This window comes from Micromonospora sp. MGP-C2 (assembly GCF_057766525.1).
In genome coordinates, this window is sequence record NZ_JBYMEN010000002.1 from 1,187,771 (window position 1) to 1,418,456 (window position 230,686).

Sequence of the window (230,686 nt, forward strand, 5' to 3'; positions counted from 1 at the left end):
GATCATCATGTGATCCCGAACGGTCACGCTGAACACTGTCACTCCCCGTCGTCGTAGGTGATGAGGTGGCAGAGCGCGGGCAGGTCGCCCGTGCTCAGTCTGGCAAGCACGTCGGGCAGCTCCGCGAACCGGGACGCACCGGTGATCAGGGCGTCGAAGGCCGGGTCGTCGAGCAGGTCGAGGGCGAGCGCCAGCCGGTCGGCGTAGCTGCGCCGCCCACGCCGGGCGGGCGCGACCATGCCGACCTGGCTGCTGCGTACGCTCAACCGGCCGGAGTGGAACGCCCCACCCAGCGACACCTGCACCTGGCGGTCGCCGTACCAGCTCAGCTCGATGACAGTGCCCTCCGGCGCGAGCAGGTCCAGCGAGCGTTGCAGGCCGGCACTGGTGGCGCTGGCGTGCACCACCAGGTCCCGGTCGCCGGTCGCGTCGTCCGGTTGGGCGAACTCGACACCGAGCGCGCCGGCCACCCCGGCCCTCCGGGCGTCGGTGTCGACCAGCTCGACGTGCACGCCGGGAAAACGGGCGAGCAGCGCGGCGACACAGCAGCCCACCATGCCCGCACCCACGACGGTGACCCGGTCGCCGACCAGTGGCGCCGCGTCCCACAGCGCGTTGACGGCGGTCTCCACCGTGCCGGCGAGCACCGCCCGGGCCGGAGGCACCCCGTCCGGCACGGGCACCACGGCGGTGGCCGGCACGACGTACGCGCTCTGGTGCGGGTGCAGGCAGAAGACCGTGCGCCCGAGCAGGTCCGGCGGGCCCTGCTCGACCACGCCGACACTGAGATAGCCGTATTTCACCGGGCCGGGGAAGTCACCCTCCTGAAAGGGCGCGCGCATGGCGGCGTGCTGGTCGGCGGGCACCCGGCCGGCGAAGACCAGCGTCTCGGTGCCCCGGCTGACCCCCGAGTACCGGGCCCGGACCAGCACCTCGTCGGGCCCCGGAGCGGACAGCGTCACAGGCCGGATCTCCGCCGCGCCGGGCTCACGCACCCAGCAGGCGTACGCCTCGCGGTTCACCGTCGCGCACCTCACCTCTTGCTCGAGGCCGCACCGAGCGGCCAGGCTTCCGTGCCCCTCCCGGGTTGTCGATCATAAACACGGAGCGGAGGTGTCCACAGTTCGAAGTGGTCCGATGACCGGCTGACCACGCAACTGCTACCAGCGGTTGCGCGCCTCCTCGGCCCAGCCGACGAGCCCGTCGAGGCTCACCTTCGTCCCGTCGTCCGTCTTCGCCCAGCCGGAGAAGTGCCCGAAACACTGGTGGGTCTCGTTCGCGACGACACCCAGGTTGGTGCGGGCCACCTTCTCGTGGAACGGCTGGAACTCGGCCTCGACCCGTTCCCCGCTGATCCGCCACGGGCGAAGCCAGTCCGACCGGTCGTAGGTCCAGCGCAGTTCCTCGCCGATCTTGTGCAACCGGCCGTCGACGAACAGGCCGTTCTCGGTGACCCCGGTGCCGTCAGTCCACTGACCGCCGAGCTGGATGGCCCGTCCCGGTGCCGCACCGGCGGCCCAGTTCCACGTGATCGCGTACGGCCATCTGCCGCGACCGTGGTCCAGCACGGCGAACGCGTCCGGCCCACCGATCTCGTACGTCTGGCCGTGCAGTTCCAGTGTGCCGAGGACAGGGCGGCCGACGTCCTTGACCGTGTACTGGAATCGCGTGGGGCTCCACGGCACGACGACGCCGAGCGACTCGTGGCCGGCCGGCAACGGCACGTCCACCTCCAGCCGTACTCCGGGGGCGCTCGCCGAGATGGCGGTGCCGTCCGGGCGCTGAGCGATCCGGATCGCCAGGCCACCGCCCTGTGCACGAACCTCGCCCACGCCGCTGTGCGGCGGTAGTACCGTCCCGCGCGCCAGCGGCACCACCACGTCGGCCTTCGTCTCGGTGCCGCTGTCCCGGTCGAGCACATAGACGCTGTGCACGCCGGCGTAGTCCAGCGACGAGGCGACCAGCCCGACGATGTGCCGTGGCGTCACGATGCCCCAGTACTCCCACCGCTTGGTCCGGCCCCAGCCGCGGAGGTTCGCGGTGTGCAGCGGGCGGCGTGTCCAGCCGACGGCCGCGGGATTGAGCCGCCCGCCCGGTTGGCACAGATCGACAGGTGAGGACAGTTCGCGTTCGTGGGTCACGAGGTGCACGATAGCCCCGCCACTCTCCGAGACACCCGACCACAGGGTCGGTGGTGCCGCCTGGAAGGGCTTCGCCAGCTGCGGGTGCTACCAGCTGCGCACTCGCCAGAGTTCCACCACAGCTGGCCGCATCCCGCAGCCGGCCGGCTGACAGGTCCGGGACTTGGCCGGGTCCCATACCTGCTCGCCGGTCGGCGTCCGGCTCGGCCTGCCGGAGCACCTTTTGACTCAACTCGTTCTAAGTGAGCCATAACGGAGGCTATCCGGACCAAGAAGTCTGGTCAACGGCAGCATTTAAGACTGTTTTCGTCCTTAAATCGGTATGCTCGACGCATGACGCGTGCTGTCCCCGCCCCACCGAGCGGCACCCCCGGCAACGAGCGACTGGTCCTCGCCGCGCTGCGGGGCGGAGCCGTTCTCAGCCGGACCGAGTTGAGTGCCACGACCGGCCTGCCGAAGACGACGGTGACCGGCATCGTCAATCGCCTCCTGCAACGGGGCATGGTCGTCGAGCACACGGCCGACGCCGGACGACGGCATCGCAGTCGCGGCCGACCCGCGAGTGGCCTCGCGCTGGCGGACCCCGGCGGCCTGGTCGCCGCCCTGTGCTTCAGCCACACCACGATCCGGGCCGCGGCGGTCGGCTGGGACGGCGCCTTTGCCGCCCACCGGCAACGCGACATCGGTGGCGATCGCGACCAGCAACGCGTGCTCGACCGAGGGCTGCGCCTGCTCGAAGAGGCGTTCGCCGAGGCGGGGTCGACGCCGGGCAGGCCGACTTTGCCGTCATCGGCGTTCCGGCAGCCTTCGAGCGGGGGGTCGGGGCGGCATTTGGCCGGATGCCCGATGCAGCCCGCGAGGCCGTACCCGAGCTCGGAAAGGTCTTCGGTTGGTTTCGCTCAGACCCGCAACCCATGGTCACCGAACGCCTGGGCATCCCGACGGCGGCGGAGAACTACGCCAACCTCGCAGCGCTGGGCGAGGCGACCGCCGGGGCGGGGCGCGGCCTGGACGACCTCATCTACATCAAGCTGGTCGAGGGGGTCGGCGCCGGGCTGGTCCTCGGTGGCGGACTGCACCGGGGGGCGCGCGGCCTGGCTGGGGAACTGGCGCATGTGCAGGTGCTTCCCAACGGACGATGGTGCCTCTGCGGAAGTCGCGGCTGCCTCGCGGTGACGTACGGCGACTTCGTGGAAACGATCGGCTCGACCTACCCGCAACCGTTGACTGTCGCCGACATCCGCGAGCTCGCGGCTGCGGGCGAGGTGGGCACCCGACGCATCCTGGCTGACCTCGGTCGGGGCTTCGGGCGAGTGCTCGCCGACGTCTGCGTGCTGCTCAGCCCGGAGGCAATCATCGTGGACGGAGCGCTCGGTGCGGCGGCAGAACCGTTTGTCGCAGGCATGCGCGAAGCGATGGACCAGCGCATGCCGAGCGTCATGGCGGAGTCCGTGCAGCTGCTCACCGGCGAGCTCGGGGAACGGGCCGAGCTGCTCGGTGCGGTCGCGCTCGCTCGGGCGGGACAACTGCCCGCCGCGACCGTCAGCCGGTAACGGACGGGTCACGGGCGCAGCGCGTCCGCAACACCAAATTCACCCTGGTGTTGCGAAGTCTCCTGGTAGCGGTAATGTTCTGCCGGACAACAAAGCCTTCCTCCGTCCTCGGCCGGTCGGGGGAAGCGCCAGCGTCGCGACCGTTCCACTCCGGCTCCTTGCCCGGTACTCGCCTGAACCGTCGCCTGGCCTCCTTCACGGGCCGGTGCATTCGTTGATCCGATGCACCTCCCGTTCACGTGGACTCCCCCGTCCACGACAACCTGCGGCACCGGACCGGTGCGAGCCGGGGACCTCCCCTGCCGCAAAAATGGAGGTACGACCACCGATGAAGATCCGACCCACCGCTCGATGGGTGGCGGGGGTGTCAGCCGCAGCGGCTGTTGCCCTGGCCGTCACCGCAGGCCCACCCGCCATGGCAAACTTCGCCAGCGCCTCACGCGGCGCCAGCACCTACCCCGGCCAGTCCTCCGCTGTCCAGACCGACAAGGGTGCGGTCCGTGGCGAGGCCAAGAGCATGGTGACCTCCTTCAAGGGCATCCCCTTCGCCGCGCCGCCGACCGGCGACCTTCGCTGGAAGGCACCGCAGCCGGCCGCCAGGTGGAAGGGCACGAGGGACGCGACACAGTTCGGGGCTTCCTGCGTACAGGGCACCGGCTGGGACCCCGGATATGACAAGCCCACGTTGACCGAGGACTGCCTCTACCTCAACGTGTACCGCCCCAGCACCGCCTCAAAGAAGAACCTCCCGGTCTTCTTCTGGATCCACGGCGGCGGCAACTTCGCCGGCGCAGGGCGCGACACCAACCCGGACAAGTTCGTGACGCGAGAGGACGCCGTCTACGTCACGATCAACTATCGGCTCGGCGCCATGGGCTACCTCGTGAACCCGGCCCTTGAGGCAGCCAACCGCGACGGATCGGCCGGCAACTTCGCGATCCTGGACCAACAGGCGGCCCTGCGCTGGGTGCAGAAGAACATCAAGGCGTTCGGCGGCAACCCCGACAACGTCACAGTCGCCGGGCAGTCCGCAGGCGCCGGCAACACGGCCGTGCAGCTTGCCTCGCCCACCGCGCGAGGTCTCTTCGACCGCGCCATCCTCCAGAGCGGAGGCGGCAGTCCTCTGCGGACGTTGCCGGCAGCCCGAGAGAGCGGCGAGCAGTTCAGCGCCGAAATCGGCTGCCCGACGGGCGCGGGCCAGGTCGACTGCCTTCGCTCGAAGAGCCCCACCGAGATCCTCGCGGCGCAGGCCAAGGTCCGTCAGTCGGGCGCCGTCGCCGGCACTCGCGTCGTGCCGACCGATCCGATCGAGCTGATGAAGACCGGCAAGCTGACCGACCTGCCGGTCCTGGTCGGCGGCACCTCCGACGAGTCGCAGCAGAGTGTCTTCGCCGCCTACGACTACCTCGACAAGCCGCTCACCACCGCACAGCTCAACACCCTGATCTCCACCACGTACCCGAATGGTGCCGACCAGATCCGTGCCACCTACCCGGTGGTGAACTACAAGTCGCCCACCGTCACCTGGGGTGCGATCCAGAGCGACCAGCGTGCGTGTCGGGACCAGACGCTGCGCGAGCGGCTGGCGAAGGACACCAGGACCTACGCCTACGAGTTCGCCGAGAAGAATGGCCCGGCCTTCGTCTCGATCTGGCGCCTCAACACCGACTACCCCTTCGGTGCCACCCACGTCAACGACCTCGGCTACCTCTGGGACTACCTCGGCACGGCCCTGCCCTTCAGCAGCGAGCAGGTCGACCTGTCCAACCAGATGATCAGCTACTGGGGCAGCTTCGCCCGCGACGGTAACCCGAACGTGGAGTTCGCGCCGACCTGGCCCCGGTACGCCCCGCAGGGTGACCTCCTGCAATTCGCGGCACCCAGCGCCCAGCGGGTCGCCGACACCAAGGTCGGCGAATCGCACAACTGCTCGGTGTGGGACGCGGTCAGTCCCGCTGTCTGACCACGTCAATGAGGTCCGCGAAATGGTGCCTCGGCACCACCTCGCGAATCCCGGCAACGAGCGCTTCGGCAAGCAACAGCTGCGTACACCCCTTCGATTGACCGAAAAGGACTAATTCGTGAGAAGTTTCCCCAAGCGTCGCCTGGCCACCTGGGCTGCCGCCGTGATCGCTCCTGTGCTGCTGCTCGGCGCGGGCGCCAGCGCCGTCGCCCAGGCGGACAGCAAGGGCGACGGACGCGGCGGTGACCCCGTCGTGCAGAGCCGGAACGGGCTCGTCCGTGGCGTCGCGACGAACCAGTTCGACCAGTTCCTCGGCCTGCCGTACGCGGCACCCCCCGTACGCGACCTGCGGTTCGCCCCTCCGGCCGCGCCGGAGTCGTGGCGGGGAATCCGGTCGGCCGATCAGCAGGCCCCGGCATGCGTGCAGTTCGAGCCGACCGGGATCCGCGAGGAGCAGGCCGTCAGCGAGGACTGCCTCTACCTCGACGTCTACCGGCCGAGCAAGGTCGCGAAGAACGCCAAGCTGCCGGTCATGCTCTGGTTCCACGGCGGTGGCCACACCCAGGGCACCGGCGTCATCTACGGCGGCGGAACGATGGCGGCCAAGACCGACACCATCATCATCTCGATCAACTATCGCCTCGGGGCGCTCGGCTTCCTCGCCCACCCCGCGCTCAGCGCGGTCACGGACGGCGGCTCCGGCAACTACGGCCGGATGGACCAGCTCGCGTCGATGAAGTGGGTCCGGGACAACATCGCCAACTTCGGCGGCGACCGGAACAACGTGACGATCTACGGCCAGTCCGCCGGCGGACAGGGCGTGTGCGACATGCTCGCCATGCCGGCCGCCAAGGGGCTGTTCCACAAGGCGATCGTGCAGAGCCAGCAGTGCCTGGCCACCCGCAACACGCTCGCGGCCGGCGAGCAGCGGGGTGTCGGGTTCGCCGAGTCGGTGGGTTGCACCGATGCCGCCACCGTTGTCAACTGCCTGCGCGCGGCGTGGCCCGGGAAGCTCGTCGCCAACCAGGCGAACTACCTCGGTAACTCCAAGGTGGGCGGCTCGCTGCTGCCCAAGTCGTTCGCCGACGCGTTCGCCGACGGCACCTGGAACAAGGTGCCGGTGATGTCCGGTACCACGCGCTCCGAGAACCGGCTCACCGAGACCGCCCTCGCCGGAATCACCGCGCAGGGCTACGTCGACACGATCAAGCGTGAGTACGGCGACAAGGCCGACCGCGTCCTCGCGACGTACCCGCTGAGCAAGTTCAAGAGCCCGTGGGACGCCATCACGCAGGTGCACACCGACGCTGGTCGCGCCTGCCAGACCGAGCAGGCCGCTCGGGTGATCTCGACCAAGACCCCGCTCTACCGTTACGAGTTCAACGACCCGACCTCGCCGACCCTCTACGGGTTCCGCGTCCCGGGTGAGGACGTCTCCAACGGCCACAGCGGCGAGCTCGCCTACCTGTTCGACTTCACCCTCGGCGAGCGGCCCCTCACCGCGCAGCAGAAGAAGCTGTCGGACCAGATGATGCGGTACTGGGGCGCCTTCGCCCACAACGGCAATCCGAACTACCGGGGTGCCCCGTCGTGGCCGACCTACGGCGGCGACGAGAACGTCATGCAGTTGCGCACCGGCGGAGCGAGCCGAGTGATCAACACCTTCGCGGCGGAGCACAACTGCGGCCTCTGGCTCAGCTGACCTCGTACCGCGCGCACCAATAGACAGAACAGTGCGGGCTCGCCCTCCACGGGGCGGGCCCGCACTGTTGCATGTCACCGATCGACTGCGGTCGAGGCTGCCTGCGCGGCACCGTGGCGGTGGGTGACCGCGCTGGATCTGGTCGCGGTCCAGCATCGACGCGAATCGTGATCGCGGTCGGCGGGGAGTTTGCGGGTACGGCGAACACTTGACGGACGCATCGATGGGCCCTACGTTCATACGACATCGGACATACGATGTCATAGGATCTGGTGCATGCAGCAGCTTCGGCTGCTCCTGACTCTTCCCTCCTGCACAAGAGCGGCAGGACTCCCTCGTCTGCTTCAGCTCCGCCGGGCTGGCGCGATCCGACGCTGCCGAACCCAGTCGTACAGCCACGGACACCGGCGTCCTTGGCGCCCAGGCATCCCCCCTTGAAGGAACAGGACCCCATGAAGCTGTCTGCCCTCGGCCGCATCGCTCTGGCCACAGGCATCGCCGTACTGACCACCGCCACGCTCCCCGGCACCCCCGCGGCCGCCGCCCCGGTGAAGAGGAAGATCCTCCCCGTTCTGGTGGAGTTCAACGACGCTTCCTTCCAGTTTCCGGACAAGGTGAAGGCGTCCACGCCGGACACCTACTTCGGGGCGAAGAGCGACTCGGCCGCGTCGTACCTGTCGGAGTTGTCGCGTGGGCAGTACACGCTGGTGCCCGCCGTACCGGAGCAGTTCCTCGGCCCGATCAAGCTCGATCTCAGCGCCGCCGGCTGCCCGCAGGGCAAGATCAACCAGATGACCCGGGAGGAACTCACCAAGCGGGGCCTGGTCGCGGGCAAGGACTACGAGAGCCTCTCGATCGTCTTTCCGGCACAGAAGACCGAATGCCCCTGGGCCGGCCTTGCCACCCTGCCCGGCCCCACCACCTGGATCAACCTGTACGGCACCGCCAGTGGCATCGACGTCGTCGGCCACGAGCTGGGGCACAACCTGGGCTTCGGACACCAGGGTCGCGTCAAGTGCACCGGCGGCAACCTGGGCGCGTGCAAGTCAGGGGGCGCCAGCCACACGACCATCATGGCCGGTGGGTATCGGCCGGCCGGCTTCTCCGCACCGGAGATGATCCGTGCCGGATGGCTCAACGGCGGGGCGTCTCTCAAGGTCACCAAGTCGGGGGTCTACACGCTGCGCTCCCTGCACGGCAAGGGCAGCGGAGTCCGGGCCCTGGACATCGCCCTGGGCGGCGACCGGCTCGTCATCGAGTACCGCCACGCGGCCGGCAACTTCGACGCGAAGCTCGAGGGCGTCCACGCCTACCGTGTCCCCAAGGGCTCCTACGGTGCCTCGTCACTCATCGACACCACGACGGCGGACAAGACGGCCACCAACAACGCACCGCCGAACGCGGACGCCATCACCAAACTGACGGACAAGGCGAGCAAGCTGTCCGTCGCCGTCGTGTCCTCCGGCGGTGGTCAGGCCAAGGTCAAGGTCGCGCTCAACGGCGATTCGCTTGCTGCCATCGACGCGACCCCCTCGAAGTCCGCGTCCCCGACCCCGAGCGCCGCCACTCCCACCCCCAGCGCGAGCGCGAGCACCGCCACGGAAGCCGTGACCGACGACTCCGAGCCGGACAGTGACCTCGGCTCCGCGGAGCTCGCCGCCGCCGGCGGCCGCTCGACCACCCTGCCGCTCGCCGCCGGCGGCGGTGCCGCAGTGCTCGCGGCCGGCGTGGGGTTCCTGCTGCTGAAGCGTCGTCGCAAGCGCGCCTGACCGGCCTGTCGGGCCCCGGACGACCGCTTGCGCGGCGGGCGGCCGGGGCCCGGTCAGACGGTCAGTCGAACTCCTCCACGTACTCCTCGGTGGGGCCCAGCTCAGGATGGTCGCGCAGCTCCAGGACCGGGCCGAGCCGGTCGGTCTCCAGTACGACAACCGTGTTCTCGCCGGCGCGCAGCAGTGGTGCGGGGCAGTAGAGCGTCACCTGCGGGCCGATGTCCCAGTAGCGGCCGAGCAGGAATCCGTTGACCCAGACCAGGCCGTGCACCGACCCGGGCAGGGCGAGGAAGGTGTCGGCCGGCTTCTCGATGGGCACCGTCGCCACCGCGAAGCCGGCACCGGTGCTGGCGGGTCCGGCAGAGGTGGCGCGGCGCAGGTCGTCCGGTGTCCACTCGGACAGGGCGATCGGCGAGCTGGTCCAGCCGTGCACGATCCGGCGGTCGACGAGCACCGGCCCGAGCAGGCCCTTGTGCTGACCGACCAGCGGGCCGTAGTTGATCCGGCCCAGGTTCTCCACCAGGATCTCCAGGCGCACTGCCGCACCGGTGCCGCGGATCGGCAGTTCCGGCTGCTCGGAGTCGGCTACACCGATCGGCACACCGTCGACGAGGACGATCGCCCGGTCGCGTACGTCGGTCAGGATGATGACGTGGTCACCCGTGGGGATCCTCGGGTGGGCGGTGAGCAGCACCATCCCGGCGTCCAGGCCGAGCTGCTCGAAGGTGGCCGGTCGTGCACCGGTCGACTCCGGGGTGGGCACGGCACGCAGGCCGGCGATCAGGTCGGCGCGGTGGGTCAGCGGCACCTGTGCCGGCGGGAGCACCGGCATCCGCTCGGAAACTCGCAGCTGCCCGGTCGCGCCGAGGGCCGCGCGCATGGCGTGGAACTTGGCGGTCAGCGTGCCGTCCTCGGCGATCGGCGCGTCGGAGTCGTAGCTGGTGATGGTGGGCTGCAGCCGGCCTCGGTCCGCGTTGGCGCCGGCCCACAGGCCGAAGTTGGTGCCTCCGTGCGCCATGTAGAGGCTGACGCTTCCCCCCTCGTCGATGATGGCGTCGAGAGTCTTGACAGCGCTGTCCACCGCGCGGACGTGGTGTCGCTCGCCCCAGTGATCGAACCAGCCGTTCCAGTACTCGGCGACCACGAACGGTTCGTCGGGCCGGCGCCGGGCGAAGAGGCTACGAGCGGCTTCGGGCTTCGAGCCGAGGGTGGCCGCGGCCAGCGTTCCGGGCACCGTCCCGGCGTCGTGCATCAGTTCGGTGGGGCCGTCGGCGGTGAACAGCAGCTCGGTGATGCCGCGGTCGAGCAGTGCCGAGCGAATCCAGCGCAGGTACGCCTCGTCGTCGCCGTAGCTGCCGTACTCGTTCTCGACCTGCACCGCCACGACGGGCCCGCCGGCCTGCGTCTGCTGCCGTGCGATGCGGGGAATCAGCTCGTCGAACCAACGCTCCACCGGCCCGGTGAACGCCGGGTCGGAGCTGCGCAGGACCACGTCGCGGGCGGTGAGCCAGGCTGGCAGGCCCCCGTTGGACCACTCCGCGCAGATGTACGGGCCGGGCCGCAGGACGACGTCGAGACCCTCTTCACCGGCGAGCGCGACGAACGCCTCAAGGTCGTGCCAGCCGTCGAAGCTGGGCGCGCGGTCCGCGTGCGGCTGGTGGAAGTTCCACGGCACGTACGTGTCGAGGGTGTTGAGACCGAGGTCGGCCAGCCGCCGGATCCGGTCGCGCCACAGCTCCGGGTGGACCCGGAAGTAGTGCAGGGCGCCGGAGAGGATGCGGTGGGGGACGCCGTGTCGGTGGAGCTGACGGTCGCTCCATCCGAGCGCGGGCGATGGCCTGTTCAACGGTGTCAGTGTGTTGCCCGGCCGGGTCGTCTCGATCATGGCGGAAGCCTATGTTACCCGTGCCATCCGTAACAATGGCGCTAGGATGCCGCCGTACCGGGTTCTCAGGAGGGCGGGCGGATGACCGAGGCGACAATGCGTGGCAGGCAGCCGAGCATGGCTGACGTGGCACGCGCCGCCGGTGTGTCGGCACAGACGGTCTCGCGCACGCTGCGCGACTCGCCGAACGTCAACGCGGAGACCCGGCGTCGCGTGCTCAACGCGGTCGATCAGCTCAAATACCGGTACAACGGCGCTCCCCGACTGCTGTCCTCGGGTCGGAGCTTCACGCTCGGCCTGGTCCTGCTGCAGGCCGGCGGCTACTACTCGCGCTCGGCGGTGACCGCCGGGGTGGAGGCGGCGGCCGGTCAGGCGGGTTACTCGGTGAGCATCGCGACCCTCGCCGAGCTGGACACGGCGTTGATGGAGAAGTCCCTGCTCAAGCTCTCCGACCAGGGCGTCGACGGCATCATCATCGCGGTCCCCCTGATCTCCGTGACCCAGCGGATGGAGGACATCACGCGGGACATCCCCACCGTCACGGTGGACGGCTCGCGCACCACCGGGGCGCGGGTGCTGGGCATCGACCAGCACGAGGCGGGGCGCACGGCCACCCAGCACCTGCTGGACGCGGGGCACCGCCAGGTGTGGCACGTGGCCGGGCCGGACGAGTGGATCGAGGCACGGCAGCGTCGGCAGGGCTGGCAGGAGTGCCTGGCGGCTGCCGGGATCGACGCGCCACCGGCGCTGGAGGGCGACTGGTCGCCCGAGTCGGGCTACCGCCAGGGGCAGATCCTCGCGATGATTCCCGAGGTCACCGCCGTCTTCGTCGCCAGCGACGAGATGGCCTTCGGCGTGATCAAGGCGCTGCGGGAGCGCGGGCGGTCGGTGCCGCAGGACGTGTCGATCGTGAGCGTGGACGACATCGAGCTGGCCGCGTACTGCCACCCGCCGCTCACCACCGTTCGGCAGGACTTCTACCGCTCCGGGGCGGCCGCTGTCGCACTCCTGCTCGGCACCGACGAAGACGGCGAAACGCTGACGCCGGCGACCCTGATAGTCCGGGAGTCGACCGCGGCGCCGCGGGCCCGCTGACCGTCATGCCGTCGGCACATCGTTCTTGACGACTCATGTTACGGGTGCCACAGTAACAACGCGCGGCCCGCCCCAGTGATCTAGCGGACCGCGCCCCCGTGCACGCCGATCACTCCCGCACCGATGTGCGCCCCGCCCCGGAGGACCACCCCCATGTTGAGAAAACCCATCGTCCTTGCTGTCGTCGCGACGACAGCGCTCAGCCTGATCGCGGGCTGTTCCGGAGGCGACGACAACGCCGACGGCAAGAAGACCCTGAAGGTCGCGGCCTTCGAGGGCGGCTACGGCCGGGACATGTACGTCCAGGTCGTCGAGGCGTACAAGGCCAAGCACCCCGATGTGGACGTGCAGCTGCAGCTCTCGAAGACCCTTGAGGACGAGATCAGCCCGAACATGAAGGCCGGCAAGTTCCCGGACGTCGTGGTGCTGCCCCAGGGCCGCAAGGCCGCGCTCGCCGAGACGCTGGTCAAGGACAAGGCGCTGGAGGACCTCACCGGCGTCCTGGACATGACCGTGCCGGGCGAGCAGACCACGGTGCGGGCCAAGCTCGCGGACGGGATCGTCGGCAACCTCAGCACGAACCCGTACAACGACGACAAGACCTACCTGATGCCGATGTACTACGCGCCGACCGGCCTGGTCTACAACAAGGGTCTCTTCGCGCAGAAGGGGTGGCAGGTCCCCACCAGCTGGGACGACATGTTCAAGCTCGGCGACACCGCCAAGGCCGAGGGCATCGCGCTGTTCACCTACCCGACCGCGGGCTACCTCGACTCGTTCTTCTTCGCGCTGCTCGCCGACGTGGGCGGTGACCAGTTCTACAAGGACGCAATGACCTACTCCGACGGCGTCTGGAAGACCGCCCAGGCCCGCCAGGCCCTGGACATCACCGCCAAGCTGCTGAGCTACGCGGCGAAGACCACTGTGGGGTACGCGAACGAGCAGGACTTCACCAAGAACCAGCAGTCGCTCCTCGACAACAAGACGCTGTTCATGCCGAACGGCACGTGGGTCGTCGGTGAGATGAAGGACGCGCCGCGCGCCAACGGGTTCGAGTGGGCGATGGCTCCGCTGCCGGCGGTCACCGCAGGTGGCAAGCGCTACCTGACCACGATCGTCGAGTCGGCCTGGGTTCCGAGCGGAGCCCAGAACAAGGACGCCGCGAAGGACTTCGTCGCGTACCTCTACTCCGACGAGGCGGCCGGCATCTTCGCCAAGGCCAACGCGATCCAGCCGGTCAAGGGCATCGCCTCGACGCTGCCCGCCGAGATCGCCCCGTTCTACCAGCTCTACGAGGACCCGACCGTCACCGCTCTGGTTGGCGGCTTCGCCAGCACCGCGCCGGTCGAGGGCGTGAACATCAAGGGCACGCTCTTCGACACCGCGAACAGCATCATCAGCGGCGACAAGACGGTCGACCAGTGGCAGACCGCGCTGAACGACGCCAGCGAGAAGCTGCGGCAAGCGGGCAAGTGACGCCCCGGCGGCAGCCCGGGACCGGGCTGCCGCCGATCCCCTCCCCCGCGAGAACCAAGGACTGGTCACGGTGACGACGACCCTCACTCCACCACCCACGGGCACCAGCAGGCGTACGCCCAGCAGGTCCCCGGCGTCAGCGCGTGGCTCCGCCGCACGCGGCCGGCGCGGCGACGGTCGGTTCGTCGCCGCCTGCCTGCTGCCGGCGCTGGCACTGTTCGCGCTGTTCATGATCTGGCCGACCGTCAGCGTGTTCCGGATGTCGCTCTACAGCTGGAGCGGCTTCTCGGCGCAGATGCGGTTCGTCGGCCTGGACAACTTCGCCAAGCTCGCCGACGACGAGCAGTTCCTGCGCGCGTTCCAGAACACTGTCGCGTTGCTCGTGGTCGTGACCGTGGTGACGATGGGGATGGGCCTGTTCCTCGCGGCCGTCATGACCCGGCAGAAGCTGCGCGGCCACACCTTCTACCGGTTCGTGCTCTACATCCCGAACGTGCTCTCGGTCGTGGTCATCGCGGCCATCTTCTCGGCCGTCTACGACCAGGAGAACGGCCTGCTCAACGGCACACTCCGGCTGCTCTCGCTGGACGGACTGCAACAGGTCTGGCTGGGCGACCAGAAGGTGGTGCTCTATTCGGTCGCGACCGCGATGCTGTGGCAGTCGCTGGGCTACTACATGGTCATCTACATGTCGAGCATGGCGAGCATCCCGGAGGAGTTGTACGAGGCCTCCGCGCTCGACGGCGCCTCGGCCAGCCGGCAGTTCTTCGCCGTCACGCTGCCGCTGATCTGGCAGAACCTGCGCACGACGTTGACCTTCTTCATCCTCAGCGCGGTCAACCTCAGCTTCGTGCTGGTTCGCGCGATGACCGGCGGCGGCCCGGACGGCGCCTCCGAGGTGCTGCTCAGCTACATGTACAAGCAGGCGTACACGAACTCGGCCTACGGCTACGGCATGGCCATCGGCGTGGTGATCTTCGCTTTCTCGTTCCTCGTGTCGCTCCTGGTGAGCCGCGCGACCCGGCGTGAGCCCCTCCAGTTCTAGAGGACACTCCCATGACCACGATCAACAAATCCGGTCCACGGCCCGGCCGTGGCCTCACCCACCTGCTCGTCGGCGGGATCACGCTGCTCATCGTGATCCCGGTCGCCTGGGTGCTGGTGGCCTCACTCAAACGCAAGAGCGAGTTCTTCGGCAGCCCCTGGGCCCTGCCCGAAGGCCTGCACCTGCAGAACTACGTCGACGCGTTCGGCGGCGCGCAGATGGGCCGCTACTTCGCCACGTCGGTCCTGGTCACGCTCCTCGGCCTGGTCTTCGTGCTGGCGGTCTCGGTGCCGGCGGCGTACGTCGTCGCCCGATACGAGTTCCGCGGCAAGGGCATCGTCGAGGTGGCACTGCTGGCCGGGCTCTTCGTCAACGTCAACTACATCGTCGTGCCGATCTTCCTGATGCTGGTCGACTGGGACCGCGCGCTGGTCGACGTGTTCCCGGACGGGTTCTTCCTCGACAACCCGGCGATGCTCTCGCTGGTCTACGCGGCGACCTCGATCCCGTTCACGATCTATCTGCTGACCGCGTACTTTCGCTCGATTCCAGCGGAGTTCGAGGAGGCGGCGCTGCTGGACGGCGCGTCCCGGTTCCGGATCATGACGCGGGTGATGCTGCCGATGGCCCGGCCGGCGGTCACCACGGTGATCCTGTTCAACTTCCTGGCGTACTGGAACGACTTCGTCATCGCGCTGACCCTGCTGCCCGGCGAGGGCAAGACGTTGCAGGTCGGCCTGCTCAACCTGATGGCCGCGCAGAAGGCGGCCGCGGACCCCGGGCGGCTCTACGCCGGCATGGTCATCGTCATCGTGCCGGTGCTGCTCCTGTACGCGCTGATCCAGCGTCGCCTGATCCAGGGTATGGCTGCCGGCGGCGTCAAGGGCTGAGGCCCGAGAAAGGGATGTCATGAAGGAATCCACGCGTGCCACTCTGCTCATCGTCGCCCGGCTGCTGATCGCGCTCGTCTGCGTCGTCACCGTGGTGGTCGTCCGGCCCACTGTCGGATGGGGCAACCTCGCGATCATGCTCGTGGCGCTCGCCGTGCTGATCGGCCTTCTCGCGGACTACAACAGAAAGTTCCGGTGACCCGGACCGGCGCCGGCCGACGAGCCCGCGGTCCCCCGGGCCCGTCGCTGGCCTCACCCCCGGTCGTACGCGCAGAACAGCTCCAAGGAAGTGAACTTCTCCCCCACCACCCCCATGGTTAGGACTTCCGATGCGTTTGTTCAGGTCCTCGTTGATGGCTTTGACCACGCTAGCCACCGCGATACTCGTCGCCGCACCCCCCGCCGCGGCAGCCGCAACGAACTACTACGTCGACTGCTCCGCGAGCACTTCGGGCAGCGGCACCCAGGCCAGTCCCTGGAACAGCTTCACGCCGGTGAACGCCAGGACGTTCGCCGCCGGAGATCAGATCCTGATCCGGCGAGGCACGACCTGCGCCAACCAGCAACTCTTCCCCAAGGGTTCCGGCGCGGCCGGCGCACCGATCATCGTTGACGCGTACGGCAGCGGCGCCAAGCCGGTGCTCGCCGGCAACGGCGCCGTCATCGACGTGGTCAAGCTCTACAACCAGCAGTACTGGGAGATCCGCAACCTGGACATCTCCAACAAGGGATCGGCGATCGCCACCCGCCGTGGCGTGCACATCATCCGCGAGAACTCCGGCACCGGCACCTACTACCGGGTGACCGGGCTCAGCGTCCACGACGTCAACGGCAACCAGACCAAGAAGGACGACGACGCCAGCGCCGGCATCTTCTTCGAGGTCCTCGGCTACACCACGCAGACGAAGTTCGACGACGTGCTGATCAACAACAACACGATCGCCACCGTCGACCGCTACGGCATCCACTTCTGGACCCGCTGGATGGTCCGACCCGAGCTGGCCAACCCGAACTGCGGCTCCACCTGCGGAAACTGGCTTCCGCAGACCCGGGTCGTCGTACGCGGCAACACGGTCACCGACATCGGCGGCGACGCCATCGACGTGCACCACACCCAGAGCGCCCTGGTCGAGAACAACCGGGTGGACGGCTTCCGGGTCCGCGAGCCAGCGCAGTGCGCCGCCGGCATCTGGGGCTGGAACATCAACGACGCCCTGTTCCAGTTCAACGAGGTCAGCGGTGGCCGGAGCACCTGTGACGGCCAGGGCCTCGACCTGGACGAGGGCAACATCCGCACCATCTACCAGTACAACTACAGCCACGACAACGAGGGCGGCTTCATCCTGCTGTGCAACGGCGGGGGTTCCACCACCAAGGACAACATCGTGCGCTACAACATCAGCCAGAACGACCGCGGCCAGATCTTCGACCTGGTCTGCGGGAAGCTCACCAACACGAAGATCTACAACAACGTCTTCTACGTGGGCGAGGCAGCCCAGATCATCAACAACGGCAACGGCTCAGCCGGTGCCAACGTCGAGTTCTACAACAACATCTTCTACGTGACCACGACCCAGGCCAGCTACAACGCCGGCGCTCTGCTGTTCGACTCGAACGTGTTCTACGGCCAGCACCCGGCCGGCGAACCCACCGACTCGAACAAGCTCACCGCCGATCCGCTGTTCGTCTCGCCGGGCACCGCCACCTCGATCAGTGACGCCGGTGGCTACCGGCTTCGCGCCGGCTCACCGGCACTGGCGAGTGGCCAGGTCATGACCGCCCCGGGCAGCCGCGACTACTTCGGTGGCGCCGTCACCCAGGGATGCCGTCCCGACCGGGGCGCGCACCAGCTGAGCACGGTCTGCGTGCCCAGCGCCGGCGTCATCCCCCGCACCGGCTGGTCGCTGAAGTACACGGACAGCCAGGAGACCGCCGCCGAGAACGGGGCGGCCACCAACGCCTTCGACGGCAACCTCAGCACGATCTGGCACACCAGGTACACCGGCGGCAACGCCCCGATGCCCCACGAGATCCAGATCAATCTCGGTGCGAGCTACTCCGTCTCCGGAATCCGCTACCTGCCCCGGCAGGACAGCGGCGGCGGCGCCGCCAACGGGCGCATCGGCCAGTACGAGGTCTATGTCAGCACTGACGGCGTCAACTGGGGAACGGCCGTGGCCACCGGCACCTTCGCCAACAACGCCAGCCAGAAGGAGGTCCGGTTCACCGCCAAGACCGGGCAGTACCTGCGGCTGCGCGCCCTGAGCGAGGTCAACGGCAACCCGTGGACCACCGCCGCGGAGATCTACGCCCTCAACTGACCGGGCACAAACACCAGGGAGCCTCCGGCATCGCGCCGGAGGCTCCCTCACGAGTACATCAGGTGCAGCGTCATCCCGGCTTCGGCGTGCGCCAGGTTGTGGCAGTGGTTGGCCCACATTCCTAGGTTGTCGGCCCGGAACGCCACCTCCCACACGTCGCCGGGGCGCACGTCGAAGGAGTCCAACCACAACGGGCTGCCCGTCGCCCGTCGGTCGTTGCGGGACAGCACCAGGACGTGATGGCCGTGCAGATGCCACGGGTGCACGATCTGGGACCGGTTGACGATCGTGAACTTCACGGCGTCACCGAGGCGTACGACCTGCGGTGGGATGTCCGGGTCGGCCGCGCCGTTGACGGTGTGGGCGTATCGCGGGAGCAGTCCACGCAGGTCCAGGCCGCGGTCGAGAACGAGGGTGAACTCCCTGTCGAACCGGGACCACGGCACCGCGGAAGCGCCGCCGTAGGTGAGCGGATCCAACACCGGCCAGGCGGTGGTGGCCGCCGAGACCGGTCCGGTCGAGTAGACGGCCCGGCCATCGACGAACAGGGCGACCGGCGTGGCGGGCGCGGTGAACACCAGGTCGTAGCGTCCCCCGGCCGGGATCGACACGGCGGTGTCCACGAGCGGGGTCGGGCCGTGCAGGTCGGATCCGTCGATCGCGGCGACCCGGAACGGGGTGCCGGCCAACGCGTACCGGTGCGTCGTGCTGTCGGTGTTGATCAGCCTCAGCCGCACGGGCACCCCCGCTGCCACCGGCTCCGTTCTCGGCTCGGGCAGCGCGACACCGGCCAGGGTGTGCACCGGCACTGTGACGTCGACGCCGGTCACCGGCGTCGGGCGCACCACCAGGACACCGTAGAGGCCCATCCGCACGCCGACGTCGGAGACCGAATGCGTGTGGTACCAGTACGTGCCGACCTGGTCGGCACGGAACCGGTAGACGAACTCCTGCCCGGGCCGGACCGCCGCCTGGGTCACTCCGGGCACCCCGTCCTGGCTGTTCGGCACGTCGTACCCGTGCCAGTGCAGGGTGACGCCCTTGGCGATGTCCCGGTTGCGCAAGGTCACCTCGATGACGTCGCCGACGGTGGCCGTCAGCTCCGGCCCGGGGACCTGCGCGTTGAACGCCCACGCCGCGACGTCCCGGCCGCCCGCCCGCACCGTGGCGGTCGCGGCCGTCAGGGTGAACCGCCTGGTCGGTTCGCCGACGGTCCGCGCATCCCCATATTCGTGATCATGGGGTACGCCGGGCGCGGCGGTCGGGGCGACGACCAGCCCGGTTCCGGTGACCAGCGCCGCGACCGCCACCCCGAGGGCCGTCCGGGAGACCATCCGGGACGGGCGCGCGCCGAGGGCGAGCCACGAGACCGCCGTTGCCGCCAGCACCCCGGCGACCGCCAGCAGTCCCACACCCGCCGACGCCGGATAGCCGTGCAGCAGCGTCACGAGCAGGGCGCTGCTCTGCGCGTACCCGGCGAAGAGGAGCGGGACCGCGACGGACCGGATGTCACCCGCGGCCCGCAGCAACCGCGGCCCGGCGACGGCCACCGCCACGAGCGACAGTGGGGCGGCGATGAGAACCTTCTCCGCCGCGAACCACCAGCCGGTGCGGGCCAGCGCGGTGATCGTGACCGCGCGGGCGAGCGTGGCGAGCAGCGCGAAGGCCGCCAGCCCCAGCGCGAGCGGGCGACGCCGAGCGGCGGACGCCGCACCGCCGCCCAGCCATCCGCCGGCCGCCAGGACCGCGATCACGAGGTCGGCCGCGAGCAGCGAGCCGGTGGTCATGCCGGCTCCCCCTCGAGAACCGTCACGGGTGCGGCGTCGACAGGTTCCGGTCGGTCCAGCTGTCGCGCTGCCCTCAACACGCCGACCACGACGTGCACAGCGATGATTCCGTTGACCGCGTGCAGCCCGGCGATGGTCAGGCCCAGCGGCGTGCTGGCGCCGGCGTCGTCGGTGGACGCGTTGGCGAGCATGGCGATGAGCGCCTGCACGACGACGAGCCCGACAGGCAGGACCGCCAGTCCGATGATCCGGCCCGGCGCCTTCGCCAGCGCGGCGAACAGGGCGGTGAGCACTGTGAGAACGGGGATGACCGCCATGCCGTTGACGCTGTGCAGGGCGTACGCGCCGTCGCCGGCGGGCTTCGTGAACCCGCCCACGGCGGCGAAGACGAACTGCAGGGCGAACGAGACGAGCAACAGGATGCTGGCGATGACGAATGCCTTGCGCATGGTGAGCTCCTAGAGGTGTGCCGAGGTCAGGGCCCGGGCGACGTGATCGGTGGCCGTGATCGCCCCGTACGCGACGAGCCGCACGAGATCGGCGTCGGCGGGATGGGAGAGCCGCCAGAGGGCCACGTCGCCCACGCTGATCGCGCTGGGTGCGAACGCCGCCAGCAACGCGATCCGGGTCCCGACGCGGTCCGTTCCGGGTACGTCCCGGACCAGGTCGACGGCCCAGTCCGAGGGCCGGGCGGGGTAGCGGCCGTCCTCCCAGCGCACGGTTGCCGTGACGGTCTGGCGCGCCACGTCGCCCAGCAGGTCCCCGCACTGGATGGCGGCGTTCCTCAGGGCCGCGTACGCGACGCCGACCGGGCTCTCCCCCGCCCAGGCCGGTGGTTCCGTCGTACCGACGTCGAGCAGCGGGAGGCTGCGGCCGGGTTGCCTCGGTTCCCGGGCCGTCCTGGCGTAGAGCCGACCCCCGACCGACCGCACCACTGAGGAGCGTTGCAGGCCGCCGGGCAGCAGATCGGGGTCGAGCAGCGCCGAGACGACCCGGTTGATGAAGTGGAAGACGAGCAGGGTGCCGGTGACCTCGGGGCCGTACCGACTTGTCCAGCCGGCGGCCATCGGGCTGCGGCTCGCCTCCGCCCAGGCGGCCAGCTCGGCGTGCCCCGGCTCGGACGGCGTCCCGCCACGGGCAATGACCTCGGCCACCTCGTGCTCACCCAGCGCGTGCAGCAGCATCACGTGGGCGTCGACGCAGAACCGACAACGGTTGGCCCGCGACACCGCCGACGCGACGATCTCGCGGTCGACCCGGGACCCGTCCCCGGCGAGCAGGGCCTCACGCATCAGCGACCAGGTCGCGGCCAGCACCTCCGGCACGGCCGCGAGCGCCTGGAAGGTGGGCGCCGGCCCGAGGAACTCGTCTCTCAGCTGCCGGTAGACCTCGCCGGTCAGACCGGTCGCCGTACTCGCTGGAACGGGGGTGAAGAAGCGGTATGTCATGGGTTCGATGCTTGACCCGAGAGGTCGGAAAAGCGTCGTGCCACCGCAGGCACTTGGCTGGCCGCCGATACCGCGTCCGCAGTACGCCCACCTACCGCAGGCGGTGGATGCTCGCGGGTGGCGGCCCGTTCTACAGTGCGACCATGCGTCGCGACCTGCCGTACGCCCTCAGCGGCCTCGCCCTCGGTGGCCTCCTGCTCGGCAATGCCGCGCTCGCGCCGGACGCCGCTCCGGTGCGGGTGGTCGACGTCTTCCTGGTCCTGGCCATGGCGGCGGCCATGGCGGTATGCCGGCGTTACCCGGTGGTGGCATTGGGCGTGGTGACCGCCGCCATGCTGGCCCTGCACGTCCGGGTGCACCCCGGATTGTCCGTGGCGTTCCCCGTCCTCGGCGCGGCGTACGTCGCCGCCTGGCGGGGGCACCGATCGGCCACCGTTTCGGCCAGTCTGGTCTTCCTCGGCGGCTTCCTGGCCCGCGACATCTCGGCCGCGCCCGCCGACCGGCCCGGCCAGCTGATCGTCGACTGGACCGCCCTCCTGCTGGGCTGGTTTGTGGCGGCCAACGTCGCCGGGCTCGTCGCCCGGCAGCGTCGGGCGTACCTGGAACAGGTCGAACAACGGGCGATCGAGGCCGAACGCACCCGCGAGGAGATGGCGTTGCGTCGTGCCGGGGAGGAGCGCCTGCGCATCGCCCGGGATCTGCACGACTCGCTGACCCACAGCATCTCCGTGATCAAGGTCCAGGCCGGGATCGCCGTGCACCTGGCCCGCAAGCACGGCGAGGAACCGTCGGCCACGTTGCTGGCGATCCAGGAGGCCAGCGGCGCCGCGATGCGGGAACTGCGCACGACGCTCGACGTTCTCCGCTCCCCCACCGACGGAGACCCCGTCGGACTGGCCCGGGTGGACGAGCTTGCCGAGCGGACCCGGGCGGCCGGCGTACCGGTGCAGGTGACCGTCACCGGTCGGCCCCGGGACCTACCCGCCGAGGTCGACCAGGCCGGGTACCGCGTCGTCCAGGAGGCCCTGACCAACGTGGCCCGCCACGCCGGTCCCGCCACCGCGCAGATCCACGTCGAGTACGCCCCGGCACAGCTGACCGTCTCGGTCGCCGACGACGGCCAGGCGTCGCCGGACCGGACGACGACGCCCGGCGTGGGCCTGCGCGGCATGCGGGAACGGGTGACCGGGCTGGGCGGTACGCTGCGGGCCGCCGCCCGCGACGACCACGGATTCACGGTACGGGCGACGTTCCCCCTGGACGGCCCACCATGATTCGAGTCCTGCTCGTCGACGACCAGGCTCTGATGCGGGCCGGATTCCGGGCACTACTCGACGCCGAGGACGACCTGGAGGTCGTCGGCGAGGCCACCGACGGCACATCGGCCGTCCAGCTGTCGCGACGCCTACGCCCGGACGTCGTGCTCATGGACGTGCAGATGCCGGGGCTCGACGGTATCGAGGCCACCCGGCTCATCGCCGCTGATCCCGACCTCGCCGCGGTCCGCGTCCTCATCCTCACCAACTACGGGCTCGACTCCTACGTGTTCGCCGCACTCCGCGCCGGCGCCAGCGGTTTCCTCCTCAAGGACGCCGACCCCGCCGACCTGCTGCAGGCCGTTGCCGTCGTGGCTCGCGGCGACGCGCTACTCGCCCCGGCCGTCACACGTACGCTCATCAGCGAGTTCGTGGCCGGCCCACCGCCGGCCGAGCCAGTGGCCGGACGCGAGGTGCTGACCGCGCGCGAACAGGAGATCGTCGAACTCGTCGCCCGCGGGCTGGGTAACGACGAGATCGCCCTGCGAATGGTGATCAGTCCGTTGACGGCGAAGACGCACGTCAACCGGGCGATGGCGAAGCTGCACTGCCGCGACCGCGCCCAGCTGGTCGTGTGGGCGTACGAGTCGGGGCTGATCACACCGCGTCGCCGGTGATCACCGGTCCGGTGGCGCAGACCGTGGTCGGAAATCCCTGCCGCCCGGCCCGCCACCAGCGGGGTCAGCGCCTCAGCCCGCGGCGGGTCGGGCGCGAACGTGCAACCGCTCCCCCTGCGGCCCGAAGAGACTGAGGGCCTCGGCCGTGCCGGGGCCGGGGTTGAGGACGAGGTGCGGGACCCGGGTGTCGAACTCGGCCACCTCGCCCGGGGTCAGCATTAGGTCACGGTCGCCGAGCAGCAGGCGCAGTCGGCCGGACAGCACGTACAGCCACTCGTACCCCTCGTGGGCCTGCGGGGTTCGCTCCCCGGCGGACGGATCCGGCGGGAAGATCTGTTTGAACGCCTGCAGGCCGCCCGGTCGGCGGGTCAACGGCAGGAACGTGATGCCGTGGATGACGATCGGTTTAGGGCGTACGCGAGGGTCGCCGGTGGCCGGGGCGTCGACCAGCTCGTCCAGCGCCACCTGGTAGGCGCGGGCCAGCGGGAGCAGCAGCTCCAGGGTGGGTCGGCGGCTGCCGGATTCCAGCCGGGACAGGGTGCTCACCGAGATGCCGGTGAGGTCGGCGAGCTGGGTCAGCGTGATCGCGCGTTGATTGCGCAGGGCACGCAGCCGGGGGCCGACAGCCGCCAGCGCGGCGGAGTCCTCGTTTGCCATAACGGCAAGGATAGTTGCCACCTGGACGGGGGCGACGCATGGTGGGCTCAGCCGACAGAGTCAGAGGGAGATACCGGTGGAAGAGACATACGACGTGGTGGTGGTGGGCGGCGGCGCCGCTGGGCTCAGCGGAGCCCTGGCGCTGAGCCGGGCCCGCCGGTCGGTGCTGGTGATCGACTCCGGTGAGCCGCGCAACGCGCCGGCCGACCGGGTGCACAACTACCTGGGTCGGGAGGGGACGCCGCCGGGCGAGTTGCTCGAGGTCGGGCGGGCCGAGGTCGCCGGGTACGGCGGGCAGTTCCACACCGGGCGGGTGGAGGAGGTGACCCGCGACGACGACGGGTTCCGGCTCGGCCTCGACGGCGGGGGTTCGGTGCGCGCCCGTCGGCTGTTGGTGACCACCGGGCTGACCGACGAACTGCCCGACGTGCCCGGTCTGGCCCAGCGGTGGGGACGCGACGTGCTGCACTGCCCGTACTGCCACGGCTGGGAGGTCCGCGACCGGCGGATCGGCATCCTGGCGACCGGACCGTTCGCCGTGCACCAGGCCGAGATGTGGCGACAGTGGAGTGCCAACGTGCTGCTCCTGCTGCACGACGCCCCCGCACCGGACGCGGAGGCCGCCGAGCGGCTCGCCGCCCGGGGCATCGCGGTGGTCCCGGGCCCGATCGCCGAGATCGAGGTGACCGGGGACGCGCTGACCGGCGTACGGCTGGCCGACGGTCGGGTGGTGGCGCTCGACGCGGTGGTGGTCGCGACGCGGCTGACCCCCCGCTCCGGCCTGCTGGTGGGGCTGGGCCTGGCCCCGGAGGAGGTGACGATGGGCGAGCACGTCATCGGCGCCCAGATCCCGGCCGACCCCACCGGCGCGACGAGCGTCCCGGGCGTCTGGGTGGCGGGCAACGTGGCCGACATCCGTGGCCAGGTGATCACGTCCGCCGCGGCCGGCCTCACCGCCGGCGCGGCGATCAACGCCGACCTGATCGCCGAGGAGACCCAGGCTGCGGTCACCGCGTACCGCCAGGTGGTGGCCACCGCGTTCGAGGAACCGGCGTGGGAGGAGCGCTACCAGTCCCGGCCGTCGGTCTGGAGTGGTCGGCCGAACCCGCAGTTGGTCGCCGAGGTCGCGGACCTGCGCCCGGGGCGCGCGCTGGACGTGGGCAGCGGGGAGGGCGCCGACGCGGTGTGGCTGGCCGAGCGCGGCTGGCAGGTCACGGCGGTGGACATCTCCACCACCGCACTGGACCGGGCCGCCGCGCACGCCGACACCGCCGGCGTCGGTGCTCGGATCGACTTCACGCACGCAGACCTGCGCGACAAGCCCCCCGCCGAGGAGGCGTACGACCTGGTGTCGGCGCAGTTCATGCACCTGCCGCCGGTGCAGCGACAGGAGTTGTTCGCCCGGTTGGCCGCGGCGGTGGCGCCGGACGGAGTTCTGCTGATCGTCGGGCACCACCCGTCGGATCTGTGGACGACGGCACGCCGGATGCACATGCCGGACATGATGTTCACCGCCGAGGACGTGGCCGCCACCCTGGACCCGTCTGACTGGGAGGTGCTGACGGCCGAGGCCCGCCCCCGCGCAGCCACCGACGAGAACGGCCAGCAGATAACAATCCACGACGCGGTGCTCGTGGCGCGCCGCCGCTAGACCGCCGTCGCCGCGCGGGAAGTCCACTCAGTCGATCATGGAGTTGTGGTGCCGGAATGGTGATGGTCCACGACCTTTGTCACCCACCACAACTCCATGATCGACGCAGGCGGGGGGTGGGCCGAGGGCCGGCGGGCTCTGGGACGTGAGAGGGGGTGGGGCGGGACTTCGCATGAGGTCGGCTCGGCGGTAGCGTTGCGCCACACTGACGGCCCGCGGGGCAGGCGACCGCCGACCCTCACGCCCCCCGATCGTACGGAGGATGGTGCATGTCCATTGGCGCTGAGCCGCGCGCAGGACGCGACGATGCGGCCTCGCGGCCACACTTCGAGCTCACCCTGCGCGGCTACGACAAACGCCAGGTGGACCGACACCTGGAGCAGCTCGACGGTCAGATCGCGATGCTCAGTGGGGAGCATGGGCGTTCCGCCGTTCGGGTCCGTGAACTGACCGCCGAGGTGCAGCGACTGCGTACCGAACTGGCCGACCTTCAGGAGCAACCGGTGCAGGTGGACCGCGCGACGATCCACGATCTGGGGCCGATGGTCGCCGAGATCATGACGCTCGCCGACAAGCAGGCTGCCATGATCATCGAGTCGGCGACCGACCGGGCGAACGAGCTGCGCAGCGAGTCGGAGCGCATCCTCGCCGACACCCGTGAGCGGGCCGCGCAGGCACGCCAGGACCTGGCCGAGGAGTTGGCGACCCGGCGCACCGAGCAGGAGCAGGCGCACGAGGAGCGGCGCACCCTGGCCGAGGCCGAGCTGACCGCGATCCGCGAGCACGCGGAGCAGCTGCGTGCCGACGGTGAGGCCGCCCACGAGCGCGCCCAGCACGAGGCGAAGCGGATCACCGAACAGAGCGCGCAGCAGCTCAACCAGACGCGGGTCGCCGCCGACGCGTTGATGAAGTCGGCCCGCACCCAGATCCAGCAGGAACTCCAGTCGGCCCGCGCGAAGAACCAGCAGGAGATGGCCCAGTGGCAGGCCAACGTGGAGCGCGAGGTCAACGAGCGACGGACCGCCGCCGAGCGGGACATCGCCGAGCAGCAGGCCGCCGCTGAGCAGGAGCTCGCCGAGCAGAGCAACGCGACCGAGCAGCAGATCGCCGCACTGCTGGCCGAAGCGCAGCAGCACGTGACCGAGCTGCGCAACCGCGCCGACGAGCAGGCCGCCAGCCACCAGCAGCAGCTCACCGCCCTCCAGCAGGAGATCGAGGAGCGTCAGCAGGAGGCCACCGCGCTGCACACCGAGCTGGAGACCGGCAGTCAGCAGCTCGCCGAGATCCGCGAGGAGGGCGAGACGCTGGAGAACGAGCTGTCGAGGATGCAGCAGCGGCTCAGTGAGGTCCGCCGGGACCTCACCGCCGAGAGCGCCCGGCTGGAGGAGGCCCGACGCGCCGGGGACTCCGCCGAGCGGCACGCCAAGGAGGTCCGCGCCCGGGTGCAGCGGGAAGCGAAGCGGGTGGCCGACCTCGCCGCCGCCGCGGTGATGGCCGCGGCCGCCGGGGGTACGGAGACCGCCGAGTACCCGATGCTGGGTTCCCGTTCCAGCTTCGATCGACCCAGCGCCGACCGCTCCCCCGCCGATCGGGTCGCTGAGGTGCGCAACGAAAGCGACCGGCCTGGTGACGACGAGTCCGCTGCCGACCAGTCCGGGAGTGAGCAGTCCGACGCCGAGCGCTCGCACCGGCCGACCAACCTCGACGAGTCGGTGAACACGCCCACCGACCGGCCGGCGGACGCGCCCACGGACGAGGCCGAGCGGATCTTCACTCGGCCCGACGCCCCGACCCCCGTGCCGTTCCTGGCCTTCGGGCAGCCGGTCAGCGAGAACGGCGCCGCCCGGCACTGATGACGGTGACGGTTGTCCCGGGCCCCTGCGATCCCGCACGGCCCGGGACGACCTCGCCTGCGGTCGTCCCGGGGGGATTCTGGGCCGAACCGGGCCGGCGTCTTCAATGCAGCTGGCAGGCTGGGCTGACCGCCGCGCACCAGCGGTGGCCGCCGGCCCGCCGGCGACCGAGAGGAGCACCCGGTGACCGACCGACCGGAGGAGTTCGACCTGCTCGTCGTGGGCGGCGGCAAGGCCGGGAAGACGTTGAGCATGGACGTCGCCCGGTCCGGGCAGCGGGTCGCCATGGTCGAACGCGGCATGATCGGCGGCAGCTGCATCAACGTCGCGTGCATCCCGACGAAGGCGCTGGTGACCAGCGCACGGGCGGCACGCCTGCTGCGTGACGCGTCCGCGCTCGGCCTGGTGCTGGACGGCGGCCGGGTCGACGTGGACCTGTTGCGCGCGCACAAGCAGGACGTCGTCGAGGGGATGGTCGCCGCCAACCGGCAGCAGTTCCTCGACTCCGGTCTGCACCTGGTGATCGGTGAGGCCCGGTTCGTCGGCCCCCGGACCGTACGGGTGTCGCTCGCCGACGGCGGTGAGCGGCTGTTGCGCGGCGACGACGTGGTGATCAACACGGGTACGCGTCCGCATCTGCCCTCGGTACCCGGGATGGCCGAGACCGGGGTGCTGACCAGCGACAGCCTGCTGCACCTGGACCGGCTGCCGAGCCGGCTGGTGGTGCTCGGCGGCGGCACCGTCGGGGTGGAGTTCGCGCAGATGTTCGCCTCGTTCGGCTGCGCGGTGACGCTGATCGAGGGCGGCCCGCGACTGCTCACCCGCGAGGACCCCGACGTCAGTGACGCGGTGATGCGCGTCTTCGTCGACGACGGCATCGACGTACGGGTGGGCGTCGCGGTCGCACGGGTCGACCGCGACGTCGACGGCACGGTCCGGGTGACGCTGGACGACGGCAGCCTGGTGACCGGGGACGACGTGCTGGTGGCGGCCGGCCGGGCGCCGGTCACCGACGGGCTCGGCCTGGACGCCGCCGACGTACGCCTCAGCGAACGGGGCTTCGTGGAGGTCGACGAGCACCTACGCACCAGCGCCGAGCGGACCTGGGCTGCCGGAGACGTCGCCGGCAGCCCGCAGTTCACCCACGTCTCGCTGGACGACTACCGGATCATCCGGGCGAACCTCGCGGGTGGACAGCGCAGCACCGCCGACCGGTTGATCCCGTACACCGTCTTCACCACCCCGGAGCTGGCCCGGGTAGGGCTCACCGAGACCGAGGCGCGCCGCGCAGGGTACGACGTCCAGGTCGCCCACCTGCCGGTCGCCGCGATCCCCCGGGCGCGCACCCTGCGCCAGACCAAAGGCATGTGGAAGGCAGTCATCGACGCCAGCACCGACCGGATCCTCGGCGCGGCGCTGCTCGGCGCCGAGGCCGGTGAGGTGATCACCTCGGTGCAGTTGGCCATGCTCGCCGGGATGCCGTGGACCGCCCTGCGCGACGCGGTCATCACCCACCCGACCATGACCGAGGGTCTCAACCTGCTCTTCGCCTCGTTGCAGCCCAGCCCGGTTCGCTGACCGTCTTCACGTTGGCGGCCGGTCGGCTACGCGGCGATCTCGTCGCGTACCCGTTGTTGGAAGGCTCGGGCCTGCGCCCCGGTGGGCGGCGGCCCGCCGTGCCGCGCGGCGATCGCCTGGCCGATCACCTCGGCCCGGTCACCGGCGTCGACCAGTCGTTGGCCGGCCGCCACCTTCGCGAGCCAGACGCCGTCGCGGTGTCGCACCAGCGACCGGCACGCGCCGAGCACCGCGTCCTCCGTGCCGGGCGCGGGTTGGTCCCCCGGTGGTGTCGGCAGGGCCAGCCACCAGCACAGCGCCTCGATGAGCAGTCGACGCAGGTCGACCGGGGTGAGGTCGGCGAAGACCTCCCCCGCTGGCGGCCCGAGCAGCGGCAGCCCACTCTGGTGCAGGATGCTGCGGTCCAGCCCGTACCAGAAGCGGCCGTCGGCGGCGGGCCGGTCGGCCGGGTCGAGGGTGCACCGGAAGGGCATGCCGGCCCCGGTGTTGATTTCGAGCTCGAAACCGGGTTCCGGGGTGCCCGAGGCGGCCACTGCCCGGTCGTAGGCGACCAGCTCAAGCCCTCGCGCCGGGCAGGGCAGGGCCTCGTGCCGCAGCCGCGCCACCAGCGCCCGCTTGGCGGTGGCGGTGAGCGGACCGGCGCTGACCAGCGCCACGTCCACGTCGCTGCGGCCGGCCTGGTACGCGCCGAGCCCCACCGAGCCGGCCGCGTACGCGCCGACCAGGTCGGCCCCGAGGACGTCGCGGGCGGCGGCGACCAGGTCATCGAGGTAGCGCTGAAGATCGGAGTCCACGGGCCATCATGACGCACGGGTCGGAACCAGGCGGGGCTACCCCGCGTAGAGCAACAGCAGACCGGCGACGGTGTACGCGACCATGAGCGCCAGCAGCGGCAGCTGGCCGGCCACCGCCCGGGCGCGGGGGAACAGGTACAGGGCGCGGTCGTGGGCGAGCAGCGTGCCGAGCAGGTGCCCGAGGATGATGACGGTGATCTGGAGGGTGGCCACCCCGGACGGCGTGATCAGCCCGGTGTGCGGCTCCCAGCCGGCGGTGCCGAGCCAGTTGGCGCCGGTGACCAACGGGTCGGAGAGCAGCGCGACGGTGCGCTGGCCTTCCAGGATCAGCAGCGAGTAGTAGTGCGCCACCACGTAGCCCACCGCGATCGGCACGATCGAGTGGGCGATCTCGCCCGGCACGCGCCGGACGGCGGCCGGGTCGGAGCGGCCGATGCGCGCGGCGGCTCCGGTGGCGGCGAGGTACGCCACCGCCACGGCGGCGACGACAAGGGTCAGCCCGGCGCTGCCGGTGACCGCCGGGTGCAGGCCGTTCTCCTGGCTGAACCGCAGCCAGCCGGGCGCGTTGGAGAGACTGTCGTACATGGTGGAGCCGAGCAGCACGATCACCACGGCGACGAGGCCGGGGCGGGGCCGGAGCCCGGCGATCCCGTCGAGCGGGTTGCGCCACACCAGCACGCCGTCGGCTGCCCGGCCGACCGGGGCGAGCTGACCGATCAGGGCGCTGTACGTCTCGAACGGATCGGCGTGGTCGAACCAGCCGGCGCCGAACACCGCAGCGCCGGCCAGCATGACCACCGCGTACACGGCGAGCCAGGCGGTGATGACCGGCAGGGTGGCGCGGTCGGGTGCGACCAGTTCCAGCCAGACGAAGCCGAACAGGGTGGCGGCGGCCGGCCACCATCCCACGCCGGCCGGCAGCTGACGGAGCCCTCGGCGCGGGTCGCGCCGCACGGCCAGCGCCACCAGCAGGTAAACGGTGCGCAGCGGGTTGACCGTTCGCCAGACCGGGCCGAGCAGCAGCGACAGCGGCGCCAGCCCGACCCAGAGCAGCACGTAGAGCGCGCCGGCCGTCGGGTTGTCCGCTGTGTCCGGCCCGCCCAGCAGACCCAGGCAGAACCAGGCGGCTGCGAGCAGGCCGAGCACCCGTAGCACCCACCGGAAGGTGGGCGCGTCGACGAGTCGGGCGAGCCATCCCGGCACCGGTCGGCCCCCGACCGCGTCCCGGTCGAGTCGCGGCTCACGCCAGAGCAGGCCCAGGGCGAGGAACGTGACGACGAGGGTCAGCGCGGCGGCGACGACGAGCTGCGGCAGCGTGATCGGCAGGTCCTGGCGACCACCGACGCCGTGTGCCAGCAGCGTGGGAGCGGCGGTCATGTCGCTCAGCGGACGACGAGCTGGAACAGCACCAGCTCGGTCTCGTGCGTCTCCACCTCGAACAGCCCGGTCTTGTCGGCCCGGAACTCCACCAACCCGGGGGTGCCGGCCGGCAGTCGAGCGCCCAGGTCGTAGCCGTGCACGTGCAGTTCGTCGGACACGTCGGAGGTGACAGTGATCCGAACCAACTCGCCCTTACCCACGGTGATTCGTCCGGTGGGCGGATCGACCCGCCGCTTCGCGATCGTCACGGTGATCTGCCGGTCCACGGCCGGGGTGCTGGCGGCGGCGCTCGGGGTGGCGGCGGCCGTCGGGGTCGGCGCGGTGGTGGCGCTCGGCGGCGCGGCGGACGTCGGTGCCGTCGAGGGGGCGGCGACGGAGGGATCGTCGTCCTGGCCGCACCCGACGAGGAGCAGGGCGGTGAGGGCGGTGGCGGCGAGGGCGGCGGTAGTACGGCGGGCGGGGGTACGGACGGACACGGGCGGGCTCCGAACGACGCGAGGGGACGGGTGTCGGGTTGATCGTCGGGGATGAGAACTGTACGTCTTGTTCGGCGGCGGGGATATGACCATGATGAACCAATGCGATCGAGGCTCGTCACTATGCGTCACATCCTGAGCCGCGCCTTGGCGGCCCTGGCCGCGACGGTGGTGGTGTCGCTGGTGCTGCCGGTCGCACCGGCGTCGGCGCACGGCCAGTTGGCGACCAGCACCCCGCTGACCGGCACCGTCGTGCGCGAGCCGCTGACGCAGCTGGGGTTGTACTTCACCGAGAAACCAGCCTCCAACGCCCACTTCACCGTCACCGGGCCGGACGGGTCGCGAGTGGACAATGGTTGGTCATTCGGCGAGCCGAAGCGCCTGGACAAGCCGGTCCAGGAGTACTTCATGGTCAACGGTGTGTTCGAGCCGCGGCTCTACCACACCGGCTTCCCGGCCATGGTGACCGTCGCCCACTGGCCGGCGAAGGGTCGCTACACCGCCAGCTATCTCTCCGTCGCCTCGGACGGTGAGGCGGTGCGGGGCAACGTCACCTTCGACTACCAGGGGCCGAGTACGCCGGCGCCAGCCGGTTGGGTGGTGCCCACGGCGGGGCCGGACGCGACACTGCTCGCCCAAGCCGAGGGCGAGGGGTCGGCGAGCCCGGGGGCGACCGGCGGCCCGGCGGATGCCACCGGCGCCCCGGCGAGCGATCCGGCTGGCGCCACGGAAGAGCAGCGGGACGGCGGGTTCCCGCCCTGGCTGGTCCCGGCACTGATCGTCGTCGTGGTCGCCGCGATCGTGCTGGTGGCGGCCCGCCGTCGACCCGCCGCACGGGCAGGCGCCACCGCGACCCGCCGACCGGTTGGCAGGGCGGGCAAGACGGCCAACGTGGGGAAGGCGGCGAACACACCTCGCAAGCCCGGCAACCGGGCTGGTGGCCGGGCCCGAGGCGGACGGCGATAGGCCGCCAAAACCCGCATACCTGCGCGTACCATCGCGAACTTTCGCACGGGCACGAGGAACTTTTGATGTATCGAGGCGAAGCCATGGACACTCCAATCGAAACGCCTTAATGTCTCGATCCATCCACCCGGTGTTTCCGCAACGTCACTCGTCGGCGTCGAGGACGTTACGGACCCGGGCCGACGGCCATCCTCACCGCTGCTCCGCCTCGGCCGTCGGACACTCCACCGCCTCCTGGAGGAACGATGGGCACACGCCTGCTACGCCGACTCCACAAACCCGCACTGGGTGCGCTGGCACTCGTCCTCACCGCCGGCCTCTGGGCCGCTCCGGCCACCGCCGCCCCCGCGCAGGAACCGGGTGTCACGCTGCGCGTCTTCGACGTGCAGGTGCCGCTCTCCACGCTCTGCACCCTCAAGCCCGCGCAGACCCCGAACGTGGACAGGCTGATGTCCACAATCAACTGGACCTCGGCGACCGACTTCGGCTTCGAGGACAACTTCGTCTCGCAGGTGCTCGGCAACATCACCACCACCCAGGCCGGCAGCTACACGTTCCGGCTCAGCAGCGACGACGGGTCCAAACTGACGATCGACAACACGGTGGTGATCGACCACGACGGGTTGCACGGAGCGACCCCGCCCAAGGAGGGCACCGTCACCCTCGCCGCCGGGCTGCACCCGCTGCGCATCGACCACTTCGAACGCGGCGGCGGGCAGCAGATCACCCTGGAGTGGAAGACGCCCGGCTCGTCGTCCTTCGTGGTCGTACCGAACTCGGCGCTGAGCACCGACGCCGGCGTCGTCCGGGTGACCGCACCGGGCCGCAAGGAGTGTGAGGGCATCGCCGACACTCCCGGCGACGGCCTGCCGCTGACCGGGGTGCACCCGGGCTACACGCTGACCAACCTGCGGCCCAGCGGCTTCCAGCCGAAGGTCACCGGGATGGACTGGTTGGCCGACGGGCGGCTGGTCGTCTCCACCTGGGGCGGCAGCGACCAGTCCGGCACGTCCCAGGACGGTGAGGTCTGGATCCTCGGCAACACCGGCGGCGCGACCACTCCGGGCGCCGTGACCACCAAGAAGATCGCCGGCGGGCTGAAGGAGCCGATGGGGCTGAAGATCGTCGACGGGGTGGTCTACGTCTCGGAGAAGCAGCGGCTGACCCGGCTGGTCAACACCGGCGGCGACGAGGTGGCCGAGCGCCTGGAGACCGTTGCCACCTGGCCGTACGGGGGCAACTTCCACGAGTTCGCGTTCGGCCTGCTCTACCAGGACGGGTTCTTCTACCTGAACCTGTCGGTGTCGATCAACTCCGGCGGTGCCACCACCAACCCGCAGCCCGCCGCCAACCGGGGCAGCACCCTCAAAATCAACAAGGACTCCGGCGCGGTCAGCTACGTCGCCGGCGGCCTGCGCACCCCGCACGGCATCGGCTGGGGCCCGGAGGGCGGCATCTTCGTCACCGACAACCAGGGCGGCTGGCTGCCCTCGTCGAAGCTGGTGCACGTCAAGCAGGGCCGGTTCTTCAACCACTACACGAACCCGGCCGGCCCGTTCGACACCAACCCGGTCACCCCGCCGGTGCTCTGGATGCCACAGAACGAGATCGCCAACTCGCCCAGCACCCCGCTGTACCTGACCACCGGCCGCTACGCCGGTCAGTTCGTCATCGGCGACGTGACGTACGGCGGCCTGCAACGGGCGAATGTGGAGAAGGTCAACGGTGAGTACCAGGGCGCCCTGTTCCGGCTCACCCAGGGCCTGGAGGCGGGCGTCTCCGAGGTCAACGTCGGCCCGGACGGCGCGATCTACGTCGGCGGGCTCGGCGCGGGCGGCAACTGGGGCCAGACCGGGAAGCTGTCGTACGGCCTGCAGAAGCTCATCCCGAACACCGCCACCACGTTCGAGATGCTCGCCATGCGCGCCACCACGACCGGCTTCGAGGTCGAGTACACACAGCCCGTGTCGACGGCGACCGCCGCCGACCTGGCCGCGCGGTACAAGCTCAAGCAGTGGAGGTACGTGGCGACCTCGAACTACGGCGGTCCGAAGATCGACGAGGAGACGCTGACCGTCACCTCGGCCACCCTCTCGGCGGACGGCAAGAAGGTCAGTCTCACGGTGCCCGGACGCAAGGCCGGCAGGGTGGTGCACCTGCGGTCACCGCGCCCGTTCACCTCCACCAGCGGGCAGTCACTGTGGAGCACCGAGGCGTGGTACACGCTCAACTCGATCCCCGGCAGTCCCCCGCCGCCGACCGGTGGGACCATCACCGGCGTCGGTGGCAAGTGCCTGGACGTCGACAACGCGGGCACCGCCGACGGCACGAAGATCCAGCTCTGGACCTGCAACGGCACCACCGCGCAGTCGTGGACGAAGGTCGGCGACACGTACCGGGTGCTGGGCAAGTGCCTGGACGTGGACAACGGCGGCACCGCCAACGGCACGAAGGTGCAGCTCTGGACCTGCAACGGCACCGCCGCTCAGGTCTGGCAGCCGCAGTCCGACGGGTCGATCCGCAACCCGCAGTCCGGCAAGGTCCTGGAGGCCGCCGGCGGTAGCAGCGCCGACCGCACCCAGATCCAGCTCGGCACGTACGCGGGCGGCGCCCACCAGAAGTGGGTGGTCAGTGCCGGGGTAACCGGCTGACGTCGGGCGAGGGGCGTGGTCCGACCTCCGGTCGTGCCGCGCCCCGAACCGTGTGGCGCAGGGTCACCGGCGCGCCGGCCTTACGGCGCCAGCGCGGCGGTGAGGCTGCCGTCGGTCAGGGATCGTGCGGCAGCGGCTGCGCCAGCGCGCGGAGATCCGATGGGAGTTGGGCCAGGGCGTCCTCGAACTCCCGGTGCCCGACCACCCGGTGCATCGTCTGGAGAACCGCCCGAATGCCCCGCTCTGCGGCTGGACGGTCGATCCCGGCGCGGTCGGCGACCCGGCGGAGGAACTCGTCGTAGCCGAACGCCTCCGGCGGCTCGGCGGCCTTGACCAGCAACGGGCTCAACTCGACGGCCAGGTGGGGGGCCAACGCGCCCGCCTCACCGCCGCTGAGCCGCTCGGTGAGGGTCCGCAGAACGGCCTCGGTCAGTGGGCGCGCCTGCTCCGGCGGGACGCCCGCCCGTGCCGCGACCTTGTCGACGAACCCCAGCTCGGCCATTCCCCCGCCCTTCGTTTCGGAGATGCGTGGCTACCCGGGCCCGTCGACGGCAAACCCGGCGGGCGGAGCCGGACGGGTCTGATGGTTGCTCCGCGCGGCGCCGTCGGAGTCTCGTACGGTGAGGTCGGACCGGGAACCCGACGGCTGCCCGACGGCGGCCCGTGCCGCAGGAGGAGCAGATGGCCGTCGACCTACCCGACGTGATCGACCGGTACTTCCGGGCCGTCAACGACCGGGACCTGGACGCCTTCGTCGCCTGCTTCGCGGACACCGCGAGCGTCGCCGACGAGGACCGGCTGTACGACGGACGGGCCTCCATCCGCGCGTGGCGGCAGAAGACGATGGATGCCTACTCCTACACGGCCGAGCCGGTACGTGTCACACCACAGGCCGGCGACTCGTACCTGGCTCTCACCCGGGTCTCCGGTGACTTCCCCGGCAGCCCGGTCGAGCTGCGGTACCGGTTCACGCTGCGCGACAACCTGATCGGCGCCCTGGACATCCGCCCGTAGCAGCGGTCGCTGCTCGGCGCCGACGCGGCCCCCTGACCGCCCGGTGCCGGATGCCTGGTCGGGCCGGCGCACGACGTGATCAACCGCCGAACGGACGAGACGGCCCATGGGTCGGCGGATGACATGATGTTGCGACAACGGCTGTGGCTACGGAAAAGGGTTGCTGGTGTCCGATGGCGCACGTCGAGGCGAACACGTCCACGGCACCCGGGCGGATCGTGGTGACGCTGACCGGCGACCCGCGGCCGGAGGACTGATGCCGGCCGAGCGGCGCGACACCGTGGTCGAGCAGAGCGTCCCCGCCCATGTCACGGACACCATGGCGTACCAGGTAGCGACCGACGTGCGAGCGCTGCGCGCGTTCGTCAGCGCCGGGGCGCTGTCCCGGGGCCTGCCGCCGCATCGGGTGGAGCTGCTGACACTGGCGGTCAGCGAGCTGGCCACCAACACCCTGCAGCACACCACCGGCGGCGGCCGGGTCCTGCTCTGGGCCGAGTCCGGCCAGTTGTTCTGCGACGTCGTCGACCGGGGGCCGGCGCGTGAGTTCGGCCAGGGAATGCCGTCCGCCGACTCGATCCGCGGCCGAGGGCTGGCGATCGTGGAGCAGGTCTGCGACGAGGTCGCCGTGCTCACCGGCCCCGGGGAGACCGTCGTACGGATTCGCCTGAGCCTGTGAGCCGGGCGGCGATCCACGCCCGCTCGGGTCGCGTTGCCTGCCACAATGCGGACAGCCCGGGCCGACGGTGACCCCGGGTGGGACCCGACCGGGAGGACGGCACGATGCCGGACAGCGCACGCGAGGCAGAGCTGCTCGATGCCGAGCGCACCCTGCAGGCCGCCCAGAGGGCCGGCGACGTCGACGCTCTCGATCAGCTGCTGGTCGACCAGCTGATCGCCATCGGCCCGGACGGCCGTCCGCACACCAAGCAGGACGACCTGGCCGCGCACCGGGACCGCCGTTCGGTGGTGCAGGAGCTGGTCGAGGAGGAGCTGGACCTGCTCGTCGTGGGGAAGACCGGGGTGACGTTCTTCGTGGGCCGGGTGTCCGGTGTGTTCGAGGGGGCACCGTTCGCCGCTCGCCTGCGTTACACCCGGACCTGGGTCCACGACGACCCGCACGGCTGGCGGGTCCTCGCCGCGCACATCAGCCCGGTCTGACTCAGCTCAGGTCCTCGTCCTCGTCCTCGTCGTCGAGCAGGCCCTGCTCGTCGAGGAACGCGAACCACCTGTCGTCCGCCGGGGTCAGGTCGGCGTAGCCCGGGCCGAGCAGGTAGTAGTCCACGAAGGATCCGAGGTCGGGGGCCAGCTCCTCGAACGCGTCGGACATGAACCACTCGGTGCCGTTGGGCGGGAAGTACCAGATCGCTCCCGTGCCACGGTCCATGAAGATCGGCTCGTCGCTGCGGGTGCCCACCACCAGCCAGCCCGCCCGGTCCTCGGGGATGGCGGAGAAGTCCGGCACGTAGTCGAGGTGGTACTGGATTCCGGCGAGGGTCGACGTGGACGCCAGCTCAAGCCGACCCGCCCGCAGGCCGTCGGCCACCAGCAGGAGATCGCGCAGGTCGGCCGGGAGGCTCGCCGGCACGACATCGATGGCGGCGCCCTCGCCGAACTCGGCGTACGCCAGGCTCGCCGGCTGGTCGGCCAGATCGGCTCGCAGCTCCTCGATGAGCTGCCGCAGCTCGGGGTTCACTGCACCACCTCTGTTCGGATGAGGTCCTGTCCGGCAAAGCTCCCGGCTGCCCGGAGGCCTGCGAGCCGATGTGCGGATTGGTTCTACCACGCGGCAGCTCGCCGGGGCGTCACCTCGCAGAATCCGCCAACCGGGCCGACACCACCTGTCCAAGATCTAGTGGTGAGGGCGTCCGGGCCGCTGGCGTCGAGCCCTTTCCTCAGCTGACGACCGCGTCGACCGGGCCGACGCGCAGGGTGCCATCGTTGAGGGGCGTGCAGCGGATGCCACCGGTGGTGCGCAGCGCCTTCCATGCTCCCGGGCCGACGGTGACGTCCATCCACGCGCAGGGCCGGGCCGCCCGGTTGACCCGCAGGCTGACCGGGCCGTTGCCGGAGTCCAGCACCAGCACCCTGCCGATCAGCTCGTCCACGGCGATCCCGGTGGTGAGGATGTTGCGCCGGACCTCCGCCAGGCCGATGCCGACCGGCAGCGACTCCTGGGCGATGACCGTGACGCTGGCGTCGCGGTGTGCCTGCTGGCCGAAGTACCGGTCGCCGACGATGCCGAGGCCGGCCCGGATCCGGACCACGTCGACCAGCTCACCGGGCGGAGCCGGGGCCGGGCCGTCGGCGGGCCGGCCCAGGAAGCGGTGCACGGGCGAGGCCAGCAACTCGACGATCTCCGGCATGGCTGGAAGTCTACGAAGCGGACCGGGTCGTCCGGGGCAGGTCGACGGATGACCCGGTGGGGACGGCGGCACGTTCGCCGCCGTCCCCACCGCGACACGGCTCAGGCCGGCGTGCCGGTCACTGTCAGGTTCCGTACCCGGCCGACGTTGTCGAACGAGCCGAAGCCCACCCGCCCCGAGCCGAACGTGGTGTCCTTCGCGGTCATCAGCGGGTCCCGGTTTCCGTCGACGTAGACGGCGATCTCACCCGTGGATGGCAGGTGCACCACCCGGACGCGGTGCCAGTCGGCATCGGTGATCGCCGGGTTGGCGCCCCGGGAGCGGCCGTTCCACTGGTGGTCGATGCGCTCCCGGTCGGCGTTGTCGACCTTGAAGATGCCGTTGTGCGGGTAGATGGTGTTGTCGGTGGATAGGTGGGCGTAGTAGAACTCGGTGTCCGAGCGCCAGCCGAAGACGATGATCACGTCGCGGTTGCTGACGTCCACCGGCGTGTCGAGGCGTACCCGGGCGTCGACCTGCACCGACGACCACGCCGGGCCGGCGGTCAGCACGGCGTACTCGAACGGCCGGCGCGGGCCCGGCCGGCTCTCCCCGGCCTCGGCGAGGATGACCTGGTCGCGGGTGAACTGCCACTTCGCCGGGGTCACCGGTGCCCAGTTCGACGCCCCGGCGGTGCGGCGCACTGTGGTGTCGCCGACGTCGCCGCTGGCGAACTCCCTCGTGCCGGTCACCTTCCAGATCTTCCCGTTGGCCTTCGCGACGAGGTAGAGCTCACCGGCGGCGTCGGTGCCGAAGCGCAGGTCCACCCGGTTGGGGTCGCCGGGCGCTCCGGGTCCGGAGAGGTCCCGCATCCGGACCGGACCGCCCGCCGCGTCGAAGAGCGCGAGCTGGTGGATCGTGGCCAGCTCCCGGCCGCGGCGCATCTCGTTCGCCTCGGTGTAGAGCACCCGGCCGTCGACCAGGTCACCGAAGACGTACTTGCCGCGCAGCGCGGGCAGCGTGCGCCCCCGGTAGACGAACCCGCCGGCCACCGCGACACCGACGTCGTCGGTGCAGTTCCAGCCCGGTGCCGGGTCATGGTCGTACGCGGCGACGGGGTAGGTGTAGCCGTACCGGTCGTCGTCGGCGGGCAGCGGGAGCAGCCGGTCGCAGGGGCTGGTGGCGGCCTTGTCGAAGACGAAGGAGCCCTCGCGCTCACTCCAGCCGAAGTTGTCGCCGGCGCGGACCTCGTAGATCGCCTCGACGGCGTGCTCACCGATGTGTCCGAGGTACATCCGGCCGGTCGCCCGGTCCCAGCTGAACCGGTGCGGGTCACGGAAACCCACGGCGTAGATCTCGCCGAGCGCGCCGGTCTGGCCGACGAACGGGTTCCCCTGTGGGATGCCGTAGCGCCCGTTGGCGGAGTTGGTGCCCCGGGGGTCGATCCGCAACAGCTTGCCGTGCGGCAGCGCCAGGTTCTGCGGGTCGGTGTTGCGGGCGCCCTGGCCACCGTCGCCGACCGCGAGGTACAGCAGGCCGTAGTCGCGGTCGTGACGCTTGGCCGTGGGGTTGAAGTTGATCTCCTGAATGCCGTGCACCTGGCCGCCGAAGCCGATGCGCAGCACCTCGCGGTGCGTACCGACGAAGGTGGCGGCGGTCGGATCGGTCGCCGTCCACTCGGTGATGACCCCGTGGAAGAGCGCGTTGGGCTGGGCGTAGTCGGGTGTGGCGGTCGTCGTGGACGCCAGCTCGGTGTGGATGGTGTAGAACCGGCCGTTGACGCCGAACTCCGGGTGGAAGGCGACGTAGCCGAAGCCCTGGCCCAGCCCACGACCGGAGAAGAACTGCGGCGCGAACGTCGCCGCCACGTCCAGGTAGACGTGCGGCACGCCGCCCTCGACCAGGTAGAGGTTGCCGTTGAGGTCGGGCACCGCCCGCCGGCCGGAGCCGTCGGGCAACTCCATCACCGTGTTGATCCGCGCGGTCCGCATGAGCCGCGCATCGGTCGGGGCGGGCGTGGGGTACGACTGCGGGAAGCTGGCGTACTCACTGAGGACCAGCCCGATCCGGGACTGGACCGGCATCTCGGGGATCGGGTCGTCGACGCCGTCGGCGGCCTGGGCGGGCGACGCGAGCACTGTGGACAGGACCAGCACGAGGGCGGTGAGGCCAGCCGTCAGCGCGGGTCGGCGGGCACCTCGGGTGCGGCGGTGGAGGACGAGCACGCGTGTCTCCTTCTCGGTGGGACGGTGCCGAGGGTGGTCAGCGGGCCAGGTGGTGGTACTGCCTCCGCACGTCGCTCGCGGAGACCACGCTGTCGAGGAACATCAGGCCGTCCATGCGGCAGTCGCACGGGTTGCGCTCCAGGGTGTCCTGGGGGAAGCTCCCGCCGATCTTGATGCCGCGCGGGTCGGAGGCGGTGGTCAGGTGTGGACCCGGCCCGGACACCAGCCACGGGTCGTCGGTGCGGGTGTAGAAGCCGTCCACCGGCTCGCCGTTGCGGTAGAGGGCGAGGGCGCCGGTGTCGAAGTCGAAGGTGGCGGCGAGGTGCACCCACTCCCCCACGGGCAACAGCTCGCGCCAGTCCTGGTTGGCGGCGAAGGTCTGCGAGTTGCCGCCGTCGAGTCGCCGCCCGAGCGCGACCAGGCGCAGCTCCCCGTCGACGTCGATCAGCTCCAGCAGGGCCCGCACGCCGTGGCCGTCGGAGTCGCCGGTCAGCACCCCGGCCAGCCCGATCGCGTTGTAGCGGTCGGCGGGGTCGGCGGTGGTGGAGTTGAGCAGCGGGCTGTCCATGTTGAGCTTGAACCAGCCCATCACGGTGGTGCCCGCGGTGGCGCTGAAGGCGCGCAGCGTCCGCACCCCGCTGGCCGACCAGGTGCCGGCCTTCCAGTCGTCGTTGCCGGCGACCGCCGGGTCGACCTGCCGGGTCTGCACCGCGTTGCGGCTGCCCCGGTAGGCGCGGTCCGGCACCCGCATGGCGGCACCGCCGTTGATCAGCTCGATCTCGGTGCCGGAGCGGCCCTGGTCGCGTTCCAGCGCGGGATCGCCGGGCACCGGGTGGTCGAAGTCGTACGCGGCGACCAGGTGTGCGCGCAGGGCCGGGTGGACGTCGTGCGAGATGCTCCGATCCGCCTGCGCGGGCGGCGGCGCGGCGGCGCCGGTCAGTGCGCCGATCGCCAGGAGGGAAACGGCCGCTTGGCGGGCCCTGGACATGGCTGTCACCTCGTTTCGCGGCATGACTGATGCCGGTCACGTAAGCGCTTACGTAAGCGCTTACGTACCCTAGGCTCCGATGAATGGCGCTCGCAATAGATCGGGTGACATGGATGTTTCCGGAGGGTTGCGGATGCCCAGGGCCAACCAGCGGCCGCGCCTCGTGGACGTCGCCGAACACGCCGCCGTCTCGCTGGCGACCGCCTCCCGCGCCCTCGCCGGCCGCGAGGGGGTCAGCACCGAGGTGGCCGACCGGATCCGGCAGATCGCCCGTGAGCTGGGCTACGTCGCCAACCCGTACGCCCGCACCCTTGCCGGCGGGGCCAGCTCAACCGTGGGGCTGATCGTCCACCAGGTCGACGACCCGTACTTCGCCGAGATCGCCGCCGGCGTCATCCAGCTCGCCGCCGAGCAGGGGCTGCTGGTGCAGATCTGCCAGTCCGGCCGCGACCCCGGCTACGAGCTGCAACAGCTGCGGCACCTGATCGCCCAGCGGGTCGGCATCGTCCTGATCAGCGGTTCCGGCTACGACGACCCCCGCATGGAGGCCGCCGCCCGCGCCGAGCTGGCCGCCTTCCAGGACCACGGCGGACGGGCCGCCGCCATCGGACGGCACGCGCTCGGCATCGACGCCGTCCTGCCGGACAACGAGGCCGGCGGTCACGCGCTCGCCCAGCACCTGATGGACCTCGGCCATCAACGGATCGCGGTCGCCGCGGGCAGCGCCGGGCTCACCACTGTCGCGGACCGACTGGCCGGCGTGTCGTCGGCCCTGCGGCAGCGCGGGCGGTCCCCGGCCGACCTCGTCGTCGTGCACAGCGACTTCACCCGCGGTGGCGGGCGGGCCGCCGCCGAGCAGATCCTCAACGAGCACCCGGCGACGACGGCGATCATCGCGCTCAACGACGCGATGGCCATGGGTGTGTTGTCGACGTTGCGCTCCCGCCGGGTGCCGGTGCCCGCGCGGATGTCCGTCGTCGGCTTCGACGACGTCTCCGTGGCGGCCGACCTCGCGCCCAGCCTCACCACCATCCGCCTGCCGATGACCGAGATGGGCCGCACGGCGCTCACCCTCGCCCTCAAGCCCCGCTCGACCCGCCCCCGCCGCCGTCCCACCGGGCACCTGCTGGTCGTCCGCGACTCGACCGGGCCCGCGCCGACGACCTGACCGGCGACCACGCTGCCCGAAGGGTCAGACGGCTCGGCGGGTCAGACTGCCAGGGCCGCCCGGACGTCCCGTTCCGCAGTGACACCACCGTCCCCCTGCGAGGTGACCCGGCCGGATTCCAGCACCTGGTAGCGGCTCGCCACCCGCAGCGCGAAGCCCAGATGCTGCTCCACCAGCAGCACGCTGAACCCGGACTGCCGGGTCAGCTCGACGATCCGTTCCTGGATCTCCGCGACCACCGAAGGCTGGATGCCCTCGGTCGGCTCGTCGAGCATCAGCAACCTCGGCCGGGTGATCAGCGCACGGGCGATGGCCAGTTGCTGGCGCTGACCGCCGGAGAGCAGCCCGGCCCGGCGTCGCAGCAGCGGGCGCAGCGCCGGAAAGAGGTCCAGCACCTCCGCGGTCGCCACCGCGCCGTCACGCCGACCGTCGGCGACCAGTCGCAGGTTCTCCGCGGCGGTCAGGTGCGGGAAGCACTGTTGACCCTGCGGGACGTACGCCATCCCCCGCGCCACCCGCTCGTGCGGCCCGAGGCGGGTGACGTTCTCGCCGTCCAGCTCGACGGTGCCGGCGCTCGGGCGCAGCAGACCGGCCGCGACCCGCAGCACTGTGCTCTTGCCAGCGCCGTTGTGCCCGAGGACCGCGGCGACCCCGTCGGGCGGGACGGCGAGGTCGACCCCGTGCAGCACCCGGCTGCGCCCGTACCCGGCGTGCACCCCGCGCAGCGTCAGCATCATGCCTCCAGACCGGTGCGGGCCGACCCGGCGTCGACCGGGTGGCCAAGGTAGACCTCCTGCACACGCGGGTCCGCCTGGACCTGCGCCACCGTGCCCTCGCTGAGCACCCGGCCGGCGTGCAGCACTGTGACGCTGCGCGCGAACCGGCGCAGGAAGTCCATGTCGTGCTCGATCACGACGACCGTGCGGTCCCGGCTCACCGTCTCCAGCAGGGCACCTGTGGCGTCGCGTTCCTCGTGGCTCATGCCGGCGACCGGCTCGTCGAGAAGCAGCAGCCGCGCGTCCTGCACCAGCAGCATCCCGATCTCCAGCCACTGCTTCTGCCCGTGCGCGAGCGTCCCGGCGAGGTGCTCGGCCCGTGCGGCCAGACCGATGGTCTCCAGCGCCGCGGCCACCTCGTCGGGGACGCCGCGACGACGGCGGGCCAGGGTCGCCCAGCCACGCCGGGCACCGGCCGCGATGTCAAGGTTCTGCAGCACCGACAGCTCCTCGAAGACCGAGGACGTCTGGAACGTACGCCCGACGCCCAGCCGGCTGATCCGGTGCACCGGCCGACCGAGCAGTTCGTCGGCGCCGAAGCGGACCGAGCCGGTGGCCCGGACCAGGCCGGTGATCGCGTCGACCAGCGTGGTCTTGCCGGCGCCGTTCGGCCCGATCAGGAACCGGATGTCACCGGCGGGTACCTCCAGCGAGACGCCGTCGACGGCGGTGAAACCGTCGAAGCTGACCCGCACGTCACGGACGGACAACCCGTCCAGTCGGTCGCCGCTCATGCCGCCGGCACCTCCGTCCGGCGCGCGCCGCGTCGTCGGGCCAGTGGCGACCACCCGCGCCGGGCCGGTGCCGTGCTGCCGTCGCGGCGGCGGGTCAGCGCCCACAGCGACGCCAGGCCGCCGGGAAGGAACGCCACCACGACCACGAAGAGCAACCCCTGGAGGTACGTCCAGGTGCCCGGGAACCGCTCCGAGAGGGCGGTACGCGCCCAGGCCACCGCCACCGCGCCGAGCACCGGCCCGAGCACTGTGGCCCGACCACCCACCGCGACCCCGATGACGAACTCGATCGACGGGACGATGCCGATCAGCGCGGGCGAGATGATGCCCACCGCGGGCACGAACAGCGCCCCGGCCAGGCCGGCCATCCCGGCCGCGACCACGTACGCGACCAGCTTGACCGAGGCCGGATCGTAGCCGAGGAACCGGACCCGTTCCTCGCCGTCGCGGACCGCCACCAGCAGCTCGCCGTAGCGGCTGTGGATGAGTTGACGGGTCAGCGCGAGCAGGGCCAGCAGTGTTCCGGCGATGATGAAGTACACCATCCGCTGGTTGACCGGGTCGTCCAGGTCGTAGCCGAAGAAGCCCTTGATGTCGGTGAGCCCGTTGGTGCCTCCCGTGGTGCCCTGCTGGCCGATCAGCAGGATAACCATCGCGGCGGCGAGGGCCTGGCTGAGGATGGCGAAGTACGCGCCGCGCACACGACGGCGGAAGACCAGCGAGCCGAGCCCGAAGGCGACCGCCATCGGCAGCAGCACCGTCGCGGGCAGCGCGAACCACGGGCTGGCGAAGGGCCTCCACCACAGCGGCAGTTCGTCAAGCTGCCCGTACAGCTGCATGAAGTCCGGCATCCCGGCCGGGCCCGCGTCGGCGAGCTTGAGGTGCATGGCCATCGCGTAGCCGCCGAGGCCGAAGAAGACGCCCTGGCCGAGGGTGAGCATGCCGCCCCGTCCCCAGGCGATCCCGATGCCGACCGCGACCATGGCGACGCAGAGGTACTTGGCGAGCAGGGACAGCCGGAAGTCCGACAGGATCAGCGGCGCGACGGCGAACAGCAGCGCCGCCCCGAGTGCGAAGCCGGCCGCCGTCCGCAGTCGCGAGCGGCCCGCGGGCCGGCTCGGCGGTACGGCGCTGGCGGGTGCCGGGGCGAGTGCGGTGTCGGGCGGCGCGGGGGTGACGGCTGTCATGCGAGGCTCCTGGTCCGCAGCGTGAACAGACCCTGTGGCCGCCACTGGAGGAACGCGACGATCGCCACGAACACGATCACCTTGGCGACGCTGAGGGTGGTGAGGTATTCCCCGGTGGCCTGGAGCACGCCGAGGGCGAAGGCGACGATCACGCTGCCCTTGAGCTGGCCGATCCCGCCGACCACGACGACCAGGAAGGCGTCGATGATCAGGTTGGTGCCCATGGTCGGGCCGATCGGGCCGAGCAGGGTGAGCGCCACCCCGGCGAGCCCGGCCAGGCCGGAGCCGACGAAGAAGGTGGTCCGGTCGACCCGGGAGGTGGCGATGCCGGACACCGCCGCGAGGTCGCGGTTCTGCACGACCGCGCGGATGCGACGCCCGAGTGGGGTGAGGCGCAGCGCCAGGGTGAGCGCCGCGACGGAGGCCAGCGCCAGGGCCAGGATGAACAGCCGGTTGTTGGCGATGGTCAACCCGCCGGGGAGCGCCACGTTGCCGGTCAGCAGCTCCGGCGCGCGGGTCTGCACGTTCGGGCTGCCGAAGACGTCGCGGGCCAGTTGTTGCAGCATCAGCGACACACCCCAGGTGACCAGCAGGGTGTCCAGTGGTCGGGCGTACAGCCGGCGGATGAGCAGCATCTCCAGCAGCGCGCCCATCGTGCCGGCGACCACGAACGCCACCGGTAGCGCGACGACCAGCGACCAGCCGGCCCCGGTGATGCTCTGCTGCAGGACGTAGGTGGTGTACGCCCCGGCCATGATGAACTCACCGTGCGCCATGTTGATCACGTTCATCTGGCCGAAGGTCAGCGCCAGCCCGAGCGCGATGAGCAGCAGCACCGCGCCGATGCTGATGCCGGTGAAGAGTTGACCGAAGAGGACTGTCACGGTGGGTACTCCGAACTGCTGGTCGGGTGGCCCGGGCGGGGCGCGGCGTCGCGCAGCCCGCCCGGGCCGGCGTCGTCAGCTCAGGCCGCTCGCCCACGGATAGGTCTTGAGGTACGGGTCCGGCTGCACCGGCTTGCCGGAGTTCCACACCTCGGTGATCAGACCGTCCGCGCCGATCTTGCCGATCCGGGCGGTCTTGGCGATGTGCTGGGTCTTCCCGTCCACCGTGACCAGGCCCTCCGGCGCGTCGAAGGTGATCCCGTCCGACGCGGCGCGGACCTTCTCCACGTCGAAGGCGCCGGCCTTCTCGACCATGGCCTTCCAGAGGTACACGCCGACGTACGCGGCCTCCATCGGGTCGCTGGTGGGCTTGTCCGCGCCGAACTTCGCCTTGTACGCGGCCACGAACTTCGAGTTCGCAGCTCCCGGAGTGGTCTGGTAGTAGTTCCAGGCGGTCAGCTGACCCTCCAGGTACTGGGTGCCGATGCCCTTGACCTCCTCCTCGGCGATCGAGACGGACACCACCGGCATCGCGGCAGCGGTCAGACCGGCCGACTTGTATTCCTTGAAGAAGGCCACGTTGCTGTCGCCGTTGAGTGTGTTGAAGACGGCATCGGCGCCGGACGACTTGACCTTGTTGACGATGGTGCCGAACTCGGTGGATCCGAGTGGGGCGTAATCCTCACCGAGCACGGTCATCCCGTTCGCGGTCGCGTACGCCTTGATGATTTTGTTGGCGGTGCGGGGAAAGACGTAGTCGCTGCCGACCAGATAGACCGACTTCGCACCCTGCGCCTTGAGGTAGTCGAGCCCGGGAACGATCTGCTGGTTGGTGGTCGCACCCGTGTAGAAGATGTAGGGCGACTGTTCGAGGCCTTCGTACTGCACCGGATAGAACAGCAACGCCTTGTTCTTCTCGAACACCGGCTTGACCGCTTTGCGACTGGCCGACGTCCAGCAGCCGAAGACGGCGGCGACCCGGTCCTCGGAGATGAGCTTCTCGGCCTTCTCCGCGAAGGTCGGCCAGTCCGAGGCGCCGTCCTCGCCGACCGGCTGGATCTTCCTGCCGAGGACGCCACCGGCCGCGTTGATCTCCTCGACGGCGAGCATGATGGAGTCGCGGACGGTGACCTCGCTGATCGCCATGGTGCCGGAGAGCGAGTTGAGCAGCCCCACCTTGACGGTGTCGCCGGAGATGTCGGCGGTGACGCCTGTCGCGCCACCCTCGTCGGTGGTCTTGCTGCCGCACGCGGTCATCGCGGCCGCGGCGACCAGGATCATGGTGCCCGCCAGGATGCGGCGGCCCCGGAATAGTGACATCTACTCTCCCTGCGGTGCACTCAAGTGGCGAAAGGACGGTCGGTGCGGTCCGGTGGAGCTGACGTGGGCGATGCCGAGGCCGACGGGTGGACGCCGCTCAGGGCACCGGTTCGGATATGGGCACCGAAAGCGTCGACCGACATGATTGCGCTCATGTTTCCCGGCCCTTAATTGGCTGTTTCCGCGCGGTCGATCCGACGCGCACGAAAAACGGCCGGCACCGTCGGGGAGGAAACGGTGCCGGCCGTTCGGAAAGACGCAGATTTGGTGTCACCACAATGGTCGGCGGGCAATTCCGTCGATGGTGGGGACACAGTGGTGACATCTGACCCGAGGCCAGATCCTTCACGCAGGAAGCATCTTAGGACGGGATCGGGTGGCGCTGTCAAGGGTCCGGGCGGGCCGGCTGGCGGCCCCTGGTCTCAGAGCTGGGCGAGCACTGTGAAGTCGAGCCCGTCGGCCTCGGCCAGGTAGATGCGCTGACGGACGTGCCGCTGGCGCAGCAGCAACCGCCCGCGTGGCCCCTGGTAGGCCACCGTGTCAGCGGCCGTCTCGATGGCCCGCACGTCGAGGGTGCGGGCCTGGCCGATCAGCGCGGCGAGCAGCATCACGCCCTCGTAGCAGGACTCCCCGAGGCTGCCCAACGGCGGCGCCTCCACCCCGAAGCGACGGACGAACTCGCCGTGGAAGTCGAGGTTCTCCTGGGTGACCAACCCGGCGAAGAAGCCCGCCGTGCTGTACAGCCGCCGGGTCGCACCGGCACCGCTGGCGAGCAGCATGTTCTCGTCCATCAGCGTGCTCAGCCGCAGGCACCGCTGATCGAGGCCGGATCGGGCGAACGCCCGGTTGAACCGCACCGCGTCCGCACCGACGAGCAGCATCAGCACCCCGTCGGCGTCACTGTGCTCGATGCGGCGCAGCACCTCGGTGAAGTCGTGCGCGTCCAACGGCAGGAAGTGCAGGCCCACCACCTGCCCACCGCCGCGCAACGCGTACCGCTGGGCTGCCCGCGCGGTACGGCGTGGCCACACGTAGTCGTTGCCGACCACGAACCAGCGACGCACCCCCTGCTCTTCGGCGAGCAGCCGTATCGCGGGCCACAGTTGGGCATCCGGCGTCTCGCTGGTCAGGAAGACCCCCTCGGTGCGTTCACCGCCCTCGTAGAGTGCGGTGTAGACGTACGGCACCCGGTGCGCGACGCGTGGCGCCAGCGCCTGGCGCACCGACGAGATGTGCCACCCCGTCACTCCCTGCACCGCCCCCACCGACACCAACGCCTCGACCTCGGCGGCCACCTCGGCCGGCGGTGCGCCGCCGTCGACCGGCACCAGCCGCACCTCCCGGCCCAGCACACCACCACATCGGTTGATCTCCTCGACCGCGAGCTGCGCGCACAGCTCGCAGGTGGGGCCGAACATGCCGGCCGGCCCGCGCATCGGGTAGACCAACGCGATGCTGACCACGGCGCGGTCGACGGTCAGCCACGGCGGTGCCGGCGCGGACATGAGCACATGATTGCCCGGCCCGCGACCGAAGGCCAGGACTCACCACGGACCGGGACACTCGCTACCATGACAGGGCCACCGGACCAGGGAGTTCCATGTCAGACGTGCCCGGGGCGCCAGCCGACCTGCTGCGCTCGCTCACCCGCGCCGAACGGCTGCTCTCTCGCCGGCTGGGCGCCGTCCTGGCCGAGGACGCGCTGAGCATCGAGGCATGGCGGGTGCTCTGCCTGCTCGCCGACGGCCAGGGCCACCCAATGAGCGAGGTGTCCGCCGAGGCGTCGCTGCCTCCGGGCACCCTCACCAAACTGGTCGACCAGCTCGTCGACCGTAACCTCGTCTTCCGCCGGATAGACCCGATGGACCGTCGGCGGATCCGCGCCTACCTCACGGCCCGCGGCCGTCGCGAGCACGATCGTCTCGATGAGCGGGTGCGGGCCAACCTCGCCGAGCTGGGCATGCCACAGGTCGACGATCTGACCGTTCAGCTCGCCGACCTGATCGGTCGTCTCGACCCGGCCCGCCGCCGCGCCGACGCGATCGGCCCACACCGCTGACGAGGCTCAGTCGACCCTGGTGAGAAGCGGCTTGCCCTTCTCCACGACGTACGTGGCCAGTTCGACGGCGACGCCGTCGCCGACGTTGCGGGCCTGGTGGTGGACGCCGTACGGCACGGTCAGCGCGTCTCCGACGTTGCACACCATCGGCGGCTGACCTTCGAGCGTGTACTCCAGAGACCCCTGGAGCACGCAGATGATCTCTTCGCCCGGGTGGAAGTGCTTGAACGGCGGCGAGTCCGGTGTGAACTCCACCCGACTCTGGACGACCTCACGTCCCGGGATGCTGAGATCGTGTTTCTGGAGATCGACACGCCACAGCCCCGGCGCCGCCTCCACCGCCGTCGGACTGATGCCCTCGGGCCGGTCTTTCCCACTCATCACGGCCTCCTGTGAGCCGTCGCGGAACGGCAGTCACCCCGGTTGGCATGGCCTTCCGAGGATATGGGCCCCAGACCCGTCCCGGGCCGGGATGGGCGAACACGAGAGCCGACGACGTGCCGGGGTCGAGTGGGCGCTCGCGTCACCCGGTGAGGTGGGTGCGCAGGGTGTGCGCGTCGGGAGCGGTGGCGGTCCACAGTGTCGCCGGGCCCCCGGCCAACGGCAGTCGGGCGACGGTCCCGTCGACCGCGGCCGGTTCGGCGGGCCGCGACGGGTCGACCACCAACAGCGAGCCGGTGGCCGGTGCGCCGCCGAGCACCGCGGGGCCGGCCCAGCCGGGTGCGCGCGGCCCCACCGCCAGGGACTGGCGCAGCAGCGGCCGACCCGCGTAGTCGACCTGCGTGTGCACGACGGCGCCGCCCGGCGGCTCGCCGTACCGGCCACAGATCAGCTCGTCGCGCCAGCGCAGGCTCGCCCCGGCGGCCACCGCGACGCGGGACTCGGCGAGGTGCGCGCAGCCGGCCGCCGCGACCAGTTGTTCGGGGAGCCAGTGCAGCGTGGCACCGGCGTGCACCACCGCGGACACCGCCATCCGGGACACCGCGCCCGGCCGTCCCGGCAGGGCGATCGACGCCGCCACTGTGTGCACCCGCACCGCGGCGCCCGGTCCCACCTCGATCTCCAACCGCAGGTCGTCGCCGGCCAGCGGGCCGGCCGCCCCGCCGACGAGGTGCACCGTGGCGACACCACCGTCGGCCGGGGTCTGGCGCAGCAGGAGCGGCGTCTCGCCGTGCAGCTCGACCAGGACCGTGCCACCCCGACCGTCGGCCCGGGCGACCAGCCGGGCGAGCGCCCGCATCAGACCGGTCCGGCCGGTACGGCGAGCGGGTGCAGGGCCGCGTGGTGGGCCAGCTCGTGCCGGATCCAGTCGGCGACCCGGCTCGCCGTCGGGTCTCCCACGATGGACAGGAAGAGGGTCGGAAGGTCGCCGCGCCGAGCCCGCGCGTCACGGTCCATCACGGCGAGGTCCGCGCCCACCATCGGCGCCAGGTCGGTCTTGTTGATCACGAGGAGGTCGGCGGCGGTGACCCCCGGCCCGCCCTTGCGGGGCACCTTGTCCCCGCCCGCCACGTCGACCACGAAGATCTGCCGGTCGACCAGGCCCCGGCTGAAGGTCGCGGTCAGGTTGTCTCCTCCGCTCTCCACAAGGACCAGGTCCAACGGGCCGACCGCCTCGGCCAGCTCGTCGACGGCGTCCAGATTGGCGCCGATGTCGTCGCGGATCGCGGTGTGCGGGCAGCAGCCGGTCTCCACCGCCCGGATCCGGGCCGGGTCCAGCACTCCGGCCCGCCGCAGGAAGTCGGCGTCCTCGGTGGTGTAGATGTCGTTGGTCACCACGCCGAGCCGCAACTCGTCGGCGAAGGCCCGGCAGAGCGCGGCCACCAGGGCCGTCTTGCCGGACCCGACCGGGCCGCCGATGCCGACCCGCAGGGCACGACCGGCGCGGGCCAGTGGAGGGTGCGGGTCGACCCCCGGCTCGGGATGGGTGTGCGGGACGCTCTCGTCGTGCGGCGGGGCGGTCGGTGGTGGCGTGGTCGGGTCGACGGGCGCAGCGCTCGGCACAACAGTCTCAGGACGCAAAGAGACGCACCTCCCAGGTGGCATGGATTTCGGCGTGGATGTCGGCGAGTGGAGCGGCGGCGGCCGGCAGCCGCTCCGGTGGGTCGTCGGCGGCGCGGGCCGCGTCGGCAGCCGTGCCGTCGCAGGCGTCGGCCAGGCTGACCAGCAGGGCCTGGACCTGGTAAGGGTCGAGGCCGAGCAGGCGTACGCCGGCGCTGGCCGCCCCGGTCACCGTCCCGTAGGCGGCGACAGTGGCGGTGTCGAGACGGGACAACCCCGCCGTGGCGCAGAGCAGCCCGAGCACCAGCGGCTGGTGTGTGCCGGCGGGCGTCGTGGGCAGATCGCCGAACGGAGCGTCCGGCCAGATGGCCCGCCCGGCCCGCAGCAGCGCTCGGCCCTGCCGGCGGGAGACGGTTCGCAACGTCGGCGCCGCGGTACGCGCGTCCAGCTCCGCGTCGAGCTGGGCCAGGGTGGTTGCCAGCGTGGCGGTCCCGGCGGATTCGGCCGCGCCGACGGTCCCGGGCACCGCGGCCCGGTGTGCGGCCGCCGCGAACGCCGCACCGACCAGCCCGGCGGTGGCCAACCGTCCGGCCAGGAACGCCTGCAACGAGGCCAGGTCGGTGACCCGGCCGGCGGCGACGGCCGCCTCCAGACCGCCGGAGTGCGCGTGCGCCCCGGCCGGAAAGCGTCCGTCGGCCAGCAGCAACAGCAGGCTCGGCGTGGCCATCAGAACAGGAAGTACCGCTGGGCCATCGGCAGCCGGGGCACCGGGTCCGGTTCGACCACCACACCGTCGATCCGCACCGTGAAGGTGTCCGGGTCCACCTCGATGCGCGGCATCGCGTTGTTCTCCGGCAGGTCGGCCTTGCCCCGCGACCGCACGTCGCTCACCGGCACCACCCGGCGGCGCACGTCCAGCCGAAGCCCGGCGTCCAGGGCCGCCGGGGCCACGAACGCCAGACTGGTGGCGGCCGCCGCGGCACCGTACGCCCCGAACATCGGCCGCGGCAGCATCGGCTGCGGCGTCGGGATCGAGGCGTTCGCGTCACCCATCTGGGCGTACGCGATCATGCCGCCCTTGAGCACCAGGTGCGGTCGTACGCCGAAGAACGCCGGATCCCAGAGCACCAGGTCGGCGAGCTTGCCGGGTTCGACCGAGCCGACCTCGTGCTCCAGCCCGTTGGCCATCGCCGCGCAGATGGTGTACTTCGCGACGTACCGCCGGGCCCGGTGATTGTCGGCGGCGTCGTCGCCCGGCAGCGCGCCGACCCGCTCCTTCATCACGTGGGCGCTCTGCCAGGTCCGCAGGATCACCTCGCCGACCCGGCCCATCGCCTGCGCGTCGGAGCCGATGATGGAGATCGCGCCGAGGTCGTGCAGCAGATCCTCGGCAGCCATCGTGGACGGTCGGATCCGGCTCTCGGCGAAGGCCAGGTCCTCCGGCACGGACGGGTTGAGATGGTGGCAGACCATCAACATGTCCAGGTGCTCGGCGAGGGTGTTGGCGGTGTACGGGCGGGTCGGGTTGGTCGACGACGGCAGCACGTTCGGTTCACTGGCCACAGTGATGATGTCCGGTGCGTGCCCGCCGCCAGCACCCTCGGTGTGGTACGAGTGGATCGCCCGCCCGCCGATCGCGCGCAGGGTGTCGGCGACGAAACCGGCCTCGTTGAGCGTGTCGGTGTGGATCGACACCTGGACCCCGGACTGGTCGGCCACCCGCAGGCAGGCGTCGATCGCCGCCGGTGTGGTGCCCCAGTCCTCGTGCAGCTTGAAACCGCCCGCACCGGCGCGCAACTGTTCCCAGAGCGCCTCGCTGGAGACGGTGTTGCCCTTGCCGAGCAGCAGCACGTTGACCGGCATGGTGTCCAGCGCCTCGTGCATCCGGGCCAGGTGCCAGCCGTTCGGGGTGACAGTGGTCGCCCGGGTTCCCTCGGCCGGGCCGGTGCCGCCACCCACCAACGTGGTGACGCCGCTGGCCAGGGCCTCGGTGACGATCTGCGGGCAGATGAAGTGCACGTGGGTGTCGACCGCGCCGGCGGTGAGGATCCGCCCGTTGCCGGCGATCACCTCGGTCGACGGGCCGATGACCAGGTCGGGGTGGACGCCGGGCATGGTGTCCGGGTTGCCGGCCCGGCCGAGCGCCACGATGCGCCCGTCGCGCAGCCCCACGTCGGCCTTGACCACTCCCCAGTGGTCGAGCACCACGGCGCCGGTGATGACGGTGTCCAGTGCCCCCTCGGCGCGGGTGGCCCGCGACTGCCCCATCGACTCGCGGATCACCTTCCCGCCGCCGAAGACCGCCTCGTCACCACCGACGCAGTGGTCGGTCTCCACCTCGATGAGCAGGTTGGTGTCGGCCAGCCGGATCCGATCGCCGGTCGTCGGCCCGTACAGGTCGATGTAGCGGTCCCGCCGCACCGCGCTCACTCCGGTGACCCGTCGGCCGTCGGCGGGTCCAGTGGGCCCGCACACGCGCCACGCAGCCCCGGCACGACGCGCGCGCCGCCGAACGGGACGAGGTCGACGCTGCGGCTGATGCCCGGCTCGAACCGGACCGAGGTGCCCGCCGGCACGGCGAGCCGCTGCCCCCAGGCGACGTCCCGGTCGAACGCCAGGGCCGGGTTGGCCTCGGCGAAGTGGTAGTGCGAGCCCACCTGCACCGGCCGGTCGGCGGTGTTGACCACGAGCAGCGTGGTCACCGGGCGGCCCGCGTTGATCTCGACCGGGCCGGCCGCCGGCAGGACCTCCCCCGGGATCACGGGATCGGGTGGTGCACCGTCACGAGCTTGGTGCCGTCCGGGAACGTCGCCTCCACCTGCACCTCCCTCAGCAGCTCGGGGATGCCGTCCTGGACGTCGTCGCGGCCCAGCACGCTCCGGCCGGCCGACATCAGGTCGAGGACGGACCGGCCGTCGCGGGCCCCTTCGAGCAGGAACGCGGTGATCACCGCGACGGCTTCGGGGTAGTTGAGGCGCAGGCCGCGCTCGCGGCGGGCGCGGGCGACATCGGCCGCGACGTGGACGAGCAGGCGGTCCTGCTCATGCGGGCTGAGAAACACGGGCTTCTCCCGGTGGGGTGGGCGTGCCCGGCTCGCCGTCGGCCCCGCAGGGGGCCGCGCCGGGCAGCAGACACCCGGGGGTACGAGCTGGAGTCACACCACCGCCGAGTCCCCGCCGACGGGGCGACCCGGGACTCCACCATCCCGGCCCGCGTGACGGGCAACCGGCGGTGTCTCGGTCGGATGCGGACCGCACCGCCCACCGCTGAGCCGACCGTAGAGGATCACCACCGGCCCGGGCAACAGTCGATCCGGGTTCGCGCCGGCCCACTTCTGGGTGCCGGTGCTCATTCCCCTCGCGTACGACCCAGGGCATGATCGCCGGATGACGGCGACAAGGGGTACGCGCGCACTGCTCGGTGTTCTGTTCCTGGCGGCGGCCACGGTCGGGGCGTGGCTGCTCTGGCTGGGCTGGGACACCGACTACACGGTCGATGCGGAGACCGGCGCGAGCAGCGGCCCGTACGAGGCGTGGCAGGTGGTCGGCTGTGTGCTGACGCTCGTCCTGCTGGCCGCGCTCGCCGCCACGCGACTCAGCCCGTGGCTGGTGGCGACGGTGATGACTGTCGCCTTCACTGCGGCCTGGGGGTGGCAGGCCGCGTCCACCGACGACACCGGCCTGTGGGCCGTCGGGGCGGTGCTGGTGCTGGTCGGGATGGCGGCCGGCAGCACGGCCGTGAGCCTCGTCGCGCGGCGGGTCGGCCGACGCGTCGCCGGCCGACCCAGCTAGCCGCAGGTCGGCCCGTCAGCGGGCCACGGCGGGCGACGTCGCTGCCTGGTGGCTTCTGCACCGTCTGGTCTCGTTTGGAGTGTCCGGCGGAGCTCGTATCCGCGCTTCCTGCCCTTCGTTGACCCGAGTGTCGCATCCGGTGGGGCTTTCGCCCGCCAGCGGAGATCGGCGTCCGCGCGGCATTGTGCAGCACTACGTCCGGGCCGGCGGGTAACGAACGGGAGAACCAATGAGGGCGACTACCGCGTGCCGCCGAATGGTGATCTCCGACGGGACCCGATGCCTCGCGCGGACCACGGCTCGACGACTGCGCGACCAGGTACGTGATGAGGTGCTCGTGTGCTGAGCCTGGCCGTCACCGGCGCCGGTGGCTTCCTCGGCTGGCACGTGCGGGTCCTGCTGCACGCGCTCGGCTGGCCCGAGCCGATCGTGCTGACCCGCTCCGACCTCACCGACCCCGCAGTGGTCGCCCGCAAGGTAGCCAGAGCGGACCGGGTGCTGCACCTGGCCGGGGTCAACCGCGGCGACCCCGCCGACGTGGCCGCTGGCAATGTCCAGCTCGCCGCCCAGCTTGCCAAGGGTCTGCTGGCCTGCCCGAACCCGCCCGGCGGGCTGGTCTTCGCCAACTCCGTGCAGGCTGGCAACGGCACCCCGTACGGCGACGCCAAGGCCATCGCCGCCGACATCCTCGCGGACACCGCCGTGCCCCTGGACGACCTGCTGCTGCCCAACCTGTACGGCGAACACGGAAGGCCCTGGTACAACTCGGTGGTCGCCACCTTCTGCCGGATGCTCGCCGAGAACGGCCGGCCAGAGGTGCACGGGGACCGCGAGATGGATCTGGTGCACGTCACCGACGCGGCGGCCCGGCTGATCGGGGTGGCGACGACCGGCCCCTGGGACCCCGAGATGCCAGCCCTACGGGTCGGGGTCCGCGATCTCGCCGACCAGCTTGCCTCGTACGCCGGCATCTATCGCACCGGCGAGATCCCGCCGTTGCGCGACCGGCACGACGTGCGGCTGTTCAACACCTACCGGTCGCACTGCTTCCCAGCGCACTACCCGCTCGCCCTGCCCACCCGGGCGGACGCCCGGGGCGCCCTGGTCGAGGCCGTGAAGACGCACGGAGGAGCGGGGCAGACGTTCTGGTCCACCACCCGGCCGGGCGCCACCCGGGGCGAGCACTTCCACCTGGCCAAGGTGGAGCGGTTCGCGGTGCTGCGTGGCACCGCCGAGATCAGCCTGCGCCGGATCGGTGACACCGAGGTCGTCCGGTTCCTAGCCAGTGGCGACGAACCGGTCGTGATCGACATGCCGACCATGTGGGCGCACAACATCACCAACACCGGCCCGGACGATCTGCTCACCCTCTTCTGGACCAATGAGCTGTTCGATCCGGATCGGTCCGATACGTGGCCGGAGCCGGTTGGTGACGTACACCGGGTGCCGGCCGAGGTCCGATAAGTGACCCGTGAGAGTGCAGGAGCGCGGGCCTGACCGTCGACCGACCGCCCATCGTGGACGGAGCCGATCTGTGGTCTCATGGCGGCATGATCACTCCGACTCCCCTCATGCGTCTGGTGGCCGGTGTGTGGGGGTTCAAGACCCTCGCGGCCGGCGTCGAACTCGGTCTGTTCACCCGGCTCGCCGGGGGTCGGACGATGACAGTCGAGCAGGCCGCCGCCGAGTTCGGGCTGCCGGACCGGCCCGCGGACCTGTTGCTGGCCGCCAGCGCCTCGCTCGGCCTGCTGGAGAAGGCCGGCGACGGTTACCGCAACTCCGAGTTGGCCGAGCAGTTCCTGGTCGAGGGTCGCCCGTACTACTTCGGTGCGCAGGTCCGTTACTCCGACCTGCGCACCTATCTGCCCTGGCACCGCATCGGCGAGGCCCTGCGCACGGATCGGCCGTTGACCTGGGACCCGGAGGCACAGCAGTCGATGTTCGACACCGCCGACCCGGAGATGCTGACGCAGTTCTGGGACGCGATGTTCTCCACGTCCAGCTTCACCGCCGCCGCGTTGGCCGACGCGTACGACTTCTCCACGCACCGCCGCCTGCTCGACGTCGGGGGCGGTGCCGGGGCGTTCCCGATCGAGTTCTGCCGCCGCCTGCCCGAGCTGCGGGCCACCGTCCTGGATCTGCCGCACGTCTGCGTACGGGCACGGGAGCGGATCGCGGAGGCCGGCCTGACCGAGCGGATCGACGCGGTGGGGGGCGACTTCCTCGCCGACCCGGCGCTGCCGGACGGGCACGACGTCATCCTGCTCAGCATGATCCTGCACGACTGGGACGAGCCGACGAACCGGGCGCTGCTGGCCCGGTGCCACGCGGCGCTGCCGCCCGGCGGGGCGATCGTCGTCTGCGAACTGCTACTCAACGACGAGCGGACCGGGCCGCCGGAGGCCGCGCTGATGGGGATGAACATGCTGGTCGAGACCGAGGGTGGCCGCAACTACTCGGGCGCCGAGTACGCCGCCTGGCTCACCGATGCCGGTTTCGTCGACGTGCGTACCGTGCCGTTCGACGCCCCCGGTGCCAACGGCGCTGTGGTGGCCCGGCGGGCCTGACCGACGACGACACCCGGCCCCGGTGCGAACCGTGGGCCGGGTGTCGCGGCGCCTCACGGCGCTGGCGTCCGATCGGCTACCGGTACGGGTCAGGCGCGAGCCTTGACCGGCTGCTTCATGAAGTCCAGGATCGCCTTGTTGACGTCCTCGGCGTGTGTCCACGGGATGCCGTGCGGCGCGCCCTTGAGCGTGACGAGCTTGCCGGTCGGCATCATCGGCCCGAGCCGCTGGCCGGTCACCGGGTAGGGCAGCACCCGGTCCTGGTCACCCTGCACGATCAGCACCGGAATGTCGATCTTCGGCAGGTCGGGGCGGAAGTCCTCCTGCCAGGCGTCCACGCTGTCGTGGGTGCCCTTGGCGGAGGCCATCGCGCCGATCTGCCAGTGCGCCCGGTACGCCTCCTCGCTGACCCGCTTGCCCATGTTCTGGTCCGGGTTGAAGAACGCGTCGCAGAACGACGTCAGGTACGCGAAACGGTCCTTGATGATGGCGTCCTGGAAACCCTTGAAGAGGCTCCGGTCGACACCCTCCGGATTGTCGTTGGCCTTGGCCAGCATGGGTTGCAGCGGGCTGAGCACCACGGCCCGGCTCACGCGCTGGGAGCCGTAGTTGCCCAGGTAGCGAATGACCTCACCGGTGCCCATCGAGTGACCGACGAGGGTCACGTCGCTGAGGTTCAGCTCGGTCATCAGCACGTCCAGGTCCGCCGCGAACGTGTTGTAGTCGTACCCGAAGGTCGGCTGGGCGGAGTTGCCGTAACCGCGCCGATCGTAGGTGATCGTCCGGTATCCGGCGTTGAGCAGCTGGCTGGTCACCTTCTCCCAGGTAGCCCCGTTGAACGGGAAGCCGTGGATCAGCACCACCGGCTTACCGGAACCGTGGTCCTCGTAGTACAGGTCGATGGGCGCGGAGTTTTCCGTTCCCACGGTGATGAAAGGCATGTTTGTCTCCTGCTCCGGTATCGGGCTGTCGGACGTCAGCGCGCTTTCCCGCCGGGTCGGCGGATATGCCGGCCGTCGCTGTCCCGACAGGCGGAAGGCTCTGACCGAATGCTGGACAGACCGCTCGGTCAGACCGTGGCACCGCCCCAAATCCGACGGCCGGACTGCGGACGCGGCCACCGAGGGCCCGAGCCGGACGAAGCGAGCAGGACGACCGCCGCTCCCCCGGCGGTCGCCCTGCTCGTCGGCTCAGCTCTGGTAGACCTCCAGGGTCGACAGTTGCCCGGCAGGCCAGCCGGTGTTGCCGGTGACCGTGATGCGCACGTACCGGGTCTGCGCGGCGGTGAAGGTGATGCTCACCTGGTTGCCGGTGGCCGGGTTGAAGGTCCGCCCCGCCGAGCCGGCCAGTGTGCTGAAGCTGGCGCCGTCGGTGCTGCCCTGCACGGCCAGGGTCTGCGTGCGGCTGGCCCAGGCGGTGGCCGGGGGCAGCTTGAGCACCACCCGCCCGACCGTGCGCGTCGCACCGAGATCGACCTGGACCCACTGCGGGAACGCGTTGTTGGCGCTCTCCCAGTAGCTGTTCGGGTCGCCGTCGACCACGTTGCCCGACCCGTAACTCTGGACGTGGCTGCTCTCGCTGGTGGGTCGACCCCGGGCGAGGTCCGCGTTGGTCGGGGCGTCCGTGGTCACGGTGACCGTGTTGGACGCGCCGGACGTGTTGCCGGCGGCGTCGCGCGCGGTGACCGTGAAGGTGTACGCGGTGGACGGGTTGAGCCCGCTCACGGTCGCCGTGGTGCCCGTGACGGTGGCGACGACAGTGCCGCCCTGGCGCACCTGGTAACCGGTCACGCCGGTGTCGTCGGTGGAGGCCGTCCACGCCAGCGACACGCTGGTCGACGTCCGGCCGGTGACCGTCAGGCCGCTCGGCGCGGTCGGTGGGATGTCCGGTGTGGTGGTGCCCGCGTACACCTCGACCTGGGCGAGTTGGGCGGCCGGCCAGCCGGTGTTGCCGCCGATGCTGAGGCGGACGTAACGGGCGGTGGTGGTCGTCAGCGTGCGGGTGACGGTGTTGCCGGTCGCCGGGTCGAAGGCGAAACCGGCGGCCGGGGTGATGGTGGCGAAGGAGCTGCCGTCGACGCTGCCCTGCACGGTGATCGTCTGGGTGCGCGCGCCCCAGCCGGCGGGCAGCCGCAGCACCAGTCGGTTGACCTGGTGACTGGCGCCGAGGTCGACCTGCCACCAGTGCGGGAAGGCGCCGCCGCTGCTCTCCCAGTAGCTGCCGACGTTCGAGTCCACAGCGTTCGACGCCGGGAACCCGCCACCCTGGCTGCTCGCCGAGGTCGGCCGGCCGGCGGCCAGGTTCCCGCCGGTCGGTGGCGGCGTGCCGATCATCGGTGGCGTGGGACGGACCGCGGTGAGCGCCAGCTGCCCCTTGAGCATCCGACCGCCGTCGGCCGTGATCCGCAGGTAGTAGTCCGAGGAGCAGGCCACGCCGTCCTCGTCCAGGGCGCGGATGTTAGCGCCGGCCGGGGTGGTGGCCTGGGTCTCGGAGGTCTTCGCGATCTGGTTGCCCTCGTTGTACTCGTCGTACATGGACACGTAGAGGCCCTGGGACCCGAGTCGAACCATGTTGTAGATGTGCCGCCAGTAGAAGTCGCCGTGCTTGCGGTGACCATCGGCGAGGTCACCGGGCATCACGCAGGGCAGGTAGTCGAGGCCGCGTGCCGCGCAGTCGGCCATGTCGCCGACGTTGACGTTGTTGTAGTACGAGTCGAGTTCCTCGACCGTCCTGGCCCGGTAGACCATCCACGGCGAGATCGCGTTGAACGCGTGGTAGACGTCGAGGAAGCCCGGACGGGAGTCCTCGATGCCCTGCCGCCACCAGGTGGGCACGCCACCGATGACGTAGCAGCCCTGCGCCTTGAACCAGTTGATGACCTCCAGGCAGGGCCCGGGCGTGAACGGTCGGCTGGGCTCGCTGAAACCGAAGCCCCAGATGCACACGACCGGCTTGCCGTTCTGCCGGGCGTACGCGGAGGACGCGACGTGCGCCGACATCTTCGTCGTCCAGTCGGTCTTGATGTCCGACTGGAAGGTCAACCAGTCGGTGACGTCGTACATGATGTAGAACTTGCGGCCGTAGCGCTCGGCGGCGGAGCGGACCTTCTGCGTCATCGCGTCGCGGGTCGGCCCCTCGTCGCCCGTCGGGTTGAACCGCTGCAACGCGGCGGTGTCGCAGCCATACTCCTGCATCCACCGGAAGTGGGTGTCCACCGTCTGCTGGTCGTAGGAGGAGAACAGGGTGGCCGGCTGGCCGTTGCCCAGGTTGGGGTACGCGGTGGGATAGGTGCGCGTGTACTCGCGCATGTCCGGCCAGGACACGATGGTGGTGTTGGCGGGCGAGGGCGGCTGGAAACGGTCGCGGCTCCAGTGCCACCAACCGCCGATCGGCGCCGAGTCACCGGGGGCGCTGAACCAGCCCTGGTAGCCGACCGTCACCTTGCCGACCACGTCCCCGGGAGGACTGGCGGCGGAGGCGGGGCTGGGCAGGGTGGTGAGCAGCTCGGTGCTGGAGGCGGCGGCGAGGGCGGACCCCGCCATCACGGACGTGACGAACCTGCGGCGGGAGACCGCCATGACGACCACTCCTTCTTCGACGGAAGGCATTGACGGCCATCGTGGCAGCAGTCGATGCCAACCCGCAAGAGTTAGACTGATCGATGAAATTCCAGATCAGATGGCGGGAATTTCACGCTGGGTCATCAGTGGGTCAGAGCCTGGTCCAGGGCGCGTACCGGGGACAGGATCCGGCTGCCGGCCTGCCAACGGCGGGCGTCGCGCACCGTCATCCGCACGCCCTCGGTGAAGCCGAGCTTTGGCTGCCAGCCGAGCAGCTCGCGCGCCTTCCTGGTGTCCAGCGCCATGTTGCGGACCTCGCCCGGCCAGGGCAACGGCTCGTAGCAGGCCGTGTTGTCGACACCGGACGCCTCCCGGACCGTGTCGTAGACGTCGTTGATGCTCGTCTGCTGGCCGGAACCGATGTTGACCATCCCCACCCCGCTGTGGTGGCAGGCGACGGCCACCGCCTCGGCGACGTCGCTGACGTGGATGAAGTCCCGGGTCTGCGTGCCGTCGTCGTAGATCACCGCCTGGCGGCCACCGAGCAGGGCATCCACCATCAGGGACACGACGCCGTAGTCGCCGCCCTCCTGCCGGGACCCGTAGACATTGCCGAAGACCATCGACGTGTACGACAGGCCGTGCTGGCGTCCGTACCAGTCGAGATAGTGCACGCCGGCGGCCTTGCTGATGCCGTACGGGTCCACCGGAGCGATCGGGTGGTCCTCGCGGACCGGCAGGTCGTGGGCGGGGACGCTGCCGAAGATGGCGCTGCCGGCCGCATTGACCACCAGTCGTACGCCACTGCGGGCGCACGCGTCCAGCACGTTGGCGGTGCCGAAGACGTTCACGTCGGCGTCGTACAGCGGTGAGCGGCGACCCACCGGAGCGTTCGCCTGCGCGGCGAGGTGCACCACGACGTCCGGCTGCCACTGGTGGATGACCTCGACACCCTCCGGCGTACGGATGTCACCAGAGACGACGTCCGCATCGGTCAGACCGCCGCACACGGCGTCCGCCAGATTCTCGAGCCGGCCGGTGGAGAAGTTGTCGAGCACCCGGACCTGGCTGCCCATCAGCATCAGCCGGGCGACCACGTGGCTTCCGATGAAGCCGGCACCTCCCGTGACCAGAACACGCCGGGGCGTCAGAGCGGTCGCCGGGTCGACGCCGACGGCATTAACTGGCAGGTCCACCTGGAACTCCTTGGACGACAGAGCCTGTCGGCCCGCTTCGCACACCAAGACCACCAGGCACGACAGTAACCCACCAAATAACCACGAAAGAGACTTTTCGTCTAATGCAGCGGAGTGGACATGAGGTTTCGTCGCGGCCACTGTCGGCCGGCAGCGTTCCCGCGCGGATTGGATCCGTTGACCGTTCCACAGCCGACGGGGCCGGAGCCATGCCGGCTCCGGCCCCGTCGGTGCACCCGAGACCCTTACGAAGTCGGGTACTGCGCGAGGTAGACCGGCACGCCCACCTTGGTCATGTCGGCCGCCTCGCCGACGCCGTTGACCACGTGGTCGATCGTGCCGGCGCTGAGGTTGACGGTCATGACGTGGTGCAGCTTCACGCCCGGCCGGTTCGGCACCTCGAAGCCGTTCTCGGTGTGGATCGACGGGTTGTTCTGGTTGAAGACGTACACCCCGCCGCCGTGCAGGGTGTGGTGACGCACCCGGTCACCGACCTTGTACCCGGCCCAGCCCTCGACCGCGCCGTTCATCCAGTCGGCCTGCGTCGGCGGGTCGTACGGCAGCTCGTTCTGGTACAGGATCGTGGTGCCGTGCTCGCCGTTCCAGACCGTGTTGTAGCGCTGGAAGTGCTCGACGAACAGACCGGTCGCGGTCACGTGGTCGCCGTTGATGACGGCGCCGTAGCGACCGGTGTTGGTGCGCCAGCGGTCGGTGTCACCGTTGACGCCCTCGGTGAAGCCCTCGACGCCGTGGTCACCGCGCCAGACCCAGGTGTGGTCGATGAGCACGTTGTCGCTGTTGACCTCCAGCGCGGTGTTCGTCCGGCCGATGTGCGGGCCGCCGACCCGGAAGTACACGTCGGACAGCGTGGTCGGGTTGTGCGGGCTGCTGGCGTTGTGGCCGTGCTGGCGGCCCACCCGCAGCAGGACCGGCGACTCGACGAGACCGGCGTCGATCGTGACACCGGCGACGATCACGCCGGGGACACCGGCGACGTCGAGCGGGATGGCGCCGTTCACCGCGGTGAGCGTCGCGTGGCCGATTCCGAGCACCACGGTGCCGGGCCGCCGCACCTCGATGCTGCGAGCGATGTCGTACGTGCCGGGGGTCAGCAGCAGGTGCTTCCCGCGCGCGAGTTGGGCGTTGATGACGCGTACCGGGTCGGACGGCTTGGCGACGAAGAAGTCGTCGATCCCGATCGTCCGTCCCGGCGTCATTCCGTTGGCCCAGGAGACTCCCCGACTGTCGCGCTGCGCGGCGGGCACCCGCACGTTGTAGCGACCCTTGCCGTCGACGAAGAGGTACGGCTTCTCCCGGCTCAGCGGGGTGGTCTCCAGTGTGGTGTACGGCGGGTCGGGGAACGTGGCGTCGTCCGGCGCGCCCTCCACGCCCGCGAAGACCTGGTTCCACACCGCGTTGGACCAGCTGTCGACCTCGCTGTTGCGGGTCAGCCACTGCTGTTGCGAGCCGTTGGTGGTGGCCGGCAGCCGCGAGTCGGCGATGAAGCCGCCGCTGGCGAACTGCGGCCCGGCAGTGCAGTAGTCCATCAGCGACAGACCGCCGCCGTTGATGTTCAACCGGCGCATCGACACCGCCTGGGACACCGCCCAGAAGTTCGCCGTCGACCGGCAACCGTCCTGGCCGGAGGCGTTGATGGTGAGCGACAGGTTGGACAGGGTGCGCCAGAAGTTGACCAGCGCGAGGCAGTTGCCGGTGCCGCCGTCGGCCAGGCAACGGTTGTAGACCTCGAGCTTGCCGTTCACCGTGACGTCGGTGGGCGAGGCGCCCAGACCGGACACCTCGGTGTAGTAGCCGACCTTGGCCTGCAACGGCTGCTCGGCCGTGCCGTACGTGCCCGGCTTGAACAGGTAGGCGTGCCGCTCGGTGCCCATCTCGTTGTCGACCTGCCGGGCGTGGGCCGCGTCCAGGGTCTGCTGGATCTCGGCGACAGGCATGCCCGGGTCGAAGATCGTCACGTTGGGGCCGAAGTCCGGTGCGCCGTGGGTCGGGCGGCCGGCGGTGGCGGCGGTGCTGGTCATGGTGACCGCGGTGGTCACCAGCAGAGCAAGGGTGAGGCTACGTAGGGACGGGCTTGTCATGTAGTTCGTCCTCTCCGCTGGCCGAAGATGCTTCCGGCGCAGCTGGGGGCGGTGAGAGCGCTCTCTGACCCCTGCCGCCGGAGGTTGGGCCGGACCAGAAGGGGGTTGACATCTTTCTACCCGTTAATCCGGCCGCCCGCCATGACCACGGACAGCGAACTTCGTCGGTCCATTCCGGAGTCCGGATACGGCGAGGCCCGCCCTCCTGAGGAGGGCGGGCCGCCACGAGGTGTGAGAGGTCAGCGCACCCGGCGTCGGCCGTAGGCACCGGCGACGATCGCCACGCCGACAGCGGCGAAGACGACCTGCAGGATCAGCTCGATCCAGTCGATCCCGCTGGTGTCGTCGACACCGAGGGCACCGGCGACGAGGGTGCCGAGGATCGCCGCGACCACACCGATGAGCAGGGTCAGCCAGATCGGGATGTTCTGCTTGCCCGGCACCACCAGCCGGCCCAGCACGCCGATGATCAGACCGATGATGATGGCGGCGAAGAAGCCGGTAATTTCCACGGGAGTCGTCCTTTGCGAGGGGAATGTCGTCGGCCTTTGATTGCCCTGGGCAACGAGCCGCGAAACACCCTCTGGATCTTCAATCTTGCGGTCGGCTTCAGGCCGCCTTACCGGCGTTAGGATGACCGCCGTGCAGTTCGGGGTGCTCGGGCCGCTCGCCGTGACCACGGACGCCGGCGAGCCGGTGGTGGTGCCCGGCACGAAGGTACGCGCGCTGCTGGCCGACCTGCTGGTCAACCGCAACCAGGTGGTCTCGGCGGACCGCCTCATTGACGATCTGTGGGGCGAGGACTGCCCCGCCAACCCCGCCGGCGCCCTCCAGGTGCGGGTGTCCCAGTTGCGCAAGGCGCTCAACGACGCCGAGCCGGGTGCCCGCGAGCTGGTCGAGTCCCGGCCGCCGGGCTATCTGCTGCGGGTCGACGCGGTCGACGTCGCCCGGTTCGACGAGCTGGCCCGGTGCACCGACGTCGAGCGGTTGGCCGATGCCCTCGCGTTGTGGCGCGGCGAGGCGTACGCCGACGTGGCCGACGCCGAGTTCGTCCGCGCGGAGGCCAACCGCCTCGCCGAGCAGCGCCTCGCCGTCCACGAACGGTTGGCCGAGGCCCGGCTGGCCCGGGGTGAACACGACCTGGTCGCCGCCGACCTCGCCGAGCTGGTCACCCGGCATCCGCTGCGGGAGGGCCTGCGGGCGGTGCAGCTCCGCGCGTTGTACGCGGCCGGCCGCCAGTCCGAGGCCTTGGACAGCTACGCCGACCTGCGGGAGCGGCTCGCCGAGGAGCTGGGCCTCGACCCCGGCCCCGAGCTGGTCGCCCTGCACCGCAGGATCCTCGAACAGGACGCCGCCCTCAACGCGCCGCCGAAGGCCGCGGTCATCCGCACCAGCCTTCCCGCCCCGCTCGACGAGCTGGTCGGGCGGGCCGAGGCGCTGGCCGAGCTGGGCGAACTGCTGCCCCGCCAGCGGTTGGTGACGCTGGTCGGGCCCGGTGGCGTCGGCAAGACCAGACTGGCCGTCGAGACGGCCCGCGCGCAGTCCCTTCCCGACGGAGTCCAGCTGGTCGAGCTGGCCCCGCTGCCCGCCGGTGACGCGCTCGTCGCCGAGCAGGTGCTCGCCGCTCTGGGCAGCTACGAGGCGGCCGGCACGAGCATGTCCCCCGCCGACCGGCTGGTGGCGACTCTGCGGCACCGACACCTGTTGCTCGTGCTGGACAACTGCGAACACGTCATCGACCCGGTCGCCGAGCTGGTCGCCCGGCTGCTGCGCGAGGTGCCCGGGCTGCGGGTGCTGGCAACCAGCAGGGAGCCACTCGGGCTGACCGGTGAACTGCTCTGGGAGGTACCCCCACTGCCCGTGCCGGATGACGGTGACCTGGACACGGTCCGGCACTCGGCGGCGGCCCGGTTATTCGCCGCCCGCGCCGCCGCGCAGCAGCGCGGGTTCCGCCTCGACGGGCAGAGCGCCGCCGCGGTCGCGCAGCTCTGCCGCCGCCTCGACGGCCTGCCGCTCGCGCTGGAGCTGGCCGCGACCCGGGTGCGCGCGCTGGGCGTGCGCGGTGTGGTGGAACGGCTCGACGACCGCTTCCGTCTGCTCACCACCCAGCAGCGGGACGTGCCACCCCGGCAGCGGACGCTGACCGCGGTGATCGGTTGGAGCTGGGACCTCCTCGACGAGACCGACCGGCTGGTGCTGGCCCGGCTGGCGGTGTTCCGGGACGGCTGCACCCCGGAGGCCGCCGAGTACGTCTGCGGGACTGACCTGGACACCCTCGCCCGGCTGGTGGACCGGTCGCTGGTGGTGCTCGACGACTCCGGCGCCAACCCGCGCTACCGGCTGCTCGAATCGGTCGCGGCGTTCTGCCTGGACCGCCTGACCGACGCTGACGCCGTGCGCACCCGGCACGCCACCTACTACACGGAGCTGGCCGAGCGCGCCGACCCGGAGCTGCGCGGGGCCGACCAGCAGCGGTGGCTGGCGCTGCTGGACGCCGAGATGGCGAACCTGCGATCCGCGCTGGTGCACGGCGGAGGGCTGCGCCTGGCGGTCGCGCTGAGCTGGTACTGGCACCTGCGCGGCCGGCTCACCGAGGCGCGGCGCGCCCTGGCTGTGCCCGGTGACCCGGAACAGGAGACCCGGGCGGCCCCCTGGCGGATCGGCTTCGCTCTGTCGCAGGGCGAGGCGACCGAGCCGGACGACGTACGCGCCGCGGTGGCCGCCGACCCGGGCGGCCACGCCGCGTGGTTCGCGGCCAACGCGGTGATCGAGCACGGCGACCTGGCCCTGGCGGCGGAGCTGCTGCCCACCGCCACCGTCGACAGGTGGACCGAGGCCGCGGTGCTCACCTCCCTGGCCCACATCGCGCACGCCAACGGTGACCAGGCCGCCCTGGAGGACACCGCGACCCGCAGCGCCGCGCTCTTCGCCGACCTCGGCGACCGGTGGGGTCGGCTCCGTGCGACCGAGTGGGTGGGCGGCCTGGCCGACATGCGCGGCGAGCACGAGCGCGCCGCCGCGCTGCACCGCGAGGGGCTGCGCTGGGCCGAGGAACTGGCCCTGTGGCCGCAGGTCTGCGCAGAGCTGTCCTGGCTGGCCTGGCTCGCCGTGCAGACCCGCGACTACGCCCAGGGTCGGGAACTGGCCGAACGCGCGTACGCCCTGGCGGTCGAGCAGGGCTCGCCCGGTGCGCTGGTCTTCGCGGAGATGAGCCTCGGGCTGGCCGCCCGCCGCGACGGCAAGCTCGACCTGGCCGTCACCCACCTCAGCCACCTCGCCGACCTGGGTCGGGGCGAGAGTCAACCCGCGCTCTACCTGCCGATGGTCCTGGTGGAGCTGGGCTACGCCCTCGAGCAGGGCGGTGATCCGGATGCCGCGCTGGCCCTGCACATCGAGGCGTTCGAGGCCGCCGAGGCGATGACCACGATGCGCGACGCGGTCGGCCCCCTGGAGGGGATGGCGGCGGCGGTGCGCTCCCCCGAGGTGGCCGCCCGACTGCTGGGCGCCGCTGCCGCTGCCCGGCTCGCCACGCAGTCCCCCGCAGCGCCGGCCGAACGCGACGACACCGACCGGACGACCGAGCGCCTGCGAGCCGCACTCGGGCCGCAGCGGTTCGACGCGTTGCTCGCCGAGGGCGCGAAGCTGAGCCCGAGCGAGGCCCGGGCTCAGCTCTGATCTGGTCAGGCCGGCGTCTTCGGCGCGTACGAGGCGACGATCACGCCGCTCTTGTGCACCCGGGTGTCGACCAGGTCGAACGAGGCCTTGAAGTCGGTCAGCGGCACCGTCAGGTTGGCGCCCCCCTCCAGCACCGGGTGGATCCAGAACCGGACCTCGTCCACCAGGCCCGCCCGGATCAGCTGCGCGGTGACCGAGCCGAAGCCGTACTGGATGATGTTCTTGCCCTCCTGGGCCTTGAGCGCGCTGACCGCCTCGACCAGGTCGCCCTGGAGCACCTCCGTGTTGTTCCAGGTGGGGTCGGTCAGGGTGGTCGAGGCGACGTACTTCTTGACGTTGTTGAAGTACGCGGCGCCCGTGGTCGGGTCGCTCTCGTCCCTGGTCGGCCAGGCGGCGGACATGCCGTCGTAGGTGGCTCGGCCCATCAGCATCGCGTCAGCCTCGGTGGTCTGCGCCCCGGCGAGGCTGGCGGCCTCCTCGTCGAAGTACGGCATGGTCCACATGGGGTTCTCGATGACGCCGTCGAGGGTGATGTAGGTCGAGTTGATGAGCTTGCGCATCGGGATCTCCTGGGTGTCTGTCGTGCTCTCCGGTGACACCCAGAACTCTGCCAATGCCCGCTTACGATTCGCTTCAGGTGCCCTTACCGGCGTCCCCGGCCGTGCCTGGCGCCGCTTGCGCCAGCGGGTCGGTCAGCGGGATGGGCAGCGCCTGCGTGGCCACCGTGCCGCCGCCGGTCGAGTGCGCCGGCGCGGGGCGGTCACCGGTGCGGCTGTGCAGGCGTCCCTGCCCCGCCGGCCCGGCACGCCGGGTCACCTCGACGGTCACCATCCGCACCGGCAAGGGCGGCGCGGTGAAACGCCCGACACCCCACCGCACCCAGATCGGAATCCGACCGGCGTCCGCCTCAGCCAGCAACTTCTGCACCGTACGGGCCCGGTCGGTGTGGTCGACCTCCACCACGACCGGCGGGCCGTCCGGGCGGGCACACGCCACGTCCAGGACCGAGTGCCGTTGCTCCAGCGGCGGCGGCAACGGCAACACGCTGGGGGCGCGCCGATAGACCCGCCAGCCCTGGGCCTCGGCCCACCCCACCACCGAGTCGATCACCCGCGCGGTGACCTCGTCGGCGCTCAGGTCGACGAAGGTCAGGTCCGCCAGAGCGCGACCGAGGTCGGCCGCCAACCGCTCGCCCTGCGCCGTGACCTCCACCGGCGCAGGATAACGCCTCAGCCGACGGTGGCCGTGGCCGCGGCGAGGTGCCGGGTCAGCCAGGCGGTGGTGGCCGTACGCGCCGCCTCGGCGTTGGCGCGCGTCAGGAAGTCGTGCCCCTCGCCGGCGAGCACCAGGTGCCCGTGCGGCACGTCCCGGGCGGCGAGGGCCTGCGCCACCTGCGCCGACTCGCCCGCCGGCACGTTGGTGTCGTTGGCGCCGTGGATGAGCATCACCGGCACGTCGAGCCGGTCGAGGTGGGTCATCGGCGAGAGGTCACGCAGCAGTTCCGCGTCGCGCTGCGGGTCGCCGTACTTGCTGACGGCGGCGGCGGCGATCCACGGCTCGGTGCCGGCGTAGAAGGTGTGGAAGTCGGAGATCCCGCACTCGGCGACCCCGGCGGCGAACAGCCCGGGAAAGTTCACCAGCACCGCGAGGACCAGGTAACCACCGTAGGAACGGCCCAGACAGCCGAGCTGACCGGGCCGGGCGACGCCGCTGTCGACGAGGAAGTCCGCGCAGGCCGCCACGTCGGCGATCGCGCCGTACCGGCCGGCGAGGTTGTCGGCCGCGACGAAGGACCGGCCGAAGCCGGACGAGCCTCGCACGTTCGGCGCGAACACGGCGATGCCCTGCGCGACGAGAGCCTGGAACAACGGGTTGTAGCAGGGACGCTCCTGCGCCTCCGGGCCCCCGTGCAGACTGATGGCGGTCGGCCAGGGACCCGGCCCGACCGGGCGGTAGAGCCAGCCGGAGAGCGGCAACCCGTCGCGGGCACGCAGGTCGACGAGGTGCGGCGCGACCCCGCCGTCGCCCGTACGCGCCACACCGGTGTCCGGCCGCAGCGGGCGCAGCGCCCCGCTCGTCGGGTCCACCAGCCAGACCTCCCGAGGCTGCACCGGCCCCTGCGCGGTGACGCAGAGCAGGTCACCGCCGGCGGCGAAGACGGCGTCGTCGAGCACCTCGCCCGGTGCCACCACGGCCCGCTGCACGCCACTGGCGAGGTCGAGCAGGCTCATCTCACTGCGGCCACCGTAGGTGTTCCACAGCAGCGCGACCCGCCGCCCGTCGGCGCTCGGCACGGCCTGCTCCAGCTCGGCGTCCGGCCGTCCGGCGAGCCGGGTCGGCGGCTGCTCCGGTCGGGTCAGGTCGACCCGCACCAGCGCGGCGAGTTCCGAGAACGCGTCGGTGCGGGCCAGCACGCTGGTCCCGTCCGCTCCGAACCAGCCCTGGTCGGTGCTGCCCTGGCCGGTGTCCGGGAACAGTCGCCGCCGAAAGCCGGTCGCCACGTCGAGCACCTCCAGCCAGCGCGCGTTGCGCGGGCCGCGGCGCAGCAGGGCGATGCCGACGTCCGGGGTGACGTCCAGGAGCGTGAGCAGGTCCCCCTCGGCGAGCACCCGCCGGTGCCCGGTGCCCGCGTCGACCAGGACGGCCCGCGCGTGCTCGTCGGTCTCGGTGACCATCAGGACCGCGCCCTCGGGCAGCCAGCCGGCCAACGCGGCGCTGCGACGGCCGAACCCGGCGACCTGGCGGCGTCGTGACCCGTCCGGGCGCAGCACCCACAGCTCGGTGCGGGGAGCGCCGCCGGGGGCGACGACGCAGGCCAGCCACTGCCCGTCCGGGGACCAGCTCAGCGCGAGCACCGGGTCGTCGCCGGTGGGCAGCGCGACAGCCTCGGCGGCGTCGACGTCACGGACCCAGACGCCCGGCGCGCCGGCCCGGTCGGAGAGGAACGCCACCCGGCGACCGTCGGGCGACGGCGCGGGCGCGTGGTCCTCGCCGGGAGGCAGCGGCGGTGCCGGCCGGTGGCCGACGGGTCGGGCCCGTCGGGCGGTGCGCGGCACCTCGGTCCGTACGCTCATCTAAACCCCGATCCGCTGCAACCAGAGCTCCAGCAACCCGAGTTGCCAGAGCGCGTTGGAACCCAGCGTGGTCCGCCGGGCATTGGGCGCGTCCAGCAACTCCTCCAGGTAGTCCTTGCGGAACAGGCCCCGCTCGCGGGCCGGCCGGGCGGTCAGCGCGTCGCGCACGTCGTCGAGCAGCGGGCCGGAGAGGTGCCGGATGGCGGGCACCGGAAAATAGCCCTTCGGCCGGTCGATCACCGCGTCCGGGACGATGCCCCGGCTCGCCGCCTTCAGCACGCCCTTGCCGCCCTGCGCCAGCTTCATCCCCGGTGGGCAGGCGGCGGCCAGCTCGACGACCTCGTGGTCGAGGAACGGCACCCGGGCTTCCAGCCCCCAGGCCATCGTCATGTTGTCCACCCGCTTGACCGGGTCGTCGACCAGCATCACCAGGCTGTCCTGCCGCAGGGCCGCGTCCAGCGCGGTGTCCGCGCCCGGTGCAGCGAAGTGGGCGGCCACGAACTCCAGGCTCGCGTCGTGGTCGAGCATCCACTCGGGCGCCAGGTGCCCGCCGAGCGCGTCGTGACGACGGTCGAAGAACACCCGGGCGTACGCCTCGACGGCGTCCGCCCTGGCCACGTTGGCCATCGGCGGGTACCAGTCGTAGCCGGCGAGGATCTCGTCGGCGCCCTGCCCGGACTGGACCACCGTGATCCGCTGCGAGACCTCCTCGGACAGCAGGTGGAACGCGACGCAGTCGTGGCTGACCATCGGCTCGCTCATCGCGGCGATGGCGTCGTGCACGGCGGGGACGAACCGGCTCGCGCCGATGCGGATCTGGTGGTGGTCGGTGCCGAAGTGACGAGCCACCAGATCGGAGTAGTGGAACTCGTCCCCGCTCTCCCCCGCCGCCGCCTCGAAGCCGATGCTGAAGGTGGCCAGCCCGGTCTGGCCCTGTTCGGCCAGCAGGGCGACGATCAGGCTGGAGTCGAGGCCGCCGGAGAGCAGCACGCCGACCGGCACGTCGGCGACCATCCGTCGGCGTACGGCGGTGCGCAACGCCGCCATGAGCCGTTCCTGCCACTCGTCGGCGGACATCGGATCGGCCGCGGCCCTGGTGAACTCCGGCCGCCAGTACAGCGTGTCGGTGCTCCGGCCGGTCGCGGTGATCACCCGCACGGTCGCCGGTGGGAGCTTGCGCACCCCGGCGAGGATCGTGCGCGGCGGGGGCACCACCGAGTGGAAGCTCATGTAGTGGTGCAGCGCCACCGGGTCGAGGTCGGTGTCCACGTCACCGGCGGCCAGCAACGCCGGCAGGGTGGAGGCGAAGCGGATCCGCCCCGGCCCCTCGGCCAGGTAGAGCGGCTTGATGCCGAGCCGGTCGCGGGCCAGCACCAGGGTGTGCGTGGCCATCTCCACCAGGGCGAACGCGAACATCCCGTAGAACCGTTCGACGCAGGCCGCCCCCCACCGGTGGTACGCCTTGAGGATCACCTCGGTGTCCGAGGTGGATCGGAAGGTGTAACCGGCGGCGATCAGCTCGTCGCGCAGCTCCCGGTAGTTGTAGATGCAGCCGTTGAAGACGAGGGCCAGACCCAGCTCGTCGTCGACCATCGGCTGGGCGCCCGCGTCGGAGAGGTCGATGATGCGCAGCCGTCGGTGCACCAGGGCCGCCGGCCCCTGCTGCCACCGGCCCTCACCGTCCGGGCCACGGGAGGCCAGGGCGGGGAGCATCCGCTCGACGGCCGCCATGTCCGGTGGCGTCCCGTCGAAGCGGAACTCGCCTCCGATACCGCACATGCCACGCACCTCTGTTCGGCTCGGGTCCGCTCGGGCCGCTGACCGGTCCAGGCTTGGCGGACCGGGTTGCGTCCCGATGACGGGCGGGTCAAGCGTGGGTTACACCGACGGCCGTTCGTCTCCACCGAGCAGCCAGGTGTCCTTGGACCCGCCGCCTCGGGACGAGTTGACGATCATGCTGCCGGCCGGCGCGACCCGGGTCAGCGCGACCGGCGCGACCTCGGCGGTGTCGCCGAGGAACACGAAGGCCCGCAGGTCGACGTGACGGGGGGCGAGAGCCGTGCCGTCGAAGACCGGGTGGGTGGTCAACGCGATCATCTCCTGGGCGATCCACCGGTGCGGGGCCGCGAGGATCTGCTCCCGGACGGCGTCCAGCTCCTCCGCCTCGGCCCGGGGGCCGATCACCACCCGGTCGCCGCCGTACCCGTCGACCGGTTTGAGCACCAGCTCGTCGAGCCGGCCCAGCACCTCGGCCCGCTGCTCGGGCAGCCCGCACAGGTACGTGGGCACGTCCCCAAGCAGAGCCTTCTCGCCCAGGTAGTACTCGATCAGCCGGGGCACGTACGCGTACAGCGCCTTGTCGTCGCCGACGCCGTTGCCCAGCGCGTTGGCCAACGTGAGTCGCCCGGCGTGCACCGCGGCGAGCAGCGGCCAGCCCAGCGGCAGCCCGTCGGCGCCCGGCGCGTGCAGCAGCGCCTCCTCGTCCATCCGCAGGTAGATCACGTCCACCTCGCGGCGGCAGCCCTCGCGGACCAGCCGGACCCGGCCGTCCTCCACCAGCAGGTCGTTGGTCTCGGTCAGGGGCACGCCCATCTCGTCGGCGAGCAGCCGGTGCTCGAACCAGGCGGGATCACCGGGACCGCTGCTGAGCACCACCACGGCGGGATCGTCGGCAGCCGCAGGCGCGGCGGCGACCAGCGCCCGGTGCAGCATCGCCGGTGTCTCGTCGGCGGGCAGCAGATCGGCCGGCACCGGCAGCTCCGGCAGCACCGCCTGTGTCAACCGGCGGTTCTGCACCGCGTAGCCGATCCCGGAGGGCACCCGCAGGTTGTCCTCCAGCACATACCAGCCGCCATCCGGGTCCCGGACGAGATCGGTGCCGGACACCTGGGCGCGGGTTCCCCTCCGGCCCATCAGCGCCCCGGTCGGGCGCAGACCGGGCGAGGATTCCACCACCCATGCCGGCACGACGCCGTCGGCCACCACGGCCCGGTCCGCGTAGACGTCCCGCAGGAACGCGTCGAGGGCGCGGGCGCGCTGCACCAGGCCGGTGCGCAGGGTCCGCCAGTCGGCGGCGGGCACGACGCGCGGCACCAGGTCGACGGGGAAGAGCCGGGTGCTCGCCTCACCGGCAACGCTGAACGTCACACCGCGGGCCCGCTGCTCCTCGTCCCGGTCGTTCTCCCGTTGACGCAGGCCGCCGGCGCCGAGGCCGCGCAGGGCGGCCAACAGCGGACGGTACGCGGGCTCCGGCCCGCCGGGCCCGAAGACCTCGTCGGACGAGTCGGTGTACGTGGGCAGGACGGGCAGCGGCGACACTCCGGGCAGTGGCCCCCGGACCCGGCCCCGGGTCTCGTCGAGGAGCAGGTCGACCACGTCGGCCAACCGGCCGCGCCGCTCGTACGCCCGCCGCTGCCGCGCGGCGGAGCTGCCGCGTTCCAGCGCGTGACGGGTCAGCTCGCTGACCTGTTCCCAGTCACCGGTCGCCTCCAACTGCGGACGCAGGTCGGTCACCAGGCGGCGGACCGCCTCGGCGGCCGGCACCGGCCGGGCCGAGCGGGGCAGGTCGAGCAGGTCACCCTCCAGCCCGGACCGGGCCGCCCGCCACACGGCGGCGCGCAGCACCGGTGGCCGTACGCCGGTGCGCTCGACCCCGGCTCGCAGCGCCGCGACCTCCCGTCGGACGAGCGCCCGGAACAGGCCGGTGAGCAGGACGATGGTCTCCACGTCGGAGTTGGCGTCGGTGATCCGCAGCTCCACTGTGGGAACGTGGGCCGACGGCCGGACGTCGAAATAGATCATGGCAGGGTCGGTGATGGTCTCGGAGGAGATCAGCTCGGCGACCAGAGCCTCGTGGTCCCCGGCGCTGGTCACCTCGCCCGGGTCCCCCGCCGTGGGCCAGCGTTGCCAGACCAGCGACCGGACGCTGGCGTAACCGCTGTCCTGACCCATCCAGTACGGCGAGCTGGTGGAGAGGGCGAGCAGGACCGGCAGCCACGGCTGGACCCGGCGGGTGACGGCCACCGCGAGATCCCGGTCGGACACCCCGACGTGCACCTGCGCGCCGCAGATCAACTGCTCCCGGGCGAGCAGCTGGTATTCGTCGAGCATCCGTCGGTAGCGGGAGGTGGGGGTGACGCTCGGGTCCCCGTCGGCGCGCAGCGGCACCGTACCGGCCGCCACGATGCCCAGCCCGGCCCGGTCCGCGACCCGGACGGCGAGCTGACGCAGCCTGGTCAGCTCGTCGCGGATCTCGTCGAGGGTGCGACAGACCGCGGTGTTGGTCTCCACCACGCTGCGGTGCAGTTCCGCGGTGAACGAGGTCGCCGGCAGCCGGTCGAGCAGTTCCCCGGCCCGGGGCACCAGCTCGCGGGTGTGCAGGTCGACGACGTGGAACTCCTCCTCCACGCCGATCGTGGCCAGGTCCGCCGGGTCACCGTCGTCCAGCGACGCGACCGGGTTGGTGCGGGGTGTGGGCAGCGTCCGGCCGTTGCCGGACCGGCCCATCGACCCGTCGAACGTCGGCACGTTCGTGGTGTTGTCGGCCATGGTCACCCCGGTTCGCGTGTCGGTGGTCTCGGCTGTCCGACGAGCGTTCCCAGGGTTGGTACCGGGGGTGTTTCCAGCGCGTTAAGGTGACGCGCCGTTCTGGCCGGGCTGCTCAGCGACGCGCAGCACGCTCCTGCCGGGTCGACGGGCATGGTGATGTCGGGGTATCCCGTCGATCCGGATACCCCGACATCAGTGAACGCGTGTCGATCACGGCCTGGGAGCGGCCGGGATCACCTCATGTTGGCGACCACGAACGGCGCGTGGCCGTGCAGGTAGTTGTTCCACCCGCCGGTGACCGGCGCGCCGGGGCTGAGCAGGTTGGTGGTGTCGGTGCCGACGTCGAGCTTCCACGCGGTCCAGGAGATGCCGTTGGTCTTCATCCAGTCGATCCAGGACTGCGCCTCCGGCAGGCAGGATCGGCCGTCCAGGCCACCGTCGGCGTGGCTGGCGCCCCACTCGGTGACGAACAGCGCCAGGCCGGCGCGGATCGCCGCATCGCCCTTGGCCCGCAGCGACGCGCCGTGCGTGCACGAGTAGAAGTGCAGCGTGTACATCAGGTTGGTGCCGGTGACCGGGCTGGCCGCCGCGACGTCCACGTCCTGCGACCAGGTCGGCGTGCCGAGCACGACGATGTTGTCCGGGTCGGCGGCGCGGATCGCGGAGACCACCGCCTGGTGGTACGGCTTGATGACGTTGGTCCAGCTCACCTGCAACGGCTCGTTGTAGGGCTCCCAGATGACGTTGGGCAGGTGACCGTAGCGGCGGGCCAGATCACCGAAGAACGCCACCGCCTGGGACTGGTTGTTCTGCGCCTCGTGGGCGTGCCAGTCGACGATCACGTACACACCGGCGGTGACCGCGTTGTTGATGATGGTCTCCACCTGTGCACGCGCCTTGGCCGGGTCACTGAGGTACGCGCCCGCCGGCTCCACGCCCATCGCCGCGCGGATCACCTGGAGGTTCCAGTTGTCCCGCATCCAGGTCAGCGCGGAGAGGTTTTCGGCGTACGGGGCGGTCTCCCAGTTGAGCCACATGCTGCTGATGCCGCGCAGCTGCACCCGTGCGCCGGTCTTGTCGCACATCGTCGTGCCGCAGACCCGCAGCTGCCCGTACCGCTCGACCGGGGTGCCGGTGGTCGGTGGTGGGGTCGTGGGCGGTGGCGTGGTCGGGGGCGGCGTGGTCGGGGGTGGGCCGCCGGCGCACGACGCGCCGTTCACAGTGCAGTTGACCGGGGTGCCGGAGCCGTTGACGAGGAAACCGAACGACGTCGAGGCGCCCGCGGCGAGGGTGCCGTTCCAGGACACGTTGGTGAAGGTATAGCGGCTGCCGGAGGTCGACTGCTGCGCGTTCCACGACTGGCTGACGGTCGAGGAGGACGGCAGGTCGAACTCGACCCGCCAGCTCGTGATCTGTGCGGAGGTGTCGTTGGTGACGGTGATCTGCCCCTGGTAGCCGTTGCCCCAGTTGTTCGTCACGGAGAACACGGCGGTCGCCGCGCTGGCCGGGGTGGCGGTGATGGCCACCCCACCGGCCAGCAGGCCGGCGACGGCCAGGGTCGTGACAAGTCTCAGTGCGCGCATGCGGAACCCGCTTCGGATCGACGGTGGTGGTCTGAGGCGGGGCGGCGCCTTCGCGCACAATATCGATCAATGCAAATGGAGGCAAGGCGGGGGCGCCAGGACCCGAGGCCGCTGAACCCCCGGGCGGGTGCGGGCCGGCAGCGCTGGTCGTAGCGTGGGGCGCATGCGAACCACCACGCTGGGCAGCGCAGGTCCCGACGTCGGCGTCATCGGCCTCGGGTGCATGGGCATGAGCCACGGATACGACATCAGCGGCCCCCGCGACGACGACACCTCGATCTCGGTCATCCACCAGGCTCTCGACCTGGGCGCCACCCTGATCGACACGTCCGACGTGTACGGGCCGTACACCAACGAGGAACTGGTCGGGCGGGCGCTGGCCGGCGGCCACCGGGAGCGTGCCGTCCTGGCGACGAAGGTCGGCCTGGTGGCGACCTCCCCCACCGGTGGTCCCGGCAACTCGCCGAAGATCGGCAACAACGGCCGTCCGGAGCACATCCGCGCGGCGATCGACGACAGCCTGCGCCGGCTCGGCACCGACCACGTCGACCTCTACCAGTTGCACCGGGTCGACCCGGAGGTGCCCATCGAGGACTCCTGGGGCGCGATGGCGGAGGTCGTGGCGGCGGGCAAGGCGCGGCAGATCGGGGTGTCCGAGGTGACGGTGGCCCAGATCAAGCGAGCCCAGGCGGTGCACCCGGTGGCGTCGGTGCAGTCCGAGTTGTCGCTGTGGACCCGCGACCCGCTGGCTGAGGTGCTGCCGTACTGCGCCGAGCAGGGCATCGCCTTCCTGCCGTTCTCCCCGCTCGGTCGCGGTTTCCTCGCCGGCCGGTTCACCTCGTTCGACGACCTGCCCGCCGACGACTTCCGTCGTGGCCTGCCGCGTTTCCAGCAGGACGCGCTGCGCGCCAACCTCGCCATCGTCGCCCGGGTCCGGGAGATCGCGGACCGGGCCGGCGTCACGTCCGCGCAGGTCGCGCTCGCCTGGGTGGTCGCCCAGGGTGACCAGGTCATTCCGATCCCCGGGACCAAGACCCCGAAGTACCTGGCGGACAACTGCGCCGCCGGCGACGTCCGGCTCGGCGCCGAGGACCTGGCCGACCTGGACGCCCTGCCCGCACCCGAGGGCGGTCGCTACTGACAGCCCGGCGGCCCGGCTCCACTCAGCCGGGCCGCCGGACCGCCACGGGCGGGCCGAACCTGACCCCGACACCGGGCGAGTAGAGCACGCTGACCGGCGGGCCGACCGGTGCCGGCAGCCCGGCGGCGGCAATCAGCTCGTCGTCGAGGTGCAGCAACTCGGCCCGGTGCAGCGGCCAGCGCGGGTGCCAGTTCGGCAGGTGCAGCGTGCGCCCGTACGCCCGGGTGTGCAGCCCCCAGCGGGCGGTGACGAAATGCTCAAGGGGCGTCGGGTCGTCGACCTGCTCCCCCACCCGCACCACCATCCGGCTCGTCGTGCCCGCCGGGCCCGGCCAGCGTCGCCGGCAGCGGTAGGTGAGGCGGTCACCGTCGCGGTCCATCCGCATCGACGACCAGAGGTACGGCAGCCGCAGCGTCGCCCGTGCCACCAGCACCGGCACCAGGCGGGACGCGTCGAGCGATCGGAACACGACGGCCCGCCGGCCGAGGTCGTCGACCGAGTAGAGCCGGACGTTGGTCTCCCAGAAGGTGCCGAAGTACGGCACACCGGGGCCCCGCCCGAAGCCCAGCCCCACCATCCGGAAGCCGATCAGCCCGACGTGGCTGACGCCGTCCAGCGTGTCAGGACGGGTTCCGGCCGGCAGCAGCGGTGCGACGAGCGCGGGGTCGACGGCCCAGTGCAGGAAGGTGAGGTCCTCCCAGCGCTGGCCCAGGACGGCCCAGGGGAACGACTGCCGGGGCGAGTGGTCGACCGGTTCGGGGTGCACGCTCTCATCCTCGCCCATGCGGTGGGCCGGCGTGGTCTCAGGCGTGTGGACCGACACTGACGGTGCCGATGGTCAGCGACGCCTCGCCCTCCAGGATCTCGCCGATGCGTTCGACCTCCTCCGCCAGTTCCCGTTGCCGGGCGGCGTCGAGCGTCCGCAACGGCTCGACGGTGACACGGATCGAGCGGCCGGTGCGGCGTTGATGCCACACCCCGGCGACCACCCCGTCCACCAGCAGCACCGGATAGTTGCCGGCCTGGCCACCGGCGAGCGCACGCTCGGCGGCGGCACCGGGAAAGAGTTGCTCGCGGGGGTGGCAGCCGACCGCGTACGCGTCGAAGTAGGGCAGCAGTCGCAGCCCGGACGGCCGGTCGTCGGGGAACTCGGTGTCGTCGGCGGCCACCCAGGCCCGGGTGCCCTCCACTGTCACCTCGGTCAGGTCGAGCGAGTCGAACAGCGACGTCGCCCATCCCGGGGGCACCGCCATCCACCGGGCGAACTGCGCCGGGGTGGCCGGCCCGTACGCGTGCAGGTAACTGCGGACGAGTGCGGCCAGGGCGGCGGGACCGGGCATCGGCGCGAAGTCGGGCAGCCACCGGGTCGGGCTGGTGTACGTGCTGACCCGACCGCGATTCGGGCCGAAGCAGATCACTCCGCCCCGGGTGGCGGCGGTCATCGCGGCGATCCACCGGGGCCATTTGTCCTGGAACGCCTCCATGACCAGGTCACCCGCCCACGGGCCGGTGCGGGCGACGATCTCCTCGGTCAGCTCGGCGGTGGTCAGGTCGGCCTCGGCAACCGCCTCGGCGATGGCCGCGAGGACCTGCTCGGTCTGCCGGGGTGTCAGCAGGACCGCACTGCGCTCCCACGAGGGGGTCGGCAACGCGGTCATCGCGCCGACCCACATCGGCAGGTCCGCTGCGGCGAGCAGGTGCACGGTGCCGCGCGGCCCACGGGTCTTGACCAGCGTGCGGTCCGTCCACAGTGCCCGGAGCACCAGGGCGCGGGTGGCGCCCGGCACCCGCAGCCCGATGGACAGCTCGGCGGCGGATGCGATCTGGGCGTGCGCGCCGCAGATCGTCGACACCACGTCGGCGACGCGTGCGGCGTGCGGTGCCGCGTCCACCACCGGTGTGCCGAGCCGGTGCCGCCGTAGGCGTCGAGCGGACACCTGCGCCCAGCTCAGGTCGGTCATCGCAGGCCCCTGAAGAACGCGCGGATGTCCGCCGCGTGCGCTAGCGGTTCGTCCATGGCCACGAAGTGGCTGCCCGGGTTGCCCTGCGGCCAGTGGACGATGGTGTTGTCCCGCTCGGCGAGGCGGCGCATCAGCGCGGACCCGCCGCCGTACACACCGGACGGCACCCGCCGCTGGCCGGTGGGCCAGGCGAATCCGCCGTCGTCGGCGACGGTGAGTCGCTCGTACATGGGCCACGCCGACGTTCCCGACGTGCCGGTGAACCAGTAGAGGCTCACGTTGGTGAGCAGGTGGTCCCGGTCGATGGCCTGCTCCGGCGTCGGCACCGTCATGGTGAACTCCTTGAACTTCTGCATCATCCAGGCCAGCAGCCCGACCGGCGAGTCGTTCCAGGCGTACGAGAACGTCTGCGGCGCCGCTCGCAGCAGGGCGTGATGGTCCACGCCACCGCTCATCCACTGCTGCATCTGCTCCCACTCGGCGCGTTCCTCCGCGCTCATCTCCGGCACGTCGGCGGCGGTCGGAAAGCCGAAGCCACCGTCGATGTGTACGCCGACCACCTGCTCTGGCGCCACCGCCGCCACCTGCGGCGCGACGTACGCACCGAGGTCGCCGCCCTGGGTGCCGTAGCGGTGGTAGCCGAGGTTGGCCATCAGCTCGGCCCACATCCGGGCGAGCCGGTCGATCGTGAACCCGGCCGGCGGCGCCTGCGAGAAACCGTAGCCGGGCACCGACGGCACCACGAGGTGAAACGCCTGCGTGGGGTCCGCGCCGTGGGCGCGCGGGTCGGTCAGCGGGCCGATCAGCTCGGTGAACTCGACCACGGAGTTCGGCCAGCCGTGTGTCAGCAGCAACGGCAGCGCGTCCGGCTCCGGCGAGCGGACGTGCAGCAGGTGCACGTCCAAGCCGTCGATCTCGGTGACGAACTGGGGCAGGTCGTTGAGCCGAGCTTCGTGCGCCCGCCAGTCGTATCCGCTCGCCCAGTGTTCGGTCAGCTCGCGGAGGTAGTCCACCGGCACCCCACGGCTCCAGCCGGTGCCGGGCAACGAGCGGGGCCACCGGGTGCGGGTGAGCCGGTCACTCAGGTCGTCCAGGTCCGACTGCGGTATGTCGATGCGAAATGGCGTCATGCCGGAAACGCTACGGGCCATGTAGGACAGGTTCTGTCACACATCGCTGGCAAGCTGAGGTCATGTCCGACACCCCCGCCCGACTGCTGGGTCTGCTGTCGCTGTTGCAGACGCCGCGCGAGTGGCCCGGCAGCGAACTGGCCACCCGGCTCGGCGTCAGCCTGCGCACCATTCGCCGCGATGTGGAGCGACTGCGTGACCTCGGCTACCCGGTGCAGGCGACGATGGGGGCGATCGGCGGTTACCGCCTGGTGGCCGGCAAGGCGATGCCTCCGCTGTTGCTCGACGACGACGAGGCGGTGGCGATCGCTGTCGGTCTGCGCACCGCCGCCGGTCACGCGGTGGCCGGCATCGAGGAGGCCTCGGTACGGGCGCTGACAAAGCTCGAGCAGGTGCTGCCGTCCCGGCTGCGGCACCGCGTCAGCGCGCTGGGGGCGGCCACCGAGCCGCTGCTCACCTGGGCGGGACCGACGGTCGACCCGGCGCACCTGAGCGCGCTGGCCGGCGCCGTCAACAACCGGGAGCAACTGCGGTTCACCTACCGCCGTCGTGACGGCGTGGACACCGAACGGCTCGTCGAGCCGTACAAGCTGGTGTCGGCGGGTCGGCGCTGGTATCTGGTGGGCTACGACAACGACCGCGACGACTGGCGCATCTTCCGGGTCGACCGGATCACCGACCTGCGGCACACCCGGACCCGGGTCGCCGCCCGGCAACTGCCGGCGTCGGACGCCGCCTCGTTCATGACGGAGAAGCTGCTTGAGCTGACGCCCGTCTACCGGGCGGTGGTGACGCTGTACGCGCCGGTCGAGCGGATGGCGGGCCCGCTCGGTGGCGCTGGCGTCGAACTGGAGCCCATCGACGCGACCTCCTGCCGGTTGCGCAGCAACGCCGACACGTTGGAGTGGTTGGCGTGGCGCCTGTTGACTCTCGGTTGCGACGTGGAGGTGCACGAGCCGCCGGAGTTGATCGCGCACCTGCGGCAGCTCGGGGTCCGAGCCACCCGCGCCGCCAGCCCATCCACAGCGTAGGACGGCCGCCGAGCCGGGGCATCGGCCCGCCGACCCGCCGTACGCTTGGTCGAGCACAAGCGTACTAAATCGGTATTTCGGGGAGGAACTGGGCGTGACGCAGAGCGACGCGGAACTGGTCGCGCTGGCGCAGGCGGGAGACGCGGCGGCACTCGGAGCGCTGCTGGCCCGGCACGAGGCCGAGATGCGGGCCGTCGCGTTGAGCGTCCTCGGTTACGGCCCGGACGCCGAGGACGCGGTGCAGGACGCCATGGTGGTGGCGCTGCGTCGCATCGGCGAGGTCCGCGACCCCGCCGCCGTCGGCGCGTGGCTGCGTGCCATCGTCCGCAACAACAGTCGGATGACCGTGCGAGGGCCCAGAGCCGTCCCGGTCGCCGAACCGGATTGGTTCGCCCGCCCCGCCGACACACCCACCCCCGAGGAGGCACTGGACCGGGGGGCGATGCGCGACTGGGTGTGGCACGCCATCGGGCAGTTGTCCGAGCCGGACCGGCTGGTCACCCTGTTGCGCTACTTCAGCGACGCGTCGTCGTACGAGCAGATCGCGGCCGTGTGCGGCGTGCCGGTCGGCACCGTCCGCAGCCGCCTCAGCCACGCCCGCCGCGCGCTAGCCGGCGGCCTCCGCGCGGCGGCGACCGCGGCGCACACCGACGTCACCGCGGCGACCAAATCGCGGTGGCGGGAGGGTCGCGACATGATCGCGACGGCGATGGGCGGCGACTTCGACCGGGTGGTTCGTGAGAGCTGGTGGCCGGACGCCGAGATGGTCGTGCCGGGCGGCCCGCGCGGCGGTCGTGACCTGGCGATCCAGGGCATGAACCGAGACCTGACAGCAGGGGTACGCCAACGGCTGCGCAACGTGGCGGCCAGCGGCGACGTGGTGATCTGGGAGACCGACCTGATCAGCCCGCCCGACGACCCGGAGCACTGCCCACCCGCGGCGCTGTGGTTGCAGGTGCTGCGCGAGGGGCGAGTGCGCCGCCTCACCCTCTTCCACCCCGTCCCGGCGCTGGTCTGAAGAACACTTCCCCGACCGAGCGAACTTTTCCCTCGTCCCGCGCATCTGGTCCGCGTCATGCGCCAGTTGCCGTGCGGGCATTCGCCGCACGGGTCTCGGAACGGGAGATAGTTCATGGGTTCCACCAGCCACGACGTCAGCGCCCTCGCGCCGGGCGCCCACACCTTCACCGTCGACGGCGTTCGGCAGGTCTACCACGTCGCCGGCACCGGCCCGGTCTGCGTGGCGCACTCCGGCGGCCCCGGCATCGAGTGGGCCTACCTGCGGGCGCCGAGCCTGGAAGAGCACTTCACGATGGTGTACGTCGAGCCGGTCGGCACCGGCGCCTCGGGGCGCCTCGACGACGCCGCCGACTACCGTCTCGACACGTACGTCCGGTTCCTGCACGCCGTCGTCGAGCACCTCGACGCACCCCGGGTCCACCTCCTCGGGCACTCGCACGGCGGTTTCGTCGTCCAGCGCTACGCCCTCGCACACCCGGACCGGGTCGCCGGTCTCGCCCTGTACGACACCTCACCCGTCACCGGCGCCGAGTTCTGGGCCGAGGCGATGGCCGGTCTGGCCGCGTACCCGCAGCGGCACCCGGACCGGCCGGAGGCGGCGGCGGTTCCGGCCGCCTTCGGGCAGATCGGCGCGGCGACGGACGACGAGTCGTTGGGGGCTGCCCTGCGTGCCGCCCTCCCGGTGTACTTCGCGGACTTCTGGGGCCGACAGGACGAGTTCGTCCCGTTCCAGGCCGCCGTGCGCATCTGGTCGGCGCCGGCCGGCGCGCAGGACCCCACGCCCTTCGACGTACGGGACAACCTCGGCGAGATCATCGTGCCCGTCGTGGTGATCGTGGGCGCGTACGACTTCATCTGCGGTCCCCGTTGGGCCGAGCAGGCGCACGCGGGCCTCAAGGACTCACGGCTGGTCGTGCTGGAGCACAGCGGGCACTTCGGGCACATCGAGCAGCCGACGGATTTCACCGAGGCCGTGGTGGGGCTGCTGAGCCGCTGACCCGGCACCGGCGTCGCAGCCCGAGGTCCGTTCGTCACAGCGGGCAGGCCTCGGGCTGCGCCGGCGTTGGACGGTCATAGGCTGGGCACTTTGGTGCACCGTGACGAAGAGGAGACCGCCGTGAGCCAGACCGAACGGATGGATTCCGTCGACGAGTGGAACGTGGCCGAGGACGACGGGGTCCTGGACGCCTCGGACACCCTGGACGACGACCGCGTCGGCGACCCCCTCGACACCGGCATCGTCGCCGAGGACCACTGGACGGCGGCGAACCGGTTCGGCACCACGCCGGCCGAGGAGCGGGCGGGCGAGTCCCTGGAGCAGCGCCTCACCCAGGAGGTGCCGGATGTCGACCCGTACGCCGAGGGCGGCGACGACGAGGACGAGCTGACCCGCCGGGGCTACGAGGCCGAGGCGCGCGCCGGCCGTCTCGTCGCGTACGACGAGGGCGTCCGCGAGGACGACGAGGCCGAGTCGGTGGCGTGGGACGCCGGGATCGACGCGGGTGCCGCCAGCGCCGAGGAGGCCGCGGTCCACGTGGTCGAGGACCCGGACGGCCCCGGCGACGGCCCGCTGCGCTGACGACCGCCCGACAGCGCCGCGCTCACCATCCGTGGATGGTGAGCGCGGCGGGCGGGTTGCTCAGTGGATGACGACGGGCGTCTTGACCAGCTCGCCCTGCGGGTCGTCGAGCTGCGCCGGCTGACGTCGGCGCGGCAGCAGAGCCGCAGGGATGAACGTGAGCACGACCAGCGCGAACGCGACCCAGAACGTGGTGGCGAACGACTTGGCGGCGAAGTCGAGCCCTCGTTCGATGATGGACGGGTCCACCGGCATCTGCTGGAGCAGCTCCGGCCGCTGCTGGGAGGCGATGGCCAGCCCGGCCTCGGTGACCGGCTTGCCGCTCTCGTCCACCAGGCCGGGGATCGGCCGCGAGCCGTTCAGCTCGTTGGTGAGGATCACCGACATCACGGCGGCGCCGACCGACCCGCCGATCTGCTGGAGGATGTTGACCAGGGTGGAGCCGCGTGCCACCTCCTGAGCCTGCAACGTCCGCAACGCGGACGTCATGATCGGCATCATCGTGCCGCCCATGCCCAGGCCCATCACGAACAGCGACCCGCCGAGCAGCCAGTACGAGGTCTGCGGGTCGACCTGGGTGAAGCTGAAAAACCCGACGACGATGAGCCCCAGCGCGAACGGGACGGTGCGCCCGATCGGCACCCGGTCGGCCAACGTGCCGGCGATCGGCATGGTGATCATCGCGCCGATGCCCTGCGGGGCCATCAGCAGACCGGCCGCCAGCGTCGTCTCGCCGCGCACCTGGAGGAAGTAGCTCGGGAACAGCAGGCCGGCGCCCATGAACGCGATGATGAACACGAACAGCGTCAGCGACGCGATGGTCAGGCTGCGGTTGCGGAACAGCCGCAGGTCGAGCAGCGGGTGCCGGGGCTTGAACGAGTAGAGCACGAACGCCACCACCAGCGCGCCACCGACGAGCATCGGGGCCCAGACCTTGGCCTCGGTGAAGGTGCCCGCCTCCGGCAGCGACGAGACGCCGTAGAGGAAGAGCGCCAGGCCCGGCGAGAGCATGAGCATGCCGACGAAGTCGAACGACTCGGACGGCTCGGGGGCGTCCTTCGGCAGCGCCATCTGCGCGTAGATCAGTGCGACGACGCCGATCGGCAGGTTGATCAGGAAGATCCAGTGCCAGCTCGCGGTGTCGATCAACCAGCCGCCGAGGATCGGGCCACCGATCGGCCCGAGCAGCATCGGGATGCCGAGGACGGCCATCAGTCGGCCGATCCGGTGCGGCCCCGCCGCGCGGGTCATGATGGTCATGCCCAGCGGCATGAGCATGCCGCCGCCGAGGCCCTGCAGGACGCGGTAGCCGATCAGCTCGCCGATCGTGTCGGCCGTGGCGCAGAGCCCCGAGCCGATGGTGAACAGGGCCAACGCCACCATGTAGAGGCGTTTGGTGCCGAACCGGTCGGCCGCCCAACCGCTGAGCGGGATCACGGTGGCCAGGGCCAGGGTGTAGGCGGTCATCGTCCACGCGACGCGGGCGTACGACGCGTCGAACTCGCTCTGGAAGGTGGGCAGCGCCACGCTGACCACCGTCACGTCGAGGATCGACATGATCGCGCCGAGGACGACGACGCCCGCCACCTTGAGCACCGCGGCGTCGAGTTTGTCCGCTGTCGCGACGGATTGCTGTGTCACTGACTCTCCTGAAGTCGATTGAGCCGGCCAATGGTGGGCGGTGGCGGCGATGCCGCGCCGACCAGGCGCGGGGGCGCGACGTGCCAGGACGACGACGCGCGCAGGCAGACTAACTGCCGGTTGTGACGATTCGCCGCCGGTTTTCGTGACCGCCGGGCCGCGTATCCGAACGGCCGTCCATTTACAGCCACTCGTCGGGGTGGCTACCAACCAGCAGAACCGCCAGCCGGACGGGCAGCGGCCCGGATCAGCCCGGCGAAGGCCAGGGATCGGCGGCGCGGCAGCCACGCAGTCACCATCGTCACGCTCGGCGCGTCCACCACCGGGTCGCAGCGAGGGCGGCGGCGGGCACGGCGGCACGGCGAGCACAGCGGCACGGCGAGCACGGGCGGCACGGCGAGCACAGCGGCGTCTACCGCGTTGAGGGCAGCCCGGCCCTCGACCAGCAGCACCGAACCGGGGTCAGGGCGAGCCAGCGTGCGGATCCTGGTCCGCGCCGCGGTGGCCGGGTGGAATCAGGGCGCTGTGCTGGCCACTCGATCGGCCTGCTGACCGGGGTGGTCGTTGCTGCTCGTGGTGCTCACGTTCGTCGGTGGTAGTGGTTGCGACGGGGTAGTTGTTCGGGGTCGAGCCAGGCCGGTGGGACGAATTCGGGGTGGCCGTCGCCTGCCAGGCGCACGGTCCACTCACTGTGGTGCAGGTGCCGGTGATGGTGGCCGCAGAGCAGGACGGCGTTGGCGAGGCTGGTCTGGCCGCCGTCGGCCCAGTGCTCGATGTGGTGGGCGTCGCACCAGCGCGGTGGTCGATCGCAGCCCGGGAAGGCGCAGCCACCGTCCCGCAGCACCAGGGCTCGCCGGAGGGGGCCGGTGATGAGACGGCGTTGCCGGCCGATGTCGAGTGGCTGGCCGGCTCCGCTGAGGACGGCGGGAAGGATGCCGGCGTCGCAGGCGAGTCGGCGCACGGCCTCGGGGGTGAGGTGCAGGCCGGTGTCGAGAGTGCCGCTGCCCAGTTGCCGGGTCAACCCGTCGTAGTTGGTGGTGACGACGACCTGGGCGCAATCGCCGCCGTGCTCGGGCAACTCGCCGGTGCGCAGGGCGAGGCGGCACACGTCACTGAGGGCGTCGTGCCGGCGCTGCGCGGGAGTGCGCTGGTCATCAGGGCCCGACGGTGCGCTCAGGGGGTCGATGGCGGCGCGGAGCAGCCCGGCGGTCTCGGTGTCGAGGATGCCCGTGAGTCGCAGACGGCCGTCGGTGAGGGTGGAGAGGGTGAGGTGCCGGTCGCGGGTGGCGCGGCGGGCTTCGGCATCCAGGGCAGCTTTGGCTGCGGCGTCGGCGATGTCGGGTGCGACGTGGTCGAGGATGCGGGTGCTGAGTTTACGGAGAAGGGTGGGGTCGAATTGCCCGGCCCACTCGACGAGCACTCCGAGGGCCTTGTCAGCGGCCTCGGGACCGGCGGCGGTCTGCACGGTGTCGATCGTGTCGGTGATGACCCGGGCCTGCTCCACGGTGATGTGGCCATCGGCCAGTGCGTGGCGTACGCCAGGGTTGCCGGTGTCCAGGACGGCGGCGAGGTCGACGAGGCGGCGAGCGGCCGGGATGGTGAGGCGTAACCGTTCGCGGAGCCAGACCGCGGTGGATGAGGCACCCTGCGTGGTGGCGGTGCCTCGGCCGTCGAGCTCACGGACCAGGGCCAGCTTCACCGCCGCGAGACGCTGCTCGATGCGGTACGCGGTGTCGAGGGCGGCGATCAGCTCACCCTCGGGCAGTGCCCAGATGGCCGTGTCGGCGCAGGCCGCGATGGCGTCCTCAGCCTGCGGCAACTCCTCGACCATGACCTGAATCTAGAACACATGTACGACACTTTCAGTTATCATGATCGATCCGCAGCAGGCCAACCTGGCCCTCATCGCCGCCACCATCTGGCTGCCATGATCGACAGAGGACCTAGTTGCTGCGTTTGCCGGCGTCGAGGGCAGCCTGCTCCACTCGCTGGCGGTGGTCCAGCCACCACGACTCGTCGGCGGGGGGCAGGTTGTCGTTGCTGGGCAGCAGCCCGGCCGCGCCGTCGATGAGTTCGCGCACGATGTCAGCGTGGCCGGCGTGTCGTTGGGTTTCCGCGATGACGTGAACCAGGACGTGGTGCAACGTGACCGCTGCGTCACCCCACCACGGCACGCGGCCGACCTCGTCCAGCGCGAGGGCTTCGATGGTGGTGTCGGCGTGGGCGATCGCGCGACGGTACATCCCGACGATCTCCTCGCGGGTCTCATCCGCGGTCGCCCACATGTCGGCATTGGCCTCCGCACCGTCACCGACGTACGACAGCTCCTGGTCGAAGGGTCGGCCGAACACGACGCCGAAGTAGAGGATCTCCATGGCCGCCGCGTGCTTCACCAGACCGAGCAGGTTGGTCCCGGTCGGGGTCAACGGACGCCGAATATCGTATTCGCCGAGCCCGTCGAGCTTCCACAGCAGCGTGTCGCGGCCGCCACTCAAGTAACTGTGCAGGTCTGCCTTCATCGCGGCACTATGGCATCCGGCCGGGTGTCGGCGCCGCCCCGGACGATCCGCGGAGCTCATGCCGGCAGGACAGGACGCCTAGGCGTGTCCTGCCGATCTTGGTGCGGCGGGACGGAACCTCAGAGGGTTAGTGTGTCGATGTGACGACTGCACGGCCGCTCGACAGCGAGGAACTCGCGAGCACGGCTCCGGAGCGTGAGCTTCTGGAAGCCTTCATCGATGCGTACCGCGATGTCATCATCGCCAAGCTCCGAGGGCTGCCGGAGGATGACGCCCGCCGGAGCCTGGTGCCCTCGCTCACCACGCTCATCGGTCTCGTCAAACACGCCGCCGCTGTTGAGCGGAACTGGTTCCAGCACTGCCTGGGACAGCAGCCGCGTGAACAGATCCCGGGTAACTCGTTCGGTGACGACGCCAGTTGGCAGGTCGGCTCGGACGAGACGGTCGCAGACGTCATCGCGGAGTACGCCGCGGTCTGTGATCGATCGAGGCAGGTCGCAGCCGGCTTCGCCCTCGACGACACTGTGCCTCATCCCCGCCTGGGCAGGGTGTCACTGCGCTACATCTACGTGCACATGATCCGTGAGTTGGCACGGCACTGCGGCCAAGCCGACGTTCTCCGGGAGCAGATCGACGGCACGACCGGCGACTAACGTGCATCCTTGCTGATCATCGAAGCCAGATGACAGCGGCGATGAGGGCCAGGCTCGACCGGTGGAGGGATGCCCGTTTGGCGTAGCGGGTGGCCAGATCCCGCCACTGCTTGAGCCCGTGCCGGATCCCGCGTTGCCGCAGTGCTCGGCGGTCCACCGTCGCAGGCGTTCGTGGCAGGTCTTCCACGGTCCGAACCGTTCCGGCAGGTCACGCCACGGGGCACCCGTGCGCAGCTTCCACGGAATCCCGTTGATGACCTGACGGTGATCCCGCCATCGCCCCGACTGCTGCCTGGCTCCGGTAGCAGCGGCGCGATCACCGCCCATGCCTCATCGGTCAGTTCACCACGACGCACCACCGACACATCGTCAACGACCCACCGCTACAAGATCGGCAGGACACGCCCTGGCCAGCGCACCTAGACGGTGACCACCGGCACGGCGGCGGTCAGCGCCCAGTCGTGCCCGATGTCGGCGGCGGCGCGCAGCAGCCTCGGCAGATGCTCTTCCCGCAGGGTCTCCAGCGAGGTCTCGGCCGCGTGCACTGTCACGTTGATGGCGGCGACGACACGTCCGTCGCCGTCGCGTACGCCGGTCGCGACGGACCGGATTCCCGGGGCCAGGTCCTGGTCGGCGAGGGCCCAGCCCTTCGCCCGCACCTCGCGCAGCACGGCGTCGAGGTCGCCCGGGGAGGGCTGCCAGCGTGGTGTGATGCCGGAGCGGGTCGGCTCGGCGAGCACGGCGGCCAGGGTTTCCGGTGGCAGTGCCGCGAGCAGCACCTTGCCCATCGAGGTCGCGGGAGCCGGGAAGCGGGTGCCGATGGTGACGCCGAGCGTCACGATCTTCGGGACGGCCACCCGGGCGACGTAGACGATGTCGCTGCCGTCCAGCTGGGCCATCGAGGTCGACTCGTTGGTCTGCGCGACCAGCTTCTCCATGTGCGGGCGGGCCACGTCCCACATGTTCAGCGCGTTGACGTACGCCATCCCCAGCTCCAGGACGCGCGGGGTGAGGGTGTGGCCACGGCCGACCGCGCGGACGTAGCCCAGCGATTCGAGCGTGATGAGGATGCGCCGGACGGTCGGCCGGGCGAGGCCGGTGGCGGCGGCGATCTCGCTGAGCGTCATCGACGGGCAGGCCGGACGGAAGGAGCGCAGGACGTCGAGGCCACGGGCGAGAGCCTCGATGAAGTCGGGCCCGGCGCCCCTTCCGTTGTCACTCATGTCCTAATGCTTCCATTGCGCCGAGCCGGCGTCCCACTCGGTGTACTGGTAGGGGTTCTCCAGGATCGCGGTCTCGGGGACGTCCGGGTTCATGCCTCGCTGCCACGCCTCCTCCCCCATCGTCTCGCGGAGGTGGTCGATGGTCGACGCCACCGCGGCCCGCGCGGCGGCGAGGTCGACGCCGACGAGGCGGCCGTCCTGCTTGACGATTCGCCCACCGACCAGCACGGTGTGCACGTCGCCGCGCTGGGCCTGGAAGACGACGTGACCGTGCGGGTTCAGGATCGGGAACATCACCGGCGACGCGTCGTTCTTGATCAGAACCACGTCGGCCTGTCGGCCGGCGGTGAGGGCGCCGATCGTGGAGTCCATGCCGAGCGCGCGGGCGCCGCCTCGGGTGGCCCACTCGACGACCTGCTCGGCGCGCAGGTGACAGTGGGTGATGGTCTCCTGTTTGGCGTGCGCCTCCAGGTGCTCGCGGGAGCGGTCCGCGCCGAGCGTGCTCCGCATCGCCGAGAAGAGGTCGCCGCTCCACCACACGCTGGTGTCCATCGACAGCGACACCGGGATGTCGTGGTGGCGCAGCTGCCAGGTGGGCGGGTAGCCCTGACCCGCGCTCTGCTCGCTCTCGGTGGAGACGGAGACGGAGCCGCCGGTCGCGGCGATCCGGTTGTACGAGTCGTGGGTGAGCGTCGCCGCGTGCACGTAGACCGTCGACGGGGTCATGAACCCGTTCTCGTGCATCAGCCGGATGCCGTCGTCGTTGGTGGCGCCCCAGACTCCGGCGTGGGTGGTCACCGCGGCGCCCAACTCCCGGGCCACCTCGAAGGCGGCCCGCTCCGGGAAGGCCGGGTCGCCGGTGACGTCGAACGCCATCTGGAAGCCGGCCAGCTTGCCGCCGTCGATGCGGCGGCGGTGGAAGTCCCGGAACTCCGGCGAGGTGGCCCACTGCCAGGGCCCCTGCTGGATGTTTCCGTAGGCGAGCACGAACCGTCCGTCGACCGCCTCCAGGGCGTCCACTGCCGCGTCGGCGTGCTCGGGCGTCTGGAGCCCGTGTGACCAGTCGACGGTGGTGGTGACGCCCGCGTCGATCGCCTCGATGGCACCGAGCAGGTTGCCGGCGTAGACGTCCTCGGGGCGGAACAGCTTGCCGGATTCGAGGTAGTACCAGACGAAGTACTGGGTCAGGGTCCAGTCGGCGCCGTACCCACGCATGGCGGTCTGCCACATGTGCCGGTGGGTGTCGACCATGCCCGGCATCAGGATGCCGCCGGTGGCGTCGATCTCCAGGGCGTCGTCGGGCGCGGTGAGGCCGACGCCGACCTCCGCGATCCGGTCGCCGACGACCAGCACGTCGGCGCCGGGCAGCACGGTGTGGGCGTCGTCCATGGTGAGAACCAGGCCGTTTCGGAAGACCACCGGCCGGTCGGTTGCGCTCATCGCCACCCATTCCTTTCCGGGGTACGAGGGGAGTCCGGACTCTTGTCCGCTGTGCGGCCAGCCCGAGTGGCGCAAGTGTGGTCCCGGTCACGAGACGTGTCAAGAGCGTGTTTCCTCGCGATGAATACACCGTTGACAGCCTCCTTGCGGTATCGCAAGCTGTGCGGGCGGACAGGTGTCCGCAGGACGGGCGGAAACATGGTGCAGCAATCGGCGGGGCCACTGGCCGGCCTGCTCGTCGCGGACTTCTCCCGGATCCTCGCCGGGCCGTACGCGACGATGCTCCTGGCCGACCTGGGCGCACAGGTGATCAAAGTGGAGAGTCCCGGTGGCGACGACACCCGCACCTGGATGCCGCCCACCCGCGACGGCGTCTCGACGTACTACCTCGGCATCAACCGCAACAAGCGGTCGGTCGCCCTGGACCTCAAGAAACCGGACGACGTGGCCGCCGCGCAGGAGCTGGCCCGCCGCGCCGACGTGATGATCGAGAACTTCCGGCCGGGCGGCCTCGCCCGGTTCGGCCTCGACTACGACAGCGTCGCCGCGAGCAACAACAGGATCGTGTACGCGAGCATCAGCGGTTTCGGCACCGGCGCGGGTAGGGACTTCCCCGGCTACGACCTGATGGTGCAGGCGATCTCGGGCCTGATGAGCCTCACCGGCGACCCGGACGGCTCGCCGTACCGGGCCGGGATCTCCGTCTTCGACGTCATGGCCGGGCTGCACGCGAACATCGGCATCCTCGCCGCGCTGCGCCACCGTGGCGAGACCGGGCGGGGTCAGCACGTCGAGGTCAACCTGCTCAGCTCGGCGCTGTCCGGGCTGGTCAACCACTCCAGCGGCTACGTCGCCGGCGGCACCGTCCCGTTCCGGATGGGCAACGCGCACCCCAGCCTCTTCCCGTACGAGCCGCTGCCCACCGCCGACGGCGAGCTGATCGTCATCGCCGGCAACGACGGGCAGTTCCGCAAGCTCTGCCAGGTGCTCGACCTGCCCGAACTGCCCGACGACCCGCGCTTCGGGCGCAACCAGGACCGCACCGCCAACCGCGAGGAGCTGCGACCGCTGCTGGTGCAACGACTCGCCCAGCGGACCAAGGACGAGTGGTTCCGGGACCTGCTCGCCGCGGGCGTCCCCTGTGCGCCGATCAACACCATCGACGGCGGCGTGGCGCTCGCCGAGGAGCTGGGGCTCGATCCGGTCGTGGCCGTCGGTGACGTGCCCGGCGTCCGCAACCCCATCACCTTCTCCGACACCCCGGCGCGCTACGAGCTGCCTCCGCCGGGGCTCGACGAACACGGCGAGGAGATCCGCGCGTGGCTGAAGAACTGAGCTTTCCGACCGGGATCGGCACGTCCGACCCGACGAGCATCTCCCTGCTCGGGCAGGACCTGGCCGGCGACCTGATGGGCGAGGTCGGCTTCGGCGAGCTGGCGTACTGGCTGGTCGCCGGCCGCCGGCCCACCCGGGGTGAGGTGCGGGTCTTCGAGGCGGTGCTGGTGGCACTCGCCGATCACGGCTTCACCCCGACGGCGATCGCGGCCCGGCTGACGTACCTGTCGGCGCCGGAGTCGTTGCAGGGCGCGCTCGCCGCCGGCCTGCTCGGCGGCGGCTCCCGCTTCCTCGGTGTCACCGAGGACTGTGGACGCTTCCTCGCCGACACCCTCGCGGGGGCCGGTGAGGTGACCGACTACGACGCGCTGGCGCTCGACGCGGTCACCCGGGCCAGGCAGGAGCGCCGACTGGTCCCCGGGCTCGGGCATCCGGTGCACAAGGAGCAGGACCCGCGCACGCCCGTGCTGATCCGGATCGCCACCGAGGAGGGTCTGCACGGCCCGCACCTGCGGCTGTTCGAGGCGATCGGGCGGGTGCACCCGCAGGTGCTCGGCCGGACCCTGCCCCTCAACGGCGCCGGGGTCTGCGGCGCGGCGCTCGCCGACCTCGGGCTCCCCGTCGAGATGCTGCGGGGTTTCGCCCTGCTGGCCCGCGCGGCGGGGCTGCTCGGGCACCTCGCCGAGGAGCGGCGCCGCCCGCTCGGCATGGACATCTACCGCACCGTGGACCGCAACGCCGTCTACGAGCCCTGATCCCCCTCTGCTGCCAGCGAAAGGAGCCCAATGGCCACCGTCGTAGCGGTCATCGCCTCCACCCACCACCCCTTCTACTACCGGGCCAGCACGGCCACCGGCGATGACCGGCCGCCGTTCGCCGACGAGTGGACCAGCAAGATCCTGGCCTTCCGGGAGACGTTGACCCGGGCCCGGCCCGACGTGCTGGTGATGGTCGGCTCCGACCACTTCCACCAGCTCTGGCTGGACAACATGCCGCAGTTCCTGGTCGGCAAGGCACCCTCGTACGACGCGAACTGGTACAACGAGGAACGCGAGTTCGGGCTGCCCCGGATGCTGCTCAAGGGCCAGGAGGACCTGTCCGGGCACATCCTGCGGGCCGGGCTCGACTCCGGTTTCGACCTCGCGTTCAGCAACGAGCTGCGCATCGACCACAGCATCACCTGCCCGATCATCACGCTGCGGCCCGAGGCCGACCTGCCGATCGTGCCGATCTACACGAACATCTTCGCGCCGCCGCTGCCGCAGCCGAAGCGCTTCGTGCAGCTCGGCGAGGCCATCCGGGAGATCGTCGAGTCGTGGCCCTCGCACCTGCGGGTGGCCGTCATCGGCACCGGTCACCTGTCGCTGGAGCTGGGCGGGCCCCGACAGTTCGGCCCGCACGGCCCGGACCCGGAGTTCGACCAGCGGGCCGTCGAGTGGATCGCCAACGGCGACCTGGACGGCTGCCTGCGCGAGGTCACGCTGGACAGCCTGCACTCGCCGGGCAACGCCACCCACGGCTTCATGGACTTCATGCTCATGATGGGCGTGGCCGGGGCCGGCGCGAAGGCCGACCACGTCGACACCCTCGATCTGTTCCACACCATGGAGGCCTACTTCACCTGGTACCCGAACGGAGCGCCGGCGGCATGAGCAAGTACCTGCTGAACAAGTTCCTCTTCATGGTCGACCGGGACCCCGAGCTGGTCGAGCGCTACCGCGGCGAACCGCGCGAGTTGGTCACCTGGTGGGAGGCCGAGTGCGCCAACACAGTGCTGAACTGCCACACCGGCGAGGCGAGCACCTGGTTGCGCTTCGACGACGTGGAGCGGGAGGCGCTGGCCACCCACGACCACGTGAAGCTGTTCGAGTTGGGGGCACACCCGTTCCTCACCCTGACCCTCTTCATCGCCCTCTTCGAACGGGACAACACCGAGCCGCTGGAGTACCAGAAGTCCTACGGCGCACGGCTGGCGCACTTCCCGATGCCCTACCCGGACATCGCGACGTGATCCGCGCGGCAGTGCTCAACGCCTGCGGCACACCGCCGACGATCACCGAGCGGCCGGCGCCCGTGCCGAACGACGGCGAGGTGGCGGTCACCGTCGAGGCAGTGCCGATCACCCCGCTGGACCTGCTCTGCGCCAGCGGCACCAGCTACTTCGGCGCGCCGAGCACCCCGTACGTGCCGGGTGTGCAGGGTGTCGGCCGGCTCGCCGACGGCTCGGCCGTCTGGTTCGGCACGTCGGCCGGGATGAGGTCCGGCGTCGACGGCAGCATGGCGACCACTGTCGCGGTGCCCTCCGCCGACGTGGTGGCGCTGCCGTCCGGCGTACCGCTGACCCTGCTCGCGGCCCTGGGTCTCTCCGCAGTGGCCGCCCACGCGGCGCTGACCCACGGCGGTGGCCTGACTGCCGGCGAGCAGGTCATCGTGCTCGGGGCCGGCGGCGTGGTCGGTCAGGCCGCCGTCCAGCTGGCCCTGCTCGGCGGCGCCCGCCGGGTCATCGCCGTGGCCCGCTCTGCCTCGGCACGGGCCCGCGCCGAGGAGCTCGGCGCGGCGGTCGCCATCCCGCTGCTGCCCGACGACGACGTCGCGTCGATGGCCGACCGACTCCGTGAGGTCGCCGACGGTCCGGTCGACCTCGTCCTCGACCCGGTCTTCGGTGTCCCGGCGGCGGCGGCCCTGCGGGTGCTGCGCCCCGGTGGCCGGCTGGTCAACCTGGGCAGCGGCGCGGGGGCCACCGCGCCGATCGAGTCCGCCGTGCTGCGCGGCGGCTCGCTGCGCCTGGTCGGCTACACCAACAACGGGCTGTCGACCGCGCAACGGGCGGCGGCGCTGGGCGTGGTGGCCGGGCACGCGGCGGCGGGGCGGCTCACCGTCGACCACGAGATCGTGCCGTTCGACTCGGTCGCGGACGCCTGGGCCCGGCAGGACGCCGGCATCGCCGCCGGGCGAATCGTGCTGGCGCTCTGACCGGGCCGGGCCCCAGCCAGGGACCGCGAGACCCTGGATAGAGCGCACCTGGTTGGGGTGCCGGGCCGGTGCGACGGTCGGTCCATGACAACTTCCACCTACGCCCTCACCGGCCACTGGATCGGTGGCGAGACCGTCGCCGGCTCCGCCGGCACCCTTCCCGTCGTGAACCCCGCCACCGGCGAGGTCGTCGCCGAGACCCCGGCCGGCACCGCCGATGACGTCGACAGTGCCGTCGCCGCCGCCCGGGCAGCCTTCCCGGCCTGGGCGGCGACCACCCCGCAGCACCGGGCGGACGTCCTGCGCCGCCTCGGCGCGGGCCTCGCCGCCCGCACGGAGGAGATCGCCCAGGCGATCACCGCCGAGATGGGCTCTCCGATCGGGATGTCCCGGACCGCCCAGGTCGGTTTCCCGGCCGCGGTGGTCGAGTCGGTTGCCAGCCTGGCCGACGACTTCGCGTGGACCGAGGAGGTCGGCAACTCGCTGATCGTCCGTGAGCCGATCGGTGTGGTCGGCGCGATCACACCGTGGAACTTCCCGCTCCAGCAGATCGTCTCCAAGCTGGCGCCGGCCCTGCTCGCCGGCAACACGATGGTCTTCAAGCCGTCCGAGAACGCCCCGCTGACCGCGCGCATCCTCGCCGAGGTCGCCGCCGAGGCCGGCGTACCGGCCGGTGTGTTCAACGTCGTCTACGGCACCGGCGCGATCGTCGGGGAGGCGATCTCCGCCCACCCGGACATCGACATGATCTCCTTCACCGGCTCCACCCGGGCGGGGCAGCGGATCTCCTCGGTGGCCGCGGCGACCGTCAAGCGGGTCGCGCTGGAGCTGGGTGGCAAGGGCGCGAACATCATCCTCGACGACGCCGACCTGCCCGCCGCGGTCGAGCGGGGTCTCATGATGGCGTTCAGCAACGGCGGTCAGGTCTGCGGCGCGTGGCCGAGGATGCTGGTGCCCGCCTCCCGTCAGGACGAGGTCGTGGCTTTGGCCGTCGAGGCGGCGAAGCAGTACACCGTCGGCGACCCGAACGACGAGGCCACCCGGATCGGTCCGATGGCCTCCGAGGCACACCGGCAGAAGGTCGTCGGCTACATCGAGCGGGGCAGCGCCGACGGTGCCCGGCTGGTGTTCGGCGGGCCGGACCGGCCGGAGGGCCTGACGAACGGCGCCTACGTCCAGCCGACGATCTTCGCCGACGTCGACCCGTCCTCCGCGATCGCTCAGGAGGAGATCTTCGGGCCGGTGCTGACGATCATCCCGTACGCCGACGAGGAGGAGGCCGTGGCCATCGCCAACGGCACCCCGTACGGCCTGACCAGCGGTGTCTTCGGCGAGCCGGAGCATGCCCTCGCCGTGGCGCGGCGGCTGCGCGTGGGCCAGGTCGACGTGAACGCCGGGCACTGGAACCCGCTCGCGCCGTTCGGCGGCTACAAGCAGTCCGGCAACGGCCGCGAATTCGGCCGCTTCGGCCTGGAGGAGTTCCTGGAGACCAAGTCCATTCAGCGCTGACCGAACCGGACAACCCCCACCCGCGGGACGCACCGGCCCCGCGTCCCGCTGGCCCGCCTGCCCCAGGATCACGTGCGATCGTGGGGCAGGCGGAACACCGTCGCCGGGCTCGCCTGTTGCAGTGAAAAGGCCGGCCCCTGCCGGCACGCAGTGATCGGAGACACCGTGGACCGCGCCCAACTCGCCAGTTTCCTGCGCACCCGACGGGAGGCGCTCCAGCCCGAGGACGTGGGGTTGCCCCGGGGGCCGCGTCGGCGTACCGGTGGGCTGCGGCGCGAGGAAGTCGCCACGTTGAGCGGGATGTCCACCGACTACTACAGCCGGTTGGAGCAGCAGCGGGGGCCGCACCCGTCGGAGCAGATGCTCGCCGCCCTGGCCCGTGGCCTGCGGCTCTCCCTGACCGAACGCGACCACCTGTTCCAGCTCGCCGGCCACGCGATCCCCCACCGGGCGGTACGGGCCGACCACGTCAACCCGGGGATGATGCGCATCCTCGACCGGATGCACGACACCCCGGCCCAGGTGGTGAACCACCTCGGCGAGACCCTGGCGCAGACCGCGCCGGCCGTCGCCCTGCTCGGCGACGAGACCCGGTACGCCGGGCTGGCACGCAGCGCGCACCACCGCTGGTTCACCGACCCGACCGCGCGGCAACTGCACCCGGCGGAGGACCACCGGACGCAGAGCCGCCTGCTCGTGGCGGACCTGCGGGCGTCGTACACCCGTGACGGGCGCGGCTCGCGGGCCGCCGCCCTCGTCGACGACCTGCTGGCCAGGAGCCCGGAGTTCGCGCAGCTGTGGCGCGAGCACCCGGTGCCGACCGGCTACTGCCCGTCGAAGCACTTCCTGCACCCGGAGGTCGGGGCGTTGGAGCTGCACTGCCAGACCCTGGTGGACCCCGACCACTCCCAGACGCTGCTGGTCTTCACCGCCGTGCCCGGCTCGGAGAGCGACGAGAAGCTGCGGCTGCTCGCCGTCATCGGCGGCCAGCTCGTCTGATCCCGGTGACCGGCCGGCCGAGGTAGCGGGCCGGGCTGACGCCCAGGTACCGCCGGAAGTGGCGGGTCAGATGCGCCTGATCGAAGAATCCGGCCGCGACGGCGGCCTCGGCCGGTCGCTGCCCGGCGAGGAGCAGGCGACGGACCAGCTCGACCCGGCGGCCGGTCAGGTACGAGTGCGGCGGCACGCCGTGCACGTGGGTGAACGTCCGGACCAGGTGGGTCGGGTGGGCGTGCAGCAGCTCGGCGGCCTCGCCCAGCGTGACGCCCTCGACGGTGCGGGCGTCCAGCAGCTCCCGGAGTCGCACCGCGAGGCCGGGTCCGGCCGGCTGACCCTCGACCGGGGGGCGCTGACGGAGCTGGCCGCGCAGCCGCTCCAGGATGAGCGCGAGCCGACTCTCGGCCTCGAACTCGTCCCCGGGTGCGGCGAGCACCTGGTGCAGGTGGTGGATCCGGTCGCGTAGCTGCGGGTCGGCCAGGTCCGGTTCGTCGACCGCCCGGCCGACCAGCTCGGCACCGAGCGCCGAGGTGTCGAGATACAGGACCCGTTTACGGAACCCGCCCGGTGTGGCGGAGCTGCCGTCGTGCGGCACGTACGGCGGCAGCAGGGTGACCGACGTGCGCAGCGCGCCATGCCGATGCCGGTCCAGGTCGAAGCGGACCGCTCCGTCGTCGACGATCAGCAGCGTCCACACGTCGTGGATGTGTCGGGGATAGGCGTGGTCCACGAAATGGGCGTGGAAGACCTCGGCGACCCCGGCTACCAGGGGTCGCCACGCGTTGACGTGCGAGCCCGCCGGGCGGGTGGCCACGCTAAGAACGTACAAGACCGGTCGGTCTCGGGGCGGGCAGGCTCGACGCCATGACCGAACCGATTCGCTTTCCCACCAAGATCGCTGTGCTGCTCCGTGACGACCTGGCGAGCTGGCAGCGGCTGAACGTCACCGCCTTCCTGGTCAGCGGCATCGCGAACGCCCAGCCGGAGCTGCTCGGCGAGGAGTACCGCGACGCGGACGGCACCCGGTACCTGCCGATGTTCGGCCAGCCCGTGCTGGTCTTCGCCGGCGATCGGGCGACGCTGGTCGGCGCGCACTCGCGAGCCCTCTCCCGCGGGCTGCGGCTCGCGGTCTTCACGGCCGACCTGTTCGCCACCGGCAACGACCGGGACAACCGCGCGGCCGTGCAGGCGGTCGGTCGAGAGAAGCTCGACCTGGTGGGCCTGGCGCTGCACGCCCCGCGCAACGTGGTGGACAAGGTGCTCAAGGGCGCGTCGATGCACCCGTGACGCTGACCGTGTCACCACGGGGGTCAGCCGTCGGCCCCCAACGCCGCCACCGGGCTGACCCGCGACGCCCGTCGTGCCGGCAGCACTCCGGCCAACGCGGTCAGCACGACCAGCGTCACGAAGAGCCCGACCAGCGGCAGCACCGGCACGGTCAGCGGTGCGTTGATCCCGAGGGCGTGCACCGCCAACCAGGCGTACGGGACGCCGAGCAGCAGACCGATGGTCGCACCGATCACCCCGTACAGGCCGGACTCGACGGTCAGCATGGTGCGCAGGCCGGTCCGGGACAGGCCGATCGCCCGCAGCAACCCGGACTCGCGGATCCGCTCCACCACCGACAGCGCGGTGGTGGAACCCACGCCGACGACCGCGATCAGCACGGTAAGGCTGACCAGACCGACAGCGATCCAGACCAGGGTGCGCACCAGGGCGTCGTTGCGGTCCCGTTCGTCGGCGAGCACCGTGAGGCCCACCCCGTCGGTGCCGGCGATCGCCTGCCGCAGCGCCCGCACGCCGGCGGTCCGACCGTCCTCACCGGCTCCGGCCGCGTCGGCCAGCAGACCGGTGTACGCCGTGGGAACGCCGAGCCGGTCGAGGTCGCCCCGGTCGGCCAGGATGCCGACGTGCAGGGGGCCTTCGGCGGGGAGGACCGCGGCGACGCGTACGTCCACGGTCCGTCCGCCGAGGACGAGCGTGGCGGTGTCGCCGACGTGCAGTCCGGCGTCCCGCGCGACCCAACCGGCGAGCACGATCCGACCCGGACCACGATCGGCCAGGGCACCCTGCGCCACGTCCAGGTCCCGGATCGTCGGCAACGCGGCCACGTCCAGGTCGCTCGTCGGGTAACCGGACTCGACGTCGCCGAGCTGATCACCGCCGCGCGTCAGGGTGACGTCGCCAACCCGCCGGTACGGCACCACCCGGGCCAGCGCCCCGTCCGCCGTCTTCGCCTGGGTCACGAGGGCCCCGGGCAGCGTCCCGCCGTTGCTGGTGACCTCGAAGTCGGTCGGCGCGGACAGCGCCACCTCGCGGTCCGCGAGGACCTGAAGCGACGCGCCGCCGATGACCACCCCGGAGATCAGGGTGACGCCGAGCGCGACGACGACGGAGACCGCTGCCGCCCGACGCGGCGCCCCACCGATCCCGCCGACCGACATCCGCCCGAGCGGTCCGAGCTGGCGCAGCGGCCAACCCACCACGGCCAGCACCGGCCGCACCAGCAGCGGCCCGAGGGCCACCAGCGCGAAGAACGCCAGCCCGCCGGACCCGACCAGCAGGAGCAGCGGCATCACGGGGTCGTACGTCGACTGGTCCGGCTCCGGCAACTGGCTGACCGTCACGACGACGGCCAGCACCGCGCCGACCGCCAGGAGCAGCCCGAACACCAGGCGGAGCACCCCGATGCCGCGCCGGCCGGAGGTGGTGCTCGCCGCCCGCAGTGCCTCCAGCGGGGAGACCCGGGCGGCTGAGAGCGCCGGCGCCAGGACGGCCAGCACGGTGACCACGACAGCACCGATCACCACCACGCCCGCCGTCGCCAGTGGCAGACCCGGCGAGGAGACGGCCATGCCGGAGGCGCGCAGGATGGCCGGCAGCGCGTACCCGAGGGCGAGTGCGCTGGCCACCCCGATGACGCCGGCGACCAGCCCGGTCAGCGCCCCCTCGGCGGTCATCGCCCCCACCAGGGCGCCCCGGTCCGCGCCGACCGCACGCAGCAACGCGAGCTGCCGCATCCGCTGGGCGAAGACGATGCGGAAGGTCGAGGTGACCACCAGCGCCGCCGCGACGACAGCGATCGAGACGAACATGCCGACCAGGATGAAGAGCCTCCCGACCTCCTCGGCCGCCGCGTTGGCCTCCGCCTGGCGCACCTGCGCACCGGTCCGGATCGGCTGGCCGGCGACCGCCGCGACCACCTGTTGGCGGATGGTCTCCGTCGACGTGCCCGGCGCCACCCGCACGTCGACGCGCTCCAGGGCCGTCAGGCGTCCCCAGGACGTCACGACGTTGTCCGGGGCGTACGCGTCGTACCCGGCGTCGGCCGCGCTGTCGACCAACCCGGTCACCGTGAGCCGGGCGGGCGTGGTGAGTTCACCGCCCGTGCCGCTGGTCGTGGCGCCGACCGGCAGCCCGAGCCGCTCGGCGGTTCGCGGGGTGACCGCGATCTCGCCGGGGGCGTCGGGGTAGCTGCCGTCGACGACCCGGACCCTGGTCAGCGGGCCGGTGCCCGGATCGGCCTGGAGGTTCAGGTACCCCTCACCGATGGACACCCCGATCGACACCCGGCTCGCCGCCTCGGCCACACCGGGCACGGCGCGGACGCGCTCCAGATCCGCCACAGTGGGTGGCGCGTGGTCGAAGTCGCCGATCACCAGGTCGGTGGCGGCCGGGGTGCCGCTCAGGTTGTCGCGCACGGTCCGTTCGGTGATCTGCTGCACCAGCACGGTGCCGAAGACGACGAAGGACGCGACCAGGATCGCCAGACCGGTCAGGATCAGCCGGCCGGGTCGTCGGGCCGCGGCGCTCGTCTGGGTACGCAGCACTGTCGCCCTCATGCGCGGGCCGCCAGATCACGCAGCGCGTCGGTGACCGAACCCTGGTCCGGCTTGTCGATCTCGCCGGCGATCCGGCCGTCGGCGAGCAGCACCACCCGGTCGGCGTACGCGGCGGCGATCGGGTCGTGGGTCACCATGACGACGGTCTGACCGAGGTCGCGCACCGAGTCGCGCAGGATGGTGAGCACCTCCGCGCCGGAGCGGGAGTCGAGGTTGCCGGTCGGCTCGTCGGCGAAGACCACCTCGGGCCGCGCCACCAACGCCCGGGCCAGCGCCACGCGCTGCTGCTGACCGCCGGACAGTTCGCTCGGCCTGTGCTTCAGGCGGTCGCCGAGGCCCAGCACGTCGACCAGGCGCGCCAGCAGTTCGGCGTCGGGCTGCCGGCCGGCGAGGTCCAGCGGCAGGGTGATGTTCTGCGCGGCGGTCAGCTGCGGCAGCAGGTTGAAGGACTGGAAGACGAACCCGATCCGCTCCCGGCGTACCCGGGTCAGCGTCCGGTCCGACTGGCCGGTCAGCTCCGTGCCGCCGAGCAGGACACGGCCGGAGGTGGCGGTGTCGAGGCCGGCGAGGCAGTGCATCAGTGTCGACTTGCCGGACCCGGACGAACCCATGATCGCGGTGAACTCGGCCCGACCGAAGCCGACCGAGACACCGTCCAGGGCACGGACCGCGGTGTCCCCGCTGCCGTACACCTTCACCAGGTCGACGGCGGCGACGGCCGCTTGGCTGGTGTCCGGTGGGGCGTGGGTCGTCATTGTTCCTCCAGTGGCTGCGATGTGACCCGAGAAGCCTCGCCGCCGACGACGGGTGGGCGCATCGGCCCGGGGCCGGGTATCGCGGTCGCCGGGTCTGCCTTTCGGCCGATCTGCCACCTCCGTCCGGTTGGCTACGCTGGGTCATCATGAGCGCGCCGGATCTTCGACTGTGGTGGATACGTCTGGCCCAGGCTGCCGGGCTGGTGGCCTTTGGCCTGCTCGCTCTCTTCGACTTCGCGGCCAGCACGGCGGATGACCGCGGCATCGTCGGTCTCCTGCTCCTGCTGGTGCCGATGGGGTTGGCGGTGGCGACCGTGCCACTCTGGCTGCCGGTGCACCGGCCGGGTTCCCGCCGGCTGCCGCTGGCCGCGCTGGCACTCGCCACCGCCTCACTGGCCGTGACCGCGGGAGGGGTGCTCCTCTCCGGAGGCGGTGGCATCCTGCCCGCCCGCACCTGGGGGCTCGCCGAGTCGGCTGGGCTGATCGGTGTGGTCTTCGTGGTGAGCCGCTGGGGCGCGCCCCGGCTCGCTCCGTGGGCGGCGGTGGCGGCCGGGCTCGCCGTCGCCGCGATGCCGCTGCGCGTCGGCACCGACAGCCTGCTGGTGATCTTCGGTCTGCTCCAGGTGCTAGCCGCGGCGGGCGCCGCCGGGGTGGGGCTCTACCTGCGGATCGTGGCCGCCGGCCGGGAGCGGGCGATCGCGCTGGTCCGTGCCGAGCAGCGTGCCGAGTTCGCCCGCGATCTGCACGACTTCATCGCCCACCACGTGACCGGCATCGTGGTGCAGGCGCAGGGCGCCCGGTTCGTCGCCGAACAGGACCCGCAACGGGTCATCGTCGCCCTGGAGCAGATCGAGCGGGCCGGTGCGGAGACGATGGCCTCGATGCGGCGGATGGTCGGGATCCTGCGTAACCCGAACGCCCCACCGGACGCGCCGTTGGCCCCACTGGCCGGTGTGAGCGAGTTGGAGCCACTGGTGACGGGGTTCAACGGGGCAGCGAACGCGCCAGCCCGGCTACACGTCGACGGCGACCTGGGCGGACTGCCGGTGGAGGTCTCGACCTCGGCGTACCGGGTGGTGATGGAGGGGCTGACCAACACCCGCCAGCACGCGCCGGACGCCCGATCGGTGGACGTGGCCGTGCGACGTACCTCCGACTGGCTTCTGGTCCAGGTGGCCGACGACGGCGCCACCGGGCGCACCGCGCCGGCCCGGGGGCACGGCTTCGGTCTGATCGGCCTCACCGAGCGGGTACGCGCCCTCGGTGGCACGATCACCGCCGGACCGGGCGTCGCCGGTGGGTGGGTGCTCGATGCGGCGTTCCCGCTGCGCACGGCGGTGGGGCGGTGATCCGGGTGTTGATCGCCGACGACCAGGCGATGGTCCGGACCGGCTTCGGCATGATCATCGGGTCGCAGTCGGACATGACGGTGGTCGGCGAGGCCGCCGACGGGGTCGTCGCCGTCGAACTGGCCCGACGGCTGCGCCCGGACGTGGTGCTGCTGGACATCCGGATGCCCCGCCTCGACGGTCTCGAAGCACTGCGGCTGCTCGCCGGGCCGGGCGTCGCCGACCCGATCCGGGTGGTCGTGGTGACCACCTTCGACCTGGACGAGTACGTGCACACCGCGCTGTCCAACGGCGCCTGCGGCTTCCTGCTCAAGGACTCCGGTCCGGCGCTGCTCATCGAGGCGGTCCGCGCGGCCGTGTCCGGTGACGCGCTGATCAGCCCGTCCATCACGGTACGGCTGCTGGAGCACCTCAGCTCGCCCGCTCCGGCCCACGACGACGCCGGGCTGTCACCACGGGAACTCGACGTGGTGAAGCTCGTCGCCCGGGGCCTGACCAACGCCGAGATCGCCGCCCAGCTCTTCATCGCCGTCGGCACGGTCAAGACCCACCTGGCCAGCGTGCAGATGAAGCTCAAGGCCCGCAACCGGGTCGAGATCGCCGCCTGGGCCTGGGAACGACGCCTCGTCGGCTAGCTCGGGAGAATGCTCGCGGCGGGGTCTGGCGCGCGCCGCGACATATTGCGACGCTAACGCCTGTGTATGACTACGACCTGTTGGTGCTGGGCTCCGGACCCAGCGGTCAGAAGGCCGCGATCGCCGCCGCCAAGCTCGGCAGGCGGGTCGGCATCGTGGACCGCCGCGACATGATCGGTGGGGTGTGCATCAACACCGGCACCGTCCCCTCCAAGACCCTGCGCGAGGCCGTGCTCTACCTGACCGGGCTGAGCCAGCGCGACCTCTACGGCAGCAGCTACCGGGTCAAGGACGAGATCACGGTCAGCGACCTGGCGGCCCGGACGCAGCACGTGATCGCCCGGCAGACCGACGTCATCCGCAATCAGCTGGCCCGCAACCGGGTCGCGATGATCACTGGCACCGGGCGCTTCGCGGACGCGCACACGATCTGGGTCGACGGCGGCTCCGGCCGCGAGTCCAGAGTGACCTTCGACAAGATCATTATTGCTGCCGGCACGCGCCCGGCCCGCCCGGACAGCGTCGACTTCGACGACCGGACGATCGTGGACTCCGACGGCGTCATCAATCTCCAGGCCGTGCCGCGCAGCATGGTCGTGGTCGGCGCCGGCGTGATCGGCATGGAGTACGCGTCGATGTTCGCCGCGCTCGGCACCAAGGTGACAGTCGTGGAACGCCGCGACCGGATGCTCGAGTTCTGCGACGAGGAGGTCGTCGAGTCGCTGAAGTACCACCTGCGCGACCTGTCCGTGGCGTTCCGCTTCGGCGAGGAGGTCGCCGCCGTGGAGAAGCACCAGACAGCGGCGCTCTGCATCCTCAAGAGCGGCAAGAAGATCGTCGCGGACACGGTCATGTACTCGGCCGGCCGGCAGGGCCAGACCGACGACCTCGCGCTGGAGGCGGCCGGGCTGGAAGCGGACCGACGCGGCCGGATCGCGGTCGACTCCAACTACCGCACCCCGGTCGACAACATCTACGCCGTCGGCGACGTGATCGGCTTTCCCGCCCTCGCGTCCACCTCGATGGAGCAGGGCCGGCTGGCCGCGCAGCACGCCTGCGGTGAGCCGATCCGGGAGATGCACGGGCTGCAACCGATCGGCATCTACACGATCCCGGAGATCAGCTTCGTCGGGCAGACCGAGGCGCAGCTCACCGACACCTCGACACCGTTCGAGGTGGGCATCGCGCGCTACCGGGAGCTGGCCCGGGGCCAGATCGTGGGCGACTCGTACGGCATGCTGAAACTGCTGGTCTCCCCCGACAACGGCCGACTGCTCGGGGTGCACGTGTTCGGCACCGCCGCCACCGAGATCGTCCACATCGGTCAGGCGGTGATGGGCTGCGGCGGCACGATCGACTACCTGATAGACGCGGTGTTCAACTACCCGACGCTGGCCGAGGCGTACAAGGTCGCGGCCCTGGACGCCTCCAACAAGATCCGCAACATAACCCGCATAGACGGCTGACCCCGCGCCGACCACTGCCCCCGGCCTGCCCGCCCTTTGGCCCGGTGATCAAGAGGTTTGCGTCACGACACGCCGTACCCGGTGACGCAAACCTCTTGATCACGCGGCCGGTGGGCCGGTGCGGAGGCCGTAGGGCCTCCGCACCGACCCTTGGGGTTCAGCTTGCTGAGCAGGTTGGGGTCAGGGTGCCAGCGGTGCCGTTGGCCTGGAAGCCCCACTCGGTGGCTTGGCCGGCGCCGACCTGGCCGTTGTAGGCGACGTTGGTCCAACTCGTCGAACCGGTGCTACCACTGCGGTTGGCGTTCCAGGCGTTGGTGACCGTCGCGCCGGACGGCAACGCGATGCCGACCGTCCAGCCGTTGATGGCCGACGAGCCGGCCGTCACCTTCACCGTGGCCACGAAGCCACCCGTCCACTGGTTCACCGACACCGTCGCGGTGCATCCGCCCTGCCCCGGAGGCGGAGTCGTGGGCGGGTCGGTCGGCGGATCGGTCGGCGGATCGGTGGGCGGGTCCGTCGGCGTGGTGCCGTTGTTCAGTGCGGCGAGGACCGCGTCGTACGCCGGCTTCTTGGACCCGTTGCTGTTGAACAGCAGCGGCGTCTGCGACGCCCGCCACGAGTCACTGTCGCGGATACCCCACACGGTGATGCCGTTGCAGCGGGGCACCGCGAGGCAGTCCTCCACCACGCTGCGGTAGGTGGCCGCGGATGCGCCCTGGATGTCCAGTTCGGTGATCTGCACGTCCACACCCAACGCGGCGAAGCTCGACAGCGTGGTGCGGTAGTTGCTCACGTAGGGCGAGTCGTTGTTGAAGTGCGACTGGAAACCGACGCAGTCGATCGGCACACCACGGGCCTTGAAGTCGCGGACCATGTTGTACACGCCCTGCGTCTTGGCGTGCGTCCAGTTGTCGGTGTTGTAGTCGTTGTAACAGAGCTTGGCGTTCGGGTCGGCGGCACGCGCGGCCCGGAACGCCGCCTCGATCCAGTCGTTGCCCGTGCGCTGGAGGTTGGAGTCACGACGGCCACCGGAGCTGCCGTCCGCGAACGCCTCGTTCACCACGTCCCACGCCACGACCTGACCCCGGAAATGGGTCGCCACCTGCGTCACGTGGTTGAGCATCGCCGACCGCAGAGCGGTCCCACTCATGCTCTCCATCCAGCCGGGTTGCTGGGAATGCCATGCCAGCGTGTGACCACGCACGTTCATGCCGCGGCTGCGCGCGTGGCTGACGATCTGGTCCGCCGCCCCGTAGCTGAACTGGTTCTGCTGCGGCTCGGTGGCGTTCATCTTCATTTCGTTCTCGGCCGTCACCATATTGAACTCACGGTTCAATATCGTCGTGTAGGCGCTGTCGGAGAGCTTGAATCCGGCCACGGCCGTACCGAAATAGCGACCTTTCTCGGCGGCGGACGCGCCGAGCGTGGTCCCGGCGGCGGCGGGTGCCGTCATGAACAGCGCCATGCCGGCGGCGAGCGCACCCGCGCCGGCCAGCGCGAGCGCCGCTCTCGATGCCGCCTTCCACTTCGTTCTTCTCATCGTGCGACTCCTTCTGTGGTGATGGGGTGGTGGGGAATCAGGACACCGAGCAGACGGCACCGTTCAGGGCGAACGACGAGGGCTTGCCGGTGCCGCCGGCATGGGTGGCCTGGAAGCCGATCTCGACCGACGCGTTCGGAGCGATGGCGGCGTTGTAGGAGACGTTGCGGGCGGTGACCGCACCGCTCGTCGGGGCGTACTGAGCGTTCCAGCCGCTGGTGATGACCTGTCCGCTGGGCAGCGTGAAGGCCAACGCCCACCCGTTCACGGCGGCCGTGCCGGTGTTGGTGATGGTCACGCTCGCGGTGAGCCCGTTGTTCCAGGCGTTGACCGTGTAGCCGACGCGGCAGGCGCCCGCGCTGGGCGGCGGAGTCGTCGGGGGCGGCGTCGTCGGAGGCGGCGTGGTCGGGGGCGGAGTGGTCGGTGGCGGCGTCGTCGGGGGCGGAGTGGTCGGCGGCGTGGTGCCGTCAAGCCCGAAGAAGCGGATCACCTGCGCGGCGTCGACCGGCAGGTTGTGCGAGACACCCTGCATGCTGATCGCCTCGACCGGCGCCATCGCGCCGCTGCTGCCGTAGCGGGTGCGGGAGTAGCCGGACTGCGGGGTGTCGGTGAACGTCGGGGTCTGGCTCAGCCCGTGCACGTTGGTCCACTGCTTGACCTGCTCACCGAAGTTCGGATAGCGCAGCGTCTCGTCGTTGGTGCCGTGCCAGATCTGCATCCGCGGTCGCTGGCCGGTGTAGCCCGGGTACGCCTCGCGGACGAGGTCACCCCACTGCTGTGGGGTCTTGATGAGCTGCCCGTTCGCGCACTCGCTGTTCCACTCGGAACTGCCGCCGGTGGCGAAGCAACCGAAAGGCACCCCCGCGAAGGACGCGCCCGCCGCGAACACGTCCGGGTAGACGCCCAGCATGACGTTGGTCATCATCGCCCCGGAGGAGGTGCCGGTGGCGAAGATCCGCGCGGGGTCGGCCGAGTAGCGCTGCCGCACGTACTCGACCATCGACATGAGCCCTACCGGATCGCTGCCACCGCCACGACGTAACGCCTGCGGCGAGTAGACGTCCCAGCACTTGCTGCTGCGGGTGGCCGACGGGTAGATCACGATGAACCCGTACCGGTCCGCGAGGGATGCGTACTGGGTGCCCGAGTGGAACGCCGGGCCCGTTCCGGTGCAGTAGTGCATGGCCAGGAGGATCGCCGGCCGGGTCGCCACCCGGTCCGGGACGTAGAGGTGCATCTGGAGGTTGGTGGGGTTGGTGCCGAAGTTGGTCACCTGCGTGAGCGTCGCCGCCGACGCCGGTGTGGGGAACGTCAACGCGGCGGCGGCCAGCGTCACGGCCGCCAGCACGGCGCCAAGCGTCCTTGTCTTCAGTGTCATCGTCGCGATCCCTTGCGAAAAAGGCGCGTGAAAGGGGACTTAAGTCGAGGACTGCCCTTCGCCCGACCTTGACCGCGGCTCGCGTGACCATGCCAGCTTCAATCGAGGACACTCGATTGTCAAGAGTTCCGGAAACCTTTCGCCGCAACGCATCCGGCGGCCACCTGCGCTCCGATCGGTATCGACGGGCGTGAGCACCGCCGGCTGGTGGCGAGCAATTACCGGGACGTTCTCGAAAGGTACCGGGCTTACCGGAGACACCGCGGGAAGGCCCGACCCGACGGCCGCGCCTCCCCGTCGTGCCGATCAGTAGATGGTCCGCCCGCGCTCGTCGGGCACCCCGGACTTGCGGTGGAAGTACGTGTTGATCTGGTCGCGCCACTCGGTGGCACAGCGCACCTGCTCGTCGAGGCGCTCGGCCACCCGCTCGTACACGGCCGGGTCGATCATCCCGTTCAGGGTCTGCCACCGCCGTCGCATCGCCACCACCTCCTCGACACCGGCGAAGTGGGTGTCGTAGATGTGCTGGATGACTGTCGACCCGCTGTGCAGGACATGCCCGTACGGCACGTGGTGGAAGAAGAGCAGCAGCTCGTCGGGGCAGCTCTGCGGCGACTCGTACACCTTGGCCCAGTACGGCGGGTACTGGCCGGCGAAGCCGGTGCCCGACGCACGGCTGCGGTCCACGCCCACACCGTCGCGGTCGGCGAAGTGGTAGGTGCCCCACCGCGTGTACTCGTACCCGTCGACGCCGGGACCGTAGTGGTCGCCCGGGTTGACCATGAAACCGACACCCAGCGGCGCTGTGTAGCGCTCGTAGGTGCGCCACGAGTCGTCCATGATCTCGTGCAGGGTCCGCCCCACCAGCTCCGGTTCGGCGGTCGCCGACGGCGGGAAGGTCAGCGCGATCCACTCGTCGAGGACCGCCCGCGGATCCAGTCGCGGATCCCAGGCGAGCCGCCCGAACGTGTACAGGTTGGCCTGCGCCAACGGGTGCCCGGTCCAGAAGAGGTCATCGCCCACGTTGGCGACCGCGACCAGACCACCGCCCGCGCTCGACTCCCCCGCGGCGATGTCGGCGACCGTCCGCCCACCCGGCCCCCACGGCGCGAACCGCAGCACCTCACCCCACCACGGGCCGAGGTGGCAGACGTGTCGCTGCTGACCGGTGTATTCCTGGGTGACCTGCAACTCCACCGCCAGCCGGGTGGCGGGCATCGCGGCGATCACCGGGGAGACCGGTTCCCGGGTCTGGAAATCCACCGGCCCGAACTTCACCTGCACGACCACGTTGGTCCGGAAGCGCCCGTCGAGCGGGGCGAAGTGGTCGTACGCGGCGCGCGCCCGGTCGGTGGACCGGTCCCGCCAGTCCTGGTGGTGGTTGTAGACGAACGCCCGCCAGTGCACCACTCCCCCGAGCGGGGCCAACGCCTCGGCCAGCACGTTCGCCCCGTCGGCGTGGTCTCGCCCGTAGGTGAACGGGCCGGGCTGCCCCTCCGAGTCGGCCTTCACCACGTAACCGCCGAAGTCCGGGATGCGCTCGTACACCCTTCGGGTGGTCGCCGCCCACCAGACCCGCACCGCCTCGTCCAAGGGGTCGGCGGTGGACAGGCCACCGAGGACCACCGGAGCGGCGAAGGTGATCGACAGGTGCACCCGGATGTTGTACGGCCGCAGCACGTCCGCGATCTCGGCCACGTCGCCGAGCCGGTCGGTGAGCAGCAACGCCTCCGTCCGGGCCACGTTGACGTTGTTCACCGAGATCGCGTTGACACCGCTCGCGGCCAGCAGCCGCCCGTACTCCCGGACCCGGGCCAGGTCGCCGCGCGGGCGGCCGTCCTGCCAGAAGATCGAACCGCCCGCGTACCCCCGTTCGACCTGGCCCATCACCGGGTGCACGGCCACGTTGTCCCAGTGGTTCAGCATCCGCCGGCGCAGCGCCGGCCGGTGCCGCTCCGGCGGGCGGGCCGGATCGAAGGCCGCCGCGCAGAGCCGGACCACGTGGAACAGCCCGTACAGCAGGCCGGCGGGCCCGTCGGCCAGCACCACTGTCACCTCGCCGTCGCGGGCCAGCAGGAAGCCCTCGTCGCCGAGCGGCTCACCGCCGATCCCGGTCAGCGCCGCCTCCGCCGCCGACCGCGCCGCCTGCACCGCCGGGCTGGGCAGCTCGCCGGCACCGCGCAGGGCGAGCACCAGGTCGACGTCGACGTCCCAGGAGGGTGAGTGCCACACCCGTCCGCCGTAGCGCGCACAGGCACGCGAGACCTCGTCCAGGACGGTGTCGACGAGCAGGCCGTCGCCGTGGACGAGGACGCGGCGCGCGCCCAGCGACCGGAACGCCTCCGGGGGCAGCCAGGCCGCGTGGACGTGCGGCTCGCGGGGTTCCATCGGTTCCTCGACGAACATCAGGTGCTCCAGGTGGACGGACTCCTCGGCGTTCACCCGTCCTCCCGCACGGCGACGACACCGTACGCCGGCAGGCGCAGGGCCGAGCCGATCAGTGCCTGGTCACCGGTGAGAAGGTCGATCCGGGCGCTGTCGATGAGACGGTGGTCCTGCTTCCACACGTCCTCGGGCCACTGCTCCGGGTTGTAGTCGCCCCCGAAGGGCACCTTGGCGGTGACGGGCAGGCTCATGGGGTGAACTCCTTCCGGATCAGGTGGATCATCGGGTCACTGACGCGCAGGAACGCGAGGATCGCGACCGAGCCGAGCATCGCCAGCACCGCCTCGGAGAAGACCGCGGTGATCCCGGCCGCCGCGGCCAGCAGCAATGCCGTGCCGACGGTGACACCGGGGGTACGCACGAGGAAGTGCACGGCCAGCCGGAGCACGTCCCGGGTGCGGAAGTCGAACAGCGCGGTGATCACCAGGGCGTTGGCCGCGCAGAGCGTCACTCCCACGGCGAGCAGGACCAGCGGCACCACCCACCAGCCCGCGAGGCCGACGGCACCCCGGTAGGCGAGGTTCAGGGCGAGCACGGTCAGCCACAGCAGCGTCGGCACCCAGACGCGCAGCGTGCCGGACAGGTTCGCCCGGTACCCGCGCCAGAACAGGGCGGCGGGCCGCAGGTCGGTCAGGTCGAGGCGCTGGTGGCGCAGGGCGTACAGGGCGGCGGAGATCGCCGGGCCGACCGGCAGGAGGAACAGCGCGACCAGTGGCAGGTTGCTGGGGTCACGACCCAGCAGCAGCAGTGGGAGCAGGCCGGGCACTGTGGTGAGCAGAAGCAGCAGCTCGACCACGAGCAGGATGTAGACCCGGGAGGTGATCCGCGACAGCGGCCCGTCGCCGAACTGTCGCCAGACCTGGGCGGTGCCGCTCACTGTTGCTCCTTCCGGTCGGTCCCGACGACCGGCAGAGCGCGGTGGGTCACGCGCGTCGTACCGGCCGGTGGTGGCCGGGAGGTCCGGTCGGGCCGCGGGTGCGCCGCCCGACCGGATCTCCCGCTGATCAGCCGTTGTTCTTCTGGAACCGTTCGTACGCCTTGTTGACCACGTCGATGTACTGCTCGGAGTTCTTCGCCTTCAGCTCGGCCACGTACGCGTCCCACTCGGTGAGGGGCCGCTGGCCCAGAGCGAACTTGAGCGTGTTCTGGGTGACGAAGTCCTTCAACGGGGTCTCCCAGAGCGACACCTGCTCGCGCTCATCGTCGGTCAACGGGGCGGGCGGGGGCACCACCCTGGGCGGGCGGGCGTCCATCACCTTCTGGAACTCCAGCTCCTCCGGGGAGAAGAACCCACGCACCAGGTCTGGGCTGCCACCGTAGGCGAAGACGCCGTTCTGGAAGCCGAAGTCCTTCTGCAGGTGCTTGGGGGCCTTCGGGTTGAGGCCGAGGAAGTCGACTCCGGGGTTGAGCGTGCGCTTGCCGGACGCGTCCTTGGTGAAGGTCGTGCCCTCGATGCCCCAGCGGGCGAACTCCAAGCCGGCGTCGGAATACCACAGCCAGTCGATGAACTGCATCATGGCCACGAAGTTCTTGCTCTCCCGGGCCTTCGAGGAGATCATGATGCCGTTCTCCAGTCGGGGGAACGGGTTGACCTCGCCGGCCGGGCCGATCGGCAGCGGGATCTTGGCCATCTTCGCATTCGGCAGGGTCTTGGCCAGGTCGGGCCGGTGGTTGTTGACCAGCGTCTGCGCGTTGCCGGTGACCACGAAGGACTTGCCGTTGGCGAGCTTCTGGCGTGCCTGGTCGTCGGTCTGGGTGAAGCTCTCCGGGTCGAGCAGGCCCTCGGCGACGAGCTTGTGCAGGAACGTGACCATCTGCCGGTACTGCTCGGACGCCCCGGTGTAGTTGAACTTCTTCGCCGCCGGGTCCCAGGTGGCGTGCTGGTAGTCCCAGCCGGCCTGGGTGCCGTGGGCGGAGCCGAGGATGTTGAGCAGCGCACCGGTCGGGTTCGGCTTGCTGAAGAGGTCGGAGTACGGGTAGACGTTCGGGTACTTGGCCTTCATCGCCTTGAGCACTGTGTACAAATCGTCCCAGGTCTTTGGGACCGCGAGGTTGAGCTCCTGCATGATGTCGGTGCGCACCAGCACCGTGTAGTCCTGCGTGGGCTTCTCGTGCATGCCGGGCAGCAGGTAGAACTTACCGTCGGACTGCCGCAGGTTGTCGATCTCCGGCTTGAGGTTCCATTTGGCGATCTTGTCCTTGAGGTTGGGCATCAGATCCAGGTAGTCGCTCACCGGGAGGACCGCCCCGGACGACACGAACGCGTTCTCCTGCGGGTGGTACGTCTTCGGGATGATCAACGGAGCGTCACCGGCGCCGATGAGGAGGCTGCGCTTCTGCTCGTAGTCACTCAGGGGGACGGCGACCGGCTCGATCTTGACGTTGGTCCGCTTGGTCAGCTCGGACCAGAACAGCCAGTCCTCCTTGAGCGGATAGAAGGTGTGGTTGTTGTAGAGCGTGGAGAAGGAGAGCGCCTCGGTGGCCTTGAACTGGTCGCCGACGCCGTAGTTGGCCATCGCGCCGGCCCGGTTCTCGGAGAGGTCCTTCGACTCGCCGGGGTCCTCGGAACAGGCGGTGGTGAGGCTGAGCGCGAGCACACCCGCGGTGGCTATCGCCACCCGGCGCCACGTCTTGTGGAGCATGGCTCGTCCTTTCGGTGGTGGGGGTGAAGGAAGTGATGCGATGCAGCGCCCGGCGTCATCCCTTGACCGCGCCGAGCATCACGCCGGAGACGAAGTACCTCTGGACGAAGGGGTAGACCGCCAGGATGGGCAGTGTGGTGAGCACGATCGTCACGGCCTGGAGCGTGGCCGCGGCCTGCACGACGTCGGCGTCGGCGGCGCCGGACTGCTGTGCGTCGGTGGCACCCGCGATGAGGTTGCGCAGGTACACGGTGACCGGCAGCAGATCCTGCTGGTCGATGTAGAGGAACGCGGTGAACCACGAGTTCCAGAACGAGACGGCGTAGAAGAGCACCATCGTCGCGATGATCGCCTTCGACAGCGGCAGCACGATCCGCAGCAGGATGCCGTAGGTGCTCAACCCGTCGACCGCCGCGGCCTCCTCCAACTCGGTCGGCAGGCTTTCGAAGAACGCCTTCATGACCAGCAGGTTGAAGACACTGATGGCGTTGGGGATCACCACGGCCCAGATGGTGTTCTTCATTCCCAGGCTGGTGACCAGCACGTAGTTGGGGATCAGGCCACCGGAGAAGAACATGGTGAAAAGCGCGATGCCGACGAGGACCCCGCGGCCCTTGAGCTGCGGCTTGGACAGCACGTACGCGTAGCACGTGGTCAGCACGATCGAGATGAGCGTGGCGACCACCGTGTACACCAGGGTGTTGCGGTAGTTCGTCCAGAACAGCGAGTCGGACATCACCAGCTTGTACGCGGTCACGTCGAACCCGCGCGGGACGATGCTCACCTTCCCGGCGAGGATGTACGCCTCGTCGCTGAGCGAGCGGGCCACGATGTTGAGGAACGGGTACAGCGTCACGATCACGACGCCGATGAGGACGACCGTGTTGACGATCCGGAAGATCCGGTAGCCCCGGCTGTCCACCGGCCCGCGCGTCTTCGGGGCCTCGCGCTTCGTACCGAGGGTCACCACAGGCTCGTCCCCACCGTGCGACGGGAGATGAGGTTCGCCGACAGGACCAGGATCAGCCCGATCACCGCCTCGAAGAGACCGATGGCGGCCGCATAGCTGAAGTTGCTGGACTGGAAGCCCATCCGGAACAGGTAGGTGGAGATCACGTCCGCGGTCGGGTACGTCAGCGGGTTGTAGAGCAGCAGGATCTTCTCGAACCCGACGGCCATGAAGCTGCCGATGTTGAGGATCAACAGGGTCACCATCGTGGGCCGGATGCCCGGCAACGTCACGTGCCAGGTCTGCCGCAGCCGGCTCGCTCCGTCGATCCGGGCGGCCTCGTACAGGTCCTCGTCGATGGTGGTGAGGGCTGCGAGGTAGAGGATCGTTCCCCAGCCGACGGTCTGCCAGACCTCGGACGAGACGTAGATGGTGCGGAACCATTCCGCCTGCTGGAGGAACGCCACGGGATCGCCGCCGACGATCCGGACCAGCTGGTTGGCCGTGCCGTCGATCGAGGTCAACTGCATGACCATCGCCGCCACGATCACGATCGACAGGAAGTGCGGCAGGTACGACACCGACTGGACGAACCGCTTGAACCGGCGGGCACGCACCTCGTTGAGCAGCAGCGCCAGCACGATCGGCAGCGGGAAGCAGAACAGCAGGGTCAGCGCCCCGAGCACCAGGGTGTTGGTGAAGACCTCCCAGAACGTCGGGTCGGTGAAGAACATCCGGAAGTACCGCAGCCCCACCCAGTACTCGCCGAAGATGCTGCCGCCCGGCTTGAAACGACGGAACGCGATGATGTTCCCGAGCATCGGCAGGTAGCGGAAGACCAGGAAGAACAGCAGCGGAAGGATGGCCAGGGAGTAGAGCTGCCAGTCCCGACGCAGCGCCTGCCGCCAGCTACGGCGGCGGCGCGGCGAGCGCGGGGCAGGGCTGGGAGCCGCCGCCGAAGACCGGGGCGGCGCCGGCGGCGGTGGCCGCAAGGTGGATGTCATCCTCGCCTCCTAGACGGACTGCGGAACGGCCACGAGGGGCTCGACCCGCACCGACGTGAGCAGCTCCCGGTGGTGGCCGACCTGGCGCTCGGCTCCGGTCAGCCGCAGCGACAGGGCTGCCGCCACATCACCGCTGGACCGGCCGAACCGCAGCTCGACCTCGCCGGGCTCGACGATCCGCCGACCGGACAGCCCGATGAACGACGCCACGTCGGCCGGTACGCCGAACGTCACGTGCGCCACCTCGCCGGCCTCCAACGGCAGTCGGGTGTAGCCGACCAGTCGGACCACCGGACGGGTGGTCTGCGCGACCGGGTCGTGCAGGTAGAGCTGGACCACCTCGGTGCCGGCCCGGTCGCCGGTGTTGGCGACAGTGATCCGCACCCGCACCTCGCCGTCGGTCGGCCATGCCGCCGGCTTGTCGTGCGTGCCACCCGCCGGCTCGACAACCGTGGCGTCGGACCAGTCGAAGGTGGTGTAGCTCAGCCCGTGACCGAACGGGTAGGCCGGCGTCGGGTCGATCGAGGACACCTTGTTGCGCCGCCCGAGCGGGGGTGCCAGGTAGGTGCTCGGCAGTCCGCCGGCGGCGCGGGGCACACTCACCGGCAGCCGCCCGGACGGATTGACCGCGCCGGTGAGCACCTCGGCGAGCGCCTGCCCGCCGAGCTGGCCGAGGAAGAACGCCTGCACGACGGCCGCCGCGGCGTCGAACTCCGGGCCGAGCGCGTAGGGGCGCCCGGTCATCAGCACCAGGACGACCGGGGTGCCGGTGGCGAGGACGGCACGGACCAGGTCGGCCTGCACACCGGGCAGTCGCAGGTCGGCGGCGTCGCACCCCTCGCCGGAGGTGCCCCGACCGAACATTCCCGCCCGGTCGCCGACGGCGAGCACGCACACGTCGGCGGCGGCGGCCGCGGCGACCGCGGCCGGGATGCCCGAGGTGTCCTCACCGGTGATGGTGCAACCCTGCTCGTGGCTGAGCAGCGGGACGCGTCGGGCCAGCTCGTCGCGCAGCGAGGGGATGTCCAGGCCCAGCCCGAACTCGCTGTGGTGGACGCCGACGTGGTTGGGGAACGAGTAGCAGCCGAGCATGGCCATCGGGTCGTCGGCGACGGGGCCGACCAGGGCGACCCGGTTGCCCACGGGCAACGGGAGGACGCCGGTGTTGCGCAGCAGGACGACGGCCTCCCGGGCCAGGCGTACGGCGACGTCCTGGCTGGCCTCGTCGTCGAGACTCAGCGACGCCACGTCGTCGGGCAGTTCCTGCCAGCCCTCGTCGAGCAGACCGATCTCGATCTTCTGGAGCAGCACCCGGCGTAGCGCGCCGTCGATCAAAGCCTCGTCGACCTCGCCACGGCGCACCGCCTCCACCAGCGGGGTGCCGAAGGTGTCCACTGTGGGCAACTCGACGTCGATCCCGGCCCGCAGGGCGAGCCTTGCCGCGTCGGCGGGGCCGTCGGCGACACCGTGCAGGGTCTCCAGGAAGCGTACGGAGAAGTAGTCGGCGACCACGGTGCCGGTGAAGCCCCACTCGTCGCGCAACAGCCCGGTCAGCAGCCCGTGGTCGGCGGCCACGGGCAGGCCGTCGATCTCGGCGTAGGAGTTCATCACCGAGCGGGCGCCGCCGTGGCGCAACGCCATCTCGAACGGCGGCAGGATGACGTCGGCCAACTCCCGGGGGCCCATCGGCACCGGCGCGAGGTTGCGTCCGCCACGGGAGGCGGAGTAACCGGCGAAGTGCTTCAGCGTGGCGACCACGCCGGCCCGCTCCAGGCCCCGCACGTACGCGGCACCGGTCGTCCCCACCAGGTAGGGGTCCTCGCCAATCGTCTCCTCGGTGCGGCCCCAGCGGTAGTCGCGGGTGACGTCGAGGACCGGGGCGAGACCCTGGTGTACGCCGGCGGCGCGCATGGACCGTGCGATCCGGTCGGCCATCGCCTCGACCAGGTCGGGGTCGAAGGACGCGCCCCAGCTCAGCGGGGTCGGGTAGACGGTGGCCCGCCACGCGGCGAACCCGGTCAGGCATTCCTCGTGCACCTGCGCCGGGATGCCGAACCGACTGGCGGCCACGATCTGCGCCTGCGAGGCCGCCAGCGACCGGGCGCCGAGCACCGGGTCGACCGGCGCGGTGCCGAACGGGCGGGTGAGCTGGCCCAGCCCGTGCTGGATGACGGTGCTCCACTGCGGCAGCTCGCTGATCATGTCGGACTGGTGTGGTGCCACACCCTCGCCGGAGGCCTCCGCGCCGACCCACACGCCGACGAGTTGGGCGATCTTCTCCTCCAACGACATCTTCGGCAGGAGCGCGTCGGCCCGCTCGGCCGGCGTCAGCCGCGGATCGCGCCACGGCGCGGTGTCGCTGTCCCCGGGCAACTGACTACTCATGCCTTGACCCCTCAGCTCCGGCCACGTCCCCGTGCCCTCGTGGAACCCGTTCCGTGGCGGACATTTTCACGATCCGAAACTTTCCGGAAATCCGCGCAACCTTTTCGGCAACCTAAGGTCCCCATCGATGTGTGTCAAGAGTCTCAATCGGACGTCCGACGGCCGCATTCTGCACACAGTGACTCTGCAGACAGCACTCCGTGGCGCACGCGCCCCGTACGGGCCCACCTACGGCCGGACCGACTGTCGCACCGGCTGGTGTGGCCGACTGATCGTGTTAAGGTCTGCCGAAACTTTCGGATGCTGCTTGAGGTCGCGATGACAGAGCACCGCCCGCTCGACCCACCCGCCTCCACCACCATCGCGACCATCGCCAACGATGTCGGCGTCTCGGTCGCGACGGTGTCCAAGGTCCTCAACGGACGCGGCGATGTCGCTCCCGGCACCAGAGCCCGCGTGGAGGCGAGTCTCGACCGCCACCAGTACCAGCGCCGCGCCCGCCGGCCCTCGCCCGGCGGAGGACGCATCGAACTCGTCTTTCACGAGTTCGACACGGGATGGGCGATGGAGATCCTGCGAGGCGTGGAGGCGGTGACCACCGCGGCCGGCATCGGGTTGTCGGTCGCCCAACTCGACGGCGCGCACCGCCCGCCGGCCCGATGGCTGGAGGCGCTGCTCGCCGACCGGCCGTTGGGCGTGGTGTTCGTCCTCTCCCACCTGGCCGAGGCGCAACAACAGCACCTGCGGCGCCAGGGCATACCGTTCGTCGTCGTCGACACCGACAGCGCGACCTCGGCCTCCGTGCCCACCGTCGGCTCGAACAACTGGAACGGCGGCCTGCTCGCCGCCCGGCACCTGCTGGATCTGGGCCACCGACGGATCGCCATCATCTCCGGGCCACCCGACGTGCTCTGCAGCCGCGCCCGCGCCGCCGGCTTCCAGTCGGCCCACGAGGAGGCCGGGATAACGGTCGACCGCGAGCTGGTCCGCTACGGCAGTTTCTCCGCCGGCGCCGGGCACGCCCACGGGCTGCAACTGCTACGCCAGCCGTCCCGACCGACGGCGATCTTCGCCGGGTCGGACATCCAGGCCATGGGGGTGCTCCGGGCCGCACGCCAGTGCGGCCTCCGAGTGCCCGAGGACCTTTCGGTGATCGGGTACGACAATCTGCCCGTCTCCGCCTGGACCGACCCGGCTCTCACCACGATCAACCAGCCGTTGCGCGACATGGCTGGCATCGCCACCCAGATGTTGCTCGACCTGACCCGGGGCAACGAGCCAGCGACCAGCCGGATCGACCTGGTGACCGAGTTGGTCGTCCGGGAGAGCACCGCACCCCCCGCCGACCCGCACTGATCCCGGCCCCCTGCGAGGACCCGTGTCTGACTCCGCCTTCATCCCCGACGAACTCCAGCGGTACGCCCCCGAGGTCGCCGAACCCGACGACTTCGACAGGTTCTGGCGGGACACGCTCGCCGAGGCGGCTGCCCGACCGGTGCTCGTCGACGTCCGGCCGGAGCCCACCGACCTGCGACTGCTCGACTCGTGGGACGTCACGTTCGCGGGCTTCGGCGGTGACCCCGTACGGGCCTGGTACACCCGCCCGGCCGGTCGACCCGAGCCGCTGCCCACCGTGGTCGAGTACGCCGGGTACGGCCGCGGCCGTGGCCTGCCGCACGAGCGGCTGACCTGGCCGGTGGCCGGCTACGCGCACCTGCTGATGGACAACCGGGGTCAGGCGGGTCAGTACGGGGCCGGGGACACCCCCGACCCGCACGGCGCGCCGGGCGGACCCTCGCCGGTCACCTGGGGCATCCACGACCCGCGTGACTACCACTTCCGCCGTCTGATCACCGACGCGGTGCGGGCGGTCGAGGCGGTCCGCGCCCTGCCGGGGGTCGACGTCGACCGGGTCACCGTGGTCGGCAACAGCCAGGGCGGCGGTCTGGCCCTGGCGGTGGCCGGTCTCGTCGCCGACCTGAGCGCGGTGCTGACCACCGCGCCGTTCCTCTGCGACATGCGACGGGCCGTCCAGCTCAGCGAACCCGCGCCGTACGGCGAGATCGCGCGTTACCTGGCCGTGCAGCGGGAGGCCGAGGAGTCCGTGTGGCGCACCCTGTCCTACGTCGACGGTGTGAACTTCGCACGACGCGCGACGGCGCCGGCGCACTTCGGGGTGGGCCAGCGTGACACCGTCTGCCCGCCGCGCACGGCATTTGCCGCCTACAACCACTACGGCGCCGGCAACGGGAGGCCGATCCGGCCGGAGCGGGAGATGCACGTCTACCCGTTCAACGGCCACGAGGGCGGCGAGGCCGTCCACGTCCGGCGGCAGCTGCGCTGGCTCGACTCGGTGCTCCAACCCTGACAGGTGGCGCGGCTCACCGCTGAGTCATAGTCGAGCGTTGATGCATTGCCGATGTTGACGCATTGCCGATGTTAGCGATAACACGCTATGGTGCGTCGGGCGGAGTGCAGGGCACACTCCCGCCCACGGCCCATCGCGCCAGATCCTCGACGGCCGGTGCCAGGTTCACCGCCACGACCACCAGTGAAGATGTCCGGGTTCCGGTCGTTGCGCGCACCCCCACCTCCGCGTACCGCGTCGTGGCGGCAGCCGTCCCTCGGTGGCCGCCGCCGCGTACACCCACCAGGAGCAGCCCATGAACAGTTCGACCCTCGACCGTCCCGTCCCTCCCTCACCCGCCACCAGCGCGACGACGTCGCGACCCCGCCGGGCTCGCCGGTGGTGGGCCGTCCTGGCCGCCGTCGCCGCCATGGTCGCCGCCGTGCCGATCGCGACCACCCCCGCGAGCGCGGAGTCCAACGGCGGCGTACGCGTGATGCCCCTCGGCGACTCGATCACCGACGGGTTCAACGTTCCCGGCGGTTACCGGATCGAGCTCTGGCAACGGTTCACGACCGGCGGCTACCGCGTCGACTTCGTCGGCTCCCAGTTCAACGGTCCCGCCAGCCTCGGCGACCACGACCACCAGGGCCATTCCGGCTGGACGATCGCGCAGATCGACACCAACGTCGTCAACTGGTTGCGGGCCACGAATCCCCGGACCGTGCTGCTGCACATCGGCACCAACGACATGTACGGCGACACGTCGGGCGTCCCGGGCCGGCTTGCCGCACTGGTCGACAAGATCACCAACAACGCACCGAACGCGGACGTGTTCGTCGCGACGATCGTCCCGAAGTCCGGCGCGGACAACCAGGTCCGGGCGTACAACGCCACGATTCCCGGGATCGTGCAGACCCGGGCCGCCGCCGGGAAGCGCGTCCACCTGGTGGACATGTACCGCGCGTTGACGCTCAGCGACCTGGCCGACGGCGTGCACCCCAACGCCACGGGCTACCGCAAGATGGCCGCGGCCTGGTACGACGCGCTGCGGACCGTGCCCGGCAGCATCGGGGGCGACACACCTCCGACCACCACGCCTCCGACCACCACCCCACCGACAACGCCGCCCGCGTCGGACGGCTGCCGTGTCGCCTACACGGTCAACGCGTGGAACAACGGTCTCACCGCGTCCATCTCCGTGACCAACACGAGCAGCACGCCGGTCAACGGCTGGGCTCTGGCGTTCACGCTCCCGGGCGGGCAGAGCATCACCAGCGGTTGGAACGCCAGCTTCGCCCCGTCCAGCGGAGCGGTCACCGCCCGCAACGTCTCCTACAACGCGACGATCGCGCCGAACACCTCGGTCGACGTCGGTTTCCAGGCGACCCACACGGGCAACGCCGGCCGACCGTCCGCGTTCACCCTCAACGGCACGGCCTGCGCGACCGTCTGACACCACCCGTCGCGGGGCCGGGCAGCCCAGGTTCGGCACCGCGATGGGGAGCGCCCGCCATCGCCGACCCCTGGCGGGCGCTCCCCCGTCGCGAGGCCGACTCTCTCGTCCACGTCGCCGGAGCTGGATGTCACCGCTGCCTGCGGGTGCACAGACGACGGGGCGGCGACGGGATCCGTCGCCGCCCCATCAGCGTGTGGTGGTGCTCAGGAGACGGTGCAGGAGCGCACCACTGGACGGGTCCAGGTGCCGTTGGCCATTGTGGTGAAGCCGAAGACGTTGCCGCTGCCGTTCGACCGCATGGTCATGACGTTCCCGCTGCTGTCCCAGGTCGGGGTGCCGTTCCAGGTGTTGGAGACCTTCTGCGGCGGGGTGACGGCGACCACGACGGTCCAGTTGCTCGCCCCGCTGACGGTCACCTGGCTGTTGAACCGGTCGCCCCATCGAGTGCTGTCCTGCAGCGTCGCGGTGCAACTGCCGCTGGGCGGAGTCGTCGGGGGGGTGGTGGGCGGAGTGGTGGGCGGGTCGGTCGGCGTGGTGCCATTGTTCAACGCCGCCAGCACAGCGTCGTACGCCGCCTTCTTCTGACCGCTGCTGTTGAACAGCAACGGCGTCTGCGACGCCCGCCACGAGTCACTGTCCCGGATGCCCCACACCGTGACGCCGTTGCAGCGGGCCACGGCCAGGCAGTCCTCCACCACGCTGCGGTAGGTGGCCGCCGGGGCACCCTGGATGTCCAGTTCGGTGACCTGAACGTCCACGCCCAGTGCCGCGAAGCTCGACAGCGTGGTGCGGTAGTTGCTCACGTACGGCGAGTCGTTGTTGAAGTGCGACTGGAAACCGACGCAGTCGATCGGCACACCGCGAGACTTGAAGTCGCGGACCATGTTGTACACAGCCTGCGTCTTGGCGTGCGTCCAGTTGTCGGTGTTGTAGTCGTTGTAACAGAGCTTCGCACCCGGATCAGCCGCACGCGCGGCCCGGAACGCCGCCTCGATCCAGTCGTTGCCCGTGCGCTGGAGGTTCGAGTTACGACGCGCACCGGAGGTGCCGTCCTCGAACGCCTCGTTCACCACGTCCCACGCCACGACCTGACCACGGAAATGCGTGGCCACCTGCGTCACGTGGTTGAGCATCGCCGACCGCAGCGCGCTGCCACTCATGCTCTCCATCCACGGCGGCTGCTGCGAGTGCCACGCCAGGGTGTGACCCCGCACGCTCATCCCCCGGCTCCGCGCGTGGTTCACGATCTGCTCCGCGGCGCCGTAACTGAACCGACCCTGCTGCGGCTCCGTCGCGTCGATCTTCATCTCGTTCTCGGGCGTCACCGAATTGAACTCTCGGTTGAGGATCGTCGTGTAGTTGCCATCCGACAACCTGCTCGCCGCCACCGCCGTACCGAAATACCGGCCCTTCTCCGCGGCAGAAGCGCCGAGGGTCGTCCCGGCGCTCGCCGTGCCGGGCAGGAACGCGGCGCTCGTGGCGGCGAGCAGAGCCGCGGCGGCGAGAACGATCGCCGTACGCGCTCGGGGGCCCGTCCGTGGACGGGTGTCCCCCTGGCACCTTTCGGTCATGTCTCTTCCTTCCGTGGGGCCCGGGGCGGGGCAACTGACGCACCGCTCCGGCGGTGGTGGGTGCCGGGTCGGGACCGCGCACGGAAAAGGCGTCCGGGAAGAGGCGCCAACCCTCGGTCATCGACTCCGGTGGATGAGGAGTATGTCAGCGCCGTTCATCGACGAGCAAGAATTTCCGGAAGTTTAACGAGACGTGGACCGCCCCGGTCAGCACACCAAGAGACTGCTGCCCAGGTGGCGCCCCATGCCGCAGCACGGTGAGGTCGTGGTGCATCGACCCCGGAGGGAGCGAGAGGAACCCGCCGCCGCAAGTTCCGGAACTTCTTCCGCAACGCCCACCCGCCGTACGGGGCAGAGCGACGTGCCCGCTAGATGATCACCGACCGGTGGCGGGGTAGAGCCGGCTCACGGTCTCGGCCACGCAGACGGGCTTGCCGCCGGTGTCGCTCTCCACGGTGACCGTCGCGACCATCTGCACACCGCCGCTGACCGGCGACACCTCGGCGATGACGACGGTGGCGCGCACGGCGGCGCCGACCCGGACCGGCGCGGGAAAACGCACCTTGTTCAGCCCGTAGTTGACCCCCATGGCCACCCCCTCGACCCGGTAGAGCCGGCCAGCCAGGGCCGGCAGCAGCGACAGGGTCAGGTAGCCGTGGGCGATCGTGCCGCCGAACGGCCCCGCCGCGGCCCGCTCCGGGTCGAGGTGGATCCACTGGTGGTCGTCGGTGGCGTCGGCGAAGAGGTCGACGCGGCTCTGCTCGATGCGCTGCCACGGGCCGGGCCCGATGGTCTCGCCGACAGCGGCGGCCAGCTCTTCGAACGAGCCGAAGACTCTCATGCCGGATCTCCTTGGAGCTAGAAGGCGTTGACGCCGGTGAGCGCGCGTCCGATGAGGAGTTGCTGGATCTGGCTGGTGCCCTCGTAGAGGGTGGCGACCCGGGCGTCGCGCAGGTACTTGCCGACCGGGTACTCGTCGATGTAGCCGTACCCACCGAAGACCTGGACCGCGTTGTTGGCCGCGCGGACGGCGGCCTCGCTGGCGAAGAGCTTGGCCATCGACGCCTCGGTGGCGAACGGCTGGTCGCGGTCGATCAGGTCGGCCACCTGCCACACCAGCAGCCGGGCGGCGGCGGTGTCGACCGCGATGGCGGCGAGGAGCTGTTGGACCAGCTGGTGCCCGGCGATCGGCTTGCCGAACTGGGTTCGCTGCCCGGCGTAGCCGACCGCCGCGTCGAGGCAGCCCTGGGCGATGCCGACGCACCCGGCGGCCACCGACATCCGTCCCTTGGCGAGGGTCGCCAGGGCCAGCCGAAACCCGCCGCCCTCGGCGCCGAGGCGGGCCGCGTCGGGCACGCGTACCTCGTCGAAGCCCAACTCACCGGTGGCCTGGCCTCGCAGGCCCAGCTTGCCGTGGATCTCGCGTCGGGTCAGCCCCGGGCTGTCGGTGGGCACCAGGAACGCGGTGATGCCCCGGTGCCCGGGACCGCCGGTCCGGGCGAAGACCAGCGCGACGTCGGCGGTGGTGCCGTTGGTGATGAACATCTTCGTGCCCGTGAGCAGCCAGTCGTCGCCGTCGCGGACCGCACGGGTGCGCAGCGCGGCGGCGTCCGAGCCGCTGTCCGGCTCGGTCAGCGCGAAACAGCCGAGGGCGGTGCCGGCGCAGAGCCGGGGCAGCCACTCGGCCCGCTGCTCGGCCGACCCGTGGGCGGCGATGGACTTCGCGACCAGGCCGAGGGAGACCGAGACGATGCCGCGCACCGCCGAGTCGCCCCGGCCGAGCTCCTCCAGGACCAGGCAGTACGCGAGGTGGTCGCCACCGGAGCCGCCGTCGGCCTCGGCGATGGTCAGCCCCAGGAAGCCCAGGTCACCGAGCTTGCCGACGATGGCGGGGTCGACCGACTCACGTCGATCCCAGGCGGCCGCGTGCGGCAACAGCTCCCGGTCGGCGAACTCGGCGGCCAGTTGGCGCACCGCCGCCTGCTCGGCGGAGAGAGTGAGCTCCATGACGCTTAAACTAGCGGTGATAGTTTACCGCGTCCAGACCGGACGATCACCGATCCGAGGCCAGCCCGACCTGCCGCTCGGTGGCGAACGCCCGCGCCAGCTCGGTACGCGAGCGGATGCCCAGCCGGTGGAAGACGTTGCGCAGGTGGTGGTCGACCGTACGGGTGGAGAGGAACATCCGGGCCGCGATCTCACGGTTGGTCGCCCCCTCCGCGACCAGCTCGGCGATCTTCAGTTGCTGGCCGGTCAGCAACCGCGCCGCCGGCAGGTCCGGCGGACCGACCGACTCCCCGGCCGCCCGCAGCTCGGTGGTCGCCTGCTCAGCCCAGCAACTCACCCCGAGCAGCGTGAACATCTCACGGGCCTGGTGCAGGTGCGTACGCGCGTCGCGCGGGCGCCGGCTGCGGCGCAGCTCCTGACCGAAGAGCAGCTCGGTGCGGGCCCGTTCGAACGTGCCGGCCTCCGTCGGGTGCAGCCGCAGCGCCGTCTGGAACTCCTGCTCGGCCTCGGGGCCGCCGCGCGGCGCGAGCAGCGCGTGGCACCGGGCGGACAGGGCCCGGCGCAACGGGCTCGCGGTGCTGCTGGCCCACCTGTCGAACACGGCGAGCGCAGCCGTCGCCGCAGGCCGGCAGGGCAGGTGGGCTGCCGCCTCCACCAGGTAGGGGGTGGCCATCACCTGCACGAGAACCTGACCGCGCCCGGTGCCCAGCCGGGCCAGTGACGCCAGCCGGTTCGCGGCCTCGGCGTGCCGGCCGTCGACCAGGTCGAGCACCGCAAGGGCCCACCCGGCAAACGCGTGCGGACGGCTGCCCGGCGTCGGCGTCTCGCCCATCTCGCGGATGCGCCGCAGGCTGGTGTCCCGGTCGGCCCGCACGGCGGCGAGCACGGCGAGCATGCCGAGGTGGACGTTGGCGCAGTTGGCCTGACCGGTGGCCCGGGCGACCCGCAGCCCGTCGCGGGAGGTTTCCGCCGCCGCCTCGTGCCGGCCCAACCAGTACTCGGCGACCGCCCGCAACTCCAGCGCCCGCGACAGCATGGACAGCTCACCCCGCTCCCGGGCCAGCGCCACGGCGCGATCGGCCAGCCGGTGTGCCGCGCCGTCCACGGCGACCACCAGGCCGGCAGCCGCGGCACAGCTCAACGCGGTGGGGGTCAACGCCGACCCGGTCAGTCGGCCACCCAGCACGACGGCGCGACGCAGTGCGGGGCCGGCCCGCTCGTGGTCGCCCCGCAGGGTCGCCGCCACCCCGCCGACCAGACTGCCCATCAGCTCCATGGATGGAGGATCGTTCGGCCGCCGCAACGCCGACGCCCGGCGGCCGACCTCGGCGTACCGGTACTGGTCACCGGCGAAGCAGACCGCCTCTCCGGCCCGTACGAGCCCGGACATCGCCAGCGCGCGGTCGGTGCCGGCCACCGCTCCGGCCGAGGCCAACAACCTGGCCGACGCCCGAGCGGCGGTGCCGCACCGCAGCTCCAACTCACCGCGCAGCAGGTCGGCGCGACCCCGGACGGCCGGGTCCCGGTAGACCGCGCGGAGACGGTCGAGCAGGAGCCGGGCCACGTCGGGCTGGCCCCCGGTCCAGGCGTAGTGGGCGGCGGTCAGCAGGCGGGCGGCCGACTGGGTCGGCTGGTCGCTGAGGTCGGCGGCCCAGCGCAGCGCCGCCGAGGCGGTGGCCCAACCGTCGGCGCCGCCGGCTGCCGCCGCTTCCAGCTCGTCGGCGAGGGCGGGGTCGGCGCCCGCCGCCGCGGCGGCGAGGTGCATCGCCCGGCGCAGCCGCTGCCCGTCGGCCACCAGCACGCCGGCCAGCAGTCGGTGCGCCGCGCGCCGCTCCGCGAGTGGGGTGCTGGCCGCGATCATCGTGCGCACCAGGGGCTGAGGAAAGGTGACGCCTCGCGGCTCGACGCGGACCAGGCCGGCGACCTCCGCCGGGGCGAGCGCCTCGATCTCGGACCCGGCGACTGCCGCGGCCCGGATCAGGGTGCCCGGCTCGCCGTCCTCGTCGAGCGCCGCGAGCAGCAGCATCCGTCGGGTGTCCGGTGGCAGCCGGTCCAGTCGGGCCCGGTACGCGCGGCCCAGAGCACCGTCCGCCGGTGGCGCGGCGGGTAGCGACTCCTCCCCCCGCCACTGGCCGGGACTGAGCACGTCGACGAGGTCCACCAGGGCCTGCGGGTTGCCGCCGCCGATCGCGGCCAGCGCGGTCACGACCGACTCGGCGGGCCGCTCGGGGAGCCGGTCGACGCTGCCCCGCTCGATCAGCGATCGGAGTCGGTCGGTGAGGACGGCGGCGCTCTCGTGCTCGGTCAGGGCGCGAAGCCGGTGTGCCGGTATCCCGTCGACAGTGGCGGTCACGTCCGCGGTGAGCAGGATGGCGATCGGCAGGTGGCGCAGCCGGCGGGCCACGAAGGCCAGCACCTGGGCGGTCTGCGGGTCACCCCGGTCGACGTCGTCCATCGTGGCGAGCAACGGACGGTCGCGGGCGGCAGCGGTGAGCAACCCGAGCACCGCCATCGACAGCGTCAGCCGGCGGTCGGCCGGGCAGCTCTCGCCGCCCAGCGCGCGCCGCAGCAGTCGACGCTGCTCGTCCGGGAGGACGGTGGCCCGGTCGAGCACGGGGTCGACCAGACGTTGCAGGCCGGCGTACGGCAGGGCGGCCTCCTCGGCTAGCCCGCTCCCGCCGAGCACGGTGCAGCCGTCGGCGTGCCGGTGGGCGTAGCCGACCAGCGCCGTCCGACCCGATCCGGGCTCACCGTGCAGCAGCAGGGCACCGCCGCCGTTGGGCATGCCGTCGAGGAGGCTCCGGACAGACCGGCACTCGTCGTCCCGGCCACGCAGCACGGTTAGTTGCACTCTCGATGCAGTAACCATGCATGTCAGTGTCACTCATCGGAAACCGAATGGAAAGAGGGGGCGATATCGGGCCGGACCGGAGTCAGTCGGCCGCGACCTCCGCCAACAGGGCCCCCACCGTCCGGGTCATCACCGCGCGGGCCTGGTCCACGCCCAGCCCGAGGCCGTAGCGCAGCATCGACCAGGCTGGCCACATGCTCGCGGCGATCAGGGCGTTGAGCAGTTGCTCCCGACCCCGACCAGCCTGGGCCAACTCGGCGGCGAAGAGTTCCTCGACCTCGTCGCGGACCCGGTCGATGTGCTTGAGGCGGTTGCGGTGCAGTTGGTCGGAGACCGGCTCGCGCATCTGCGCGGCACGCGCCGACGGCGTGATGAGCTGGAGCAGCCGGGCCCGTTGCCGGCAGTACGCGTCGACCCGCTTCGCCAGCGGCAACCCGGGCGAGACCGGCCGGTAGGCGGCGTCCTGCTGGCGGAGCACCTCCGCGCCGCTCGCCTCGAAGAGCGTCTCCATGTCCTTGAAGTTGGTCCAGAGCGTCCGCAGCGAGATGCCGGCCCGTTCGGCGATGCGCTCCCCGGTCGGGCGGAGGTCTCCCTCGCCGATGAGCGCGAGATGAGCCTCGACGATGGCCGCGCGGGTGCGCTCCGCCCGGGCGGTACGCCCGTCGACCCGGCTCGCGACCTCGACCCCGTCCATCCGCCCCCGCCCTCTCACCGCCACGGCGCCTCCTGACGCACCGCCGAGTCTAGACAGGCGGTGATCAGCGGTTCCGGGCCGACCGCCGGGGCTGTCATCCGGCTCGACCGGTCAGCGTGACGCCGCCGTCGCAGACGATGGTCTGCCCGGTGATCCAGCTGGCGTCGTCGGAGGCGAGGAAGGCGACCGCGCCAGCCACGTCCTGCGGCAGGCCGAGGCGGCCCAGCGGGTACCGTGCCGCGACCTCGTCCTCGCGCCCCTCGTAGAGCGCGGCGGCGAAGCGGGTCTTCACCACGCCGGGTGCGACGGCGTTGACCCGGACCGTCGGCCCCATCTCCACGGCGAGACTGGCGGTGAGGTGGTTGAGCGCGGCCTTGCTCACCCCGTAGAAGGCGATGCCGGGCGACGGCGTGAGACCGGCGATCGACGAGACGTTGACCACGCAGCCGCCGCGCTCGGTCATGCCGGCGGCGCACACCTCCTGCACCCAGCCGAGTGTGGCGACGACGTTGACGTCCAGGATCTTGCGGGCCGCGGCCGGGTCCAGCCCGATCAGCGGACCGTGCACCGGGTTGATGCCGGTGTTGTTGACCAGCAGGTCCACCGGCCCGAACGCCTCAGTGACCTGGTGCACCGCCTGGGCGCGATGCTCGGGGTCGTCGGAGCGGCCGGGCACGGCGACGGCGTACGCCGACCCGCCCAGGGCGGCGACCGCCTCGGCGAGCGCCTCGGGATGTCGGGCGGTCAGCCCGACCCGGGCGCCTTCGGCGACGAGGCGTTGGGCGATGGCCAGACCGATGCCCCGACTGGCGCCGGTCACGATGGCGACGCGTTCCGCGAGCCGACCCGAATATGCATTCACGGTGCAGATAGTAGGAGGACTGATCGGTGTCGGTCAACGTCCCGGACAGCCGGTCACGAGACCCGGTCACCCGAGCGCGCGCAGCCGTCCGACCGGGCGTGGTCACGCGAGACCACGCCCGGTCGGGCGTCGCTGGTGCGGGTGATCAGGAGACGGTCGGCACCCCGTTCGCCGGCGGCGCGGCCGGGGTGGCGGTGTACTCGTTGACCGGCCCGTCCGCCTCGTCGGTCTCGTACGCGGGCCCGAAGTAGGTCTGCACTCCCCCGGTCACCCGGCTCAGCCGCTGGCCGCCGTAGCCGGAGTGGTCCTTGGCGGAGAAGCGCAGCGGCACCAGCCCGGGGCCCTGGAAACCGCCCTTCTGCACGGCGTCCAGCACCTTCTCCCGGGTGACGTCCTTGCCGGCGGCGAGCAGCACCTGCACGAAGAGGTAGCCGACCGACATGCCGTAGACGGTGTTGCCGTCGAACGGCGCGTCCCCGTTGTGCTCCTTGTTGATCTTCGTGAAGAGCTGCACCCACGGGTTCGCTGTGTCGTTCTGCATCGGCAGGTAGTTGGTGCCGACCATGCCCTCCAGCAGCGGGGCGGCGGCACCGAGCTGCTTGGCCAGGGTCGGGTGGTCGGCGCCGACGTTGGACACCAGCCACTGCGGCTTGAAGCCCAGCCGAGCGGCGGTGCCGACGGACAGCGCGGTGAAGCCGGGCACTGTGGCGAGCACGACGACCTGGCAACCGGCCGCCTTGAACGCGCCGATCTGCGGCGCCACGTTGGTGTTGCTGGTGACGTACGTCTGCTTGACCGCCACGGCCGACGCACCGAGCACCTTCTCCACGCCGGCCAGGCTGTCCCGGCCGAAGTCGTCGTCCTGCCCGAGGAAGCAGACCTTCTGACCGGCCAGGTTCGTCTTCGCGTAGGTGGCGAGGATCTTGCCCTCCACCGTGTAGTCCGGGTTGAACCCGAACGTCCCGGGATACTTGTCCGGCTGGTCCCAGCTGCGGCTGCCGGAGGCGACGAAGAGGTCCGGGACCCGGTTGGTCTTCAGGAAGTCGAGCACGCCACTGTGCGTCGGTGTGCCGAGGCCGTTGAGGATCGCGAAGACCTTGTCCTGGAGGACGAGCTGACGGACCACCTGCTGGGTGTTCGCCGGGTTGTAGCCGTCGTCCATGACCTTGTAGGTGATCTTCCGACCGTGCACACCGCCGTTGGCGTTGACGTAGTCGAAGTACGCCTTCGTCGCCGGGGAGATCTTCGAGTAGCCGGCCGAGGCCGGCCCGGTGAGCGGCATGTGGGTGCCGACGACGATCTCGGTGTCGGTCACGCCCGGCACCGACGCCGCGCCGGGACCGGAGCCGTCGTCACCACTGCAACCAGCGGCGGCGGCCAACAGGGCAATGGTGCTGGCGATCGCGAGACCACGTTGTGCCAAACGGTGCATGGAGAACACCGACCTTTCTCGGTCCGGTTCGGGGGAACGGTGTGTGTGGTGGAACGCCCGGCCGGGGCCGGGCGCGGAGCAGCTCAGGAACGCCGGGCCCGAAGGCGCCGACCAAGACGGGACAGCAGCCCGTGGATGCCACCGGGTGCGGCGATCATGACGACGATCAGGGTGAGGCCGAAGATCGCCAGCGGCAGGTTTCCCTCCAGCCGCTGCGCCACCGCGGGCGAGAGCGTGAGCATCTCGGTCGCGGAGTGGGTGAGGTCGGGCAGCGCGACCAGCAGGACGGCCCCCCAGAGCGCGCCGGTGAGCCGGCCGAGACCGCCGATCACGACGGCCATCAGCAGGAACAGCGACAGGGTCAACGAGAACGCCCCGGGCGAGACGCTCTGCGCGAGCACCGCCAGCAACGCCCCGCCGAGCCCGGCGGTGGCGGCACTGACCACGAATGCGAGGACCTGGGTGCGGGCCACATGGATGCCGGCGAGGCGGGCCGCCACCTCGTCGTCCCGGACCGCTCGGAAGGTGCGCCCGTACCGGCTGCGAATGAGGTTGGCCAGCAGCAGCAGGGCGAGCAGGGTGGCCGCGCCGGTGAGCCAGAGCTGCCACCGCTCATAGGGGAAGTACGCGCCGAGCGACATCGGCGGCGGCTCCACCGGCACCGACAGCCCCTGCTCGCCGTTGAAGACGCCGTCGAAGGTGACGGCCAACGCCGGCACGACGACGGCCACCGCCAGGGTGACCCCGGCCAGGTAGGGACCACGCAGCCGGGCCGCCGCCACGCCGACGACCGCGCCGATCGCGACCGTGCTGACGATCGCCGCGACCAGCGAGAGCGGCAACAGCCAGCCGCCGGTCATCCCCCGCTCGGCGAACGCGTTCTGGCACAGCGCGACGGTGTACGCCCCGGTGGCCATCAACGCGCCGTGCCCGAGCGACAGTTGACCGTTGAGGCCGGTGAGGACGGTCAGCCCGGCGGTCGCACAGAGGTAGGCCGCCACGGTGGCGAGCTGGAAGTTGCGGAACGGCTCGACGGCGTAGCTGACCCCGACCAGCAGGAGCCCGACGACGAGCACGATCGCGAGGTGGCGCAGCAGTGTCGAGCCGCGTCGCCGGTCGACGGGTCGGCCCTTGTCGACGAGCTGCTGTGTCGGCGGCAGGGCCGCCCTCGTGGCGCTCACACCCGCCTCGCCGCGACCGGGGCGAACAGCCCACCGGGCCGGACCAGCAGCACCGCCAGCAGCAGGACCAGCACCGCGAGCGGCGTGAGGTCACTGCCGGCGTAACCGCTCACGTAGGAGAGCAACAGACCCACCACCAGGCCACCGACCACCGCCCCCGGTGGGCTGTCCAGCCCACCGACCACCGCCGCGGTGAACGCGGAGACGAACACCAGGTCCATCGCGTGCGGGTGCAGGCCCAGCTCGGTCGGGATGACCAGCATGGCGGCCAGCGCGCCCACCCCGGAGGCGAGCGCCCACCCGAGGGTCAACATGCCACCGACGTTGACCCCGAGCAGCCGGGACACCTCGGGGGCGAAGGCCGCCGCGCGCATCCGCAACCCCACCGGGGTACGGGCGAACATCCAGGCCAGCCCGCTGACCACCACCACGATGGTGGCGAAGACGAACAGGTCGTACGGCGACAGCACGGCCACCCCGCCCACGGTGAGAGCGGACCGACTGAACGGCGCCTCGGCGGGGCGGAACTCGTTGCCGTACACGATGCCCAGCACTGCCTGGATCAACAGCACCAGACCGAGCGCGACGATCACGGGGTTGAGGTGTGAGGTGTGGTCGACGTGCCGCATGACGACGCGGTCCACCAGCGCACCGAGCAACAGGCCGGCGACGATCGCGACCGCGAAGCCCAACCAGTAGGAACCGGTCGCGGCGGAGACGGTGTAGGCGACGTACGCGGCGGCGACGGCCATCGCGCCCTGGGCGAAGTTGACGACCCGCGCCGCCCGCCAGATGAGCACCAGGGCCAGCGCGAACGCGGCGTACACCGCGCCTCGGGACAGGCCGTCGATGGTGAGGAAGACGAAGCGGTCCAACAGTCCTCCCTCCGGGGGACGAGGTGGTGGTCAGAAACCGAGGTACGCGTGGCGCAGGTCGACGTCGTCACGCAGCTTCGCCGCCGGGGCGGCGATCACCACCCGGCCGAGGGACATCACGACGCCCTGGTCGGCGACGGCGAGCGCGCTGCGGACGTTCTGCTCGACCAGCAGCACGGTCAGGCCGGTGCGGTCGCGTAGCTGACGGAGCAGTGCCATGGTCCGGGCGACGACCCGCGGCGCCAGGCCGAGCGACGGCTCGTCGAGCAGCAGCAGCCGGGGCCGGCCGACGAGGGCCCGACCGAGCGCGAGCATCTGCCGTTCACCGCCGGAGAGCTGGTGGCCGAGGTGCTTGCGACGCCGGGCCAGGGGCTCGAAGAGCTCGTAGACCTCGTCGAGGGCGCGCCCGGCGTCGGCCCGGTCGCGTCGCCACAACCCGCCGAGGCGCAGGTTCTCGTCGACCGTCAGTTCGCTGATCACGCCCCGTCCCTCCGGCACGTGCGCCATGCCGCGTCGGACGAGCTGCTCCACAGGCGTGCCGCGCAGGTCCTCCCCGGCGAGGAGCACCTGGCCGGCGACCGGGCGGATCATGCCGGAGAGCGCGCGCAGCAGTGTGGTCTTGCCTGCGCCGTTGGCGCCGACGACCGCGGCGATCGTGCCAGCCGGGACGGTGAGGTCGATGGCCTGCAACACGGGCGCGGCACCGTAACCGGCCACCAGCCCCCGCACCACGAGCAGGTCAGGTGTGCTGTCCGCGCTCACGGATAGGCCTCCTCGACGGCGGCGCCGAGGTAGGCGTCCGTCACCGCCGGGTCGTCGCGGATCTCGTCGGGGGTGCCGGCGGCGATCACCCGGCCGAAGTCGAGCACCACGAGCTCGTCGCAGACCGCCATCACCAGGTCCATGTGGTGCTCGACCAGCAGCACCGCACACGGGTTGTCGTCGCGCCGGGGCAGCTGCCGGACCAGCTCGGCCAGCTCGGCGATGTCGTCGGCACCGAGGCCACCGGCGGGTTCGTCGAGCAGCAGCAGCCGGGGTCGCGCGGCGAGCGCACGGGCCAGGGCGACCCGCTGACGTACGGCGAAGGGCAGTGTGGTCGGTGCGGCCTCGGCGTGCCCGGCGATCCCGAGGTCGTCGAGGATGTCCAGGGCGTCGCGGCGCAGTCGACGCTCGTCGCGGTCGCTGGCCGGCAGCCCGAGCAGCGCCGGGACGAAGCCCGCCCGGGCGGTGTGGGAGGCGCCGGTCATCACGTTCTCCAGCACGGTCAGACCGGCGAAGAGCCCAGTCCCCTGGAGGGTTCGGGCAATGCCGAGCCGGGTCAGCCGGTGCGGCCGTGGCCGCAGCGGTCGACCGTCGAGGGTGAGCGAACCCGTCTCCGGTGCGACGAAGCCGCAGATCACGTTGAACAAGGTGGTCTTGCCGGCGCCGTTGGGCCCGATGACGCCCACCACCCGGTTGGGTGGCACGCGCAGTGAGACGTCGTCGAGGGCGGTGAGGCCGCCGAAACGGACGCCGATGTGGTGCAGTTCGAGGCCGCGCTCCATCACCCATCCCTCTGTCGTGGCGGGTGTTTATTTACACTCGCAGTGTACGTTTCTCGGGTATCGCGTCAAGACCTTCAATACCCGGCCCCACACGCGGACGGGGCGGTCGCCACCGGCGACCGCCCCGCGACCACGGTCAGGCGCTGGGACAGGTGTTGCGGTACTCCTGGATCTGCGAACCGCTCGGGCCGGGGCACAGGAACTGCTCGTAGCGGGTGTCGTCGTCGACGAACCGCTTCAACCAGGCCACCATCTGCCGGGCGGTCGGCGTGTTCGTCGTCTGCGGGAAGAAGTGGCTCGCCCCGTTCAGCTCCAGGTACGCCTTCTCGGCGGAGGCCGGGATGCTGTTGTAGAAGGGCACCGAGTGCGACGAGACCGGAGCGACGGTGTCGCTCTCCCCGCCGATGATCAGCGTGGGCACCCGCAGCTCGGACCAGCTCTTGTCCGAGTTCCACGGCGCGAGCGGCACCGCGGCCTGCAACGACGGCCGCGACGAGGCCGCCTCCAGGCTGCCCCCGCCACCCATGGAGTGACCGGCCACCGCGAGTCGACTGCTGTCGATCCGGGTACGCACCGAGCTGCGCTCAGTGAGGTAGTCCAGCGCGGCGAGGAGCTGCCGACCCCGGCTGTCCGGCTGGTCCAGCCGGCTGTTGGTCTCGATGCCGATCACCACGAACCCGTGCGAGGCGAGTCGCGGCCCGAGCCAGCTGATGCTGGACCATGCGGCGGTGAAACCGGGCGAGATGGCGATGGCCCCGAAGGTGCCCTCGCTGGTGCTGGTCGGGTAGTAGATCACGCCGCCGCCGAAGCCGGTGACACTCAGCGAGGACACGCTCTGTGAGGCGGTGGCGAACGGACCGCGACTGGCCTCCAGGATCGCGGTGGTGGGGGCGGGGCCCCGCTCGTACGGGCTCGCGGCCTGGGCGGCGCCGGACGATCCGGCCAGGACGCCGCCGGCGGCCAGGACGGCGGCCAGCGCGAACCGGGTCGCTCGGGCGGCGACGGAACGGGGACGGGTGGTGGTTGGTGACGACACGTCGGGCACTCCCTAGAGTCGAGGGATATCGACGTGCGTCAGTTTTGGCTTCTCCGCCCACCCACGCATCGGTGAAATCACCAGTCCCGGTGACGGATGCCGCATCCAGTTGTGTTTCGACCCTCTGACCAGGGGTAGCAGGGCAGACGCCTGCCCGACACGCACCACGGAGAGGTTCGTTCAGTGGATTCAAGCAAGCCCGCCGAGGCGGTCAAGAACGTTGTGAAGAGCGCCACGGGGAAGATCGCCGACGCCCTGTCCCCCGATGTTCCCGGCGCACCGGGCAGCGGGACGCCCACCGTCGAGGAGCCGACGACGCCGCACGACCCGCTGCCGCCGAAGCCGGAGCAGGGGGCACCGCAGACGCGTACGCCGACCGGCGCCGAGACCGGCGCACCGACGATCGCGAACGGTCAGCAGGGCGCCTACCTCACGACCGCGAACGGGGCGCGGCTGCGCGACACCGATCACTCGCTCAAGGCCGGCCCGCGTGGCCCGGTGCTGCTCCAGGACCACCACCTGCGCGAGAAGATCATGCATTTCGACCACGAGCGCATCCCGGAGCGCGTGGTGCACGCCCGGGGCGCCGGTGCACACGGGGTGTTCACCGCGTACGGCACCGCCGAGGCGGTCACCAGGGCCGGCTTCCTCAAGAATGGGCGCGAGACCGAGGTCTTCGTCCGGTTCTCCACGGTGCTCGGCTCGCGGGGATCGGCCGACACGGTCCGCGACACCCGTGGCTTCGCCACGAAGTTCTACACCGACGAGGGCACCTTCGACCTGGTCGGCAACAACATGCCGGTCTTCTTCATCCAGGACGCGATCAAGTTCCCGGACATCATCCACGCGGCCAAGCCGCACCCGGACCGGGAGATCCCGCAGGCGCAGAGCGCCCACGACACGTTCTGGGACTTCGTGTCGCTGCACACCGAGGCGCAGCACCACGCCATGTGGAACATGTCCGACCGGGGCATCCCGCGCTCGTACCGGACCATGGAAGGGTTCGGCGTGCACACCTTCCGCCTGGTCAACGAGGCCGGCGAGACGGTGCTGGCCAAGTTCCACTGGAAGCCCAAGCTGGGCGTGCACTCCCTGACCTGGGAGGAGGCGCAGATGCTGAACGGCATCGACCCGGACTTCCACCGGCGCGACCTCTACGACGCCATCGAGGCCGGCGCGTACCCCGAGTGGGAGCTCGGCATCCAGGTCTTTCCCGACACCGAGGATGAGACCTTCGCCGGCATCGACCTTCTGGACCCGACGAAGATCGTGCCGGAGGAGCTGGCGGAGGTGCAGCCGATCGGCCGGCTGGTGCTCAACCGGACGCCGACGAACTTCTTCGCCGAGACCGAGCAGGTCGCCTTCCACCTGGGTCACCTGCCGCCGGGCATCGACGTCACGAACGACCCGCTGCTGCAGGGCCGACTCTTCTCGTACCTCGACACGCAGCTGACCCGCCTCGGCGGGCCCAACTTCACGCAGATCCCGATCAACCGCCCGCACGCGGCCGTCAATGACATGCTGCGCGACGGTTTCCACCAGCACGCCGTGCACGCGGGCGTCGCCCCGTACCGGCCGAACTCGCTCGACGGCGGCAACCCGTTCCCCGCGGGGGACGCCGAGAACGCGTTCGTCGACGTACCGGTCACGGTGGCCCAGGCACCGAAGGTACGCGCGAACCCGGCCTCGTTCGACGACCACTACAGCCAGGTACGCCTGTTCTGGCTGAGCATGTCGCCGGTCGAGAAGGAGCACATCATCCGGGCGTACACCTTCGAGCTGGGCAAGTGCTACCACCAGGCGATCAAGGAGCGCCAGCTGCAGAGCCTCGCCAACATCGACCCGGTGTTGTGCGAGCAGGTCGCCACCGGTCTGGGCCTGCCCGCCCCGCAGCCCACAGTGCCGCTGGCCGATGTCGCGCCCAGCCCGGCGCTGTCGCAGGTCGGCCGGGAGTGGCCGGCGGACGGGCGGATGGTCGGGATCGTGGTCGACCCCGACGGTGACCTGGACGGCGTCGCCGAGGTGCGCCAGGCCGTGTTCGATGCCGGCATGGTGCCGCTGCTGATCGCCCCGCACGGCGGCATGGTCGGCGGCATGCCGGTCCAGCGCACCTTCGCCACCGGCCGGTCGGTCGAGTTCGACGCGGTTCTGCTGGCGGGAGCGCCAGCACCCGCGCCGGATGCCATCCCGGCCCGTGACGACAAGGCGGGCAGGCCGGGCCCGGCGGCCGTGGACCCCCGCGTGCTGCTCCTCGTCGAGGAGTGCTGGCGGCACGCCAAGGCGATCGGCGCCTGGGGCGCCGGCGTCACCGTGCTGGAGCAGGCCGGGGTGGCCGGCACCCCCGGCATCGTGGCGGCGGGCTCCGGCGCCGAGGCCCTGACGGCGGTGCAGCAGTTGATGGCCGCACACCGGGTGTGGGAACGGTTCCCGGCCTCGGTCGCCTGACCCGTCACCGAGTGGCCTGACCGATCACCGACGAGGGCTGTCCTCCGCAGTACGGGGGGACAGCCCTCGTCCGTGCTCAGGCTGCGTCGCTGGACGCTCCGAGCACGTCCAGGCAGCGTCCGCCCAGCTGCACACTCCCGTCCGGCCTCATCGTCCAGAGCTGGTTGCGGGCCCGGTCGTCCCGGCAGTCCGCGACCTGGCCGGCCCGGACGGTGTCGGCCGTCGTTTACACAGTGGCGCCGTCGGGCGAGAGCACGGTCGGCTCCACCGTGGGCGGTGGCCGGATGCTGGCAGGCCGTGGTGCCATCCGACAGATACCATCCTGAAACTACCTCAATCGTCATCAGACACAGGTGGACGCCAGCTTCCAATTGATCCGCCGGCCTACGTCGCTTCAGGTGCTTGACGTGTCAATTTTCCGCAGGTAGTTTAAATTCGCATCTACAAGCATCTATCTAAAGCAGGTGAACCGTGCTGTTGAAATCCATCGCCATCGCCGTGGCCGCGTCCGTCGCAGGCGTGCTGGCCGCCGCCCCCACCGCCTCGGCGGCAGCACCCGGAGTGTCGATACAGGGCTGGGGGTCCGGGAACTGCCCGCAGGGCATGCTCTGCATCTGGCCCAACTGGAATCACCCGCCGCAGGGTCCCGTGGAGACGCCGTCTCTGACGACCAACAGCGAGTGGACCGGCAGCATCCAGGGATTCAACTTCTACAACGGCACAGGCCGCGACGCCGTAATATCCGGGTTCACTTTCGGCTCGTCGATTCCCTTCAAAAACTGCGCTCCTGCCGGCGGGACCGGGGGCGACCTGTATATACCGGTCAACGTGACGAAGGTGACCTGGCAGCTGACCCCCTGCTGATCCTCCACTGGGCCTTTCCGAGTACGGACTTGAAAAGGCTCAGTGAGCCAACCGTGTGACGGACGCAGCCGCGCCTACGCGCCCGAGATGGCAGTGAGTGCCGTGTCGAGTGCCTGGTCCGCCGGGACCTGCACATCGGGGACCACTCCGACGCCTTCCCAGTTGGTGCCGGTGACGCTGTTGACGGTCCGGGCGGTCGGCACGGTCACGAGGATGTGTTCGGTGACCGCGTGGCGGGCCGTCGGATGCGCGCCGCCACGTGTCGTCTCACCGACGACGACGCTCCGGCCGTGCGCCTGCAACGTGTACGCCACGTCCTCGCCCCCGGAGAACGTGATCGCGCTGGTGAGCACATAGACCGGGCGGTCCGTGTAGCGCGGCGCGGGAAGGTGCGCGGTCGTCCAGAACTGGCGGGTGGCGCCGGTGGACCGCTCGTAGAAGTCGTTGAGGTGCACCTGATCGTCGGGGAGGAAGTAGCTGCACCACATCGCGGCTCCCTCGGGTGCTCCGCCGGCGCATGCGCGCAGGTCCAGGATGAGCGCGGAGCTGAGGGCGACCAGTCGCATGGCCGCGCCGATCGCCTCGGCGCCTTCGTTGGCGTACGCGATGCGCCGCACGTCGATGAGCCCGACGTTTCCGTCCAGGTGCTCGACCCGGCGGATGCCCTGGTTCTCCGCCCGGAGCAGCGCGAGGAAGGCGGCCCGTCCTCCGTCCTCGTCCGCTGGGTCCAGCGACTGCGGCTGGTCGGACCACAGCAACCGCAGATGCTTGTCCGGGCACGCCTCTTGAAGGTGAGCGGTCACCGTCTCGCAGAGCGTCGGCCCGGCCAGGCCGTCGTACTCGCCCGCCGCGAGACGGCGCCGGATCGCGGCGTCGATGTCCACGACCTTCGCAGGAAAGACGTACCCTGCCTCGATCCGATCCAGGGCCTGTCCGATGATCTGTTCGTTGGTGAGCACGGCGGGCCACGCTAGACCGCGGACAGCCCCACGACCACCGAATTTCGCGCAGCGGGATCAGCCGATGTCGGCCAACCGTGGCAGCACCTCGTCGCCGAGCCGCTGGGCGAACTCCACCGGGTGCCGATCCGGCGTGACCTGCACCTCGGTGACCCCGAGCGCGGCGTAGGCGGACACCTCGGCCAGGAACCCGTCGGTGTCGTCCAGTGGCGACCGGTCGGCGACCACCGTCTTCTCGATGGTGTCGTAGTCGCGGCCCTCGGTGGCGCAGTGCCCGCGCAGGACGTCCAGTTTGCGCGCGACGTCGTCGGTGCCGCCGCGACCGAAGAGGTTGCAGGCGTCGGCGTACCGGGCCACCAGCAGGAGGGTCTTCTTCTCGCCCCCGCCACCGATCATGATGGGCGGGTGCGGTCGGCTCAACGGCTGCGGCGAGTTGATGGTCTCGGCGAGCTGGTAGTGCTGTCCGTTGAACGGGCCGTCGTCGGCACTCCACATCTGCAGGCAGATGCGCAGCGTCTCCTCCAGCCGCTCGAACCGCTCGGCCACCGGAACGACCGGCACGCCCAGACCGAGCTGCTCCCGCTCGTACCAGGACGCGCCGATGCCGAGGCGGGCCCGGCCGCCGGACAGCACGTCGAGGGTCGACACGGTCTTGGCGAGCAACCCCGGGTAGCGGTACATCACACCGGTGACCAGCACACCCAGCGTCATCCGCTGAGTCTTCGCCGCGACGTAGCCCAGCGTGGTGTACGCCTCCAGCATCGGCTCCTCGGCCGCGAACACCGCGTCCATCTGGAAGAAGTGGTCCATCACCGTGAACGACGCGACACCGGCCTGCTCGGCGGTGGTCGCCGCCTCCGCCAGGGTGGGTGCGATCGCGGCCGGGTCGGCCGGGGTGGAGTAGTTCCAGTAGTGCAGCCCGAGCTTCATGTTCGGCACCTCCGCAACGAGCCTAGTGCTCCTCGGCGTCACCGGCATGCGGCTCGGCGGGACCCCGCCGGCCCGCCCCGCGCGACCTCCATTACCGGTTCATGACAATTCGTGGATCACCTGCGGATATCCCGCTGGCAGCTTCTGATGGGTGATCCAACAGCTGTCTCCCACCAATCCCAGGCCCGCGGGACTGTCACAGCGGGCGGAGTGGGCCGACGCCGCGAAGGGCGCCTGCATCATTCTCGTCGTCCTGTGGCACGTCGTCGTCAAGGACTACCTGCAGATCGACTGGCACATCGGCGTACCGGTGCCGGGCCTGTGGGGCACGTTGGGTGAGCAGTTCCTGCCGCTGCGGATGCCGTTGTTCTTCACCATCTCCGGCGTCTTCGCGGCGAACGCCGCCCAGCGGCCCTGGCGGGTCGTCGCCCGCAGCCGGATCGCCGGGTTCCTCTACCTGTACGCCGTCTGGCTGCTGATCCACACCGCCATCCTCGCCGCTGCCCCGCAGCTGCCGACCGACCGCGCCACCTCCGCCCTCGGCCTGCTGGAGCAGCTCACCATCACGCCGTCCAACCTCTGGTACCTGTACGCCCTGGCGGTGTACTTCACGATCGCCAAGGTGACCCGCCGGGCGCCCCGGGCGCTGGTGCTCGTCCCCGCCGCCCTGCTGTCCGCCGTCGCCGCCGCCGGCCTGCTCGACACCCCGGGCAATCGCGCCGGTCTCTACCAGAACCTGGTCTTCTTCCTGGCCGGCCTGTACCTGCGGCCGCAGATCCAGCAGTGGGCCGCCACCGCCAGCCGGCGACGGCTCGCGCTGACCTCCGGCGCCTATGTCCTCGCGCTCGTCGCGATGGCGGTGGCCGGCGCCCAGCAGTGGTTCGGCGTATGGATTGCCGTCTCGGTGGTGGCGGTCGCCTTCGGTGTGACCGCCGCCGCCCGACTGGCTCACTGGTCGGCGATCAGCAGACCGCTGGCTGGGCTCGGCCGCATCACCCTGCCGATCTACGTCGTCCACATGCCGGTTCTGGCCGTACTGCACCGGCTGTTGCTCGTACCGGTTTCCGGCCTGGGTGGGTCCGCCCAGGGCCTGATCGTGCTCGGATATCCGATTCTGCTGACCGGTCTGGTGATCGGCCTGAGCCTGGCCGTCCACCGCGGGCTCCTGGCTCTTCGCGCGGGGTGGCTGTTCGCGCTCCCCGGGCCGCGACGGGTGGAGGCGGCCGGATGAGCGCCCTGGCCGAGGCGCTGGTCGACCTGGACGCGGTCGCCAGCAACGTGCGGGCCATCACGTCGGTCACCGGCACCAGCCTGATGGCGGTGGTGAAGGCGGACGGGTTCGGTCACGGCGCGGTGCGGGTGGCCCGTGCCGCGCTTCGCGCCGGCGCCACCTGGCTGGGGGTGACCTCGGTGACCGAGGCGCTGGCCCTGCGCGACGCGGGTGTGACAGCACCCACGTTGAGCTGGCTGCACGGGCCGAACGACGACTTCGGTACCTTGATCAAGAGTGGTGTCGACGTCGGTGTGTCGACGACGACGCACCTGCACGCCGTCGCCGACGCGGTCCACCTGCTCGGCGTGCCAGCGATGGTGCAGCTCAAGGCGGACACCGGCCTGTCCCGCAACGGAGCCGCCGGGCACGACTGGCCCGAGTTGGTCGCCTGGGCCCGCAAGTACGAACGGGAGGGCGGGATCCGGGTGCGCGGCGTGTGGTCCCACCTCGTCGACGCGGACCTGCCCGGCGCTCCCGAGTTGAGCCGACAGGTGGCGACCTTCGAGGAGGCCCTGCGGATCGCGCGGTCGGCCGGCCTCGACCCCGATCTCGTCCACCTGGCCAACTCGGCGGCTGCGCTGTCGGCGCCCCGGACCCGCTTCGACCTCTGCCGGATCGGGATCGCGCTGTACGGAGTCGACCCGTTCGTCGCCACCGGCCCGGGCGAGTTCGGCCTGCACGCCGCGATGACCCTGCGCACGAGCGTGATCAACGTCAAGCGGGTGCCGGCCGGCACGGGCGTCTCCTACGGGCCGGAACACGTGACCGGGGCGCCGACCACGCTGGCGCTGCTGCCGCTCGGTTACGCCGACGGGCTGCCCCGGGCCGCCGGGGGCCGCGCCGAGGTGTGGCTCGGCGGCCGACGGTGCCCGATCGTCGGGCGCATCGCCATGGACCAGTGCGTGGTCGACGTCGGCGACCTTTCCGTGGCGATCGGCGACCCGGTCGTGGTGTTCGGTCCCGCCGAGGGTGACCAGAGCCCACCGACGGTCGTCGAGTGGGCCCGCTGGGCGGGCACCAACCCGCACGAGATCTTGACCGGCATCGGGGCCCGGGTGGCCCGCGACCACCTCCACGGAAGGGCACGGACCTCATGACGATCCGACTGGCAGTGCTGTACGGCGGGCAGAGCGGCGAGCACGACGTGTCCCGCCGCTCGGCGGCCAGCATCCTCGCCAACCTGGACCGGAAGCGGTACCAGGTCACCGAGGTGCTCATCGACCGCGACGGCGGGTGGCATGTCGGGGGACGCCCGACACCACTGCCTGCGGCGCTGCGTGTCCTGCGCGCCCAGGATGTGGTGTTCCCGGCCCTGCACGGCCCGTACGGCGAGGACGGCACGGTGGCGTCGCTGCTGGAATGGCTCGGCGTGCCGTACGTCGGCAACGGTGTCTTCGCCAGTGCCGCCGGAATGGACAAGGGTGTCACCAAGCGGCTCCTCGCCGCAGAGGGCCTGCGGGTCAGCCCGGGATGGACACTGCGGCCGGGCGAGGAGCTGTCGCCCGACGACCGGCGACGACTGGACCTGCCGGTCTTCGTCAAGCCGGCTCGGGCCGGGTCCAGCCTGGGCGTCGTCAAGGTGGACGACTGGGCGGCAGTTCCCGCCGCTCTGGAGCTGGCCCGACAGGTCGACCCGAAGGTGCTCATCGAGCAGGGAGCCCGGGGGCGGGAGATCGACGTGGCGGTCCTCCAACACCCGGACGGCCGGGTGCAGGCCGGCCCGCCGCTGGAGATCCGGGTGACCGGTGCCGGCTTCTTCGACTACGACGCGAAGTACGACGGCGGGGCGGTCTTCCAGATCCCCGCCCCGCTCGACGCGGCCACCACCGAGGTGCTCCAGGACCGCGCGATCCGCGCCTTCCAGGCCCTCGACTGTCGCGGCCTGCTGCGGGTCGACTTCTTCCTGCCCGCCGAGGGGTCACCGGAGCCCATCGTGAACGAGGTCAACACGTTCCCCGGTTTCACCGCCGCGTCGCAGTTCCCACAGATCTGGCAGAAGGCCGGGATCGGGTTCGCCGCCCTGATCGACATCCTGATCTCCGGCGCGCTGGTCGACCGGGACCAGACCAGCCACAGTGGGTTGCCCCGGCCACGAGCGGCCAACCTGGTCTGAGGCGGTGGCCGTGCCCGCTCACCTGATCGGGCACGGCCGGGGCGGTCGGGCGCCGTCGGACCCGACGATGGTGACCGGGGCGGAGCTGTCCGCGAAACCGTCCTGCTGGGCGGCGTCGACGACAGTGCAGATGATCTGGTCGGCCGCGTCGGCCGACAACGTCCGCACGGCGGTGGTCGTGCGGACCGTGAGACCACCGGCCGGATCGGCCCCCGACGTCACAGTGACCGGGTCGAGCCCGGCCGGAACGTCGCTGGTGAAACCCTGGCGGCGCTCGTTCTCCTCCGGACCGGCGGCGAGCAGGGCGAGCGTGTCGGCGGGCGACGAGTCCACCTTCACCGGGCGCAGGACGAGCACGAGTTCGCCCCGCGCGAGCAGGTAGAGCCCCGTGCCCTGCGCCGGGCCGCTGACCGCCGGGCGACCCCTGATGACCTCGCTGGGCCGTACCCCACAACCAGGCGTGAGCAGCGCGAGCAGCAGTCCACCGGCGAGCAGCGCGCGGCCCGTCCGCCGGCCGTTCACCGGGCACCTCCGGTGTCCGCCGTGTCCCGGGGCAGGCGAAGCGTGAACACCGCGCCTCCGCCGGGGCCGTTGGCCGCGACGAGACTCCCCCGCCGCTCGCCGTGGCGGTGCAGGCGGGCGTTCTCCCAGGAGATGGCGAGGCCGAGGCCACTTCCCTCGGAGCGCGTCCGCGCGGTGTCGGCCTTGTAGAAGCGGTCGAAGACATGCGGCAGCACCTCCGGGTCCAGTCCTGGCCCCTCGTCGGTCACCTCGATCGTGATCCAGTCCCTGTCGGCGTCCAGGCGTACGGACACCGGCTCGGCACCGTGCCGGAAGGCGTTGCCGACCAGGTTGGCGACGATGACGTCGAGCCGACGGGGATCGATTCGGGCCACCACTCCGGCTGGCAGCTCGGTGTGCACGCGGTCCAGCCAGCCCCGGATCCGCAGGGTCGCGGTCACCGCCGCGGCCACGTCCACGTCGTCCAGGGCGAGCCGAGCGGTGCCGGAGTCGAACCTGCTGACCTCGATGAGGTCGTTGACCAGTTGGGTGAGGTTCTGCGTCTCCTGGCTGACCAGCCGGGCGGCCCGCCCCGCGTCCCCGGGCAGGTGGTCCGCCTCCTCGTCCAGCACGTCGGTGACCGCCGTCATCGCGGCCAACGGCGTACGGAGCTCGTGCGAGACGTCGGCCACGAATCGGCGGGCGTCGGACTCCATCCGCCGCAGCTCAGCGACCTGCCGCTCCAGCGTGCCCGCGGTGTCGTTGAAGGTGCGCGCCACGTCCGCCAGCTCGTCGGCGCCCCGAACCGTCAGGCGGGTGCTCAGATCGCCCTCACCGAGGCGGCGCGCCGCCCGGCCGAGGTCGCGGACGGGTCGCAGCACGCCGCGGGCCGACAGCAGGGCCAGCAGGACGGCGAGGACCAGGGACAGGCCGCCGGTCATCCACGCCCGGTTGGCGAGACGGTCGATGCTCTGCTGCTCGGGCGCGAGGTTGCGCACCGAGTAGACCTCCAGCCCGGAGGCCCGAGACGTGCCGTCGGGCCGGTCGAGCTCCAGCTGGGTGCCGATGAGCAGCCAGGGCTGCCCGTCGAGCGAGACACGTTGCCAGGCGATCCTGCCGTCGCCGACCTCCTGCCGCAGCTCGGGGGTGAGTGGGTCGGCGAAATCGGAGCCGCCCCGCGACCGCATGTCCCGGTAGACGACCACCGCGAAGCCCCCCCGGTCGGAGAGGCGCTGGGCCAACAGGTCCAGATCGCCCTGGGTCGGCGGAAGCTGGGCGATCGGGTAGACCTTGGTGATCTGGTCGGTCAGTGACATCACCGCGGCGTCCTGCGCCTGTTGGAGGATGACGGTCCGGGCCTGGAAGTAGCTGCCGCTGGCCACCACCGCCGTCGTGGTCACGCCCAGCAACGCGAACGCCAGGAGCAGCCGGACCCGCAGGCCCGAGACCCGGGCGCCGACCCAGCGCCACGGTGTCACAGCGGCCCGAACCGGTATCCGAAGCCGCGCACGGTCTGGATGAAGACCGGTGCCGACGAGTCGGCCTCGATCTTGGCGCGTACCCGCTGGACGCAGGCGTCCACGAGCCGCGAGTCACCGAGATAGCCGTGTTCCCACACCGCCTCCAGCAGTTGCTGGCGGCTGAGCACCTGGCCTGGGGTGTGTGAGAGCTCCAGGAGCAGGCGCAGCTCCGTCGGGGCGAGGCTGACCGGCGCCCCGTCCTTGCTGACCACCAGCGCGGCCCGGTCGATGGTCAGCGCGCCGTGCTGTTCCAGGCCGGCCCGCTCGCCACCGGTCCGCCGCGACTCGCCACCGGTCCGTCGGAGCACCGCGCGAATGCGTGCCTCCAGGACCCGGGCCTGCACGGGCTTGACCACGTAGTCGTCGGCGCCAGCCTCCAGGCCCGCCACCACGTCCATGTCGTCGTTGCGGGCGGTCAGCATGATGATCGGCAGGTCGCCGAGCTGCCGGATCCGGCGGCAGACCTCGAAGCCGTCCATGCCGGGCAGCATGAGATCGAGGACGACGACGTCGGCCGAGGTGCTGCGCAGCCGCTCCAGGCCCTGCTCCCCCGTCCCCACGGCGTGCACCGTGTGGCCCTGTCGCGTGAGCGCCAGCTGAAGCCCGTCACGCACCGTCTGGTGGTCTTCGATCAGCAGGACCTGGGACATGTCGTCAAGTATCCCATCATGAGATCTTTTGGGGTTCGGCCACCGGTTGCGGTGGCCCGCCACGGCGCGCGGAGAGCGGGGCCGCGAAATCGGCCGAACGCACCAGGAACACCACCGAACCCACCAGGAACATCGTGGACGCGCCGGCCGCCACGATGGCGACGAGCGCCCCGCGCTGCACCGACGCGGCCAGGCCTGGCACGACGACCACCAGTGCCCAGACCAGCGCGACCAGCGCGAGCGCCGCCTCGGCCAACCTGCGCCACAGACCGCCACCGTCGGGCCCGCCGACCCTGTCGTGGTCGCCACGCCAACCTGCCAGCGAGGCCGCGGCCAGGCAGAACAGCGCCACACCCAGCAGTACGCCGCCGAGCGCGTCACTGAACCGGTGCCAGCCCGCGATCATCGTGGCCGCCGCGATCACCGAGACACCTGCCGCGCCCGGCACCACGAGCCAGCGCCGGGCCCACCCGGGCAGGACCAACATGAACGCCAGCAGCAGTGTCGTCGCCGCCGCGACGTGGCCGCTGGGGAAGCTGTTGTGGGTTGTCGAACTCTCGATCTGGAGGTCCGGCCGGGGCAACACCGACTTCGCCGCACCGGCCACCACCACCGCGCAGAGGACCATGCCCACGCCGACGATGCCCGCCACCAGCCGGCGGCGGAGCACACCCACCAGCAGCACCGCGCCGAGCAGGGCAGCGAGCAGTGTCGGGCTGCCGAACGTGGCCAGCACGGTCTTGGCCGGGCCCACCAGGACGGTCTGCTGCTCGTATCCCCCGCCCCGCTCCGCCCTCGGTAGGAGCACTCCGTCCAGCCACTGGCCGGGGTACGTCCGCACGAAGACGGTGGCGGTGAGGGTCAGGGCGAGCAGACAGCACAGCGCCACCGCGAGCAGCCGGAGACCGAGAGGCGCCGCCGCGTGGGCGTGCGGCAGCGGTCGCGCCGGCTGCGGACCGGGCGTCGACCGCCCGACGGGGAACGACGATCCGATGGACATGCCGACCATGCTCGCCCGGGCAGGTCCGTACGCCGTACTCGGATTGTCTTGGTTCTGTCACAACCACCCCCGGCGCTTCCGGAAAGCGGATCGTCGGCGGTAGGGCCGGGTGGGCCCGGACGAGGCAGCGGGATTCACATGCCTGCATGCAACGATGTTTTACCCAGCCGAGATCAGCCACCACTAGGGTCAGGACGCTGATCGATGTCTGGTCGACGGTGCAGGACATCCATCCGGAGTGAGTTGGGGAACCGGAAGGGGTTGGGGAATGCAGGAAATTCCAGTCGCCAGCCTGGTCATCGGCATCGCGTCCTCGCCGGCCGAACGCCGACACCTGGCTCGGCTGCTCGGCGGCAGTGACGCCTTTCTGATCGTCTCGAACGTCGACCAGGCCCGAGAGTTCCTCGGGGTGATCGAGGCACCTCCGGTCGCGGCCCCGCAGGCCGTCGCCGTGCTCGCCGAGGTGGCACCCAGCCCGCAGTCGCCGCCACCGGATCTGGCCGTCGACTCCGACCGCCGGGTGCTGCGGTGGCGCGACCAGGAGATCGACCTGACCCGGTTGGAGCACGACGTCCTGCTCTGCCTGGTGCACGCGCCCGGGCAGATCTGGACCTACGAGCGTCTGCACCTCGAGGTCTGGGGCAACCGGCACCTCGGCCGCAACTCCGACATGCACTCGGTGGTCCGCCGGGTGCGCGGCAAGCTCGCGCGACTCAACGCCGCGACGACGATCCACTCGGTACGCGGGGTCGGCTTCCGCCTCGCCCCGATCTAGGACGTCGGCGGCCCGCCGGCCCCTCGTTCACCGGCGGGAGGATCAGCGGTCCTGGACGCGGCTGAGGAAGCGTGCGCCGATCTCGGTGACGTCCTCGGTGGTCCAGTCGAGAGCGGGATCGGCGACGGTGATCTCGGTCATCGCCATGCCGGGCACGTCCGTCTCCTGCCAGCCGGCGGCGAACCACACCTTCTCGTCCTCCGCGAGCGCCAGCGCGGCGTCATCGAGCGCCTGCGCCGGATGCGGCAGGAACAGGCGGAATCTCTGGGTGTGCGGGGGCTGCGGATACACCAACGCGCCGGGCAGGGCGGCGAGCGCCGTGGCGACGGTCCGTGCGTGTCGCACGTACTCGGGGATGCGGGGCAGCTCCCGGTCGAGACCGGCGAGCGCGCTCAGCGCGGCCGGCCACTGCTGGAACACCTGACCGCCGTAGCGGTGCCGCCAGACGCGGGCGTAGGAGGCGAGCTGCTCGGTGCCCACGAGCGCCGCGCCGCTGAAACCGCCGATCGTCTTGTAGAACGAGACGTAGGTGCTGTCGGCGAGGTCGGCGATCTCGCTGAGGGTGTGCGCCAGATAGGGGGTGGATTCCCACAGTCGGGCGCCGTCGAGGTGGAGGCGGGCGCCGATGGAGTGCGCGGCGGCGGACGCGGCGGCGAGTTCGTCCCAGGTGGGGAGGACGAAGCCGGCGTCGCGCAGCGGGAGTTCGATGACGACGCTGCTCACGGGGTCGGCGAGCGCGCTGATCTCGGCGGCGGTGGGGTTTCGGGGTTCGGTGGTCGGCCAGGTGCTGCGCAGCCCGCTCAGGTTGGCGTAGGCATGCCGTTCGTGCACCTCCAGGTGGCCGAGCGGGTGGAGAGCCACCGTCGGGTGTCCGCTGCGCTCGGCGCCGTAGCGCAGCGCGACCTGCTGTGCCATCGTTCCGGTCGGGAAGAAGACGGCGGCCTCGGTGCCCAACAGCTCCGCCACGCGTTCCTCCAGCGTGGTGACCGGGCCGTCGCCGTAGAAGTCGGGCTGGCCATCCAGGTCGCCGCCCGCGGCCAGGTCGGCGAGCCGCTCCCGCATGGTCGCGGGCCGGCTGCCGGACAGGATTCGGTCGCAGGCGCGCTGGGCGGCCAGCCGACGCTGCCGTGTGTTGTGGGACATCGGCGGATCTTCGCACTTCAGCGTGCCAGGACCAATCAGTTTGCCGACGGCAGGCGAGCGGTGTCGGCCCGCGACGACCCTCCGAACGCGGTCCGGTCCGCCTGGTCGGTGACCAGGCGGGCCGGAGGTGTGCGCTACCGCTCAGACGTCAGCACTTGATGGGCGCCAACCCGAAGTTCTCCACCGTGGGAGTGGCGGTGACGATCTTCGTCTGACGGGTCTGGGGCTTCCAGCCGTCCTTGGCGACGATCATGGTGAGCGGGTTGTTGCGGCGGTCCATCCAGTAGGCGTACCTGCCCTCGGCATCGGTGGCGAAGGTGTACGACGCCGCCCACGAGTCGACCTGGACGACCGCGCCGGTGAGCGGCGAGGTCGCACCCTGGCAGCTGGTGCCGGTGACCGTACCCATGAGCTTGCCCCAGGTCTTCGGGGGGTTCGCGGTCATGGTCACCGCGACCGGTGCCACCGAGTACGGGGTGTTCTCCGAGATCCCGACCGAGCCGGAGTAGGTGCCCGGCTGGTCCACGTTCGCCGTCATTCCGACGGTGACAGTGACCTTCGCGCCCGGCGCGAGGGTGGCCGACGACTTGTCGATGGTCATCCAGCTGACGTCGGCCGCCGACTCGGCGCACCCCTCGAAGCCCGGGAGCACCTCGCTGTTGGGCGCCGCGTTGAAGCTGCCGGACGAACCGCCGATCTTGTAGAAGCCGCACGCCGCGCCACCGCGGTAGCGGGCCGTGTTGGCGTTCGGCAGGTTGGACCACGAGCCGGCTGCCGGGTCGAAGGCGAAGCCGGCGTTGCTGATGGCACCACCCTGCGAGCCACCGACGACGAGCAGCTTGCCGTTGGCGACGGCGTACGAGCTGGCCCAGTTGTCGGCCGGCGCGTCGGCGATCGCCGTCCAGGTGTTGGCACCCGGGTCGAAGGCGTAGCTGGACTTCTGCGAGGCGGAACCGTCGTTGCCGCCGGTGCAGTAGAGGATGCCGTCGATCCCGCCGCAGGAGGCGAAGGCCACCGACTTCGGGTAGTTGGCCATCGTCTCCCACTTGTTCCCGGCCGGGTCGTACCGGACGACGCTGTTCGACATCGGCAGGCACTCCGCGGTGGTGCAGCCACCGACGGCGTACAGCTTGCCGTCGACGACGGCCTGACCGGCCGCGGCCCGTGGCGCCGGGTTGTCGGCCAGCTCCGTCCAGGTGTTGGCCCCCGGGTCGTACGACCAGGTGGCGGAGTCCGGGCCGGCGTCGCCCCAGCCACCGGTAGCGATGATCTTCCCGTCCGCGACACCCACGGTCAGGGCGTTGCGGGCACCCGGAAGGTCGGCGATCGCCGTCCAGGCATGGGCGGCCGGGTCGTAGGCGTAGTTCTTCGCGGTGGAGGCGCTACCGTCGCCACCACCGAGCGAGTACACCTTGCCGTCCAGGTGCACCACCCGGTTGTCCATGATCGCGGACGGGTAGTTGGCGATGTCGGTCCACGGTGCCGCATTCGGGCCGACCCCGGCGACGGCGGCCTTGGCGAACTTGCCGGACGCCTTGGCGGCGAACGACGTCGGGGCGTTGAGCCGCTGCTCCGGCGCGCCGCTGGCCCCGAGCACCTGTTGCCTGGTGACAGTGGACCCGTCCGCGCGGAGGAGTTCGAATCCGTTGTCACGCTCGCTGAACTTCACCTCGACCGGCGCGCCGCCGGTGTTGGTCACCGTGAACGTCTTGCTGGCCTTGCCGTTGGGCATCTGGAGCGTCGCGCTCAACTGCGTCGGCGTCACCGACAGCCGACCGGCCGCGAGCTGGAAGTTCGCCACGGTCGCCCAGTCGGCCTCGACGTCGACCTGCTTGGTCTGGCTGACGTAGTTGCCGGCGCTGGCGGTGAACGGGTGCGTGCCGGTCACCGTCGAGTAGATCCAGTAGAAGCCGTCGGCCAGCCCCGGGTCGTCCGGGGTCGCCACGGTGACGGCCTTCTCGGCGGGCCGGTCCTTGCTGGTGACGGTAGCGCCGTTGACGTAGCTGTTGTCGTTCTTGTCGCGGACGTTACCGACGACCAGACCGCCGTCGACCGGCACGCAGGTGACCTGGCTGCCGATCAGCACGTTGTCGACCTCCCACCACCACTCGTACGAGGCGTCGTAGTAGCGGAACCGCACCTGCACCTGCGCCTGGCCGGCCGCCTGCGGGATCGGGATCTCGGTCACCTTCGGTCCCCGGACGTCGGTCTCCTGCCGGAGCAGGTTGGTCCAGGTGGTGCCACCGTCGATGCTCAGATCGACGTCGGCGGTGTCGTCGGCCAGCTGGTTGAAGTCCTGGTTGAAGCGGACGACCGGGGCCGTCACACCGGTCAGGTCGACCACCGGGCTGACCAGCGAGGTGTCCTGGCTGCTGCCCGCGCCGTACGCGTCGCTGTCGATCATCGCGAAGTTGCCGGTGCCGCCGGTCAGGTTGCCGCGGTCGCCGTCGTCGGTGAACTTCCAGACCTGACCGCTGCCCGCGTTGTCCACGACGGTCCAGCCGGCCGGTGTGGTCGTGCCGTCGAAGGTCTCGTACTCACCGTCCGAGCCGAATGTGTATCCGGGGGCGGTGGTGCAGGTGGTGGTGTCCACCGGCACGGCGACGTTGGCGGTGACGTTGCCGGAACCGACCACGACCTCCTTGGTGACGGTCTGGTAGCCCGGGTACTGCGACTCGTACTTCAGGGTGTACGTCTGCCCGGCCGGCAGCGAGATGCTGTAACGGCCGTTCGACGGGGTGGTGTAGTCGTAGACGCCGGACACGCCCGTGACGGTCACCTTCGCGTACAACGGCCACCCGTGGCCGGAGCCGTCGGTGACCGCGCCGGTGACGTTGACACTCGGCACCGGCGTCAACGCGACGGTGAGCGTCGTGGTCGCGCCCTTGGTGACCGTCGCCGGCTTCGTGGTGCTGGCGTAGCCGAAGGCCGCCACGGCGACCTGGTAGTCACCGATGGGCAGCTGGGTCGAGAACTTGCCGTCCGCTCCGGTGGTCAGCTCACGGGCGCTCGGGCCGGTGAGGGTGAGGGTCGCGCCGGCGATCGGGGCGCCGGTGGCCGCGTCGGTGACCGTGCCGGCCAGGGTGCCGATGTCGCCGGTCGGAGCGGCGTTGAGCAACGCGAGTGCGTCGAGCCGGCCCTCTCCGTAGACGTTGTTGTCGGCCGCGGTGCCACCGCACTGGTCGTCGGCCTTGTCGACGGCCGCGCCGTTGAGCAGCGCACGGGTCGCGTCCACGTCACCGATGAGCGACGGGGCCGCCGAGTACAGCAGCGCGATCGCGCCCGCGAGGTGCGGCGCGGCCATCGAGGTGCCGCTGATGCTGCCGTAGGAGTTGCCGGGAATGCTCGACCGGACGTTCACGCCGGGGGCCGAGATGTTGGGCTTGATCTCGCCGTTCTGCCCGGTGCCCCGGGCGGAGAAGCCGGCGATGTTGTTGTTGACGTCGTACGCGCCGGTCGAGTAGTTGCTGGCGAGGCTGCCCGGCGAGCCGCTGGTCTGGCATGCCGGTCCGCTGTTGCCGTTGGACCAGACACCGAAGATCCCGGACGCGGTCCAGGCGTTGGTCACGTCCTCCATGAAAGGCTCGTTGGACGGGTCCCGGGTGCCCCACGAGTTGTTGATGACGTTTGGTCGCTTGCTCGCGTCCGCGTTCTGGCCGTTGAGGTCCAGCGGTTCGAGCATCCACTGACCGGATTCGATCAGAGCGGCGTCGCTGGGGCAGCAACCGTTCGCCGAGATCCACCTGACCCCGGGGGCGACACCGATCTGGTTCGCGCCGTCGGAGCCGGCCATGGTGCCCATCGTGTGCGTACCGTGGCCGTCGTCGTCGCAGGGGGCGGTCGCGCAGGTGCCGGCGGCGTCGAACCAGTTGTAGTTGTGGTCGAACGTCCCGTCGCCGTTGTTGCCGCGGTAGGAGTTCACCAGCGCCGGGTGGTCGAACTGGACACCGCTGTCGATGCTCGCGATGGTGATGCCCTCGCCCTTGACGCCGTACTGGAACCAGACGTCGTCGGCGTTGATGTTGGCGACGCCCCACTCGAGGGCGTTCACGGTCTTCTCGTCGGTGCCCTTGGTGGTCTCGGGCACCTTGTAGGCAACCGGGGCGTAGAGGCCCTCGACCTCCGAGTGGCCGGCGAACCTCTGCGCCATCGCGAGCGAGCCGCTGCTCACCTTGATCGCGTTGGTGGCCCAGAAGGTCTGGTACTTCGCGCCCGAGCTGTCGAGGTCGGCCCGAATCTTGCCCTGGCTCGCCGCGGCGGTCTTGCGCAGAGCGTCCGCAACAGCGGTGCCACGCTTCGACCAGTCCTTGATGGCGCTGGCCTTGCTGAGGTCCGCCCGGTCCTTGAACCGGATCCAGAAGTCCCCTTCACTCTTGGCCTGGAGCTGCCTGGCGAGCTCCGGTCGGATCTTGTCGCCGGTCGGGGCGCCCGCCCCCATCCCGCCGCCCGGCGCGGCCTGCGCGCCCGAGCCCATGGTGGCCAAGCATGTCGCGGCGAGGATCGTCGCCGCCCCGGCGCTCACCAGTGATCTGGCTGCGCGCCGCCATTGTGGACGTCTGAACATCGGTGCTGCCTCCCTCAGAACGACCCAGGGTGAAAATGGGCCATGGTGGACCTCCCCCATGCACCGCGCGGGTCACGCCGGTTGCCCGACTGGACACTATGATCGAGAAGAAAGGACGATCAAGAACTTGCCGTGAGCAACTTGTCGCTAAGAGTTGCCCTGCTGGCGGCGCGCTTGCCAATCATTGTCAGGACCATGACGAGAGTTGGGCAGGGATGCCCATCGATCCCGGGCGGTGCTGTGGCCGAGGACGACGAGGCAACGTTGAACAGGGGTGATCCGGCCGACGAGCCGTTCCCGCTGCTGATCGCGGTGACCTCGTCGCCGGCCGAGCGCATCCGGCTCGCGGAGCGCCTCGACGGCATCGCGCCACTGCTGCTGGTGGCCGACCTCGACGAGCTACGCCGCCTGATCGCCGCCCCGCAGCAGGTGGCCGCCGCCGCGTCCGAGCCGCCGCCGGTCGCCGCCCTGGTGATCGACTCGTCCCGCTCCAGCGCCCGCTGCGGCGATCGCGAAATCGATCTCACCCGCCTGGAACACGACCTGTTGACCTGCCTGATCACCGAGCCGGCCCGGGTCTGGAGCTACGCGGAGTTGCACCGGTCGGTCTGGGGTGACGAGGGGCGCGAACGCAAGGCGGACGTGCAGTCGCTCGTGAAGCGGCTGCGCCGCAAGCTGCACGACCTCGGCACCGGGGCCACCATCGACGTCGTTCGAGGGGTGGGGCTCCGGCTGACCGACCACCAGCAGGCGCGGGTCGAACGGGCCTGACGGCACGAATGCCCCTGCCGCTCCACCGGGCGGTGACGGGTCAGATCAGCCCGGCCCGCGCCCACAGCAGACGCCCCGGTCCGGCCACCAGGCCGACGCCCGCCAGGTTGGCGTGCACCCGCTCCGCCGACCAGCGCAGGGTGGCACGCCAGTGCGGGTTGGCGCGGGCAGCGGCACGACCGACCGCCGGTGGGATGCCCACCGACGCGTACGCGTCGGGATGGACCAGGCGGTTGGCGATCGTGTAGGCGGCGCGACCAACCAACAGCCGGGCGTACGCCATGCCCGCCGGGCCGGTGGCCTCGACGGCGGCGGCCAGTTCCTCACGGGCGAACCGGACGTGTCGCGCCTCCTCGACCACGTGGATGCGGGAGACCATCCGGATGAGCGGCTGGAGCGACTCGTCCGCCATGATCTCGCGCTGGAACGCGTCGAGGATCTCCTCCGCGATGAGGATCGCGGCGTACATCCGGGGGCCGCTGGCGGTGGCCTTGAGGAAGCGCCCGAGGTGGTGGTCGACGGTGCTCGCGCGGTAGACCGGACAACCCATCGCCTCGATCAGCCGGCCGAACATGATGGAGTGCCGGCACTCGTCGGCGACCTCGGTCAACGCGTACTGGGCCTGCCGACTGGTCGGGTCGGCGCGGTAGTACTCCCGGATCAGCATCTGCATGAGGATCGTCTCGAACCACAGCCCGGCGCTGGCCGCGCTGGCCACCTCGTGCTTGGTGAGCTCGACGCGCTGCTCCTCGCTGAGCTGCTCCCACAGTGGCGTGCCGTAGAGGCTGCTGCGCTGCGGCGGGAGCCAGTAGGCGCCGGGGGTGTGCGGGGCGTCCCAGTCGATTTCGACTGTGGGGTCGTAGCTGGTCCGCAGTGAGGACGTGAGTAGTCGCTCGGCGACCGCCGCACGCCCGGTTTCCGCCGGTGCGGCCTCCATGGCTCCTCCATATTGACGTGACGACGGGTAACTGTTACGAGTAGTAGCATGCAATCGCCGCTCACTGATGTCAATGCATCCGACCCGCCGGTCACGCCCCCCGACGGCGGTCCGAAGGCGAAGGGCAACGGCCGCCGGGACCGCTGGGCAGACCATCGTGAGCAACGACGGCAGGAGCTGGTCGGGGCTGCCGTGCAGGCGCTGCTGCGGCACGGGCCGGGTGTCGACATGGAACAGGTGGCCGCCGCTGCGGGTGTCAGCAAACCGGTTCTGTACCGCTACTTCGCCGACAAGTCGCAGCTCTGGGTCGCGGTCAGCGAGGTGGTGGCGGCCCGCGTGGTCGACGCCATCGCGCCCGCCGTCGAACAGGTCCGCGAGGAACGTGGCCTGGTCGAGGCGACGATCGACGCCTATCTGGGCGTGATCGAGTCGGAGCCGAGGCTCTACCGGTTCCTGATGCACCAGTCCGGCGACCCCGGCATCCACCAGGTGATCGCCGGCACCAGCCGGCAGGTGGCCGCCGGGCTCGCCCGGGTGATCGGCGACCGGCTCCGCACGCTGGGCCTGGACGCCGGTCCCGCCGAGCCGTGGGCGTACGGCCTGGTGGGTTTCGTGCAGGCGGTCGGCGACTGGTGGACCACGCACGGCCAACCGATCAGTCGGGCCGCTCTCACGGACTACCTGACCGCTCTGCTGTGGAGCGGCATCGAGGGGGTACGGGCCAGCGCCGACCTGCCGCACGAGCTCACCCGCGCCCACGAGCGGATCGTGCCGTGAGTTACCACGGCCCGGCGGGTGTCGAGGGCACCTCGGTCCGGGTGCACCTCAGCGGGCGGTGGGAACCGGTCGACGGCCGGTTCCACTGGGGTGGGCGGATCGAGCCCGAGCCACGGGTGGCCCACCTGCTGCGCTCCGGCCGACGCGACGTCGAGTTGCGCATCGCCGACCGCGTCCGGGCCGCCCGACTGGCCGAGGTCGACCCGTGGGGCGGCGTACGGATCACCGGCGTGGGTGATCCGCCCTGGCCGCCCGTGGCCGACCCGACTTCCGCGTCCGAGCTCACGGAGGGGTGAATGGAGACAGACGTTGCCATCATCGGCGCCGGCTTCGGTGGCCTGGGCGCCGCCATCCGCCTCCAGCGGGCCGGCTTCACCGACTTCCTCGTCTTCGACCGGGGTGAGGACGTCGGCGGCACCTGGCGTGACAACACCTACCCGGGCTGCGCCTGCGACGTCCCGTCGCACCTCTACTCGTTCTCCTTCGCCCCCAACCCCCGCTGGTCGAACACGTTCTCCGGTCAGCCGGAGATCTGGGACTACCTGCGCGGCTGCGTCGACCGCTTCGGGATCCGCCCGAGGTTGCGGTTGCGCCACGAGGTGCACGAGGCGAGGTGGGACGACCAGCGCCAACGCTGGCTGCTGCGCACCTCCGGCGGCGACCACAGCGCCCGCGTCCTGATCTGTGCCGCCGGCCCGCTCAGCGACCCGGCCATCCCCGACCTGCCCGGGATCGACGGGTTCGCCGGCACGATGTTCCACTCCGCCCGTTGGCGGCACGACCACGACCTGACCGGCCGGCGCGTCGCGGTGATCGGCACCGGCGCCTCGGCCGTCCAGTTCGTGCCACAGATCCAGCCGACGGTCGAGAAGCTGACGCTCTTCCAGCGCACCCCCGCGTGGATCATGCCGAGGTTGTCGCGCCGGATCAGCGGTGTCGAGCAGGCCGCGTTCCGCACCGTGCCCGGCGCGCAACGGGCCGCCCGGGCAGGGCTCTATCTGGTACGCGAGGGCATGGGCCTGGGCTTCCTGCACCCGGCGGTCAACCGCCTCGCCTCGCGCCTGTCCCTGCGTACGCTGCGGCGTCAGGTCCCCGACCCGCACCTGCGGGACAAGCTCACCCCTCGCTACGCGATGGGCTGCAAGCGGGTGCTGATCTCCAACGACTACTGGCCGTCGCTCACCCGACCGAACGTCGACGTGGTCACCGCGGGCATCGCTCGGATCGTGCCGGACGGCCTCGTCACCGACGACGACGTCCACCACCCGGCGGACACGATCATCTTCGGCACCGGCTTCCACGTCACCGACTCCCCCGTCGTCCGGCGCATCCACGGTCGGGGTGGGCGCAGCCTGGCAGATGCGTGGACCCCCAGCATGCACGCGTACCGGGGCACGACCATCGCCGGCTTCCCCAACCTGTTCTTCCTGCTCGGCCCGAACACCGGGCTCGGGCACACCTCCGTGGTGCTGATGATCGAGGCACAGCTGCACCTGGTGCTCGCGGCACTGCGTCACATGCGAGCCAAGGGCATCGGGGCCATCGAGCCCACCGGTGACGCGCAACGGCGCTGGACCGAGCGGGTCGATCAGAAGATGACCGGCACCGTGTGGGAGACCGGCTGTCAGAGCTGGTATCTCGACAGCACCGGCCGCAACACCACCATCTGGCCGGGCTTCGCCACCAGCTTCCGGATGCGGCTGCGCCGGTTCCGCCCGGCCGACTACCAGGTCGCCACGCCCGGGAACACCCCCAACGACACGGAACGGGAGCACGCCGATGCGGTATGACCTGGCGGGCAGGACAGTGCTCATCACCGGCGCGGCGCGCGGCATCGGCGCGCAGATGGCCCGTGAGGCGGTCGCGCGGGGCGCCCAGGTCGCCGTCGTTGGTCTGGAGGGCGAGCTGCTCAAGCAGCTCGGTGCCGACCTCGACGCGCACTGGTACGAGTGTGACGTCACCGACCAGGCGGCGTTGGACGCAGCGGTGGCGTCCACTGTCGACCGCTTCGGTGGCATCGACGTTGTCGTGGCCAACGCGGGCATCGCGAACCTCGGCACCGTCGCCGTGGGGCCGGTCGACGCGCTGGTCCGTACCGTCGAGGTGAACCTCTGCGGCGCGATCCGCACGGTCAGCGCGGCGCTGCCGCACGTCACCGCCGCCCGTGGCCACGTCCTGATCATCTCGTCGGCCGCCGCTTTCACGGCGATGCCCGGGATGGCGGCCTACTGCGCGTCCAAGGCGGGTGTGGAGCAGTTCGCCAACGTGCTGCGCCTGGAGACCCGCTCACGCGGCGTCACCGTCGGCACGGCGCATCCGATCTGGATCGACACCGACCTGGTCCGCGACATCCGTGACGACCTGGCGTCCTTCCGCGCCACGCTGCGCCGGTTGCCGTGGCCGCTGTCCACCGTCGTCCCGGTCGAGCAGTGCGTCGAGGCCCTGCTCCGCGGCATCGAGCGCCGCAAACGCAAGGTGTACGTGCCACGGTCGCTCGCCATGGTGCAGGCGCTGCGGCCGGTGGTGCTGAGCGGCCTCTCGGACACGTTGATCACCCGCCTCGGTGGCCAGACCATGGTCGGCCAGATGGAAGACGAGGTACGCCAGCTCGGGCGTTCCTTCGGCAGGACGTCGGTGGGAGGGCAGTCATGAGCATTCATTTCCGACGTGCGGGCAGCGGCGAGCCCCTCCTGCTCATCCACGGCATCGGTCACCGCCATCAGGCGTGGGAGCCGGTGTTCGAGCGGCTCACCGCCCACCACGAGGTGATCGCGCTCGACCTGCCCGGATTCGGGAACTCTCCGGTGCCGGGCACCGGCATGCCCGCCGACATGGCCGCCACCGTGGCCGGGGTCCTGCCGGTCCTGACGGAGTGGGGGCTGGAGCGTCCGCACGTCGCCGGCTACAGCCTCGGTGGGGCGATCGCCCTGGAGCTTGCGGCGACGGGGGCGGCAGCCTCGGCCACCGCCTTCTCCCCCGCCGGTTTCTTCACCCCGGCTGAGCGCCGACGGGCGCTGGCCATCCTCCGGATGCTGCGGGCCAACTCGTACCTGCCCACCCCGATCATGCGGGTCGCGCTGCGCTCGGCGTACCTGCGGGCGTTGTGCTTCGCGCCGCTGATGGCCCGCCCGACCCTGCTGGACGTCGAGCGCGCGCTGGGTGACGCGCTCGCCCTGCGACGTGGGCTCGGCTTCAACGCCGTGGCCCGAGCCGCCCGCGACTATCGCTTCGACTGCCTTCGGCTGTCCGACCCGACGGTGCCGGTGACCATCGGCTGGGGCGACCGCGACCGGATCTTCGGCGTCCACCAGGCCGAGCGCGCCCGGGCGGGACTGCCGGCGGCACGGGTGGTGACGCTGCCCAGGTGCGGGCACGTCCCGATGAGCGACGACCCGGACCTGGTCGCCGGGCTCATCCTGGAGACCACCGGCGCCGTGCCCCGCACCGAGCGACCGATCCGTCCGGCTCCGACCAGCATCGCGAGTCAGGAAGATCACTTCACACTCTAAAAACTTGCAGGCTGTGCAAGTTCGCTCCTAATCTCGCTCGCGTGACCGACACCGACCAAGCCGCGCCCGGGCGTCGCGACCGCAAGAAGGCGCAGACGCGGGCCGCGCTGACCGCCGCCGCGCTGCGGCTGGTCGCCGAACGCGGCCTGGAGCACGTGACGGTGGAGGAGATCAGCGAGGCCGCGGGCGTGTCCTCGCGGACCTTCTTCAACTACTTCACCTGCAAGGACGAGGCACTCACCGACGACCCGGCGCTCGACGGCAACCCGGTCGTGGCGCGTCTGGCGGCCACACCTGCGCAGGTGCCGACGTTGCAGGCCGTCCGGCTGGCCCTCGACGAGGCGATCGACACGATCCAGGCCGACCGGGAGTTGTGGCGGCTGCGGCTGGCGGTCATCACCCAGAACCCCGCGCTGCTGCCCCGGCTGGTGTCCGGCAACATCGCGACGGAGCGAGCCATGGTCTCGGTCATCGCCACCCGCCTCGGCGTGGGCCCCGACCACGGCCTCCCGCCGCTCATCACCGCTGTCACCAGTGCCGCCTTCCACACCGCGATGCTGCGCTGGTCCGCCGGCGACGACACCCGCACCCTGCGCGACTACGTGGACGAGGCGTTCGCCGCGATCGCCGCCGGGCTGCCGGATCCGCTGTCCCCCTCCTGACCCGCCACTGCCCGCCCCGCCGCACCAGCTGCGGGGCCAGTCACCCCGCCACAAACCCGCCAAGGGAGCGTCAATGACCACCACCGTCCCGCCCGCCGACACCGCCGAGGTCGGCACGCGCATGTCGCGTCGGGAGGTTCTCCAGGCCCTTTCCGGCCTGATGGTCGGCATGTTCGTGTCCATCCTCGCCTCCACGGTGGTGGCGAACGCGCTGCCGCGGATCATCGCGGATCTGAACGGCAGCCAGACCGTCTACACGTGGATCGTCACCAGCGAACTGCTCGCCATGACGGCGACGGTGCCGCTGTGGGGCAAGATGGCCGACCTGTACAGCAAGAAGCTGCTGATCCAACTCTCGCTGGGCCTGTTCGTGGTGGGTTCGCTCATCGCGGGCTTCACGCCGAACGTCGAGGTGCTGCTGCTCAGCCGTGTCGTCCAGGGCATCGGCGCCGGCGGCATGACGGCGCTGGCCACGATCGTCATGGCGGCGATGATCCCGCCCCGTGAGCTGGGCCGCTACGCCGGCATCTTCGGCGCGGTCTTCGGTGTGGGCACCATCGCCGGTCCGCTGATCGGTGGCCTGCTCGTCGACACGTCGTGGCTGGGCTGGCGGTGGTGCTTCCTGATCGGCGTCCCGTTCAGCATCATCTCCATCGCCCTGCTCCAGCGCACCCTGCACCTGCCGGTCATCCGCCGCAAGGCAAAGATCGACTGGCTGGGCGCCCTGCTGATCACCTCTGGTGTCTCCACGCTGCTGATCTGGTCGTCCCTGGCCGGGAACAAGTTCGAGTGGGCCTCCGGCTGGACGGCCCTGATGGTCGTCGGCGGTCTGGTCCTGCTGGCGCTGGCCGTACTCGTCGAATCGCGCGCCGAGGAGCCGATCGTCCCGCTGGGCATCTTCCGCAACCGCACGGTCTCCCTGGCCACGATCGCCAGCGTGCTGGTCGGTGTCGCGCTGTTCGGCGGCACCGTCTTCCTGTCCCAGTACTTCCAGATCTCGCTGGGCAAGTCACCCACCGTCGCGGGCCTGATGAGCCTTCCGATGATCTTCGGCCTGCTCGTCTCGTCGACGGTCGCCGGACAGCTCATCACCAAGTACGGCCGGTGGAAGGCATACCTGGTGGCCGGCGCCGCGGTGATGAGCGTCGGGATGCTGCTCCTGGGCACCATCGACGCCAACACCAGCGTCCTCGTGCTGTCGATCTACATGGCCGTGCTGGGCGTCGGCGTCGGCATGCTCATGCAGAACCTCGTGCTGGCCGCACAGAACGACGTACCGGCCCACGAACTCGGCGTCACCACCTCCGTGCTGACGTTCTTCCGCAGCATGGGCGGCGCCATCGGGGTCAGTGCCCTCGGCGCGGTCCTGGCGAACCGGGTGGCCTCGCTGACCGCCGAGCGGCTCGGCCCGGCGGCGACGGCCGGCGGTGGCTCCGCCGAGGTGCCCGACCTGTCCACCCTGCCCGAGCCGGTGCTGCGCATCGTGCAGGACGTGTACGGCATCGCCACCGCGGATCTCTTCCTGGTCGGCGCGCCGTTCGCGCTGCTCGCGCTGATCGTCGTGCTGTTCATCAGGGAGAAGCCGCTGCACACCCTCAGCGGGGAGGAACGACGCGTCCAGGAGGAGGCGGCCGCGAAGGCCGCGATCCACTGAGCGGTACGACAGCAGTCGGGGGCGGGCCGGTGGGCCCGCCCCCGTTCTGTTTCCGCCTCCCGCCGCGTTTTTCGGTAATGACGTGTTGTGAACCAGTCGACACGTAACGTGAGGTGAGGCCGGTAATCGGCTGACGCCAGACGTGCGCCGGGCCGCCACTGCGGCGGCGCCGCTCGGCCAACTGCCGGGTCGGGACAGCTCGGCAACGTCGCGGCCTACTCAGCCGCAGGAGGTGTGGACGATGCCCATGCTGTCGGTCTTCAATCCCCGGCACACTGTCGCTCCCCCGGGATACAGCCGCTGGCTCATCCCGACCGCGGCACTGGCGGTGCACGTCTGCATCGGCCAGGTCTACGCGACGAGTGTCTACAAGAACTCCCTCATCGCGCACTTCGACACCAGCCAGACGGCGATCGGGGCGATCTTCAGTATCGCCATCGTCATGCTGGGTTCGTCCGCGGCGGTGGGTGGCCGTTGGGTGGAGCGCAACGGGCCGCGCCGGGCGATGTTCGTCTCGGCGTGCTTCTGGGCCGTCGGGTTCCTGGTCGGCGCGCTCGGCATCGCGACCCAGCAGCTGTGGCTGCTCTATCTCGGGTACGGCGTCATCGGCGGCATCGGGCTCGGCATCGGTTACATCTCGCCCGTCTCGACCCTGATCAAGTGGTTCCCGGACCGCCCCGGCCTGGCCACCGGTCTGGCCATCATGGGGTTCGGCGGTGGCGCCCTGGTCGCCGGCCCGCTCGCCCGCCAACTGCTCTCCCTCTACGACTCCGGCTACAACCCCAACAACCCGGCCGCCGTGGCGTCGGGCAGTGCCCTCGTGGCGCTCTTCGTCACGTTCGGCATCGGGTATTTCGTGATCATGATGTTCGGCCCGTTCAACGTCCGGGTTCCGGCACCGGACTGGCGGCCCGCCGGGTTCGACCCCGCGACAGTGGCCGCCCGACCTCTGGTGACGACGGCGAGCGTGTCGGCGTCGAACGCCGTGCGTACCCGGTCGTTCTGGTTGCTGTGGATCGTGCTGTTCTGCAACGTCACCGCGGGCATCGGCATCCTGGAGCAGGCAAGCCCGATGATCCAGGACTTCTTCCGGGACAACGGGACCGCCACCACTGTCTCGGTGTCGGCTGCGGCCGGTTTCGTGGGAGTGCTGTCGCTGTTCAACATGGCTGGGCGGTTCGTCTGGTCGACGACGTCCGACCTCATCGGCCGCAAGCCCATCTACATGATCTACCTCGGCGTCGGCATGGTGCTGTACGTGCTGCTCGCCGTAGCCGGCCACTCCGCGACCGCGGTCTTCGTGCTGATCGCCGCCGCGATCATCTCCTTCTACGGCGGTGGCTTCGCCACCATGCCCGCCTACCTGCGTGACCTGTTCGGCACCTTCCAGGTCGGGGCCATCCACGGCCGGATCCTGACCGCCTGGTCGGCCGCGGGTGTCGCTGGCCCGCTGATCGTCAACGGGATCCTCGACACGCAGGGCAAGCCCGGCACCCTCACCGCGGCGGCGTACCGGCCCGCGCTGTTCACCATGGTCGGCATCCTCGCCATCGGGTTCATCGCGAACCTGCTGGTGCGTTCCGTGCCCGAGCGGTTCCACGAACCGGACCGAGGGCCGACCTCGCCCGTGGCGAAGGCGACCGTCACCGAGCCGGTCGCTCTCGGACGGGACAGTCAACCGCCCGCGCCGCCGCGCGTCGGTAGCCAGACCGGGCGGCTCTGGTTGTCGTGGCTGCTGGTCGCGGTGCTGCTCGGCTACGGCATCGTCCAGACCGCGATCACCGCCGCGAAGCTGTTCACCGGCTGACGCGCGGTGGCCAGACCTCTTGCATCACAACGGAAGGCGCCCCCTTGAAAGGGGCGCCTTCCGTTCGCCGATCCGATCAGAGCTGGGTGGTCGACCGGTTCTCGTTGAGCCGCTCCCGTTGTGGCACGACCGTGTACTTCGGATCGCGTGCCGACACCCGTCCCGCCTCGAAGACGCCGAACCGGGTGGCGACCGACGATGCCACGAGGGCGGCGCCGGAGATCGCCGACAGGACCCGGCTGTGTCGGCTGAGCAGGGCGGTGACGGTGCCCACGGCGAGCAGGGCGCGTCCCGCCTTGACCAGCCGGCCGCTGCGGCCGTGCTGGTAGGGCTCGCTGGTGAGGCCCTGCCGCTCCAACTGGTGCCCTCCGCCGAACTCGACGGCCGCGGCGGCCAGGGCGAGTCGTCGCAGTGGGGCGGTCTCCGCGGCCGGTGCCGCGATCAGTCCCACCCCGGACGCGGCGGCGAGCGCGCTGCCGGCGAAGACGAACGGCAGCGACGGGTAGGCGTCGTGCCAGGACGGCACTGCCGTGTCGGCGAGCAGCACCCCGGTGTACGTCGCCAGCGCCGGCGCGGTGGCCGCGGCGGCCAGGCCGGCGACGTTGCCGATGGGCGGTGCGATCCGACGGGCGAGGCCGAGCACACCGTGCTGCGGGAGCAGGGATGCGAGCTCGGCGACCGCGGCCACGCCGGCCAGTGGCCCGAACGCGGCGAGGATCCAGGTGCCGACCGACATCGGCGAGGTCACCTTGGCGACCCGGAGCATGTGATGGAACCGGGCCGGCCGGCCGAGGTCGTGAACCAGCAGGTACGTGCTGGCGGCGACACCGCCGAGGGCCGTCCAGCGGCCCACCTTGCGCAGCCCCGGTCGTCCGGTCAGTTGGGCGCCCGCGCCGATCAGCGCACTTCCCGCGGCGAGGCCTCCGGTGAACAGGTAGCCGGCGATGTCGTACTTCCACACCGGCGGCTTCAGAACCGGCCGGCCGTAGTAGGAGGCGAAGTCGGCCGGCGGCACCGTGAGCTGCTCACCGTCGCCGCCTCGTCTGCGGGGCTGCCGGTGACGCTTCCCGTCCGGCTGATCGAGGCCGGCCTGGAACTCGCGGAACCGGGCGCCGACCGGCTCGTTCGATGGTGTCTCGTCGGTCATTGCCGCCTACCCAGGAACGCGACCGCCGTGGCGACCGCCATCGTCATCGCCGCCAGGCCGGCGCGCTTCCACATGGCCGGCAGGTCGCGGGTGGTCACGATCGGGTCCGGTGGCAGCCCGTACACCTCGGGTTCGTCCAGGAGCAGGAAGAACGCACCGTCCCCACCGACGCCGTCGTTCGGGTCGTGCCCGTACAGGCGGGCCTCCGGCACTCCCTGCTCGTGCAGCTTCGCCACCCGCGTGGCGGCCCGCTCCCGCAACTCGTCCAGAGCCCCGTACTGGATCGACTCCGTCGGACACGCCTGCGCGCACGCCGGCGTCATCCCCGCACCCAACCGGTCGTAGCACAGCGTGCACTTCCACGCCCGACCGTCGTCCTTGCGCTGATCGATCACCCCGTACGGACAGGCGGAGATGCAGTAACCGCAGCCGTTGCAGATGTCCTCCTGCACCACCACGGTGCCGAACTCCGTCCGGAACAACGAACCCGTCGGACAGACATCCAGACACGCCGCGTGCGTGCAGTGCTTGCACACGTCCGACATCATCAACCAGCGGAAATCCGTCCGCTCCTCCGCACCCGAACCCCTCCCCGGGGGCTGCGCCCCCGGCATCCCCAGAAACTCCGGACCGCCCGACATGCGGGCGGCCGCTGCGGGCGAGCCGGGCGCAAGGCCCGGATCGGTTCCGGTGTCGGTGCTGGTACCCGCGCCGACGGCCGCCGTGAGCGGGCTGACCGACGGCCCGTCGGGTTGCTCCTGGAACGCCGGAGTCGCCCACCCGGCCGAGCGGGGCTGCTCCACGAACGCGACGTGCCGCCACGAGTTCGCGGTCAGGGCACCCGTGTTGTCGTACGACATTCCCAGCAGGTCGAGCCCGCTCTCGGGGACCCCGTTCCACTCCTTGCAGGCCACCTCGCACGCTTTGCAGCCGATGCACACGCTGGTGTCGGTGAAGAACCCCATCCGCGGCGGCGGATCCTCGTAGCCGGCGTCCGGCGCGGGGTCCAGCGGCCCGTACAGGGCGTTGGCGTGGGGCATCGGTCAGGCCTCCTGGTCGCTGCTGCTGTCGGCGACGTCGGTCGTGACCCTCGGTGGGTAGCGGTGGACGAGGTTCCCCGACCGCCGCCGGTAGTCGACGACGAGGCCCAACAGGTCCTGTCCTCTGGGGCGCCGTCCGGGCCGGACGTCGCAGGTGCCGACCTTGCTCTCCTGGATCAGGACGTTGGGGTCGAGGGTGATGCCGAACAGGTCGTTCGCCGAGTCGCCGGTCACCAGGCCCTCGTAGCCGAAGTGGTACGGCAGCCAGACCTGGTGGATGATCCGGCCATCCACGCGCAGCGGCGTGACGCGGTCGGTCACCAGCACCTTCGCCTCGACGGCCGCGCGGCTGGTGACCAGGTGCGCCCAGCCCAGGTGACTCAACCCTCGCAGGGCCGCCAACTCCGGCGACACCTCGACGAACAGCTCGGGTTGCAACTCGGCCAGGGGCGACACGTTGCGGCTCATCGCGCCGGCGGTGTGGTGCTCGGTGAGCCGGCTGATCGTGAACACGTACGGGAAGACGTCGCTGTGCTCCTGCGGCGGGCTCGGATTCAACGAGTTGATCGGGTGCGTGTAGACCTTGCGGGTCGGGTTGGCCTGCTGTCGGTACAGCGGGTTGCGCACCGGCGACTCGACCGGCTCGTAGTGGGTGGGCAGCGGGCCGTCCAGGACGCCGCTGGGCGCGTACAGCCAGCCCTTGCCGTCGCCCTGAAGGATGAACGGGTCGTCGCCGGCGATGCCCTCCACACCCGCGGTGTTGGGCGGGGGCCGGTACGTCGGCGCCTTGTTCTTCTCGAAGTCGGGCACGTCGTAACCGGTCCACTCACCCTTGTCCGGGTCCCACCAGACGTACTTCTTACGCTCGCTCCACGGGTTGCCGTCCGGATCGGCCGAGGCACGGTTGTAGAGGATGCGACGGTTCGCCGGCCAGGCCCAGCCCCACTCCAGGGCGACCAGGGACTGTTCGCTGGCGGGTTTGCGCCGGGCGGCCTGGTTGACACCGTCGGCGTACACGCCGCTGTAGATCCAGCACCCGCAGGCGGTGGAGCCGTCGTCCTTCATCTCGGTGAAGGACGCCAGTGGCCGGCCGGTCGCCACGTCGTACCCGTTGATCTCGCGCAGCACGGCCTCGGCGCTCGGCTCGGCGTTCGGGCCATGCGTCGGGTAGTTCCAGTTCAGGTCGAGCAGCGCCCGATCGCGCTGCAGGGTCGACTGCGCCAGCCGTTCCCGGATGATGCGGCCGAGGTGGTAGAAGAACCACAGCTCGGAGCGTGCGTCGCCTGGCGGCTCGACGGCCTTCTCCCGCCACTGCAACAGGCGCTGCGTCTGGGTGAACGTGCCCTCCTTCTCCACGTGCGAGGCGGCCGGTAGGAAGAACACCTCCGTGCGGCACTGCTCGGGCACGATCTCGCCGGTCTCGATCTCCGGGGCGTTCTTCCAGAACGTGGCGCTCTCGATCTCGAACAGGTCCCGGACCACGAGCCAGTCGAGGTTCGCCATGCCGAGACGCTGCGCCCGGCCGTGCGCCGAGCCGACAGCCGGGTTCTGCCCGAGCAGGAAGTACCCCTTGATCTTCCCGTCGATCATGTTGAGCACCTGCTGGTACGTACCGTGGTCACCGGTCATCCGCGGCAGGTACCCGTAGCAGTAGTCGTTCTCCGCGGTGGCCGCATCCCCCCAGTACGCCTTGAGCAGGTTGACGCCGTAGGCGCGGGCGTTGCCCCAGAAGCCCTTCTGGCCGGGGTGGTGGATGCTGTCCACCCACTTGTCGAAGGTGGGGTGGTCGGCGTGGTGCGGCATCGGCAGGTAGCCGGGCAGCAGGTTGAACAGCGTCGGAATGTCCGTGGAGCCCTGGATGCTGGCATGACCGCGCAGCGCCAGGACTCCGCCACCCGGGCGACCCATGTTGCCCAGCAGCAGTTGGATGATCGCGCCGGTGCGGATGTACTGCACACCCACACTGTGCTGCGTCCACCCCACCGAGTAGATCAGCATCCCGGTGCGCTCCCGGCCGGAGTTCGCCGCCCACGCCTGAGCCAGCTCCAGGAACCTGTCCTGCGGGATCCCACAGACCCGCTCCACCATCTCCGGCGTGTAACGCGCGTAGTGCCGTTTGAGGATCTGGTAGACGCAGCGGGGGTGCTGCAACGTCTCGTCCCGCTGTGTCTGCCCGTTCACCGGCGCGCCGTGCGACTCGTGCTCCAACCCGGCGGCGGTTTCCCGCTGCGTCTCGGTGTCGTGCGTGGAGCCGTTGGACTCGTCACCGTTGTACTGCCAGCTGGTCTGGTCGTAGGAGGCGTTCTCCTCGTTGAAGCCGGAGAAAAGGCCATGCAGATCCTCGGTGTCGCGGTAGTCCTCGGTCACGATCGTGGCCGCGTTGGTGTACGCGACGACGTACTCCCGGAAGTCCAGCTCGTTTTCGAGGATGTAGCGGATCACGCCGCCGAGCATCGCGATGTCGGTGCCCGCCCGGATCGGCAGGTACGCGTCGGCCACGGCGCTGGTCCGGGTGAACCTCGGGTCGACGTGGAACACCTTCGCCCCGCGGCGCTTGGCCTCCATCACCCACTGGAAACCCACAGGGTGCGCCTCGGCCATGTTCGAACCCTGAATGACGATCATGTCGGAGTTCGACAGGTCCTGCTGGTACTGGGTGGCGCCGCCGCGACCGAAGCTGGTCCCCAGACCGGGGACGGTGGCGGAGTGTCAAATACGCGCCTGGTTCTCGATCTGCAACGCACCCGCCGCGGTGAACAACTTCTTGATGAGGTAGTTCTCCTCGTTGTCCAGCGTCGCCCCACCCAGACTGGAGAAGCCCAGCGTCCGGTTGAGCGGTCGACCTTCGGCGTCGACGTCCTCCCAGGTCTCGTCCCGGGCGGCCAGGACCCGATCGGCGATCATGTTCATCGCGGTGTCGAGGTCCAGGTCCTCCCACTCGGTGCCGTACGGCCGGCGGTAGCGGACAGTGGTCTGCCGCAGCGGGCTGGTCACCAGGCTCTTGCTGGCCGAACCCTTCGGGCAGAGCCGACCCCGCGAGATCGGGCTGTCCGGGTCGCCCTCGATCTGGCTGACCTGCCCGTCCTTGACGAACACCCGCTGACCGCAGCCGACGGCGCAGTACGGGCAGACTGAGCGGGCCACGCTGTCGGCGGTTTCCGTGCGGGCGGTGAGCGCGCGGGACCCGTCGGACTTCGCCGCGGCACCCCGCCCCAACGGGTCGGTGCCGGTGAGCTGGCGGTAGACCGGCCAACCCTCGATCCAGCTACGCACCCCCATTGCCGCACCTTCCCGACCAAGCACGCCAAATATGAACACTCTGACGTTAGATGAGGTGCCGGTCCGGTCGCAGCGGGATCACCAACAGTCATGCCTCTCCCGACCTGATCGTGCGGGCCGGGAGAGGCATGAAGTACGGCGATGGTCAGTTCGGTTGGACCTGACCGACGGGGTGCTCGGTGAAGGTCCGGTAACGGCGCAGCTCCCAGAACAGCCAGCCGATGCTGATGATCGCCAGCACGATGAAGACCAACGAGCCGGAGAACGTGTCCCAGAGGGTGTGCAGGACGACGACGCCCAGGAACGTGCCGATGAACCCGATGAGCCGGCCGACGCTCGGGCTGGCCAGCAGCGCCCACAACGCGCCGGCGGTGAGCCCGGTCCAGGCGGTGTGACCGGCGGGCGCGGTCAGGCCACGGACGAACAGCGTCTGCTCCACCGCACCGATGTTGCCCTGCGAGCTCAGCAGCGCGCTGAAGGCGTAGCCCATCGTCTCCAGCGCGGCGAACCCCATGCCGGCGGCGATGCCGATGATCAGCCCGTCGGAGGGCACCCGGCGACGACGCTGGGCCACCACCGTGAACAGCAGGACCACCGGGACGATCAGCTTCGCCGACTCCTCGATCAGTGCCACGAACAGCATCGGCAGGGTGCCGAGCCCGCGCAGGGCGTCGTACTCCAGCGTGCCGGCGACCACAGTGCCGATCACACCACCGAAGAACGCCGACGTCACCAGCACCGACGCCGGCACCTGCCATCGCCCGGTGCGAGCCTGCGCGAACGTCAGGAACGTCAGCGGCACCAGCGTCGCCCCGAGCAGGATCAACGCGGGTACGAAATTCGGGTTCTTGGTGCTGACCAGGGTCCGCAGCACCACCAGGTAAAGGATCAGCCCGACGACGAGCACCCCGACCCACGCCCACCGGCGCCAACGATCACCCATACGGCGCAGTCTGGCGGATCCAGGTTACGAAGAACAGCCACGGAGTTGAGATCCAGACAACGACGCAGGGACACACTGCCAGCGCCGCCCCGCTCGCTCGTTGATCGTTGGCAGCTGAGCAGCTCGACACGCCGAGCATCGCACTGCTGAGCTGCCAACGATCGCCCGCCGACTGGTCAGACGACCTGCGCCAGCCGGAAGCGCTCGGCTACCACCAGGGTTTCGTCGTCGACGGTGAAGCCGGGGTCGCCCAACTCGGCGCGCACCTCAGCGCTGTGCCAGAACGCCTCGTGCCCCGCGCGCCACTGCGCCACCGACTCGTCGCCCTCGCCCTCGTCGAGGGCGTGTTGCAGGTCGACGTCGCCGAGCCGGACCACCCGTACGTCGGTCAGCTCGATGACCGCGACGCGCCGCCCCTCGGAGTCCACCACGGCGGACAGTTGACCCACCTCGGGCAGCGGTTCGTTCGCGCGCTCGTACCCGATCAGCAGGCCGGTCGTCGAGGTCTTCGCGCCGGAGAGGATCGCGGCGACGAGGCTGTCGCGCAGCGGTCCCGGGAACGCGAACTCGGCCAGCGGAAGATCATCGAGTTCCATCAGCGGAGGGTACGCGATCCGGCCAGGCAGGAGGACGTGGTTCTCGGTGAGGGGCAGGCCATGGTGTTCGTCCCCCGGGACCAGGTGCTCGACCGTGAGCTGGCGGTCTCCGCGGCGCTGGTCCTGCGCATGATCTAGCGTCAGGTGTGGTGGATCGGGGTCGCCAGGTCGCTGAGCGGCCGGCCCGAGCCGCCCCAGGCCTGCGCGGTGATCTCGGCGGCGATCGCCACGGCCGTCTCCTCGGGTGTGCGCGCACCCAGGTCCAGCCCGATCGGTGAGCAGAGCCGGGCCAGCGCGGCCTCGCTAACGCCCGCCTCGCGGAGCCGGCGCATCCGGTCGTCGTGTGCGCGGCGGCTGCCCATCGCGCCGATGTAGCGGGCGGGTGTGCGCAGTGCGACCTGGAGCAGCGGCACGTCGAACTTGGGGTCGTGGGTCAGCACGCAGAGCACCGTACGGTCGTCGACGGTCGTCGACTCCAGGTACGCGTGCGGCCACTGCACCACGAGGTCGTCCGCGTCCGGAAAGCGCGCGCGGGTGGCGAACACCGGGCGGGCGTCGCAGACCGTGACGTGGTAGCCGAGGAACCTGCCGATCCGGGCCATCGCGGCGGCGAAGTCGATCGCGCCGAAGATGATCATGCGGGGCGGCGGCACGTACGACTGGACGAACACCGCCACGTCGTCGCCACGCTGCTCCCCCCGCCGGCCCAGGTGGATCGTGCCGGTGGCACCGAGGGCGAGCATGCCCCGCGCCTGCCGGGCGGCCGCGTCGTCCAGGTCGGGTGCGCCGAGGCTGCCGGCGATCCGGTCGGGCCAGATCACCAGTTGGGCGTTTTCCACCGATGCGGTGGCGACCGGCCGGCCGTCGGAGATCGCGGCGAGCACCTCGTCGGTCTCGGTCATCGCGACGCCGGGCTGCACCAGGACCTGGATCGTGCCGCCGCAGGTCAGACCGACGTCGAACGCGTCGTCGTCGCTGACACCGAAGGTCTGGGTCTGGGCAGTCCCGGTCTCCAGCGCCGTCCGGCACATCTCGTAGACGGTGCCCTCGACGCAGCCCCCAGAGATGCTGCCCAGCACCTCGCCGTGTGCCGAGACGGCCATCGCCGCCCCGGGTTGCCGGGGCGCGGACTGCCAGGTCCGCACGACGGTCGCGACGGCGAACACGACGCCGGCCGAACGCCAGGTCGTCAGCCCGTCGACGATGTCCCGCATGGCCGCACGATCCGCGAGCCCGGGCCGCACCGTCAACGGCGACCTAAGCAACTGCTTAGGTCGCCGTTGACTTTGGTCACCGTCGGGCAGAGATTTTGCCGGACTGCGGAGGTACGACATGCAGGTGCCGGCACCGTTCGAGTACGAGCGAGCCACCAGTGTGGACCATGCGATCAGCCTTCTGGAGCATCGCGGCGGCACCGCCCGCCTGATCGCCGGCGGGCACAGCCTGCTGCCGATGATGAAGCTCCGGCTGGCCAACTTCGACTATCTGATCGACATCAACGACCTGCACGCCGAGCTGGGCTACGTCGAGACGGGCCCGGACGAGGTTCGCATCGGGGCGCTGACCCGCCATCGGGAGCTGCTCGAATCCCCCGTGCTGGGGGCGGCGTTCCCCATCTTCGCCGACGCCGAACGGGTGATCGCCGACCCGGTGGTGCGCAACCGGGGCACGCTGGGCGGCTCGCTCTGCCAGGCCGACCCGTCCGAGGACCTCTCGGCGGTGTGCACGACCCTGGACGCGCGGTGCGTGATCCGGGGTCCGGGCGGCGCGGAGCGGGTCGTGTCGATGGAGGACTTCCACGTCGGGCCGTACGAGACGGCCGTCGCGGACGACGAGATCCTGGTCGAGATCCGGCTACCCGTGCGGCCCGGCTGCGGCAGCGCGTACGCCAAGGTCGAGCGCCGGGCCGGCGACTGGGCCGTGGTGTCGGCCGGCGCGGCGGTGTGGCTCGACGGCGGCGCGATCGTCGACGCCCGGGTCGGGCTCGCGGCGGTCGGCCCCAACACGACGGGCATCCCGGAGATCTCGGCCGCCTTGCGCGGGCAGGAACCCTCGGAAGGGCTCTACGAGCAGGCCGGGGCCATTGCGGCGCGCAGCTGCGACCCGGTGACCGACCAGCGCGGCAGCGCGGACTACAAGCGGCATCTGGCCGCCGAGCTGACCAGGCGGACCCTGCGCCGGGCCGTCGAACGGGCGAGGAGCTGAGCATGCAGGTCACCATGACCGTCAACGACGTCGAGGTCACCCGGGAGATCGAGGCCCGGCTGCTGCTGGTGCACTTCCTGCGGGACGTGCTCGGTCTGACCGGCACCCACTGGGGCTGCGACACCAGCAACTGCGGCACCTGCGTGGTCTGGTTGGACGGCGAGCCGGTGAAGTCGTGCACAGTGCTCGCGGCGATGGCCGGCGGCCACCAGGTGCGTACCGTCGAGGGTCTCGCCAAGGGCGCCGAGCTGGACCCGATCCAGCAGGGTTTCATGCAGTGCCACGGTCTCCAGTGCGGCTTCTGCACGCCGGGGATGATGATGACCGCGCGGGCGCTGCTCGACCGCAACCCCGACCCGAGTGAGACGGAGATCCGGGAGGCGATCTCGGGTCAGATCTGCCGGTGCACGGGTTACGCCACCATCGTCCGCTCGGTCCGCTGGGCCGCCGTGGCCGAGGCGCAGGCCGCGGCCCAGGTCACCGAGACCACCGAATCGACCGAGGCCGGCGAGATCGACAACGCCGGCCAGCCCGCGGAGGCCGTCGCATGACCACCGTGCACGAGCGCGTGGACACGTTCCACGACAACGACCAGAAACCCGTCGGGTACGGCCGGATGCTGCGCAAGGAGGACCCGCGCTTCCTGCGGGGTCGCGGCCGGTACGTCGACGACGTCCAACTGCCCGGCATGTTGCACCTCGCGATCCTCCGGTCGCCGGTGGCGCACGCCCGCATCGTCAGCATCGACACGAGCGCCGCCGAGGCGTCGCCCGGGGTGAAGGCGGTGGTGACCGGGGCTGCCCTGGCTGCGCAGAACCTGGCCTGGATGCCGACCCTCTCCAACGACGTGCAGGCCGTCCTCGCCACCGACAAGGTGCGTTTCCAGGGCCAGGAGGTCGCGTTCGTCGTCGCCGAGGACCGGTACGCGGCCCGCGACGCGCTGGAACTGATCGACGTCGAGTACGACGTCCTCGACCCGGTGATCGACGCACGTCGCGCGTTGGAGCCGGACGCCCCGCTGATCCGCGACGACCTGGACGGCAAGACGAACAACCACTGCTTCGACTGGGAGACCGGCGACGAGGCGGCCACCGAGGCGGTCTTCGCCCGCGCCGACGTCGTGGTCAGCCAGGACCTCGTCTACCCCCGGGTGCACCCGGCGCCCATGGAGACGTGCGGGGCGGTCGCCGACTACGACGCCGTCGACGGCAAGCTGCGGCTCTGGTCGACCACCCAGGCGCCGCACGCGCACCGCACCCTCTACGCCATCGTGGCGGGCCTGCCCGAGCACAAGATCCAGGTGATCGCGCCGGACATCGGCGGCGGGTTCGGCAACAAGGTGCCGATCTACCCCGGGTACGTCTGCGCGATCGTCGCCTCGATCGTCACCGGCAAGCCGGTGAAGTGGATGGAGGACCGCTCGGAGAACCTGATCAGCACCGGTTTCGCCCGCGACTACATCATGCGCGGGGAGATCGCGGCGACCCGCGACGGCCGGATCCTCGGCATCCGCACCAACGTGCTGGCCGACCACGGCGCGTTCAACGGCACCGCCGCCCCGGTGAAGTACCCGGCCGGCTTCTTCGGGGTGTTCACCGGCAGCTACGACATCGAGGCCGCGTACTGCAAGATGACGGCGGTCTTCACCAACAAGGCGCCCGGCGGTGTCGCGTACGCGTGCTCGTTCCGGATCACCGAGGCGGTCTACCTGGTCGAGCGGATCGTCGACTGCCTCGCCGACGAACTCGGCATGGACCCGGCCGAGCTGCGGCTGAAGAACTTCATCCAGCCGGAGCAGTTCCCGTACACGACGAAGACCGGCTGGGTGTACGACTCGGGCAACTACGAGCCGACGATGCGGCTGGCGATGGAGATGGCCGGCTACGACGAGTTGCGCCGCGAGCAGGCGGAGAAGCGGGCCCGGGGCGAGCTGATGGGCATCGGCATCGCGTTCTTCACCGAGGCCGTCGGCGCCGGGCCGCGCAAGGACATGGACATTCTCGGGCTGGGCATGGCCGACGGCTGCGAGCTGCGCGTCCACCCGACCGGAAAGGCCGTGGTACGCCTCAGCGTCCAGTCGCAGGGTCAGGGGCACGAGACGACGTTCGCGCAGATCGTCGCCGAGGAGATCGGGATTCCACCGGCGGACATCGAGGTGCTGCACGGCGACACCGACAACACCCCGTTCGGCCTCGGCACGTACGGCAGCCGGTCGACGCCCGTCTCGGGCGCCGCTGCGGCTCTGGTGGCCCGGAAGGTCCGCGACAAGGCGCGGATCATCGCCTCGGGGATGCTGGAGGTGTCGGTGGCCGACCTGGAGTGGGAGAAGGGCGCGTTCCACGTCGCGGGCGACCCGGGCAGGTCCGTCACCATCCAGGACATCGCCATGCGCGCGCACGGCGCGGGTGACCTGCCCGAGGGCATCGAGGGTGGGTTGGAGGCGCAGATCTGCTACAACCCGTCGAATCTGACCTACCCGCACGGCGCGTACATCTGCGTGGTGGACATCGACCCCGGCACCGCGCAGGTGAAGGTCCGACGGTTCATCGCGGTCGACGACTGCGGCACCCGGATCAACCCGATGATCATCGAGGGGCAGGTGCACGGCGGGCTGACCGACGGGGTCGGCATGGCCCTGATGGAGATGATCGCGTTCGACGAGGACGGCAACTGCCTCGGCGCGTCCCTGATGGACTACCTGATCCCGACGTCCCTGGAGGTGCCCGACTGGGAGACCGGGTTCACCGTGACGCCGTCGCCGCACCACCCGATCGGCGCGAAGGGCGTGGGCGAGTCCGCGACGGTGGGGTCACCACCCGCGATCGTCAACGCGGTCATCGACGCCCTGAAGCCCTTCGGCGTACGCCATGCCGACATGCCGCTGACGCCGTCGCGGGTCTGGGACGCGATGCGCGGCCAGGCCCGGCCGCCGATCTGAGGGAGCCGAGATGACCACCATCGCGGAGCGCGCCCGGGAGCTGACCGACACCCGGGAGCCGTTCGTCCACGCCACAGTGGTCCGCGCCCAGGACCCGACGTCGGCCCGGCCGGGCGACGCCGCGGTGATCCGGTCGGACGGCTCGATCGAGGGTTTCGTGGGCGGGGTGTGCGCCGAGAGTTCGGTGCGGGCGGCGGCGCTCGACACCCTGCGCGACGGGACCGCCCTGCTGCTGCGGGTGCTGCCGGAGGGCGCGGTCCCGTTCCCGGACACCCCGGGGGCGCGGGTGGTGGTCAACCCGTGCCACTCCGGTGGGGCGATCGAGGTCTTCCTCCGACCGATGCTGCCGGCGCCGGCTCTGCGTGTCGTCGGCAGCACGCCGATCAGCGCGGCGGTGGCCAACCTCGCCGCGTTCCTCGACTTCGACGTCGTCGCGGCCGACGACTGCGTCGGCTGCACCGCTGTCGTCGTGGCCGGGTTGGGCAAGGGCGAGCAGGAGGCGATCCGGGCCGCGCTGGACGCCGGCGTCGGGTTCATCGCGCTGGTGGCGAGCGGCAGGCGCGGCGCGGCCCTGCTCGACGAGCTGGGTTTGACCGACGAGGAGCGCGCCCGCGTCCACTCGCCAGCGGGTGTGGACATCGGCGCGCGTACGCCGGCCGAGATCGCCCTGTCGATCATGGCTGAGGTGGTCCGGGCGATCCGGGTGGACGGGTTGGCCCCGGCCTCCGGCGCGCCGGCCGCTCGACCCCAGCAGGCCGTCGACCCGGTGTGTGGGATGACAGTGCTGGTCGGGCCGGAGACGCCGCACGCGCGGGTCGACGGGCAGGACTTCTGGTTCTGCTGCGCCGGCTGCCTCGCGAGTTACACGGCGGCGTAGCCCGTGTTCCTGACCGGCCTGGTGCTCGCCGCGGGCGCGTCGGTGCGCCTCGGCGAGGCGAAGCAACTGCTGCCGTACCGGGGGCGGACGCTGCTCGACGCCACACTCGACCTGGCCCGCTCGTGCGGCTTCGACCAGCTGCTCGTCACACTGGGCGGCGCGGCGAGCGGCATCCGCGACCGGGTCGACCTGACCGCGTGCCAGGTCGTGGAGAACCCGGCGTTCAGCACCGGCTGCGGGTCGTCGGTCAGCACCGCCGCGCGGGCGGTGGACCCGCGCGCCGACGCGCTCGTGCTGCTCCTCGGCGACCAGCCCGGCGTCCGCGCCGCAGACGTCCGCCGGGTCGCCGAGGCGGCCACCCCGCTGGCCGTCTGCCGGTACGCGAACGGGCTGGGCCACCCGTTCCGCTTCGGCCGGGCTGTCCTTCCCGAGCTGTACGACCTGCACGGCGACAAGGCCGTCTGGAAGCTGCTGCACTCCGGCCGCCACCCGGTGACCGAGGTGCCCGTAGACGGGCCGGTGCCGATCGACGTGGACACCCGGGCGGACTACCAACGCCTGCTGGCGGGCGAGGCATGAGGGACGCCCTGGCCGTGCGGCACCGCCTCGACGCCGTCGACTACCTGGTCGATGACGGCCTGGCGATGGCCCTGTTCCTCGCGTTGCGCCTCGGTCGGCCACTGCTGCTGGAGGGTGAGCCGGGTGTCGGCAAGACCGCCGCCGCCAAGGCGTTGGCCCGCGCGCTGGAAACGCCGCTGATCCGGTTGCAGTGCTACGAGGGGCTGACCGCGAGCGAGGCGCTCTACGAGTGGAACTACCAGCGACAGCTGCTGGCGATCCGGCTCGCCGAGGCACAACAGGCGCGGCTCACCGACGCGGACCTGTTCAGCGCCGAGTTCCTCCAGGAGCGGCCGATCCTGCGGGCCGTACGCCACCGGGGGCCGGTCCCACCGGTGCTGCTGATCGACGAGATCGACCGGGCCGACGACGAGTTCGAGGCACTGCTGTTCGAGTTCCTCGGCGAGGCCGGCATCACGATCCCCGAGCTCGGCACGTTCACCGCCCGTACGCCGCCGGTCGTGGTGCTCACCTCCAACCGCAGCCGGGAACTGCACGACGCGTTGCGCCGCCGCTGCCTGTACCACTGGATCGACTTTCCCGAGCCGGCCCGCGCCGTCGAGATCGTCCGCCGTGCCGTGCCGGGCGCCACCGAGCCGCTGATCCAGACGGCCGTCCAGTTCGTCGGCGGCGTACGCGGCCGCGAGTTGGAGAAGCCGCCCGGGATGGCGGAGACCATCGACTGGGTGGCCGCACTGTCCGTGCTGGGCGTCGCCGGTCTCGCCGCCGACGACGTCGCGCTGACCATCGGCACCATCGCCAAGACCCCCGACGACCGCGCCGTGGTCGCCGCCGCGCTCGGCGCCTACCAGGAGAGCCAGCTATGAAGATCACGAACGAGTTCGCGGTCGCTGTCCCGATCGACGAGGCGTGGGCGGTGCTCACCGATCTGGAGGGGATCGCGCCGTGCCTGCCGGGCGCCCAGTTGACCGGCGTCGACGGTGACGTCTACCGGGGCAGGGTGAAGGTCAAGGTCGGGCCGGTGATCTCGGAGTTCGCGGGCACCGCCCGGTTCGTCGAGAAGGACGACGCCGCCTACCGCGGGGTGATCGACGCGAAGGGCCGCGACGCCCGGTCGACGGGGAACGCGTCCGCGCTGGTCACCGCCCACCTACGGCCGGACGGCGACCGGACGCTGGTCAGCGTGGACACCGACCTGAAGATCTCCGGCAAGCTGGCCCAGTTCGGCAGCGGCATGATCAAGGAGGTGTCGGGCAAGTTGGTGGCCCAGTTCGTCGCCAACCTGGAGGCCAAGCTCGCGGCCGACCACTCAGCCTCGGCCGTGCCGGCACCACACGCGGACTCCGAGCCCGTCGCGCCGTCGTCCGTAGCGTCCGAGGCGCTTCCCGCCGCGTCCGCGACAGCGGTCGCCACGACACCCAGGACCGCCGCCGTCGCGCCGTCACCGATCGAGCCGTCACCCGCCTCTTCGACGGCGGCGGCGTCGCCGATCTCGCCGGCGCTGCCGTCGGCGTCGTCGGCGTCGTCGGCATCGTCGGCATCGTCGGCATCGTCATCGACTGTCGAGTCACCCGACAGCTCCACCCGCGTGGCGGTGGCTGCCGAGCCGGAGGCGCTCGACCTGCTCAGCATCGCCGGCGGTTCGATCACCAAGCGCCTCGTACCCGTCGTCGTCGGTCTCGTCGCCGTGGGCGCGGTGATCGCCTGGCTGGCCTCGCGCCGGTGAGCCCGGGCGTGCTGCGCGGGGTCGACCGGGCCGCGTTCGCGGTGGCGCTCGCCGGCCGGCTGCGACGAGCCGGCGTCCCGGCCGGCCTCACCGACGTCGACGACTTCGTCCGGGCGCTCGCCGCCATCCCACCCGACTCGATGTCGTCGCTCTACTGGACTGCCCGGATCTGCCTGGTCCGACGGCACGCCGACCTCGCCGCGTTCGACCGGGTCTTCGCGGCGATCTTCGCGGACCCCCCACCGCTGCCCCGGCCGTCGCGGTCCGCCTCCCCGCCCGACGCTCACGACGATGTGTACGTGCGGGTGCCCGCCGACACCGACGACTCGGATTCCGGCGGTGGCCTGCCGTGGGCGACGCTGCCGCCGGCCGTGGCGGAGACACCGGCACACGACACAGCGCTGCTGCTGCCCGAGCGGCGCCCCAGCGCCCTCAGCGGGCTCGCCGACCGCCCGTTCGACGCACTCGACAGCGCACAGGTGGCACAACTCGGCGACGCCCTGCGCGCTGCCGTCGCCGGCTGGCCCACCCGGCGTACCCGGCGGTTCGCCATCGGCGCGGCCGGTGCCCGGGTCGCGCTGCGGCCCACCATCGCCCGGGCCCGCCGCACCGGATGGGAACCCGTCGAGGTCGTCCGCGAGCGACCGGTGCGACGGCCACGCCGGGTCGTGCTGCTCTGCGACGTCAGCGAGTCGATGCGGGCGCAGGCGACCGCGTACCTGCATCTGATGCGCGCGTTCGCGGTGGTCGCCGACGCGGAGGTCTTCGCGTTCGCGACGACGCTGACCCGGCTCACCGTGGTGCTGCGACACACGTCAGCGGCCGAGGCGGTCGCGCAGGCCAGCGCCGCCGTGACCGACCGGTACGGGGGCACCCGGATCGCCACGAACCTGCGCTCCCTGCTTACCTCCCACCACGCGGACGCCGTACGCGGGGCGGTGGTGGTGATCGGGTCGGACGGCTGGGACAGCGACCCGCCGGACGAACTGGCGGCCGTGATGGCCCGGCTGAGCCGCCGCGCGTACCGGATCGTCTGGTTGAATCCCCGCGCCGGCGCACCCGGCTTCACCCCCCGGGTCGGCGGCATGGCCGCCGCTCTCCCCTACTGCGACCGGATGCTGCCCGCCGGCACCTTCCAGGACCTGCTGGTCGTCGCCCGTCAACTCCAGAGCGTCACGTGCACCGACGGCCGGAAGTGGCCGACTCTGACGCCCGCGCCGCGCATCATCGCCTGAATCGCCCTCGGCGTCGACGAGAAGCGCGACAGCTCGTCGGCGGCCGACATCGCGTCGGGGGTGGCGAGCACCTGCGAATGCCACACCGCCTCCATCGTCGCGTGCGGCCCCGCCACCTGCGCGAGATGCCCCTGCCGGACGTCCGGCGCGACGGTGAACGCGAGGGCCGGCGAGACGCCCTTGCCCCGCTTGGCCTCCCCCAGCGCCGCCGCGTGGCTCTGGAAGATCTGCTGCCGCTCGTCCGGCACGGCGAGGCGACGCAGCATCGCCGGCACCCCACCCAGATCCGTGGTGGCGGACGGCCCGAGCAGCCAGCTCTGCTCCCGTAGTTGCCCGGGGGACGCCGGCACACCGGCCAGCGGGTGCTCCGGGCCGACGACGAGGACGAGGCGGTAGTTCATCACCGGTCGGCTGGCCGTGGCGCTGTCGACCACCGGCGGTTGCGGGCCGATCGCGATGTCCACGGCGCGAGCCAGCAGCAGCGACCCGAAGGCACCCGGGCTGCGTACGCTCAGCTCGACGTCGAGGTCGGCGGCCCGCTTGGCGAAGAGTTCGATCAGACCCGGCGCGGCGAACTCGGCGAAAAGGCTCGACGCGGCGACCCGCAGCAGCCGCCGGCCACGCGTCGCAGCGCTCACCTCCCGGATCGTACGGTCCTGCAGGCCCAGCAGCTCCGCGGCGCGACTGGCCAGCCGCAGCCCACCGGGGGTGAACGCAAGCCCCGCCGCCGTCTTGCTGAACAGCTTGTCGCCGAACTCCTTACGGAGCTGCGCGACGTGGAGCGACACGGCCGACTCGGAGACCTGCAGCTCCGCGGCGGCCTGCTTGACGGACCCCAGCCGGACCACGGCGACGTACGCGCGCAGCTGCGTCGGGGTCATCGGTGTCACCCACCTCCCGCGCGATCGCGTGGCTCGGCTCTCCGTCGAGACGAACGTCGATCATCCCCCGCTGGTCCGCCCCACCGCCAGCGCCCGATCATCTGATCGTCGGTCAGACTCCCGCCGGCTGCCGACCGGTCACGCAGTACACGTCGCCGGAATTGGTCCGGTGCGGCAGGTCCCGCAGGTGTGCTGCCACGTCGCTCGCGGGTAGCCACCTCTCGAAGGTCATCGACTTGTCGTCGCCCAGCGCCACGTCGAAACCGTCGACACCGAGCGCGGTCAGGCGGTCGAGACACCGGTAGGCAACCGCACGTGCGATCGTGGTGAACTCGAACGACAGAGCGGGCAGCGGCCGGCTCAGGCCGGCCAGCACCTCGTCCTCGAAACCCTCCACGTCGATCTTGGTGAAGCTCGGTACGCCGTACTCGTGGATCAGCGCATCGACGGTGACCACCGGAACCTCGATGTCCCCGTCCCACACCTGGCCCTCCCAACCGCCCGCGCCGTGCGCCGCCCGGACGAAGTCGGACGAGGCGGTCGACACTGTGGGGTTGGCGGAGTTGACGTGCAGCCGTGTGCTCCCGGCGGCCGCGCCACATGCCCCTTCGACCAGCGTCACCTGATCGTCGTCGGCGTAGATCGTCCGCAGGGCGCGCAGGCACAGCGGCTGCGGCTCCACGGCGACGACCCGGGCTCCCAGGCGACGGAAGCTGCCGATGTGGTCACCCACGTGGGAGCCGATGTCGAAGACGAGGTCCCCCGCGGTGACGAACCGGGAGTAGAACGCGTCCATCCTCGAGTCCCGCTGCGGGTCGCCGTAGTAGACATCCAACGACCGGTGCAGGAGAGACATGGCCGGATCGGCCCGGAGCGCAGCGATCCTGGCCTCGGTGGTAGCCGTCATCTGTCTGTCGTCCAGTCCGTGAGAGGGGTTACGGCCCGAAGGCGGTCAGGAACCGGTCCCGGAAGGTGTCCATCCGCCAGACCGGTGCCTGCGGCCCGGGCTTGAGCCCGTCCTGCCAGCCCCAGCCGGAGATCCGGTCCAGGACGGCCCGGTCCCGGGTGATGATCGTGATCGGGACATCGTGGCTGGCGTTCTCGCCGGTGACGACCGCGGCGGGCTGGTGGTCGCCGAGGAAGACGAACACGAGATCGTCGTCGCCGTAGGTCTGCACGTAGGAGACGAGCGTGCTCAGCGTGTACTGGATGGACTGCCGGTAGTCGGCCCGGATCTGGGCGGTGCTGCGCCGCCGCTCATCCTCCTCGCCGGCGGTGCCACGGTAGATCGCCCCGTCGCCGACGGTGGCCCAGTCGACCAGTCGCGGGACGGGCGTCCACGGTGCGTGGCTCGACACCAGCGCGATCTCCGTCATGACCGGGTTGCCGTCCTGTTTCGCCTGCTCCAGGCGCTGCCAGCTGGACAGCGTGAACTGGTCGGGCATCGTGCCGAAGCTGAACTTCGGACCGCGGTACCCGAGCGCCCTGGCGTCGTAGAACCGCTCGTAGCCGAAGAAGGAGCCCTCCGGCCATGCCCTGCTGACGGCGGGCATCACGCCGACGGTCTGCCAGTTGGCCCGTCGGAAGGCGCCGTTGAGGGTCATCCGGTCACTCGCCAGTAGGGTGCGGTGCCGCTGGTCGTTGTCGATCCACAGACCGGAGAGCAGGGTGTCGTGTGCGAGCCAACTGCCGCCGCCGAACGTCGGCGAGGTGAGGAAGCCGGACTGCGCGGCGAATCCCGCCGCCTGCAACTGGCTGGTGCCGCTGTCGAGGACGGCGCCGACCTGCGGAGCGAACTCCGGGTCCTCGACGGCGTCCCGGCCGTAGCTCTCCACGAAGGAGATGACCACGTTCTTGCCCCGCAGCGCGGTCAGCAGTTGGTCCCCCGGGGTTTCGGCGAACCGGTCGGCCTCGATCTGGGTGGAGAACGTCTTCCGGTCGTCGATACGCAGGCGCACCTGGAACCCGTGGCCGTTGGCCAGGGTGGTCGCGGACGTGTCGGCAACCGGTACGGCCGGCACCACCCGCACGTCGAACGCCGCGCAGACCACCCAGACGACCACCAGCGCCGCCACGATCCGGGTGGCCCCGGTGCGGTGCCCGATCACCAGCTGGCCCAGCCGCCGCACCGACAGCGTGACCAGGACCGGCAGGCCCACTGCCACCACAGCCAGGGCGATCGCGGCGCCGACGGCGGCGGGCCGACCGTACGACTCGCTGAGGAAGGCGAACGCCTCGTCGAGCAACGCCCAGTCGAGCACCAGGTCGAACGCCCGGCTGAGCGCGGCGGAGAACCCCAGGTCGAGCAGCTTCAGCAGGCCGAGCAGACCGAGAGCCACGCCGGTGAGCGTCGCGAGCAGGCGGCTCCCGCGCGATGGCAGCGCGAGCAGGAGGGCCACGACCAGCAGCGCCTCCAGGGGGATCCGCACGAACGCCGCCGGGGTGAGGCGACCGAAGTCGTACGGCGCGGTGAGCACGAGCAGCACCAGCAGCGCGGCCAGGACGGTCACCAGTCGGGCCCGGATGGAGCGCTTCGGCCGACCCTCACCGGCGGTGTCGTCGTCGGCGGTAACGCCGGGGAGTTCGCCCCTCATCGCCTTCCGTCCCTGGCTCGGCAGCTCACGTACTCGTGTCAAGAGCGACAACCGGGGCATCCTTCCATGATCACTGAGGGGTGCGGCGGGCGGGCAGCTCAGACGCGGGCGGTCCCGCTGCGGGCCACTGCGACGGTCTGACGCTCCTGCCAGGGCAGCCCGTCCGCCTTCCCCGCACACGACCCGCCCAGCACGGGGCCGGCGTTCTGGGTGCTGTGGCTGAGCTGGCTGCTCGCGTGGTCCACAGTGACCTGCGGGTCGTAGCTGAGGGTGCGGCGGAGGTGACGGGTCAGCCACAGCCACGTGACGTCGCGCCCGAACGACTCGATGAGCAGCGCCAGTGACACCACCAGCATGGCGGTCGTCAGCGGCCCGGGCAGCGCGTCACCCATCGCCACCGTCAGCACCACGCCCTGGATCGCCGCGACGACCTTGCGCCAGTAGCGCGGCGGCAGCGACCCGCGCATCCATCCCAGCACCCAGCTCGCGGCGACGAAGACGTACCGCATCGCGCCGATCGCGAGCACCCAGGCACCCACCGAGGGGGCCACGTAGAGGCAGAGCACCAGGACCAGGAACGAGTCGATCTCCATGTCGAAGCGCGCGCCGAGCTCGCTGGTCGTCCCGGTGCGTCGGGCCGTGTAGCCGTCCACCGCGTCGAGGACCAGCGCCACGGTGGTGAGGGTGACCATCAACGCGACCGGCGCCGGCCGGGTGAACGACTCTGCGGCCAGGGCCGTCACGCCGCCGACGAGGATCGCCCGGCTCAGGGTCACGCGGTCGGCCGGGCTCAGACCAGGCGCGGCCGACCGGGACATCCCCCGACTGAGCAGGAGGCACAGGCCCACTCCGTAGGCCAGCCCCGCCAACCATCCCGCCGCGCCCAGACCGACTGTCCCCGCGAGCACCGCCAGCACGACGATCTGCACGATCAGCCCGACGAGCGGACCAGTTCGAACCGTTGACATCGTGCCTCCGCGAATCTGGTGTGTGACCCTGACCGTCATCACGGAAAATATGACCGATCGGTTCATTTTGAACGGGACTCACCATGTATACGGACGAACGTGCCCCGTCGGATGCGGATTAGTCGTAGACGGTGGGTGCAGCTCGTCGCCGCCGACGACGCCACGGATGCGACGACGGTGTCGAGGTCAGGCCACGCCGGCCGCGGGCGTGCCGAGGGCGTGGAGTGCGGCGGCGGTCACCGGGTCGGCCGGAAAGAATGCCTCGACGGCCAGCCCGGAGACGGTGACGTCCAGCGGGGTGCCGAAGAGGGTGGTCGTGCTGATGAAGGCCAGCTCGCGGTCGCCGTGGCGGTACCGCAGTGGGATGACGACACGCGACAGCTCGTCGCTGGTCGGTGCCCCGATGTCGTCGCCACTGGGATAGCCGCGAAGCTCGTCGAGCAGGCCGGACAGGACCGGGTCGCTGGTCGCCGCGGCCTGTTGGCGCAACCGCGCGAGCAGGTGGTCCCGCCACTCAGGGAGGTTGAGGATTCGCGGAGCCATGCCGTCGGGGTGCAGGCTGAGCCGCAGCACGTTGACCGGTGGGGTGAGCAGGTGAGGTTTCGCGTCGGCGGTGAACAGGGCCACGGCGGGGTTGGCCTCGACGAGCTGCCAGTGCTGGTCGACGAGCACCGCAGGGTACGGGCTGTGCCCGTCGAGAATCTGCCGTACGGCGGCCCGGAACGGGGCGAGTTGCGGGTCGGTCAGCTCGTGGCTGGGGTAGGCGGGGGCGTAGCCGCCGGCGAGCAGCATCGTGTTGCGCTCGGCCAGCGGCAGGTCGAGCCGCTCCGCCAGCCGCAGGATCAGGTCCGGGCTCGGCCGGGATCGCCCGGTCTCCACGAAACTCAGATGCCGGGCCGACACACCCGCCTCGATCGACAGGTCGAGCTGACTCATTCCGCGGGTTCGACGCCAGTCGCGCAGCAACTCCCCCACCGGTCGGCCCGGCCTGGTCCTGGTCGTCACCCCCCGACCCTAGTGACCACACCGGGGTACGCCCCATTACCTGCGACGTAATCGACAGCGCGCACCGACGCTCGCGATCATCTCCACGAAGCGTCCCCGACGATCGGAGAATCATGACCGCGTACGCGCTCGCTCATCTGCGTAGGGCACCTGTCCATGTCGAGGTGCTCGAATATCTGGAGCGCATCGATGCCACCCTGGCGCCCTTCGAAGGTCGGTTCATCGTCCACGGTGGGCCCGTCGAGGTGCTGGAAGGCAGTTGGCCGGGCGATCTGGTCGTCATCGAGTTTCCCGACTCGACCAGGGCCCGCTCCTGGTACGGCTCCGATGCGTACCAGGAGATCAAGCCGTTGCGGACGAGGCACCTGGCCGGCGACGTGATCCTCGTCGAGGGGGTCGACGCCGACCACAGCTCCGCGGAGATGGCTGCCGCGATCCGCCGGGCCGATGGTTCCTGAGGTCGGGATCAGGCCTTCGGCAGGGTGAGCACGTCGGCTCCGTCGTTGGTGATGGCGATCGTGTGCTCGCTGTGCGCCGTCCGGCAGCCGGTCACGCTGCGAAGCGTCCAACCATCGGCGTCGGTGACGAGCTTGGCGGTGTCCGCCATGACCCAGGGCTCCAGCGCCAGCAGCAGGCCCGGGCGCAGTCGGTACCCACGTCCGGGCCGCCCGGTGTTGGAGACGTGCGGGTCCTGGTGCATGGTCGAGCCGACGCCGTGACCACCGAACTCGGTGTTGACCGAGTATCCCGCCGCGGTGAGGACGGAGCCGATGGCATGGGAGATGTCACCGATGCGGGCGCCCGGGCCGGCGGCGGCGATCCCCGCGCTCAGTGCGCGCTCGGTCGCGTCGATCAGCGCGACGCTCTCCGGGGGCTGCACGTCGCCCACGATGAAGCTGATGGCGGAGTCGGCGACGACTCCGCCCAGGGAGACGGCGAGGTCGAGCGACAGCAGGTCGCCGTCGGCGAGGGTGTAGTCGTGCGGCAGTCCGTGCAGCACGGCGTCGTTGACCGACGTGCAGATGTAGTGGCCGAACGGCCCACGCCCGAAGGACGGCTCATAGTCGACGTAGCAGGACTGCGCCCCGGCCTCCATGATCATGCTGCGTGCCCACGCGTCGATCTCCAGGAGGTTCGTGCCGACCGCGCTGCGGCTCTTCAGGGTCCGCAGGATGTCGGCGACCAGGGCGCCGGAATCCTTCGCTCGCAGCAGGTCGGTGGGGGTCAGGATCTCGATCATGCAGCGCCTTCCTCGCACTTCCAATAACTATCCCGGCCATATTATCCCGGTACTAGAATCGGGCCATGGTCAGGTTGCCGCTCACTCCCGAAGAGGTCGAACGCGGACAGCGGCTCGGCGCCCTGCTGCGTCGAGCCCGGGGGGACCGTTCGATGCTCCTCACCGCACTGGACGCGGGTGTCTCGCCGGAGACTCTCCGGAAGATCGAGTCCGGCCGCATCGCCACCCCCGCCTTCCCGACCATCGCCGCCATCGCCGACGTCCTCGGCCTCTCCCTGGACGCGGTGTGGTCGGAGATCAACCACTCCGACGAGGGGGCCGGGCTGCCAGGCTCAGGCCGCGACACGGTCGAGCGGTTGGCCTCGTAGGGCCCGACACGAGGCCAAGATCCGCACAAGAACAGGGAAAGTGCTGCCTCACTCGCCGCCGAGGCACCTACATCCCTGAAGTTGTGCAGATCTTGGCCGACGCGGAACGTGTTGCGGCTTCAGGGCGCGTCGGGTCCCCACCACGGTTCCAGGACGGCCGGGTCGGCGACGAACTGCTCCACCTGCGTACGCTCCGGCTCGGTCAGGGTCAGCGCCTGGAGGCGGGCGCCCCACTCGGGGACGCGCTCCGCCTTCCCCAACGCCACCGACAGCTCGATCAGGGCGGCCAACGCCATCGCCTGCTCGACCACCGGCGCGTCGTCGGCGCGGCGGCGCATTCCGGAGTCGAGCGCCCGGTAGGCAGCCCGGTCGTCCATCTTGAACTCGCGCAGGATCCGCGCGTTGTCGAGCACCCGCGCCAGGCCCTCCAACTCCGCCGACCCGCCGTACTCCAGGTCCCCTGGCTCGTCGCGCTGGATGAAGGTGATGGTGTTGCCCGATGGGTCGACGATGCTGAACCGCGACGCCCCGGCGCGGTAGCGGGTCATCCGGGGTAAACCCTTGACCAGCACCTTGCCGTAGCTGCGACGCATCGTCTCGGCGAACGTCGCGTGGTACGGCGCGACCGCGTCGACCATCACCAGGCAGCCGCCGGACGTCTCCTTCGCCGGGTCCAGGTTCTTGGGCGCGGGGCCGTAGTGCAGTTGGAACCCACTCCACTGAAAGGCCAGGTACACGTACGGCTTGAGCTGCTCGTAGGTCACCTCGAACCCGAGCGCCCGCCAGAACGCCAGGGTCTCCTCCGGCGCCGGGCAGGGCAGCAGCGGCAGTGTCGTCTCGTTCGGCCGGACGCGATCCTCTGTGGTCGTCACTGTTCGCTCCCCGTGTGGTCGGCAGACCGGCCATTGTGCCAGCGCGGGCGACGGTCCTCGGCGGGTTTCGCCTCCTACCCAGGGAGGAGACCCCGCTCCGACCGCTGGCCACAACCGGGGCTCGCGGTCGGACGCGACCGGCGGGCACTGTCGCGACCATCTACAGATATGACAATCGATCTGCGCCGGGCGGCACACTGGCACCGCCCACTGATGTTCCTCGTGTACGCGATGGCGGCGCTCGCCGTCGTCTGCGCGGTCGGCATCGTCGTCGACCCACGCGTCTTGGTCGGGGCGCCGATCTGGCTCAAGCCGTTCAAGTTCGCGGTGTCCTTCGTGCTGTACGGCGTCACCCTCGCGTGGATGCTCTCTTTGCTGCCCCGTCGGAGCCGGCTCGCGGAGCGGATGGCGACGCTCATCGTCGCCATCGCCGTGGCCGAGAACGTGTGGATCGTCGGGCAGGTGGTGCGCGGGCAGACCAGCCACTTCAATGACAGCACCCCGCTGAACCTCATCCTCTTCGCTGCGATGGGCGCGGCGATCGGCGTGCTGTTCTTCGCGCACCTCGTCCTGGGGATCGTGGTGTTGATCCGCCGGATTCCCGACCTGGTGGCCCGACGCGCGGTCGGCTGGGGTCTGGGCCTGTCGCTGCTGGGCATGGTGGCGGCGGTGCCGATGGCACTGCCCGGTCAGGATCCGGGGATCGAGGGGGTCGCCGGGGCGCACAGCGTGGGTGTGCCGGACGGCGGGGCGGGTCTGCCACTGGTTGGATGGAGCACCATGGGCGGAGACCTGCGGATCGGGCACTTCGTGGGGTTGCACGCCCTTCAGGCGCTGCCGATCCTGGCGATCCTGCTGAACCGGTTCGCGACGCGGTTGGACGAGCGCACCCGGGCACGGCTCGTGGTCGTGGCGGGCGCGGCGTACGGCGTACTCACTGTGATGTTGACCTGGCAGGCCCTGCGTGGGCAGGCGCTGCTGCGGCCGGACGCCGTCACCCTCGCCGCGGTCGCGGCCCTGGTGGTCGCGACGGCGACCGCCGCCGCTCTGGTGCTGGCCCGGCGGCGCCGCTCCGACCTGGCGTTGGCCGCATGACCGAGATGCTGTTCGTCCTGACGTTCGCGGTGGCCGCGCCGTTCTGGGCCATGATGATCCTGCTGCCGCGATGGTCCTGGGCCGCCCGCGTCATCTCCTCGCCGCTGATCGTGCTGCCGGTGGTGGTGATCTACACGCTGCTGGTGATCCCGGCGTTCGGCGACGTGCTGCCGGCGGTCACGTCACCGACCCTGACGGGGGTGCGCGACCTGCTCGGCACCTCCGACGGGGCGGCGGCGGGCTGGGCGCACATGATCGCGTTCGATCTGTTCGTCGGGCGCTGGGCATGGTTGGACAGCCGCGAACGGGCGGTGCCGGCGCTGGTGATGGCTCCGGTGCTGCTGCTGACCATCCTGTTCGGCCCGCTAGGCCTGGCCGCCTACCTGGCCGTGCGACCCCGGTGGCGCGGCCCTCGTTCCGTCGAGCCGCAGCACCTAGGCTGAGCCCGTGCGCTGGCTGGGTCGGCTGTTCAACACGCGCGACACGCTCGTGCGGCTGACGCTGCTCGACCTCGCCGGGGTGGGCTACCTGGTCTTCTGCACCCAGGCGGAGCGCACGCCGACGGTGACACAGTGGATTCTCGCGGTGGGCGCGTTCGCCGCGGCGCTGCTGCTGCACCGTCGGCCGGTCGCCAACATGGTGGTGCAGGCCGCGTTGCTGGCCGCGGCGATCGCCCTGCTCGACGACATCATGATCAATCAGGTCGGTGCCAGCTGGGCGTTGATCGAGATCACCATCGGGGCGTACCGCGCCCGCACCATCTGGTTGGCCGCCGGGCTGCTGGCCGTGGTCGACCTGACCAACACGATCGGCGATCCGGCTGACCGGGTCGCCGCCGGCGTCGTCGGCCTGGCCCTGGAGGTCGGCATACCGTTGCTGCTCGGCCTGGTCATCCGCGCCAACTGGAATCTCGCCCGACAGGCCCAGGAACGCGCCGCCGCCGAGCAACGGCAGCACGAGTCGGAGACCCGCGCGGCACGGGCCGACGAACGCAGCGCCATCGCCCGCGAGCTGCACGACGTCGTCGCGCACCACGTCGCGTCGATGGTGCTGCGGGTCGGCGTGGCCCGGCACGTGCTCACCGACCTGGACCCCCGCGTCGGTGAGGTGTTCGACGACGTGCACGGCACGGGCACCGCGGCCCTGGGGGAGCTGCGCCGGCTGGTCGCGGTGCTGCGCGACCCCGATGGGGTACGCGGCGACGCGGCGCTGACCGCGATCGAGCCCTCCGCGTTGCCGGCGGCGATCGGCGCGGCGATCGACAGGGCCCGTCAGGCCGGCATCACCGTGGAGGCCGACCTGGACCCGGCGATCGGTTCGCTCGACGCGGTGCGCGGCATGGCGGTGCTGCGGCTGACCCAGGAGGCACTGACCAACGTGGCCAAACACGCGGGTACGTCGGCGGTGGCGCACCTCGTGGTCGCCGTCCGCGACGGCGCCGTGCACTGGGAGGTCGCCGACACCGGTCGCGGCGGGGCGCCGGCGGGTGTGCCGACCGGCGGCGGCCTGTTGGCCGGCGAGGGCGCATTGGCCGGTGTGCCGAGCGGCGGCGGGCACGGCATCACCGGGATGCGCGAGCGCGTCGAGGTCCTCGGCGGCCGGTTGGAGGCGGGCCCGTCCGGCACCGGGTGGCGGGTGCGTACCGCCCTCCCGGCCGTGGTGGCCGCCTCCGACCGGGCACCGGTCCGGTCGGTGCCCGGTGAACGCGGGGCCCCGGCCGACTCCCCCGCACCGGAGCCGGTGTGATCCGGGTGCTGCTGGTCGACGACCAGCACCTGATCCGGGCCGGGTTGCGGATGCTCTGTGCGGCCCAGCCCGACATCGAGGTCGTCGGGGAGGCCGACAACGGCCGCGAGGCGATCACACTCGCCGCCCGGCTCCTTCCCGACGTCGTCGTCATGGACCTGCGCATGCCCGGCGTCGACGGGATCACCGCGACCAGCCGGATCCTCGCGGCGCGACCAGCCGCCCGCATCCTGGTGCTGACCACGTTCGGCGACGACGATCACCTCTACCCCGCGCTGACTGCGGGCGCCTGCGGGTTCCTGCTCAAGGACGCGCCCCCGGCCGAGCTGCTCGACGGCATCCGCCGGGCGGCCGTCGGTGACAGCCCGTTCAGCCCGGAGGTGCTGCGACGCCTCGTGCAGCGCGCGGTGCACGCCCGCCCCGAGACACCACGGTCGGTGCAGGGCCTGACCGCCCGCGAGCAGGAGGTGCTGAACCTGGTCGCCGAGGGCCTGTTGAACACCGAGATCGGCGACCGCCTCCACATCGGCGTCACCACGGTCAAGACCCACATCACCAGCCTGATGACCAAGACCGACAGCCCCAACCGGGTTCGCCTGGCCCTGTTCGCCCGGGGCGTCTGACGTCAGGCCCGCATCCGGGCGGACACGCCGATGACGAGCACCAGCGGCACGATCAGCAGCGCTGGGGCGACGACCGGCAGGTGCAGGGCGACCAGTGCGCCGACGGCGGCGCCGACCATGAGGGCCAGCAACACCTGGGCCTTGGGGCGCAGGCTGTCCCACGGGCTGCGCGCGGCGACGCCGGCGATCAGGCTGGTGAGGGTGCCGGTCAGGTACGTCGACGACAGGCCGGGCACGCCGAACCGTTGGATGGCACTGCTCTGCACGCCCAGCGCCACCGCCGACAGCATGAGCAGCGCGAGGTGGACACGCGCGTCGGGGGCGTGCAGCGTGACTTCCCAGACGACGAGGAACACGACGAACACCAGCAGCTCCAGGACGAGCGCCCAGGTGACCCGCCGGGGCCAGACCCTGTCGCCCGGTCGTGCCGAGCCGACCACGCGGGCGCCGGCGAGGACACCGACGATGAAGCTGACGATGGCGCTGCCGGACGTCAGGGCCAGCTCGGCGTCACCTCGGCCCGCCGAGAGTCCGAGCAGGACCATGTTGCCGGTCATGACGCTGGCGAAGGCGCCGCCGAGGGACAGGAACCCGATGGCGTCGGCGCAACCGGTCAGGAAGGTGAGCACGACGACGAGCGCGTGCCGTCGACGCAGGAGGCGCGGGTCCTGCTGAGCCGCGGGGCGGGGCTGGATGACGTTGGGCACTGTGCTCGACACTGTCGGCCACCCTCCAGGGATTGTTCTTCGTATACACTTTGTCCGGACATGTTCACGGAGAGGCAACCAGGTGGCTGAAGATCTGCGGGACAAGCTCGGCGCGCAACACCTGCCGCTACGCGATCAGGTCCTCGCCGCCCTGCGCACCGCCATCATCGACGGCAACTACCTACCCGGTGAACGGCTCACCGAGGACCGGCTGGCGGAGGACTTCGGCGTCTCCCGCAACCCCGTCCGGGAGGCCCTGCGCGTCGCCGAGGCGGAAGGCTTCGTCGTGATCCTCCCCCGCCGGGGAGCGGTCGTCGCCTCACCGAGCAGCGGCGCCATCGACGACATGTTCGCCGTCCGCGTACGCCTGGAGACGCTGGCCGCCCGGCTGGCCGCCGAGCGGGCGACCGCCGCGGACGTGGTGGCCCTGCGTGCCCTGCTGGACGAGGGACGCGAGGCGACGCAGCGACAGGACCTGGCCCGGGTCGCCGAGCTGAACAGCACCCTGCACCTGCGCATCCTCCAGGTCAGCGGAAACCCCTGGCTGTCGTCGATCGCCAAGTCGCTCTACCTCCATGTCCAGTGGATCTTCCGGCTCGGGGCGGCCGAACGCGCACCACACTCGTGGGCCGAGCACATCCAGCTCGTCGACGCCATCGAGTCAGGCGACGGCGACCGCGCCGAGCGGGCCGCGCTCGACCACCTCGACGCGGCGTCCGCCGCGGCCCACGAGAACGCCGAGGGTGGCTACGCCAGGCCCTAACGCCCGCACGCGTAGCCCTGCATCCCCCGGGGGTTCGCCCCGGCGGAGAGCACGCCCGTCGCCGGGTCGCGGCTCACCGCGCAGAGCCGACCGAGGCTCCACGAGTCGGTGACCCGCACCTCGTGCCCGTACGCCCGCAGAGCGGCCATCACGTCGTCGTCGAACCGGTCCTCCACCACCAGGACACCGGGTTCCATGTCCCGTGGGTAGAACGACCCCGGCAGGCTGAGCGTGTGCCACGCCGGCGCGTCGATCCCCTCCTGGAGGGACTGGCCGCCGACGAGGTGCCGCAACAGGAACGGCAACTGCCACTGGTCCTGCTGGTCGCCGCCGGGCGTCCCGCAGGCCAGCACCGGCTCCCCGTCGCGGTGCACCATCGTCGGGCTCAGCGTCGTACGCGGCCGACGGCCGGGGGCCAACGACGAGGCCAGCCCCTCCTCCAGCCAGAACATCTGCAACCGGCTACCCAGCGGAAAGCCGAGTTCCGGGATGGTGGGCGAGCTCTGCAACCAGCCACCACTGGGGGTAGCGGAGATCATGTTGCCCCAGCGGTCGACCACGTCCACGTGGCAGGTGTCGCCCCGGGTCACGCCGTCCGCCTGCACTGTCGGTTCCCCCGTCGTCGCATCCGTCGGGTCGGCACGACGGGTGGCGCCGGGTCGGACGTGGGCAGCCAGCCGTGGCTGCGCCCCGTCGGGACGCCCCGGCCGCAAATGCGCCGAGGCGCGGTCACCGATCAGGGCCGCCCGCTCCCGGGCGTACTCCCGGGAGAGCAGCGCCTTGGCGGGCACCTCGACGTCGTCGCCGTACCAGGCCTCCCGGTCGGCGAAGGCGAGCTTGAGCGCCTCGACCTGGGCGTGCACGCCCCGGGCGGTCGACGGGTCGTACGCGGTGGGGTCGTCGAGCGCGTCGAGGGTGGCCAGTGACTCCAGCAGCACCGGGCCCTGACCCCAGAAACCGGTCTTCGCCACCGAGTAGCCGTGCCAGTCGAGGGTGGCGGGCGCCTCCCAGGTCGCCGAGTACGCGGCCAGGTCGTCACCGGTGATCAGCCCGGCGTTCGGGCGACCGCTGGAGTCCTGGAACGGCTGGCGGCTGAACGTGTCGATCGCCTCGGCGACGAAACCCGTACTCCAGGCGCGACGCGCGGCCTCGATCTGCGCCTCCCGGTCCGCGCCGGCCGCCTGGCCCGCCTCGACCAGCCTGCGCAGGGTGCCCGCGTACGCCGGGTTGGTGACCATCTCCCCGGCGGCGGGTGGCCGGCCGCCGCGCAGCCAGAGCGCGGCGGAGGTGGGCCAGTGTTCCTCGAACAGCGACCGCACGGCCGCCACGGTGTCGCCGACCCGGCCCACCAGCGGGTGTCCGGCGCCGGCGTAGCCGATCGCCGGCTCCAGCACCTCGGCGAGGGTGAGCGTGCCGTGCTCGCGCAGCAGCAGGAGCCAGGCGTCCACCGCGCCGGGTACGGCCGCCGCGAGCGGCCCGGCCCCCGGGATGAGGTCCATGCCGAGCGACCGGAAGTGCGCGATGGTGGCACCGGCCGGCGCGGGCCCCTGCCCGCACAGCACCTTCGGCGTCGGGTCCGCCGCGGTGGCCACGATGGCCGGCACCTCGCCGCCCGGCCCGTTCAGGTGCGGCTCGACGACGTGCAGGACGAATCCGGCGGTGACCGCGGCGTCGAAGGCGTTGCCCCCGCGTTCGAGGATTCCCATCGCCGCCTGGCTGGCGAGCCAGTGCGTCGAGGACACCATGCCGAAGGTGCCCTGGAGCGTGGGTCGGGTGGTGAACGTCATGACAACACCTCACTGGGATCTGCGGTGCGAACGTCGGGGCCGGTGCCGTCGGGCCGGACCAGGTGGCACGCGGCCATGCCGTCGCCGATGGCCGTCCGCGCCGGCACCTCCGTCGCGCACCTGTCGAACGCGAGCGGGCACCGGGTCCGGAACCGGCAGCCGGACGGCGGGTCGAGCGCGGACGGCAGGTCGTCGCCGAGCAGCACCGGCTGACGCTCGCGTTGGCGCACCGGGTCGGCCACCGGCGCGGCGGACAGCAGCGCCTGCGTGTACGGGTGGGCGGGCCGGGCGAAGATCCGCTCGCGGCTGCCCTGCTCGACGAGTTGGCCCAGGTACATGACGGCGATGTCGTCGGCCAGGTACTCGACAGCGGACAGGTCGTGGGTGATGAACAGGCAGGCGAACCCGATGTCACGTTGCAGGTCGGCGAGGAGGTTGAGCACCGACGCCTGCACGGACACGTCGAGTGCGCTGGTGGGTTCGTCGGCGATGAGCAGCATGGGCTCGGAGATCAGTGCCCGGGCGATGCTGACCCGTTGGCGTTGCCCGCCGGACAGCTCGTGGGGGTAGCGGCGTGCCACCTCGGCGCGCAGGCCCACCCGTTCGAGTTGGAGGGCGACGCGGGCGTCCCGGTCGCGCCGGGAGATCCGTTTGCCGGCCAGCCGCAGCGGCTCGGCCACGATGTCGCCCACCAGCATGCGCGGGTCCAGGGACCCGGCCGGGTCCTGAAAGACGATCGACACCGCGCCGCGATGGGGGCGTAGTCGCCGTCGGGACAGGTGCGTGACGTCCGTCCCGGCGATCCGGACCGTCCCGGCGGTCGGCTCGACGAGCCGCACCACGCATCGACCCACTGTCGACTTCCCGGAGCCGCTCTCCCCCACCAGGGCGGTGACCCGGCCCCTCGGGATCGTCAGGGACACCCCGTCCACGGCGCGGACCGGGCCGAAGTGCATCACCAGGTCCTCGATCTCCAGGGCGTTGGGCTGCGGCGTCATCGGGTCGCCTCCTGGGGTGCCGTCGGTGCCGTTGTGCAGGGGTGCCAGCAGGCCGCCACGTGGTCCGTGCCACCGACGCCCTCCAGAGGCGGGGCGGAGTCGCGGCACGTCGCGTCGGCGGCCGGGCACCGGTCCGCGAAGGTGCACGCGTCGGGTTGGGTCGACAGGACGGGCACCAGCCCGGGGATCTCGGTCAACCGGTCCGTGCCGGCGTGCCGGCCCGGCTGCGGTGACGCCGACAGGAGCCCGGCCGTGTACCGGTGCCTGGGGCGTGCGAACAGGTCGTCGACCGGTGCCCGCTCCACCACCCGTCCCGCGTACATGACGACGACGCGGTCCGCGATGTCGGCGATCACGCCGAGGTCGTGCGTGATGATGAGGATGCTCGTGCCGAGCCGGTCGCGCAGGTCCCGCAGCACCTGGAGGATGCCGGCCTGGACGGTGACGTCCAACGCCGTGGTCGGCTCGTCGGCCACCAGCACCTTCGGGCCGCAGGCCACCGCCATCGCGATCATCACGCGCTGGCGCATGCCGCCGGAGAGCTGGTGCGGGTAGGTGTCGACCCGCTGCGCCGCGGACGGAATCCCGACCAGCGTCAGCAGCTCCACGGCCCGAGCCCGCGCGGCTCGTCGGGACATCCGTTCGTGGATCTGGAGCACCTCCCCGATCTGCCGCCCGACGGTGAGCACCGGGTTCAAGGACGTCATCGGCTCCTGGAAGATGTAGGCGATCTCCTGGCCGCGTACCCGGCGCAGCGCCGACTCGCGGGCACCGACCAGTTCGGTGCCGTCGAGGCGTACCGAGCCGGTGACCCGGGCGCTGCCGGGCAGCAGGCCGGCGATGCTCATCGCGGTGACGCTCTTGCCGCACCCGGACTCGCCCACCATCCCGACGATCTCCCCGGAGGCGAGGTCCAGGCTCACCCCGTCCACCGCCGAAACGGTGCCGGTCTCGGTCGGGAACGACACCGAGAGGTCGCGGATCGCCAGGACGGGCGCGGCAGTGCCCGCGGGGGCCGTGGTCATCGGCGGTCTCCCTTCGGGTCGAGGGCGTCGCGCAGGGCGTCACCGAAGACATTGAACGCCAGCGCCAAGCCCATGATCACGACACCGGGAAGGACGGCGGCCCACGGTGCCCGGGCGGCGAACTGCTGGGCGGTGGCCAGCATGGTGCCCAGGCTGGGCGCCGGGGGTTGGATGCCGAGGCCGAGGAAGGACAGCACCGCCTCGCCGAGGATCGCGGCCGGGATCGCGACGGTGGCCTGCACCAGGATCACCGACGTCGCGTTCGGCAGGATGTGCCGGGCCAGCACCCACAGGTCGCTCGCCCCGTCGACCACGGCCGCCGCGACGAAATCCAGCGACTTGAGGCGCAGTGTGTCCGACCGGACGACCCGGATCACCCCGGGGATCTGGGCGATGCCGATGGCCACCGCCGCGTTGCCGAGGCTGGCGCCCCGGATGGCCGCCAGCCCCACCGCCATGATCAGGAACGGGAACGCGAGAAGCAGGTCGGTGAAGCGCGAGATCACGGCGTCCCAGGCCCGGAAGTAGCCGGCCGCGAGCCCGAGTGGCACCCCGATGACCAGGGAGGTGGCGACCGCCAGGAGCCCCACCTGCAACGACGCCCGCGCGCCGAGCATGATGCGGGAGAGGACGTCCCGGCCGAGGTCGTCGGTGCCGAGCACGTGCCCGGAGGTGCCGGGCGGTGCGAACGTACGGGCGAAGTCGGTCTGGTCGACGGAGTAGGGCGCGATCCACGGCGAGAGCAGCGCGGTGGCCGCCGCCAGCGCGAGCACGACGAAGCTCACCACGGCGAGTGGGTTGCGGCGCAACCGTCGCAGCACCCGTGCGCGCCGGGTGACGCTGACCGAGGTCTCCGCCATCGGCACGGTGAGGACGGTCATGCCGGATCTCCCGTCACCCTGATGCGGGGGTCGATGACCGAGTAGAGCAGGTCGACGAAAAAGTTGATCACGATGTAGGCCGTCGCGGTGAGCAGGACGACGGCCTGGATCACCGGGTAGTCCCGTTGGAACACCGCGTCGATGGTCATCTTGCCGAAGCCCGGCAGCCCGAAGATCTGCTCGGTGACGACCGCGCCCGAGATCAGGCCGCCGAGCTGGAGACCCACGACGGTGACCACCACGATGAGGCTGTTGCGCAGTGCGTGCCGGGTGATGACGGCGCGGGGTCGCAGGCCCTTCGCCTTGGCCGTGCGCACGTAGTCGGAGGAGAGCGAGTCCAGCATCGCCGACCGGGTCTGCCGCATGATGATGGCGGCGAGACCGGTGCCGAGGATCACCGCCGGCAGGACGATGTGGTGCAGGTTGTCCACGGGATCCTCCAGGATCGGCACGAAGCCGGAGGCGGGGAACAGCCCGGTCGCCACGGACAGGTAGAGGATCGCGAGCAGCCCGAGCCAGAAGTGCGGCACCGACAGGCCCACCAGGGCCAGTCCGTTGGCGAGCCACTCCGCGGGCCGCCCACGACGCACCGCCGCGAGCACGCCCGCGCCGACCCCGAGCGCCGAGGCGATGAGGATCGCCAGGACGGACAGCTCGACGGTCACCGGCAGGGCGGTCGTGAGCATCGACGACACCGGCGTACCGGTGCGGATCGACACCCCGAAGTCGCCCTGCGCCATGCGCTCCACGTACTGCGCGAACTGGACCGGCAGCGGCTGGTCCAACCCGTAGTGCCGACGGATGGCCTCCAGCGCCTCCGGCGAGCGGTCCTCCCCGGCCAGCGCGAGGGCCGGGTCACCGGGCAGGGCCCGCACGCCGACGAAGACCACGATCGTCGACAACAGCAGTGTCAACGCCGACTGCCAGGCGCGGGTGAGCAGGTAGCGGGCCACTGTGACCTACTTGGCGAAGCCGGCGAAGGCCGCCCGGAGCACACCGTCCGGGAAGACCTGCAGGCCCTGGAGCTGCTTGCTCACGGCGGTCAGGTTGCGCTGCCGGTAGAGGTAGATCAGGGCGTCGTCCTGCTGGAGCAGCGTGACCGCCTGCCCGTACAGCTTCTTGCGCTCCTCGACGTCGCCGGCCTGGCGGGCCTGGGTCAGCAGGGTGTCGAGCTGCGGGTTGCTGTAGCCGGCGACGTTCTGGCTCGCCTTGGTGCCGACGAAGTTCGTGATGTTGGCGTCCGGGTCGATCCGCCCGCTCCAGCCGAGTTGCAGCAGCTCGAAGTTGCCGCGGTCCTGCTCGTCGAGGAGCGACGAGTATTCCACCGGGTTGATCTTCAGGTCGAACCCGCCGTCCTTGACCATCGACTGGAGCGCCTGCGCGAGACGCAGCGTGTCGGGCGTGTTCGAGGCCAGCATCGTCACCGTGTACGGCGTCTGCACACCCGCCTCCGCCAGCAACTGCTTGGCCTTGGCGGGGTCGTGCGCCGGGCAGGTCTGCGCTTCGGGGGACGAGAACGCGCTCGCGGGCGAGATCGGTGAGCAGGCGACGGCGTGCAGACCGTTGAACACCGCGTCGACCAGAGCCTTGCGGTCGATGGCGTGCTCGAAGGCCTGCCGTACCTTGGCGTTCTGCGCGAGCGGACGGTTGATGGGTTTGGGTGCCGTTCCGATGCCGTCGACGTTGCCGATGTTGATCGTCAGACCCTGGTAGCCGAGCGACTGCGACTGCAGGACCGAGACCGCGGCGTCCTGGCGCAGGGCCGCGAAGTCCTGGGTGGAGACGCTGTCGGCGACCTGCACGTCGCCGGAGCGCAGGTTGGCGGCACGGATGCTCGCGTCGGTGAGGATTCGCCACGAGATGCTGTCGAGGTGCACCTTGCTCGCGTCGTAGTAGTTCGGGTCCTTCACCACCTCGATCGAGTTCTGTGGCACCCGCTTGGCGAACTTGAAGGGGCCGACGCAGACCGGCGCGGAGGCGAAGTCGTCACCCAGGCTCCGCAACGCCTGTGCACTCATGATCATGCCGGCGCGGTCGGCGAGGGCACCGAGCAGCGGCGCGAACGGCTGCTTCAGTCGAAGGACGACGGTCTGCGCGTCCGGGGTGTCGACGCCGTCGATGGGCCCGAGTTCGCTCTTGCGCGCCGACCGGGCGTTGGTGAGGTGGCGTTGCAGGGTGGCCTTCACCGCGGCCGAGTCGAACGGCGTCCCGTCCGCGAAGCGCACGCCCGGGCGCAGCGGGATGGTCACCGTCCGGCCGTCGCCGCTCGTGGTGGGCAGCGCGGTCGCGAGCTGCGGTACGACCTGCGCCTTCTCGTCGACGTCGTAGAGCTTCTGGCACATCGCCTGGAAGACGTAGCGGGAGTAGAGGCTTCTCGACAGTGTCGGGTCCAGCGCGTCGGGCTCTGCGGAGAGGGCGATTTCCAACTTGCCGCCCTGCTTCACGGCGGCGGGGTCTGCCGGCGTGCCGAAGGAATCCTGGCCGGCCGACTGGTTGTCTCCGGGCGTGTCGCCGCCGCTGTTCGACACCGGTGAGCAGGCAACGATCGTGCAGACAGCGGCGGCCGCCGCCACTGCGGCCCGGAGCACGCGGGGGCGGGGCAGGCGCGTTTCGCTGGCGGAGAGGTTCGTCATGGAGAGCTCCTCAGGTGGGCGATTTGGGGAGCGTATGTTGTATACGATGACCGCCGCAAGACCTCCGTGAATGGCTTTCGGCAGCCCAGAAGACCGCTGACATCTCCCGCCGACCGGGCGGCCAGCGGCCAGCCTTTCGTCGTCAGCTCAGGGCGCGGACCGGGTCGCCGGCGGGGCCGGGTCACGCCGCAGGAGGCTGAGCAGGACGACGACCGCGAGCACCGCCACCACCGCGCTGAAGACCTCGCCGGCGGGGCGCAGACCGATCGTCTGGATCAGCAGACCGACCCCGACCGCGGGCACGCCCAGCATGGCGAACAGGATGGCGAAGAACGTCGACACCGCCTCGGCCTGGTGCTGCGGCTCGGTCTTCATGGTGATCGTCGCGATGCCGTCGCCGACCGCCACCCCGGACGCGACCCCGATGAGCGCCGCACTGACGAACAGCGTCGCCAGCAGCGCCATCCACATGCTGAACGCGAGCAGGCCGGCTCCCACGATCAGGCCGACGCAGGCGCTGGCCAGCGCGGCGCGCGAGGACAGCACGCGGGTCAGCAGCTGACCGAACGCGGCACCGGCGAAGGCCACGAAGACCACCAGCGCGGCCAGGGTGTGCGAGGTCTCGTGCAGGACCATGCCGAGGAAGAGCCCAGTTACCGACGTGAGCACCCCGAGCGCGGCGAAGCCCGCACCGGCGGTGATCGCCGAGCGGACGAAGGCGCCGCGAATGGCCGCGGGCACGTGCAACCGTTGCACCCGCAGGGTCACCGGTGAGCGCTCGCGGACCGTCTCCGGCACGCCCCGCAACGCGATGATCGCCAGCACCGCGAGGATCAGCACGATGACCCAGGGCAGCCGCAGCGGGTCGGGCGCCACGTCCGACACGATCCCGGCCAGCAGGGTGCCGGTGGCGAGACCGCCCAGGTTCGCGAAGATCGACACGGTGGCGGCTCGTTTCGGATGCCGCCGGTCGATCAACTCCGCCAGCGCCGCGGTCGCCGCACCGATGATCAGCGCTGCGGACAGACCGGCGAGGATCCGACCGACGATGATCATCGCCAGGTCCACGGCGAACAGGAAGACGGCGTCCGCGGCGACGGAGAGCAGCAGTGCGGCGAGGATGACCGGACGTCGGCCGATCTGGTCGGAGAGCCGCCCGAAGACCAGCAGCCCGACGACCACGCCCAGCGCGTACAACGCGTAGACCACTGTCACCGTCAACGACGAGAAGCCGAACTGCATCTCGTAGAGCGGGTAGAGCGGGGTCGGCACGGTGGTGCCCACGAGCGTGATCCAGAAGGCGAACGCGACCCGTACGGCGCCGGACGTGGAACCGGAGCGTGTCACCCGTACAGCATGGGTCTTGACCTTGGCGGAGGTGCGGCATCGGCCCTAAACGCCCGCATCAGGTGGCGGCGGGCAGGAGGGTTGGTGCGCTGCCGGCCGACACTCCCCCGCCTCGACCCCCGTCAGCTCGCCGGCCCACCATCGGCGGGCCCGGGTTCCCGGGGGTGGTACTCGGGGCGCAGCTTCGCGCTGGCGAACGCCGCCTTCACCGCCGCCGAGAGCGCCGTGATGTCGTACGCGCCGTAGTGCCGCCGGCCGTTGATGAAGAAGGTCGGGGTGCCCGTGACGCCACTGAGGTCGGCGGAGTCGGTGTCCTCGGCGACCCGGTCGACACCCATCCGCTTGACCATGTGCTCCCGGAACTGGTCGACGTCCAGGCCGAGTTGTTCGGCATAGCCGAGCACGTCGTCGGGGTTGAGGGCGTCCTGGTGGGCGAGCAGCAGGTCGTGCATCTCCCAGAACGCCCCCTGCTCGCCCGCCGCCTCGGCAGCTTCGGCGGCGAGTTGGGCGTGCGGGTGGACGTCGGTGAGCGGCAGGTGCCGCCAGACGTACCGGACGTTGGCGAAGTCGGCGAGCAGTTCCCGGACCACCGGCTCGGCCTGCCCGCAGTAGGGGCACTCGAAGTCGCCGTACTCCACGACAGTCACCGGCGCGTCGAGCGACCCGCGCATGTGGTCGCGCTCCGGGTCGACCGGCAGCATCAGGTCGACGATCCCCTCGGCGACACCGAGCAGCGCGCGCGCCCGCCGTGCCGGCGACAGTCGCCCGACCGAGCGGAACACCAGCCAGGTGACGAGGGACGCCCCCAGTGTCGCGACGAGGATGCCGAGCTTCGCCTCATCCAGGGCGGGACCGCTGAGGGCATGGGTGGCGATGAGGAGCGCGACGGTGAACCCGATGCCGGAGATCGTGCCGACCCCCACGACGGCGACCCAGCCGACCGGTGGTCGGAACCGGTTGCCGCTGAGCCGGGCCACCAGCCAGGAGGCACCCACGATCCCGGCCGGCTTGCCGACGACGTAGGCGACCACGACGCCGAGCGTGACCGGGGAGACCACCGCCCTGGCGAGAAGATCCCCGTTGATCACGATTCCGGCGTTGGCCAGCGCGAAGAGCGGCACGACCACATAGCTCGCCCACGGGTGGTAGATGGTCTGCAGCCGCTCGTTCGGCGACAGCGCAGAGGTGAGCCCGGCTCGGGCCATCCGGGCCAGTTGCGGGGTGGGCTGTTCCCGGAAGAGGCGGAACTGGTCGCTCGCCCGCTGCAGGTCGTCGCGGCCGGGAGCGTAGGCGTAGGTCAGCAACCCCATCACCAGACCCACCACGACCGGGTCGACACCGGACTCCGAGACCGCGACCCAGGCCGCCGCCCCCAGCAGCGCGTAGACCGGCCCGAACCGCACACCCAGTGCCCGGACGAGCAGGACGACGCCGAAGATCCCCACCGCGACGAGCAGCGCCGACAGCGAGGGATGATGCGGGTACGCGATTGCCAGCACCGCGATCGCGACCACGTCGTCGACGACGGCGACGGTCAGCAGGAACCCCCGCAGCCGATCCGAGAAGCGTGGCCCGAAGACGGCCAGCGCGCCGAGCGCGAGCGCCGTGTCCGTGGCCATCACCACTCCCCAGCCGGCGGCGGTGCTCTGCCCGACGTTGAACGCGAGATAGATCGCGATCGGCAGGAGCATGCCGCCGAAACCGGCCAGCATCGGCAACGCCAGTCGACGCCGCTCGCGCAGCTCGCCGATGTCGAACTCCCGGCGCAGTTCCAGCCCCGCGACCAGGAAGAAGAAGGTCATGAGCCCGCTGTTGACCCAGGTACGCAGGTCGTGCGAGAGGGACCAGTCGCCGAGCCGGACCGAGAGCGAGGTGCCCCACACCGACTCGTACGACGACACGTGCACGTTGGCCCACACGAGCGCCGCCACCGCGGCGACCAGCACCACCCGGGCGCCGCCGGTCTCGGTGCGCAGGAACGAGCGCAGCGGAGCGTTGAACCGACCCTCCCAGGCGGTTCGGCTGGTCCATCCCCGGTGCGGGTTGTCGCTCGTCACGGAGACAATCTTCGTTGACCTGATCGTCGCGTGGTCCGGATTGGGGCACATGGCGGCCGGCCGATACGAGCACGGGGTCGGGCGCGGGGCATACACGGAGCGCCACCAGTTGGTAACGTGCGGGTGATCACGCTGGCTGTCGTCGGCGGTGGTCCCCTGGGGAGGGTCGACATGTGGGCGGACGACGCTGCGCTCGACGCGGCCGGACACCGGCTCGACGAGTGGGAGTCGTCGCTCGCCGAACGGGCGGCACGGGCGAAGACGCTCTCGGCGAGGATGCAGGAGCTGACCGGCACCGCCCACAACAACGACCGGACGGTCGACGTCACCGTCGAATGCTCCGGCCTGCTGATCGGCCTGTGGCTCGACGAACGCATCCGGCAGCAACCCGCGGCGCGCACCGCCCAGCAGATCCTGGAGACCACCCGAGCCGCGCGCACCGACCTGCTACGCCAGGTCCGCGAACTGACAGTGGAGTTCCTCGGCGACGACGCGAGCGCCAAGGCCATCATCGAGTCGTACCGCAGCCGGCTGGCTGGTGATGAGGGTTCGAGCGATGCCGACCGGTGACGGCATCCACGTCGACCCGGACGACCTGACCGCCCACGCCGCCCGCCTCGACCGCTGCGCCGGCAGCCTCGACACCGCCGGGCAGGCAGGCCAACACGTCCGGTTGGGCGCCGATGCGTACGGCCAGCTCTGCGCGCTGATGCCGACACTGCTCGACGGCCTCCAGCGGACCCTGGTCGACGGCATCGGCGCCGCCGCCGCGTCGGTGCGGGACACAGCCGGCAAGCTGCGGGTCGGAGCGGACCGCTACCGAAGCTCCGACGCCCACGCGAAGCAACTGCTCGACGGAGTACGGCAGCAGCGCCTCGATGAGGTGCGGCGGCAGCCGTGACGTCCAACCCGCTCGTCGCCGCCGCAGCGGACACCCCACCCAGCGCATGGGCGGGCATCTGGATCTGCGAGGACATCGAACTCATCGCCCAGGGCGTACGCAACGGCAGTTGGATCGACGGCAGCCTCGGCGTGGTGAGCGCCGGCTTGGACGCCCTCGCCTTCGTCTCCGACCCGGTCGGCGCCCTGCTCCAGTACGGGATCGCCTGGCTCATCGAGCACGTCAAGCCGCTCACTGAGGCGCTGGACTGGCTCGCCGGCGACCCGGCGCAGATCACCGCTCACGCCCAGACCTGGCGCAACGTCGCCGCATCGCTCCGCGAGGAAGCCGGCGCGCTGACCCGCGCCGTCCGCACCGACGTCGCCGGGTGGGGTGGCAGCGCCGGCCCCGCCTACCGCGCCTGGGCCGCCGAACAACAGCAGGCCATCACCGGCCTCGCCCAGGGCGCCGACACCATGGCCGCGATCACCGAAGGCGCCGCCGGCCTGGTGGCCGCCGTCCGGCTCCTGGTCCGCGACGCCATCGCCACCTGCGTGTCCCGTCTCATCGTGTACGCGGGCGAACTCGTCGTCACCGGCGGACTGGCCGCGCCGCTGGTCGTGGAGCAGGTCACGACCCTGGTGGCGTCGTGGGCGGCGCGGATCGCGCGGCTGCTGCGAGGGTTGCTGGCCAGCCTGCGGCGGTTGATCCCGGAGATACGCCGACTCGGCGACCTGATCGAGAAACTCAAGCAGGCACTGGGTCGACTCCAGAGAGGTGAATCTCCACCGAGCCGGAACACACCAGAGCCTGAGCCGCCTCGCGAGACCCCCGGCCATGCGGTGACGGAGCAGCAACGAGTCCACGATCTCGGCATGGATCCAGCCACCGGAAGGTTTCGTCCGGGCGAGGCGGAGACGGCGGTCCGTTTGGAGCAGGAATTGGGCGTGAGGCTGCAGCGCGCACAGGCAGACTCCTCTGCCGACTGGGTCGACGAGGCCGGACGGACCTACGATGCGGTTGGCAACTTTCCGGCCCAGTTCTTTGACCGGCAGTGGCCACAACTGCAGTATCAGATTGAGCGACACTTAGACAAAGCAGACCTGGTGCCGGTGGACGTCGCGAAGTTCACCCCGCAACAGGTGGCCCGTATCGAGCAGTTCATTACGGACCGGAGCCTCGGTCCGAGAGTATTCACCGTGGGGAAATAATGGCTGGCCTCATCGTGCTCAAACCCGGCGTCGACTGGACCGCAACCGGAGGGTTGTTCGACTGGACGCTGGAGTTCCTGATCTCCCGCCTATCAGACAGGCAGACCGCCAACCACCTGCAGGAGATCGTCGACAACAACCTCGGGTCGTTGTGGATCGACGACCTGCCCGCGGCAGCACAGCGGGAGATTGTCAGCCATTGGCGGAACGACCTGGTGACGGCTGGAGAACGGCAACTGCCGGAGACCGAGCACAAGGTCGACGTCATCCGCCATCTTCAGGAACTGGTGGATGCAACTTATTCAGCCGGGTTCCCCGGATCGAGCAATCCTGGTAGGCGCTGACGCTGCACGGTCCCATCACCGCAGGTGCTGGCCCGCGAACCGGTAGGATGCGCCCATGAGCTCAGAGGCGGTTGGCAGGTACATGCCCCCGGTCGTGACGCTCGATGACCTGACGGCGATGATGGCCGCAGACGAGAACCACCGGTACGAAATCAGCCCCGAGGGAGTCGTCTCGATCATGCCGCCGCCGGGCTACAACCACGCGATCATCGCGACCCGGCTCATGGTGTGGCTCGCTCAGGGCGGTGTCCCAGCGGAACACATCGCCCAGGCAGTCGGGCTACGCATACCGGGCCGTGACGGCGGCGTCGGCGGACGCATCCCGGACCTGGTCGTGTGGAGCAAGGCTCAGGCCGACGGTGTGTGGCTGCCGGTCGCCGACGTGCTCCTTGTTATCGAGATCGTTTCGCCCGGCTCCGAGGGTGTCGACACAGTGACAAAGCGCAGTGAGTACGCCGCCGCGAGCATCCCGCAATACTGGGTGGTCGACCAGGACGCAGCGCAGACCGTCACCATGCACCGTCTCGAGGGCGATCAGTACGTCGCCCGTGCGACCATGCCGCTCGCCTGGGTCCTCAACACCCGACCCGACGAGCACGGCCTCGGCTGAAGCGGCCCAGACCTCGCTCATTCTGCCGCGACTGACTCAGGTGACGCCTGTTACCGATATGAGTGGTGACTCTGGTCAGCCTCGGGTGAGGCGGCCCTCCTGGTCGAAGCGGAGGCGTCCGCTGGTCACGGCGACGTGCAGCCCGTACCGGAGTAGCTTGTCGATTTTCTCGGTGCGGCGACGGTAGCCGAGCCGTTCCAGGCCGGCGCGCAGCAACCGTTCCTCGTCCATGCTCGGCATGCCCTGAAGCACGTGTACGAAGGCGTTGGCCACCTCCTCGGGTGGCACTTCCTCGAACGCGCGGTCGTTGCTCGCCTGCGTGACCCGGTACGCGCGGTACGTCTGCGGGTCGGTGCCTTCGGGCCAGGCGTACCGGCTCACTGTCGGGTGCGTGTAGAGCCGGCGGGAGTCGACGAGCGACAGCACGGCGGTACGGCGGTCCTCCCGGGTTCGGAGGAAACCGAACCGGGCGAGGGCGAGGCGTGCGAGCCGGTGCTGCTCGATGGGCCCCTCAGCCTCGATGATCTCGCGGAGCGCGTTCCGCACCAGGTCACGTACGCGCGGGTCGGTGGCCAGGAGGTCGAGGTCGGCCTGGTCCCCGAGCGAGGTCGGGGCGTACGGAACGAATGGGCTCACCGTGATGGTGTCTGCGTCCGAGGTCGCCGTGGTCGTGGCGGCCAGTGCGATGACGGGTGCCGACGATTCGCCCCGGAGCGGCTCCTCGTCCACCGCGAGGCGCGGCTGCGGCAACTCGGCGCTCGGTGTCGAGTGCGGCGGTTCCACTTCTGTTTCGGAGCGCGGCTGCGGCAGTTCGACGGCTTCGGGCGCCGCTGCGACCGGTGACGACTCGGGCTCGGGTTCGGCGGTCGTGGGGGCGGCGGCCCGGGTGACCGCTTCGTCGACCCGGTCGAGCAACGCCGATCGGTCGTGGATCCACGCCGGCAGCCAGAACCGCACGACCTCCGGCCAACCCATGATCGAGCGGAGGAGCGTGGGCGCCGAGTCCCGGTCGGCCACCGTCGGGCGTGCGCTCCAGTCCGGGCCGTCGAGCATGACGGCCACCTGCCACAGTGGTGAGCCTGGTCTGCGTACGGCGATGTCCACTGTGAAGTCGGAGAGGCCGTGCGAGGTACGGACCTCGTGGCCGCGGTCGCGCAGCGCCGCGGCCACCTCGTCGCGGATCCGGCTGCGCCGCTCGGTGCGGTCGGTGGCGAGGTCGCCCAGGCGCTCCGCGCCGGCGGCGGCCATCTCGCAGTACGCCCGCAGGTGCTGGGTGCCCAGCGCGGACGTGCGGGACAGGTCGATGTCGGACGGGTCGAAGGACGAGTAGAGGACGACCTGGCGGCGGGCGCGGGTGATGGCCACGTTGAGCCGCCGCTCGCCGCCCGCCTGGCTGAGCGGGCCGAAGTTCAGCGGGAGCTGGCCGGTCTCCAGGTTGGTGGAGAAGGCCAGCGAGAACAGGACGACGTCGCGCTCGTCGCCCTGCACGTTCTCCAGGTTCTTGACGAAGATCGGCTCCGCGACCGCGCCGGACAGGTGCTCGCGGATGATCGGATCGGGGCTCTCCTCCAGCAGGTTGAGGATGAGGTCCCGCTGCTGGATGTTGAAGGTGACCACGCCGACGGACTGGGTGGCGGTCGCCGGGTCGTGCAACCGCCGGGTGATGTCCGCGAGGATCGCCCGTGCCTCGACCTCGTTGGTGCGGGATCCGCCCCGGTCGTACCGGCCTTCGACGCGCCGCCAGCTGACGCCCGCCGAGCTGGCGGCGCCGGGCGACGGGAGGCTGGAGAGCTTGTTGTCGTAGTAGTAGCGGTTGGAGAAGGCGATGAGTGACTCGTCATGACTGCGGTAGTGCCAGGACAGCCACCGTTGCGGCAGTCCCGACTCGACGGCCTCGCTGAGAATGCTCTCCAGGTCCTCCGGCACCGGGCCGTTACCCTCGTCGACCTCGTCGACGCTGTGGCTGGCCTGCATGATGCTGCTCGGCGGCATCTGCCGGGAGTCGCCGACCACCACCACGGCGCTGCCCCGACCCATCGCGCCGATCGCCTCCGCCACGCGGATCTGTGAGGCCTCGTCAAAGATGACCAGGTCGAAGCGTTGGCTTCCCGGCGCGAGGAAGTTCGCCGCGGACGCGGGGCTGACCAGCACGCACGGGGTCAGTGCGAGCACCGCATCCGCGTACTGCTCGAACAGCTCCCGGAAGGACCGCCCGCCCCGCTTACGGCGCAGCTCGGCCGCGAAGTCAGCGAAGCGACCACGCCGGTCGGCCGGGCTGAAGGGGCGGCGGCGGACCAGCACCGACGGCAGCTGCGTCGGCAGCGCGGACCGCAGCTCACCGGCGGCCACCTCGAACTGGCTGATCTCGTCGTCGTGCAGTTCCGGGTCGAAGTACTGCAGGCCGCCGGCCCGTACCCGCTCGGCGAGGGACGCCGTCGCGACTCCCCGCCGGTAGACCTCCTCGGCGAGATGCGCGGGCACCTCGGCGCGCAGCAGCTGGTCCCGATAGTCGGTGAGACCTGCCGAGGCGAGCACGTCGGCGTGGGTCAGGACGGTCGCCCATCGGCGCAGCGGGAACAACTCCTCGCTCTGCACCTCGTGCAGCCAGGCCGCGCCGTCGCGCTGCCAGGCGTCGGTCCAGTGCGAACCGTCGGCCCACAGTGCCAGCTCGGCCTCACCGGAACGCAACACCCCGCGCCAGGCCCGCCACCGGGAGGCGAACCGGTCGAGGAGCACAGCGTCCACATCGGTGAAGCCGCCGTGAAACAGCTCCCAGGCGTGCGGGTGCCGGGCCAGGAGCGTCCGGCCGACGCGGGTCGCCTCGATCGCCTCGGTCAGCCGCTCCTGCGCGTTCGGGTCCGTGGGCTGCCACTGCGACAGCCGCAGCCCGCCCACCGCGACGACATGCTGGAAGAGGGCCGCCGCCTGCGCCTGGGCGGCCACCAGCCGACCGGTGGCCACCTCCACCCGCTCGACGTCGAGCGTCGCACCGGCAACCAGGTGCACCGCCAGCCGATCCACGATGGCCTGCCGACGCTTGCGCTTACCGATCAGCTTCTTCGCCGCCTCCTGGGCCTCACCGTGCCAGGCGGTCAGCTCCGGTCGAGCGAACACGTCCGGCCGGAAGGTGGTCAGCTCACCGGCGAAGCCCTGCCGGAAGGCCGCCAGGTCCGCCTGGAGCCGGGCCACCGCCTCGTCCCACCGCCGGTCGCTGGCATGCAGGGTGGTCTGCCGGTCCGGCAGCAGTCCGCGTACGGCGAGCCAGGCGCCCGCCTGCAGCTCGCTCACGGTCTCCGGGGCGGGCAGCGTCCGCAGCAACTCGACCAGGCGCGGGTGGGCGCCGAGGTCGGCTCGGAGGCGTTCGAGCTCACCGGCGATCTCGGTGACCGCGGCGCCGTGCAACCCGTCGAGGGTGCGGCAGCCGCTGATCGCCCACGGGTGCGCGGCCCGAAGTCGGGCCGATCGTGCGGCCGCCGGGAACTCCCGCACTGTCGTCTCGACCTGCGCGCGTGCCGGGGCGGGTGCGTGCAGGTAGGCCACCGGGATCGGGGCGACCGGGCCATCGCCGTACGCCAGGGTCTGCTCGTAGGCCGACCAGAGCGACATCCCGACGGGGTTGGTGGTGTGCACCTGGGCCGGGTACTCGGTCAGTGGGGCGAGCCGCGTCCGGTAGGCCGTCTCGACGGCGGTCCACGTGCCGTCGCCGTCCTGGTCGTACTGGTCGAGCGCGTCGCGCAGCTGCTGGCGGATCGCGTTGAGGGACTGCTTGCGCCCGTGCAGGTCGAGCGCGAACGGGCCGAGGCCGATCTGCTTGAGGCGGCGCTTCACCACCTCCAGGGCGGCCTGCTTCTCGGCGACGAACAGCACCGACCGGCCCGCGCTGACCGCCCGGGCGATCATGTTGGTGATGGTCTGGGACTTGCCGGTGCCCGGCGGGCCCTCCAGGACGAAGGAGTGGCCCCGCTCGGCGCGCACGATGGCCTGCATCTGCGACCCGTCGGCGGGGATGGGCAGGTGCAGGTCGGCCTCGTCGACGGCGATCTCGACGTCGTGCTCCGGGCGGGCGGGATCGTCGAACGTGGCGCCGGAGGACTCGACAAGGTGCCGGACGACCGGGTTCTCCATGAACCGGGGCCAGTGGTCGGTGAGGTCCCGCCACATCTGGAAGGTGGAGAACTGCAACAGGCGAAGGCTGGCGCTCTCGTCGATGCGGTAGTTGAGCCGGTTGTCGAGCAGCCCGGTGTTGATCGCGGCCAGGGTCTTGGCGATGTCGATGCCGTGCTCGTCGAGGACCGGTCGCTCCAGCTCCGGGATCCGCACGCTGTGCTTGACCCGCAACCACTCGATCAGGCAGTAGTTCGGGCTGGCGACCTCGGTGCCGTCGATGACCATCGCGTACGGGCGACGGCCGCTGCCGCCCTCGATGCGCACCGGTAGGAGGAACAACGGCGCGTACGCCTCTCCCCCGGTCGTCTTCGTGTGCACCAGGGTGCCGATGGTCAGGTACAGGTAGTTGCTGCCGGTCTCCTGCTCCATCGTGCGCGCCTCACGCTGCAACGCGCGCATCGCGGTCTTGTAGCGGACGTCGGTGACCGCTCCGTATACCCGCCGGTCGGTACGCAGCTCCCGGGTCAGGATCTCGGCGTCGAGATCCTGCGCCCGACGTGCCCCCGCCAGCTCGTGAACGTGGCTGATGTCGTCCTGCGGGATGACCTGCACCTGACGGCCATCGTGGATGAGGTCGTCGAGCAGGGCCAGCGCACCCGCCGGCACGTGCAGGTCCAGGCCACGGCCACGCTTGGGCAGGTTGAGCAGCGGGTTACGCAGGCTCAGGTCGAGCAGCGACTTCTTCCACTGCTGGATGCGCGCCGGCGACCCGTCGGACTGCTGCGGCACCTCCTCGCCCTCGTCGGCGAACTGGCGCAGCTTCGCGGCGGCGACGCCGGGCGGGAGGTCGAGGGACGCCGTTATCTTCGGCGTCGCCTCGGCGTCGACCGCGGCGGGCGCGATCAGTTCGTCGGGCGACGGCAAGGGCTGAATGCCGGAGCGATGGGCCAGGTGCACGTCGACGACGCCCTGTATGCGTTCACCGTCGCCGCGGAAGTGGCCGAGTCCGACGCGTACCGCCTCGGTGAAGGTCGCCGACTGCGTGCCCGGCCCGATGCGGGTCAGCTCGACCGGCACGGCCCGGCCGGAATCCACCATCGAGATCAGCAGGTTGGTCTCGGTCACGGCGGCCGAGCCCAGCCGTTCCTCCTCCAGCAGGAAGCCACCGAAGGCATGCCCCGCGCTGATGAAGATGAGCGGGTGCAGCCCCGCCGCCTCCAGACACGCGGCGTATGTAACGGACAGGTCGAGGCAGTTGCCGAGCCGACCATCGAGCACCGCCGCCGTCGTGCGCACCTTCTGGCCGGTGTTCTCGAACGACGCCGGTAGGGTCTGGTAGGTGATCTCGAGTTGGCGCAGCGCCTCGTACACCGCGCCGGCGATCAGCGCCGCCCGCTCCGAACCCTCCTGATAGCCTTGCAGGGAGCCCGAGCCGGTCCGCGCGAGCAGGAGCTGGGCGGCAGCCCGCAGAACCGCCTCCACCGCCCGGGTGTTCGGCTGCACGAAGGCCGCAAGGCTGTCGTACAGGGCGGGGCTGTTGAACCATTCGTTGTGCGCCAGCACTCTGGACGGGGCGACCAGCCGCAGTGTCTGCGCCTGCGCTTGCACCCGGAGGGTGTAGTCGACCGGGAACGCCTCGTCGGTGCGGTAAAGGAGCACGCGATCGGGCGTGAAGTCACGGAAGTCGTCCCAGCTCGTGCTGGTCCCGGGTCGCAACGGCGCAGCGAAGGTACGCGTCCACGGCTCGGTCAGCGCCCCGTCCGGGCCTCGCAGTTCCAGCGTCAGGGTGACGTCGGTCAGCGGCACCGCACCTCGGTTGACGAGCGTGAGGTGGCGGACCAACGGCACCCGGTTGTGCACCAGGGCGGCGTTGATCGCCGGCTGCACGATCAGCCCGACTTCGAGCTGCTCGTCGTCGGCGGTGAACTGCGCGAAGACGCTGTCGGACATGGGCGTTGCTCCAGGTGGGAGACCAGGGAGGGCCAGCCTAGCGGTCAACCGACCGGTGGAGACGGCCCCGGCCGTACGACGGTCTGCTAGCCGCGCGCCCACTCCGGCGGTGGCACCACGGCGAGCTGCGGTTCACCCGAGATCGGCTCGAGAGCATGCACGACCCGGAGGTCTCCGTCGGCAGCGGCGTCCTCATCGGTCACGACGAGTCCGCTACTCCCGTCGGCACTGACCAGCAGCCACCGATCGGGATAGATGCTGCCGTCGCGGCGCCTGCGTCGAGGTCGCGACCGACATCCCCGACCTGGTCGCCATACGCGATTCCAAGCATATTGACGGACCGGCTCTTCGCTTCGAGCATCGCGCCTGGCTCTGTTCACAGCCGCCATGAATTCCCCCGGCCTCCCCGACATGTAGGCGGCAGCACGGGCTGCTGTACCAGGCATCTGCGATGCTCCCAGCCATGGATGACTTGACGAGCCGTGTGCGGGCGTTCGCAGAGGAGCGGGACTGGCAGCAGTTCCACACACCCAAGAACCTGGCCATGGCGCTCGCCGGTGAGGTCGGTGAGTTGATCGCCGAGTTCCAGTGGCTCACGGCCGAGCAGTCGGCAATCGTCATGTCCGACCCGGACGCGGGCAGCCGGGTGAGAGCCGAGATCGGCGACGTGATGATCTATCTGACTCGACTCGCCGACGTGCTCGGCGTCGACCTGGTAGAGGCAGCTCAGATGAAGCTCGAGGATTCGGCCCGCCGCTATCCGGTTGAGCAGGCTCGCGGCTCGGCGGCAAAACGGTAGCCCAAGGCGACTCCATCATGGCGCTGAGTTGATCTCTTCGCTACAGTCCATGGCGTAGAAGCGCGTCACGACGGGCTTCCGGCGGCTGCCGGACATGCCCCCCATGCGCACGATCACTTCGTGCTGCCCGGGGGCAAGTGTTGTCAGCGTTCCGTACGTCCGCCGATGGCCTGTTGCGCTTGGCTGGCGCCGGCATCCTCGAAGACCGAATCGTGGAGCAGATCGGTCGCAAAGTGAGCCCGGCAGAACGCCGCTCATGGTCGCGGAGCCTTGAGGTGCTGGGGCAGGATCTCGCCGACGCCGGCCTGGGTCAGGTCGAGATGTTGGTGGAGTACCAGTTGCCGCTGACGAGCAAGCGGGTGGACGTCATTCTCGCTGGGGCGGACCCGAAGACCACCGACGACTCTTACGTCGTCTTGGAGTTGAAGCAATGGTCCTACGCCGAGTCTTACGAAGGCTCTGAAAACCTGGTGGCGGTGCAGCACGCTCGTGGCCCACGGCTTCACCCTGGCGTCCAAGTCGGACTCTATTGCGAGTACCTGACCGACTTCCTTGGCATCCTCGCCGGTCAACGAAACCCGGTCCGTGGGGTCGCGTACCTGCACAACGCGGTCGACCGAGACATCAGCAACCTGTTCGACCGCCAGGCGACCGAGCAGAGCCGGATTTTCACCAAGCAGCGGCGGGGTGAGTTTCTCGATTACCTACGCACCCACCTCGCACCGACGTCAGGGGCTGGCGCGGCGGACCGCTTCCTCTCCAGTTCCGTCCGGCCCAGTCGGCATCTGCTGCGGTACGCCGCGCAGGAGCTGAAGGACAGGTCGCACTTCACGCTGTTGGACGAGCAGCGTGTGGCGTACGAGCTGGTGCTGCACGCCGTGGAGCGGGCGCGCTCGGCGGACCGCAAGTCGGTCGTGGTCGTGTCCGGTGGACCGGGCAGTGGGAAGAGCGTGATCGCACTGTCAGTGCTCGGTGAGTTGGCGCGCCAGAACCGGTCCGTCATGCATGCAACGGGCTCGCGGTCGTTCACCCAGACGTTGCGTCGGTACGCCGGCAAGGGATCGACCCGGCTGAAGAATCTCTTCGGATACTTCAACAGCTTCATGTCCGCCGAACGCAACGGGCTGGACGTCCTGATCTGCGACGAGGCACACCGCATCCGGGAGAACTCCGTCAACCGGTTCACGCCGAAGGCTAAGCGGGAGAAAGCTCGTTCCCAGATCGACGAGCTTATCGCCGCGGCCCGGGTTCCGGTGTTCCTGCTCGACGAGCACCAGGTGGTGAAGCCGGGCGAGTTGGGAAATGTCGAGGTCATCTCGTCGTACGCGAGGCAGCTCAACCTTGATATCGAAGTCGTTTCGCTGCACAGCCAGTTCCGCTGCGGGGGCAGCGAGGCGTACGAGCAATGGGTCGTTGACCTGCTCGACCTCGACGGCGGCGAGCCGTCGGTCTGGGTCGGCGACGGAAGGGTCGACCTGCGTCTCGCCGATTCGCCGGAGGAGATGGAAGCCTTCCTCGCCAGCAAACAGGCACCGGGCGTCAGCGCCAGGATGTCCGCCGGTTACTGCTGGCCGTGGAGCGATCCGCGTCCGGACGACAGCCTGGTGCCGGATGTGCAGCTCGGCGCTTGGTCGCGACCCTGGAATGTCAAGAGCGACCGCAGCGTCGGCGACGCGCCAGGCAGCGCGTTCTGGGCCACCGACCCGAACGGTTTCGGCCAGGTGGGCTGCGTCTACACGGCACAGGGCTTCGAGTACGACTGGTCTGGCGTCATCATCGGGCCGGACCTGGTTGCTCGGGACGGCCAACTGGTGACTCGACGCGACGAGTCGAAGGATCCAGCGTTCCGTAATCGCAAGTCGGTCAGCGACGCCGAGGCGGATCTGCTGATTCGAAACACTTACAAGGTGCTGTTGACCCGCGGGATGAAGGGCACGATCGTCTACTCCACGGATCCCGAGACGCGGGAGTACCTCGCCTCGATGGTCAAGGTGATCCGGCCGGTCGAGACGGTATACGCGACGCCCATCGGAGGTGTCCTCGGCTGACGACCGGTTGGGCTCGGCACCCCGGCTCGTGCGAAGAGCGCTCGCCACCTGGTGCCAACAAGTCGAGGGTCGTCTGGGCGAGCAGGTCAGCGTGACGGGTCCGGTGGCTTATGGTGAGAAACCGGGCGGCCCTCGAAGCCGGACGAGGCGGGTGTCCGGTCCGGGCCGCGGGTTTCACGCTGTTCGACCGGAGGGTGGACCGATGACGGAGAACGCCCGCGACGTCGACGACTGCTGAGATGGACTGGGCCGGATGGGCGTTGTTCGGGTTGGTCGCCACCGCGGCGCTCACCGCGGCGATGATCACCGCTCAACTGGCCGGTCTCACCCGGCTCGACCTTCCCCTGGTGCTCGGGGCCTTCGTCACCGGGGATCCCGACCGGGCCCGGGTCGTCGGGTTCTTCCTCCACCTCTGCGCCGGGCAGGGTTTCGCCCTCGGCTACGCGGCCACGTTCGCGCTGTTGCACCGCGCGACCTGGTGGATCGGGGGGCTGTTGGGGATTGTGCACGTCGGGATCGCGCTGACGGTGATTCTGCCGCTGCTTCCTGGTGTCCACCCGCGGATGGCCTCGCAACGGGCGGGGCCGGCCAGCACGGCGGTGTTGGAGCCGCCCGGGCTGTTCGCCCTCAACTACGGCATCCAGACCCCGCTGGTCACGGTTGTCGTCCACGTCGTCTACGGGGTCTGCCTCGGGCTGCTCCTGCAGGCCAGGTGACCCACTGCTCGAGAGCGCGGCTCGTCGAGGAGCGATCTCCATGACTGGCGGGCCACCGATCAGCGACTACGGTCTGTTGGGCGACACGCGCACCGCCGCCCTGGTCGCGAGTGACGGCGGGATGGACTGGCTCTGCGTACCACGTTTCGACGGCGATCCCCTGTTCGGTCGGCTGGTCGGGGGCCCGGACGCCGGAACGTTCCGGGTCGGCCCGGCGCGGCCGGCCACGGTCGTCGAACGACGGTACCGGCAGCACACCGCCACTCTGGAGACCACCTGGGCGGTGGGCAGCGGCCGGCTCCGCCTCACGGAGGCGATGGTGGCCGAGGTCAGCGGACGTCTGCTGCCCACGTCGCTGATCGTGCGACGGCTGTCGGCCGAGCAGGCGGCGGTCGAGGCGGTGGTGGAGTTCGACCCCCGCCTTGGCGCACGGCACCGCCGGCCCCGAGCGCGGCACCGGCGCCAAGGGCTCGTGTGTGAGTGGGGGGCGCTTGCGGTCGCGCTGGACAGCACGCCCACGTTCAGAATTGAACCGGGTCGGCCAACCTCGATCACCGTCCGGCCAGGTCGTCCGGTCACCCTCGTACTGGCCGTGGCCCACCGCGAACCGCTGATCCACGTCGACCCGACAGTGGCCTGGCAGCTGCTCGTCGAGGACGAAGCTCGTTGGCGGGCCTGGACCGCGGAGATCGACGAGCGGTTGCCGTTCCGGGAACACGTCGTACGAAGCCTGCTCACCTTGCGGCTGCTGACCTACTCGCCCTCGGGAGCACCGGTGGCCGCACCCACCACGTCACTGCCCGAGGATCCCGGCGGGGGTCGAAACTGGGACTACCGCTATGTCTGGCCCCGTGACGCCAGCATCGGCGTCAGCGCCTTCCTCAGCGTCGGCAAGACCGACGAGGCTCGCGGTTTCCTCGCGTGGCTGTTGCACGCCAGCCGACTGCAACGGCCACGCCTGCCGGCGCTGCTGACCCTGCACGGCAGGCACGTGCCAGCGGAACGAAAACTGTCCGGTTGGCCCGGCTACCTCGACAGCCTTCCGGTGCGGATGGGCAACGGTGCCGCCGCTCAGCACCAGCTCGACGGCTACGGCTGGGTGATCGACGCCGCCTGGGCGTTCGCTCAGGCCGGACACCTCCTCCACGCCGAGACGTGGCGGGCGGTGCGCGGTTTCGCCGACGTGGTCGCCGACTGTTGGCAGGAGCCCGATGCCGGCATCTGGGAGGTACGGGAACCCGCCCAACACGTCCACTCCAAGCTCATGGGCTGGCTCGCCGTGGACCGTGCCCTGGCCATCGCCGACACGCACCACCTGCCGGACCGTCAACGACGCCGCTGGCAGGAAACCCGGGATGCCATCGCCGCCGAGGTCCGGACGCGCGGCTTCGACCCGACGGCGGGCGGCTACGTCCGCAGCTACGGCTCTCAGGATCTCGACGCGGCCCTGCTCGTCCTGCCGCTGCTGGGGATGGACCGGGCCGATTCACCCCGGGTACGGGGCACCATCGACGCCATCCGGGACCGACTGTCCGCCGGCGGTCCACTGCTCTACCGCTACCCGCCCGGACGTGACGGCCTTCCCGGCACCGAGGGCGCGTTCCTGCCCTGCTCGTTCTGGCTCGTCCAGGGCCTTGCCCGCATCGGGCGTCGCGACGAGGCTGTCGAGTTGTTCCAGGCCATGGTCGACCACGCCAGCCCACTCGGCCTCTACGCCGAAGAGGTGGAGCCCGCGACGGGTGCCCACCTCGGCAACTATCCCCAGACGCTGACCCACGCCGCGCTCGTCCAAGCCGCACTCGCCATCCGGGACGCCCCCACTGGTGATCCCGGATCTGCCTGAGGCACCGTGGCGGCGGCAGACACGGCCTGCGGGACAGCTCGCACGAGTAGGGTTCCGATCATGACGATTCCCCACCTGACGGCAGCCGACGGCACCACTCTGCCGGCGATCGGGCTCGGCACGTACCAACTGAACGGCTCGGCTGGTGTCGACGCGATCGGGCAGGCGATCCGGGCGGGTTACCGGTTGATCGACTCGGCGGTGAACTACGAGAACGAGGGCGCGGTCGGCCGGGCGGCGCGTGCGGCGGGTGACGTGCGCGACGAACTGGTCGTCACCTCGAAGCTGCCGGGGCGGCACCACCGCTACGACGAGGCGCTGACCACCATCGAGGAGAGCGTGTTCCGCACCGGCCTCGACCGGATCGACCTGTATCTGATCCACTGGCCGAACCCCACTGTCGACCTGTACGTGCAGGCGTGGCAGGCGCTGATCGAGGCCCGCGAGCGCGGCCTGGTCCGGCACATCGGCCTCTCCAACTTCCTGCCCGAGCACATCGACCGGCTGGTGGCCGAGACCGGGGTCGCCCCGGTGGTCAACCAGATCGAGGTGCATCCGTACTTCCCGCAGCAGGAGGCGCTCGACTATCACCGGGAGCACGGCATCCTCGTGCAGGGCTGGAGCCCGCTCGGCCACGGCAACGACCTGCAGCAACACCCCGTCATCGTGGAGATCGCGACCGCTCACGGCGTCAGCCCGGCGCAGACCATCCTCGCCTGGCACGTGGCCCGCCAGGTGATCCCGCTGCCCAAGGCCGCCTCCCCGCAGCGGCAGACCGAGAACCTGGACATCTTCGGCATCAAGCTCACCGACGGTGAGGTCGAGGCCATCACCGCGCTGGGCCGCCCGGACGGGCGGCTCGCGGACCAGGACCCCGCGGTGTACGAGGAGTTCTGACCGCCCCGACCACGCGCGACCAGCACCACGGAGCGTGACGTCTGAGGGACCGGACGCGGTGATGAGCGTGATGACTGTGAGGCATCGATATGCCTGTGAGTCATCACGCTCATCACCACATCGGCCGGCAAATCCACGGCGCTCGAACTATGTCGCCCGGGCGGCGGCAGCCGGCGCGTGGTCATGACTGCGGGCGGCGCTGGTCGGAGCTGCGGGCGGTATGAGAGCGGCGTAACAGGTGATCTGCCCGCATACCATCAGCACGCCGACGTACCGTGAGATCGTGCCGACGAGAGACGTACTCACCAAGGCTGACCTCGCTGAACTTCGCCGCTCAGCGCTCGGGACGGCCAACCCGCTCGGTGTCGCCGCCGACCTCGCCGAGGCGGCCGAGCAGGGCCGGCTGGAGGATCCGGACGACGCCGGGGACGCCCTGACCCTGGCCGCTGAGATCGCCGAGATCCGGGCGAGACCCGATGCCGCCCTGCGGTACGCGGAGCAGGCTCTGGCGGCGTACCCGTCCGGGGACGATCCCCGTGCCGGCTTCGCCCGGGCGCTGCGGGCTCGGGCGCTGTTCCGGGCCGGCGGTCGGGACGAGGAGGCGGTGGCGGAGCTGACCGCGCTGCGCCCGTTGCTGCTCACGCAGCCCGACGCACCCGCCTACGTGAGTGCGGCGCTGGACGCGGGTGGTCGTTCGGCGATCGCCGAGACGTGGCTGAGCGAGGCGGTCGACAGCCTGCTCAGCGAGCGCGCGACCGCGGCGTCCGGGCCGGCCAGCACCGCGATCGACCCGGTGGTGGATCTCGGTCCGCCGGAAGCGCCCGGTGTCGTCTTCTTCCTGCTGCAACAGCGGCACCGGGTACGCCGGAATCTCAACCTGCCGCACGACCGGCAGGACGACCTGGCGGACCGGTTGGAGACCCAGCTCGTGCGCCGGGCCGGGGAGCGCAGGGACGCCGAGTCGGACCTGCTCTTCTGGCCTCGGGCGGAGTTCGACCGACTGCTCGCCGAGCACGCCGCGCTGGGTGAGGTGTACGGGCCGGACTGGGACGCGCACCGGGGCCGGCTGGAGAAGGAGCTGGTCCGGCTGAGGGGTGCCGGGCAGGCCGGGTTGGGTGTGTTCCGCGCGACAGTGGACGGGTTGAACGCGTTCGCCGGTCGACGTGACGGTGACCCGGCCGACGCGGCGGTCCGGGCGGGGTACGCGGCCGAGGTGCAGGCGCGACCCAGCGCGCGGATCGCCTGGCCGCCGGAACGCAACGACGCCTGCTGGTGCGGCTCGGGTCTCAAGTACAAGAAGGACTGTCTGCCGCGCTCCCGGTAGCCGAGCGGGTGGGGGTGGACGTCGTCGGCAATCTTGGGGGCTGACACGTCCCTTCGGTACCGTTAGCGTCCTTTCCTGGACGATCGACGTCCGGCCCGTGTCAGGAGGAGACGCCGATGTTCGAGGAGTTCATGGGCATCCCCGCCCACCCGCTGGTGCTGCACGCCGCTGTGGTGTTCGTGCCGCTGCTGGCCCTGCTGACGGTCGGCTACGCGCTCGTTCCGCCGATCCGGCCGCACACCCGTTGGGTGCTGGGGCTGCTCGCCGTGGGTGCGCCGCTCGCCGCCCTGCTGGCGAAGCTGTCCGGTGATGCCTTCTTCGAGCGTATGCGCGCCGCCAACCGGGTCACTCCGGAGTTCGCTCCGACGATCGAGGCGCACCAGGAGTTCGGCGACATCACGCTCTGGGCGACCATCGGGCTGGCGATAGTGGCGCTGGCCCTGGTCCGTTTCGTGCCGCCGAGGGGCGGCGAGGCGACCACCACCGACGGCGGGCGGTCCAGTCGGTTGCTGACTCCGGCGTTGCAGGTGTTGTCGCTGCTGGCCGCCGCCGTCACGGTGTACTACGTGATCCGTACCGGCGACTCTGGCGCGAAGGCGGTCTGGGAGGGTCAGTGAGCTGTCCCGCTGTGGGTGCCGGATCGACGCGGAGCTGCAAGCGGTGGTGCGGCCCGGCCGGAGCCGGGCCGCACCAGTGCGCGGACCGTCAGCCGGCGTTGTACGCCCGGATGATGGTCTGGTCGATGCCGCTACCGCCGTTGGCGGCGGCCTTCACCCGCAGCGAGACGGGCTGTCCGGTGGCGGCCGTCGGCAGCGCGACCCGGTAGGTGTCCCCGGTGCCGGTGACCCGGGCCGACGTCCAGGTGGCACCGTCGTCCGTCGAGGTCCAGACCTGGAACGACGTCACCTTCTGCGCCTTGATCCCCCGCATCTGCCGGACGGCCAGCTCGGCCGTCCCGCCGGTGGCGTGGTTGAGGGTGTCCATCGGCAGCGCGTAGTCCACCGCCAGCAGGGGCAGCGGCACACTGCCGGTGCCGTCCGGTCCGGCCGACCGGAACGTCCACGACGTGTTGACCCTGGTCGAGATCGGCAGGATCAGGCTCGTGTCGACGTCGAGGGTCAGCCGGTAGTCGGCCATCTGCTGCGCAACGGTGACGTCGGCGAGCGGGCGGTCCCGCTCGTCGATCAGCTTGCCGTTGCGGTACACCGACAGCTTGCGGTTCACCCCGATCGAGCCGCCCTGGAGGCAGTCGGCCCGCTGGTGCTGGTCCGTCAGCGACACCAGGTCGATGTGCAGGTTGCCCCGGGTACGCGACGGCGCGGTGGCGCAGCTGGACTCGGCCCCGGCCGGGTCGTCGTACCAGCCGGAGTGCAGCGGCTGCCGCGCCCACACCTTGGTCTGCCGGCTGCCCGGCTGGTAGCTGCGCGGCGCGTCCTGCGCCGACAGGCCACCGTAGACACCCTCGTCGGCCCAGAGGTAGCCGGGCGAGAGGTAGTCGGTGCGGTACGGGGGCAGGTTGCCCTCGTGGGTCTGCGTCACCGGCACCCCGTCGGGCGTGAAGCCGCTGCGGATCAGCTGGGTGACCATCCCCTCCGAGTCCATCTGGTGGAAGCGCTCCTCGATCCGGGCGAGCTTCGCCTGTTCGGCTCCGCTCACTCGGAAGGCGGGGTCGGCCGGTACTCCGCCCGCGTACTCGTGCACCAGGTTGTAGCGGTACGGCATGGCGGTGCCGGCCGGCGAGTCGAGGTTGACGGCCGCCCAGGTGCGCCGGGACCCGACACCGGGTTTCGGGAGCGCGGTGGTGCGGACCGTCGTCTGGGCCCCGTACCCGCTGACCTGGTGCCACCAGGAAAGCCCGTTCGGGGCGGTCTGGACGTTGGTGAGGTCGGTCCGGGTGGGTGTGGTGGGCACCCCGTCGACAGTCGCCGTCACCGGCCTGGCCCGCGCCGGGTCGAGCGTCACGCTTCGGGCACCGCGCACGTCCAGGTCGGGCTCGGCGGCGAGCGTCGTCTCCAGCACGTCACTGTCGACGTAGTAGGCGACGGATGAGCCGAGGATCGCGTACCGGCCGGCCGGCACCCGCAGCGTGAAGGTGTCGCCGGGCGTACCGCCCGCACCGCTGTAGTAGATCACCGGGTCGGTGAGGTTGGTGACCAGCAGGTTGATCCAACTCTCCGCGCCCTCCTTGAGGTCGGGCAGTGGCTTCGTCCGGATCGTCAGGTCATAGCTGGGTTGCTCGACGTAGAAGCTCACCGGCGTGGTCGAGACCAGCTTGTGCCCGGCGGTGCGGGCAGTGACGGTGGCCAGGTAGAAGCCCGGCCGGGCGGCCAGCGCCGCGCGGTTGATCCGCACTGTCGCGCCGGCGGTCGCGCCGCGCTTGAGCGTCACCCGCCTCGCCGACAGCGACGCCGCGCCCCGCGGCACCGACTGGCCGTCGTGGTTGACGACCGACACGTCGAGGTCCAGCACGGTCGTCGACTCACCGGTCCAGCTCAGCTTCGCCTCGCTGGTCCCGGACTGCGGGTACGCGAAGGTGCCGAGGTTGACGACCGGCTGGTCGCTGGTCGGGCCGCCGAGGGCCCGGGCCGCGTTGAGCCGACCGGCACCGACGGCGTACGCGTCGACGTCGCTCAGCGGGTCGGCGGCACCGACGAGTGCGGCCTTGAGCTGCGCACCGGTCCAGTCCGGGTGTCGCTGGGCGAGCAGCGCGGCGGCGCCCGCCACGTGTGGGCTGGCCATCGAGGTGCCGCTGATGGCCTCGTAGTACCTGTCGATCGGGTCCTGGAGGTTGGTGCCGGCGGCCCGTGCGGCGACGATGTCGACGCCGGGTGCGACCAGCTCCGGCTTGGCCACGTTGCTGGTGACCAGCGGCCCACGGCTGGAGAACTCGGCGAGCTTGTCGTTCCGGTCGACCGCGCCGACGGTCAGCGCGCTGGCGGCCGACCCCGGCGAGGAGATGGCCCCGCCGCTGTTGCCGGCGGCGATGACGAAGAGCGCGCCGGTGGACCTGCTCAGCCCGTCGACGGCCAGCGAGAGCGGGTCGTTGCCGTCGTCCGGGTCGCTGCCGCCGAGGCTCATGTTGATGACGTCGGCCCGGGTGGCGGCCCACTCCATGCCGGCGATGATCCCGGAGTCCGCACCGGAACCGTGGTCGTCGAGGACCTTGCCGATCACCAGCTTGGCGTCGGGCGCCACGCCGCGACGCTGACCGTGCGCGGCCGCGCCGGTGCCGGCGATGGTCGACGCGACGTGCGTACCGTGGCCGTTGTGGTCGACGGCGTCACCGCCCTCGGCGGTGAAGTCGGCCCGGTCGGCGACCCGGCCGACCAGGTCCGGGTGGGTGAAGTCGGCACCGGTGTCCAGCACCGCGACAGTGGTCCCCCGGCCGGTCCAGCCAGCCTTCCAGGCGTCGGGCGCGGCGATCTGGCCGAGGTTGCGGTCCAGGCCGGCGTGCTGTCCACCGCCGGTCAGGGCGGTGGCGCGGACCTTGCGGTCCAGCCAGACCTTCTTCGCGCCGGCGAGCAGCGAGTCGGTCGCCAGCTTCGCGGTGGCCGGGCTCTTCTTGGGTACGTGGCCGGCGACCGCGCCGATGCTGGGCAGCGACAGCACGTCACCGAGTGCGGCCACCCGAGCGGAAGCGGTGGCGGGCTGCACGATGACCGGCAGGTCCGTGGTGTTCTCGTCGTCGTACCCGTCGGCGATCAGCGCGGTGACGTCGAACAGGTCGGGGTCGAGGACCGGACCGATCTGGGACGCGACGCGGGCGGGTACGACGTGCAGGTGACCGTCGGGGCCGCAGGTCTGCTGGATGACCGCGTTCTCGTCGGCCGGCCGCACCGTGGCCTTGGGGCATCCCGATCCGGTGCTCCGGTACTGTCACCACGTCCCCGGTCAGCAGGGTGACGGTGTGCGTCTTCCCGTCGACCGAGGTCCTGGACGTGCCGGTCGTGCCGATACCGCCTGGGCCGGCCGTGGCAGGGCCGCCCGGTAGGGCGGTCAGCGTCGTGGCCGTGACGGCGATGGCCAACAGCCACCGCGTTTTCCTGAGCATGGTGCTCCTTGTCTAATGTGGACGAAGCCGTCTCTTCGGGCGACTTCCGGCAAGATCATATGCACGAGACTGTGATCTTCGGAGGCCCCGGAACGAGGAGTTTTCCGGCTCGCGCGAAGGATGCATCCCCGTCCGAGGGGATCGACGGGACGTCGGCGCCGTCCTAGCATGGCGACGAATGGATCTTCGAGATCGGCCCCTGCCGACCCCCGGCAACCAGCCCAACCGAAGGGAGACGCGCATGCGTCGACCCCGTCATCTGGCACTTCTGAGCATCGGTGTGTCCGGCGCTCTGGTGCTCAGCGCAGCCCCCACAGCAACGGCTGCCCCGCCCACCGCGACCACGCCCACCGGCATCGTGGTCAGCGACGGCATGACCCAACCGGTGTTCTCGCTCGCCGACGCTATCGAGGAGCGGGTGTTCGTCCAGACCCCGGTCGACACCGACCACGACGGTCGACCCGACCGGGTGGCGATCGACATCTCCCGACCCCGGGAGACCGCCACGCAGGGCTTCAAGGTGCCGGTCATCTTCGAGCACAGCCCGTACCGCAAGGGCACCTGGGGTGACGTCCCGTACCCGAGCGTGCTGGTCGACGAGCTGCCGCAGAACGGTCTGACCGACCGTTCCGGACGGCGGGCGCTCGACGTGGGCACCCAGCGCGCCCAGGCGAAGGCCAACCTGCCCGGCTCGCTGGACGACTACTACGTGCCCCGCGGGTACGCGGTGGTGCTCGGTCAGAGCGTCGGCACCGGCGACTCGGACGGCTGCCCCACCAGCGGCGACCAGGCCGAGACGCTCGGCACCAAGGCGGTCATCGACTGGCTCAACGGCCGGGCAAAGGGGTACGACGCGAACGGCGCCCCGGTCTCCGCCGACTGGACCACCGGCGCGGTCGGCATGACCGGTGTCTCCTACAACGGGACGCTGCCCAACCAGGTGGCCACCACGGGAGTCAAGGGACTCAAGACCATCGTGCCGGTCTCCGCGATCAGCAGCTGGTACGACTACTACCGGGCCAACGGTCTGGTCGTCGCCCCCGGGACGTTCCAGGGCGAGGACCTCGACATCCTGGCCCAGTACACCGCCGGGCAGGCACGGGCCGAGGGGCAGTGCGCCGACGAGCTGGCCGCCATCACCGAGGAGCAGGACCGGGTCACCGGCGACTACTCCGAATTCTGGCAGGACCGGGACTACCTCGACGCCCGCAACGTCAAGGCGAGCGTCTTCGTCGTTCACGGCCTCAACGACTGGAACGTGAAGACCGAGCACTTCGCCGGCTGGCGGGACCAGCTCGCGAAGCGCGACGTACCGCGCAAGATCTGGCTGCACCAGGGCGGCCACGGCGGCCCGGGCAGCAGCGCGTCGGTGACCCTGCCGAGCGGCCAGACGTGGACGTACAAGCAGACCGAGAACCGCTGGTTCGACTTCTGGCTGTGGAACGTGCGCAACGGCATCATGGACGAGCCGACCGCGGTGCTCCAGCGCGAGGACCGGGCCTACACCACGTACGCCAACTGGCCCGACCCGGCCGCGCGTGAGGTCGGCTTGCGGTTCGCAGCCACCGACGCCACCGCCCCGGGCACGCTCACCACGGGCAAGCCGCCGAAGGCCAAGGTCGAGCAGAGCTTCGTCGACGAGGGGCGGACCATCCACCCGGACACCCTGGTGTCCAACCCGGACACGACGAGCGCGAACCGACTCGCGTACCGCTCCCCCGAGCTGACGCAGAGCGTGCGCATCTCCGGCCGTCCGGAGATGCGGCTGCGGATGGCGATCGACAACAAGCCGGACGCGAACCTCACCGCGTACCTGGTCGACTACGGCCCGGCCGGGTCGACCGCAGCGCCGACAGTGGTGACGCGAGGTTGGATGGACCCGCAGAACCGCAAGAGCGCCGCACGCACCCAGCCGGTCAAGCAGGGCAAGCTGTACGACTACCGGTGGACCATGGAGCCGAAGGACTACGTCTTCCCGGCGGGCCACCGGATCGGCGTGGTCGTCTTCTCCAGCGACCAGGAGTACACCCTGCTGCCGTTGGGTGGCACCGAGCTGCGGGTCGCACCGAACGACAGCGAACTGCGGCTGCCGGTGGTCGGCGGGCGGAGCGTCCTCGGGTTCTGATCACGCCCTCTGCGACAGGTGGGGCAGTCCGACGCGTTCGGGCTGCCCCACCCGCGCGTCCGGCGGTGTCCGGTATCCCCACCCCGGTCAAGATCCGCGCAACATCAGGGAACTTGCTGCCTCGGCGTGGTCTGAGGCAGCACTTTCCCTGAAAGTGCGCGGATCTTGGATTGTCGACGCCCGGGGTTGCGGGGTGTGGTGTCCGGTTCGGCGGATCCGACCCTGGGGCGGGTGTCCGGTTTCGGCGTGCGTGTCGCGTGGTCGTGGCCACCCTGGGGGCGGAATCGTGGGCCGGGCGGGGTCGTTATACCTGGCATGCCACCGCGACTTCGGGTCGTGGGGCGAGGCGCACCGGCCGGGAACATCCGCCGGGCCGCCCCGGTTACATCCCCCGCAACGCCCGAGCAGATCCCCCGGTGGATCGCCGGCGTTCCCCCCGAGACTTTCCCGCACGGTCACCGTTCCCCCCTTGTGACGTGCCGTGCGGACACCCCCGATGCAGAGGAGCACGCCATCATGCGTACCGATCTGATTCGTAAGACCGCTCTGACCGCTGCTGGCCTGGCC

The 230,686-nt window shown here is 71.0% G+C and carries 197 protein-coding genes and 4 pseudogenes (2 of these 201 cut by a window edge); 92 read left to right on the plus strand and 109 right to left on the minus strand.

The genetic code is table 11. The features are described from left to right. From AC3CF1_RS05175 to AC3CF1_RS05185, 3 genes are all read right to left on the minus strand, one after another. Nucleotides 1-36, minus strand: the 5' portion of a protein-coding gene (locus AC3CF1_RS05175; RefSeq protein ID WP_088948537.1) for a 6-pyruvoyl trahydropterin synthase family protein. The gene continues 363 nt to the left of window position 1, outside the view; only the first 36 of its 399 coding nucleotides appear in the window; its start codon is at nt 34-36; the stop codon falls past the left edge of the window. Between the two features lie 2 nt (nt 37-38). After that, the gene (locus AC3CF1_RS05180) at nt 39-1,022 is read right to left on the minus strand and encodes a zinc-dependent alcohol dehydrogenase (RefSeq protein WP_488449683.1); all 984 of its coding nucleotides are present in this window, start codon (nt 1,020-1,022) and stop codon (nt 39-41) included. A gap of 138 nt (nt 1,023-1,160) precedes the next feature. After that, entirely contained in the window at nt 1,161-2,141 is a 981-nt protein-coding gene (locus tag AC3CF1_RS05185) for a DUF2804 domain-containing protein (protein ID WP_328534193.1), read from the minus strand. A 333-nt stretch (nt 2,142-2,474) separates the two neighbouring features. Here AC3CF1_RS05185 and AC3CF1_RS05190 point away from each other — a divergent pair. From AC3CF1_RS05190 to AC3CF1_RS05210, 5 genes and pseudogenes are all read left to right on the plus strand, one after another. Beyond that, nucleotides 2,475-2,666 (plus strand): annotated as a pseudogene (locus tag AC3CF1_RS05190) (MarR family transcriptional regulator); the annotation flags it as partial. 389 nt (nt 2,667-3,055) lie between these two features. Continuing rightward, a complete protein-coding gene (locus AC3CF1_RS05195) occupies nt 3,056-3,694 on the plus strand; it encodes an ROK family protein (RefSeq protein ID WP_488449684.1) in 639 nt (212 codons plus the stop codon). A gap of 415 nt (nt 3,695-4,109) precedes the next feature. After that, the gene (locus tag AC3CF1_RS05200; protein ID WP_488449685.1) at nt 4,110-5,657 is read left to right on the plus strand and encodes a carboxylesterase/lipase family protein; all 1,548 of its coding nucleotides are present in this window, start codon (nt 4,110-4,112) and stop codon (nt 5,655-5,657) included. Nucleotides 5,658-5,775: 118 nt separating this feature from the next. Beyond that, the gene (locus tag AC3CF1_RS05205) at nt 5,776-7,359 is read left to right on the plus strand and encodes a carboxylesterase/lipase family protein (protein WP_488449686.1); all 1,584 of its coding nucleotides are present in this window, start codon (nt 5,776-5,778) and stop codon (nt 7,357-7,359) included. Between the two features lie 452 nt (nt 7,360-7,811). After that, nucleotides 7,812-9,128 (plus strand): LPXTG cell wall anchor domain-containing protein, encoded by a 1,317-nt coding sequence (locus AC3CF1_RS05210; RefSeq protein WP_354980641.1) that lies wholly within the window; start codon nt 7,812-7,814, stop codon nt 9,126-9,128. A 61-nt stretch (nt 9,129-9,189) separates the two neighbouring features. Here the strand turns inward: AC3CF1_RS05210 and AC3CF1_RS05215 are convergent, their stop codons facing one another. After that, nucleotides 9,190-11,013: a glycoside hydrolase family 35 protein gene (locus AC3CF1_RS05215; protein ID WP_354980642.1), complete on the minus strand. Its 1,824-nt coding sequence runs from the start codon at nt 11,011-11,013 to the stop codon at nt 9,190-9,192. Between the two features lie 117 nt (nt 11,014-11,130). Between AC3CF1_RS05215 and AC3CF1_RS05220 the strand changes: the two genes are divergently transcribed. From AC3CF1_RS05220 to AC3CF1_RS05245, 6 genes are all read left to right on the plus strand, one after another. Beyond that, nucleotides 11,131-12,108: a LacI family DNA-binding transcriptional regulator gene (locus AC3CF1_RS05220; RefSeq protein ID WP_488449687.1), complete on the plus strand. Its 978-nt coding sequence runs from the start codon at nt 11,131-11,133 to the stop codon at nt 12,106-12,108. A gap of 153 nt (nt 12,109-12,261) precedes the next feature. Next, nucleotides 12,262-13,584 (plus strand): carbohydrate ABC transporter substrate-binding protein, encoded by a 1,323-nt coding sequence (locus tag AC3CF1_RS05225; protein WP_354980643.1) that lies wholly within the window; start codon nt 12,262-12,264, stop codon nt 13,582-13,584. Between the two features lie 70 nt (nt 13,585-13,654). Continuing rightward, complete coding sequence (locus AC3CF1_RS05230) at nt 13,655-14,629, plus strand: carbohydrate ABC transporter permease (protein WP_231927418.1); 975 nt, start codon at nt 13,655-13,657, stop codon at nt 14,627-14,629. Between the two features lie 11 nt (nt 14,630-14,640). Further along, nucleotides 14,641-15,519: a carbohydrate ABC transporter permease gene (locus tag AC3CF1_RS05235; RefSeq protein ID WP_488449688.1), complete on the plus strand. Its 879-nt coding sequence runs from the start codon at nt 14,641-14,643 to the stop codon at nt 15,517-15,519. 19 nt (nt 15,520-15,538) lie between these two features. Further along, entirely contained in the window at nt 15,539-15,718 is a 180-nt protein-coding gene (locus AC3CF1_RS05240) for a DUF6903 family protein (RefSeq protein ID WP_099854229.1), read from the plus strand. Nucleotides 15,719-15,872: 154 nt separating this feature from the next. Next, nucleotides 15,873-17,840, plus strand: coding sequence for a discoidin domain-containing protein (locus tag AC3CF1_RS05245; RefSeq protein WP_488449689.1), 1,968 nt, complete (start codon nt 15,873-15,875; stop codon nt 17,838-17,840). A 47-nt stretch (nt 17,841-17,887) separates the two neighbouring features. Here the strand turns inward: AC3CF1_RS05245 and AC3CF1_RS05250 are convergent, their stop codons facing one another. Genes AC3CF1_RS05250 through AC3CF1_RS05260 form a run of 3 tightly spaced genes read right to left on the minus strand, consistent with a single transcriptional unit; the run spans nt 17,888 to nt 21,075 of the window. Further along, nucleotides 17,888-19,627, minus strand: a complete 1,740-nt coding sequence (locus AC3CF1_RS05250; RefSeq protein WP_488449690.1) for a multicopper oxidase family protein — start codon at nt 19,625-19,627, stop codon at nt 17,888-17,890. Next, nucleotides 19,624-20,076 carry a DUF6220 domain-containing protein gene (locus tag AC3CF1_RS05255; protein WP_354980646.1) on the minus strand — a complete coding sequence of 151 codons (453 nt, stop codon included), beginning with the start codon at nt 20,074-20,076 and terminating at the stop codon, nt 19,624-19,626. Before AC3CF1_RS05255 ends, AC3CF1_RS05250 begins: the two co-directional genes overlap by 4 nt. Before the next feature lie 9 nt (nt 20,077-20,085). Beyond that, a complete protein-coding gene (locus AC3CF1_RS05260; RefSeq protein WP_354980647.1) occupies nt 20,086-21,075 on the minus strand; it encodes a carboxymuconolactone decarboxylase family protein in 990 nt (329 codons plus the stop codon). Between the two features lie 143 nt (nt 21,076-21,218). Between AC3CF1_RS05260 and AC3CF1_RS05265 the strand changes: the two genes are divergently transcribed. Together AC3CF1_RS05265 and AC3CF1_RS05270 are read left to right on the plus strand one after the other, a co-directional pair. Beyond that, nucleotides 21,219-22,349 carry a sensor histidine kinase gene (locus AC3CF1_RS05265; protein ID WP_328848313.1) on the plus strand — a complete coding sequence of 377 codons (1,131 nt, stop codon included), beginning with the start codon at nt 21,219-21,221 and terminating at the stop codon, nt 22,347-22,349. Continuing rightward, nucleotides 22,346-23,008 carry a response regulator gene (locus AC3CF1_RS05270; RefSeq protein ID WP_354980649.1) on the plus strand — a complete coding sequence of 221 codons (663 nt, stop codon included), beginning with the start codon at nt 22,346-22,348 and terminating at the stop codon, nt 23,006-23,008. The genes AC3CF1_RS05265 and AC3CF1_RS05270 overlap by 4 nt, the downstream gene beginning before the upstream one ends. A 72-nt stretch (nt 23,009-23,080) precedes the next feature. Here AC3CF1_RS05270 and AC3CF1_RS05275 read toward each other — a convergent pair whose 3' ends face one another. After that, complete coding sequence (locus tag AC3CF1_RS05275) at nt 23,081-23,665, minus strand: helix-turn-helix domain-containing protein (RefSeq protein ID WP_141909729.1); 585 nt, start codon at nt 23,663-23,665, stop codon at nt 23,081-23,083. A gap of 70 nt (nt 23,666-23,735) precedes the next feature. Here AC3CF1_RS05275 and AC3CF1_RS05280 point away from each other — a divergent pair, with 70 nt between their 5' ends. The 3 genes from AC3CF1_RS05280 to AC3CF1_RS05290 all read left to right on the plus strand — a co-directional run bounded on the left by AC3CF1_RS05280 (nt 23,736) and on the right by AC3CF1_RS05290 (nt 28,747). Next, entirely contained in the window at nt 23,736-25,316 is a 1,581-nt protein-coding gene (locus AC3CF1_RS05280) for an FAD-dependent oxidoreductase (RefSeq protein WP_488452043.1), read from the plus strand. A gap of 269 nt (nt 25,317-25,585) precedes the next feature. Continuing rightward, the gene (locus tag AC3CF1_RS05285) at nt 25,586-27,169 is read left to right on the plus strand and encodes a DivIVA domain-containing protein (protein WP_488449691.1); all 1,584 of its coding nucleotides are present in this window, start codon (nt 25,586-25,588) and stop codon (nt 27,167-27,169) included. Nucleotides 27,170-27,352: 183 nt separating this feature from the next. After that, nucleotides 27,353-28,747, plus strand: coding sequence for a dihydrolipoyl dehydrogenase family protein (locus AC3CF1_RS05290; RefSeq protein ID WP_488449692.1), 1,395 nt, complete (start codon nt 27,353-27,355; stop codon nt 28,745-28,747). A 26-nt stretch (nt 28,748-28,773) separates the two neighbouring features. Here the strand turns inward: AC3CF1_RS05290 and AC3CF1_RS05295 are convergent, their stop codons facing one another. The 3 genes from AC3CF1_RS05295 to AC3CF1_RS05305 are packed head-to-tail and all read right to left on the minus strand — an operon-like array spanning nt 28,774 to nt 31,397. Next, nucleotides 28,774-29,541 carry a nucleotidyltransferase domain-containing protein gene (locus AC3CF1_RS05295; RefSeq protein ID WP_488449693.1) on the minus strand — a complete coding sequence of 256 codons (768 nt, stop codon included), beginning with the start codon at nt 29,539-29,541 and terminating at the stop codon, nt 28,774-28,776. A gap of 36 nt (nt 29,542-29,577) precedes the next feature. Beyond that, nucleotides 29,578-30,918: a hypothetical protein gene (locus AC3CF1_RS05300; protein ID WP_488449694.1), complete on the minus strand. Its 1,341-nt coding sequence runs from the start codon at nt 30,916-30,918 to the stop codon at nt 29,578-29,580. A gap of 5 nt (nt 30,919-30,923) precedes the next feature. Beyond that, nucleotides 30,924-31,397 carry a cupredoxin domain-containing protein gene (locus tag AC3CF1_RS05305; protein ID WP_358195154.1) on the minus strand — a complete coding sequence of 158 codons (474 nt, stop codon included), beginning with the start codon at nt 31,395-31,397 and terminating at the stop codon, nt 30,924-30,926. Between the two features lie 123 nt (nt 31,398-31,520). Between AC3CF1_RS05305 and AC3CF1_RS05310 the strand changes: the two genes are divergently transcribed. Further along, entirely contained in the window at nt 31,521-32,363 is an 843-nt protein-coding gene (locus AC3CF1_RS05310) for a copper resistance CopC family protein (protein ID WP_488449695.1), read from the plus strand. A 245-nt stretch (nt 32,364-32,608) separates the two neighbouring features. Next, on the plus strand, nt 32,609-35,014 hold the full coding sequence (locus AC3CF1_RS05315) for a ricin-type beta-trefoil lectin domain protein (protein WP_488449696.1): 2,406 nt from the start codon (nt 32,609-32,611) through the stop codon (nt 35,012-35,014). A 115-nt stretch (nt 35,015-35,129) separates the two neighbouring features. On the opposite strand, the gene AC3CF1_RS05320 is transcribed toward AC3CF1_RS05315, so the two are convergent. Continuing rightward, a complete protein-coding gene (locus AC3CF1_RS05320; RefSeq protein WP_488449697.1) occupies nt 35,130-35,516 on the minus strand; it encodes a DUF2267 domain-containing protein in 387 nt (128 codons plus the stop codon). 179 nt (nt 35,517-35,695) lie between these two features. Between AC3CF1_RS05320 and AC3CF1_RS05325 the strand changes: the two genes are divergently transcribed. The 3 genes from AC3CF1_RS05325 to AC3CF1_RS05335 all read left to right on the plus strand — a co-directional run bounded on the left by AC3CF1_RS05325 (nt 35,696) and on the right by AC3CF1_RS05335 (nt 37,186). Next, nucleotides 35,696-36,028 carry a nuclear transport factor 2 family protein gene (locus tag AC3CF1_RS05325; RefSeq protein WP_354980658.1) on the plus strand — a complete coding sequence of 111 codons (333 nt, stop codon included), beginning with the start codon at nt 35,696-35,698 and terminating at the stop codon, nt 36,026-36,028. 256 nt (nt 36,029-36,284) lie between these two features. Then, nucleotides 36,285-36,704, plus strand: a complete 420-nt coding sequence (locus tag AC3CF1_RS05330) for an ATP-binding protein (protein WP_354980659.1) — start codon at nt 36,285-36,287, stop codon at nt 36,702-36,704. 104 nt (nt 36,705-36,808) lie between these two features. Beyond that, the gene (locus tag AC3CF1_RS05335) at nt 36,809-37,186 is read left to right on the plus strand and encodes a nuclear transport factor 2 family protein (protein ID WP_488449698.1); all 378 of its coding nucleotides are present in this window, start codon (nt 36,809-36,811) and stop codon (nt 37,184-37,186) included. A gap of 1 nt (nt 37,187) precedes the next feature. Here AC3CF1_RS05335 and AC3CF1_RS05340 read toward each other — a convergent pair whose 3' ends face one another. The 4 genes from AC3CF1_RS05340 to AC3CF1_RS05355 all read right to left on the minus strand — a co-directional run bounded on the left by AC3CF1_RS05340 (nt 37,188) and on the right by AC3CF1_RS05355 (nt 41,583). Next, entirely contained in the window at nt 37,188-37,721 is a 534-nt protein-coding gene (locus AC3CF1_RS05340; RefSeq protein ID WP_488449699.1) for an SUKH-4 family immunity protein, read from the minus strand. 199 nt (nt 37,722-37,920) lie between these two features. Beyond that, on the minus strand, nt 37,921-38,391 hold the full coding sequence (locus AC3CF1_RS05345) for a molybdenum cofactor biosysynthesis protein (RefSeq protein WP_210789989.1): 471 nt from the start codon (nt 38,389-38,391) through the stop codon (nt 37,921-37,923). A gap of 101 nt (nt 38,392-38,492) precedes the next feature. Then, on the minus strand, nt 38,493-40,595 hold the full coding sequence (locus AC3CF1_RS05350; RefSeq protein ID WP_488449700.1) for a PQQ-dependent sugar dehydrogenase: 2,103 nt from the start codon (nt 40,593-40,595) through the stop codon (nt 38,493-38,495). A 37-nt stretch (nt 40,596-40,632) separates the two neighbouring features. Continuing rightward, a complete protein-coding gene (locus tag AC3CF1_RS05355; protein WP_488449701.1) occupies nt 40,633-41,583 on the minus strand; it encodes a LamG-like jellyroll fold domain-containing protein in 951 nt (316 codons plus the stop codon). A gap of 109 nt (nt 41,584-41,692) precedes the next feature. On the opposite strand from AC3CF1_RS05355, the gene AC3CF1_RS05360 reads away from it, so the two are divergent. Continuing rightward, nucleotides 41,693-42,751 (plus strand): LacI family DNA-binding transcriptional regulator, encoded by a 1,059-nt coding sequence (locus AC3CF1_RS05360; RefSeq protein WP_231927422.1) that lies wholly within the window; start codon nt 41,693-41,695, stop codon nt 42,749-42,751. Nucleotides 42,752-42,792: 41 nt separating this feature from the next. On the opposite strand, the gene urtE is transcribed toward AC3CF1_RS05360, so the two are convergent. The 6 genes from urtE to AC3CF1_RS05390 all read right to left on the minus strand — a co-directional run bounded on the left by urtE (nt 42,793) and on the right by AC3CF1_RS05390 (nt 49,157). After that, the gene (gene urtE / locus AC3CF1_RS05365; RefSeq protein ID WP_488449702.1) at nt 42,793-43,488 is read right to left on the minus strand and encodes an urea ABC transporter ATP-binding subunit UrtE; all 696 of its coding nucleotides are present in this window, start codon (nt 43,486-43,488) and stop codon (nt 42,793-42,795) included. Further along, nucleotides 43,485-44,261 (minus strand): urea ABC transporter ATP-binding protein UrtD, encoded by a 777-nt coding sequence (gene urtD, locus AC3CF1_RS05370; RefSeq protein WP_488449703.1) that lies wholly within the window; start codon nt 44,259-44,261, stop codon nt 43,485-43,487. The genes urtE and urtD overlap by 4 nt, the downstream gene beginning before the upstream one ends. Then, nucleotides 44,258-45,448, minus strand: a complete 1,191-nt coding sequence (gene urtC / locus AC3CF1_RS05375) for an urea ABC transporter permease subunit UrtC (protein ID WP_488449704.1) — start codon at nt 45,446-45,448, stop codon at nt 44,258-44,260. The genes urtD and urtC overlap by 4 nt, the downstream gene beginning before the upstream one ends. Next, the gene (urtB, locus tag AC3CF1_RS05380; protein WP_488449705.1) at nt 45,445-46,332 is read right to left on the minus strand and encodes an urea ABC transporter permease subunit UrtB; all 888 of its coding nucleotides are present in this window, start codon (nt 46,330-46,332) and stop codon (nt 45,445-45,447) included. The genes urtC and urtB overlap by 4 nt, the downstream gene beginning before the upstream one ends. Before the next feature lie 75 nt (nt 46,333-46,407). Then, a complete protein-coding gene (gene urtA / locus AC3CF1_RS05385; protein ID WP_488449706.1) occupies nt 46,408-47,652 on the minus strand; it encodes an urea ABC transporter substrate-binding protein in 1,245 nt (414 codons plus the stop codon). 422 nt (nt 47,653-48,074) lie between these two features. Then, nucleotides 48,075-49,157, minus strand: a complete 1,083-nt coding sequence (locus AC3CF1_RS05390) for a substrate-binding domain-containing protein (RefSeq protein WP_488449707.1) — start codon at nt 49,155-49,157, stop codon at nt 48,075-48,077. A gap of 95 nt (nt 49,158-49,252) precedes the next feature. On the opposite strand from AC3CF1_RS05390, the gene AC3CF1_RS05395 reads away from it, so the two are divergent. Continuing rightward, nucleotides 49,253-49,711, plus strand: coding sequence for a MarR family winged helix-turn-helix transcriptional regulator (locus AC3CF1_RS05395; RefSeq protein ID WP_088948575.1), 459 nt, complete (start codon nt 49,253-49,255; stop codon nt 49,709-49,711). A 6-nt stretch (nt 49,712-49,717) separates the two neighbouring features. On the opposite strand, the gene AC3CF1_RS05400 is transcribed toward AC3CF1_RS05395, so the two are convergent. The 8 genes from AC3CF1_RS05400 to AC3CF1_RS05435 all read right to left on the minus strand — a co-directional run bounded on the left by AC3CF1_RS05400 (nt 49,718) and on the right by AC3CF1_RS05435 (nt 55,064). Then, entirely contained in the window at nt 49,718-50,092 is a 375-nt protein-coding gene (locus tag AC3CF1_RS05400) for a cupin domain-containing protein (RefSeq protein WP_210790000.1), read from the minus strand. A gap of 142 nt (nt 50,093-50,234) precedes the next feature. Beyond that, a complete protein-coding gene (locus tag AC3CF1_RS05405; RefSeq protein WP_488449708.1) occupies nt 50,235-50,951 on the minus strand; it encodes an urease accessory protein UreD in 717 nt (238 codons plus the stop codon). Continuing rightward, complete coding sequence (ureG, locus tag AC3CF1_RS05410; RefSeq protein ID WP_412769019.1) at nt 50,951-51,733, minus strand: urease accessory protein UreG; 783 nt, start codon at nt 51,731-51,733, stop codon at nt 50,951-50,953. Before ureG ends, AC3CF1_RS05405 begins: the two co-directional genes overlap by 1 nt. After that, the gene (locus AC3CF1_RS05415; protein ID WP_488449709.1) at nt 51,723-52,439 is read right to left on the minus strand and encodes an urease accessory protein UreF; all 717 of its coding nucleotides are present in this window, start codon (nt 52,437-52,439) and stop codon (nt 51,723-51,725) included. The genes ureG and AC3CF1_RS05415 overlap by 11 nt, the downstream gene beginning before the upstream one ends. Continuing rightward, a complete protein-coding gene (locus AC3CF1_RS05420) occupies nt 52,439-54,142 on the minus strand; it encodes an urease subunit alpha (protein WP_488449710.1) in 1,704 nt (567 codons plus the stop codon). The genes AC3CF1_RS05415 and AC3CF1_RS05420 overlap by 1 nt, the downstream gene beginning before the upstream one ends. Continuing rightward, on the minus strand, nt 54,139-54,474 hold the full coding sequence (locus AC3CF1_RS05425) for an urease subunit beta (RefSeq protein ID WP_354980672.1): 336 nt from the start codon (nt 54,472-54,474) through the stop codon (nt 54,139-54,141). The genes AC3CF1_RS05420 and AC3CF1_RS05425 overlap by 4 nt, the downstream gene beginning before the upstream one ends. After that, a complete protein-coding gene (locus AC3CF1_RS05430) occupies nt 54,471-54,773 on the minus strand; it encodes an urease subunit gamma (RefSeq protein ID WP_488449711.1) in 303 nt (100 codons plus the stop codon). Before AC3CF1_RS05430 ends, AC3CF1_RS05425 begins: the two co-directional genes overlap by 4 nt. Before the next feature lie 93 nt (nt 54,774-54,866). After that, nucleotides 54,867-55,064, minus strand: coding sequence for a hypothetical protein (locus AC3CF1_RS05435; RefSeq protein ID WP_354980674.1), 198 nt, complete (start codon nt 55,062-55,064; stop codon nt 54,867-54,869). A 34-nt stretch (nt 55,065-55,098) separates the two neighbouring features. Here AC3CF1_RS05435 and AC3CF1_RS05440 point away from each other — a divergent pair, with 34 nt between their 5' ends. From AC3CF1_RS05440 to AC3CF1_RS05450, 3 genes are all read left to right on the plus strand, one after another. Continuing rightward, nucleotides 55,099-55,503: a hypothetical protein gene (locus tag AC3CF1_RS05440; RefSeq protein WP_088948583.1), complete on the plus strand. Its 405-nt coding sequence runs from the start codon at nt 55,099-55,101 to the stop codon at nt 55,501-55,503. Nucleotides 55,504-55,842: 339 nt separating this feature from the next. Then, nucleotides 55,843-56,967, plus strand: a complete 1,125-nt coding sequence (locus AC3CF1_RS05445; RefSeq protein ID WP_488449712.1) for a polysaccharide biosynthesis C-terminal domain-containing protein — start codon at nt 55,843-55,845, stop codon at nt 56,965-56,967. An 86-nt stretch (nt 56,968-57,053) separates the two neighbouring features. Next, the gene (locus AC3CF1_RS05450) at nt 57,054-58,070 is read left to right on the plus strand and encodes a methyltransferase (RefSeq protein WP_328374147.1); all 1,017 of its coding nucleotides are present in this window, start codon (nt 57,054-57,056) and stop codon (nt 58,068-58,070) included. An 89-nt stretch (nt 58,071-58,159) separates the two neighbouring features. Here the strand turns inward: AC3CF1_RS05450 and AC3CF1_RS05455 are convergent, their stop codons facing one another. The 5 genes from AC3CF1_RS05455 to AC3CF1_RS05475 form a co-directional block, all read right to left on the minus strand. Beyond that, on the minus strand, nt 58,160-59,011 hold the full coding sequence (locus AC3CF1_RS05455; protein WP_354980677.1) for an alpha/beta fold hydrolase: 852 nt from the start codon (nt 59,009-59,011) through the stop codon (nt 58,160-58,162). A 249-nt stretch (nt 59,012-59,260) separates the two neighbouring features. Continuing rightward, entirely contained in the window at nt 59,261-61,648 is a 2,388-nt protein-coding gene (locus tag AC3CF1_RS05460; protein ID WP_488449713.1) for a glycoside hydrolase family 99 protein, read from the minus strand. 125 nt (nt 61,649-61,773) lie between these two features. Next, nucleotides 61,774-62,826 (minus strand): NAD-dependent epimerase/dehydratase family protein, encoded by a 1,053-nt coding sequence (locus AC3CF1_RS05465; protein WP_355161707.1) that lies wholly within the window; start codon nt 62,824-62,826, stop codon nt 61,774-61,776. Between the two features lie 245 nt (nt 62,827-63,071). Next, nucleotides 63,072-64,925, minus strand: coding sequence for an adenylyl cyclase (locus tag AC3CF1_RS05470; RefSeq protein ID WP_488449714.1), 1,854 nt, complete (start codon nt 64,923-64,925; stop codon nt 63,072-63,074). Between the two features lie 239 nt (nt 64,926-65,164). After that, nucleotides 65,165-65,437 (minus strand): GlsB/YeaQ/YmgE family stress response membrane protein, encoded by a 273-nt coding sequence (locus tag AC3CF1_RS05475; protein ID WP_210790049.1) that lies wholly within the window; start codon nt 65,435-65,437, stop codon nt 65,165-65,167. Between the two features lie 121 nt (nt 65,438-65,558). Between AC3CF1_RS05475 and AC3CF1_RS05480 the strand changes: the two genes are divergently transcribed. Beyond that, on the plus strand, nt 65,559-68,600 hold the full coding sequence (locus tag AC3CF1_RS05480; RefSeq protein ID WP_488449715.1) for an AfsR/SARP family transcriptional regulator: 3,042 nt from the start codon (nt 65,559-65,561) through the stop codon (nt 68,598-68,600). A gap of 5 nt (nt 68,601-68,605) precedes the next feature. Here the strand turns inward: AC3CF1_RS05480 and AC3CF1_RS05485 are convergent, their stop codons facing one another. The 6 genes from AC3CF1_RS05485 to AC3CF1_RS05510 form a co-directional block, all read right to left on the minus strand. Further along, nucleotides 68,606-69,160, minus strand: coding sequence for a dihydrofolate reductase family protein (locus tag AC3CF1_RS05485; protein WP_088951807.1), 555 nt, complete (start codon nt 69,158-69,160; stop codon nt 68,606-68,608). 73 nt (nt 69,161-69,233) lie between these two features. Further along, the gene (locus AC3CF1_RS05490; protein ID WP_354980683.1) at nt 69,234-69,812 is read right to left on the minus strand and encodes a hypothetical protein; all 579 of its coding nucleotides are present in this window, start codon (nt 69,810-69,812) and stop codon (nt 69,234-69,236) included. 17 nt (nt 69,813-69,829) lie between these two features. Further along, nucleotides 69,830-71,674 (minus strand): S9 family peptidase, encoded by a 1,845-nt coding sequence (locus tag AC3CF1_RS05495; RefSeq protein WP_488449716.1) that lies wholly within the window; start codon nt 71,672-71,674, stop codon nt 69,830-69,832. After that, on the minus strand, nt 71,675-73,453 hold the full coding sequence (locus AC3CF1_RS05500) for an N-acetylglutaminylglutamine amidotransferase (RefSeq protein ID WP_488449717.1): 1,779 nt from the start codon (nt 73,451-73,453) through the stop codon (nt 71,675-71,677). A gap of 99 nt (nt 73,454-73,552) precedes the next feature. After that, entirely contained in the window at nt 73,553-76,222 is a 2,670-nt protein-coding gene (locus AC3CF1_RS05505; protein WP_488449718.1) for a glutamate--cysteine ligase, read from the minus strand. A gap of 233 nt (nt 76,223-76,455) precedes the next feature. Then, on the minus strand, nt 76,456-77,805 hold the full coding sequence (locus tag AC3CF1_RS05510; RefSeq protein ID WP_406084013.1) for a cellulase family glycosylhydrolase: 1,350 nt from the start codon (nt 77,803-77,805) through the stop codon (nt 76,456-76,458). Nucleotides 77,806-77,968: 163 nt separating this feature from the next. On the opposite strand from AC3CF1_RS05510, the gene AC3CF1_RS05515 reads away from it, so the two are divergent. Further along, nucleotides 77,969-78,946 (plus strand): aldo/keto reductase, encoded by a 978-nt coding sequence (locus AC3CF1_RS05515; protein WP_488449719.1) that lies wholly within the window; start codon nt 77,969-77,971, stop codon nt 78,944-78,946. A gap of 22 nt (nt 78,947-78,968) precedes the next feature. On the opposite strand, the gene AC3CF1_RS05520 is transcribed toward AC3CF1_RS05515, so the two are convergent. The 3 genes from AC3CF1_RS05520 to AC3CF1_RS05530 are packed head-to-tail and all read right to left on the minus strand — an operon-like array spanning nt 78,969 to nt 82,037. After that, nucleotides 78,969-79,712 carry a YqjF family protein gene (locus AC3CF1_RS05520; protein WP_488449720.1) on the minus strand — a complete coding sequence of 248 codons (744 nt, stop codon included), beginning with the start codon at nt 79,710-79,712 and terminating at the stop codon, nt 78,969-78,971. A 37-nt stretch (nt 79,713-79,749) separates the two neighbouring features. Continuing rightward, a complete protein-coding gene (locus AC3CF1_RS05525) occupies nt 79,750-80,907 on the minus strand; it encodes a winged helix DNA-binding domain-containing protein (RefSeq protein WP_488449721.1) in 1,158 nt (385 codons plus the stop codon). Then, on the minus strand, nt 80,904-82,037 hold the full coding sequence (locus tag AC3CF1_RS05530; RefSeq protein ID WP_488449722.1) for an epoxide hydrolase family protein: 1,134 nt from the start codon (nt 82,035-82,037) through the stop codon (nt 80,904-80,906). The genes AC3CF1_RS05525 and AC3CF1_RS05530 overlap by 4 nt, the downstream gene beginning before the upstream one ends. 62 nt (nt 82,038-82,099) lie before the next feature. On the opposite strand from AC3CF1_RS05530, the gene AC3CF1_RS05535 reads away from it, so the two are divergent. The 4 genes from AC3CF1_RS05535 (at nt 82,100) to AC3CF1_RS05550 (ending at nt 85,667) form a co-directional block, all read left to right on the plus strand. After that, nucleotides 82,100-83,068: a helix-turn-helix transcriptional regulator gene (locus AC3CF1_RS05535; RefSeq protein ID WP_488449723.1), complete on the plus strand. Its 969-nt coding sequence runs from the start codon at nt 82,100-82,102 to the stop codon at nt 83,066-83,068. A gap of 94 nt (nt 83,069-83,162) precedes the next feature. After that, nucleotides 83,163-84,086: an RNA polymerase sigma factor gene (locus AC3CF1_RS05540; RefSeq protein ID WP_488449724.1), complete on the plus strand. Its 924-nt coding sequence runs from the start codon at nt 83,163-83,165 to the stop codon at nt 84,084-84,086. Between the two features lie 114 nt (nt 84,087-84,200). Further along, nucleotides 84,201-85,085 carry an alpha/beta fold hydrolase gene (locus tag AC3CF1_RS05545; protein WP_354980693.1) on the plus strand — a complete coding sequence of 295 codons (885 nt, stop codon included), beginning with the start codon at nt 84,201-84,203 and terminating at the stop codon, nt 85,083-85,085. Nucleotides 85,086-85,205: 120 nt separating this feature from the next. Then, a complete protein-coding gene (locus AC3CF1_RS05550; protein ID WP_088951810.1) occupies nt 85,206-85,667 on the plus strand; it encodes a DUF5709 domain-containing protein in 462 nt (153 codons plus the stop codon). 60 nt (nt 85,668-85,727) lie between these two features. Here AC3CF1_RS05550 and AC3CF1_RS05555 read toward each other — a convergent pair whose 3' ends face one another. The 4 genes from AC3CF1_RS05555 to AC3CF1_RS05570 all read right to left on the minus strand — a co-directional run bounded on the left by AC3CF1_RS05555 (nt 85,728) and on the right by AC3CF1_RS05570 (nt 89,827). Then, nucleotides 85,728-87,308, minus strand: coding sequence for a DHA2 family efflux MFS transporter permease subunit (locus tag AC3CF1_RS05555; protein ID WP_088948606.1), 1,581 nt, complete (start codon nt 87,306-87,308; stop codon nt 85,728-85,730). A 203-nt stretch (nt 87,309-87,511) separates the two neighbouring features. Next, nucleotides 87,512-87,760: a hypothetical protein gene (locus AC3CF1_RS05560; protein WP_488449725.1), complete on the minus strand. Its 249-nt coding sequence runs from the start codon at nt 87,758-87,760 to the stop codon at nt 87,512-87,514. Between the two features lie 128 nt (nt 87,761-87,888). Continuing rightward, complete coding sequence (locus AC3CF1_RS05565) at nt 87,889-89,139, minus strand: HNH endonuclease signature motif containing protein (RefSeq protein ID WP_488449726.1); 1,251 nt, start codon at nt 89,137-89,139, stop codon at nt 87,889-87,891. A gap of 112 nt (nt 89,140-89,251) precedes the next feature. Then, the gene (locus tag AC3CF1_RS05570; protein ID WP_210923333.1) at nt 89,252-89,827 is read right to left on the minus strand and encodes a DinB family protein; all 576 of its coding nucleotides are present in this window, start codon (nt 89,825-89,827) and stop codon (nt 89,252-89,254) included. Nucleotides 89,828-89,967: 140 nt separating this feature from the next. Between AC3CF1_RS05570 and AC3CF1_RS05575 the strand changes: the two genes are divergently transcribed. After that, entirely contained in the window at nt 89,968-90,480 is a 513-nt protein-coding gene (locus AC3CF1_RS05575) for a DinB family protein (protein ID WP_330466749.1), read from the plus strand. 16 nt (nt 90,481-90,496) lie between these two features. Here AC3CF1_RS05575 and AC3CF1_RS05580 read toward each other — a convergent pair whose 3' ends face one another. The 4 genes and pseudogenes from AC3CF1_RS05580 to AC3CF1_RS05595 form a co-directional block, all read right to left on the minus strand. Further along, nucleotides 90,497-90,667, minus strand: a complete 171-nt coding sequence (locus AC3CF1_RS05580) for a hypothetical protein (protein ID WP_355160745.1) — start codon at nt 90,665-90,667, stop codon at nt 90,497-90,499. Beyond that, nucleotides 90,625-90,836: pseudogene (locus AC3CF1_RS05585) on the minus strand (transposase); the annotation flags it as partial. The gene AC3CF1_RS05580 and the pseudogene AC3CF1_RS05585, both read right to left, overlap by 43 nt. A gap of 63 nt (nt 90,837-90,899) precedes the next feature. Further along, a complete protein-coding gene (locus tag AC3CF1_RS05590; protein ID WP_088948609.1) occupies nt 90,900-91,703 on the minus strand; it encodes an IclR family transcriptional regulator domain-containing protein in 804 nt (267 codons plus the stop codon). Between the two features lie 3 nt (nt 91,704-91,706). After that, the gene (locus tag AC3CF1_RS05595; RefSeq protein WP_088948610.1) at nt 91,707-93,143 is read right to left on the minus strand and encodes an amidohydrolase family protein; all 1,437 of its coding nucleotides are present in this window, start codon (nt 93,141-93,143) and stop codon (nt 91,707-91,709) included. A 198-nt stretch (nt 93,144-93,341) separates the two neighbouring features. On the opposite strand from AC3CF1_RS05595, the gene AC3CF1_RS05600 reads away from it, so the two are divergent. The 7 genes from AC3CF1_RS05600 (at nt 93,342) to AC3CF1_RS05630 (ending at nt 99,959) form a co-directional block, all read left to right on the plus strand. Then, entirely contained in the window at nt 93,342-94,478 is a 1,137-nt protein-coding gene (locus AC3CF1_RS05600) for a CaiB/BaiF CoA transferase family protein (RefSeq protein WP_354980700.1), read from the plus strand. Next, nucleotides 94,463-95,233, plus strand: coding sequence for a citryl-CoA lyase (locus tag AC3CF1_RS05605; RefSeq protein ID WP_088951811.1), 771 nt, complete (start codon nt 94,463-94,465; stop codon nt 95,231-95,233). Before AC3CF1_RS05600 ends, AC3CF1_RS05605 begins: the two co-directional genes overlap by 16 nt. Nucleotides 95,234-95,263: 30 nt before the next feature. Continuing rightward, on the plus strand, nt 95,264-96,130 hold the full coding sequence (locus tag AC3CF1_RS05610) for a DODA-type extradiol aromatic ring-opening family dioxygenase (protein ID WP_141909783.1): 867 nt from the start codon (nt 95,264-95,266) through the stop codon (nt 96,128-96,130). Next, complete coding sequence (locus AC3CF1_RS05615; protein ID WP_488449727.1) at nt 96,127-96,489, plus strand: hypothetical protein; 363 nt, start codon at nt 96,127-96,129, stop codon at nt 96,487-96,489. The genes AC3CF1_RS05610 and AC3CF1_RS05615 overlap by 4 nt, the downstream gene beginning before the upstream one ends. Then, nucleotides 96,486-97,451, plus strand: a complete 966-nt coding sequence (locus AC3CF1_RS05620) for a quinone oxidoreductase family protein (protein ID WP_354980702.1) — start codon at nt 96,486-96,488, stop codon at nt 97,449-97,451. Before AC3CF1_RS05615 ends, AC3CF1_RS05620 begins: the two co-directional genes overlap by 4 nt. An 84-nt stretch (nt 97,452-97,535) precedes the next feature. Then, nucleotides 97,536-98,960, plus strand: a complete 1,425-nt coding sequence (locus AC3CF1_RS05625; RefSeq protein ID WP_488449728.1) for an aldehyde dehydrogenase family protein — start codon at nt 97,536-97,538, stop codon at nt 98,958-98,960. A gap of 165 nt (nt 98,961-99,125) precedes the next feature. Next, nucleotides 99,126-99,959 (plus strand): helix-turn-helix transcriptional regulator, encoded by an 834-nt coding sequence (locus tag AC3CF1_RS05630; protein WP_088951813.1) that lies wholly within the window; start codon nt 99,126-99,128, stop codon nt 99,957-99,959. Here AC3CF1_RS05630 and AC3CF1_RS05635 read toward each other — a convergent pair. Next, nucleotides 99,937-100,770 carry a helix-turn-helix transcriptional regulator gene (locus tag AC3CF1_RS05635; RefSeq protein WP_354980705.1) on the minus strand — a complete coding sequence of 278 codons (834 nt, stop codon included), beginning with the start codon at nt 100,768-100,770 and terminating at the stop codon, nt 99,937-99,939. The genes AC3CF1_RS05630 and AC3CF1_RS05635 overlap by 23 nt on opposite strands. 50 nt (nt 100,771-100,820) lie before the next feature. Here AC3CF1_RS05635 and AC3CF1_RS05640 point away from each other — a divergent pair, with 50 nt between their 5' ends. After that, nucleotides 100,821-101,243 (plus strand): DUF2000 domain-containing protein, encoded by a 423-nt coding sequence (locus AC3CF1_RS05640; RefSeq protein WP_099854356.1) that lies wholly within the window; start codon nt 100,821-100,823, stop codon nt 101,241-101,243. A 23-nt stretch (nt 101,244-101,266) separates the two neighbouring features. On the opposite strand, the gene AC3CF1_RS05645 is transcribed toward AC3CF1_RS05640, so the two are convergent. Both AC3CF1_RS05645 and AC3CF1_RS05650 read right to left on the minus strand, forming a co-directional pair. Beyond that, nucleotides 101,267-103,798 carry an FtsX-like permease family protein gene (locus AC3CF1_RS05645; RefSeq protein WP_488449729.1) on the minus strand — a complete coding sequence of 844 codons (2,532 nt, stop codon included), beginning with the start codon at nt 103,796-103,798 and terminating at the stop codon, nt 101,267-101,269. Beyond that, nucleotides 103,795-104,553 (minus strand): ABC transporter ATP-binding protein, encoded by a 759-nt coding sequence (locus AC3CF1_RS05650; protein ID WP_488449730.1) that lies wholly within the window; start codon nt 104,551-104,553, stop codon nt 103,795-103,797. The genes AC3CF1_RS05645 and AC3CF1_RS05650 overlap by 4 nt, the downstream gene beginning before the upstream one ends. 146 nt (nt 104,554-104,699) lie before the next feature. Between AC3CF1_RS05650 and AC3CF1_RS05655 the strand changes: the two genes are divergently transcribed. The 3 genes from AC3CF1_RS05655 to sthA all read left to right on the plus strand — a co-directional run bounded on the left by AC3CF1_RS05655 (nt 104,700) and on the right by sthA (nt 108,003). Beyond that, nucleotides 104,700-105,902 (plus strand): sensor histidine kinase, encoded by a 1,203-nt coding sequence (locus tag AC3CF1_RS05655; protein ID WP_488449731.1) that lies wholly within the window; start codon nt 104,700-104,702, stop codon nt 105,900-105,902. Beyond that, nucleotides 105,899-106,537, plus strand: a complete 639-nt coding sequence (locus AC3CF1_RS05660; protein WP_210923357.1) for a response regulator — start codon at nt 105,899-105,901, stop codon at nt 106,535-106,537. Before AC3CF1_RS05655 ends, AC3CF1_RS05660 begins: the two co-directional genes overlap by 4 nt. A 62-nt stretch (nt 106,538-106,599) precedes the next feature. Further along, nucleotides 106,600-108,003, plus strand: coding sequence for a Si-specific NAD(P)(+) transhydrogenase (sthA, locus tag AC3CF1_RS05665; protein WP_488449732.1), 1,404 nt, complete (start codon nt 106,600-106,602; stop codon nt 108,001-108,003). Between the two features lie 157 nt (nt 108,004-108,160). Here the strand turns inward: sthA and AC3CF1_RS05670 are convergent, their stop codons facing one another. The 9 genes from AC3CF1_RS05670 to AC3CF1_RS05710 all read right to left on the minus strand — a co-directional run bounded on the left by AC3CF1_RS05670 (nt 108,161) and on the right by AC3CF1_RS05710 (nt 120,346). Continuing rightward, a complete protein-coding gene (locus AC3CF1_RS05670; RefSeq protein ID WP_488449733.1) occupies nt 108,161-109,543 on the minus strand; it encodes a glycoside hydrolase family 10 protein in 1,383 nt (460 codons plus the stop codon). Nucleotides 109,544-109,580: 37 nt separating this feature from the next. Further along, a complete protein-coding gene (locus tag AC3CF1_RS05675) occupies nt 109,581-110,921 on the minus strand; it encodes an extracellular catalytic domain type 1 short-chain-length polyhydroxyalkanoate depolymerase (protein WP_488449734.1) in 1,341 nt (446 codons plus the stop codon). A 306-nt stretch (nt 110,922-111,227) separates the two neighbouring features. Further along, the gene (locus tag AC3CF1_RS05680) at nt 111,228-113,363 is read right to left on the minus strand and encodes an alpha-glucuronidase (protein WP_488449735.1); all 2,136 of its coding nucleotides are present in this window, start codon (nt 113,361-113,363) and stop codon (nt 111,228-111,230) included. Beyond that, nucleotides 113,360-113,557: a beta-galactosidase gene (locus AC3CF1_RS05685; RefSeq protein WP_354980709.1), complete on the minus strand. Its 198-nt coding sequence runs from the start codon at nt 113,555-113,557 to the stop codon at nt 113,360-113,362. The genes AC3CF1_RS05680 and AC3CF1_RS05685 overlap by 4 nt, the downstream gene beginning before the upstream one ends. Continuing rightward, nucleotides 113,554-114,243, minus strand: coding sequence for a DUF624 domain-containing protein (locus tag AC3CF1_RS05690; protein WP_210923362.1), 690 nt, complete (start codon nt 114,241-114,243; stop codon nt 113,554-113,556). The genes AC3CF1_RS05685 and AC3CF1_RS05690 overlap by 4 nt, the downstream gene beginning before the upstream one ends. Nucleotides 114,244-114,370: 127 nt before the next feature. Then, nucleotides 114,371-116,008 carry an ABC transporter substrate-binding protein gene (locus tag AC3CF1_RS05695; RefSeq protein ID WP_088948628.1) on the minus strand — a complete coding sequence of 546 codons (1,638 nt, stop codon included), beginning with the start codon at nt 116,006-116,008 and terminating at the stop codon, nt 114,371-114,373. Nucleotides 116,009-116,063: 55 nt separating this feature from the next. Next, entirely contained in the window at nt 116,064-116,975 is a 912-nt protein-coding gene (locus AC3CF1_RS05700) for a carbohydrate ABC transporter permease (RefSeq protein WP_488449736.1), read from the minus strand. Further along, entirely contained in the window at nt 116,972-117,961 is a 990-nt protein-coding gene (locus AC3CF1_RS05705) for an ABC transporter permease (RefSeq protein WP_357966704.1), read from the minus strand. The genes AC3CF1_RS05700 and AC3CF1_RS05705 overlap by 4 nt, the downstream gene beginning before the upstream one ends. A 9-nt stretch (nt 117,962-117,970) precedes the next feature. Continuing rightward, a complete protein-coding gene (locus AC3CF1_RS05710; protein WP_488449737.1) occupies nt 117,971-120,346 on the minus strand; it encodes a beta-xylosidase/alpha-l-arabinosidase in 2,376 nt (791 codons plus the stop codon). A gap of 318 nt (nt 120,347-120,664) precedes the next feature. Here AC3CF1_RS05710 and AC3CF1_RS05715 point away from each other — a divergent pair, with 318 nt between their 5' ends. The 3 genes from AC3CF1_RS05715 (at nt 120,665) to AC3CF1_RS05725 (ending at nt 124,149) form a co-directional block, all read left to right on the plus strand. Next, complete coding sequence (locus AC3CF1_RS05715; protein ID WP_210790130.1) at nt 120,665-121,702, plus strand: LacI family DNA-binding transcriptional regulator; 1,038 nt, start codon at nt 120,665-120,667, stop codon at nt 121,700-121,702. A gap of 22 nt (nt 121,703-121,724) precedes the next feature. After that, on the plus strand, nt 121,725-122,714 hold the full coding sequence (locus tag AC3CF1_RS05720; RefSeq protein WP_488449738.1) for an acetylxylan esterase: 990 nt from the start codon (nt 121,725-121,727) through the stop codon (nt 122,712-122,714). 295 nt (nt 122,715-123,009) lie between these two features. Then, entirely contained in the window at nt 123,010-124,149 is a 1,140-nt protein-coding gene (locus tag AC3CF1_RS05725) for a cellulose binding domain-containing protein (RefSeq protein ID WP_488449739.1), read from the plus strand. Nucleotides 124,150-124,355: 206 nt separating this feature from the next. On the opposite strand, the gene AC3CF1_RS05730 is transcribed toward AC3CF1_RS05725, so the two are convergent. The 12 genes from AC3CF1_RS05730 to AC3CF1_RS05785 all read right to left on the minus strand — a co-directional run bounded on the left by AC3CF1_RS05730 (nt 124,356) and on the right by AC3CF1_RS05785 (nt 138,205). Then, the gene (locus AC3CF1_RS05730; RefSeq protein WP_088948633.1) at nt 124,356-125,723 is read right to left on the minus strand and encodes a glycoside hydrolase family 10 protein; all 1,368 of its coding nucleotides are present in this window, start codon (nt 125,721-125,723) and stop codon (nt 124,356-124,358) included. A gap of 376 nt (nt 125,724-126,099) precedes the next feature. Continuing rightward, nucleotides 126,100-126,564, minus strand: a complete 465-nt coding sequence (locus AC3CF1_RS05735; RefSeq protein WP_328382371.1) for a MaoC family dehydratase — start codon at nt 126,562-126,564, stop codon at nt 126,100-126,102. A 17-nt stretch (nt 126,565-126,581) separates the two neighbouring features. Then, nucleotides 126,582-127,730 carry an acyl-CoA dehydrogenase family protein gene (locus AC3CF1_RS05740; RefSeq protein WP_425887043.1) on the minus strand — a complete coding sequence of 383 codons (1,149 nt, stop codon included), beginning with the start codon at nt 127,728-127,730 and terminating at the stop codon, nt 126,582-126,584. 46 nt (nt 127,731-127,776) lie between these two features. Then, entirely contained in the window at nt 127,777-130,599 is a 2,823-nt protein-coding gene (locus AC3CF1_RS05745) for an AAA family ATPase (RefSeq protein WP_488449740.1), read from the minus strand. A gap of 64 nt (nt 130,600-130,663) precedes the next feature. Beyond that, nucleotides 130,664-131,275 (minus strand): TetR/AcrR family transcriptional regulator, encoded by a 612-nt coding sequence (locus AC3CF1_RS05750; RefSeq protein ID WP_088948637.1) that lies wholly within the window; start codon nt 131,273-131,275, stop codon nt 130,664-130,666. Between the two features lie 94 nt (nt 131,276-131,369). Beyond that, nucleotides 131,370-132,137 carry an SDR family oxidoreductase gene (locus AC3CF1_RS05755; RefSeq protein WP_488449741.1) on the minus strand — a complete coding sequence of 256 codons (768 nt, stop codon included), beginning with the start codon at nt 132,135-132,137 and terminating at the stop codon, nt 131,370-131,372. Nucleotides 132,138-132,282: 145 nt separating this feature from the next. After that, nucleotides 132,283-133,569 (minus strand): ABC transporter substrate-binding protein, encoded by a 1,287-nt coding sequence (locus AC3CF1_RS05760; protein ID WP_088951818.1) that lies wholly within the window; start codon nt 133,567-133,569, stop codon nt 132,283-132,285. Between the two features lie 83 nt (nt 133,570-133,652). Beyond that, nucleotides 133,653-134,750 carry a branched-chain amino acid ABC transporter permease gene (locus AC3CF1_RS05765; RefSeq protein WP_488449742.1) on the minus strand — a complete coding sequence of 366 codons (1,098 nt, stop codon included), beginning with the start codon at nt 134,748-134,750 and terminating at the stop codon, nt 133,653-133,655. Then, nucleotides 134,747-135,625, minus strand: a complete 879-nt coding sequence (locus tag AC3CF1_RS05770) for a branched-chain amino acid ABC transporter permease (protein ID WP_088948640.1) — start codon at nt 135,623-135,625, stop codon at nt 134,747-134,749. Before AC3CF1_RS05770 ends, AC3CF1_RS05765 begins: the two co-directional genes overlap by 4 nt. A 30-nt stretch (nt 135,626-135,655) precedes the next feature. Continuing rightward, nucleotides 135,656-136,387 carry an ABC transporter ATP-binding protein gene (locus AC3CF1_RS05775; RefSeq protein WP_231927426.1) on the minus strand — a complete coding sequence of 244 codons (732 nt, stop codon included), beginning with the start codon at nt 136,385-136,387 and terminating at the stop codon, nt 135,656-135,658. After that, nucleotides 136,384-137,169 carry an ABC transporter ATP-binding protein gene (locus AC3CF1_RS05780; protein WP_088948641.1) on the minus strand — a complete coding sequence of 262 codons (786 nt, stop codon included), beginning with the start codon at nt 137,167-137,169 and terminating at the stop codon, nt 136,384-136,386. Before AC3CF1_RS05780 ends, AC3CF1_RS05775 begins: the two co-directional genes overlap by 4 nt. A 136-nt stretch (nt 137,170-137,305) precedes the next feature. After that, entirely contained in the window at nt 137,306-138,205 is a 900-nt protein-coding gene (locus AC3CF1_RS05785; protein ID WP_354980723.1) for an alpha/beta hydrolase family protein, read from the minus strand. Nucleotides 138,206-138,388: 183 nt separating this feature from the next. Between AC3CF1_RS05785 and AC3CF1_RS05790 the strand changes: the two genes are divergently transcribed. Both AC3CF1_RS05790 and AC3CF1_RS05795 read left to right on the plus strand, forming a co-directional pair. Further along, nucleotides 138,389-140,650, plus strand: coding sequence for a catalase (locus tag AC3CF1_RS05790; RefSeq protein ID WP_488449743.1), 2,262 nt, complete (start codon nt 138,389-138,391; stop codon nt 140,648-140,650). Nucleotides 140,651-141,121: 471 nt separating this feature from the next. Continuing rightward, complete coding sequence (locus AC3CF1_RS05795) at nt 141,122-141,514, plus strand: hypothetical protein (RefSeq protein ID WP_210790162.1); 393 nt, start codon at nt 141,122-141,124, stop codon at nt 141,512-141,514. Between the two features lie 74 nt (nt 141,515-141,588). On the opposite strand, the gene AC3CF1_RS05800 is transcribed toward AC3CF1_RS05795, so the two are convergent. Beyond that, complete coding sequence (locus tag AC3CF1_RS05800; protein ID WP_488449744.1) at nt 141,589-142,473, minus strand: S41 family peptidase; 885 nt, start codon at nt 142,471-142,473, stop codon at nt 141,589-141,591. A 57-nt stretch (nt 142,474-142,530) separates the two neighbouring features. After that, nucleotides 142,531-143,403, minus strand: a complete 873-nt coding sequence (locus AC3CF1_RS05805; protein ID WP_088948646.1) for an LLM class F420-dependent oxidoreductase — start codon at nt 143,401-143,403, stop codon at nt 142,531-142,533. A 151-nt stretch (nt 143,404-143,554) separates the two neighbouring features. Here AC3CF1_RS05805 and AC3CF1_RS05810 point away from each other — a divergent pair, with 151 nt between their 5' ends. The 3 genes from AC3CF1_RS05810 to AC3CF1_RS05820 are packed head-to-tail and all read left to right on the plus strand — an operon-like array spanning nt 143,555 to nt 146,789. Next, nucleotides 143,555-144,634, plus strand: coding sequence for an acyltransferase family protein (locus tag AC3CF1_RS05810; RefSeq protein ID WP_354980727.1), 1,080 nt, complete (start codon nt 143,555-143,557; stop codon nt 144,632-144,634). Beyond that, complete coding sequence (gene alr, locus AC3CF1_RS05815) at nt 144,631-145,773, plus strand: alanine racemase (protein ID WP_488449745.1); 1,143 nt, start codon at nt 144,631-144,633, stop codon at nt 145,771-145,773. The genes AC3CF1_RS05810 and alr overlap by 4 nt, the downstream gene beginning before the upstream one ends. Then, nucleotides 145,770-146,789, plus strand: coding sequence for a D-alanine--D-alanine ligase family protein (locus AC3CF1_RS05820; protein ID WP_488449746.1), 1,020 nt, complete (start codon nt 145,770-145,772; stop codon nt 146,787-146,789). The genes alr and AC3CF1_RS05820 overlap by 4 nt, the downstream gene beginning before the upstream one ends. 18 nt (nt 146,790-146,807) lie before the next feature. Here the strand turns inward: AC3CF1_RS05820 and AC3CF1_RS05825 are convergent, their stop codons facing one another. From AC3CF1_RS05825 to AC3CF1_RS05840, 4 genes are read right to left on the minus strand one after another with little or no spacing between them, the layout of a single operon-like run. Further along, entirely contained in the window at nt 146,808-147,311 is a 504-nt protein-coding gene (locus AC3CF1_RS05825) for a hypothetical protein (RefSeq protein ID WP_328374047.1), read from the minus strand. Continuing rightward, the gene (locus AC3CF1_RS05830) at nt 147,308-148,768 is read right to left on the minus strand and encodes an ATP-binding protein (protein WP_488449747.1); all 1,461 of its coding nucleotides are present in this window, start codon (nt 148,766-148,768) and stop codon (nt 147,308-147,310) included. The genes AC3CF1_RS05825 and AC3CF1_RS05830 overlap by 4 nt, the downstream gene beginning before the upstream one ends. After that, on the minus strand, nt 148,765-149,460 hold the full coding sequence (locus AC3CF1_RS05835; protein ID WP_354980731.1) for a response regulator: 696 nt from the start codon (nt 149,458-149,460) through the stop codon (nt 148,765-148,767). Before AC3CF1_RS05835 ends, AC3CF1_RS05830 begins: the two co-directional genes overlap by 4 nt. A 16-nt stretch (nt 149,461-149,476) precedes the next feature. After that, nucleotides 149,477-150,460 carry a phosphatase PAP2 family protein gene (locus tag AC3CF1_RS05840; RefSeq protein WP_488449748.1) on the minus strand — a complete coding sequence of 328 codons (984 nt, stop codon included), beginning with the start codon at nt 150,458-150,460 and terminating at the stop codon, nt 149,477-149,479. A 268-nt stretch (nt 150,461-150,728) separates the two neighbouring features. On the opposite strand from AC3CF1_RS05840, the gene AC3CF1_RS05845 reads away from it, so the two are divergent. Then, nucleotides 150,729-151,235, plus strand: a complete 507-nt coding sequence (locus tag AC3CF1_RS05845) for a winged helix-turn-helix domain-containing protein (RefSeq protein ID WP_141909820.1) — start codon at nt 150,729-150,731, stop codon at nt 151,233-151,235. 42 nt (nt 151,236-151,277) lie between these two features. Here AC3CF1_RS05845 and AC3CF1_RS05850 read toward each other — a convergent pair whose 3' ends face one another. Further along, on the minus strand, nt 151,278-152,378 hold the full coding sequence (locus AC3CF1_RS05850) for a threonine aldolase family protein (RefSeq protein WP_488449749.1): 1,101 nt from the start codon (nt 152,376-152,378) through the stop codon (nt 151,278-151,280). 148 nt (nt 152,379-152,526) lie between these two features. Further along, on the minus strand, nt 152,527-156,900 hold the full coding sequence (locus tag AC3CF1_RS05855; protein ID WP_488449750.1) for a S8 family serine peptidase: 4,374 nt from the start codon (nt 156,898-156,900) through the stop codon (nt 152,527-152,529). Between the two features lie 237 nt (nt 156,901-157,137). Here AC3CF1_RS05855 and AC3CF1_RS05860 point away from each other — a divergent pair, with 237 nt between their 5' ends. Continuing rightward, a complete protein-coding gene (locus AC3CF1_RS05860; protein WP_141909823.1) occupies nt 157,138-157,713 on the plus strand; it encodes a winged helix-turn-helix domain-containing protein in 576 nt (191 codons plus the stop codon). Between the two features lie 40 nt (nt 157,714-157,753). On the opposite strand, the gene AC3CF1_RS05865 is transcribed toward AC3CF1_RS05860, so the two are convergent. Then, entirely contained in the window at nt 157,754-158,650 is an 897-nt protein-coding gene (locus AC3CF1_RS05865) for an AurF N-oxygenase family protein (protein WP_354980737.1), read from the minus strand. 48 nt (nt 158,651-158,698) lie between these two features. On the opposite strand from AC3CF1_RS05865, the gene AC3CF1_RS05870 reads away from it, so the two are divergent. The 8 genes from AC3CF1_RS05870 to AC3CF1_RS05905 all read left to right on the plus strand — a co-directional run bounded on the left by AC3CF1_RS05870 (nt 158,699) and on the right by AC3CF1_RS05905 (nt 167,059). Then, a complete protein-coding gene (locus tag AC3CF1_RS05870; RefSeq protein ID WP_488449751.1) occupies nt 158,699-159,427 on the plus strand; it encodes a TetR family transcriptional regulator in 729 nt (242 codons plus the stop codon). Further along, on the plus strand, nt 159,424-159,723 hold the full coding sequence (locus AC3CF1_RS05875; protein WP_099854441.1) for a DUF4873 domain-containing protein: 300 nt from the start codon (nt 159,424-159,426) through the stop codon (nt 159,721-159,723). The genes AC3CF1_RS05870 and AC3CF1_RS05875 overlap by 4 nt, the downstream gene beginning before the upstream one ends. Then, nucleotides 159,724-161,217, plus strand: a complete 1,494-nt coding sequence (locus AC3CF1_RS05880; protein ID WP_488449752.1) for a flavin-containing monooxygenase — start codon at nt 159,724-159,726, stop codon at nt 161,215-161,217. It begins immediately after the preceding gene. Continuing rightward, the gene (locus AC3CF1_RS05885; RefSeq protein ID WP_488449753.1) at nt 161,207-162,079 is read left to right on the plus strand and encodes an SDR family oxidoreductase; all 873 of its coding nucleotides are present in this window, start codon (nt 161,207-161,209) and stop codon (nt 162,077-162,079) included. Before AC3CF1_RS05880 ends, AC3CF1_RS05885 begins: the two co-directional genes overlap by 11 nt. Further along, complete coding sequence (locus AC3CF1_RS05890) at nt 162,076-162,936, plus strand: alpha/beta fold hydrolase (RefSeq protein WP_210790205.1); 861 nt, start codon at nt 162,076-162,078, stop codon at nt 162,934-162,936. The genes AC3CF1_RS05885 and AC3CF1_RS05890 overlap by 4 nt, the downstream gene beginning before the upstream one ends. 41 nt (nt 162,937-162,977) lie before the next feature. Further along, on the plus strand, nt 162,978-163,598 hold the full coding sequence (locus AC3CF1_RS05895; protein WP_488449754.1) for an acyl-CoA-like ligand-binding transcription factor: 621 nt from the start codon (nt 162,978-162,980) through the stop codon (nt 163,596-163,598). Nucleotides 163,599-163,671: 73 nt separating this feature from the next. Next, nucleotides 163,672-165,252, plus strand: a complete 1,581-nt coding sequence (locus tag AC3CF1_RS05900; RefSeq protein ID WP_088948664.1) for an MDR family MFS transporter — start codon at nt 163,672-163,674, stop codon at nt 165,250-165,252. A 247-nt stretch (nt 165,253-165,499) separates the two neighbouring features. Then, entirely contained in the window at nt 165,500-167,059 is a 1,560-nt protein-coding gene (locus AC3CF1_RS05905; protein WP_328376306.1) for an OFA family MFS transporter, read from the plus strand. 76 nt (nt 167,060-167,135) lie between these two features. On the opposite strand, the gene nrfD is transcribed toward AC3CF1_RS05905, so the two are convergent. The 6 genes and pseudogenes from nrfD to AC3CF1_RS05935 form a co-directional block, all read right to left on the minus strand. Continuing rightward, nucleotides 167,136-168,206: an NrfD/PsrC family molybdoenzyme membrane anchor subunit gene (nrfD, locus tag AC3CF1_RS05910; RefSeq protein WP_488449755.1), complete on the minus strand. Its 1,071-nt coding sequence runs from the start codon at nt 168,204-168,206 to the stop codon at nt 167,136-167,138. Next, entirely contained in the window at nt 168,203-169,246 is a 1,044-nt protein-coding gene (locus AC3CF1_RS05915; RefSeq protein WP_488449756.1) for a 4Fe-4S dicluster domain-containing protein, read from the minus strand. The genes nrfD and AC3CF1_RS05915 overlap by 4 nt, the downstream gene beginning before the upstream one ends. A 30-nt stretch (nt 169,247-169,276) precedes the next feature. Continuing rightward, nucleotides 169,277-172,525: pseudogene (gene fdh, locus AC3CF1_RS05920) on the minus strand (formate dehydrogenase); the annotation flags it as partial. Between the two features lie 145 nt (nt 172,526-172,670). After that, nucleotides 172,671-173,468: a PrsW family intramembrane metalloprotease gene (locus AC3CF1_RS05925; protein WP_488449757.1), complete on the minus strand. Its 798-nt coding sequence runs from the start codon at nt 173,466-173,468 to the stop codon at nt 172,671-172,673. A 176-nt stretch (nt 173,469-173,644) separates the two neighbouring features. Continuing rightward, nucleotides 173,645-174,064 (minus strand): ASCH domain-containing protein, encoded by a 420-nt coding sequence (locus tag AC3CF1_RS05930; protein ID WP_488449758.1) that lies wholly within the window; start codon nt 174,062-174,064, stop codon nt 173,645-173,647. 140 nt (nt 174,065-174,204) lie between these two features. Beyond that, nucleotides 174,205-175,278: an XdhC family protein gene (locus AC3CF1_RS05935; RefSeq protein ID WP_088948674.1), complete on the minus strand. Its 1,074-nt coding sequence runs from the start codon at nt 175,276-175,278 to the stop codon at nt 174,205-174,207. Nucleotides 175,279-175,396: 118 nt separating this feature from the next. On the opposite strand from AC3CF1_RS05935, the gene AC3CF1_RS05940 reads away from it, so the two are divergent. The 8 genes from AC3CF1_RS05940 to AC3CF1_RS05975 are packed head-to-tail and all read left to right on the plus strand — an operon-like array spanning nt 175,397 to nt 183,624. Next, nucleotides 175,397-176,269 (plus strand): FAD binding domain-containing protein, encoded by an 873-nt coding sequence (locus AC3CF1_RS05940; RefSeq protein ID WP_141909837.1) that lies wholly within the window; start codon nt 175,397-175,399, stop codon nt 176,267-176,269. A gap of 2 nt (nt 176,270-176,271) precedes the next feature. Further along, on the plus strand, nt 176,272-176,820 hold the full coding sequence (locus tag AC3CF1_RS05945; RefSeq protein WP_088948676.1) for a (2Fe-2S)-binding protein: 549 nt from the start codon (nt 176,272-176,274) through the stop codon (nt 176,818-176,820). Further along, nucleotides 176,817-179,207 (plus strand): aerobic carbon-monoxide dehydrogenase large subunit, encoded by a 2,391-nt coding sequence (locus AC3CF1_RS05950; protein ID WP_099854472.1) that lies wholly within the window; start codon nt 176,817-176,819, stop codon nt 179,205-179,207. Before AC3CF1_RS05945 ends, AC3CF1_RS05950 begins: the two co-directional genes overlap by 4 nt. Before the next feature lie 10 nt (nt 179,208-179,217). Continuing rightward, on the plus strand, nt 179,218-180,084 hold the full coding sequence (locus AC3CF1_RS05955) for an XdhC family protein (RefSeq protein ID WP_488449759.1): 867 nt from the start codon (nt 179,218-179,220) through the stop codon (nt 180,082-180,084). A gap of 3 nt (nt 180,085-180,087) precedes the next feature. Beyond that, nucleotides 180,088-180,663: a nucleotidyltransferase family protein gene (locus AC3CF1_RS05960; protein ID WP_488449760.1), complete on the plus strand. Its 576-nt coding sequence runs from the start codon at nt 180,088-180,090 to the stop codon at nt 180,661-180,663. Further along, entirely contained in the window at nt 180,660-181,529 is an 870-nt protein-coding gene (locus AC3CF1_RS05965; protein WP_330466670.1) for an AAA family ATPase, read from the plus strand. The genes AC3CF1_RS05960 and AC3CF1_RS05965 overlap by 4 nt, the downstream gene beginning before the upstream one ends. Then, nucleotides 181,526-182,389, plus strand: a complete 864-nt coding sequence (locus tag AC3CF1_RS05970) for an SRPBCC family protein (RefSeq protein ID WP_488449761.1) — start codon at nt 181,526-181,528, stop codon at nt 182,387-182,389. The genes AC3CF1_RS05965 and AC3CF1_RS05970 overlap by 4 nt, the downstream gene beginning before the upstream one ends. Beyond that, the gene (locus AC3CF1_RS05975) at nt 182,386-183,624 is read left to right on the plus strand and encodes a vWA domain-containing protein (protein WP_354980747.1); all 1,239 of its coding nucleotides are present in this window, start codon (nt 182,386-182,388) and stop codon (nt 183,622-183,624) included. The genes AC3CF1_RS05970 and AC3CF1_RS05975 overlap by 4 nt, the downstream gene beginning before the upstream one ends. Here the strand turns inward: AC3CF1_RS05975 and AC3CF1_RS05980 are convergent. The 5 genes and pseudogenes from AC3CF1_RS05980 to AC3CF1_RS06000 form a co-directional block, all read right to left on the minus strand. Continuing rightward, on the minus strand, nt 183,549-184,505 hold the full coding sequence (locus tag AC3CF1_RS05980; RefSeq protein WP_354980748.1) for a LysR family transcriptional regulator: 957 nt from the start codon (nt 184,503-184,505) through the stop codon (nt 183,549-183,551). The genes AC3CF1_RS05975 and AC3CF1_RS05980 overlap by 76 nt on opposite strands. Nucleotides 184,506-184,617: 112 nt before the next feature. After that, complete coding sequence (locus tag AC3CF1_RS05985; RefSeq protein WP_355161078.1) at nt 184,618-185,412, minus strand: FkbM family methyltransferase; 795 nt, start codon at nt 185,410-185,412, stop codon at nt 184,618-184,620. A 28-nt stretch (nt 185,413-185,440) separates the two neighbouring features. Further along, the gene (locus AC3CF1_RS05990; protein WP_488449762.1) at nt 185,441-187,099 is read right to left on the minus strand and encodes a sulfatase-like hydrolase/transferase; all 1,659 of its coding nucleotides are present in this window, start codon (nt 187,097-187,099) and stop codon (nt 185,441-185,443) included. A 275-nt stretch (nt 187,100-187,374) separates the two neighbouring features. Beyond that, a pseudogene (locus AC3CF1_RS05995) lies at nt 187,375-188,067 on the minus strand (CDP-alcohol phosphatidyltransferase family protein); the annotation flags it as partial. Between the two features lie 186 nt (nt 188,068-188,253). Further along, the gene (locus AC3CF1_RS06000) at nt 188,254-189,072 is read right to left on the minus strand and encodes a helix-turn-helix domain-containing protein (protein ID WP_488449763.1); all 819 of its coding nucleotides are present in this window, start codon (nt 189,070-189,072) and stop codon (nt 188,254-188,256) included. 113 nt (nt 189,073-189,185) lie between these two features. Between AC3CF1_RS06000 and AC3CF1_RS06005 the strand changes: the two genes are divergently transcribed. Continuing rightward, nucleotides 189,186-189,530 carry a DUF1330 domain-containing protein gene (locus tag AC3CF1_RS06005; protein ID WP_354980752.1) on the plus strand — a complete coding sequence of 115 codons (345 nt, stop codon included), beginning with the start codon at nt 189,186-189,188 and terminating at the stop codon, nt 189,528-189,530. An 8-nt stretch (nt 189,531-189,538) separates the two neighbouring features. On the opposite strand, the gene map is transcribed toward AC3CF1_RS06005, so the two are convergent. Beyond that, entirely contained in the window at nt 189,539-190,312 is a 774-nt protein-coding gene (gene map / locus AC3CF1_RS06010) for a type I methionyl aminopeptidase (protein ID WP_210924167.1), read from the minus strand. A gap of 65 nt (nt 190,313-190,377) precedes the next feature. Here map and AC3CF1_RS06015 point away from each other — a divergent pair, with 65 nt between their 5' ends. Continuing rightward, a complete protein-coding gene (locus AC3CF1_RS06015; RefSeq protein ID WP_088948691.1) occupies nt 190,378-190,680 on the plus strand; it encodes a helix-turn-helix domain-containing protein in 303 nt (100 codons plus the stop codon). 119 nt (nt 190,681-190,799) lie between these two features. Here the strand turns inward: AC3CF1_RS06015 and AC3CF1_RS06020 are convergent, their stop codons facing one another. Then, entirely contained in the window at nt 190,800-191,552 is a 753-nt protein-coding gene (locus AC3CF1_RS06020) for a VOC family protein (RefSeq protein ID WP_488449764.1), read from the minus strand. A gap of 168 nt (nt 191,553-191,720) precedes the next feature. On the opposite strand from AC3CF1_RS06020, the gene AC3CF1_RS06025 reads away from it, so the two are divergent. The 4 genes from AC3CF1_RS06025 to AC3CF1_RS06040 are packed head-to-tail and all read left to right on the plus strand — an operon-like array spanning nt 191,721 to nt 195,016. Then, nucleotides 191,721-192,647 (plus strand): hypothetical protein, encoded by a 927-nt coding sequence (locus tag AC3CF1_RS06025; RefSeq protein ID WP_488449765.1) that lies wholly within the window; start codon nt 191,721-191,723, stop codon nt 192,645-192,647. Further along, nucleotides 192,644-193,090 (plus strand): ABA4-like family protein, encoded by a 447-nt coding sequence (locus tag AC3CF1_RS06030; RefSeq protein ID WP_488449766.1) that lies wholly within the window; start codon nt 192,644-192,646, stop codon nt 193,088-193,090. Before AC3CF1_RS06025 ends, AC3CF1_RS06030 begins: the two co-directional genes overlap by 4 nt. Nucleotides 193,091-193,094: 4 nt before the next feature. Then, nucleotides 193,095-194,393, plus strand: a complete 1,299-nt coding sequence (locus AC3CF1_RS06035) for a sensor histidine kinase (RefSeq protein WP_488449767.1) — start codon at nt 193,095-193,097, stop codon at nt 194,391-194,393. After that, nucleotides 194,390-195,016, plus strand: a complete 627-nt coding sequence (locus AC3CF1_RS06040; RefSeq protein WP_488449768.1) for a response regulator transcription factor — start codon at nt 194,390-194,392, stop codon at nt 195,014-195,016. Before AC3CF1_RS06035 ends, AC3CF1_RS06040 begins: the two co-directional genes overlap by 4 nt. A gap of 2 nt (nt 195,017-195,018) precedes the next feature. Here the strand turns inward: AC3CF1_RS06040 and AC3CF1_RS06045 are convergent, their stop codons facing one another. After that, nucleotides 195,019-195,735 carry a YoaK family protein gene (locus AC3CF1_RS06045; RefSeq protein ID WP_488449769.1) on the minus strand — a complete coding sequence of 239 codons (717 nt, stop codon included), beginning with the start codon at nt 195,733-195,735 and terminating at the stop codon, nt 195,019-195,021. Nucleotides 195,736-195,805: 70 nt separating this feature from the next. On the opposite strand from AC3CF1_RS06045, the gene AC3CF1_RS06050 reads away from it, so the two are divergent. Then, on the plus strand, nt 195,806-196,486 hold the full coding sequence (locus AC3CF1_RS06050; protein WP_354980758.1) for a GntR family transcriptional regulator: 681 nt from the start codon (nt 195,806-195,808) through the stop codon (nt 196,484-196,486). Here the strand turns inward: AC3CF1_RS06050 and AC3CF1_RS06055 are convergent. The 8 genes from AC3CF1_RS06055 to nhaA all read right to left on the minus strand — a co-directional run bounded on the left by AC3CF1_RS06055 (nt 196,483) and on the right by nhaA (nt 207,214). After that, nucleotides 196,483-198,273, minus strand: coding sequence for a gamma-glutamyltransferase family protein (locus tag AC3CF1_RS06055; protein ID WP_488449770.1), 1,791 nt, complete (start codon nt 198,271-198,273; stop codon nt 196,483-196,485). The two genes, AC3CF1_RS06050 and AC3CF1_RS06055, sit on opposite strands and share 4 nt — an antisense overlap. Beyond that, nucleotides 198,270-199,271 (minus strand): ABC transporter ATP-binding protein, encoded by a 1,002-nt coding sequence (locus AC3CF1_RS06060; protein ID WP_488449771.1) that lies wholly within the window; start codon nt 199,269-199,271, stop codon nt 198,270-198,272. Before AC3CF1_RS06060 ends, AC3CF1_RS06055 begins: the two co-directional genes overlap by 4 nt. Continuing rightward, a complete protein-coding gene (locus AC3CF1_RS06065) occupies nt 199,268-200,296 on the minus strand; it encodes an ABC transporter ATP-binding protein (protein WP_488449772.1) in 1,029 nt (342 codons plus the stop codon). Before AC3CF1_RS06065 ends, AC3CF1_RS06060 begins: the two co-directional genes overlap by 4 nt. Then, nucleotides 200,293-201,177: an ABC transporter permease gene (locus tag AC3CF1_RS06070; RefSeq protein ID WP_088948702.1), complete on the minus strand. Its 885-nt coding sequence runs from the start codon at nt 201,175-201,177 to the stop codon at nt 200,293-200,295. Before AC3CF1_RS06070 ends, AC3CF1_RS06065 begins: the two co-directional genes overlap by 4 nt. Beyond that, nucleotides 201,174-202,130 (minus strand): ABC transporter permease, encoded by a 957-nt coding sequence (locus AC3CF1_RS06075; protein ID WP_088948703.1) that lies wholly within the window; start codon nt 202,128-202,130, stop codon nt 201,174-201,176. Before AC3CF1_RS06075 ends, AC3CF1_RS06070 begins: the two co-directional genes overlap by 4 nt. Before the next feature lie 6 nt (nt 202,131-202,136). Beyond that, nucleotides 202,137-203,810, minus strand: a complete 1,674-nt coding sequence (locus tag AC3CF1_RS06080) for an ABC transporter substrate-binding protein (protein ID WP_488449773.1) — start codon at nt 203,808-203,810, stop codon at nt 202,137-202,139. Nucleotides 203,811-203,957: 147 nt separating this feature from the next. Continuing rightward, the gene (locus AC3CF1_RS06085; RefSeq protein ID WP_488449774.1) at nt 203,958-205,157 is read right to left on the minus strand and encodes an MFS transporter; all 1,200 of its coding nucleotides are present in this window, start codon (nt 205,155-205,157) and stop codon (nt 203,958-203,960) included. A gap of 122 nt (nt 205,158-205,279) precedes the next feature. Beyond that, nucleotides 205,280-207,214 carry a Na+/H+ antiporter NhaA gene (nhaA, locus tag AC3CF1_RS06090; protein WP_488449775.1) on the minus strand — a complete coding sequence of 645 codons (1,935 nt, stop codon included), beginning with the start codon at nt 207,212-207,214 and terminating at the stop codon, nt 205,280-205,282. A 171-nt stretch (nt 207,215-207,385) separates the two neighbouring features. Here nhaA and AC3CF1_RS06095 point away from each other — a divergent pair, with 171 nt between their 5' ends. Genes AC3CF1_RS06095 through AC3CF1_RS06115 form a run of 5 tightly spaced genes read left to right on the plus strand, consistent with a single transcriptional unit; the run spans nt 207,386 to nt 210,259 of the window. Further along, nucleotides 207,386-207,784, plus strand: coding sequence for a YbaB/EbfC family nucleoid-associated protein (locus AC3CF1_RS06095; RefSeq protein ID WP_088951823.1), 399 nt, complete (start codon nt 207,386-207,388; stop codon nt 207,782-207,784). Next, the gene (locus AC3CF1_RS06100; RefSeq protein WP_355159655.1) at nt 207,771-208,115 is read left to right on the plus strand and encodes a type VII secretion target; all 345 of its coding nucleotides are present in this window, start codon (nt 207,771-207,773) and stop codon (nt 208,113-208,115) included. Before AC3CF1_RS06095 ends, AC3CF1_RS06100 begins: the two co-directional genes overlap by 14 nt. Further along, on the plus strand, nt 208,112-209,305 hold the full coding sequence (locus AC3CF1_RS06105; protein ID WP_488449776.1) for a WXG100-like domain-containing protein: 1,194 nt from the start codon (nt 208,112-208,114) through the stop codon (nt 209,303-209,305). Before AC3CF1_RS06100 ends, AC3CF1_RS06105 begins: the two co-directional genes overlap by 4 nt. Then, nucleotides 209,305-209,649 carry a hypothetical protein gene (locus AC3CF1_RS06110; RefSeq protein WP_488449777.1) on the plus strand — a complete coding sequence of 115 codons (345 nt, stop codon included), beginning with the start codon at nt 209,305-209,307 and terminating at the stop codon, nt 209,647-209,649. The genes AC3CF1_RS06105 and AC3CF1_RS06110 overlap by 1 nt, the downstream gene beginning before the upstream one ends. A gap of 55 nt (nt 209,650-209,704) precedes the next feature. After that, nucleotides 209,705-210,259 (plus strand): Uma2 family endonuclease, encoded by a 555-nt coding sequence (locus AC3CF1_RS06115; RefSeq protein ID WP_328373951.1) that lies wholly within the window; start codon nt 209,705-209,707, stop codon nt 210,257-210,259. 75 nt (nt 210,260-210,334) lie between these two features. On the opposite strand, the gene proA is transcribed toward AC3CF1_RS06115, so the two are convergent. Continuing rightward, nucleotides 210,335-216,316 (minus strand): anti-phage protein ProA, encoded by a 5,982-nt coding sequence (gene proA, locus AC3CF1_RS06120; RefSeq protein ID WP_488449778.1) that lies wholly within the window; start codon nt 216,314-216,316, stop codon nt 210,335-210,337. Between the two features lie 313 nt (nt 216,317-216,629). Between proA and AC3CF1_RS06125 the strand changes: the two genes are divergently transcribed. From AC3CF1_RS06125 to AC3CF1_RS06160, 8 genes are all read left to right on the plus strand, one after another. After that, the gene (locus AC3CF1_RS06125) at nt 216,630-216,707 is read left to right on the plus strand and encodes a DUF397 domain-containing protein (protein WP_488452044.1); all 78 of its coding nucleotides are present in this window, start codon (nt 216,630-216,632) and stop codon (nt 216,705-216,707) included. A gap of 72 nt (nt 216,708-216,779) precedes the next feature. Next, nucleotides 216,780-217,115, plus strand: coding sequence for a nucleotide pyrophosphohydrolase (locus AC3CF1_RS06130; RefSeq protein ID WP_141909869.1), 336 nt, complete (start codon nt 216,780-216,782; stop codon nt 217,113-217,115). A gap of 212 nt (nt 217,116-217,327) precedes the next feature. Beyond that, a complete protein-coding gene (locus tag AC3CF1_RS06135; protein ID WP_488449779.1) occupies nt 217,328-219,163 on the plus strand; it encodes a DNA/RNA helicase domain-containing protein in 1,836 nt (611 codons plus the stop codon). A gap of 239 nt (nt 219,164-219,402) precedes the next feature. After that, complete coding sequence (locus tag AC3CF1_RS06140) at nt 219,403-219,879, plus strand: hypothetical protein (protein ID WP_488449780.1); 477 nt, start codon at nt 219,403-219,405, stop codon at nt 219,877-219,879. A gap of 40 nt (nt 219,880-219,919) precedes the next feature. Beyond that, on the plus strand, nt 219,920-221,722 hold the full coding sequence (locus AC3CF1_RS06145; RefSeq protein WP_488449781.1) for a glycoside hydrolase family 15 protein: 1,803 nt from the start codon (nt 219,920-219,922) through the stop codon (nt 221,720-221,722). Between the two features lie 60 nt (nt 221,723-221,782). Beyond that, on the plus strand, nt 221,783-222,619 hold the full coding sequence (locus tag AC3CF1_RS06150; RefSeq protein WP_488449782.1) for an aldo/keto reductase: 837 nt from the start codon (nt 221,783-221,785) through the stop codon (nt 222,617-222,619). A 283-nt stretch (nt 222,620-222,902) separates the two neighbouring features. Then, nucleotides 222,903-223,943, plus strand: a complete 1,041-nt coding sequence (locus AC3CF1_RS06155) for an SEC-C metal-binding domain-containing protein (protein WP_488449783.1) — start codon at nt 222,903-222,905, stop codon at nt 223,941-223,943. 116 nt (nt 223,944-224,059) lie between these two features. Then, complete coding sequence (locus AC3CF1_RS06160) at nt 224,060-224,560, plus strand: DUF2231 domain-containing protein (protein WP_088948750.1); 501 nt, start codon at nt 224,060-224,062, stop codon at nt 224,558-224,560. A gap of 88 nt (nt 224,561-224,648) precedes the next feature. On the opposite strand, the gene AC3CF1_RS06165 is transcribed toward AC3CF1_RS06160, so the two are convergent. After that, a complete protein-coding gene (locus tag AC3CF1_RS06165; RefSeq protein WP_488449784.1) occupies nt 224,649-227,780 on the minus strand; it encodes a S8 family peptidase in 3,132 nt (1,043 codons plus the stop codon). Nucleotides 227,781-228,235: 455 nt separating this feature from the next. Here AC3CF1_RS06165 and AC3CF1_RS06170 point away from each other — a divergent pair, with 455 nt between their 5' ends. Further along, nucleotides 228,236-230,119, plus strand: coding sequence for a Xaa-Pro dipeptidyl-peptidase (locus tag AC3CF1_RS06170; RefSeq protein ID WP_488449785.1), 1,884 nt, complete (start codon nt 228,236-228,238; stop codon nt 230,117-230,119). 516 nt (nt 230,120-230,635) lie between these two features. Beyond that, nucleotides 230,636-230,686: the beginning of a C39 family peptidase gene (locus AC3CF1_RS06175; protein ID WP_488449786.1), read on the plus strand. It continues 609 nt past the right edge of the window; 51 of the gene's 660 nt are visible here — the first part of the coding sequence; the start codon lies at nt 230,636-230,638; its stop codon lies off the right edge, out of view.

Bases quoted from the DNA above. Each gene is read 5' to 3' on its own strand.
- AC3CF1_RS05650 (WP_488449730.1), bottom strand. From the start codon at position 104,553: ATGACGACCCACGCCCCACCGGACACCAGCCAAGCGGCCGTCGCCGCC.
- AC3CF1_RS05750 (WP_088948637.1), bottom strand. From the start codon at position 131,275: ATGGACGGGGTCGAGGTCGCGAGCCGGGTCGACGGGCGTACCGCCCGG.
- AC3CF1_RS05355 (WP_488449701.1), bottom strand. From the start codon at position 41,583: ATGTCCAGGGCCCGCCAAGCGGCCGTTTCCCTCCTGGCGATCGGCGCA.
- AC3CF1_RS06100 (WP_355159655.1), top strand. From the start codon at position 207,771: ATGCCGACCGGTGACGGCATCCACGTCGACCCGGACGACCTGACCGCC.
- AC3CF1_RS05390 (WP_488449707.1), bottom strand. From the start codon at position 49,157: ATGTCCGCGCCGGCACCGCCGTGGCTGACCGTCGACCGCGCCGTGGTC.
- AC3CF1_RS05510 (WP_406084013.1), bottom strand. From the start codon at position 77,805: ATGCGCGCACTGAGACTTGTCACGACCCTGGCCGTCGCCGGCCTGCTG.
- AC3CF1_RS05395 (WP_088948575.1), top strand. From the start codon at position 49,253: ATGTCAGACGTGCCCGGGGCGCCAGCCGACCTGCTGCGCTCGCTCACC.
- AC3CF1_RS05715 (WP_210790130.1), top strand. From the start codon at position 120,665: ATGACAGAGCACCGCCCGCTCGACCCACCCGCCTCCACCACCATCGCG.
- AC3CF1_RS06140 (WP_488449780.1), top strand. From the start codon at position 219,403: ATGGACTGGGCCGGATGGGCGTTGTTCGGGTTGGTCGCCACCGCGGCG.
- AC3CF1_RS05255 (WP_354980646.1), bottom strand. From the start codon at position 20,076: ATGCGCAAGGCATTCGTCATCGCCAGCATCCTGTTGCTCGTCTCGTTC.
- AC3CF1_RS05495 (WP_488449716.1), bottom strand. From the start codon at position 71,674: ATGAGCGTACGGACCGAGGTGCCGCGCACCGCCCGACGGGCCCGACCC.
- AC3CF1_RS05210 (WP_354980641.1), top strand. From the start codon at position 7,812: ATGAAGCTGTCTGCCCTCGGCCGCATCGCTCTGGCCACAGGCATCGCC.
- AC3CF1_RS05970 (WP_488449761.1), top strand. From the start codon at position 181,526: ATGAAGATCACGAACGAGTTCGCGGTCGCTGTCCCGATCGACGAGGCG.
- AC3CF1_RS05745 (WP_488449740.1), bottom strand. From the start codon at position 130,599: ATGGTTACTGCATCGAGAGTGCAACTAACCGTGCTGCGTGGCCGGGAC.
- AC3CF1_RS05740 (WP_425887043.1), bottom strand. From the start codon at position 127,730: ATGGAGCTCACTCTCTCCGCCGAGCAGGCGGCGGTGCGCCAACTGGCC.
- AC3CF1_RS05670 (WP_488449733.1), bottom strand. From the start codon at position 109,543: ATGAGAAGAACGAAGTGGAAGGCGGCATCGAGAGCGGCGCTCGCGCTG.
- AC3CF1_RS05325 (WP_354980658.1), top strand. From the start codon at position 35,696: ATGGCCGTCGACCTACCCGACGTGATCGACCGGTACTTCCGGGCCGTC.
- AC3CF1_RS05400 (WP_210790000.1), bottom strand. From the start codon at position 50,092: ATGAGTGGGAAAGACCGGCCCGAGGGCATCAGTCCGACGGCGGTGGAG.
- AC3CF1_RS05965 (WP_330466670.1), top strand. From the start codon at position 180,660: ATGAGGGACGCCCTGGCCGTGCGGCACCGCCTCGACGCCGTCGACTAC.
- AC3CF1_RS05455 (WP_354980677.1), bottom strand. From the start codon at position 59,011: ATGCCTTTCATCACCGTGGGAACGGAAAACTCCGCGCCCATCGACCTG.
- AC3CF1_RS05590 (WP_088948609.1), bottom strand. From the start codon at position 91,703: ATGAGTGACAACGGAAGGGGCGCCGGGCCCGACTTCATCGAGGCTCTC.
- AC3CF1_RS05285 (WP_488449691.1), top strand. From the start codon at position 25,586: ATGTCCATTGGCGCTGAGCCGCGCGCAGGACGCGACGATGCGGCCTCG.
- AC3CF1_RS05940 (WP_141909837.1), top strand. From the start codon at position 175,397: ATGCAGGTGCCGGCACCGTTCGAGTACGAGCGAGCCACCAGTGTGGAC.
- AC3CF1_RS05675 (WP_488449734.1), bottom strand. From the start codon at position 110,921: ATGACACTGAAGACAAGGACGCTTGGCGCCGTGCTGGCGGCCGTGACG.
- AC3CF1_RS05935 (WP_088948674.1), bottom strand. From the start codon at position 175,278: ATGCGGGACATCGTCGACGGGCTGACGACCTGGCGTTCGGCCGGCGTC.
- AC3CF1_RS05865 (WP_354980737.1), bottom strand. From the start codon at position 158,650: ATGGAGGCCGCACCGGCGGAAACCGGGCGTGCGGCGGTCGCCGAGCGA.
- AC3CF1_RS05850 (WP_488449749.1), bottom strand. From the start codon at position 152,378: ATGTCCCACAACACACGGCAGCGTCGGCTGGCCGCCCAGCGCGCCTGC.
- AC3CF1_RS05685 (WP_354980709.1), bottom strand. From the start codon at position 113,557: ATGAGCCTGCCCGTCACCGCCAAGGTGCCCTTCGGGGGCGACTACAAC.
- AC3CF1_RS05200 (WP_488449685.1), top strand. From the start codon at position 4,110: ATGGCAAACTTCGCCAGCGCCTCACGCGGCGCCAGCACCTACCCCGGC.
- AC3CF1_RS05525 (WP_488449721.1), bottom strand. From the start codon at position 80,907: ATGACCGACCTGAGCTGGGCGCAGGTGTCCGCTCGACGCCTACGGCGG.
- AC3CF1_RS05450 (WP_328374147.1), top strand. From the start codon at position 57,054: ATGATCACTCCGACTCCCCTCATGCGTCTGGTGGCCGGTGTGTGGGGG.
- AC3CF1_RS05405 (WP_488449708.1), bottom strand. From the start codon at position 50,951: ATGCGGGCGCTCGCCCGGCTGGTCGCCCGGGCCGACGGTCGGGGTGGC.
- AC3CF1_RS05360 (WP_231927422.1), top strand. From the start codon at position 41,693: ATGGATGTTTCCGGAGGGTTGCGGATGCCCAGGGCCAACCAGCGGCCG.
- AC3CF1_RS05220 (WP_488449687.1), top strand. From the start codon at position 11,131: ATGGCTGACGTGGCACGCGCCGCCGGTGTGTCGGCACAGACGGTCTCG.
- AC3CF1_RS05435 (WP_354980674.1), bottom strand. From the start codon at position 55,064: ATGAGCACCGGCACCCAGAAGTGGGCCGGCGCGAACCCGGATCGACTG.
- AC3CF1_RS05655 (WP_488449731.1), top strand. From the start codon at position 104,700: ATGAGCGCGCCGGATCTTCGACTGTGGTGGATACGTCTGGCCCAGGCT.
- AC3CF1_RS05345 (WP_210789989.1), bottom strand. From the start codon at position 38,391: ATGCCGGAGATCGTCGAGTTGCTGGCCTCGCCCGTGCACCGCTTCCTG.
- AC3CF1_RS05240 (WP_099854229.1), top strand. From the start codon at position 15,539: ATGAAGGAATCCACGCGTGCCACTCTGCTCATCGTCGCCCGGCTGCTG.
- AC3CF1_RS05310 (WP_488449695.1), top strand. From the start codon at position 31,521: ATGCGTCACATCCTGAGCCGCGCCTTGGCGGCCCTGGCCGCGACGGTG.
- AC3CF1_RS05195 (WP_488449684.1), top strand. From the start codon at position 3,056: ATGGTCACCGAACGCCTGGGCATCCCGACGGCGGCGGAGAACTACGCC.
- AC3CF1_RS05235 (WP_488449688.1), top strand. From the start codon at position 14,641: ATGACCACGATCAACAAATCCGGTCCACGGCCCGGCCGTGGCCTCACC.
- AC3CF1_RS05930 (WP_488449758.1), bottom strand. From the start codon at position 174,064: ATGGAACTCGATGATCTTCCGCTGGCCGAGTTCGCGTTCCCGGGACCG.
- AC3CF1_RS05565 (WP_488449726.1), bottom strand. From the start codon at position 89,139: ATGGTCGAGGAGTTGCCGCAGGCTGAGGACGCCATCGCGGCCTGCGCC.
- AC3CF1_RS05905 (WP_328376306.1), top strand. From the start codon at position 165,500: ATGCTGTCGGTCTTCAATCCCCGGCACACTGTCGCTCCCCCGGGATAC.
- AC3CF1_RS05500 (WP_488449717.1), bottom strand. From the start codon at position 73,453: ATGTGCGGTATCGGAGGCGAGTTCCGCTTCGACGGGACGCCACCGGAC.
- AC3CF1_RS05300 (WP_488449694.1), bottom strand. From the start codon at position 30,918: ATGACCGCCGCTCCCACGCTGCTGGCACACGGCGTCGGTGGTCGCCAG.
- AC3CF1_RS05915 (WP_488449756.1), bottom strand. From the start codon at position 169,246: ATGCCCCACGCCAACGCCCTGTACGGGCCGCTGGACCCCGCGCCGGAC.
- AC3CF1_RS05945 (WP_088948676.1), top strand. From the start codon at position 176,272: ATGCAGGTCACCATGACCGTCAACGACGTCGAGGTCACCCGGGAGATC.
- AC3CF1_RS05840 (WP_488449748.1), bottom strand. From the start codon at position 150,460: ATGTCCATCGGATCGTCGTTCCCCGTCGGGCGGTCGACGCCCGGTCCG.
- AC3CF1_RS06015 (WP_088948691.1), top strand. From the start codon at position 190,378: ATGGTCAGGTTGCCGCTCACTCCCGAAGAGGTCGAACGCGGACAGCGG.
- AC3CF1_RS06055 (WP_488449770.1), bottom strand. From the start codon at position 198,273: ATGACGTTCACCACCCGACCCACGCTCCAGGGCACCTTCGGCATGGTG.
- urtD (WP_488449703.1), bottom strand. From the start codon at position 44,261: ATGAGCGGCGACCGACTGGACGGGTTGTCCGTCCGTGACGTGCGGGTC.
- AC3CF1_RS05990 (WP_488449762.1), bottom strand. From the start codon at position 187,099: ATGAGGGGCGAACTCCCCGGCGTTACCGCCGACGACGACACCGCCGGT.
- AC3CF1_RS06060 (WP_488449771.1), bottom strand. From the start codon at position 199,271: ATGACGCCGCAGCCCAACGCCCTGGAGATCGAGGACCTGGTGATGCAC.
- AC3CF1_RS05735 (WP_328382371.1), bottom strand. From the start codon at position 126,564: ATGAGAGTCTTCGGCTCGTTCGAAGAGCTGGCCGCCGCTGTCGGCGAG.
- AC3CF1_RS05985 (WP_355161078.1), bottom strand. From the start codon at position 185,412: ATGACGGCTACCACCGAGGCCAGGATCGCTGCGCTCCGGGCCGATCCG.
- AC3CF1_RS05250 (WP_488449690.1), bottom strand. From the start codon at position 19,627: ATGACCACCGGCTCGCTGCTCGCGGCCGACCTCGTGATCGCGGTCCTG.
- AC3CF1_RS05505 (WP_488449718.1), bottom strand. From the start codon at position 76,222: ATGGCCGACAACACCACGAACGTGCCGACGTTCGACGGGTCGATGGGC.
- AC3CF1_RS05615 (WP_488449727.1), top strand. From the start codon at position 96,127: ATGAGCAAGTACCTGCTGAACAAGTTCCTCTTCATGGTCGACCGGGAC.
- AC3CF1_RS05515 (WP_488449719.1), top strand. From the start codon at position 77,969: ATGCGAACCACCACGCTGGGCAGCGCAGGTCCCGACGTCGGCGTCATC.
- AC3CF1_RS06170 (WP_488449785.1), top strand. From the start codon at position 228,236: ATGCGTCGACCCCGTCATCTGGCACTTCTGAGCATCGGTGTGTCCGGC.
- AC3CF1_RS05725 (WP_488449739.1), top strand. From the start codon at position 123,010: ATGAACAGTTCGACCCTCGACCGTCCCGTCCCTCCCTCACCCGCCACC.
- AC3CF1_RS05835 (WP_354980731.1), bottom strand. From the start codon at position 149,460: ATGTCCCAGGTCCTGCTGATCGAAGACCACCAGACGGTGCGTGACGGG.
- AC3CF1_RS05335 (WP_488449698.1), top strand. From the start codon at position 36,809: ATGCCGGACAGCGCACGCGAGGCAGAGCTGCTCGATGCCGAGCGCACC.
- AC3CF1_RS05950 (WP_099854472.1), top strand. From the start codon at position 176,817: ATGACCACCGTGCACGAGCGCGTGGACACGTTCCACGACAACGACCAG.
- AC3CF1_RS05625 (WP_488449728.1), top strand. From the start codon at position 97,536: ATGACAACTTCCACCTACGCCCTCACCGGCCACTGGATCGGTGGCGAG.
- urtC (WP_488449704.1), bottom strand. From the start codon at position 45,448: ATGACAGCCGTCACCCCCGCGCCGCCCGACACCGCACTCGCCCCGGCA.
- AC3CF1_RS05980 (WP_354980748.1), bottom strand. From the start codon at position 184,505: ATGACCCCGACGCAGCTGCGCGCGTACGTCGCCGTGGTCCGGCTGGGG.
- AC3CF1_RS06145 (WP_488449781.1), top strand. From the start codon at position 219,920: ATGACTGGCGGGCCACCGATCAGCGACTACGGTCTGTTGGGCGACACG.
- AC3CF1_RS06005 (WP_354980752.1), top strand. From the start codon at position 189,186: ATGACCGCGTACGCGCTCGCTCATCTGCGTAGGGCACCTGTCCATGTC.
- AC3CF1_RS06070 (WP_088948702.1), bottom strand. From the start codon at position 201,177: ATGACCGTCCTCACCGTGCCGATGGCGGAGACCTCGGTCAGCGTCACC.
- urtE (WP_488449702.1), bottom strand. From the start codon at position 43,488: ATGATGCTGACGCTGCGCGGGGTGCACGCCGGGTACGGGCGCAGCCGG.
- AC3CF1_RS06150 (WP_488449782.1), top strand. From the start codon at position 221,783: ATGACGATTCCCCACCTGACGGCAGCCGACGGCACCACTCTGCCGGCG.
- AC3CF1_RS05470 (WP_488449714.1), bottom strand. From the start codon at position 64,925: ATGACAAGCCCGTCCCTACGTAGCCTCACCCTTGCTCTGCTGGTGACC.
- AC3CF1_RS05600 (WP_354980700.1), top strand. From the start codon at position 93,342: ATGGTGCAGCAATCGGCGGGGCCACTGGCCGGCCTGCTCGTCGCGGAC.
- AC3CF1_RS05885 (WP_488449753.1), top strand. From the start codon at position 161,207: ATGCGGTATGACCTGGCGGGCAGGACAGTGCTCATCACCGGCGCGGCG.
- AC3CF1_RS05780 (WP_088948641.1), bottom strand. From the start codon at position 137,169: ATGGAGCGCGGCCTCGAACTGCACCACATCGGCGTCCGTTTCGGCGGC.
- AC3CF1_RS05705 (WP_357966704.1), bottom strand. From the start codon at position 117,961: ATGACATCCACCTTGCGGCCACCGCCGCCGGCGCCGCCCCGGTCTTCG.
- AC3CF1_RS05955 (WP_488449759.1), top strand. From the start codon at position 179,218: ATGACCACCATCGCGGAGCGCGCCCGGGAGCTGACCGACACCCGGGAG.
- AC3CF1_RS05595 (WP_088948610.1), bottom strand. From the start codon at position 93,143: ATGAGCGCAACCGACCGGCCGGTGGTCTTCCGAAACGGCCTGGTTCTC.
- AC3CF1_RS05225 (WP_354980643.1), top strand. From the start codon at position 12,262: ATGTTGAGAAAACCCATCGTCCTTGCTGTCGTCGCGACGACAGCGCTC.
- AC3CF1_RS05460 (WP_488449713.1), bottom strand. From the start codon at position 61,648: ATGGCGGTCTCCCGCCGCAGGTTCGTCACGTCCGTGATGGCGGGGTCC.
- AC3CF1_RS06110 (WP_488449777.1), top strand. From the start codon at position 209,305: ATGGCTGGCCTCATCGTGCTCAAACCCGGCGTCGACTGGACCGCAACC.
- AC3CF1_RS05245 (WP_488449689.1), top strand. From the start codon at position 15,873: ATGGCTTTGACCACGCTAGCCACCGCGATACTCGTCGCCGCACCCCCC.
- AC3CF1_RS05610 (WP_141909783.1), top strand. From the start codon at position 95,264: ATGGCCACCGTCGTAGCGGTCATCGCCTCCACCCACCACCCCTTCTAC.
- AC3CF1_RS05270 (WP_354980649.1), top strand. From the start codon at position 22,346: ATGATTCGAGTCCTGCTCGTCGACGACCAGGCTCTGATGCGGGCCGGA.
- map (WP_210924167.1), bottom strand. From the start codon at position 190,312: ATGATCGAGATCCTGACCCCCACCGACCTGCTGCGAGCGAAGGATTCC.
- AC3CF1_RS05870 (WP_488449751.1), top strand. From the start codon at position 158,699: ATGCAATCGCCGCTCACTGATGTCAATGCATCCGACCCGCCGGTCACG.
- AC3CF1_RS05805 (WP_088948646.1), bottom strand. From the start codon at position 143,403: ATGAAGCTCGGGCTGCACTACTGGAACTACTCCACCCCGGCCGACCCG.
- AC3CF1_RS05330 (WP_354980659.1), top strand. From the start codon at position 36,285: ATGCCGGCCGAGCGGCGCGACACCGTGGTCGAGCAGAGCGTCCCCGCC.
- AC3CF1_RS06130 (WP_141909869.1), top strand. From the start codon at position 216,780: ATGGATGACTTGACGAGCCGTGTGCGGGCGTTCGCAGAGGAGCGGGAC.
- AC3CF1_RS06080 (WP_488449773.1), bottom strand. From the start codon at position 203,810: ATGACGAACCTCTCCGCCAGCGAAACGCGCCTGCCCCGCCCCCGCGTG.
- AC3CF1_RS05545 (WP_354980693.1), top strand. From the start codon at position 84,201: ATGGGTTCCACCAGCCACGACGTCAGCGCCCTCGCGCCGGGCGCCCAC.
- AC3CF1_RS05860 (WP_141909823.1), top strand. From the start codon at position 157,138: ATGACGAGAGTTGGGCAGGGATGCCCATCGATCCCGGGCGGTGCTGTG.
- AC3CF1_RS05695 (WP_088948628.1), bottom strand. From the start codon at position 116,008: ATGCTCCACAAGACGTGGCGCCGGGTGGCGATAGCCACCGCGGGTGTG.
- AC3CF1_RS06030 (WP_488449766.1), top strand. From the start codon at position 192,644: ATGACCGAGATGCTGTTCGTCCTGACGTTCGCGGTGGCCGCGCCGTTC.
- urtA (WP_488449706.1), bottom strand. From the start codon at position 47,652: ATGTCACTATTCCGGGGCCGCCGCATCCTGGCGGGCACCATGATCCTG.
- AC3CF1_RS05925 (WP_488449757.1), bottom strand. From the start codon at position 173,468: ATGGGTGATCGTTGGCGCCGGTGGGCGTGGGTCGGGGTGCTCGTCGTC.
- AC3CF1_RS05710 (WP_488449737.1), bottom strand. From the start codon at position 120,346: ATGAGTAGTCAGTTGCCCGGGGACAGCGACACCGCGCCGTGGCGCGAT.
- AC3CF1_RS05320 (WP_488449697.1), bottom strand. From the start codon at position 35,516: ATGGCCGAGCTGGGGTTCGTCGACAAGGTCGCGGCACGGGCGGGCGTC.
- AC3CF1_RS05485 (WP_088951807.1), bottom strand. From the start codon at position 69,160: ATGCGCAAGCTCATCAACTCGACCTACATCACCCTCGACGGCGTCATC.
- AC3CF1_RS05215 (WP_354980642.1), bottom strand. From the start codon at position 11,013: ATGATCGAGACGACCCGGCCGGGCAACACACTGACACCGTTGAACAGG.
- AC3CF1_RS06025 (WP_488449765.1), top strand. From the start codon at position 191,721: ATGACAATCGATCTGCGCCGGGCGGCACACTGGCACCGCCCACTGATG.
- AC3CF1_RS06115 (WP_328373951.1), top strand. From the start codon at position 209,705: ATGAGCTCAGAGGCGGTTGGCAGGTACATGCCCCCGGTCGTGACGCTC.
- AC3CF1_RS05900 (WP_088948664.1), top strand. From the start codon at position 163,672: ATGACCACCACCGTCCCGCCCGCCGACACCGCCGAGGTCGGCACGCGC.
- AC3CF1_RS05880 (WP_488449752.1), top strand. From the start codon at position 159,724: ATGGAGACAGACGTTGCCATCATCGGCGCCGGCTTCGGTGGCCTGGGC.
- AC3CF1_RS05275 (WP_141909729.1), bottom strand. From the start codon at position 23,665: ATGGCAAACGAGGACTCCGCCGCGCTGGCGGCTGTCGGCCCCCGGCTG.
- AC3CF1_RS05820 (WP_488449746.1), top strand. From the start codon at position 145,770: ATGACGATCCGACTGGCAGTGCTGTACGGCGGGCAGAGCGGCGAGCAC.
- AC3CF1_RS05640 (WP_099854356.1), top strand. From the start codon at position 100,821: ATGACCGAACCGATTCGCTTTCCCACCAAGATCGCTGTGCTGCTCCGT.
- AC3CF1_RS05730 (WP_088948633.1), bottom strand. From the start codon at position 125,723: ATGACCGAAAGGTGCCAGGGGGACACCCGTCCACGGACGGGCCCCCGA.
- AC3CF1_RS05535 (WP_488449723.1), top strand. From the start codon at position 82,100: ATGTCCGACACCCCCGCCCGACTGCTGGGTCTGCTGTCGCTGTTGCAG.
- AC3CF1_RS05845 (WP_141909820.1), top strand. From the start codon at position 150,729: ATGCAGGAAATTCCAGTCGCCAGCCTGGTCATCGGCATCGCGTCCTCG.
- AC3CF1_RS05890 (WP_210790205.1), top strand. From the start codon at position 162,076: ATGAGCATTCATTTCCGACGTGCGGGCAGCGGCGAGCCCCTCCTGCTC.
- AC3CF1_RS05260 (WP_354980647.1), bottom strand. From the start codon at position 21,075: ATGACATACCGCTTCTTCACCCCCGTTCCAGCGAGTACGGCGACCGGT.
- AC3CF1_RS05570 (WP_210923333.1), bottom strand. From the start codon at position 89,827: ATGAAGGCAGACCTGCACAGTTACTTGAGTGGCGGCCGCGACACGCTG.
- AC3CF1_RS06095 (WP_088951823.1), top strand. From the start codon at position 207,386: ATGTGGGCGGACGACGCTGCGCTCGACGCGGCCGGACACCGGCTCGAC.
- alr (WP_488449745.1), top strand. From the start codon at position 144,631: ATGAGCGCCCTGGCCGAGGCGCTGGTCGACCTGGACGCGGTCGCCAGC.
- AC3CF1_RS05645 (WP_488449729.1), bottom strand. From the start codon at position 103,798: ATGAGGGCGACAGTGCTGCGTACCCAGACGAGCGCCGCGGCCCGACGA.
- AC3CF1_RS05760 (WP_088951818.1), bottom strand. From the start codon at position 133,569: ATGCACCGTTTGGCACAACGTGGTCTCGCGATCGCCAGCACCATTGCC.
- AC3CF1_RS05315 (WP_488449696.1), top strand. From the start codon at position 32,609: ATGGGCACACGCCTGCTACGCCGACTCCACAAACCCGCACTGGGTGCG.
- AC3CF1_RS05440 (WP_088948583.1), top strand. From the start codon at position 55,099: ATGACGGCGACAAGGGGTACGCGCGCACTGCTCGGTGTTCTGTTCCTG.
- nrfD (WP_488449755.1), bottom strand. From the start codon at position 168,206: ATGACCGACGAGACACCATCGAACGAGCCGGTCGGCGCCCGGTTCCGC.
- AC3CF1_RS06065 (WP_488449772.1), bottom strand. From the start codon at position 200,296: ATGACCACGGCCCCCGCGGGCACTGCCGCGCCCGTCCTGGCGATCCGC.
- AC3CF1_RS05415 (WP_488449709.1), bottom strand. From the start codon at position 52,439: ATGGCCACGCCGAGCCTGCTGTTGCTGCTGGCCGACGGACGCTTTCCG.
- proA (WP_488449778.1), bottom strand. From the start codon at position 216,316: ATGTCCGACAGCGTCTTCGCGCAGTTCACCGCCGACGACGAGCAGCTC.
- AC3CF1_RS05265 (WP_328848313.1), top strand. From the start codon at position 21,219: ATGCGTCGCGACCTGCCGTACGCCCTCAGCGGCCTCGCCCTCGGTGGC.
- AC3CF1_RS05480 (WP_488449715.1), top strand. From the start codon at position 65,559: ATGACCGCCGTGCAGTTCGGGGTGCTCGGGCCGCTCGCCGTGACCACG.
- AC3CF1_RS06160 (WP_088948750.1), top strand. From the start codon at position 224,060: ATGTTCGAGGAGTTCATGGGCATCCCCGCCCACCCGCTGGTGCTGCAC.
- AC3CF1_RS05530 (WP_488449722.1), bottom strand. From the start codon at position 82,037: ATGACGCCATTTCGCATCGACATACCGCAGTCGGACCTGGACGACCTG.